This window comes from Achromobacter ruhlandii (assembly GCF_902859695.1).
Taxonomy (GTDB): Bacteria; Pseudomonadota; Gammaproteobacteria; order Burkholderiales; family Burkholderiaceae_B; genus Achromobacter; species Achromobacter ruhlandii.
Genome location: NZ_CADIJL010000002.1, coordinates 287,348 through 473,026, shown reverse-complemented (window position 1 = coordinate 473,026; position 185,679 = coordinate 287,348). Strand labels below are relative to the sequence as shown.

Sequence of the window (185,679 nt, the reverse complement as noted above, 5' to 3'; positions counted from 1 at the left end):
CGCGACGGCCACCCCGGCCCCCGCCCTCACGCGGCTGGTGGCGCTGGCCGCCACCGCGCGCGCCGCGCCCGGCAGCGACCCCGCCGCCATCCACGCCGCGCTGGCCGAACAGAAGCGCCCCGACCTGGACGACACCCTCAAGAACGCGCGCGGCTTTTCCGTGTTCAGCGCCCGCGCCGCGCACCTGGACAGCGATGCGCTGCGCGAGGCCGCCGACGACATGCCCCCGGCGGCGCGGACCGATGACTGCCTGCGCGCCACCGCCCTGCTGTGCGAGGTGATCGAGACCCTGTCGCGCGAAGCCCGCGCCCACGTGCTGGAGCGCGGCACGCCGGAACGCGACGACGACTGGCCCCAGCTGCAGGTGGAACTGCTGCTGCCGGCGCAGTGGCCCGCGGCCGCGCGCGACCATGCGCAGGCGCAGGCCCGCGCCACGGCCGCCTGGCCCGCCGCGCGGCTGGGCCTGCGGCCGCACGAGGCGCGCGACGCCCTGGCCAGCGACGGCCTGCTGCGCCAGCTGGCGCTGGAACCGGCGGCCAAGGACCGCGCGCCGCTGCGCATCGTGGCCGCGGCCGATTCCTATATCGATGCCAATGTGGTGCAGGATTGGGACGCCGACGGCACGCTGGTCAGCACCGCCACGCCGCAAGGCCGTGTGCCGGGCGAAGCCGCCGCCGGCCTGCTGCTGGATCTCGACCTGGGCGCCGCCGATGCCGCGGATGCCGTCGCGCCGGCCGGCGCCATCGCGCTGGCCCTGTCGCCCATGGCGCACCGCGCCACCGCCGCCGACGCCCGTGGCGCGGCCAGCGAACCGATGCTGGCCGAGCTGACGACACGCTTCCTGGAACAAAACGCCCGCGCCGCGCAGGATATCCGCGCCCTGGTCAGCGATGCCGACCATCGCGGCAGCCGGCCGCTGGAAGCCGCCGGGCTGGCCAGCACGCTGTTCACCACGCTCGACCCGAACCAGGATTGCCTGGCGGTCGGCGCCACCTGCGGCTATACCGGCACCGCCGCGCACCTGCTTACCCTGGCCATCGCCAGCGAAGCCTGCGCCCAGGCCGAGGCGCCGGTGCTTGCCGTCATGACCCAGGATCCCGCTTTGCGTACGCTCGCGCTGCTGTCCCCTTCCCCCTCCGCCTGACCCACAAAAAAAGCCAGAATCATGCGTAGCCCTTCAGGTTTCTTCTCCGGTATTTCCAGCGCCTTGAGCGAAGGCCGACATTGGACATCACGCGCGCTGGGCAACCCGCGCCTGTTCATGGCGATCGGCCTGATCGCCCTGGTCGTGTTCCTGTTCCTGCTCGCCGACACGGTCGAGATCGGCCTGGTCTGGGCCGGCATCGCGCTGGGCATCTTCCTGTTCCTGTGGCTGTGCGCCTACCTGTGGCGCCGGCGTCGCGCGCGGCGCGCCAACAAGAACCTGGGCGACATGCTGGAGCAGCAGGTGCAGACCGGCGCGGCCGCCGCCAATCGGGGGGACGTAGACGCGCTGCGCACCCGGCTGGTGCAGGCGGTGCGCACCATCAAGACCTCCAAGATCGGCCAGGTCTCGGGCAACGAAGCCCTGTACGAACTGCCGTGGTACATCGTGATCGGCAACCCGGCCGCGGGCAAGAGCAGCGCGGTGATCAACTCGGGCCTGCAATTCCCCTTCGCCGACAAGAACGGCGCGGCGGTGCGTGGCGTGGGCGGCACCCGCAACTGCGACTGGTTCTTCACCACCGAGGGCATCCTGCTGGACACGGCCGGCCGCTACTCGGTGCACGAGGAAGACCGCAACGAATGGATGGGCTTTCTCGACCTGCTCAAGCGCCATCGCCCCAAGGCGCCGATCAACGGCATCATCGTGGCCGCGAGCATCGACGAGCTGACCGGCGCCGGCCCCGAGTTCGCCATCAACCTGGCCAAGAACCTGCGCCAGCGCGTGCAGGAACTGACCGACCGGCTCGAAGTGTTCGCGCCGGTCTACATCATCTTCACCAAGGCCGACCTGATCTCGGGCTTTAGCGAATTCTTCTCGGACAGCGACCAGCGCGAGCGCGACCGCGTCTGGGGCGCCACCCTGCCCTACGGCGCCGAAGAGAACCGCGACGTGCTGGCCCTGTTCGACGAACGCTTCGACGAACTGTACGAAGGCCTGAAGGAAATGGGCACGGCGCAGATCTCGCTGCGCAACAACCGCGAGCTGCCGCCCGGGCTGCTGACCTTTCCGCTGGAATTCGCCGGCATCAAGCCGGCGCTGCGCACCTTCCTGTCGACGCTGTTCGAGACCAACCCGTTCCAGTACAAGCCCGTGTTCCGCGGCTTCTACTTCACCAGCGCGCTGCAGGAAGGCGTGTCGCAAAGCACCTCGACCGAACGGCTGGCCGAGCGCTTCGACCTGCGCCCGGCGGCGCGCGGCCAGGCCCGCAATGTGTCCTCGCACAACGGCTTTTTCCTGCGCGACCTGTTCTCCAGCGTGATCTTCGCCGACAAGAAACTGGTGCGCCAGCACGCCAGCCCGGCCAAGACCCGCATGCGCTACCTGACCTTCTTCGGCCTGGTGCTGGCGCTGGGCCTGGTGCTGGGCGGCTGGAGCTGGTCGTACCTGGGCAACCGCCAGCTGGCGCAGAACGTGCAGGCCGACCTGGACAAGGTGGTGCGCCTGCAAAGCGAGCGCACCGACCTGCAGAGCCGCCTGGAAGCCATGGAGATCCTGCAGGACCGCATCGAACAGCTGGACCGCTATTCGTCCAGCCGCCCGTGGTCGCTGGGCCTGGGGCTGTACCAGGGCGACGTGCTCAAGGAACGCCTGCTGGCCGAGTACTACAACGGCGCGCGCCAGTTCATGCTGATCCCGGTCAAGGCCAGCCTGGAGGACTTCCTGGCCAAAGTCGACATGTCCGGCGCCGCGGCGGCGGCCGGCGGCGCGCAGCAGCCGGCGCCGCAGGCGGTGCGCGCCGCGCACACCCAGGGCGGCGACACGCTGTTCCAGGACGCCTCGCCGACCAATGCCGACGACGCCTACAACGCGCTCAAGACGTACCTGATGATGGCCAATCGCCAGCACGTCGACCCCACCCACCTGTCCGACCAGATCACGCGCTTCTGGCGCGGCTGGCTGGAGACCAATCGCGGCGCCATGCCGCGCGACCAGCTGATCCGCAGCGCCGAGCGCCTGATCTCGTTCTACGTCAGCCGCGCCCCCGACGGCGGCTGGCCGCAGATCGACACCAACCTGGCGCTGGTGGAAAAGACCCGCGCCAGCCTGCGCGCCGTGATGCAGGGCATGCCGGCGCGCGAACGCGCCTACGCCACGCTCAAGGCGCGCGCCGCCACGCGCTTCCAGACCATGACGGTGGCGCGCATCGTCGGCGAGAACGACGCCGGCGTGGTGGCCGGCAGCTACGCCATCCCCGGCACCTTCACCCGCGAGGCCTGGGAGCAGTACATCCAGCCGGCCATCAACGAGGCCGCCAAGAAGGAAGTGCAGACCAGTGACTGGGTGCTGGGCGTGAACGCGCGCGACGACCTGACGCTGGACGGCAGCCCCGAGCAGATCCAGAAGAGCCTGGCGACGATGTACAAGACGGAGTACGCCCAGGAATGGCAGAAGTTCCTGCGCGGCGTGACCATCAAGCCGTTCACCAGCTTCGAGCAGTCGGTGGGCGCGATGAACCGCCTCGGCGATCCGCAGACCTCGCCCATCGCCAAGCTGATCAACACCGCCTATGAGCAGACCTCGTGGGACAACCCCTCGCTGGTCAACGCCGGCCTGCAGCAGGCGCAAAGCGGCGTGGTGGGCTGGTTCAAGCGCGTGATCCTGCGGCAGACGCCGCCGGCGCCCGCCGCCGCCACCGCCGCCAACGGCGAGGCCATCCCGATGGGTCCGGTGGGCCGCGAGTTCTCGGACGTGGCGCGCCTGGTGGTGACGCGCGAGAACCAGTCGCTGCTGGGTAACTACATGGGCGCGCTGTCCAAGATCCGCACGCGCTTCAACCTGCTCAACAACCAGGGCGACCCCGGCCCCGGCTCGCTGGTGCTGCTGCGCCAGACGCTGGAAGGCAAGGATTCGGAGCTGGCCGACGCGCTCAAGCTGGTCGACGAGCAGATGCTGGCCGGCCTGTCGGCGACGCAGCGCGAGACGCTGCGCCCGCTGCTGGTGCGGCCGCTGATCCAGGCCTACGCGGTGGCCATGCAGCCGGCCGAACGCGAGTTGAACAAGGTCTGGAACGCGCAGGTCTATCAGCCGTTCAACCAGACCCTGGCCGAGAAGTATCCGTTCGCCTCGCGCGCCAGCGTCGAAGCCAGCAGCGACGAAATCGGCCAGGTGTTCGGCCCGCAGGGCAGCATCGCCAAGTACGTCAACGACACCCTCGGCCCGCTGACCGTGCGCCGCGGCGACATCCTGACGGCGCGCACCTGGGGCGACATGGGCATCAGCCTGCAGCCGACGTTCACCGCCAACTTCGCGCAGTGGGTGGCGCCGCTGTCGGGCGGCGCGGCCGGCGCCGGCGCGGCCAGCCAGCCGCAGACGCTGTTCCAGATCCAACCCAAGCCGGCTCCCGGCGTGACCGAGTACACCATTGAGATCGATGGCCAGCAGCTGCGCTACCGCAACACGCCGCCGCAGTGGGTCAACTTCGTCTGGCCCAATGCACAGGGCGCGCCCGGCGCGCGCATCACCGCCACCACCTTCGACGGCAGCGTGGTCGAGATCGTCAACGAACCCGGCCGCTTCGGCCTGGAACGCCTGATCGCGACCGCCCAGCGCACCTCCAACGCCGACGGCAGCTTCAACATGAGCTGGGGCAAGTCGAACGTGACGGTGCCGGTCAAGCTGCGCATCATCAGCAACGCCCAGGCGCCCGGCGCCGGCGGCAGCGAGCCCGGCGGCAGCCAGGGCCTGCGCAACCTGCGCCTGCCCTCCTCCGTGGTGGGCGCCACTTCCGAATCCTCCTCCGCCCAGACGCGACCCGGAGCGCCGCAATGAGCAACCTGCAGTCCCCCCTGTTCCGCACGGCCTACTTTGGCAAGATCCCGGCCCGCGGCGACTTCGTCAAGAACACCTCGCATCCGCAGCTGATGAGCACGCTGGACGGCTGGGTCGCCAACACCATGGAGCTGCTGGCCCAGGACCCGCACTGGAAGACGCTGTACGACGAGGCCGAGCCGATGCCGTTCGCCATCCTCGGCTCGCGCGGCAAGCTGGCCATCGCCGGCCACCTGCAGCCCAGCCGCGACCAGTCGGGCCGGCGCTTTCCGTTCCTGTCGGCGACTTCGGTCGAAGTGCAGCGGCCCCTGGCCTTCATCGCCCGCAGCCCGATGGCCTTCAGCCGGCTGTGGAACCGCATGAGCGGCGCCGCCGCGCTGTTGATGACCGACGCCGACCCCGGCCCGGCGCTGCAGAGCCTGAACGAACTCGAAGGCGAGATCCGCACCGAGGCCGACGACGGCTTCGATGCCTTCGTCGACCTGCAGACCGTCGAGCGCCTGCAGGCCATGCTGCGCGGCAACGGCCACGCGGCCAACGTGCACGACATCGTCCTGGCGCTGGGCATCCTGCTCGAACCGGTCATGTCCAGCGGCTCGTCGCAGCTCGACCGCGGGCTGGCGCTGCCGCTGCCGGACGATCCGCTCTACATCAATCTGGTGGCCTCGTACTGGATGACGCTGATCGCGCCGTTCCTGGCGCGCGCGGACTTCGAAATCGCGGTGTTCATCGGCCGCATCGGCGGCAAGCACCGGCTGGTGGCGGGCTTTCGCGGCGCTTCGCCGCAGACGCTGGCCAGCCTGCTGTCCACGCCGCAGGCCTTCGCCGAGCAATACATCGTGCTGGAAGACGCGCCCTGGGTGCGCAACCACGTGTCGGCCAGCCACGGCCTGGCCAAGCTCTCCAGCTACCTGGACCAACCCAGGCTGTCGCTGCGCATGGCGCTCGACACCTATCTTGAAGTCTTCACCGGAGCCTGACCATGCGCGTCTCTCTCCTGATCATGGCGGCGCTGTTCTCGTGCGCCGCGGCGGCGCAGGACGCCGCCACCGTCGTCCCCGCCAACGTCATTCCGCAGCCCGGCCAGGTGGTGGCCAGCGGCGCCGTGCCCGATGAGGCCACCAAGGCCGATGTGCTGGCGCGGCTGCAACAGGTCTACGGGGTGGGCAACGTCATCGACCAGATCGAGGTCGGCGGCGTGGTGGCGCCCCCCAACTGGTCCGAGCACGTGGGCAAGCTGATCGGCCAGCCGCTCAAGCAGATCAACCGCGGCCAGCTGGAAGTGGACGGCACCCAGATCCGCCTGCTCGGCGAAGTGCAGAACGAGGCCTCGCGCCAGCAGATCGCCAGCGCCTTCGCCACCTCGCTCAACCCGACCTACAAGATCGTCAACGGCCTGCGCGTGGCCGCCGGCAAGGACGAACAGGGATTGCTGGACAAGGTGCTGACCAACCGCGTGGTGGAATTCGAGACCGGCAGCGCCACGCTGACGGCGCGCGGGCGCGAACTGCTGGACCAGGTGGCCGACGTGATCCCGAAGCTGCACAGCGACAAGGTGCAGATCATCGGCCATACCGACAGCTCCGGCAGCCGCAGCACCAACCTGGCCTTGAGCCAGGCCCGCGCCGACGCGGTCAGGGCCTATCTGGTGGACAAGGGCCTGCCGCCCGGCCGCTTCGAAACGCTGGGCGCGGGGCCGGACCAGCCGGTGGCCACCAACGCCACCGCCGAGGGCCGCGCCAAGAACCGCCGCATCGAATTCCGCGCCAGCCGCTAAGCGGCGTCCGCGCGCCGACGCCGGCGCGCGTCGCCTGGCAAGCATCGCGCCGCGCGCGGGCACGTCGCGGCGCCCTCTTTTTCACGCCGGCGCCGGCCACGCGGCCGGCGCCCCGGGTGGGTTTTCAGCCGTTGTTCTCGGGCGCCTTGGGCACGCCCAGCAGCTCTTCCAGGCCCGACAGCGCCTCGCCGTTCTTGACCACGGTGCGCAGCCACAGGTGCAGCGACATCTCGCCCCAGCTGGCCGCCTTGTCGGCCAGATAGGCCACGGGGCTGTGCGGTTCGGTGCGGCGGAAGAATTCGGCCACTTCGCGCAGTTGCGCCAGGGCCTGGTCGCGCGTTTGCAGCGGGCCGCGCGCGGCCACGGACGCCGTGGGCGGAAGGTCGGCAGCAGTCAAGGTGGGCTCCATGCGGGTGGCGGGCGCGCCGGCGGCCGGCGCGGCCGGCGTGGCCGGCGGCGCCAGGTCGGCGCGCACCAGCAGGCCGGCCTCGCGGGCAAAGCGATGCACCAGTTCGGTCACGTCCGTCAGGGCGGTGCGCAGCGGCGAGAAGGCCGGCCCGTCATCGCCCAGGCGTTCGGTCAGGGTCAGCTCCAGCACGTCGACCGCGCCGAAGCAGCTCTGCAACTGGCTTTCGAGTTCGGAGTAGAACGCCGGCGGCGTATCGCGGCGCGCGGCATCGAACTGCTCGAGGGTGACCTTGCCGCGCGACATGTCGGCGGCGTTCTGCGGCGCGCGCTTGATGGCGTTGGCCAGTTGCGAGGCGCTGTCCCACAGCACCGCGCCGAAGCGCCCGCCCTCGGATTGCGTCAATGGCAGTTCGCGCACCAGCTGCTGCGAACGCGACAGCAACCACGCCAGGTTGCCCACGCGCTGCTGCACGTCGCCCTCGTCCGGCACCGGATGCAGACCGTCCCAGTAGCGCCGGCACAAGCCGTCCACCAGCAGGAAGCCATCGCGAAGGCCGGCGAAGCCGCGCGTCTTGGCCCAGGCCTCGGCCAGCCAGGCGGCCACGCGCACGTCCTTGCTGCGCTGGGTCAGCACCTCGGTGCAGATGCGGATCACCTGCGGCCAGTCGGCCTCTTTGATATCGATGACCCAGTCGCCCTGGTCCAGGTGCGGGTCATCGTGGCGGCGGGCCTCGCGGATGGCGTCGAATTCGGCCGAAAAGACCATGTCGGCGCCACAAGGCGCCTCGCCCGGAATGGGCTGCAACAGTGCGTCGATATCGCTCATAGTGTCTTGGGTCGTTGCGGAAGGCGGGCCGCGCGCAAGCGGCGCGGGCCCGGCGGCGAAAGCAGCGATGATCCCATATCTGTAACCGCGTTACGTTGGAACATGACACGCCCTATTACAAAACGCATCAGGGACCATCGCTATCATGCAAGCTCTCCAAACAGAGGGAGTCACGATGAACAAATCATTCCACATGATGCCCGACGGCCGCTTCATCAATGGCACGCCGCGGCGCTGCCCGGATGGCACTTACGTCGGCGACGGCGGCCCCATCACCCGCGCGCCGGACGGCACCTACGTGGCCGGCACGCCGCAGCGCGCGCCCAATGGCCGCTACCTCGGCAGCGGCGGCCCGGTGCGCATGGCGCCCGACGGCACCTTCGTCGTGGGCACCCCGCGCATGGCGCCGGACGGCACCTATCTGTAAGCAGACTTAACCAGCATCTGGGAGCAACGGCCGGCCATGGCGCAGCGATCCGTAATACGCAAGGGTGACCGCACGTCGCATGGCGGCGTGGTGGTCACCGGGGATGAATCCGTGCAGATCTTCGGCCAGCCCATGGCGCGCGTCGGCGACCGCGTCACCTGCCCCAAGTGCGCGGGCCAGCACACCATCGTCGAAGGCGTGCAGAGCGTCAGTTCCGACCGCCGCACCGCGCTGGAGGGCATGAAGACGTCCTGCGGCGCCACGCTGATCGCCAGCCAGCAGTTCTACCAGCTCGAACATGGCGGCGGTGATGGCGGCGGCGCGGGCGTGAACGACGCCCCCCAGGCGCTGCAGGCCGGCGCGCCGGCGGCGCTGGCCGCGATCGAACCCATCGCGGCGCAGGACGCGCCGGTCAAATGCGCCCAGGTGCAGGACACGCTCAAGCTCACCGAAGCCATGTTCGACGCCAAGCGCGCGCCGGTGAAGCTGACCGGCCCGTCGGCCTATCAGCCGCCCGCCAACCTGGCGCGCCAGGGCGACGACAAGCTTGTCATGTACGAAGCCTGGCCGGCCGGCCAGCGCGTGCCGGTGGTGCTGGAGCCGCGCAAGCCGCTCTGGACCGGCGACCTGCTGAAAAGCACGCCGCACGAAATCACCGAGCGCCTGACCGAAGAACCGCAGCCGCAGCCCGAGCAGGTGGCCAAGAGCCTGGGCGTGGCGCCCAAGGCGCTGTTGCAGGGCCGCGACCTGCAGATCACCCTGGCCAAAGGCATGTCGTTGGAAGACAGCGTCAAGCGGCTCGATGCGCAAGTGGTCAAAGGCCCGCCGTGGGCCGATCCGACCCGAGAGGTGCACACCGTGGGCGAAACGATGTTCTCGCGCATCACGCTCTACAGCATGCCGGGCGACCAGGCCGTGATCGACCACGCCGTGCTGCATGAACTGGCGCACAGCTACGCCAACAACGCCCGCGTCGACATGAAGGCCTGGGGCGCCGCCGCCAAATCCGACGGCAATTTCCCGTCGGACTACGCCAAGGCCGGCCCGCCCGAGGATTTCGCCGAGTTCGTGGTGATGGCCGTCGCCACCCAGGGCACGCCGTGCGAGCACTACGCGCGCTCGATCTACCCGGCGCGCTACCGGCAGCTGGACGCCATGAACCTGCTGGACAAAAGTCCGGCCCCCAAATCCGCCTGACCCTGCCGCCCGCCCGGTAACCTGACTCCGCCCCCCGCCAGGGAACCTGACCCCGCCCCCCGCCAGGGAACCGGACCGCGCCGCCGTCACGGCGACGGTCTCGTCCGCGCGCGGGTGGCGGGTTGCGCCCGGCGCGCCGCCTGCGATAACATACGTTCCATATACAAACCATATATGGAACACCTACTATGGGTATCGTCAAGATTTCCGAGCAGATGCACGAGAACCTGCGCGTGGCCAGCAGCGCGCTGAGCCGTTCGATCAACTCGCAGGCCGAGCACTGGATGCGCATCGGCATGCTGTCCGAGCTCTACCCCGAACTGCGCCACGCCGACATCTGCCAGTTGCTGATCCGCATCGAGCAGGCGGAAGGCTTCAGCATCGCCGCCCTGTCCCACGGACAGGCAACCGCCGGCCAGCAGGAGGCCGCGTAAATGGCGCGCAAGGTTTCCATCAAATCCGCCGCCGACATCGCCATGGCCCGCCAGGCCGGCGCCCTGGCGGCGGAAGTGCTGCACATGATCGCCGAACACGTGCGCCCCGGCGTCACCACCGACGAACTCGACCGCATCTGCCACGACTACATCGTCAACGTGCAAAAGGCGATCCCGGCCAACGTCGGCTACCACGGCTTTCCCAAGACCATCTGCGCCTCGGCCAACCACGTGATCTGCCACGGCATCCCGTCGGCCAAGGTGCTCAAGAACGGCGACATCCTCAACATCGACGTGGCCGTCATCAAGGACGGCTGGTTTGGCGACACCAGCCGCATGTACTTCGTCGGCCAGCCCAGTCCGCTGGCGCGGCGGCTGGTCAACACCACCTACGAAGCCATGCGCGCGGGCATCATGGCGGTCAGGCCCGGCGCCACGCTGGGCGACATCGGCCACGCCATCCAGACAGTCGCGCACCGCGAGCACTTCAGCATCGTGCGCGAATACTGCGGCCACGGCATCGGCCAGATCTACCACGACGAACCGCAGGTGCTGCACTATGGCCGCCCCGGCGAAGGCCTGGTGCTGCAGCCGGGCATGATGTTCACGATCGAACCCATGATCAACGCCGGCAAGCCGCAGACCAAGCAGCTGCCCGACGGCTGGACCGTGGTCACCAAGGACCGCTCGCTGTCGGCCCAATGGGAACACATGGTGGTCGTCACCGACACCGGCTACGAGGTTCTGACCCCTTGGCCGGACGGCTTCGGCGACTACCCGCCGATTCCCTGAGGCGGCCGGCCGGCGACGGCAATTAACGGAGTGCAATGCCCGCGGGGCCCGGTCATGATCGGGCCCTCGTCGTTTCCGCGGCCGCGCCGGCCGTTGCCCCCATGACCGCCCTGCCCGCGGCGTTCCGCCGCCTGGCCGCCTCCAATCTGGCCGCCCAATGTTCCGAACAGATCGCCCTGGCGGCGGCGCCGCTGGTGGCGGTGCTGGCGCTGGGCGCCAACGCCGCCCAGACCGGCTATCTGCAGACCGCCCAGACCCTGCCCTTCCTGCTGCTGTCATTGCCCGCCGGGGTGCTGGCCGACCGGATCGCGCGCCGCACCCTGATGACCGCCGCCGAATGCGCGCGCGCCGCCAGCCTGCTGGGCCTGCTGGCGCTGCTGGCGGCGGACGGCCTGAGCCTGGCCGCGCTGGCGGTGCTGGGCTTCCTGGGCGCGGTCGGCACGGTGGCCTACAACGTCGCCGCGCCCGCGCTGGTGCCCACGCTATTACCGGCAACCCTGCTGGCGCAGGCCAACCGCTGGCTGGAACTGGCGCGCAGCGCGGCGTTCTCGGCCGGGCCGGCGCTGGGCGGCGCGCTGGTCGGCGGCCTGGGCGCCGCCGTCGCCTATGGCCTGGCCACCCTGCTGTCGCTGCTGGCGGCGGGGCTGCTGGCGGGCCTGCCTTCCGAGCCGCCGCGCGCGGCCGTGCGCCGCCACCTGTGGCGCGAACTACGCGAAGGCGCCGCCTTCGTGGCGGCGCATCCCCTGCTGCGGCCGGTGCTGGTGACGGCGGTGTGCTTCAACACCGCCTGGTTCGTGCTGCAGGCCGTCTACGTGGTCTACGCGGTGGAGCGGCTGGGCCTGACCGCCGCCGGCGTGGGCATGACGTTGGGCATCTACGGCGCCGGCATGCTGGCCGGAGCCCTGGCCGCGCCGTGGCTGGCGGCGCGCCTGCCGTTCGGCGCGCTGATCGCGGCCGGCCCCACCTGCGCGCTGGCCGCCAGCCTGATCCTGCTGTCGACGCTGGCATGGCCGGCGGGCGCCTGGGCCGGGGTCGGCCTGTTCCTGTTCGGCGCCGGACCGATCCTGTGGACCATCGCCACCACCACGCTGCGCCAGGCGGTCACGCCCAACGCGCTGCTGGGCCGCGTCTCGGCCGTGATCGTCACGGCGACGTTCGGCGCGCGGCCCGTGGGCGCCTTGATCGGCGCGACCCTGGCGGCGCGGCTGGGCATGGATGCCTGCCTGTGGTTGTCCAGCGTGGGCTTTGCCGCCCAGTTCGTGGTGCTTTTGACCTCGCCCGTGGCGCGGCTGCGCCGCCAGCCGGAAACCGTGGCGGCTTGAACCGCGCCGTGCCGCGCCGGCGGGGCCGTCTGTTGCGGTCCCGCCGGGCGGGATCTGTATCTGGCGGCGGCCAGCGGCGGCCGCTAGACTGGCCTGCCATCGAGGCCGCCGCACGCGGCGCCTCGGCCGACGCCACACCTCGCCGCGCCACCAACATGCTGAACATCCTCGGAAAAGCCTCTTCCATCAACGTCCGCAAGGTGCTCTGGACTTGCGTCGAACTGGGCCTGCCCTTCGAACGGGAGGATTGGGGTTCCGGCTTTCGCCCGACCAACGAGCCCGCGTTCCTGGCGCTCAATCCCAACGCCATGGTGCCGGTGCTGCGCGACGGCGACTTCGTGCTGTGGGAATCGAACAGCATCATCCGCTATCTCGCCAACCAGTACGGCGCCGGCCGCGAACAGCCGCTGTATCCGTCCGAACCCCGGCGCCGCGCCCGCGTCGACCAATGGATGGATTGGCAGGCGACCGACCTGAACCGCTCCTGGAGCTATGCTTTCCTGGCGTTGGCGCGGCAGTCGCCGGCGCACCGCGATGCCGCCGCCATCGAGGCATCGAGCCGCGATTGGGGGCATTTCATGGGAATCCTGGAACGGCGCCTGGGCGAGACGGGCGCCTACGTGGCCGGCGAGGCCTTCACGCTGGCCGACATCGCCGTCGGCCTGTCGGTCAACCGCTGGTTCGCCACGCCGCTGGACGACGCCCTGCGGCCCGCGCTGCCGGCGGTGGCGGCCTACTACGACCGGCTGGCCGAGCGGCCGGGCTATCGCGCCCATGGCCGCAACGGCACCGCCTAGCGGACGACCCGGCGCGTTACTTCACGACGCCGCAGATCATGCGGCCGCCGCCACCGCCCAGCGGCTTGGGCGTGTCGCTGTAGTTATCGGCGCCCACGTGGATCATCAACGCGTGCTGCTTCACGTCGGCCAGCTTCAACCGCGGCGCCACCACGGCGGTCTTGGCGCTGCCATCGGCCGCCACCGTGATGAACGGCAGGTCGCCCAGGTGGCCATCCTCGGCCAGCGGCCCCTTGTGCGCCTTGGTGTTGTGCGGATCCAGGTGACCGCCCGCGGCGCCCCCCGGCATCACCTTGCCATCTACCGTGGTGGACTCACATGAACCCTTTTCATGCACATGGAAGCCGTGCTCGCCGGGCGGCAGGCCCGCCAGCTTGGGGGTGAACTTCAGGCCGCCCTTGGTCTGTTCCAGCGTGACGGTGCCCGCGCTCTTGCCCACGGAGCCGTCGTCGTTCAGGAATGACATCGTGACGCTCTCGGCCTGGGCGACAGCCGAGCCGCCGGCCAGCGCCAGCGTTGCAACGAGAATCGAGAATTTCTTCATGGACTTGCCTCCTGGAATAATGCGCGTGATACGGCCGCCCGGTCGAGCGGCGGGCGTCCCGGAGCCCGCGGTCAGGCCCCTGGACTGCCGAAGACAATAGCACTGCGCCACGCCGCTTCGCCAGCAATCTTCATTCCTGATACATCGGATACGTCCGCAAATCGCCGATGATTGACGCACGCCGCGCTAGCCTGTCGCCAGCAGCACCGCCGCGTGCAACAGCACGCCGATCAGCCCGCCCACCAGCGTGCCATTGAAGCGGATGTATTGCAGGTCGCGCCCCACGCTCAGTTCCAGCTCTTCGACCAGATGGCGTTCGTCCCACAGCTTGACAGTGCGCGAAATATGCTCGGTGACGCCGATGCGCAACCGCCCGGTCAAGCGCCGTGCCGCGCCCAGCACATGGCCGTTGATGGCCTCGCGCAGGTCCGGGTCTTCGCCCAGCTTGCGCGCCAGCGCCAGCAGGGCGTTTTCCAGGTGCGCGGCCAGCGCGGATTGTTCATCGCTCAGGTCGCGCCGCAACGCGGCATGGATGTCGTCCCACAGGCCCTGCACATATTCCTGCACCTTGGGATGATCGATGGCGCGCTGCTTCATGGCCTCGACCTGCGCGGCCAGCGCCGGGTCGGTGCGCAGGCGCGCGATGTAGTCCAGCACCCAGGCCTCGTAGTCGCGCCGCACCGGATGATCCGGTTCGGACAGCACATCGCGCAATTCCTGCACCAGCGCGCGCGCCAGCCTGTCGGCGAGGTTGTCGGCGATGCCCTCGACCGAGGCAATCACGTCCACCGCCTTGATGATGCGCGGCCATTCCTTGCGCGCGAACTTGACCAGCAGCGCCGAAGCGCGCTCTTTGACGTCCTCGTCGCCCAGGTAGCCGCCCAGCCGCTCCATGGCCGCGTCCAGCAGCTCCTGGTGGCGGCCGTCGCGGGTCAGCAGGCCCAGCACCTCGCCGGCGGTGCCGGCCGCGTCCCAGCGCCGCAGCGTCTTCACCACGAATTCCTGGATCACGCCGCGCACCGCGCTATCGTCCAGCAGGTCCAGCGTCTGCAACGCCACCCGTCGCGCGCCGTCGCTCAGCGCATGCGCCTGTTTCGGCCGCGCCAGCCAGCGCGACAGGCGCGCGGCCGGGTCGAAGCCGCGCAGCTTTTCCATCAGCGTGTCCGGGTCGAGGAAGTGGTCGCGCACGAACACCGCCAGGTTGTCGCCGATGCGGTCCTTGTTGCTGGGGATGATGGCGGTGTGCGGAATGGGCAGTCCCATCGGCCGGCGAAACAGCGCCACCACCGCGAACCAGTCGGCCAGCGCGCCCACGGTGGCCGCTTCGCAGAAGGCCCGCACCCAGGCCCAGGCGCCCTGCCCGCCCATGACATGGCTGGTGATGAAGCCGCTGATCATGGCCACCAGCAACGCCAGCGCGGCGATCTTCATGCGCCGCAACTGCGCGCGGCGGGCCTGCGACGCCAGCGCCGAGCGCGTGATGAACGCCTTGGCGGACGGGCTGGCGGATTGCGGCGTATCGGTCATGGAGTCTCCGGCGGGAATGCCCGTCCAGCATACCAAGCCCGCCGCGGGCCGGGCTCAATCACCGGCGTCGGCCAGCGCGCCGCGCAGCCAGGCGATGAACGCGTCGGCGTGGGCGGTGCGCGCCCGCCCCGCCGCCGGCACCGCGCGCAGGCCGCCCTCGAACGGCACGAAGCCGTACGGCGCCACCAGCACGCCGTCCTGCAGCTCGCGCGCGATCAACCGCCGCTCGACCAGCGCCACGCCCAGGCCCGACAGGGCCGCCTCGATACACAGGTGGGTGTGCGGAAACGCCAGCGTGTCGCCCCGCGCCGCCGGCTGGCCGGTGATGGCCTCCCATTGGTTCCAGGCGCTGGCGGTGTATTCATGCGCAATGCGGGTGCGCGTGGCCGGCTTCCTGCGCGCATAGGCCGGCGTGCAGACCGCGCCGAAGCGCACCGGCGCCAACGCCAGCGCCCGTGCCCGGTCGGCTTCGGCATAAGCGGACAGGTCCCAGGCCAGGATCAGGTCGGCGCCCTCGTTGCGCATCTCGCGCGCGGAAGTCATCGACAGGCGGATGCGGATCTCGGGATGCTTGCGGTAGAAGACGGCCAGTTGCGGCACCAGCCAACGCATGGCGAAGGTGGCGCTGCAGGCCACATGCAGGCCCGGCGCCTGCGATTCGCGCGCCAGCCGCTCGTAGGCATGTTCCAGCTGATCGAAGGCGGCGCGCACGGAGGCATAGAAGGCCGTGCCGGCCGGCGTCAGGCGCAGACCGGTGCCGTCCTTTTCGAGCAACGCCGCGCCCGCGTGCTCCTGCAGCAGGCGCAGGTGGCGGCTGACGGCGCCGTGGCTGCGGCACAGCTCCTGGGCGGCGCGCGTGACCGAACCGCTGCGGGCAACGGCCTCGAAGGCGCGGACGGCGGACAAAGGCGGTAATTGGCGCATGAGCTTCATTCGTCAGGAAAACTGACATATCCGCAGAAAAACTGCATTGTCGGACGCTGGCCTTGTTTTTAGCATGGCGGCATTGTCATTGGGCCTGCAGCGCTCGTCATACCACCGAATCACTGCGTGGATCGGCGCGGCGGGTCAGCCCTCTGGCGCGTCCCTTGCCCTGCCCCATTGTTTGAATTACCTGACGATATTCCCGTCACTGCGGAGCCCTTCATGCACATCACCCATCTTGCCGCCCACGAAGCCCTGGACAGCCGCGGCAATCCCACCGTCGAAGTCGAGGTCCGCCTGGACGACGGCGCCCAGGGCCTGGCCCTGGTGCCGTCGGGCGCCTCGACCGGCAAGCGCGAGGCCCTGGAGCGGCGCGACGGCGACGCCGCCCGCTACCTGGGCAAGGGCGTGCTGGGCGCGGTCGGCGCGGTCAATACCGAGCTGCGCGCCGCCCTGCTGGGCCTGCCGGCCGATCAGCAGGCCCGGATCGACCAGATCATGATCGAACTGGACGGCACGCCCGACAAAAGCCGGCTGGGCGCCAACGCCCTGCTCGGCGTGTCGCTGGCGGTGGCGCACGCGGCCGCCCACAGCCAGTGGCTGCCGCTGTGGCGCCACATCGGCGGCGTGCAGGCGCAGACGCTGCCGGTGCCCATGATCAACATCATCAACGGCGGCGCGCACGCCGACAATCCGCTCGACTTCCAGGAGTTCATGATCCTGCCGGTGGGCGCGGACAGCTTCCGCGAAGCCCTGCGCATGGGCGCGGAGGTGTTCCACACCTTGCGGCTGGCGCTCAAGGCCGCCGGCCACAGCGTCAACGTGGGCGATGAAGGCGGCTTCGCGCCGATGCTGCGCAATGCCCCGCAAGCGCTGGATTTCATCATGGCCGCGATCGAGCGCGCCGGCCTGCGCCCCGGCGCCGACATCGCGCTGGCGCTGGACCCGGCCGCCAGTGAATTCCATGGCCCGGACGGCTACCGCTACCACGGCGAGAACCTGCTGCGCGACGCCGAACAGCAGGTGCGGTACCTGGCCGGGCTGGTGCGCGACTACCCCATCGTCTCGATCGAGGACGGCATGGCCGAGGACGACATCATCGGCTGGAAGACACTGGGCGCGACGCTCGGCGGCGCCTGCCAGCTGGTGGGCGATGATGTGTTCTGCACCAACCCGCGGCTGTTCCAGGCCGGCATCGACCAGGGCATCGGCAACGCCATCCTGGTCAAGATCAACCAGATCGGCACGCTCAGCGAGACCGCCCAGGTGCTGGCGCTGGCGCGCCGCGCCGGCTATGGCGTGGTGATGTCGCACCGCTCCGGCGAAACCGAGGACACCAGCATCGCCGACCTGGCGGTGGCGGCCAACTGCGGCATGATCAAGACCGGCTCGCTGTCGCGCGCAGACCGCACCGCCAAGTACAACCGCCTGCTGCGCATCGAGCGCGAACTGGGCGCGGCCGCCGTCTATGCCGGCGCCGGCGCGCTGGCGCGGCGCGGCTGACGGCCCGCGACGCGTTCACTGGCGTTCAAGACAGGGCAGACGCCAACGCCGACGATGGCGGCTTTTGCCGAGGAACCGCGCATGTCCGTCCCCACCGCCCCTGTCGTCCCGTCCGCGCCCGCCGTGCCGGAGAAAATCGTGATCGTGCTGGCGGCAACGCTCGGCGTGGGCCAGGCCGCCAACGTCTCGGCCTGCCTGGCCGCGGGCCTCGCGGCCGCCCTGCCCGGCTGGGCCGGCGCGCCGCTGCGCGACCCCGATGGCATGGCCTCGTCGGCCATCTCGCACCTGCCCATCATCGTGCTGGCGGCCGATGCGGTGCGGATGGCGCAATTGCGTCAGCGGCTGACGCAGCCGCCGCCCGAGGACGCGCGGCTGGCCGTGTTTCCGGCCTATGCCCGCGAGATCCATGAGGCTGCCCACTATTGGGCGCGGCACCGCGAGACCTCGCACCGCGACCAGCCCCTGCTCGGCGTCGGCCTGGCCGGCGCCAAGCGCTGGATCAACGCGCTGACCGGCAGCCTGCCGATGCTGCGTTGAACGCCCGCGCGCCGGCGCCACCGCTCAGGCGCGCTCGCGGTACGCGGTGGCGCACAGGATCGACAGGAACAGCAGCAGCGCCAGCGTCAGCAACAGGCCGCCCGCCGCCGTGATGATGGCGTCGGCGCGCCACAACACCAGCGTCCGGCGCAACGCGGCGCCGGTCACCTCGGTCAGGCCCGTCAGCAACAGCAGCACGGCGGCGAACGGCCAGACCGCGCCGCGCAGCGCCTGGCGCGACCGCCGCCAGCCATAGCCATCCGTCAGAGCGGCCTGCGGCAGGGCCAGGGACCAGGATCCCAGCAAGTGCGTCATGGGCAGCCACAGGATCATCAGCAACAGCAACGCGATGGCCAGGAACACCGTGCTGGGCGTGTTCGGCATCTGGAAATACAGGGAGAGCGTCAGGCTGCCGCTGATCGACTTCAGCGCGGCGACCGCAACGATCGCCGCGAACACCAGGGCCAGCACCCGCGCCTGGGCGCCATCCAGGCTGGGCGCCTGGCGCGGCACGCCCGCCAGTTGGCGCTGCCACGCCAGCGCCACGCGCGCCAGGGCCAGCAGATTGACCACCGCCGCCAGCAGGAACCAGGCTTCGCGCGGACCGCCCGCCTGGTTCAGCAGCAACGCGCCCGGCAGCGACAGCGCGAACAGCACGCAGGCCCACGGCGCGGCGGCGACCATGGCGGGCACCTGAGCGGTGAACTGGCGGGCCGTCAATGCCAGCAGGCGGCTCGCGGTGGGCGGATGTGGCAAGGGGTACCTCTCTCGGTCAGGTCCGGACCATCGGCCCAGCGGCCGATGGCGACTCCAGGCCTTATACCAGAGACGCGCGCCCGCCGGGCAGCGTTCAATCGGCCAGCAGGCCCGGCGCCACCGCCGCCAGCGTGGCGATGCGCGCGTCCATTTCCTGCGGGCGCGGATTGTCGATATTGCCGGCGCCCGCGGTGCGCAGCCGCAACGTCAGCAGCCCGCCGCCGTCGGCGCTGAACTGCAGGCCGAACACCCAGTCCACGCCTTGGGCGCGGGCGATCAGCGTCAGCCAGCCGGAGTCCGGCTCGATCAGGGTCCGGGCCCGCAACAGGCCGCGCGCCTCCAGCGCCGACGGCGCGGCGGCGGCGAACCGCTGCATGGCCGCCAGCACGGTCGGGGTCTCGGCGGAGAAAGCGATCTGCACCAGTTGCAGCGGCGGCGCCAGCAGTCGATGCGAGAACAGCCGCGGCATCGGCGTCGCGGCGGGCCCCGCGCCGGCCGTCCACGAAGCCGGCACCGTGACCGGTCCGGGATCCGCGATGCCGGCCGGCGCCGGCGCCGTGAGCCGGGCCTGTCCGGCGGTCGACGCACAGCCGCCGAACAGCACCGCGGCCAGGGCCGGCAACAACAACCGGGGCAACCAGCGCAGGAAGCCGCCGCCCTCGCCGGCGCGCGGCGCTAGGATCTGGCCGCGCATGCCTGGCCCTCTGGCGTGTCGTGATAGGTGCGGAATTCCTCCAGATCCGCCAGCGGCTTCTGCAACCGATAGCAGGCGTTCAGGCCGCGCAGCAGCAGAAAGGCTTCCTCGCTGCCGAGGGACTTGGAGAAATCATCGTCGGCCAGCTTGGTCGAAATCTCGTCCAGCGTCTTCTGGTCGCGATAGCGCGCCAGCCGCTCGCCCAGCGTGTAGGCGGTCAGCGCGGCCTGCAGCCGGCCCTGCGCGTCGCTGACCTGCTCGACCGAGGCGCTGGCGCCGACCTTGCTCAGCAGCGCCGTCAGCGCCACCGACTTTTCCAGCACCGACTTGGGCACGATGCTCTCGAAAGTGCCCACCGACACCAGCGCGGTCGGCACGTTCAGCGGCGCGGCGCCGTCCATCACCTGGTTGGTGCGGGTGTTGTAGGTGAGCGCCTTTTCCCAGAACGCGCGCGTGCCGGCCACCGGACGCCCCACCACCACATAGGTGCCCTGCTTGAGCAGGCCGAGGTTGGAGCCGGCCGACTGGCTCACCGCCGACTGCGAATACAGCTGCACGCTGTAGTCCAGCACCATGCGGTTGCGCTGGTTCGCCAGCACCAGCTCGGCGGCGGTGAAGGCCGCGCCCACCAGCGGCGAGACCAGCGGATTGTTGGCCAGGCTGGCCGCGCCGTTGGCCACGCCCTGCGCCCGTTGCAGCGCGCGCAGGGTCTCGGCGTTGCGTTCGGTGGTGACGTCCATCACGCGCAGCCGGAACGATGGCGCCACGCGCTCGTCCCAGCGCTGCACGTAATACACCAGCAGATTGGAGAAGTTCAGGGATTGATCGGGCTGCACGCCGCGCTGGTACCAGACCACGATGGACTGGTTGCTGCCGTCGTCCCTGGCGGCGATGTCGAGGATGACCGCGTAGTCCGCCGGGCCGTCGATGCCGGCGGTCTTGACGCCGGCCGCGTCCTTCAGCGCCGGGATCTCGACCGACCGCATCATGATCGAGAGCGGCGCGTTGGCGGGCACCGCCAGTTGCCGTTCCGCGTCGGAAGAGGCCGGCGCGCCGGCCTGCTCCAGCACGCGCGCGCGCTCATCGTCGCCGGGCTTGAGATAGAAGATGCGGTTGTCGGCGTAGATCGGGGTGTGCACCGTGTAGGCGTCGCCGATGCGCGGCTCGCTGCCCGCGCACCCCGCCAACATCGCCGCCAGTCCCAACATGCCCCACCGCAACGCGGCGCCGTCCGGACGCCGCAGGCCGGACCATATCCGGCGCATGAACACGAAAGCCATACTTGCTCCGCAAGAAAAGGCCCGCAATGGATCGGAACAACGCCTACGCCAGGCGCGATGGGCAAGAGGCGGTCAAGGCCGCCCTGGCCGCGGCCGGGGACTCCCGGCGCCAGCCGGCGCGGGAATGGTCGGCATTTTTATCATTATGTTTCTTTTTGTCAAACTTCCGCGCGGTTGCCCGGTCCCGTGGCGCCGGATTCGCCTTGCTGCCCGCGTTTCGCGCCGGGCGGGCGTCACCACGGTTCGAAAGCGGCCGGGATCGGCGCGTAGCCCGGGCCGAGCGCGCGCGGGATGGCGTCGGCCCGCATCATGGCCTGGAAAAAGCCCTTCAGGTCGTCCGCCACGCGCCGTATCCGCGCAGAGCGCATGCCGATCACAGGGATGGGGAACTCGCCCGACGACAGCGGCCCCGGCGGGCGCCGCCGAAAGCCGGTCCTAGGCCGCGCCCAGCAGTCCGGGCCGTCCTTCGTGCGCGGCCTGGGCGCGCTGCTGGATGAACTCGATCATCATCGCGATGGCGCGCGGGTGGTGGCGGTTGGGCATGTACAGCATGTACATCGCGCGGCCGAAGATGCTCAGCCGCCAATGCGGCAAGGCGGCGATCAAATCGCCGCGCGCGATGTCGTCGTGCACCACGTAGTCCGGCACCACGCCGATGCCCAGCCCGGCCAGCATGGCGTCGCGCAGGAAAGCGTAGTTGCGCGAGATGATGGTGGGTTCCAGCACCACGTGCTGGCGCGGCTGGCCGCCGTAATACGCCGACAGCCGCAGCGGCCGGCCGATGACGGCGGCGCTGATGACGGGCAGGCGCGCCAGGTCGGCCGGCTTGTCCGGCAGACCGCGCTCGCGCACGAAGGCGGGCGAAGCGCAGGCCACGTAGCGCACCTGGCCCAGTTCGCGCGCCACCAGATTGTGCGGCGGTTCGGACATGATGCGCACGGCGATGTCGACCTCGTCGCGCAACAGGTCGTCGACGCTGTTCTCGAACAGCACGTCCAGCACGATGTCGGGGTAGGCGCGCTTGAATTCCAGCAGCCACGGCGTCATCACGAACTGGCCGTAGCCGCTGGGCACGCTCAGCCGCACCTTGCCCTGCGGCGTCTTACCCAGGGATTCGACCGCTTCGCGCGCGGCCGCCAGTTCGTCCTGGATGCTGCGGCCGTGCTGGTACAGCTTCAGGCCGATCTCGGTGGGCTCGACGTGGCGCGTCGTGCGCCGCAGCAGCTGCATGCCGACGGCGCGTTCCAGCTGGGTCAGGTGGTAGCTGACATTGGCCCGCGTCATCTTCAGGCGGCGCGCCGCCTCGCTCAGGTTGCCCGCGTCCACGATCTCCACCAGCAGTGTCAACGCCTTCGTATCCATGTCGAATCTCCCGAGGGGCCGGCATTCCTTCATTGCAACGCGGCGCCCGCAGCCGATTGTCAATTTTTTTTATCGTCAATGTCAATTATGGATGCCATTGTCAAGACTTCTTTGCTGGGAAAGAATAGACGGATACAAGACGGGCCGTTCCTGGCCCGCCAGGCGCCGCGACTGCGCCGCGTCCGCCCCGGGCGCGCCGGCCTCGCCAGAGCCCCGCTCTGCGATGCCGCCGTGCCGGCCAGGGCCGGCGCGGGCGGTGACCCTACCGGAGACACTGTCCCATGACAGCCAGCGCACCCGCCGGCGCCGTTCACACGCGCCGCGACGGCGACGTTCTCGTCGTCACCATCGATCATCCCCCCGTCAATGCCCTGAGCGCCGAGGTGCGCGCGGGCCTGGCGCGCGCCATCGACCAGGCCGGCGGCGACCCGCAGGTGCGGGCCGTGCTGCTCACCGGCGCCGGCAACAACTTCATCGCCGGCGCCGACATCCGCGAATTCGGCAAGCCGCCGCGTCCGCCCGCCCTGCCCGACGTGTGCAACCAGATCGAGGCCTGCGCCAAGCCGGTGGTGGCCGCGCTGCACGGCGCCGCGCTGGGCGGCGGCCTGGAAGTGGCGCTGGCGGCGCATTACCGCGTGGCCTTGCCGAACGCCAAGCTGGGCCTGCCCGAAGTGACGCTGGGGCTGCTGCCCGGCGCCGGCGGCACGCAGCGCACGCCGCGCCTGATCGGCGCGGCCGCGGCCTTGGACCTGATGCTGTCGGGCAAGCCGATGACGGCGCAGGCCGCCGTCGCGGCCGGGCTGGCCGATGAACTGGCCAGCGGCGCCGACCCCCTGGCCGCCGGCCTGGACTACACCCGGCGCCTGCTGGCGCAGGGCGCCAAGCCGCGCCGCAGCCGCGACGGCCAGGCGCTGGCCGACAAGGCCGCCTCGCTGGCCGCGATCGACGCCGCCGGCCAGCGCATCGCCGCCAGCACACGCGGCCTGTTCTCGCCCGCGAAGATCCTGGACGCCGTGCGCGCCGCCGTCGAACAACCTTTCGACGAGGGCCTGCGCGCCGAGCGCGCGCTGTTCCTGCAATGCCTGGACAGCCCGCAGCGCGCCGGCCTGATCCACGCCTTTTTCGCCGAACGCGAGACCGCCAAGATCCCTGAATTGAAGCAGGCCAAGCCGCGCCGGCTCGACAGCGTCGGCGTGATCGGGGGCGGCACCATGGGCGCGGGCATCGCCGTGGCGGTGCTGGACGCCGGCCTGCCGGTGGTCATGGTGGAACAGGACGAGGCCGCGCTGGCGCGCGGCCGCCAGCGCGTCGAACACGTCTACGACCTGCTGGTCGGCAAGGGCCGCATGAGCGCCGACGAGCGCGCCGCCCGGCTGGCGCGCTTCACCGGCGCCACCGACTATGCCGCGCTGGGCGAAGCCGACCTGATCGTCGAGGCCGTGTTCGAGGACATGGATGTCAAGCGGGCCGTGTTCGCGCAGCTTGACCGCGTCGCCAAGCCGGGCGCGGTGCTGGCCACCAATACCTCTTACCTGGACGTGGACCGCATCGCCCAGGCCACGCGCGGCCCCGCCGATGTGCTGGGCCTGCACTTCTTTTCGCCCGCCAACATCATGAAGCTGCTGGAGGTGGTGGTGGGCCGCCAGACCGCCGCCGACACCGTCGCCACCGGCTTCGAGCTGGCGCGCCGCCTGCGCAAGATCCCGGTGCGCGCCGGCGTCTGCGACGGCTTCATCGGCAACCGCATCCTGGCGGTGCACCGCCAGGCGGCCGACATGATGATGGAGGACGGCGCCTCGCCCTACGAGATCGACGCGGCGGTGCGCGACTTCGGCTATCCCATGGGTCCGTACCAGATGGTGGACCTGGCCGGCGGCGACATCGGCTGGGCCACGCGCAAGCGCCGCGCCGCCACCCGCGACCCGGCGCTGCGCTACGTGCAGATCCCCGACCGCCTGTGCGAGCGCGGCTGGTTCGGACAGAAGACCGGCCGCGGCTTCTACCTGTATCCGGATGGCGCCCGCCAGGGCACTCCTGATCCGGAAGTGCTGGCGATCATCGACGCCGAGCGCCAGCGCGCGGGCGTGACGCCCCGTCCGTTCAGCGCCGAGGACATCCAGCGCCGCTACCTGGCGGCCATGATCAACGAGGCCGCCAACGTGCTGCACCAGGGCATCGCGCTGCGGCCCTCGGACATCGACGTGGTGTTCCTGTCGGGCTACGGCTTTCCGCGTTATCGCGGCGGGCCGATGCATTACGCCGACCGCGTCGGGCTGGCCAACGTGCTGGCCGACATCCGCGCCTTTGCCAAGGAAGACCCCGCGTTCTGGAAGCCGTCGCCGCTGCTGGTGGAACTGGCCGAATCCGGCCGCGATTTCGCCAGCCTGAACCAGGCCGCCTGACCCCACTCACCCAACGGAAACCGACATGCGCGAAGCCGTCATCGTCTCCACCGCCCGCACGCCCATCACCAAGGCGCAACGTGGCGAATTCAACCTGATCGCCGGGCCGACCCTGGCCGCCCACGCGGTGCGCGCCGCGGTCGAACGCAGCGGCATCGACCCCGCCCTGATCGAGGACGCCTTCATCGGCTGCGGCTACCCCGAGGGCGCCACCGGCCGCAACATCGGCCGCCAGGCGGTGATCCGCGCCGGCCTGCCGGTCAGCGTCGGCGGCGCCACCGTCAACCGCTATTGCGCCTCGGGCCTGCAGGCCATCGCCTCGGCCGCGGCGCGCATCGTCATGGACGGCGCGCCCGCCATGCTCGCCGGCGGCGTCGAGCTGGTGTCGCAGATCCGCACCCGCGACGACGGCGTCAGCGGCATGGACCCGTGGATCGTGGCCAACAAGCCCGAGCTGTACCTGCCCATGATCGAGACCGCCGACATCGTCGCCGCGCGCTACGGCATCAGCCGCGAGGCGCAGGACCGCTTCGCCGCGCAGAGCCAGGCGCGCACCGAGGCCGCCCAGGCCGCCGGCCGCTACCGCGAGGAGATCATCCCCGTCACCACCACCATGGCCGTCACCGACCGCGCCACCGGCGCCGTGTCGGAACGCGAGGTCACGGTGGACCACGACACCTGCAACCGCCCGGGCACCACCTACGAGGCGCTGGCCAAGCTGGCGCCGGTGCGCGGCCCGGACCAGTTCGTGACCGCCGGCAACGCCTCGCAGCTGTCGGACGGCGCCGCCGCCTGCGTGCTGATGGAAGCGGCCGAGGCGCAACGCGCCGGCATCCGCCCGCTGGGCGCGTTCCGCGGCCTGGCGATCGCCGGCTGCGAACCCGATGAAATGGGCATCGGCCCGGTCTACGCCGTGCCCAAGCTGCTGGCGCGCCACGGCCTGAAGGTCGACGACATCGATCTGTGGGAACTGAACGAAGCCTTCGCCTCGCAGGCGCTGTACTGCCAGGAACGCCTGGGCATCCCGATGGAGCGGCTGAACGTGAACGGCGGCTCGATCGCGCTGGGCCACCCGTTCGGCGTCACCGGCGCCCGCCTGGCCGGCCACGTGCTGCTGGAAGGCCGCCGCCGCGGCGCGCGCTACGCCGTCGTCACCATGTGCGTGGGCGGCGGCATGGGCGCGGCCGGCCTGTTCGAAATCTACTGAGGAATCGCCCGATGGATCTGGAATTCACCCCCGAAGAAAACGCCTTCCGCGACGAGGTCCGCGCCTTCCTGGCCGCCAACCTGCCGCCGCGCCTGTCGGCCAAGGTCACGCAGGGCAAGCTGCTGGCGCGCGCCGACATGGTCGAATGGCACGCCATCCTCAACCGCCAGGGCTGGCTGGCCAGCCACTGGCCGGTGGAATACGGCGGCACCGGCTGGAGCGCCACGCAGAAGTTCATCTTCGACAACGAGTGCGCGCTGGCCGGCGCGCCGCGCATCGTGCCGTTCGGCCTGAGCATGCTGGGGCCGGTGCTGATCAAGTACGGCAACGAGGCGCAGAAGCGCCACTGGCTGCCGCGCATCCTGGACGGCTCGGACTGGTGGTGCCAGGGCTACTCCGAACCCGGCGCCGGCTCGGACCTGGCCTCGGTCAAGACCACCGCCGTGCGCGACGGCGACCACTACGTCGTCAACGGCCAGAAGACCTGGACCACGCTGGGCCAGTACGCCAACATGATCTTCTGCCTGGTGCGCACCTCCAGCGAGGGCCGGCGCCAGGAAGGCATCAGCTTCCTGCTGATCGACATGGCCAGCCCGGGCGTGCAGGTGCGCCCCATCATCACGCTGGACGGCGAGCATGAAGTCAACGAGGTGTTCTTCTCGGACGTGCGGGTGCCGGTCGAGAACCTGGTGGGTGAGGAAAACCGCGGCTGGACCTGCGCCAAGTACCTGCTGACCTATGAGCGCACCAACATCGCCGGCGTCGGCCAGTCGACCGCCGCGCTGGAACGCCTGAAGGCGGTGGCCGCCAGCCAGAAGAAGAACGGCCGCCCGCTGGCCGAGGATCCCGACTTCGCCGCGCGCCTGGCGCGGGTCGAAATCGAACTGGCCAACATGCGCACCACCAACCTGCGCGTGGTGGCGGCGGTGGCCGGCGGCGGCGCGCCCGGCGCCGAAAGCTCGATGCTGAAGATCCGCGGCACCCAGATCCGCCAGGAGATCACCGCGCTGAACCGCCGCGCCATGGGGCCCTACGCCCGCCCGTTCGTGGCCGAGGCCCTGCACGACGACTACGACGCCGCGCCCATCGGCCCGGAAGGCGCCGACAGCGCCGCGGCGCAGTACTTCAACAACCGCAAGCTGTCGATCTTCGGCGGCTCCAACGAAATCCAGAAAAACATCATCTCCAAGATGATCCTGGGACTGTAAAGGCCGGCCATGAACTTTGAACACACCGAAGACCGGCGCATGCTTTCCGACATGCTGCGCCGCTTTGTCGCCGAACAATACGACTTCGCCACGCGCGAACGCCACGCAAAAATGGCGCAAGGCTACAACCCCGAATTCTGGCGCCGGTATGCCGAACTGGGCGCCATCGGCGCGCTGTTCGCCGAGGAGCACGGCGGCCTGGGCGGCGCGGGCTTCGACATCAGCGTGGTGTTCGAGGCGCTGGGCCGCGGCCTGGTGCTGGAACCCTTCCTGGATGCGTTGATGGTCGGCAGCGCCATCGCCCGCGCCGGCAGCCCGGCGCAGCGCGAGGCGCTGGACGGCCTGATCGCGGGCGGCATCACCGCCGCGCTGGCCGCGGCCGAGCCCACCTCCGGCTACGCCCTGAACGACGTGCGCACCCGCGCCGAGCTCAGCGGCGACGGCTGGGCGCTGAATGGCGCCAAGGCCGTGGTGACGGGGGGCGAGCATGCCGACCTGTTCCTGGTGTCGGCGCGCACCGGCGGCGCCGAGGACGACGAATCCGGCATCAGCCTGTTCCTGGTCAGCGCCGGCACCCCGGGCGTGACGGCGCGCGGCTACGACCTGATCGACGGCGGCCGCGCCGCGGAACTCACGTTCGAGAACGTGGCGCTGGGCGCCGACAGCCTGCTGGGCGAGGCCGGCGCCGGCCATGCGCTGCTGGAACACGCCACCGGCCGCGGCATCCTGGCGCTGTGCGCCGAGGCCGTGGGCGCGATGGACTGCGCCCGCGACGCGACCCTGGAATACCTGCGCACGCGGCGCCAGTTCGGCGTGCCGATCGGCAGCTTCCAGGCGCTGCAGCACCGCATGGCCGACGTGCTGCTGGAGATCGAGCAGGCGCGCTCGGCGGTCATCAACGCCGCCGCCGCGCTCGACCACCCCGACCGCGCCACGCGCGAACGCGCGCTGTCGGCCGCCAAGTACACCATCGGCCGCATCGGCACGCTGGTGGCCGAGGAAAGCATCCAACTGCACGGCGGCATCGGCATGACCTGGGAGCTGCCGCTGGCGCACTACGCCAAGCGGCTGGTCATGATCGACCACCAGCTGGGCGACGAGGACCATCACCTGCGGCGCTACATCGCGCTGGGGCGGGCGTAAGCGGCGAGGACGGCATCATGACGCAGGCCCCTACAGACCGACCCATCGACTCACCCATCGATGCACCCAACGCCGCGCCCCTGGGCCAGCCCTTCGCCGCGCCGTTCCCGGTACGCACCATCGACGACGTGCGCCGGCTGGCGGCGCGGCCGCTGGCCGAGACGCTGACGGTGCAAAGCACCTACGAGATCTTCCGCAACTCGGCCGCCGCCTTCGGCGATCGCCTGGCCCTGACCTTCCTGCGCAGCGCCGATCCGGACGAGCCGGCCATCAGTTGGCGCTACAACGACCTGCTGGCCGGCATCCACCAGACCGCCAACCTGCTGCACAGCCTGGGGCTGGGCCCGACGGACGCCGTCGGCGTGCTGTTGCCCGGCTGCCTCGAATACCATCTGGCGCTGTGGGGCGGCGAGGCCGCCGGCATCGTGCAACCGCTCAACCCGCTGCTGACCGACGACAAGCTGGCCTCGCTGCTGACCACCGCCGGCGCCAAGGTGCTGATCGCCTACGGCTCGGACACCGAATGCGAGTCCTGGTCCAAGGCCCTGCGCCTGCGCGAGCGGGTGCCGACGCTGCGCACGCTGCTGCGCGTCGCGCCGCACGACGAGCCGCCGTCGCAACGCCCGGCGCTGCCCGACTTCGCGCTCGACTTCAACAGCGCGCGCGCTGACCAGCCGTCGGATCGGCTGGTCAGCGGCCGCGTGATCCGCGCCGACGACGTGGCCGCCTACTTCCACACCGGCGGCACCACGGGCGCGCCCAAGCTGGCCATCCACACCCACGCCAACCAGGTCTTCACGGCCTGGGCGGCGGTGCAGTTGCAGGGCGCGGGACCCGGCGACGTGGTCATCAACGGCTATCCGCTGTTCCACGTGGCGGGCGTTTTGCCGGCCTCGCTGGCGGCGCTGTCGGCCGGCGTGCAGACCGTGATCCCGACCACGCTGCTGCTGCGCAACCGCGAGGTGCTGCGCAACTACTGGCGGCTGGTCGAGCGCCACCGCGCCACCTCGCTGCAGGGCGTGCCCACCATCCTGGCGGCGCTGGCCGAGATCCCGCTGGACGGCGCCGACATCTCGTCGCTGCGCTACTGCCGCACCGGCGCCGCGCCGTTGCCGGCGGAGCTGGCGGCGCGCTTCGAGCGCCTGTTCGGCCTGCACGTGAACGAAAGCCTCGGCATGACGGAAATGGCCGGCATCACCTCGATCACACCGCCCGGATCTCACTTTCCGGTCAACTGCGTGGGCTTTCCGCTGCCCTATGTGCAGGTGCGCGTGGTCGGCCTGGACGCGCCCGCCGGCCAGCCGGCGCGCGACCTGCCGCCCGGGCAGGCCGGCATGCTGCTGTTCAAGTCGCCCAACGTGATCCCCGGCTTTCTCGACCCCGAGGACACGGCGCGCGCCTTCACCGAGGACGGCTGGCTCATCAGCGGGGATGTCGGCTACCTGGACAGCGAGGGCCGCCTGCACCTGCAGGGCCGCGCCAAGGACCTGATCATCCGCGGCGGCCACAACATCGATCCCAAGACCATCGAGGATGCGCTGGCCTCGCACCCGGCGGTGCGTATCTGCGCCGCGGTGGGCGCGCCCGATCCGTACGCGGGCGAACTGCCGATCGCCTTCGTGACCCTGGCCGACGATGCCGAGGTCTCCGAGGCCGAGCTGGTCGCCTACGCCGCCGCCCACGTCGACGAGGCGCCGGCGCGGCCCAAGCGCGTGATCGTGCTCGAGCAGATGCCCATGACCAACGTCGGCAAGATCTACAAGCCCGACCTGCGCCGCCTGGCGACGGCGGTCTCGGCGCGCGCCGTGGTCGAGCGCGTCCTCGAACAGGCCGGCCTGCCGCCGGATAGTCCCCTCCTGCGCGTGCTGTCCGACGCGCAGCCCGACGTCGCCGTAGAAGCCGACGCCGCCACCCCCGCGCCGCTGAAGGAGCAGTTGCGCGAGGCGCTGCAACGACTGCCGGTCAAGGTCGCCCTGCGCGGCTGACCGGCGCCTCGCAACACAGCCACGACACACAAAACCATAATCACATCGGAGACAAGCCCCATGGCCCACCAACCCCTGCGCCGCGCCTGCCTCGGCGCCCTGCTGCTGGCGCTGGCCGGCGGCACGCTGGCGCCCGCGGCGTCGGCGCAAAACGCCTTTCCCACCAAGCCCATCACGCTGATCGTGCCGTTCCCGGCCGGCGGCTCCACCGACCGCCACCTGCGCATCGTGGCGCAGGACGCGTCCAAGTACCTGGGCCAGCCCGTCATCGTCGAGAACCGCCCGGGCGCGGGCGGCACGCTGGGCACCGCGACCATGTCGCGCACCGCCAAGCCCGACGGCTACACCGTCGCGCTGTACACGCTGGCCATGCTGCGCATGCCGTACATGCAGAAGACCTCGTGGGACCCGATCAACGACTTCACCTTCATCATCGGCCTGTCCGGCTACACCTTCGGCTTCACGGTGCGCGCCGACTCGCCCTACAAGACCTTCAACGAGTACATCGAGGCCGCGCGCCAGCATCCGGGCACCATCGACTACGGCTCGACCGGCGTGGGCTCGTCGCCGCACCTGCTGATCGAGGAAGTGGCCATCAACGCCAAGGTCAAGCTGAACCACGTGCCCTACAAGGGCAACGCCGACATGCAGCAGGCGCTGTTGGGCGGCCACGTGATGGCGCAAAGCGACGCCACCGGCTGGGACCAGTTCGTCGATTCGGGCAAGATGCGGCTGCTGGTGACGTTCGGCGAAAAGCGCACCACCCGCTGGCCCGACGTGCCGACCGCGCAGGAGCTGGGCTACAAGGTCGTATCGACCTCGCCCTACGGCCTGGCCGGCCCCAAGGGCATGGACCCGGCGGTGGTCAAGACGCTGCATGATGCCTTCAAGAAGGCGCTGTTCGACCCGGCCAGCATCGAGGTCATGAAGCAGCTGAACCAGGAACCCGCCTACCGCGACAGCGCCGACTACAAGGCCTGGGCCCAGGCGACCTACGTCAAGGAAAAGGGGCTGATCGAGTACCTGGGGCTGATGGCCAAGGACTGACACCGCCCCCAGGCTCCGTCCTGGACGGGCCGGTCGCCTCGCGGCGGCCGGCCCGTTTTTTCATTGGAACGCGGACTTGTAGGCGTACAGGCCGGGCGCGCCGCCGGTCATCACGAACAGCACGTCGCTGCCCGGCGCGTGGCGGCCGGCGCGCACGTCGGCCAGGAGGCCGGCGAAGGCCTTGCCGGAATACACCGGATCGAGCACCAGCCCTTCGCTTCGCGCCAGCAGGCCGACCGCCTCCAGCATGGCAGGCGTGGGCACGCCATAGGCCAGGCCGCGCTGGCTGCCATCGACCAGGATGTCGTTGGGCGCCGGCGCCGCAACGTCGTCCGCCTGGCCCTGCGCCAGCAGCGCCAGCGTGGCGGCGGTCAGGTCGACGGTCTTGGCATGCGCGACCTCCGCGTCGGCCAGCGTGGTGAAGGACTGCACGCGGCTGGCGGGCAGGCCCGCCGCGACCACCCCGGCCGCCAGGCCGGCATGGGTGCCGGCGCTGCCGTTGGCCACCACGATGCGGGCGAAATCCACGCCCAATTCACGCGACTGCGCCAGGATCTCCAACGCGCAGGCGGCGTAACCGAGCGCGCCGACGGGCGTCGACCCGCCCAGCGGCGCCAGGTAGACGCGGCGCCCGGCCAGCTCCAGCGCGCGCACCCGCTCCAGCGCCGCCGCCATGGCATCGGCGCCCACCGGCAGCGCATGCACCGTCGCCCCGAACAGGCGGTTCAGCAGCATGTTGCCGTTTTCCTCGTAATCGACGTCGTCGCGCGGCACCACCCGGCCCAGCACCAGCTCGCAGGCCATGCCCGCGCGGGCCGCGGCCGCCGCCGTCAGGCGCGCATGGTTCGATTGCAGGCCGCCGACCGTCACCACGGTATCGGCGCCCTGCGCGCGCGCCTCGCCCAGCAGGAACTCCAGCTTGCGCAGCTTGTTGCCGCCGCCGCCCAGCGACATGTGGTCGTCGCGCTTGACGTACAGGCGCACGCCGTTGCTTGCGGCCCCCAGGGCCGCCTCCAGCCCGGCCAGGCGCTGGATCGGGGTGGGGCCGTCGAGCAAGGCATGACGGGGAAAGCGCTGCAACGCGGACGAAAGGCCAGTGGGCATGGGGAATTCCAGATGAACGCGGATGATCGCCGGCCGGCGACCGCATGTGCAGGTACCGACCCTGAATCGGGATGGCAAGCAGGATACGCCAAGATCTTCGTGCGATTGATCATGCTTTTCGAGGCGATTATGCGGAATCCGGCACAAATGCCCGTGCAGGCTCAAGGGCCCGCCAACAATTTTCGTATGCAATAAATGTTGCCAGCCCGGGATTTTGATAGACTGGCTGCCCATACAGTCTTTCCGCCCCGCGCTTCATGACCCAGGAAGTTTCCGCCGATCCCAGCGCCGACGATATCGCCAAGGCCATCGCCGCCGCCATCGTGGCGCACCGGTTGCCGCCCGGCACCCGCCTGCGCGAAGAGGCGCTGGCGCGCGTCTACAAGGTCAGCCGCACCAAGATTCGCGCGGCCCTGCTGATGCTGTCCAAGGACAAGCTGATCAACATCGTGCCCGACAAGGGCGCCTTCGTCAGCAAGCCCGACGCCAACGAGGCGCGCGAGGTCTACGCGGTGCGCCGCATCCTCGAGGCCGCGCTGGCGCGCGAGTTCGTCACCCGCGCCACGGCGGCCGACTACCGCCGCATCGACGCCCACCTGGCCCAGGAGCGCGCCGCGGTCGAAAGCGGCGACGTGCAGGCCCGCAACCGCCTGCTGGGCGACTTCCACATCCTGCTGGCCGAGGCCGTCGGCAATTCGGTGCTGACCGGCATGCTGCGCGAGCTGTCGGCGCGCAGCGCCGTGATCACCGTGCTGTACCAGAGCTCGCACGACGCCAGTTGCTCATCGCGCGAGCATCACGCCTTCATCGAAGCGGCCCGCGCCGGCGACGTCGACCGCGCCTGCGCGCTGATGGACGAGCACCTGGAACACGTGCAGACGGCGCTCGATTTCAGCGAAAGCGACCGCGCGGGCGGCGACCTGGTCGCGGCGCTGTTGAGCTGACGCGGGGCCGCGCGGGGCGGTTTGACCCTGCGCAAGGTTTGATCCCGCTCAAGTCGCCGCCCTCTCCCGGCCGATACAGTGTTACGTAACCGTCGCAAGTCGCGACGGCCGCTGCACAAACACGGGAGACACCATGTACAAGCACATTCTCATTCCCACGGACGGCTCGCAATTGTCCTCGGAAGCGCTGGTCGAAAGCCTTGATCTGGCCAAGTCGCTGGGCGCCAAGGCCACCATCCTCACCGTCGAGGAACCCTTCCACGTCTTCGCCATGGGCGCGGCGCAAGTGGCCCACAGCCTGAGCGACTACCAGGACCAGATCCGCGCCCAGGCCGAACGCCTCTTGAGCGCCGCCGCCAGCCAGGCGCGCGAGGCCGGCGTGCCCTGCGAAACGCTGCGCGCCACCCACGAGGATCCCTACCAGGCCATCATCGACACCGCCCGCGAACGCCATTGCGACCTGATCGCCATGGCCTCGCACGGCCGGCGCGGCATGGCCGCCGTGGTGCTGGGCAGCCAGACGCAGAAGGTGCTGGCGCACTCCACCACGCCGGTGCTGGTGTATCGCAAGAAGGCCTGACACGTCCGGTCTCGGGCCGCCGCCGCGGTCGCCTTCCGCAGGCGGCCAGCGCCGGTCGCCCGGCCGCCCGGCCCGCTCAGGCCGCCGGATGCAGCAGTTGCTCCATGCGATCCTGGATCCAGCGCTCGGTGGCCGTCGGCGTCCGGCCCTGCAGCCAGAGCGTGCGCACCGACAACGGCGGCAGCGACAGGCCGACGCACGGCACATTGGCCAGGTCCTCGCGGTAGCCCTCGTACTCGGCGATGTTCAGCGGCAGAATGGCCCAGCCCAAGCCATCCACGGCCATGGCGGCGATGCTGTAGAAACTGTCTGAACGCCACGCCGACGGACTCATCACCACATCCTCCACCCCCTCCATCCGCATCACCAGTTGACGATGGCGCGCCAGGTCGTTGCGCGTGACTTCGGGCAACGCGGCCAGCGGATGGTCGCGCGCCACGAAGATGCCCTGGCCCACGTCGCCCAGGTAGCGATGGGCGAAGGCCGCGCCCGGATCGCCGCGATCGTAATGGAACGCCACACTGGCGCGCCCCTGCGAGACATAGTCCGCCACTTCGGTGGCCGTGCCGTTCAGCTGGGTCAGTTCCAGCGCGGGAAAGCGCGCCGAGACCTCCTTCACCAGCGCGCCCAGCACGCGATCGGGCAAGGCCTCGTCCAGCGCCAGGCTGAGGTGCGCGTCCTGCCCGGCCGCAAATGACAGCGCGCGCTGCTCCAGTCCCGCCGCCTGGCGCAACAGTTCGCGCGCCTCCTGCAACAGCACTTCACCGGCCCGGGTCAGCGTGGCATTGCGGCGCGAGCGGTCGAATAATTCCACCCCCAGGTCCGCTTCCAGCAATCCCAGCGAGGTGCTGACGGCTGATTGCGCCCGGCCCACCTGGCGCGCCGCCGCCGAAAACGAGCCGGCGTCCGCCGCCGCCACGAAGTGCCGCAGTTGTTCCAGGGTCCAGTGCATGGTTGTCTCCAGTCGTGGCCAGGCAAGCCTTCAAAACGGTTGCCGGCCGCACGGGGCGACGGAGCCGCCACCGATACATCTATTTTATAGATGGATTCCAACTTCTTATCCATGCTTCATAGATCGAAAATGTCCGGCGTTAGAGGAGTAAATGCATGACGCAGCGCAATCTTTCCCCCGCTGTCGCCGCGCCGGGCCGCTGGCTGGTGCTGGCCATCGTGTCCAGCGCCCTATTGCTGATCGTGGTCGACATGACCGTGCTGTACACCGCCCTGCCTCGGCTCACGCACGAGCTGGGCGTGACGGCCTCGTCCAAGCTCTGGATCGTCAACATCTATGCGCTGGTGGTGTCCGGCCTGCTGCTGGGCATGGGCACGCTGGGCGACCGGCTGGGCCACAAGCGCCTGTTCATGATGGGCCTGGCCGTGTTCGGCGCGGCCTCGCTGGCGGCGGCCTATTCACCCAACCCGGCGGCGCTGATCGCGGCGCGCGCGCTGCTGGCGGTGGGCGCGGCCATGATGATGCCGGCCACGCTGTCGATCCTGCGCCTGACCTTCGCCGACGAGCGCGAGCGCGCCATCGCCATCGGCGTCTGGGCCTCGGTGGCCTCGGGCGGCGCGGCGCTCGGTCCGGTCATCGGCGGCATCCTGCTGGAACATTTCTGGTGGGGCTCGGTGTTCCTGATCAACCTGCCGATCGTGCTGCTGGCGCTGCCGCTGGCGCGCCGCTACATCCCGGCCGGCCAGCCGGACCGCCAGCGCCCCTGGGACCTGGTCGGCTCGCTGCAGGTGATGGTCGGCCTGATCCTGACCGCCTATGCGCTCAAGGAGCTGGGCCGCGCCCAGCCGTCCTGGCTGGACGCCGCGCTGGCCTGCGCCGGCGGCGCCGCGATGCTGTTCATCTTCGCCCGGCGCCAGCGCGCGCGGCCCCATCCGCTGATCGACTTCGCCATCTTCCGCAACCGCAGTTTCAGTTCGGCGGTGGCCTCGGCGCTATTCGCGGCGGCGGCGCTGCTCGGCATGGAGCTGGTGTTCAGCCAGCGCCTGCAACTGGTGCTGGGCATGTCGCCGATCCAGGCCGCGCTCTACATCCTGCCGCTGCCGCTGGCCGCGTTCATCGCCGGCCCGCTGGCCGGCTGGCTGCTGCCGAAGGTGGGCAGCGCGCGCCTGCTGTTCGTCTCGCTGCTGGTGTCCGGCCTGGGCATGGGCGGCTACCTGTTCAGCTACGACGGCGCGCTGGCGGCGCAGATCGCCAGCCTGTGCGCGCTGGGCGTGGGCATCGGCGCCACCATGACGGCCGCGTCCAGCACCATCATGCAGAGCGCCACGCCCGAGCGCGCCGGCATGGCCGCGTCGATCGAGGAAGTGTCGTACGAACTGGGCGGCGCGCTGGGCGTGACGCTGATGGGCTCGATCCTGTCGGGCGTCTACGCGCACACGCTTGACGTGCCCGCCGGCCTGCCGGCAGCCGGGGCGGGTGCGGCGCGCGACAGCCTGGACGAAGCGCTGGTGGTGGCCGAGGGCCTGTCCAGCGACGCAGGCGCCGCGCTGGCGCGGCTGGCCCGCGACGCGTTCGACGCGGGCTACGCGGCGGTCATCGCCACCGCCACCGTGCTGCTGCTGGCCACCGCGTTGCTGGTGCTGGTGAACCGCTGGCGCGGCGGCGCCCGCGAGGCCGCGGCCCGTTGATCGGGCGACAGCCCCGCGGCGCTGCGAAAAACCCGATCCCTGTCGGCACAAAGGCGGCAAGCCCCGTAAACTTCCGGACATCCCATTGAGATAGATCATCGTACCCAGGGTATGGCTTCGGATAGGCTTATGCGAAATGTGAAAAACAAGTCCGCCCCCGACAAGGACAGCTATTTGTTCTCCGACCAGATTGGGCACCTGCTGCGGCGCGTGTACCAACGGCATACCGCCCTGTTCCAGCAGTACATCCCCGACTCGCAGCTGACCGCGGCGCAGTTCGTCGTGCTGTGCTCGGTGCGCGACAACCAGGGCAGTTCGCTGGCGGATATCGTCAAGGCCACGGTCATCGACCAGGCCACGGTGCGCGGCGTGGTCGACCGGCTCAAGCAGCGCGAGCTGGTGCGGGTCGACCACGACCCGCACGACCGCCGCAAGGTGGTGATCAACCTGACCCCGGTGGGCCAGGAGCTGGTGCGCAAGATGGAGCCCTTTGCCCTGCAGATCACCGAAAGCACCTACGGCACGCTCAATCCCGCCGAGCGCGTGGCGCTGGAGTTCCTGCTGCGCAAGATGATCGACGGCGACGCCGGCGAATGAGGCCTGCCGGCGGTCGGCGCATGGACGAGGGGCAAGCCGGCTTCCGGCATCCGTGCGGCCGGCATAGAGGCAACCGGTACAGATAGGGACAGCCGGCATAGGGAAAGCCGGCATAGGGAAAGTCGGCGTATGCACAACCGACATCCGGGCGGCGCGCGTCCGCCCGGATAAGCCTTGCCCTCCCCGGGTGAATCAGTCCAGCGCGCGGTTGCGCGACTCGACATCGACCGCCCGGATCGACAGGGCCGCGGCCAGCAGCATCGCCGCCAGCACCGCCAGCGCCAGCGTGAAGTGGGTGGCCATGATGGGCGCGATGATGGCCGGCGCGAACAGGCCGCCAAAGCGCGCCACCGCGCCCGCCAGGCCCATGCCGCTGGCGCGCAGGTCGGTCGGATAGACCTCGGGCGTGAAGGCGTACAGCGCGCCCCAGGTGCCCAGCAGCGCGAAGCTCATGAGCAGCGTCGAGCCGATCACCAGGAAGCTGGAGGTGCCCAGGCTGTACAACATGCAGCCCACCGCGCTCAGGATCAGGAAGCCCACCAGCGTCGGCTTGCGGCCCCAGCGTTCCACCCCATAGGCCGACAGCGCGAAGCCCGGCAACTGCACCAGCGCCAGCAGCACCAGGAATTCCTGGCCGCGCATGAAGGCGAAGCCCTGGCTGCTGAGCTTGATCGGCAGGTAGACGAACACGCCGTAGTAGGCGATGGAAATCAGCGCCCAGGCCAGGCACAGCGCGATGCTGCGGCGGCGCAGCGCGTTCGAGAACAGCGCCGACAGCGGCTTGCGCTCATGCAGTTCCGGCTTGAGCTCGGGGATGTCGGTCGGACGTCCGTTGACACGGGCCACGCGTTCGAGCACCTTGCGCGCCTGTCCCGACTTGCCGTTGCGGTTCAGGTACATCGGCGACTCGGGGATGTAGAAGCGCAGCACCACGCCGATCAACGCCGGCAGACCGGTGACGAAGAAGATCACGCGCCAGGCATCGTCGCCCCACGACAGCGCGGCCAGGGCCAGCAGCGCCAGGCAGATGGTGCCCAGGGCCCAGAACGACTCCAGCAGCACCAGCCAGCGGCCGCGGCGCTCGCTCGGCAGGAACTCGGCCATCATGGTGTAGTCCACCGGCAGCGTGCCGCCGACACCGATGCCAGTGACGAAGCGCAGCAACAGCAGCCAGGCGAAGTCCGGCGCGAAGGCCGAGGCCACGCCGGCGCAGGCGTCGATGACCACTGCCATCATCAGCACCGGGCGGCGGCCGATGCGGTCGGCCAGCCGGCCAAACGCGAAGGCGCCGATCAGCATGCCGACGAAGAACGCGGTGCCGGTCTGCAGGGCTTCGGGCACCGGGATGCCGAAGGTGCGGGCGATCGAAGGCGCGCTGAAGCCGATCGACAGCACCTGCATGGCGTCGGCCAGCCAGACCAGGCCGAAGATCATGAACAGCCGGTACTGGAACTTGCCGACGCCGGCGGTCTTGATGCCTTGTTCCACCGTGATGAATGAAGCTGACATATGCGTGATTCCCTTTGTGTGTCGCGCGCGGGGTCCGCGCCCGATACGGGCGTCGGCCCCGGTCCGGCACGTGGCCGCCCCCACGGATGCGGGATGCAGCAACGCCCCTCGGCGCCGGGCAGGCGTCGATGGAAAACCGATGCGCGCGATGTTGTGTCGCGAGGCGCGGCCGGATCCGCCATGGATCGCGAACCGCCGCCCCGTCTTCCCCTTACTGCGGCTGCGCGTGCTGGCGCAGCTTGCCTATGGTCGTCGTGTCAACTGGCCAAGCCTCTTCCTCCGGCGCGAACCGCGCGCGCAAATAGTCGATCAAATCGCCGATCTGCCTGTCGTCCAGGCTGTTGCCGAACGCCGGCATGTAGCCCAGGGCATCGTCGGCCGGGGCCTGGATGCCGTGGAGGATCACCTGGATCAGGTTGTCCGGCGATGCGGCGTGCAGATTGGTGTTCTGGCCCAGCAGGGGTTTGACCCCGAACAAGGTCGGCCCGCTGCCGGCTTCATGGCAGACGGCGCAGGCGTTCTGGTAGATGCGTTCGCCGCTGGCGCGGCGCAGCGTGATGGCCTCGCTGACGGCGGCGGGGGCGGGGACCGCGGTGATGGCGGCGGCAGTTGCGGTCGTGGCCGCCTGGGCGGCAACGACGCTGGCCGACGTGGCGGCGCTTGCCGTGGCCGTGGACATAGCCGTGGACGTAGCCGTGGTCGTGGCCGTGGCAGTAGCCGTGGCAGTAGCCGTGGCCGTCGCGCGCGCCGCCGACGACGTCCGTCCCGGCACCGCCAGCAGATAGGTGACGATGGCCTTCAGGTCGCTGGCTGGCAGTTCGGCCAGCCCATGGATCACGGGCGCCATGGGGCCCGCGGCCACGCCATGGCGCGGCGAATAGCCGGTGCGCAGGTACTGGAACAGCTCCTCGCCCGACCAGGCCCGCTGGCCCGTGGCGAGCTGGTTCAGCGCCGGCGCGTTCCAGCCCTCGGCCTGGCCGCCGGCCAGGTAGGCCAGTCCCCCCTTCTCCGCGCCCAGCGCGTTGCGCGGCGAATGGCAGGCGGCGCAATGGCCCACGCCTTCCACCAGATACGCGCCGCGATTCCATTCGGCGTCCTGCGAGGGATCCGGCGTGAATGGCTTGGGATCGTGGAACAGCAGGTTCCAGCCGGCCAGCAGCGGCCGCAGGTTGAACGGAAAGCCCAGCTCGGTGCGCGGCGGCGTCGCGGCCACAGGCGGCTGCGACATCAGGTAGCCGTACAGCGCCTGCAGGTCGGCGTCGCTGAGCTTGGCATAGGCCGTGTACGGAAACGCCGGATACAGCTGGCGGCCGTCCTGGTGGATGCCCTGGCGCATGGCGCGTTCGAAGGCCGCGTATGACCAGCGGCCGATGCCGGTCTGCGCATCCGGGGTGATATTGGTGGAATAGATGACGCCGAACGGCGTCTCCAGCGCCAGGCCGCCGGCGTTGCGCGCGCCGCCCGGCGCGGTGTGGCAGGCCACGCAGTCGCCGGCCGCCGCCACCAGCCGGCCGCGCTCGATTGCCTGCGCCGAATACAAAGAAGCGTCGGGCCCGGCCGTCAGCGGCAGCGCCGGCTTCAGCGGCCACAACGCGGTGGCCATGGCCGCCAGTCCGGCCGCGCCGGCCGCCAGCCAGCCCCAGCCCCGGCGCAATGCGCCCTTCCCGCCGGCCGCGCGCCGGTCCGCCAGCGCCAGGCGCAACTGGCCGGCGTCGAACGGCGCCTGCCGCAGGCGCACGCCGGTGGCGTCCTGGATGGCGTTGGCGATGGCGGCGGCGGCGGGCAGCGTCAGCACGCCATCCACGTCCAGACGCCCTTCACGCAACGGGCCGGGCACGTCCGGCGCCGCGATGGCGACCGCGTCCGAGCCCGCGGTCAGCGGCATCGGTTCGGCGCCGCGCCAATCGTCGAACGCCGCCGGGCCGGCAATGAGGCGGCGGGCATCGGCCAGCCGCTCGGGTTGCTGGCGCGTGATGGCCAGGCGCGTGGTCGCGCCTTGCGCCGCGCGCAGGTCCTGGCTGTCGTGGCCGGCGACGACGCGCGTCACCTCGATGCGCCCGGTGGCGGGCTGGATCGCCACGTCGGCCACCCAGGCGCTCCAGACCATTTGCGCTGAACCATCCTCGGCCTCGCAGCGGACCTGCGCCGTGGCCAGGCCGGTGCCGCGCAGCAGGCCGTCGGCGGCCGACGTAGCGTCCCGCGCCGTGGCCGCCTGCGCCTGTTCCACTACCTGGCGCGCCAGTTCGCGGCCGCGATCATCGGCCATGTGCCGCAGCCGCCAGTCCACCGGATCCTCGCCCGCCGCCAGCGCCCGCTCGTGCCACAGGCTTTCGCCGGCGAACACCTGGGCCGCGTTCAATTCATCGACACTGGCATGCGGCAGATCCCGCGATGCCGCCGGCGCCAGCACCCGGCTGTCGCCCCGCACCGTGGCCTGGCCGCAGGCCTGGGCGTGACCGGGCCGCGCCAGCAGGCGAGCCAGGCTGGGGCGCACGGCCCAGGGGTGGCGCGAACGCAGCGCCGGGCCCGCCGCCAGATCCGCTTCGCGCAACGCCAGGGTGGCCGCGGCCGCTGGCCGGCAGGCCACGCACACGGGCCGCCCCACCGCCTCGGACAGCAGCGCGGCGTCGGCGGCGGCGTCCAGCAGATCGAGCGCGTGCGGCGGCAGGCCGGCTTCGGCCGCGCCCTGCGGCCAGTCGGCCAGCCGCACCGCGTGCCCGGAACAGTCCATCAGCGCCGCCAGCTCGCGCCGCAGCCAGGCCTGCGAGGCGGCCGCCGGCGGCGGCAGCCACAGCGTCAGGCGGCCGTCCAGGCACCACGCCGCGACGCGCGCGCCGGAAGCGGTTTCAGCGGATCGCCATAGATATTCGCGATGGCCGTCCGAATTCTCTTCCAAAGGGGCGGCGGTCTCCTCGCGCGCGGGCGGACCATCGCCGCGCCACACGGGCGCCATGCAGGCCAGCGCCTGCCGCGCATGCGCCGGCGTCACCGCCACCACGCCGACAAAGTGCTCCCGCCGCACCACGGCCACCACGCCCGCCTGGGCTCGCGCTTCCCCCAGGTTCACGCTGTCGAGCGCGCTGCCGCGATAGCGCGCGCCGTCCCAGCGGGCCACGGGCGGGCGCAGGGTCAGTCCATGCAGCAGATCGGACGGCGGCGCGATGGCGCCCACCGGGCCCCCGGGCAGCAGCGCGCTCATGCGCCCGCCCCTTCGGCCCCGCGCGGCGCGGCCTCGGCCCGCAATTGCACCGCGCGCAGCGCCGCCTGCATGATCTCGACATGCGTGCCGCAGCGGCACAGGTTGTGATGCAGCTCGCTGCGCAGCGCCTGCTCGGACGGCGCCGGGTCGCGGCGCAGCAGCGCCTCGACCGTCATGATCATGCCGTTCAGGCAATAGCCGCACTGGGCCGCCTGGCATTCGATAAAGGCGCGCTGCGTCGGCCCGGGCCGCTCGCGCGTGCCCAGCCCTTCGAGCGTGGTGACCTCGCGCCCTTGCGCCGCCTTCACCGGAATCACACAGGACCGTGCCGCCACGCCGTCGATCAGCACCGTGCAGGCGCCGCACTCGCCCAGGCCGCAGCCGTACTTCGGTCCATTCAGCGCCAGATCGTTGCGCAACACCAGCAGCAGCGAGGTCGCCGGCGGCGCCGCCACGCGCACGACGCTGCCGTTGACCTTCAGGCCGATCGGTTCGGCGGCGGGCGGGGTGTTGGCGGGATGTCCCATGGTGTGCGTGGCGAAGGTCTGGTGGAGGAAGGACAGCGGGCGCGTCAGGCCGCCGCCTTGGCCTTCGGTTCGACCAGCGGCTCGCTGAACACGTCGTAGCCGAAACACCAGCTCGGGTCCTCATTGGTCCGCAGCCAGGTGTTGTCGTGCGAAATGCGCTGCACCTTGCTGGCGCGCTCGGCGCGGTTGGCTTCGTACAGCGCGAAAGCCAGTTCGTGATTATGCGCCCCGACTTCCTTGAAGCAACGCACCAGCATCGCGCCGTCCTCGATGGCCATGGCCGCGCCCTGCGCCATGTGCGGTTTCATCGGGTGGCAGGCGTCGCCCAGCAGCACCAGGCGGCCGCGGCTCCACAGCGGCAGCGGGTCGCGCTCCAGCAGCGACCACTTGGTCACCTCGACGGTGGCGTCGATCAGCGCCTGCACCGTGGGATGCCAGCCCTGGAAGGCCTCGCGCATTTCGTCCTTGCTGCTGGGCAGCCAGCGGTCGTTCAGATCCCATTGCTCGACCGGCACGCCGGTCACGTAGTAGAGCTCGTCGGCCTTGCTGGTGACGAAGTACGTCATCATGTGGCGGTCATCGGTCCACCACTTCACGCAGGCGTCGAACGGCAGCATCCCGGCCTTGACCTCGGGCGTGGGGAACACCGCGCGGTGGGCCAGGTAGCCCGCGTACTTGGGAGGCTCGGGCCCCAGCAGCGCCTCGCGGATGTGGGAATTGACGCCATCGGCGCCGATCACGATGTCGGCGTGCTCGACGCTGCCATCGGCAAAGCGCATCTCGACGTCGTTGCCGCGGTCGGTGACGCCGACCAGGTGCTTGGAATACGCCATCACGCGCTCGGGCAGCGCCTCGATCAGCAGGGCGTGGAAGTCGCCGCGATGCACCGTCAGGTACGACGCGCCGTAGGTCTTGACGGCGTAGTCGCCCAGCGGAATCCGCGCCAGCACGTCGCCGGTCAGGCCGTGGCGGCTGTACCAGTAGTCGGGGTGCGAACCCTGGGCGTTGAGCGCGTCTTCAATGCCGATGCGGCGCAGGATCTTCATGACGTTGGGGCCAACGTGGATACCGGCGCCCAGCCGCGAAAAACTCGGCGCCTGTTCGTACACGCGCACGTCGAAGCCTTCCTGCAGCAGGAGCGAGGCGGTGGCGGCGCCACCGAGGCCGGCGCCGATCACGGCGATGCGGGGGGATTTAGACAAGAGGCTCTCCTACTTTTCTATGCATACACTCTATTTTTTCCAGATGGAAAACCGCACCATCGTGGATCCGAAACTGTCCGCCTGCGTCCAAAACAGTGCATTTTTATGCACATATAGGTAAAAACCACTATGAACATCGGCTTTGCGATTCACCTCGCTGTTTGCAAGAATAGAGCGTCTACACTGTTTTTTTAATTTATCGAAAACCCTAAGATGGATCCGCGCTTCACCTCATCACGCTCGATCCGCGCCCTGCGCGGCGCAAGCGATGACCGCCGGATCCCGTCCTGGCATCGACCCACCCGGAGCACGGCATGAGCCAACCATCCAGCACTTTCCTGTACGGCGCCAACGTCCACGCCAACGGCATCCGCCAGCACTACCTGCGCTACGGCGGCGCGGACGGCGCGCGCGCCGAACGCGACGCGCTCATCCTGATCCCCGGCATCACCAGCCCGGCGGTCACCTGGGGTTTCGTGGCCGAGCGCCTGGGCCAGCGCTACGACACCTATGTGCTGGACGTGCGCGGCCGCGGCCTGTCCAGCGCCGACCCCGGCCTGGACTACAGCCTGGACGCGCAGGCCGCCGACGTGCTGGCGCTGGCGCAGGCGCTGGGCCTGCAGCGCTACGCCCTGATGGGCCATTCCATGGGCGGCCGCATCGCGGTGCGCGCGGCCCGCGGCCAGCCGGCCGGCCTGACGCGGCTGGTCATCGTCGACCCGCCCGTCTCCGGCCCTGGCCGCCGCCCCTACCCCGCCAAGCTGGCCTGGTACGTCGACTCGATCCGCCAGGCCACGCACGGCATGGACGCCGAGGCCATGCGCGCCTTCTGCCCCACCTGGACCGAGGAACAGCGGCGCCTGCGCGCGCAATGGCTGCACACCTGCCACGAGCCCGCCATCGTGCGCAGCTTCGAGGACTTCGGCCGCGACGACATCCATGCCGACCTGCCGCATGTGCGCGTGCCGCAGTTGCTGATGACCGCCGAGAACGGCGGCGTGGTCGGCGACGAGGACGTGGCCGAATGGCAGGGCCTGGCGCCCGACACCCTGCACCGGCGCGTGCCCGCCGCCGGCCACATGATCCCGTGGGACAACGAGGCCGGCTTCCACGAAGCGCTGGGCGACTTCCTCGAACCGCGCGGCTGAATCCCCTTTTCCCCCTTACCGGACAGGAGTCCGCCATGCCCGTCAGCGACATCGACCTGATCCGCGCCTGGAAACAGGTGCTCACGCTTTCCCGTCTCGAAGCCGGCCAGACCGTGACCGTGCTCACCGGCGCCGACACCCATCCGCAGACGCTGCGCTGCGCCATCGCCGCCGCCGGCGACATGGGCGCGCGCGTCAACCGCCTGGATCTGCCGCCGGTCAACGGCGAGAAATCCCTCAGCCGCGACTCGCTGGCCTACCTGGGCACCACGCCGCTGACCGGCAACCCCGCCGCCATCGCCGCGCTCAAGGCCAGCGACCTGGTGCTGGACCTGATGACGCTGCTGTTCTCGCCCGAGCAGCACGAGATCCTGCAGGGCGGCACCAAGATCCTGCTGGCGGTCGAGCCGCCCGAGATTCTCTGCCGCCTTGTGCCCACCGAGGCCGACCGCGCCCGCGTGCGCGCGGCCGCCGCGCAAATCGCCGAGGCGCGCCAGATGCGCATCACCTCCCGGGCCGGCACCGACCTGCAATGCCGCCTGGGCAGCTTCCCGGCGATTTCCGAATACGGCTTCGTCGACGAGCCAGGGCGCTGGGACCACTGGCCCAGCGGCTTCGTGCTGACCTGGCCCGACGAGGGCCACAGCAACGGCCAGGTGGTGCTGGACCGCGGCGACATCCTGCTGCCGATGAAGGACTACGTGACCGACCCGATCACGCTGACCGTCGAGCGCGGCTACGTCACCCGCATCCAGGGCGGACTGCAGGCCGAGGTGCTGCGCGACTACATGGCGTCGTATGAAGACCCGGAAGCCTACGCCGTCTCGCACATCGGCTGGGGCCTGCAGCCGCGCGCCCACTGGTCGATGCTGGGCCACTACGGCAAGGAAACCCACATCGGCATGGACGCCCGCGCCTTCGAGGGCAACTTCCTCTGGTCCATGGGGCCGAACAACGAGGCCGGCGGCCAACGCACCACCGCCTGCCATATCGACATCCCGATGCGCCATTGCACGGTGATGCTGGATGATCGCGCCGTCGTCATCGACGGCGTGGTGCAGGACGAACCCGGGCTGGCGCGCGCCGCCCGCCGCAAGGAGCTGGCATGACCACCACCGTTCCCGCCGGGGATATCTCGGCCTACGCCCGCCAGGGCTTCGGTACGCCGCTGCCGCTGAAGGCGCCGTTCGGCCTGCTGATCATCGATTTCGTCAACGGCTTCGCCGACCCCGCCGTGTTCGGTGGCGGCAACATCCCACAGGCCATCGAGCGCACCCGCGCCTTGCTGGCGCATGCGCGCGAACAGGGCTGGCCGGTGGCGCACAGCCGCATCGTGTTCTCGGACGACGACGCCGACAGCAACATCTTCTGCCTCAAGGTGCCGGGCATGCTGACCCTGAAGGAAGACAGCCACAACAGCGCCATCGTGCCGCAGCTGGCCCCCGCGCCCGGCGAATACGTGGTGCGCAAGAGCACGCCGTCGGCGTTCTACGGCACTATGCTGGCCCCGTGGCTGGCACAACGCGGCGTGCAGACGCTGGTGGTGGCCGGCTGCGTCACCAGCGGCTGCGTGCGCGCCAGCGTGGTCGACGCCATGCAGGCCGGTTTCCGGCCGCTGGTGGTGGCCGACTGCTGCGGCGACCGCGCGCTCGGGCCACACGAGGCCAACCTGTTCGACATGGCGCAGAAGTACGCCGCCGTCATGCCGCTGGAGCAGGCGCTGGCCGACATCGGCGCGCTGCCCGGCGCGGCGCGATAGCGGCATAATCAGCCAATCCGCCCGGATCGCCTTCGCCCATGAACCTGCCCCATCCCCGCGCGCTGCACGACGCGCTGCTGACCCACCCCGGCGCGCTGCTGGTCGTGCGCGCCCCGACCGCGCCGCCTCGTCCGGCGCCCGGGCAGCCGGGTGTCGTTTCGGATTACGTGCAGGACACGCCCGAAGTCTTCGTGGCGGTGCTGGCCGATGAGGCCGCGCCGGGCGGCTGGCGCGCGCTGGCCTTCAACGGTCACGTCGACCTGGGCACCGGCATCCGCACCGCGCTGGCGCAGATCGTGGCCGAGGAACTGCACGTGCCGGTGGCGCGACTGGAAATGGTGCTGGGCCACACCAACGCCACCCCCAACCAGGGGCCCACCATCGCCAGCGCCAGCATCCAGATCTCGGCCGCCCCGTTGCGCCGCGCCGCCGCCCAGGCGCGCGAGCGCCTGCTGGCGCGGGCCGCGCGGCAATGGGGCGTGGCGGCGGACACGCTGCGCCTGCGCGACGGCATCGTGCGTCCCGCCGATGCGGGCGACGCGCGCGCCCTGCACTACGGCCAACTGGTGCAGGGCCGGCACACCCGGCTGGAGCTGGCCACCGATGATGCCCAGGTGCGGCTCAAGCCGGCCCGCGACTACACCGTGGTCGGCAGCGCCGTTGCGCGCGTCGACATTCCGGCCAAGGCCACCGGCGAACTGAGCTTCGTGCACGACGTGCGCGTGCCCGGCATGCGCCATGGCCGCGTGGTGCGCCCGCCGCACCCCGGCCGCGACGCCGGCGACTTCATCGGCCGCTGCCTCATCAGCGTCGACAGCGATTCCGTCGCACACCTGCCGGGCCGCGTCCAGGTGGTGGTGCAAGGCGATTTCATCGGCGTGGTGGCCGACCGCGAGGAACAAGCCGAAGCCGCCATGCGCGCGCTCAAGGTGCGCTGGAAACCGGTGCCGCCCGCGCCCGTGCTGGACGACCTGGCCAGCGCCATCCGCGCCAACCCCGCCCGCCGCCGCCTGCTGCTGGAGGAAGGCGACGTCGAGGCCACCTGTGCCGCCCCCGTGCGCCTGCGCCGCACCTACGTCTGGCCCTACCAGATGCACGCGTCCATCGGGCCGTCCTGCGCGGTGGCCGACCATCGCGACGGCCGCCTCACGGTCTGGGCCGGCACCCAGAACCCGCACATGCTGCGCGCCGACCTGAACCGCCTGCTCAAGCTGGGCGAGGACCGCATCGAGATCATCCGCATGGAGGCCGCCGGCTGCTACGGCCGCAACTGCGCCGACGACGTCTGCGCCGACGCCGCGCTGCTGTCGGCCGCCGTCGGCGCGCCGGTGCGGGTGCAACTGATGCGCGACCAGGAACACCAGTGGGAACCCAAGGGCACGGGCCAACTCATGGACGTGGCCGCCGCGCTGGACGCCGACGGCCGGCTGCTGGCCTATGACTTCGAGGTGCGCTATCCGTCCAACGACGCGCCGCTGCTGGCGCTGCTGCTGACCGGCGCCGTGCCGGGCGAGCCGCGCGTGCTGGAAATGGGCGACCGCACCGCGGTGCCGCCCTACCGCTATGCCAGCCGGCGCATCGTCTGCCACGACACTGCGCCGCTGGTGCGCGCCTCGTGGCTGCGCGGCGTCTCGGCGCTGCCCAGCTCGTTCGCGCACGACTGCATGATCGACGAGCTGGCCGAGGCGGCCGGGGCCGACCCGGTCGCGTTCCGGCTCAGCCACCTGGACGATGCGCGCGCCATCGCGCTGCTGGAGGCGACGGCGGCGCGCGCCGGCTGGCGGGCCGGCGTCGCGGGCAGCCGTGGCCGGCCCGGCGCCGACGGCCGCCTGCATGGGCGCGGCGTGGCCTACGCGCGCTACGTGCACAGCAAGTTCCCCGGCTTCGGCGCCGCCTGGGCAGCCTGGGTCATCGACCTGAGCGTGGACCCGGCCAGCGGCCGCATCGCCATCACGCGCGTGGTGGTGGGCCAGGACACCGGCATGATCGTCAACCCCGACGGCGTGCGCCACCAGATCCACGGCAACGTCAACCAGACCCTGAGCCGCTGCCTGCTCGAACGCGTGCAGTTCGACGCGGCCGGCGTCGCCAGCCGCGAATGGGGCGGCTACCCCATCATCGGCTTCAAGGACCTGCCGCCCATCGACGTGCTGCTGATGCCGCGCCAGGACGAGGCGCCCATGGGCGCCGGCGAATCGGCCTCGATCCCCGGCCCCGCGGCCATCGCCAACGCGCTGTTCGACGCCACCGGACGACGCTTCCACCAGGCGCCCTTCACGCCCGAGGCAGTGCGCGCCGTGCTGGCCCGACCCGCCCCCGGCCAAGGCCCGCATGCTTGATATCGACACCCAGGTGCTGCAACAGGCCGCGCAATGGCAGCGCGACGGCATCCCCGCATGGCTGGTCACCGTGGCGCGCACCTGGGGCTCGTCGCCCCGGCCGCCGGGCGCGTTGATGGCCCTGAACGGCCACGGCGAAGTCGCCGGCTCCGTATCGGGCGGTTGCATCGAGGACGACCTGGTCGCACGCGCGCGGGCCGGCGTTGCCGCGACGGCGCGGCCCGAGGTATTGCGCTACGGCGTGCACGCCGACCAGGCGCGCCAGTTCGGCCTGCCCTGCGGCGGCACCCTGGAACTGGTGATGGAAACCATCGGCCCCGCCAGCCAATTGCCCGCCCTGCTGGAACACTGCCGGCGCCGCGATTGCATCGCGCGCGAGCTGGACCTGGCCAGCGGCGCCGTCAGCCTGCGCCCCGGCCCCGCCGATGGCCTGCCGCGCCTGACGGCCGACACCTTCACCTCGCACTTCGGTCCGTCAGTGCGGCTGATCGTGATCGGCGCGGGCGATACCAGCGGCTACCTTTGCCAGATCGCGCTGACGCTGGGCTTCGAGGTCATCGTCTGCGATCCGCGCGACACCCCGTCGCCGGCCTGGACGATGCCGGGCGCGGTGCGCAGCCGCGAGATGCCCGACGACCTGATCCTACGCCTGCGGCCCGACCGCCGCACCGCCATCATCGCGCTCAGCCACGATCCCAAGCTGGACGACCTGGCGCTGATCGACGCCTTGCCGTCGCAAGCGTTCTACGTGGGCGCGATCGGCTCGCGCCGCAACAGCGAAACGCGCCGGGCGCGGCTGCGCGAGCATTTCGACCTGGCGGACGCCGACCTGCGCCGGCTGCGCGGCCCCGCCGGGGTCTACATCGGCAGCAAGACGCCGGCCGAAATCGCGCTGTCGATCATGGCCGAGATCGTCGCCGCCAAGAACGGGGTGGCGCGGGACGCGCTGGAAACCGTGGCCGCCGGCAAGGCGCGCGACCCAGCCAAAGAAGATCGCGCCAGGGAAGGCCCGGCCGGGCTAGACTCGACCCTCATCGACCCGCCCCATCCGGCCCGCGCCTGCCCCGTCTGAGCCCGCCATGAACGCTCCCATCGCCGCCATCATCCTCGCCGCCGGCCAGGGCGCCCGCCTGGGCGGACGCGCGAAGTCGGCGCTATGCATCGACGGCATCAGCCTGCTGGAGCGATTGACGCAGGCCTTGCGCGACGCCGGCGTCGCGCCGGTGCGCGCCGTCATCGGCCCGTATGCGGACACCCTGGCGCCGCTGGCGCGGCGCGCGGCGATCGATACGCTGCCGCATGCGCGGCCGGACGCCACCCTCGCCGACTCGCAGCGCCTGGCGCTGCGCGAACACGCCCGTGCCCATCCCGGACACGACCTGCTGCTGGTGCTGGCCGACCTGCCCCTGCTCGACAGCGCCGCCATCGCCGGCCTGCTGGCGCAATGGCGCGCCTGCGCGCCGGGCACCGACAGCCTGCGCCCGCGCGTCGACGGCGCGCCGGGTCATCCGCTGCTGCTGTCGGCCGCCGCGGTGCGGTCGGCCAACCTGCTGCCGCCCGGCGCCGGCCTGCGCCAATGGCTGGATCCGGCGCAAGGCCGCCACGCCACCTTCGACAGCGACAACCGCGCCTACGTGACCGACCTGGACACGCCCGATGACCTGCGGGCGCTGCGCCTCGCGCTGGCGCCCGCCGCCATCGACTGGCCGCCCGCAACGGCCTGACGCCGCCCGCCCCCCGCGCCTCAGGCCACGCTGCGCATGGCCTGGTCCATATCGGCGATCAGGTCTTCTTCGTGCTCCAGGCCGATGGAAATGCGGATCAGCCCTTCGGACACGCCGGCCGCGTCACGCTCGGCCGCCGGCACGCCCGAGTGCGTGGTCGAGGCCGGATGGCACACCAGCGACTCGGTGCCGCCCAGGCTCACCGCCGACTTGAACAGGCGCAGCGCGTTGATGAAGCGGAACGCCTTGGCGCGGCCGCCGTCCAGCACGAAAGCGAAGGTCGAGCCCGGGCCGCTGCACTGGCGCTGGTAGACCGCCTGGTAGGTTTCGTCGGCGATGGTCTCGGGGTGATAGATGCGCACCTTCTCGTGCGGATTGCCGGCCAGCCACTGCGCCACGCGGGTCGCGCTGCGCGCGGCCTGCTTCATGCGCAGCACCACGGTCTCCATCGAGCGCGTGATCATCCAGCACGAATGCGGATCGAGCTGCGAGCCGAAAGCGCTGCGGATGGCCCGCACCTTCTTGATCAGGTCCTTGGTGCCAGTGACGGCGCCGGCCACCAGGTCGCTGTGGCCGCCCACGTACTTGGTCAGCGAATACACGCACAGGTCCACGCCATGCTCGGCCGGCTTCTGGAAGATCGGGCCCAGCAGCGTGTTGTCGCACACCGATATCGGGCGATAACCGTGGCGCGCGGCGAACGCGTCCAGCTCGGCCTTCATGGCCTGGAAGTCGATCAGCGCGTTGGTCGGATTGGCCGGCGTTTCCACGTAGAACAGCTTGACCGGCCCCTTGGCCGCGGCCGCTTCCAGCGCCTCGCGCATGCTCTGCGCCGACAGGCCGTCGTGGATCGGGTGCGAGCCGATGCCCCATTCCGGGAAGATCTTCGCGATCAACGTCTCGGTGCCGCCATACAGCGGCACCGACTGCACCAGCTGGTCGCCCGGGCGCAGGAACGCCAGGAACACCGCGCTGATCGCCGACATGCCGCTGGAGGTCACCGCGGCGTCTTCCGAGCCGTCCAGCAGCGACAGGCGGTCTTCGACGATTTCCAGGTTGGGATGGTTGAAGCGGCTGTACACCAGCCCGGCCGACTCGCCCTGCGGCAGCGGCTTGCGGCCCGACACCAGATCGAAGAACTCGGCGCCGTCCTCGGCCGAACGGAAGGCGAAGGTCGAGGTGAGGAACACCGGCGGCTTGACCGCGCCTTCGGACAGGAAAGGATCGAAGCCGTACGACATCATCTGCGTTTCGGCGTGCAGCGGACGGCCGGAGATGTCTTTCTTGTGATAGCTGGAATAACTCATGGCGTGCCTCTCAATGGGGGAAGTGCGGCCTACCTGACGGCGATATCACGGGTTCGGACACGATAGCGCCGCCGGCCAGGGGATGCAGGGAGTATGGGCGCGTCCGGCCACAATATTCTTTCCATTTCTGCTTCAGGAATCGGATAATGGGAAATATCGTTTCCCACAGCCATGAAACCATGAAAGAGACTGCCTTGTTACATCAACTTGACGCGATCGATTGGAAAATCATGAAAATCCTTCAAGAAGATGGCCGGCTCTCCAACGCCGAACTGGCCGAGCGCGTGTCGCTGTCGGCCTCGCCCTGCTGGAAGCGCCTCAAGCGGCTGGAAAGCTCGGGCGTCATCCGCGGTTACCAGGCCATCCTGGACCGCCGCGCGCTCGGCATGGGCGTGGTGGCGTTCGTCAGCATCTCGCTGGAAAACCACACCGAGAAAACCTGCCACGCATTCGAGGCCGCCGTGGCCGCCATGCCCGAAGTGCTGGCCTGCCACAACACCACCGGCCAGCACGACTATCTGCTGCACATCGTGGCGCGCGATTTCGACGCCTATTCCGAATTCGTGCGCAACCGGCTGCGCACGCTGCCCGGCGTGAAGGAACTGCTGAGCACGCTGTCGATGCACGAAGTGAAGTCGTCGACCAAGCTGCATCTCTGAACGCACCAGCGCCCGCCGGCGCATCCTCCGTGCCCGGGGCGGCTCCCGTCGCGCGCGGACCGCCCCCCGACGAAACCTCGAGGCGTGTCACGAAGCTGTAGCGACCCGTGCCTAGAGTGTCGATTCCGATTGAATCCCAAAGAGGACTTCCTGTTATGAAATCGACTCTCCGCATCGCGGCGGCTGGCGCCTGCCTGTCCGTCTTCAGCTTCTCCCCCGCCCTCGCGGCGACGGCCGCCTCCAGTTCGGTCCAGCTCTACGGCCTGATCGACACCGGTCTGCAATACCTCAGCAACGGCCCCAGCGGCAACAGCAAGACGGGCATGAGCACGGGCAATCTCAGCGGTTCGCGCTGGGGCCTGCGGGGCACCGAAGACCTGGGCGACGGCCTGTCGACCGTGTTCGTGCTGGAAAACGGCTTCGACTCCGACAACGGCCAGACCATGCAGGGCGGCCGCCTGTTCGGCCGCCAGGCCTATGTCGGCCTGTCGAGCAAGAGCCTGGGCCGCCTGACGCTGGGCCGCCACAACACGCTCATGATCGACTGGATGAGCAAGTACAACCCGTTCGACAACGCCAACTTCTCGATCAAACGCCCCGACGCGGCCTTCTCCGACCGCACCGACAACGCGGTGATGTACGTCGGCAAGTTCGGCCCCGTGTCCGTCGGCGGCTACTACAGCTTCGGCTGGAACAACGAGCAATCGTTCGACGACAAGACGCTGGGCCGCATGATCGGCGGCGGCGTGCGCTACCAGTCCGGCGGCCTGGACGCCGGCGTGCTGTATCACTCGAAGAACGCCGACAAGCCGGCCAAGGGCGCCAACAGCGACAACCGCGAAGACCGCATCGTCGCGGGGCTGTCGTACGACTTCGAGGGCGTCAAGGTCTATGCCGGCTACCGCTGGCTGGAACAGAAACTGACGCAGCGCAACTACAAGAACAACCTGACCTGGCTGGGCGTGACCTACCTGCCGGTGTCGAACAACCGCCTGTCGTTCGCTGTGTACCACCTGAACGACTCGGTCTGCGACGACATGAACAACGCCGTCTGCCCGGCCGCGCAGGCCGCCGGCACCGGCCAGAAGTCCACCATGTTCGTCCTGGGCAACGAATATGACCTGTCCAAGCGCACCACCGTCTATGCCGTCGCGGCCTACGCGGTGAACGACGACAAGTCGGCGCAGAGCCTGATCGGCGGCAAGTACGGCGCCAACGTCGAACCGGGCAAGAACCAGTTCGGCCTGAACCTCGGCCTGCGGCACCGGTTTTGAACGCGCCTGAACCTTCCGCGGGCGGCACGGCGATCGCCGTGCGCGGCCTGCGCCACGCCTTCAACGGCCACACCGTGCTGGACGGCGTCGACCTGGACGTGCCCGCGGGCACTGTCCTGGCGCTGCTGGGCCCGTCGGGCTGCGGCAAGAGCACCCTGCTCAAGTCGCTCGCCGGACTGCTGCGGCCGCAGGGCGGCAGCATCGCCTTCGGCGATGCCGTCGTCTGCGACGCGCAGCGCCACGAACCGCCCGAACGCCGCGGCCTCGGCATGGTGTTCCAGGACTACGCGCTGTGGCCGCACATGAGCGTGGCCGGCAACGTCGCCTTTCCGCTGGAAATGCGCGGCGTCGCCCGGCGCGAACGGCCGGCGCGGGTGCGCGAAGCCCTGGCCCTGGTCGGCCTGGGCGAGCACGCCGCGCGCCGGCCCTCGGAACTGTCGGGCGGCCAACAGCAGCGCGTCGCACTGGCCCGCGCCATCGTGGCGCGGCCGCGCGTGCTGCTGTTCGACGAACCGCTGTCCAACCTGGACCGGGCCCTGCGCGAATCGCTCTGCGTCGAGATCGGCGCCCTGCTGCGCCGGCTCGGCACCACCGCCGTCTACGTCACCCACGACCACGAGGAAGCCCATGCCCTGGCGCACACGATCGCCCGCATGGAGCACGGCCGGATCGCCGACCTCGTGATGTCCAAACCCCAGGACTCTGCCTAAAATGCCTCACGTACCGCTTTCCAAACTACTTGCCACGTTCTTTATGACGCTTTCGTTCGGATTGGCCTCGGGCCAGGCCAAGGCGCTGACCGTTTACACCGCGGGCCCCGGCGGCCTGATCAAGCAACTGGCCGCCGGCTTCCAGGAGAAGACCGGCATCAAGGTCGACGTGTTCCAGGCCACCACCGGCAAGGTCATGGCCCGGCTCGAAGCCGAGGCCGCCAACCCGCGCGCCGACGTGCTGATCTCCGCGTCCTGGGACACCGCCCAGGACCTGGACCAGCGCGGCTGGCTGCTGGCCTATGACAGCCCCAACGCGGCCCAGGTGCCGGCCCGCTTCAAGACCCCGACCTACGTGGCGCAGGGCATCTCGGCGCTGGGCATCGTCTGGAATTCGCGCAGCGGCACGCCCGAACCGCGCGACTGGTCCGATCTGACCGGCCCGCAGTTCAAGCAGAAGGTGACCACCCCCGACCCGGCCCTGTCGGGCGCCTCGCTCGACCTGCTGCTGGGCCTGCAAAGCGCCCAGGGCGAATCGGCCTGGAAGCTGTTCGAGACGCTGCGCGACAACGGCATGACCATCTCCGGCCCCAACGCCCAGGCGCTGACGCCGGTGCTGCAGGGCGCCAAGGCGGCGGTGTTCGGCGCGGTCGACTACGTGTCGTACGCCAGCGTCGAGAAAGGCGAATCGATCAAGGTGATCTTCCCGTCCAGCGGCACCGCCATCGCGCCGCGCCCGATGATGATCCTGAAGACCACCAAGGCGCCCGATCAGGCGCGCCAGTTCATCGACTACGTGCTGTCCGAGGACGGCCAGCGCGCCGTCGCCGACGCCTGGCTGATGCCGGCGCGCCAGGACGTGGCCGGCAAGCGGCCGCTGTTCAAGGACCTGGCGCTGCTGCCCGAGACCGCGCCCGGCGCCTCGCGCGCCGAGGTGCTGGCGCGTTTCGCGCGCCTGTTCGGCCAACACTGACAGGCCGGGATGCCGGCGCGTCCGGCATCCCCACCCCGACCATGAAAAGCGTCTTTCTCCTGGCGGCCATCACCGTGGCCGCCCTGGGCGTGCTCGTCGCCCTGCCGATGGCCTTCGTCGCGCTGCAGGCCGTCTTTCCCCATCTGGCCGAAGGCTCGCTGCGCAATCCCTTCGGCGCCTGGGCCGCCACCCTGGCCACGCCGGCGGCGCTGACGCTGGTGGGCGGCACGCTCAAGCTGGGCCTGGGCGTGGCCGCCGTCAGCGCCCTCATCGGCATCCCGCTGGGCGCGCTGCGCGGCCTGTTCCAGGTGCCGCTGGCGCGGCTCTGGGACCTGCTGTTCCTGGTGCCGTTCCTGCTTCCGCCCTACATCGCCGCGCTGTCGTGGACCATGGCGCTGCAGCCGCGCGGCTACCTGGAACAGCTGACGGGCTTGCATCTCGGACCGCTGCTGTTCTCGCCCGCCGGCGTGACGCTGGCGATGGGCCTGGCGATCTTTCCGGTGGTGTACTTCGCCGTCTCGCGCAGCATGGCCGCCACCGGCGCGCGGCTGGCCGAGGTGGCGCGGGTGTCTGGCGCCGGCCCGTGGCGCGCGTTCCTGCGCGTGACGCTGCCGCTGGCCTTGCCGGCCATCGGCGCCAGCCTGCTGCTGGCCTTCACCCTGGCGATCGAGGAATACGGCGTGCCGGCCGCGCTGGGCGCGCAGGCCGGCGTCGCCGTCATGACCACCGCCATCGAGCGGCGCCTGGCGGACTGGCCCATCGACCTGCCGGGCGCGGCGCTACTGTCGCTGGTGCTGGTGGCGCTGGCGCTGACGGCCTACGCGGTGCAGCGCGCGCTGGTCGCCGGACGCGGCTTCGAGACCACCACCGGCAAGCCCGCGCCGCTGGCGCGCGGCCGGCTCGGCGCCTGGCGCTGGCCGGTGCTGGGCCTGTTCGCGGCGGTCGCGCTGGTGGCGGTGGCGGCGCCGCTGGCGTCGATGCTGGCCGCGGCCCTGACGCGCCATGTCTCGGCCGGGCTGTCGCCGGACAACCTGACCCTGGCCAATTTCGCGGCCCTGTTCCAGGGCGGCGGCGAGGCCTGGCAGGCGCTCTCGACCAGCCTGCTGCTGGCCACCGGCACGGCGCTGGCGGCGGGCGCCGTGGGCCTGCTGGCGGCCTGGTGCGTGGCTGGCCGGCACGTGCCGGGCGCGGCCGTCATCGACGCGCTGGCGCTGCTGCCCGCGGCGCTGCCCGGCGTGGTGGTGGGAGTCGGCTTGATCCTGGCCTGGAACCAGCCGTTCTGGCCCGCTTCGCCGTACGGCACCTGGGGCATCCTGCTGCTGTCGTACACCTGCCTGCTGCTCCCCTACCCGGTACGCTACGTCAGCGCGGCGCTGGCACAGATCGGCCCCAATCTGGAAGCGGCGGCGCGCGTGCATGGCGCCAGCGCGGCCGCGGCCCTGCGGCGCATCGTGCTGCCGCTGGTGCTGCCGGGCTTGTCCGCCGCGATGCTGATGGTGTTCGCCGTGGCCTCGCGCGAACTGGTGACCTCGCTGCTGCTGGCGCCGGCCGGCGTGCAGACGGTATCGGTTTTTGTGTGGCGCCAGTTCGAGCAAGGATCGGTGGGCGAAGGCATGGCCATGGCGGCGGTGGCGGTCGGCGTCAGCCTGGCGCTGATGCTGGCGGCGACCTCGATCCGGCGCGGCGCGCGCGCCTGATCCATCGCGCGGGCTCGGCGGCGGAAAGCCGTCGGCCTCGCGTCAGACCGGGTCCGGCGTATCCGCGGCCGACGGCATCGGCCCCTGCACCACGCGGTTGCGGCCCTGGCGCTTGGCCTGGTAAAGGCCGCGGTCCGCGATCTGGATCAGGTCGGTGCACGGCTGGTCCGGGATCGGCACGGCGGTGGCGGTGCCGATGCTGACCGTCAGCCACGGCCCGCCGCCATTGTCCTTCTGCGGGATCTGCATGGCTTCGACCGCGCGCCGCAGTTTCTCGGCGGCCAGCCGCGCGCTGCCCGCCGGCGTGCCCGGCAGCACCAGCGCGAACTCCTCGCCGCCAAACCGCGCGGCCAGGTCGGTGGAGCGGTCGCAACTGGCGAAGATGGTGTTGGCCACGCGCTTGAGCGCCTCGTCGCCGGCGATGTGGCCGTAGGTGTCGTTGTAGGACTTGAAATGGTCCACGTCGATCATCAACATGCTGATTTCGCGGCCATCGCGGCGCGCGCGCAGCCATTCGGCGTTGAGGTATTCGTCGAAATAGCGGCGGTTGCCCAAGCCCGTCAGGCCGTCGGAATTGGTCAGGCGGCGCAGCTCCATATTGCTTTCCAGCAACTGCTGCTGGCTCTGGCGCAGCGCCTGGTAGGCCTCGTCGCGCTGCACCAGCGCCAGGTACGAGCGCGAGTGGTAGCGGATGCGCGCGACCAGTTCGATGGAGTCGGGCAGCTTCACCAGATAGTCGTTGGCGCCGGCGGCGAACGCCGCGCTCTTGATGGCCGGATCTTCCTTGGTCGACAGCACAATGATGGGAATATCGCGCGTGACCGGGTGATTGCGGTACTCCTGCACCAGGCTCAGGCCGTCCACCCCCGGCAGCACCAGGTCCTGCAGGATCACGGTGGGCCGCGTCTGCACCGCGACGGTCAGCGCCTTGTACGGATCCGAGCAATAGTGGAAGTCGATATTGCCCTCCGTGGCCAGGGCCCGGCGAATGGCCTCGCCGACCATGACCTGATCGTCGACCAGCAGCACCATGGCCGCGTGCGAGTTCAGGTCGGCCGAGGCCGGGCTGTCAATGGGAGGGTGCATAGTGGCTTTCCTTGATTTCTAGCTATGACCGCCGGCTCAGGCGAAGGCCTGCACCAGGCGGGGAGCAATCTGGTCCAACGGTCGGATTTCGACGGCGGCCTGCATCGCGGCGGCCGCCTTGGGCATGCCATAGACCGCGCTGGTGGCCTGGTCCTGGGCAATGGTCAGGCAGCCGCGATCGCGCAGCGCCTTCAGGCCGCGGGCGCCGTCCTGCCCCATGCCGGGCAGCAGCACGCCGACGGCCAGGCCGCGCCAGTGCTGCGCGACGCTATGGAAAAATACATCGATGGAGGGACGGTACAGGCTTTCCTTCGGATTCTCGGTGTAACGCAGCGTACCATCGGCCACCAGGTGCAGATGGTCGTCCGTGCCGGCCAGCAGCACCTGCCCCGGCACGGGCCGCTCGCCCTCGCGCACCAGCCGCACGGGCAATGCCACCTGATCGTTGAGCCAATCGGCCATGCCGGCGGCGAACGAAGCGTCCACATGCTGCACCAGCACAATGCCCGCGGGAAAACTGACCGGAATATCGCGTAACAACTGTGCCAGCGTGGCCGGGCCGCCGGCGGAGGCGCCGATCACCAGCAGGCCTTGCGAGGCCCCCGCCGGGGTGACGTCGCGAGCCACCGGCGTGAGGTTGGTGCGGTTGCTGCCGTAGCGGCCGATCAGCCAGCCGATATTGCGGATCTTGCGCAGCAGCGGCGCGGCGGCGCTGCGCAGGTCGGCATTGCCCACCACCGGGGTATCGGCCGCGTCCAGCGCGCCATGGCCCATGGCGTCGAACACGCGCGCGGTATGGCGCGCCACGTCCACCGTGACCACCACGATGGCGCAGGGGCTTTCGGCCATGATGCGGCGGGTGGCCTCGACGCCGTCCATGACGGGCATGATGAGGTCCATCAGCACCACGTCGGGCCGGTCCAGGGCGCATTGCTGGACGGCCTCCAGGCCGTTGGAGGCGACCCAGGCAACCTCCAGCCCGGGTTCCAGCGCGATCACGCGCCGGAGGGTTTCCACCGCCATCTGCAGATCGTTGACGATTCCGATTCTCACGTCCGCGCCTTTCCGATGAGGTCTTCCACGGCGTCCAGCAAGGCATCGTCGTGGAAGCTGCCCTTGGCCAGATAATAGTCGGCGCCGGCATCCAGCCCGCGCCGCCGATCCTCTTCACGGTCCTTGTAGGACACTACCATTACCGGCAGCGTTTGCAACTTGGGATCGGCCTTGATGCGCGACACCAGTTCGATGCCGTCCATGCGCGGCATGTCGACGTCGGTCACCACCAGGTCGAAGGCCTCGTTGCGCAGCATGTTCCAGCCGTCCATCCCGTCCACCGCCACCGCCACATCGAAACCGCGGTTCAGCAGCAGCTTGCGCTCCAGTTCGCGCACCGTCAGCGAATCATCCACCACCAGCACGCGCTTGCTGCGGCGCGCCTGCGCCACCGGACCGCCGCCATCCACCCGCGCCAGGCGGCCGCCCTCGACCAGCTTCTGCACCGACAGCAGCATGTCCTCGACGTCCAGGATCAGCAGCGGCGTGCCATCGTCCATCAGCGAGCCGGCCATCACGTCCTGCACCTTGCCCAGGCGCGGATCCAGCGGCTGCACCACCAGCGTGCGCTCGCCCACATAGCGGTCCACGGCGATGCCGTAGAGCCGGTCGTGATCGCCGACCACCACCACCGGCAGGGTCTCGGCGGCCGGCGCCGGCTCGCCCGAACGCAGGATCTGGCGCGCCGACACCAGCCCGATCTGGCGATCCATGAAGCGGAAATGCTGATGCCCTTCGAGCTGCTCGATGTCCTGCGCCCGCACCTGCAGCGCGTGGCTGACGTAGGCCAGCGGAAACGCGTAGATCTCGCCCTGCACCTCGACCAGCAGGCTGCGCACCACCGACAGCGACAGCGGCATCTCCAGCACGAAGCGCGTGCCCTGCCCGGTCTGCTGGTGGATCCGCACCGCGCCGCGCAGCTGCCGCACCATGGTCTGCACCACGTCCAGCCCGACCCCGCGGCCGGAGATCTCGGTAACCTCGCCGCGCGTGCTGAAGCCGGACAGGAACAGGAATTCCAGCAGTTCGGCCTCGCTCAGGCGGGCCGCGGTCTCGGCGTTGGTCAGCTTGCGCTGCACCACCTCGACCCGCAGGCGATCGAGCGAAATGCCGGCGCCGTCGTCGCTCAGTTCGATCAGCAGCATGCCGGCCGCGTGGCGGGCCGACAGCCGGATCAGGCCTTCGGCTGGCTTGCCGGCCTGCAGCCGGTCCATCGGCATCTCGATGCCGTGATCGACCGCATTGCGCAGCAGGTGCATCAGCGGCGCGTCCAGCTTGTCGAGGATGTCGCGGTCGACCTGGGTGGAATCGCCCTCGATCTCCAGGCGCACCTGCTTGCCGAGCGAACGGCCCAGGTCGCGCACCATGCGCGCCATGCCGCCCAGGCCGTCGCCAAAGGGCCGCATGCGGCAGGCCAGCGCGGTGTCGTACAGGCGCTGCGCCAGGTGGCCCATGCGCCAGCCGAATTCATCGACCTCGCTGGCGCGTTGCGCCAGTTCCTGCTGGCAGGCCTCGACGATGCGCTGGGCGTCGTCCAGCGCCGCCTGGCTGCGGGCATCGATATGCACGCCGGCCAGCGAGGCGCGCAGGCTGTCCAGCGCCTGGCCGGCGCCCGACTGCAGCCGCCGCAGCCGCAGCATGGAGGCGCTGAAAGGCGCGATCCAATGCGACTCCACCAGGGTTTCGCTGGACAGGCCAAGCAATTTGTTGAGCGTGTCGGCGGTGACCCGCAGCACCCGTTCGCCCTCGCCCAGCGCCTGGTCGGAGCTGCGGCGCCCGGGCGGCGGCGGCGGCGGCGGTGGATCATCGGGCTGGTGAATGGGCGGCAGGAAATCCGAGGGCTTGGGCGGCCGCTCGAGCAGCGGCGCGGCCGGCGGCGCGTTGGGCGCGTTCGACAGCCGCGTCACCAGCGTGTCGATCTCCTCGCCCAGTTCCACGCCGGGCGTGGCCACCCGCTGCAACAGGTCCGCGCCCAGCAGCAACGCGTCGATATCGGCGGCCTGCAGGCGCAGCCGCCCTTCCTGCGCCGCCACCAGGCAGTCTTCCATCGCGTGCGCGATGCGCACCGCCGGATGCAGGTCGACGATACGCGCCGCGCCCTTGAGCGAATGCGCCGCGCGCATGCAGGCTTCCAGCTGCGCGGCCGAGGTCGGGTCGTGCTCCAGGGCCAGCAGGCCATTGTTCAGCACCTGCACCTGATTGCGGGTTTCCAGCTGGAACAGTTCCAGCAGCGAGGCGTCGCGCATCTGGTCCGGGTTCACGCCAGGCTCCGTTCCAAGGCTTGCATCAACAGGGTCTCGTCCAGCACGCCGACGCTGCGCTGGCCGCAGCGCGCCACGCCGCGCGAGTACTTCAGGCTGGCGCCCTCGAGCGTGGCCGGCAAGGCTTCCAGCGCCTCCAGGTCAACGCTGTGAATGCCTTCCACCTCGTCCACCGGCAGGACCACCGCGCGCCCCGCCCCGCCGAAGATCAGCATGCGGGCCGCGGCCGGCCGTTCGCGGCCCGCGCCGGCCGCTGGCGCGTCCAGCCCCAGCAGGCGACCCAGCGACACGCAGACCGTCAGCGTGCCGCGCACATTGGTCACGCCCAGCACCGCCGGGTCGCGTCGGTGCGGCAGCGTCAGGATGGCGCGGGTGCCGGCCACCTCGTCCAGCGCCTTGGTCGGCAACCCCAGCCATTCCCCCTGCAGCCGGAACACCAGCAGCGACGACAGCCTGGCCTGCGCGGCCACGGCGCCCTCGGCGGGCTCGGCCCGCGCATCGGTCTGCGGCGGCAGGCGGTCCAGGATGCGCTTGGCCGCGCCGGCATACACCGGACAATTGCGGCAATGCACGTATTCGGGCAGGCGCGCGCAGGTCTTGTCGCCGCGGCTGCCGATGCGGTTCCAGCAATCGTCCACTTCCGACAGGCGGGCCAGGGCGTCCAGGGCATCACTCACGGCCGGCCTCCTGACGCGCGGCGCGCGCCTGCAGGCGGCGGGCGCCTTCCTGGTCGCCGTCGGCCGCGATCAGCGCGGCCAGGTGCAGCAGCGCCTCGCGGTGCGACGGATCCAGGTACAAGGCCTTGCGATAGGCGGCCTGGGCCTGGCGCGTATCGCCGTCGGCATCCTGCAGCAGACCCAGCAGGTACAGCGACTCGGCGCTGGCGCCATGCTGGCCGAGGTGGGCGCGGCAGCGCGCCATCGCGTCCCGCACCCGGCCCTGGTCCGCCAGCGCGGCGATCTCGCGCAGTTCTGCCGCGCCCGCGTTGGCGGCCTCGGCCGGCGCCGGCTTGACGGCGGCCGGCCGCGATTCCCAGGCCCGAGGCGCCGCCACGGGCGTTCGCGCCGGCGCGCCGTGCGCGGCCGGCATGCGGCCTGGCGGCAGCGTCGGCGACGCGGTCCAGGCCGGCACCGCGACCCGCTCGGCCGATGCCTTCGGTTCCGCCAGGAAGGCGAAGGCGCGCGCCAGCGGCACCGCCGGCAGGCGCCGGCCGGTCATCAGACTGGTTTCGGCCGGCCCCACGAACAACACGCCGTCGCGGCGCGCGAAGCGCCTCAGAATCGCCACCGCGCGTTCCTGCGTGGCCGCGTCGAAATAGATCAGCAGGTTGCGGCAGAACACGAAATCATAGGGCGGGACGTCCGGCAGCAACTGGGCGTCGAACAGGTTGCCGGCCAGGAAACGCACCCGCGCCTTGACCGCGTCCGCCAGTTGGTGACCGTCGGCGGTCTCGGTGAAATGGCGGTCGCGATACGACAGGCTCTCGCCCCGGAACGAATTGCGGCCATAGCACGCGCGCCGCGCGAAATCGACCATGCGTTCACTGATGTCGACCGCGTCGATCTGGAAGCGCGCGGCAGGCACGCCGGCGTCCAGCAAGGCCATGGCGATCGAATACGGCTCCTCGCCGCTCGAACAGGGCACGCTCAGCACGCGCAGCACGCGCGCCTCGGCCCCCGGCGCGAACAGGCGCTCGCGCGCCAGCGCCGCCATCGCGGCCTGCGATTCGGGATAGCGGAAGAACCAGGTCTCCGGCACGATCACCGCTTCGATCAGCTGCTGCATTTCGGCCGGCGAGGTCTGCACCCGCATCAGGTAGTCCTGCTCGTCGTCCGCCCCCACCGCCTGCATGCGGTGGCGCACCGCGCGCTCGACCGCGGCCGCGCCGATGGAACCGCTGTCCAGCCCCATCTTGCGCTTGAGCACCGCGCTGAAGTCCTCGACCAGCATCATGGCCGGACTCCTTCGGCCAGCGCCGGCTCGGAAGGAAACAGCAGCGCGCGCACCGGCTCGGGCAGCAGCTCGGCCACCTTGACCGCCTGCACCATGCCGCCCGCGTCGCTCAGCACCGGCCCCAGGTAGCGCGCCCGCGGCGTGTCCAGCCCGACCGGGCGGAACGCCGCCGGGTCATAGTGCACGGTTTCGGTGGCCTGCTCCAGCACCAGTCCCAGCAGGCGCTCCTGACTTGCGCCATCGGGCCGGTAGCGCACCAGCGCCAGCCGCGTGCTGGTCACCCGGGCCGCCGTGCCAACGCCGGCCAGCGCGCTCAGGTCGATGGCCGGCACCGCCGCCCCGCGGCACTCGAACATGCCCATCACCCATGCCGGCGTGCCGGGCACCTGCTTGAACGTGCGCATGCCCAGCACCTCGATCACATCGGCGGCGTCCAGCGCATAGCGGTCCGCGCCGATGCGAAACAGCAGGTACAGCCGGCGCCGGGCGGCGGCGCCGGACGCGGCGGACGGAAGCGGGGCAAGCTCGGCCATGGCGTATCAGACCTTGAAGCGCGACACGCCGCTGCGCAGGTCGTTGGCCACCAGCGTCAGCTCCTCGATCGCCAGGCTCGACTGGCGCAGCGATTCGACCGTCTGCTGGGCGGCGTCGCTGAGCTGCTGCAACGCCTGGTTGATCTGCTCGGCGCCGGTGGCCTGCGCCTGCATGCCTTCGTTGACCATCTGCACGCGCGGCGCCAGCGTCTGCACCTGCTGGATGATCTGCGACAGCTGGTCGCCCACCTGCTGCATGTCGGCCATGCCGCGCCGCACCTCTTCCGAGAACTTGTCCATGCCCATCACGCCGGCCGACACCGACGACTGGATCTCGCGCACCATCTGCTCGATGTCGTAGGTGGCGACGGCGGTCTGGTCGGCCAGGCGGCGGATCTCGGTCGCCACCACCACGAAGCCGCGCCCGTACTCGCCGGCCTTCTCGGCCTCGATCGCGGCGTTCAGCGACAGCAGGTTGGTCTGGTCGGCCACCTTGGTGATGGTGGTGACAACCTGCGTGATATTGCCGGCCTTCTCGTTCAGGATGGCCAGCTTGGCGTTGACCGAACCGGCCGCGCCGACCACGTTGCGCATGGTGTCCTCCATGCGCGCCAGGCCCACCTGGCCGCTGCCCGCCAACGCCGCCGTCTGTTCGGCCGCGCCCGACACTTCCGTCATGGTGCGCACCAGCTCGCGCGACGTGGCCGAAATCTCGCGCGAGGTGGCGCCGATCTCGGTGGTGGTGGCCGCCACTTCCGAAGCGGTGGCCTGCTGTTGCTTGGAGGTGGCCGCGATCTCGGTCACCGAGGTGGCCACCTGGACCGCCGAACGCTGCGTCTTGCCGACCAGGCCGGTCAGCTCGTCGACCATGCCGTTAAAGCCGCTCTCGATGGCGTTGAACTCATCCTTGCGCGCCAGCGTCAGGCGGCGCGTCAGGTCGCCGCTGCCGGTGGCCGCCAGCGTCTTGACGATGCTGTTCATGGGCGTGACGATGGCGCGCATCAGCAGCACGCCGCAGATGATCGCGGCGACGATCGCCAGCCCCAGCGACACCAGCATGCCGGCCTCGGCCTTGTCCACCGCCTTCTGGATGCTGACGGCCGATTCGTCGGCCTGTTGCTTGTTGGCCGCGACCATGGTGGCCAGCACGTCGCGGCCCGCGTAAAACGCCGGCCGCAGGTCGGATTTGATCTTGGCTTGCGCGCGCGCCGGATCCGACATCATGGCCGGATCCAGGATTTCCGCGCGGATGCGCATGTAGGCCTGCAACGCCTTTTCGAAGTCGGCGAACATGCGCTGGTCGTCGCCGCGCACCACGGTGCGGCGATACTGCTCGATATCGTCCTGCAGGTGCTGATCGTTCTTGGGCAGCGCGGCCAGGCCGGCCTGGCGCTCCTGCTCGGTATCGCTGTTGAAGGCGTCCTGCACCACCACGAAGCCGGCGAACCACGAGGCCCGGATCGAGGTGCTGTAGTAGATGCCCGGCACCGCATCGGTGTTGATCGACTCGGCCTCGGCCTCGACCTGCAGCAACCGCTGATAGTCGACCACCACCATCAGGGCCATGATGGCCAGGATGACCAGGAAGCTGGCGATGATGCGCTCGCGTAGTGTCAGATTCTTCATACCGGGACCCTTGTGCAATTTCGGCTCGCCAGCACCCACGCCAGCGCCGTCGACGTTTTTCCGGCGGCCGTCTCGACGCGCCTGTCGCCCGCGTTTGACGGGATGTGGGAATAGTCAGCAATTATTGCAAAGGCGCGGCCCGACAGCTACGGAAAAACAAGGGAAACCCCGCATTCCCGGCGGGTTCCGTCGGGAAAAAGCAAAGTCCGCTTACAAGAGGCTTGTCTTTTGCTGTGACAGGGCGTACCGAAGTCCGCAAGCTTGCGGCCATTTTTCCGCCCCGCGGCGGCGCGCCAACGCCCCCCCGCCTAGCGCCACAACCCCTGCGGCGGGCGCGATTCGACCCAATCGTGCACCTGCTCGTGGGCATGCGCCAGCCGCAGCACGGCCAGATCGCCACGCGGCGGGCCGATCAACTGCATGCCCATCGGCAGGCCGGCGTCGCCGAAGCCCACCGGCACGCTGATCACCGGGCAGCCGGCCAGGGTCCAGGGCGTGACGACTTCCATCCAGCGGTGGTAGGTGTCCATGCGCCGTCCGGCGATTTCCTTGGGCCAGTCCAGCGTGGCATCGAACGGGAACACCTGCGCCGATGGCACCGCCAGGTAATCGACCTCCTCGAACATCCGCAGCACCGTCTGGTACCAGGCGCTGCGCTCCTCGGTGGCCTGGTAGACCTGGCGCGCGGTCATGCCGTCCAGTCCCTCGACCTCCCAGATCAGCGCCGGCTTGACCAGCTTGCGGGTCTCCGGATCACGCACCAGGTCATGGTACTGGCCGCCCACCATCAGGTGCCGGTGGGCCAGCCACATGCGCCACAGCCGCTCGCCCGCGAACGGCACGCGGTAATCATCGACCTGGCAACCGGTCGCCTGCAGCCGCGCCAGCGCCTGCGCGCACAGCGCCAGGATGCCCGGCTCCATCGGCAGATAGCCGTCCCAATCGCCCAGCCAGCCGATGCGCTTGCCGCGCAGGTCGGCATCCAGCGCTTGCGCGAACACGGCCGGATCGTCGTCCAGCGACAGCGGCGCGCGCGGATCGTGCCCGGCGATGACCGACAGCATGCGCGCCACGTCGCGCGGCGAGCGGCCCATCGGGCCTTCGTATGACAGTTGCTTGAGGAACACGTCGCTGGACGGCCCGCTGGGCACCCGCCCGGCCGACGGCCGCATGCCGTAGACGTTGCAGAAGCCCGCCGGATTGCGCAGCGATCCGCCGAAGTCGCTGCCATCGGCCACCGGCAGCATGCGCGCCGCCAGCGCCGCCGCCGCGCCGCCACTACTGCCGCCGGCGCTCTTGGAGAGATCGTACGGGTTGACCGTGGTGCCGTAGACCGGGTTATAGGTGTGCGAGCCCAGGCCGAACTCGGGCACGTTGCTGCGGCCGATGAAAATCGCGCCGGACGCCCGCATGCGCTCGACCAGGATCGAATCCTGCTGGCTCACCTGGTCCTTGTACACCAGCGAACCCATCGAAGTGACCATGCCGCGCACCGAGGTCAAGTCCTTGGGCGCCTGCGGCATGCCGTGCAGCCAGCCCAGCCATTGCCCGGCCGCCAGCTGCGCGTCGCGCGCATCGGCCTCGCCCAGCAGCTCCGCCCGTTCGCGCCGCGCCACCAGCGCATTGAGCGCCGGATTGACCGCGTCGATGTGGTCCAGGTAGGCCGTCATCACCTCGCGGCAGGACACGCGGCGCTGGCGGATCGCGTCCGACAGCGCATGCGCGGGCATGGCGACGATATCGTTCAGGCGGCCGGCGGCCGCCGGCGTGGCTGCAGTCATGGTGTTGTCTCCGCTTTTTTTCTTGGCAGGCCGACGATACTACGCCAATGCCGCGCGGGCCGCGCGCCGGCGCCGCCCGGCGCGATCCGGGCGGAGGCGGCGCCACCGATCCGCCGGGCCCGCCGCGCCCTGCCCGCCGTCAAGCCGGCGGACGCGCGAACACCAGCAAGGTGGACGTGGCCGAGGCCAGCAGGCGGCCCTGGGCATCGGTCAGCTTGGCTTCGGCGTACGCCACCCGCTGGCCGAACGACAGCACCCGGCCCTCGGCCCGCAACCGGCCGCTGTGGCGCGTGATGGCCTTGTGATAGGCCACCTTCAGTTCCAGGGTGGTGTAGGCCTGCTCGGCCGATAGCCGCGAATGCACCGCGCAACCGCAGGCCGAGTCCAGCAGCGTCGCGGCATAGCCGCCATGGACCGTGCCGATGGGGTTGTAGGCGTGCGGGCCGGGCGTGCCGGCGAACACCGCCAACCCTTCCTCGGCCTCCACGAAATCGAAATCCAGCGACACCAGGATGCCCGGCTTGCGGCCCGAGGCCAGCAGCGCGCGCAATTGCGCCAGGCCATCGAGACCGGCGCCGGTCTGGTCAACCAGGCTGGGTTCGCGTTGCGGGGCGGTGGCGCCACCCGCCAGGGTCGGGTCGGAAGTCATGGGCAAGGCTCCGGCAAAGGGAAAAGGAAGGCAATCTTTTATATGATGCCCATCATATATCAAACCTTTCCCGCTCTGCCCTCGACCCCGGGGGCCATCCGTGCCGAACAGGTCGACCAGGTCGGTCAGGTCGGTCAGGTCGACGGACAGCGTGCCGCGCCCGCTCAGGCAATCATCGCCGCCCGCGCCCTCGCGGTGCGTGAGGAGGCCGCGCCTGGCTTGCGGCTCATCGCGCCGATGACGATCGGTCTCGTAGATGCCCGGCTACGCGGTGCGCCCTCTTCAATTGCCCCGCCCCAAGGCGTAAGCGCGCCGGCAGCTTGCCGCGCGGCGGCGTACTGGCGCGCCAGCCATCGGCCTTCACCGCCGGGCTGGCCCCGCCCGACCGAGCCCGACTGGCTCGGCACGCTGCCGATCCCCTGCGGATGGCGCAATGCCGCACAGGACCAAGCCAGGCCGCCCGCCGATGACCGGGCGGACGGCCGGCGCGGCAATGCCATGGCGCGCGTCCCGGACGTCACGCGAACATGTGCCGGGCCAGGTGGTCCACGAACACGCGCAGCTTGGGCGATGGGTGGCGGCTGGCCGGCCACAACGCCCACATGGTGGCGTTGCCGCGCGTGCGTTCGTCCATCACCGTCACCAGCCGGCCCGAGGCCAGTTCTTCCTTGATGGTGAAGTCCGGCAGGCAGACGATGCCCAGCCCGCCCAGCGCCAGGAAGATGCGGGTTTCGACGCTGTTGCAGATCAGCGTCAGCGGCAGTTCGGGCGCGGGCGCGCCGGCCGCCGTCTTCAAAGGCCATTGCTCCAGCTTGCCCGTACTGGGATAGCGGTAATGCAGGCAGCAATGGCGCAACAGGTCGCTGGCGCGGCGCGGCGTGCCATGCCGCGCCAGGTAGTCGGGCGAGGCCGCCAGGATGCGGCGGAACTGCCCCAGGCGGCGGCGTTTCAGGCCGGAATCCTGCATCTCGCCGGAACGCACCACCGCGTCGTATCCCTCGCCGATCACGTCGACCATCCGGTCGGTGAAATCCAGGTCCAGCCGGACTTGCGGATACTGCTTCATGAACGTGGCGATGGCCGGCTCGAACAGACGGCTGTAGCGCGGCAGGCTGACGCGCAGCCGGCCGCTGGGAGTGCCGGCGGCCTCGGACAGTTCCAGTTCGGCCGCTTCCACTTCGCACAGGATGCGCCGGCACCGCTCCAGGAACTTCTCGCCTTCCGGCGTCAAGGTGATGTGGCGCGTGCTGCGGTGGAACAGCCGCACCTTCAGGTGCGCCTCCATCCGCGCCACGCTCTTGCCGACCGCCGACGGCGACACGCCCAGCATGCGCCCCGCTTCCGCGAAGCTGCGGGTGTCCGCCACCAGCACGAAAACACCGATACCGCTGAGGCTGTCCATTCGCCTGATTCCTTCAATGCGGACTTTCATGTCCGGAATATTCGGAATCCTAGCCTATTTTTCTTTTATCGACGGCTGCCTATCCTGCCGGCATCGCGTTCCCGGACGCCGCGCTCGCCGGGCGTGGCGCCATTCCCTTGTTTTGCCGGCCTTGTTTGCCGGCCTTGTTTGCCGGCCTTGTTTTTCAGCTTTGTTTGCTGGCTTGGCTTGCTGGCTTGGCTTGCTGGCTTGGCTTGCTGGCTTGGCTTGCTGGCTTGGCTTGCTGGCTTGGTTTGCTGGCTTGGTTTGACGGCCTTGTTTGTCAGCCTCGTTGCCGACCCAGTTGGCAGGCCTTGTCCGCCGAACCGGGCCGGCCACCGCCTCGCTTTCCATTATCGACACCGTTATCGACATGACCTCATTGCCTCCTTCCCCCGCCCCCAACCGCTGGCTGCAATTGCTCGCCGCCTGCCTCACCGCCGTGCTCATTCCGCTGTGCTTCACCGGCCCCGCGGTGGTGCTGCCCTCGATCAGCCAGGCGCTCGGCGGCACGCCGGTGCAACTGAACTGGATCCTCAATGGCTACATCCTGGCCTACGGCAGCGTCATCATGGTGTCCGGCAGCCTCACCGACCTGTACGGCCCGCGCCGCGTCTGGCTGGGCGGGCTGGCCTGGTTCTGCGCCTTTACCTTTCCCATCGCCTGGGCGCCGTCGGCCGGGTGGATCGACTTCCTGCGGCTGATGCAGGGCGTGGGCGGCGCGGCGGCCTTTGCCGCGGCCATGTCATCGCTGGCGCCGCTGTTCCATGGCGCCGCCCGGGCCCGCGCCTTCAGCCTGCTGGGCACCACCTTCGGCATCGGCCTGTCGTTCGGGCCGCTGGTCTCCGGCTGGCTGGTGCAGACGGCCGGCTGGCGCTGGGTCTTCCACGGCACCGGCCTGGTGGGCCTGCTCGGCCTGGCGCTGGTGGCCGCCAGCGTCCGCGCCACGGCGGGCGCGGCCGGCGGCCGGTTCGACTGGCGCGGCGCGCTCAGCTTCACCGGCGCGCTGGGGCTGTTCACCTACGGCATGCTGCTGGCGCCCGAAAACGGCTGGCGCGACGCCGCCGTGGCCGGCTCGCTGCTGGCCTCGGCGCTGCTGGGCGTCGCCTTCATCGTCACCGAGATGCGCGCCTCGCATCCGATGCTGGACCTGTCGCTGTTCCGCAGCGCGCGCTTTGTCGGCGTGCAGGCCCTGGCGGCCTCGCCGGCGTTTCTGTTCATCGCGCTGATCGCCATCCTGCCCGGCCGCTTCATCGGCATCGACGGCCACAGCGCGTTGCGCGCCGGCCAGTTGATGATGGGCCTGGCCACGCCGCTGCTGGTGGTGCCGTTCCTGGCCGCGCTGCTGACGCGCCGCTTCAGTCCCGCCGCCCTGTCCAGCACGGGCCTGGTGCTGGCCGCCGCCGGCCTGGCCTGGCTGGCCCGCGACCTGGGCGGCGACGCCGGCCGCCTGTGGCTGCCCATGAGCCTGATCGGCATCGGCATCGGCCTGCCCTGGGGCCTGATGGACGCGATGGCGGTCAGCGTGGTGCCGCCGGAGCGCGTCGGCATGGCCACCGGCATCTTCAACACGGTGCGCGTGTCGGCGGACGGCGTCGCCATCGCGGTCATCAGCGCCCTGCTGGCCACGCTGATCCACGCCCAGGCCGCCACCGCCCTGGCGGACGCGGGCCCGCAAGCGCTGCTGCAGGCCGCCAATCGGGCGGCCCTGGGCCAGCTGGACGAGGCCGCCAGGCTGCTGCCCGGCGCCGGCGACCTGCTGCACCAGGCCTACGAGATGGCCTTCGGGCAGGTGCTGTATGCCCTGGCGGGATTCGCGCTGGCGCTGGCCGTGCTGGTCTACGCCCTGCTGGCGCGGCCGCAGGCGACGCCCATGGCGCAGGTGCGGCCGCAGGCGCATTGAACCGGGCGGCGCGGCCATTGCCGGCGCGGCCGGCTTGCGCCAGATCAACCCGCCCCCGCCCCGCCCCGCCCTACACTTCGCGCTGACTTCCCGCCGCCTGGAGACCGCCTTGTCCGAACCCGACATCTGCACCGAAGCCGAGATCCGCGACCTGGTGCATACGTTCTATGCCAAGGCGCGCGCCGACGCCGCGCTGGGCCCCGTGTTCGAAGCCCAGGTGCACGACTGGGACGAGCACCTGGCGACGCTGTCGGACTTCTGGTCGGCGGTGCTGCTGGGCACCCGCCGCTTCACCGGCATGCCCATGCCCAAGCACGTCGCGATGCCGCACCTGAGCGCCGAACTATTCGAACGCTGGCTGGCGCTATGGGGCGAGACGCGGGCGGCGCTGCCGAACCGCGCGCTGGCCGACGCGGCCGGCGAAATGGCCAGTCGCATGGCGCGCAGCCTTTGGTACGGCTACCAGCTCAGCCGCGATCCGGACAAGCCGTTGACCGAGCTGCGCTCGGCCTCGCCCGCCTAGGGCCACTCCCGGGGCGAGTTCGCGCAAAGGCGCCGGGGCGCGGCCCTAGTCCACCCGCCACCAGCTGGGCAACAGGTTGCGCACCTTGGCGCGACGATAGCGGTCGTCGATCAGATGCACCGTGCCCACGTCCTGTTCGGTGCGGATCACGCGGCCGGCGGCCTGCACCACCTTCTGCATGCCCGGGTAGAGATAGGTGTAGTCGTAGCCCTGCGCCTCGCCGTAGCGCCGCTCCATGGCGCGCTTGATGTTCTCGTTGACGGCGTTGACCTGCGGCAGTCCCAGCGTGGCGATGAAGGCGCCGATCAGGCGCTTGCCCGGCAGGTCCACGCCCTCGGAAAAGGCTCCGCCCAGCACCGCGAAGCCCACCCCCTGCCCGCTTTCGGTGAAGCGCCCCAGGAAGGCCGCCCGGCTGGCCTCATCCATGCCCGGCGTCTGCAGCCAGATCGGCACCTGCGGATGGCGCGATCGCATCAGGTCGGCCACCTGCCGCAGGTAGTCGAAGCTGCTCAGAAAGCCCAGGTAGTTGCCGGGCCGGCGGGCGTACTGCTCGGCGATCAGGTCGGCGATCGGCGCCAGCGAACGCTCCCGGTCGCGATAGCGGGTGGAGACATTGCCCACCACCTTGACCGCCAGTTGTTCGGCCTGGAACGGCGCGGCCACGTCGATCCAGGCCGCGTCCGGCGGCAGGCCCAGCGTGTCGCGGTAGAACTGCTGCGGGCTCAGCGTGCCCGAAAACATCACCGTGGCATGCGCCGCCGCGTGCCGCGCCGCCAGATACGGCGCCGGCACCACATTACGCACGCACAAGGTGGATGGCGCCGTCTTGGCGCCATGCGCGCGGGCATCGGCCCGCGTCACGTCGAACAGCGCGTGCGGGCCGAACTGCTCGGCCAGCCGCATGAAATGCAGCGCCTCGAAATAGAAGGCCAGCACCGGATCGTCCTGCGCCAGCGGCGACTCGCCCAGGTAGTCGGTGATGGCGCCCACCGCCTTCTGCAGCGCCGCCAGCACGCCGGCGGGCGCCTCGTCATAGGCCTGGTACGCCTCGGCCTGTTTCTTGTTGAACGCGGTCCAGGAACGCTGCAGTCCGTCCAGCGGTTTCTTCAGCGCCTTGGGCGCGGCCTGGCGCGCCGCCGCCAGCCCGAGCTGGTTCAGTTCGCCGGTGTACATGCGGCGGGCGCGATCGACCAGGTTGTGGGCCTCGTCCACCAGCACCGCCACCTTCCATTGGTGCGCCTGCGTCAGCGCATGCAACATGGCGGTGGCGTCGTAGTAGTAGTTGTAGTCGCCCACCACCACGTCGCTCCAGCGGATCAGTTCCTGCGACAGGTAGTACGGGCAGACCTGGTGGGCCCGGGCCACGGCGCGCACCGCCGGCGCGTCCAGCCGGCCCTGGACCAGGGCGGCCTCGCGCGCGGCCGGCAGGCGGTCGTAGAAGCCCTGCGCCAAGGGGCAGGAGTCGCCGTGGCAGGCCTTGTCCGGATGCTCGCAGGTCTTGTCGCGCGCCTGCAGGTCCAGCACCCGCAGCGCCGGTTGCGCCGGCTGGGCGTTCAGCGTGTCGAGCGCCGCCAGCGCCAACCCGCGCCCGGAGCCCTTGGCCGCCAGGAAGAAGACCTTGTCCAGCCCGCTGCCCGGCGCGGCCTTGAGCAGCGGAAACAGCGTGCCCAGCGTCTTGCCGATGCCGGTGGGCGCCTGCGCCATCAGGCAGCGGCCATCGCGCGCCGCGCGGTAAACCGACACGGCCAGTTCGCGCTGGCCGCTGCGGAATTCGCCATGCGGAAACGCCAGCCGTTGCAGCGCCGCATCGCGCGCCTGCCGGTGCGCCAGTTCGGTGCGCGACCAGGCCAGGAAGCGATCGCATTGCTCGGCGAAAAATGCCGCCAGCCAGGCCGCGTCGCGGGTCTCGGTCAGCACGGTTTCTTCTTCGGTGGCGACGTTGAAGTACACCAGCGCCACGCGGACCTGCGCCAGCCCGCGCGCCAGGCACAACAGGTGCGCATAGACCCGCGCCTGGGCCCAATGCGCGGCGCGGTGGTTGTCGCGCACGCTGTCGAGCCGGCCGCGGTAGGTCTTGATTTCTTCGAGCTGATTGGCCGCCGGGTCGTAGCCGTCGGCGCGGCCGCGCACCAGCAGGTTCTGGTACTGGCCGCTCAGCGCCACCTCGGTTTCGTAGGCGGGCCCGCGCCGGCCCGTGACCGCCGTGTGCCCCGCCATGCCTTCCAGGCCGCTGGGCGCGGGCGTGAAGCGCAGGTCAAGGTCGCCCGCGCGGGCCGTGAATTCGCACAGCGCCCGTACCGCCACCGCGTACGTCATGGCGCGGACTCCCGCCAACTGACATGGCAGACGCGCACCGGCATGCCGTGCTCGGCGCAATACGCCAGCCAGCGGATCTGGTTGTCCTGCAGCTTGTCGCCGGGGCCCTTGATTTCGATCAGCTCGTAGCCGGGCGCCACGGCCTGGAAACGGATCAGGTCGGGCAGGCCGGAGCGGTTGGCCTTGACGTCGCGCAGCAGCCGCGTGAAGAACCGCTTCAGGTGCGCCGGCGGCAGGTGTTCGAGCGCGCGTTCCAGCAAGGATTCGTCAAGCGCCCCCCAGAACACGAAGGGCGACTGCAGCCCCTGCTTGTCGACGTAGCGGCGGCGGATGGTGTCGCGATATTCGCCGGAGTCCAGTTGCGCCAGGCAGGCGGCGAACAGCGCCTCGCGCCGGGCGTGGAAATCCGGCGCGTCGAGGTCGGCCGGACCGCGCTGGAACGGATGGAAGAAGGCCCCCGGCAAGGGCGCGAACACCGCCGGCCAGCACAGCAGGCCGAACAGCGAATTGATCAGGGTGTTCTCGACGTAGTGCACCGGCGCGTCGTCGCGGTGCAGGTGGTCGCGGGCGGCGAATTCCACCGGCGTCGGCGCCGCGGGCCGTTCGAGTTCGAGATCGAAGCGGGCCACCGGCGTCGTGACGCGCCGCGCCGCTGCCTGCCCCAGCTTGCGGCGCAGGCGCGGCAGCATGCGCGCCAGGCGTTGCGTTTCTTCCTCGCTTTCGGGTGCGGCCTGGGCCCGCAGGGCCAGCGCCAGCGCCTCGTCGAAGCGCGCCATGCGCTCGAACACGCGGATGCGGCGATGACGCGCCCCTGGGTAGGCGCACAGGGCGTAGACGCGTTCGGCCGCTTGCCAGTCCTGGGTGCGTTCGCAGGCCTGTCCCAGGCGCAGCAGCACCTTGGCGCGGCGCTTTTCCAGCCAGGGGTTGTCGCTGGCGCAATCGGCCACCGCGCGCAACAGCGCATCGACGTCCAGCGGCTCTTGCAGCGCTTGCCGGCAGGCGTGCAGCATCAGATAGCGGTCGACATCCGCCCGCGCCTGGAAAGCCCGCGACGAGGGATCGAACGGCACCGCCTCGTACTGGAACACGCCCAGGTCGGCCAGCACGAACTCTGACCAGTCCTGGTGCAAATTGCCGAAGAACATGAGGCGCAGCCGCTCGCACAAGTCCGCGACCGCGACCCGCCAGGCCGGATCGGCGGAGACCGCGGGATCCGCCGTGGCCGATGAACATGGCGCCGCCGGCGGATGGCCGACTGACGCGCGCCCCGGCGTCGCAACACGGACGGCCGGGATGGCGGCGGCGCCCGGCGCCAGCGCCATCCAGGCGGCATGCGGCCGCGCGTCCGGATAGCGCGCGCGCAGCGCGGCCAGCAGGTCCGCCTTGCGCGCGGCGGCCTTGGCCGGCATGGGGGCGAACAGGCGGTCCAGCTCGGGGCGCGTATGCAGCGCGAACAGTTCGTCCAGCGTCATGGGCGTGTCGGCATCCAGCCAGCCCAGCGCCAGCAAGGGCGCGGCAGCCTCGGCCGAGTCGGGGATTTCGTCGTACGCCAGGCGGCTGGCGCGGAACCACGGCCCGCGCCGCATCAGCATGCGCACCAGCAGCGCCTGCGAGGCCTGCGGCAAGCCGGCGAAATCCGCCATGAAGCGGCGTTCGCGTTCGTCCAGCAGGTCGGCGTAGCGTTCGCCGACCCACGCCAGGGCGCGCTGGAAGTTATGCAGGTAGTAGTAGCGGTGCGGGGGCAACATCGGCCGAAACGGATAGCTGGGTATTTATCCAGTAATCATAGCAGGCCGCCCCGCCCGTGGAAGCCTCGGCAAGTACCTATCCGTGGCGCACGATCTCGAAGCCCTCATCGTCCTGCGGCGCCACGAAATACGCCGTGATGGCGTCATACTGCGCGTCGCTGGTGGTGAACGGATGGGTGCCGGATTCGTTGCGGGCGCGCAGCCGCGCCTTGCATACCGCGTCGGGCAGGTCCAGGAAATGCAGCTGGTGGCGGCAACCGGCGGCCTCGGCCACCTGGCGCAGCCAGGCGCGGCTGGCGCGGGTGTTGGCCGGAAAGTCCAGCACCACCGACAGCCCCGCCCCGACCAGCGCGGCGACGTGCGCGCCCATGGCATCGCGCAAGCGCCCGGCGCAGCGCGCGTAGTCCGCCACCTCGCGGATCTCGCCCGGATACAGCGCCGCCAGCCAGGCATCCTCGCTGATCAGCAGCGTGCCGGGTTGCGCGGCCAGCCGGGCCGCCAGGGTGGATTTGCCGGCGCCGATCTTGCCGCACAGGAAGTGCAGCAGCGGCGGGGGAAAGTGGGGTGGGTTGGACGGGTGCGATTGCATTGGACTGCCTCGGGAAAGAGCCAGCCGGCGGGCCAACAAAAAACCCGCCGGTGGCGGGTTGATGTCGCGATGATCCGACGCGCGCTAACCCACCGTGGTCCCAACGAGGGTAATAATCAGGGCGAACGAGAGTTGCGGCCGGTTCATGGCACGATGATGCTGGACGGCGCCAAACCTGTCAAACTGCGGCGAACGAATCATCGCGGCGCCGGGCCGCCTCCCACCCTGCCGCGACAAAGGAACCATGTCCCGCCCTCCCGTCACCCTGCGCCAGGCCACCGCCCGCGATGCCGACGCCATCGCCGCCATGCACGCGGCCAGTTGGGCCGTCACCTATCGCGGCCTGCTGCCCGACGGCTTTCTCGACGCCGGCCTGGCCGATGACCGCATGGTCCACTGGCAGGACCGGATGCGCGACGCCGACACCGATGCGCAGGCCGTATTCATCGCCGAGCAGGACGGCCAGCCGATCGGCTTTGTCTGTGTCAAGCAGGAACGCGACCATCCCGGCGAGGTGCTGCTGGACAACCTGCACGTGCTGCCGCCCTACCAGGGCACCGGCGCCGGCAAGCTCATGGTGGCGCGCGCTGAGGCCTGGGCCCGCGCCCGCGGCGCATCGCGGCTGTATCTGTATGCGCTGGAAGGCAACACCCGCGCCATCGACTTCTACGAGCGGCAAGGCTGGCGCAACACCGGCACCGAAAGCGACCGGATCGGCGGTATCGAGGTGCAGGCGCGCCGCTACGAGCGGCCGGTGTAACCACATGCCGCGCGGATTGCGAGTAAGGTATGCCCCAGAGGCCTTCATCGTCCGGCACGCCGGCCCGTGCCACCCGCAGGAACCCCGCATCATGACTACCCTTCGCCTGGCACTGCGCCCGATCCTGGCCGCGATCACGTGCGCGTCGCTCGCCGCCTGCGCCAACCCGCCGGCGCGCGGCACGGACCTGGACTATCGCAGCCGCCCGCCCGCGGCCACGCAGGGCACGACCAGCGCCCCGGGCCAACGCCTGAACATCCAGACCGGCGAGGGAGAACGCCTGAACCTGCCCTGGTTCATCCAGGACACGCAGAACCTGATCAATCGCCAGTGAGCCTGCGGGGCGCGTCAGCGCGCCGCGAACCAGTCGCCGGCCACGCCGCCATTGCGGCCGCAGAAAGGCGGACCCGAGCCGTCGTCGGGGGAGCCAGCAGGCGCCGTTTGGCGCGCCACCAGCACGGCGCCGCGCCGCGTCAGCGTCACGACCCAGGGCGGACCGTCCTGGTAGGTCACTTTCAGGCTGTCGCCATCGACCACCGCATTGCCGCTCAGGTCGCAGACCCAATTGCCGTAGTAAGGCATCCACGAATTGACCGCCACGGCCAGCTCGCCGTTGGTGCCCTGCGTGATCTCGATCTCGCCCTCGATGTTGCGCCACTTGCCGATGAAGCCGGCGGCCGGATGCGGATTGATGGCCTTTAACAAAGCCAGGCGCGCCCGCATGAAGGCGGCCATTTCCTTGGCGGGCGTGCTGTGCGTGAAAGGCTGCTCATAGACCCTGTCCCGCATGCCCAGGAAATAGCGTTGATCGGCGGTCAGCGACTTGGCCGCTTCGGCATCCAGCTTGTCCCGCACATCCTTGTATTGCCGCGCGATCGCCGCATCCTGGTCCGCCAGCGCCGGGTTGGCGCAAATCGCTTTCTCGACTGGCGTGGCGGCCTTGGCGCAGTTGAAGGAAGGTGCCGCCGTGGCGCTGCCGGCCACGGCCAGCGATGCCGCCAAGAGCAGAGGACGCATCATGGTGGGAAATTCTCCAGGAGGTATAAAGGTTCGCCACACCCGGCGACGTCGGACAAATTCGCGGCGCCGGCATGACCAACGACGCGGCTTGGAGTCTACGCGATAACGCCAGCGCGCGACGCGCGGGGCACGGACCGTCGCGCCCACGCGCCCGCCCTTCCCCAGGCCAAAAAAATCGCCCGCCGAAGCGGGCGAATCCCATCGGGGCGCCGCGGGCCGGCCGGCCCACGGCAGCGCGATTAGCGCGCCGGTGCCTTGGCCGCGCCCACGTCCTTGCGCACCTTGGCCACGTCCGACGCGCTCACCGCCGCGCCCTGGTTGCCCCAGCTTGAACGCACGAAGGTCACCACGTCGGCGACTTCCTTGTCGGTCAGGCGCCAGTCGAAGCCCGGCATCGCATACGCCGTCGGCGCGGCCGAGGTGCCCGGCATCTGCGCGCCCTTGAGCACGATGTGGATCAGCGACGCGGGATCGGCCGAGTTCACCGTCGAGCTCAGCGCCAGCTGCGGGAAGGTTTCCGCGTAGCCCTTGCCGGTGCTGCGGTGGCAGGCCGCGCAGTTGTTCAGGAACGTCATCGCGCCGTCGCTCGTATCCTTGCCGCTGCGCAGGGCCTGCGCCACGGTGTCGTTGTAGGCGAGCGGCTGGGTGGCGTTCTTGTTCACCGGCGGCAGGCTCTTCAGATACACCGCGATGGCGTTGACGTCGGCGTCGGTCAGGTGCTGGGTGCTGTCCTGCACCACCTGCGCCATGCCGCCGAACGCGGCCGAATGGCCGTTGCGACCGGACTTGAGGAAAGCGGCGATGTCTTCCTTGCTCCAGCTGCCCAGGCCGTCGGCCATGTCGCCGCGCAGGTTCTTCGCGAGCCAGCCTTCGACCACGCCGCCGGACAGGAAGGCCGAGCCGTCGGCGTCGGTCAGCGCCTTTTCCTGCAGCGCGAAGCCGCGCGGGGTGTGGCAGGTGCTGCAGTGGCCCAGCCCTTCGACCAGGTATTGGCCGCGCAGCAGCGCCTGCTTGTCCGCGTCGTTGGCGGGGGTGGCGGTGACCGGCGCGGTGGCCACGTCGGGCGCGAACATCCAGCGCCACACGCCCAGCGGCCAGCGCATCGACAGCGGCCAGGTGATGTCCGTGTCCTTGTTGGCCTGCTTGACCGGCTCGACGCCGTGCATGAAGTAGGCGTACAGGGCCTTGACGTCATCCGGCGTGACCTTGGCGTAGGCGGTATACGGCATGGCCGGATACAGCGAATGGCCGTCCTTGGCCACGCCATGGCGCACGGCGCGGTCGAAGTCCTCCAGCGTGTAGTTGCCGATGCCCGTGTCCTTGTCGGGCGTGATGTTGGTGGAATAGATCGTGCCCAGCGGCGACTCGATGCCCAGGCCGCCAGCGAACGGCTTGCCGTCCCTGGCGGTGTGGCAGGCGATACAGTCGCCGGCGCGCGACAGGTATTCGCCCTGCTTGATCAACTGCGCATCCGCGGTGGCGGGCGTGCCATCGGCGGCCCAGCCGGAGCCGCAAGCCAGGATCGAGAGCGCGGCAACAATGGTTTTCTTCATCATTGTCGGCTCCTTACGCCTGGACCAGCGGGCCGGGGTTCTTCAGGTACTGGTCGCGGATCGCCTGCGCGGCCCAGTACGCCAGCGCGCCCACCAGACCGGTCGGGTTGTAGCCCATGTTCTGCGGGAACACGCAGGCGCCCATCACGAACACGTTGGGCACGTCCCAGCTTTGCAGGTACTTGTTGACCACGCTTTCCTTGGGATTGGCCCCCATGATGGCGCCGCCGGTGTTGTGCGTGCTCTGGTAGACCCGGGTGTCGTAGCGCGCGCCCTTCTTGCGCACGGCGACGAAGTGCTTCTCCGGCTTCATGGCCTTGGCCACTTCCTCCATCTTGTTGCCCATGTGGCCGAGCATGTCGAATTCATTGTCGTGCCAATCGAACGTCATGCGCAGCAGGGGCTGGCCGAAGCTGTCCTTGTAGGTCGGGTCCAGCGACAGGTAGGCGTCGCGGTACGACATCACCGAGCCGGAGATGCCGATGGTCATGTAGCGCTGGTAGGCATCCTGCACGCCGGCCTTCCACGCGGTGCCCCAGGACGGCGTGCCGGGCGTGGTGGGCGTCATCTTGATGGGACGGCCGCCGTAGCGGATGTGACGGATGCTGGCGCCGCCGATGAAGCCGAGCGGGCCGTGGTCGAACTGGTCGCCGTTCAGGTCATCCATGCCGACGCCGCCGGCGCCGGTGCCGACGAACGGATTGAGCTGGGTGCCCTTGGGCAGCAGCACGTTGACCGCGCCGTTCATCTGGTAGGCGTAATTCTTGCCGACCACGCCTTCGTTGGTCTTGGGATCGTAGGGCTTGCCGATGCCCGACAGCAGCAGCAGGCGCACGTTGTGCATCTGGTAGGCCGACAGGATCACCAGGTCGGCGGGCTGCTCGATCTCGCGGCCCTGCGCGTCGATGTAGGTCACGCCGACGGCCTTCTTGCCGGTCGAATCGAGGTTGACCTTGATGACGTGCGAATGGGTGCGCAGTTCGAAGTTGGGCTTTTTCAGCAGCACCGGCAGGATGGTGGTCTGCGGCGAGGCCTTCGAATACATGTAGCAGCCGTAGTTCTCGCAGAAGCCGCAGAAATTACAGGGACCCAGGCGCACGCCGTACGGGTTGGTGTACGGGCCGGAGGCGTTGGCCGCGGGCGCCGGATACGGATGGAAGCCCACTTCGCGCGCGGCCTTGTCGAACAGCTGGGCGCCGTAGGTGGTGGCCAGCGGCGGCAGCGGGAATTCCTTGCTGCGCTTGCCTTCCAGCGGGTTGCCGCCCTCGACGATCTGGCCGTTCAGGTTGCCGGCCTTGCCCGAGGTGCCGCAGACGTACTCGAACTTGGTGAAGTACGGTTCCAGCTCGTCGTAGGTGACGCCGAAGTCCTGGATCGTCATGCCCTCGGGAATGAAGTTCTTGCCGTAGCGCGTTTCGTAGCGGGTGCGCAGTTCCAGTTCCTCGGGCAGCACGCGGTAGTGCATGCCGTTCCAGTGAAAGCCCGCGCCGCCCACGCCCGTGCCCAGCAGGAAGGAGCCATTCTGGCGATACGGCACGGCCACGTCGTCCACGCCATGCCGTATCGTCACCGTCTCCTTGGACAGGTCCTGGAACAGCTTGCCGCGCACGGAGTACGCCAGCTCGTCGAGCACCTTGGGATACTCCGCGTCCTTGGGGGTGTCCTGCATGGCGCCGCGTTCCAGCGCCAGCACGTGCAGGCCGGCTTCGGTCAGCTCCTGGCCCAGGATCGCGCCAGTCCAGCCGAAGCCCACCAGCACCGCGTCCACTTTGTCTTTCTTGATCGCCATCGCTTACCCCTTTTCCCCGGAAATCGACACGGGCCCGTAGGGATACTTGACGTTGGGCTGGTCGACCCAGTCCATGTAGTCGCCGCGCGCGCCCGGGAATCCCACCATCTTCCAGCCCACCATGTTCTTGTTGCCGCCGTACATCGGGTCGGCGAAGAAGCCTTCCTTGGTGTTGCCCAGCAGGAAGCTGAAGAAGGTCTTGGCGGGGACAGCGTCGAACTCGATCTTGCCGGCCTGCAGGTCCTTCAGGATCTGTTCCTGCAGGGGCTTATCGAGTTCGGCGAAGACCTTGCCGTGGGTCTTCTTGCACCACGCGTCACAGGCCTCGATGCCGTGGCGGTAGACCTCGCGCGGATTCTGGTTCAACTGGTAGCCGAGTTCCGGCGCCACGTCGGGATGGAACGGCCCCTGCATGTACCAGAGCTTGCCGTGGCCATACGGCGTTTCCATCTGGCGGTCGATGAACTCCGGCACGCCGGCCTCGATGGCGCCGGGGCCGTACTGGTCCGCGGGGATCAGGTGATCGACCGCGGCCACGATGAAGTTCCATTCGGGCTTGGTGAAGTAGGTGGGCTCGTAGGCCTTGGCCGAGCGGGCCGCGCCGCCGTCGGCGGCGTTGGTACAGCCCGTCGCGGCCACGCCCACCGCCAGCGTCGACGCGGGCACGATGGCCAGCGCCTGCAGAAACCGCCTGCGCGGCTTTGCATCTTGTGTCATAGACATCTCCGTGAAAATTCCAAGTCGTCCTGGCGCACAGCCGCACATGCACTCCTGGAAACACGAACTGCCGGGCCGCGCCCTGGTGACAACACGCTCTTCTTCGTTACTGAAAAGCAGACCTATCCTTGAAAAGGGACGCAAGGAAAGGTGGCCCTCATTATGCGCTTTTCAGACCAACTGATCTGCTGTTCCGACCGGATCAGATCGATTTTCTTGACTCGGGATTTACTTTTGCATTAAGGACACTGTCAGACGAATTCAGGACTGCACCACGTCCGTATAGTGCGCAGTCCGCCTGCGGCCGCCACGGAGCCGCGCCCAGCCCGATAACAAACGTTACTCACGGAAACGATTCGATGACGGAAAAAAGCAAAACCTGGCGCAGTTCGACCACCACCCGCGGTTGGTCGATGTCAGGCAACCCGCCGACCGACGCGGGTGATGCCGTGGAGGCAATGCGCCGCGCAGGCGACGGCGCGCGGATGCACGTCAGCGAACAGTGGCGCTACGCAGGCGACGACGCCGACGGCCCCTTCCAGGTCGAGATCAAGGACGGCGTGGTCACGGTGAATGGCCAGCGTTACGACAGCCTGGAGGCGGTGCCACGGGCCGACCGCGAACGCATCGAAGCGGTGCGCCATGGGCTGAACGACAGCGGCCTGTGGGACGCGCTGCGCGATGCCGGCATAGACATCGGTGGCCTGGCGGGACCGGGCGCGCCGCGCACAGCCGGCAAACCGGAATTCATCATGGAAACGGACATCCCTGATGTGCGCAGCGTGACGCCCGCTGCAACACCCACCCCGCATGCCGAGTCCGCCCCGCGCGTCACGGAAGCGCCCGCGCCCGGCGCGGTGCCGCGCGGCGCCGGCGGTCTGCGCCGCATCGTGTTGATCACCGTGGCGCTGGGACTGGCGTGGTGGATACTGCGCCTGACGGGCGCGGCCTAGCGGGCCGGGCAGATCCGTCAGACGCGTGCTGACGGCCGATGCTCGCTCCCCCGCGCTTCAATCTTCCTGCCCCGCCAGGCGATCAGCCACGCGCCCGCCCCCAGCAGCGCCGCCACGCCGAACGCCACCGCCATGCCGCGCCCCACCGCCGCCGCGGGCGCGGCCGCCAGGTCCGCCTCGCCCGCGCCCAGCGCGAACACCGCTCCCATCACCGAGGCGCCCGTCACCAACCCCAGGTTGCGCGACAGGTTCAGCATGCCCGCCACCAGGCCGCGCTGCTCCGCGCCGATGCTGGCCATGACCGCGGTGTTGTTGGCCGCCTGGAACGAGGCGTAGCCCGCCGTCAGCAGCGCGATCGGCGCGATATAGCCCGCCGCGCCGAACGCGGCGGGCGCGGCCGCCAACAAGGCCGCGCCCACGGCGACGGCCGCCAGCCCGGCACGGCTGACGCGGCCGGCGCCGAGGCGATCCACCAGCCGCCCGGCCGGCACGCCGCACAGCGCGCTGACCACCGGCCCCGCCGACATCACCAGCCCGGCCGCGGCCGCGCCCAGCCCCAGCGCCTGCGTCAGGTAGAACGGCCCCACCACCAGCGTCGCCATCATCACCGTCGACACCAGCGCGTTGGCCGCCAGCCCCGCGCGCAGGCCCGGCCGCCGCAACAGCGCCGGACGCAGCAGCGGCGCCGGCGTCCGCGCCTCGACCCACAGGAACAGCCCGCCCCCGGCCAGGGCCCCCAGCAGCAGGGCGGCGTTGAGCACGCCGAACCGGCCGCGCCCCAGCGTCATGGCCAGCGCGTACGCCGCCAGCACCGCCGCCAGCAGCAACGTGCCGCGCAGATCGAAGCGCGTCGGCGGCCCGCCGCGCGGCCGGTCGGCCGGCAGGTGACGGTAGGCCAGCCCCATCGCCGCCAGGCCCAACGGCAGGTTCACCAGGAAAATGGCGCGCCAGCCCGGGCCGGCGATCAGGGCGCCGCCCAGCGTCGGCCCCAGCGCCGTGCCCACCGCCGACATGGTGCCCAGCAGCCCCATGGCGCTGCCCGCCCTGTCCTTGGGCAGCAGGTCGCCGACAAACGCCATCGTCAGCGCCATCATCACTGCCGCCCCCATGCCTTGCGCCACGCGCGCCGCCACCAATTGCCCCAGCGTGGCGGCCAGGCCGCACGCCGCCGACGCCAGCGTGAACACCGCGATGCCGGCCAGCAGCAAGCGCCGCCGCCCCGCCATGTCGCCCAGCCGGCCCGCGCCCACCACGCACGAAGTGATCGCCAGCAGGTAGGCCAGCACCACCCATTGCACCTGCGAAAACGGCGCATCCAGCGCCCGCGCCAGCGTCGGCAGGCCGACATTGGCGCTGCTGGTGCCCAGGGAAGACAGCAGCATGGACAGCGCCAGGCCGGCCAGCCCCCAGGCGGCTCTGCGGCCGGCGCCAGCCGCCGGCAGGGATTCGGGTAAAGCGTGAGACATGGGGATCCGTCGTCAAATGCGGTCAGGGGCGGGGCGCTGGCCGAACGGCGCGCGACCCGTTGAAGCCGCCAGCGTAGGCCCGCGCCGCACATGGCGGAAGACGCAGCATTTGCACTTTATTCATGCATCCGACGCCACTCCACGGCAAGGCCGTGATATGGTCGCGCCATGTCCCGCCCCGACCTCAACCTGCTGCTCACGCTGGACGTGCTGCTTACCGAAGGCAACGTCGCCCGCGCCGCGCGCCGGCTGCACCTGAGCCCGTCGGCCATGAGCCGGGCGCTGGCGCGCCTGCGCGAAACCACCGGCGATCCGCTGCTGGTGCGGGCCGGCCGCGGCCTGGTGCCGACGCCCCGGGCGCAGGAACTGCGCGAACAGGTGAATCGGCTGGTGCAAGAGGCGCAGGGCGTGCTGCGTCCGGCCGAATTGCTGGACCTGTCGCGGCTGTCGCGCCATTTCACGCTGCGCACCAGCGATGGCTTCGTGGAGTGCTTCGGGCCGGCGCTGATCGCCCTCACCCGGCGCGAGGCGCCCGGCGTGCGGCTGCGCTTCGTGCAAAAGCCCGACAAGGACAGCGCGGCGCTGCGCGACGGCAGCGTCGACCTGGAGACCGGCGTGATCGGCGCCGCCAGCAGCCCCGAGATCCGCACCCGCGCGCTGTTTCGCGACCGCTTCATCGGCGTGGTGCGCGCGGATCATCCGCTGGCCCGGGGCAAGGTCACGGCGGCGCGCTACGCCGCCGGCCAGCATGTGCTGGTCTCACGCCGCGGACTGGACAAAGGCCCGATCGACACGGCGCTGCAGGCGCAGGGCCTGACGCGTGACATCGCCGTCATCGTCGCCGGCTTTGCCGACGCGCTGGCCCTGGCGCGCGGCTCCGACCTGATCGCCAGCGTGCCCGAGCGCCACACCGCCAACCTGCGCGCCGGCATGCACGGCTTCGCGCTGCCCGTCCAGGCGCCGGCCATCACCATCTCGATGCTGTGGCATCCGCGCATGGACGCCGATCCGGCGCATCGCTGGCTGCGCGAGTGCGTGCGCCAGGTGTGCGCGGACTGACGCCGCCCCGCCCTGGCCGCTAGACGCGCAGCGCGGCCCGTTCGGGCCAGCGCCACGACTGCTCGCGGAACGACTGCGGCGGCATGTCGTAGGCGCGCCGGAACGCCCGCGCGAAATCCGACGCGCTGCCGAATCCCAGGCCGTAGGCGATCTCCATCACCGTCAGGTGCGGATAGCGCGCCAGTTCCTCGGCCGCCAGCCGCAGGCGCGACTGGCGGATGTAGGCGCCCAGCCCGCCCTCGTGCTGGAACAGCCGGTACACCGTGGGCCGCGGCAGGCGCAGCGCCTGGATCACGGATTCCGGCGTCAGCCCGGCCTGGTGCAGATTGGCCTGGACGTGGCGCCGCACCTCGGCCACCATTGCCGCCCGCCCTGCCGCGCGGGCATTGCCGGCCAGGCGCGCGTCCTTGCCGAACGCGGCCAGCAGCAGCCGTACGCAGGCGGTGATATCGGCCTGCGCCTGGGCCGCGCCCAGCCCGCGTATCGAGCGGCCCAGCGCCGCCGCCTGGCCGACCGCCAGCCGCAACAGCGGCATGCCGTCGTGCAGCGTGCGGCCATGGATCGCCTGCGGATCGGGAAACACCTCCTGCACCAGTTCCGCCGGCACGAAAAAGGTCAGCATGCGACAGGCATGGCGCCACATCCGCACCGGCTGGCCCAGATCCACCGCCAGCACCCGCGCCGCGCCGCGCGCGTCCGGCGGCCGCGGCGCATTGCGCAGCGTCACATCGTCCACCCAGCCCTCCAGGAACACATGCAAGGCGAAGTCGCGGATGTTGTCGCGGGAAATGCGCACCAGCGAACGCTCCAGCCGCAGCGCGTCGGAACGGCAATCGGTGAACATCAGGCGGCCCACGCGGTAGCGGTCGATGGAGGCCTGGAACGGCTCGCGCAGCCCGTCGCGGTCGGGCAGCACGTCGACCACATGCCCGACGTGGTCGCGCCAGGCCAGCAGGCGGCGTTCGGGCGCCTGCGCCGCCACATCGAAATGATGGTGGGCGACGGCGGCTGGCAGGCTCGGCGGTTGGCCGGCGGAATAAGCATTGGGATTCATGCTTGCGGGTTGCCGCGAGGGTGGCGCGGACTTGGACTCGTCAAATATGACTAAAAGTAAATAACGGCCGCTTCGCCAAAAACTGAGACGCGCGGTATAGCCACGAGACTAACAGTATCTAAGCTTGGCGAGAGATTCCGCAAGACGTACGCGGACTCGGGCCGAAGTACCGCCAGCCAGCGGGGCGCCGCGCCGGGAAAACCGGCGCCACGCCGCACAGCATCTGCGCGCATTCCCCTTCCCGGGGAATGCGCTTTTTTTCCGCCTCCGGCCCCGCCCGCATGGCGCGGCGTCCGGGAATACCCGCATGGCGCGCTGGGAACCGCTACCATACGGCTTCGCTGTCATCACCCCGCTGCCGTTTCACCATGTCCGCCTTGAATTTCCGTTCTCCCACCCTCGCCGACACCGACCGCTGCTTCGAGATCGAAACCACCGCCTACGAAGGCGACGAAGCCGCCACCCGCGCCAAGATCGCCACCCGCATCGCCAACTATCCGCAAGGCTTCCTGCTGCTGGAAGAGGACGGCGCCATCGTCGGCTTCATCAACAGCGGCTGCGCCCATGAAGTGGTCATGTCGGACGAGGCCTTCAAGGAACTGGTGGGCCACGACCCGGCCGCGCCCAACGTGGTGATCATGTCGGTGGTGGTCGATCCCGCCCACCAGGGCAAGGGCCATGCGGCGCGCCTGATGCACCGCTTCATCGACGACAGCCGCCGCCAGGGCAAGCGCAGCATTCACCTGATGTGCAAGGACCGCCACGTCGAGCTGTACCGCAAGCTCGGCTACCGCTACGTGCGTCCCTCGGCGTCCGACCACGGCGGCATGGCCTGGCACGAGATGGTGCTGGATCTGTAGACAGGGACGACGCCGCGCGGCCCATCTCGATCCAGCGGACTCCGCGCGCCGGACTTCGGTCAATGCGCCGCCCCGCGCCGCCCCGGCCTGAAGCCATGGGTCCTGGCGCGCCAGGCCAGGCCCCAGGCCAGCAACAACAACGCCAGGATGGCTTGCGGCAAGGCGCCCGCTCCCGCCGTTTCCAGCAGTACGCCCCCCATCGCGCCTCCGGCCGCGAAGGCCAGGTTGAACACCGTCACCAGCATCGATTGCGCCACCTCGGCCCCATCGCCGGCCGCGTCCGCCAACGCCGTCTGCAGCAGCGTTGGCGCGCCGCCGAAACTCAGGCCCCACAACGCCAGCATCACGTAGACGCCGCCCGCCGGCAGCGCGCCCTGCCCCAAGGCCAGCGCCACCAGCGCGAACGCCGCCAGGCTGCCCAGCACCAGCCGGCGCAGGCCGCGGTCCACCAACGCGCCGGTGAAGCCGATGCCGCACAGCGACGCCACGCCGAACACCAGCAGGGCCGCATCCACCCGTTCGCCCAGTCCGAATGCCGCCAGCAACGGCGCGACGTAGGTGTACAGGGTGTAGTGCGCCAGGATCCAGGCCAGCACCACGCCCAGCACCGGCCGCACGCCGGGCGTCGTCCATACCCGGCGCATCGGCACACGCCGCGCGGCCGTCTGCCCCGGATAGTCGGGCACCGCTCGCACCACCCAAGCCACCAGCGCCAGGCTCATGCCCGCCAGGATGCCAAACACCGTGCGCCAGCCGGCCAGGCCGCCGAGCCAGGCCCCCAGCGGCACGCCCAGCGCCAGGGCCAGCGGAATGCCGACCATTGCCACCGCCATCGCGCGGCCCTGTTGCGACGGCGCCACCATGCGCCGCGCGTAGCCCGCCAACAGGCTCCAGGCCAGGCCGGTGGCGATGCCCGCCATGAAGCGCGCCGCCAACGCCAACGGAAAATGCGACGCCAAGGCGGTGATGGCATTGCAGACAAAAAAGCCCCCCACCGACAGCAACAGCACCCAGCGCCGCCGCCAGCCGCGCAGCGCGACCGTCAGCGGGATCGCCGCCAGCCCCGATCCCAGCGCGCACAACGTCACCAGCTGGCCCGCCCAGCCCTGCGATACGCCGAAGTCGCGCGCCATCCTCGGCAGCAGCCCGGCCGGGACGGCTTCGTTGGCGGTGGCGATAAAGCTGCACATGGTCAACGCCAGCAAGGCCGCCATCGGCATGGGCGTCGTGGCCGGCGCGGGGGCAGGCGTCCCCCTGGCCAGCGAACCCGTGATCTCGTTCATTGTTTGCATTCCTTCATGGGCCAGGCCCGGATTGGAGATGCGACAGTCTGGCGCTGACGATGCCGTTTGATAATTGGCCTAGAATTTGAATTATTTTCAATTTGGATTTGAAATGGCCACCGACCGACTCGGCGACATGCGCCTGTTCGTGGAAACCGCGGCCCTGGGCAGCCTGTCGGCCGCCGGACGCAAGCTCGGCCTGTCGGCCGCCGCCGCCAGCGCGCGCCTCATCAAGCTGGAAACGGCGCTGCGCACCCGGCTGTTCCATCGCAGCACGCGCCAACTGCGCCTGACCGAGGAAGGCCGGCTGTACCTGGCGCATTGCGGCATTGCGCTGCGTGCCATCGACGACGCCGAAGCGGCATTGCTGGCGGGCCAGCACGCCGTGCGCGGCAAGCTGCGGATCTCGGCCTCCGCCGACTTCGGCCGCAATCTGCTGAACCATTGGCTGGAGGAGTTCAGCGCGGCGCATCCCGAACTGAAACTGGCCTTGACGCTATCAGACTCGCTGTCGAACCTGCAGCAGGATGACGTGGACCTGGCGATCCGCTTTGGCAAGCCGCAGGACGGCACCCTGGTGGCCCGCCATCTCGCCCCCAACTGGCGGGTGCTGTGCGCATCCCCCGATTACATTGCCCGGCACGGCGAACCGCGCCATCCCGAAGACCTGGCACGCCACGACTTCATCGTCCTGGTCACCGCGGCCGGCCCGCTCAATGAATTCCATTTCTCCCGCCACGGCAAGCCGGCCTCGTTCACCGTGCCCCTGGAACGCGCCTGGGAGACGAACGATGGCGCGCTGGCGCGCCAGTGGGCGATTGCCGGCCATGGCATCGCGCGCAAGACGCTCTGGGATGCCGCCGACGACCTGCGCGCCGGCCGCCTGAAAATGCTGCTGCCCGACTACGTCGTCGCCGAAGACGGCGTGCATGCCGTGTTCCATGGCAACCGATACATGGCGCCGCGCGTGCGCCGGTTGCTGGATTTCCTGGTCGAGCGCTTCAGCCACGCCAGCGAGATCCTGCTGCGCGAGGCCGCCGCGCGGCCGGATCCGGCCACGCGCCGCAAGCGGGGCCTCGGCTAGCCCAGCCGGCCCAGCACGCGCGCCAGAACCTGCTCCGCAGCGGCAACGCAATCCAGGTCATCGGGCCGGGCCCGCACGTCCTGCATCAACGCCATCAGCTGCGTCTTGCTGTGGGCCAGACGGGTCTCCAACGCCTCGATCTCGGCCACCTTGCGTCGCAGCGCCGCCAGCAGCGCATCATGGTCCCACCGGTCTGGTCCGGAGGGCAGCAACGACCGGATTTCATCCAGGCTGAAGCCGACCTGTTGCGCCGTCGTGATCAACTCCAGCGCCATCATGGCCTCGGGCGGATAGCGGCGGTAGCCGTTGGGCTGGCGCGCCACCGTCCGCAGCAGCCCGGCGCTCTCGTAGAAGCGGATGCGCGACGCGGTCAATCCGGTGCGCCTGGCCAGTTCGCCGATATTCACATTCTTGTCCTTTCCTGCTCGCCGCCGCCCCGCCTCCGCGCCCCGCCGGCCTGCGGCGGGGCCTGCCCGGCGCGCCGCCATCCGCCACGCCCGAGACAGACGTGGCCGCCAGGCGAAGCCGGGGCGCGGGATTGCTTGTCGGTTGGCCAGGCTTACTTGGCGGCCGTCGTGCCCTGCGCCGCCGCGGCCACCGGGGCGGCCACGGGCGGCTTGTTGGGCGGCATCACCGGGCCGGCGGGCAGCGGCGCCGCACCGTCGGGCTTGACGAAGGTCAGCGTCGACACATAGCCGATACCGTCGTAATGCTCGGGACCGTTGGCGCCCGCGCGCTCGCCCGGCGTGCGGTCGATGTGCATGGCGCGCAACACGTATTGACCCTTCCAGGGCAGATCGAGATGGGCCTTGCCCTGGGCGTCCGTGTAGGCCACCTTTTCCCAGCCCGACTGCACCATGGCGACGAGCTTGGTCTTGGCCAACGGCTGGCCTTTCAGGACGATCTGAAACTCGCCCGCCTTGCCGGTGGGCACGATGTCCATGGTGAGCGAGGGCTTGGCCGCGACGCTGGCATCGGCCATGTAGCGCGCGCTCATCCAGAACCATGCATCCATGGGCTCGCCCACGCCGCCGTGCTTGAACTTGCGCAGCGGCAGCGCCGGCTCTTCGGCCACCAGGCTTTCATCGCGCACCGCCTTGGCCGACAGCGTGAAACCGTCGGCCACCTTGGCCACGGTCAGGGGCGACTCTCCCTTGGCGGAAATCAGTTTGGCCGACAGCTTGTTGAAGCCGTCGAGATAGCCCGGCGACGCCTCGCGCAGGTTCTCGGCGAACTCGCCGAACCGGATGACGGCGGACTTGCCCGCCGGTTGCTCGATCCAGACCTGGTGGGCTTGCGCGGTCGCGCTCAGGCACAAGGCCGCGATCGCGAGGGATAGGGTCTTCTTCATGGAATGCTCCAGGGATTGGAAGGTCAATGAACAGGCCCCTGCGAGGTCATGTTCCGCCCGCCGCCAGCGGCGCCGGCCGGCGGACGAATCGACGCGGCGCGTCCGGTTGGGCAAAGACGCTTGCGCGTATGCGGCCATGAATCCTGCCATTCGAAGACAACCTGCAAATAACAACGGGAATGGCCCTGGATTATGTGGATCGACCCAGCGATGTCAAGAACACCGGCAGCCGTTCGACGGGCCGCTTCCAGGCCTGCGCGACGCCATGGAATGCGCGCTTTTCACTGTGCCGGCGGCGCCATGGGCAATGCGCCGGACCGGCGCGGCATGGCCAGGAACGCGGACGCAAAATCGGACTGCGCGTCAGTGGTCCACGCCGCCACGCCGTCCGCATGCGCCATGCCTGGCGCCCTTTGCGCGACGGGCAGTTGTTCGCCGATCACAAGACGCCGCGACACGCCCAAGGCGCGCGCAGTGAAATCGCCCGCGTCATCCCGCATGGCGGCCGGATCGCGCAATCGCCGCCAGCGCGCGCATCGCCGGCGCCGGCATCCGGGCCGGGGCTACAGCGCCAGTTGATCCAGCAGGTCCTTGAAAAGATCCTGGCGCGGCATCTGCTCCAGAGGGATCCCGGCTGCCTCGAACCACGACGGCTCGGCCTCCGGATGCGGGCCGCTCAGCACCACGATGCCGTCCTCGAACGCGTAACGGGCGGCGGCCAGGTCGCCGTTTTCATAGGCCGCGATGGCGCGAAAGCCCGCCTCGTCGGATTCGGCCCGCAAATACGGACCGTCCTGGTAAAAGACGCGGTCCGCATGGCCCGCCCAGCGAACGGCGACGACAGCATCATCGATCGTCTTGACCGGGAAACCCGGGCGACCCACCTCCGAATCCAGTTCCTGGCCGACCAGCCCGAAGCCCCCGGCATCGGCCAGATACGCGCCCATGCACAGGCCGAGGTAGCGCCCGCCCCGGGCCACGAAACGCCGCACCGCGTCGACCCGCGCGTTGCCCAGGCTGTGGAACGCGGCGGGAATGTCCTGGCCGCCGCCCGGCTGCACATAAAGGTCGTAGCGGGCCAGGCTGGCCTCGGAAATGTCGATGCGCTCGCCGGGGCCGACGTAGTCAACCTGATAACGCGCGCCGGCCTCTTCGATCGCGCGCCGGGCGGCGGCCGAGCAGGCGTCGCAGGCCGCGGGGCCGCGGTAGACGGCGACGCGCACCGGCTTGCCGCCGGTCGCGCCGGCCATCGCCCCGACCAGCATCAAGGCCAGCCACAGCATACGAAGAAGCGTCATGGTCGCCTCCGGGAAAACCAAAATTGTAGGCGACCCCGCCCGGCAGCCTTCAATCCCGCCCCGTCTTGCCCGCCGCCCAATAGGCCTTGGCCAGGATGCGCGCCCCCGCGCCTGCTTCATGACCAAGCGCGTCAGGACACGGCTGACACGCCCTTGCGCGGGGCTGGTCGCGCCTTCGCGCGGCGCCGTCATCGCGTCAACACCGTGAATTCATTGCCGCGCCCCGCATTGATCGGCAGCGGTTGCGACAGGTAGCCGTTGGCCGGATCGCGCACATAGTCCAGATACGCATTGCCGTGCTCCCAGGCGTTCTCCGCAAGGATCGGCGTGCCAGATTTCAGGTGCGGCTCGAGCAATTTGAGCACGGGCAGATACAGGCTGAACGCGCCATCGAGCAGCACCAGATCGATCTCGCCATCCAGCTGCCTGAGCGTGTCGCGGGCATCGCCCACGCGGATTTCCGCAGGCAAGCTCGGCTTAGGCCGGGTGACGCGCCAGGAAGTCGCTGATGGCGTCAAGGTAGCGCTGCGGCTGCGTCTTCCAGCCTTCGACCAGGGTGGCGGCCGGCGCTAGCCGCGCCAATTCCAACGAAACGGCGCGCGGATGCAGCGGGTCGTTGCCGCCCAGGATCAGCAGGGGAATCGGGTTGCGCCGCACGAACTCGCGGCTGACGCTGAAGACAAAATCGCCGCCGAACAGATTGTGCCGCAGTCCTTCCAGCGCGCGTTCGTCAACGGCGGGATCGCGCTGGCGCACGGTATCTGCCCATTGGTCGAAAGACTCGCCGCGCTTGCCCTCTTGCCCGGCGATGCCGATGGGCTGCTGCAGGATCGCCGACACCACGCGTTCCGGCGCCAGTTCGCACAGTTTGAGCGCGAACGACGAACCGATGCATGAGCCGATCACGTGGAAACGCCGCACGCCCAGCGCGTCCAGCAGGCCCAGGTGATCCTGCGCATAGGTGGTCCAGCCGTCGCTGGCCAGCACCGGCGCGCGCGAGCGGCCGGCGTTGCGCTGGTCCGGGGCGATCACGCGGTAGCGGCTGGCGAGCGCGGCGACCGGGTCCGGATACTCGCGCGGCCGGCCGTCTCGCGTCACGCGCCAGAGTTCGCGGTGCGACAGCATGCCGCCGGGCGCCAGCGCCAGCACGGCGTCGCCCTGGCCCTGGATGTCGAAGTGAAGTTCGGCGTTGCCGATGGTCAGGAGGGGCATGGCGACCTCGTGCGCGTTATTGCAGCGCCACGCCGCTGTCACGCAGCAGCGCCGGGAATTTGAGGGCGTCGCTGACGATGCGGTCGGCGAACGCGCGCGGCTGGTCGGCGATCGGCTCGAAGCCAATGGCCAGCAGGCGCGCGTGAAAGTCCGGCTCGGTGACGGCCTGGCGCACCGCGCGCCAGACGTCGTCGACCACCTGCGGCGGGGTGCCGGCCGGCGCCAGCAGGCCGAACCAGCCGGTATCGCCATCCATCTTCAGCCCGACCTGCGCCGCCGTCGGCACCTGCGGCACGGTGTCGCTGCGGTTGTCCTGCAGCACGGCGAGCGCGCGCACCTGACCGTTGGCGATCAGGCTGGAGACGGCGGGCAGCGCCACGATGGCGGCGTCGATCTCGCCGCCCAGCAGCGCCACCACCGCCGGCCCCGCCCCCTTGTACGGCACGTGCTGCACGGTGCCCTGCAATTGCTGCTGCAGGCGGGTGAGCGCGCGGTGGTTGCTGTTGCCGTAGCCCGGGGTGCCGACGTTGAGGACGTTTCGGCTGGCCGCGTCGCGCAGGCCGGCGATATCACGGACCGGCGAATCGGCGCGCACCACAATCACCGGCGGCGTCGCCGCCACGATGCTGATGGGCGCGAAACTCTTGACCGGGTCGTAGTTGATGTTGCCCTTGAACAGGGTCTGGTTGGCCACCAGCATGTCGCCGGTCAGCAGCAGGGTGTAGCCGTCGGGCGCGGCGCGCGCCACCTGGTCCGCGGCGATGTTGCCGCCGGCGCCGGCGCGGTTCTCGACGATGACAGGCACGTTCCACAGCGCCCCGAGACGTTCGGCCAGGCCGCGCCCGAGCACGTCCATGGCGCCGCCTGGGGCCAATGGCAGCACCAGGCGCACGGGTTTATCGGGATAGCCGGCGCTGGCTGGCGCCATCGCGCCCAACAAGAACACCACCACCAGGCCTTGCGCCAGGGACCACAATCGAGAGAACTTCAAGCCACACGCTCCACAAAGACCGCGAGCGCCCGCCGCCGTCCGGCGCCGGCCTCGACCACCCCAACCGGTGTCGAACGCTCGCTGTACACAGGGAGCAGGCTAAGAGGCGCGCCGGCCGCCGCCAACGAAGGATTCCAACTATGGATATGCAAACCTTCCGGATGCTGACGGTCCGGCGCCACGGCCGATCCCCTCTCTGCGCAGCGAATTCGGGAGAAAGCCCAAAACGGCATGATCGGCGCGCCGACCAATGCAGCGCTGGCCGGAGCCCGCAAAGGGGCCGGCGAGATCCGCGCCCAGAATGAAACAGGCCGCCCGAGGGCGGCCTGTCGAATGGAAGAACCAAGCGGGAGGAAGCAATTGGGAAGAACCAAGCGGATGAATCGTCCAACTTACCGCGACTGCGCAGCACTCCCGACGCGGACCCGCGCATAGGCCATCCTGGCACCACGAGTCCAGCGCAACCGGGCTCATGCGCGCCGGGCCCGCCGATGCGCATGAGCGCCGTTCATCGCTCAAGAATCTCGAAGAAGGACTCGGCATCGCCCGCATCGCCGAGCACCGCCGCCAATTGCGCCAGCGCACGGATGCGGTGTTCGGGCCGAAGAACCCAGTCATCATCGCGCAGGTTCTCACCCGCGGTCTCGAATACGTCGGCCACGGTGCACAGCGCGGCGGTCAGCGTTTCGAGATTGGGCGCGATCTCGACGGGCTTCCAACTTCCCATGCCATGCTCGGCGAACAGGATTTTCCCGGTCTGCATGTCATAGATGAAGGGGTCGGCGGCGCGATCGGCGATCACCAGCCAGCCGGGCTGCCAATCGGGCACCTGTTCGCCCGTGACTCCGTCCCACCGATAGCCGGCCTGCAAATCCCACAACCGGTGCAGAGCGGGGAAGCTGACCTGGGTTTCCGAGAGAGTGATTCCGACCGGCCCCACGTTTTCGTAGTAGGTCTCGCCCCATGGCCCCACTTGCTCATAGAACGCGGCAAGCGCCTCGGGAAGCGGGATATCGCCCTTCCAGGCGCCAGGCGGCTGCGCGCGCAACGCGCCGAATCGCGCGAACTGCGCGCGGATGGGGGACCAGTCGATCATCATGCGATCCAACGAAAGCCGCGGCATCGCCGCACAAACGGCCGATTGTCGTGCAGACCGTGAACGCGGGCAAGTACGCGGCGCCCGCCGGATCGGGCAAAATGCCGGCTGTCGGCCCGAACGCGCGGGAGCGCCGGCCTGTCTTTCAAGCATCAGCACGGAGTCCTTCTTGAAACCGATTTTCTACCTGGCCGGCATCGTTCCCGCCGTCATCGCCATCGGCGCCCTGTCAGTGATGAACCCCGACGCGCTGACACTACCGATGTATATCGGCATTGGCGTGGGCGCCGGCGCCATAGCCGCCATCACGTCCCAGATCTTCCGCAAGAAGTAGCCAGCGCAGGGCCGGCTCCGGGGCGCGCGTCCCGTCATCGCCCCCCGAGCGCCACGGGATCGGCGCAATCCCCTTGCGGCAGGCGCGGGCCGGCAGCCAGCCCGGCCCGTTGCCCCCCTCGCTCAAGCGAAGTCCGTCGCCTCGCCCGCTTCGCGCCAGGCGTTGAAATCCCGCCGCGCCGCGTCCAGTTTGCGTGCCGCCAGCTCGTTGGCGATCTTGCCCGCGAACAGGTGCAGCGGCGGCTCGGCCAGCGCGGCGACCTGCTGGATCAGCAAGGCCAGCCTCTCGGGGTCCCCGGCCTGCTTGCCGTTCATGCCAACCCGATGCAGGTCCAGCGACGCCTGGGCGGCGGTGTAGTCGGCGATGGTGCGCTTGGCGATCACCAGGCTGCTGTCGTTCAGGAAGTCGGTGCGCACCGGCCCCGGATAGACCACCGTGGCCTTGATGCCCAGCTCCGCCCCTTCGGCGGCCAGCGTCTCGGTCAGGCCCGCCAGCGCGAACTTGGTGGCCACGTAGCTGCCCCAGCCCGCATAACCGCCGTCGAAACCGGCGATCGACGCGATGTTGAAGACATGGCCGCCGCGCTGCGCGCGCAACTGCGGCAGCGCGTGGCGCAGCACGTGCAGCGGCGCGAACACATTGACATCGAAATTGCGCCGCACCTCGCCGTCATCCAGCGCCTCGAACGTGCCCTGCTGGCCATAGCCGGCATTGTTGACCACATAGTCGATGCGGCCGAACGCCGCGATGGTCTTGCCGATCGCGGCCTGCACGCTGGCTTCGGACACCAGGTCCACTTCCAGCGCCAGCAGGCGCGGATTGTCCTGGCCCAGCGCCTGATGCAGGCTGGCCAGCGTGCGCGAGGTGGCGGCCACGTTGTCGCCGCGCGCCAGCAACTGGCGCGCCAGGGAAAGCCCGATGCCGCGCGCGGCGCCGGTGATGAACCAGGTTTGATGGGTTTGCGTGTCTTGCATTTGCTCTGCTCCAGGTGGGTGGGATGACAGGACAAATGCTAGGCGCGGGCGTCACGGCCGGATAGGCACAGCGCTATTGGATGATTGCCTATTCCTGTTTCGGCGCCACCTTCCCGCGCAGATACAGGGCAAAATGATGCCTAAGCCTATCACCACGACGAGCCCACCCATGACGACGCCGCCCTCTCCCGGCGAACAGATGACCGCCCTGCTCGACCGCCTCGCGCCGCACGAGGGCTACACCCTGTCGCGCCTGGACGGCGTGCGCTTCATGCGCGCCAACCACCCGCTCGGCCGCACGCCGGTGCTGTACGAGCCCAGCATCGTCATCGTCTGCCAGGGCAGCAAGCGCGGCTACCTGGCCGACAAGGTCTACCGCTACGACGCGCAGCACTACCTGGTGCTGTCCGTGCCGCTGCCCTTCTCGACCGAGACCGACGCCACGCCCGAAGAACCGCTGCTGGCGATCCAGCTGCGGCTCGATCCGACCACCCTGGCGGACCTGGTGCTATCGCTCGATGGACACGATGGCGCGGCCGCGCCCGCGCCGACGGGCATCACCTCCACGCCGCTCGATGCCACGCTGGCCGACGTCACCTTGCGGCTGTTGCGGGCGCTGACCACGCCGGTCGAGGCCCGCGTGCTCGGGCCGGGCATCGTGCGGGAATTGTGCTTTCGCGTGCTGGTCGGCGAGCAAGGCGGCGCGATCCGCGCCGCGCTGGCCAGCCAGGGCAACTTCGGACGCATCTCGCGCGTGCTGCGCCGCATCCACGACGACTACGCCCAACCGATGGAAGTGGCCACGCTGGCGCGCGAGGCCGGCCTGAGCGCGCCCGCCTTCCACGCGCACTTCAAGACCATCGCCGGCACCTCGCCCATCCAGTACATCAAGTCCATCCGGCTGCACCAGGCCCGCTTGATGATGATCCGCGACAACCTCACCGCCGCCGCGGCCTCGGCCCGCGTCGGCTACGAAAGCGCGTCGCAGTTCAACCGCGAATTCAAGCGCCTGTTCGGCCGCAGCCCGGGCGAGGAAGCGCGCGAAATGCGGGCGATATTCGCGCTGCTGCCCGCGGCGCAGCTGGAAGGCGTGGCGGCAACGCATTGACGGCGGCGGCTCACGGCGCGGCCGGCGCCATCGCGCCGCGGTCCGCGTCGCGCGCCTCCAGCCGCCGCAATACGTATCGCGCCGTCTCCTGGATCGTTCCGCCCGCATCCACCGCCACCCAGCGCGGCGCGGCGGGCGCCCGTGCCAATTGCCGTCGCAAGACGTCTTCATCGGCGTCGGAAGGGTCATTCACGCGGGCCTTGACGCGCGCCACCAAGGTCGCGGGCGGCGCTTGCAGCCAGAAGCCGGCAAAGGCCGCCGGCGCAGCCGCCCGGGAGATACGCTCGCGGTCGGCCGGCCGATCGAACACGGCATCGGCGATCACGCTGCATCCCGCGCTCACCAGGCCACGGGCGCGCTCGGCCTGCGTCGCATAGACCTGCTCGGACACGGCCGCGTCGTAAGCCCGCGCCGGCAACCGCGCTTGCGCGGCCACGCCGTGCAGCGCTTTGCGGATGCGATCGCTCGACAACACACGCGCTCCTGGCGGCGCCCCCACGGCCGGCGCGATCGTCGCGGCCAGCACCGATTTGCCGGAACCGCTCAGCCCACCCACCGCCACCAGCCGCGCAGCATGCGGCGCCAGACAGGCCAGGCCGGTGTCCAGATAACGCAGCGCGCGCGCCTGCAGGCGGGCGCGCTCGGCGCCCGGCGCCGCGGCCTGGGTGGCGACGACGTGGGCGCGGATCGCGGCGCGCAACGCCATGAAGGCCGGCATCAGCGGCAGGCCGTCTTCGTCGCCGCTGCGATCCAGGTAGCGGTTGAGCAACTGGTTGGCCCGCGGCGCCAGCCCCCGGCTCCACAGATCCATCAACAGAAAGGCCAGGTCGTACAGCACGTCGATGGTGGACAGCGACGCATCGAACTCCAGGCAGTCGAACAGGATCGGCTCGCCGTCGATCAGGCAGATATTGCCCAGGTGCAGGTCACCGTGGCATTGGCGCACCTTGCCGGCCCTTGCGCGTGCCCGCAGCAGCGGCGCGTGACGCGCCAGTTCGCGCCGCAACGCCGCATCCAGCGCGGCGGTCCGGTCCGCGGGCAACGACGGCAACGCGGCGAAGACCCGCGCATTGGTGTCGACCACCCGCGCCAGGCGCGCTGGCATATCCACGTCCGGCGCGACCTCCGCGCGGTCATGGAAATCGGCAATCGCGCCCGCCAGGCGATCGGCCAACGCCTCTGACAGGCCGTCGCGCGTCACCACCGTTTCCAGCAGCGCATCGTCGGCGAAGCGTCGCATGTCCACCACCGCATCGACCAGTTCGCCCGGCCCGTCGAACGCCAACCGGCCATCGTCCTGGCGAGTGATGCGGCGCACCCCCAGGTACAACCCGGGCGCGGTGCGGCGGTTCAAGGCCAGTTCACGCTCGCAGGCCCGCAGCCGCAACGCCGGACTGGACTGATCGACGTACGGCAGCCGGACCGCGCGCTTGAGCTTGCAGGCACGCTGGCCGGCAAGCACGATAGTGGACAGATGCGTGCGCACCGTGGTGATGTCGGCCGCCGGCACGCCCTGCACGCTTGGGAGGGTCAGGTACGCCAGGGTGGCGGACTGGGTGTCAACCGTCATGCGTTCCTCCGGGGTCGAGAGCGACCTTGCGGCGCCATTATCCCGTGGACGTCCGCCCGGCCGCACCTCACCGCGCGGCCGGCGCCGCGGCTGGCGGCGTACCCGCCGGGCCACGCTGCATGAGTTGGTGCCACATCATCTGCTGCATCAACGACTGCTGCATACCCATGTACTGATCCACCATGTACTGGTGGTCCTTGAGCTGGCGTTCGGTCATGCCGGAGTAAAAGCGCCGCATCTGGCCCCGGTCGGGCGGCTGCCCCTGCCGCCCGCCGCTGCCCATCATCGGGCCGCGTCCCATCATCGGACCGCCCGCCCCTGGACCACCGAGACAGCAACCCCGGCCATCCATGCCACGCATTGACTGCATCAACCCCATGGTGGCCTGCATGGTGTCCCAATGTTCCTGCAACAGGCGTTGCCGGGCCTCGGGTTCCTGCGTCTTGCGCAACGCGTCCATCTGCTCCTGCATCTTGCGCAGGTTGTCTTCGGCGGTGCTCATCTGCTTGTCGAACTCGGCAACGCTGTCCGACTTGCCCGGCGCCGCGGCGGGGGCCGTGGGCGTGGGCGTGGGCTTGGACGGTTGCGCCAGCACGGGGCCGGCGCACAGCGTGAACGCGGCAAGCGCCGCGGCGATAGCGTTTTTTCCCATGGCGGTAGCTCCGGGTAGGAAGATTGGACCAAGGCGCCCTGCCAGGCGGCGGACCAGCCCCTGGCCCGGCGGCCGTTCCCTGCGACGCAGCGACGCCTCACCCAATCTACAACCCGCGGGTCGGTCGACATTGACCAAACGCAAACTCGGGACACGACAACCCAAGGGCCCCCGGCCGTTCAATAGTCCCGGACGGCGTCGAACCAAGCCTGGGCCTGGTCTTCGGACACGCCCAGCGCCGCCAGGCGCGCGTGCTGACTGAACTGCCACACGGCCTCGCCGATGTCCTCGCGCTCGGAGGTCTCGATGCCCTTCATGCCGTTGAAATGGGCCGCGAAGGCGGCAATGGCGGCCTGCACGGCCTGCACATCGACGGCCTCGGCCAACGCCGCCAACGCCGCATCGTAGGCGGTGTTGGCCGACTTGGCCGCGCGCGCGCTCCAGCCGGCGAAGGGCCGCCCGTACTCGCTCTGCCACCATTGCGACGCGCGCAGCTTGCTGACCGAAGTGTAATCCGCCCACGGGCGCGCCTTCTCGCGCGCTTTCAATTGAGACTTCAGGCGCTTGCCGGCGGCCTCGTCGACATTGAAGGCGATGAAGCGTTGCAGCAACGGCCAGGTATCCAGCGCCGGCAGGCCCGCCAGGTCGGGCGCATAGCGGATTTCCAGGCCCTTGAGGCCGGGCAACCGGGCCAGCGCGTCCCAATCGGCAAAGGCGCCCCAAAGCGATAGATGCTCCAGCGCCGGAAAACGCTCGATCCCTTGCAGCGAGATTGCCTGCGCCAAGGGCTGGCCGTACAGCGCCAAGGTCGACACGCCCCGCAACACACCCAGGTCGGGCAGGACATAAGGCGCCTGGCCGGGCCGCCGCCCCAGCGTCGGATGCAGCGACAACAGGCCCGGCAGCGCGCCCGCCACGCCAATCCGCGTCAGATCGCCAGACAGGCCCAGGCGGGTTTCCTCGGGCAAGGTAATCTCCAGGCGCCCCGTCACCGCCTCCAGGCCGATATGCAGCGTCTGGATCTTCGCCATCCGCGCATCCAATCGTCGCGTATCGGCGAACACCGGCGCCCACGTGAACTGTTCGATGGCGCGTTGCGCCGACCAGCCCGCAAAGCCGCTGTCATTGCCGTGGTAGTCGATATGGCGCGGCCACGGCGACCCGGCCGGCGTGGCGAACGGCGCGAACGCCGGCCAATGGATGGCGTCATCGGGCGCCACGTGCAGGTCCGCCTTCCGGCCCATGCCGGCCGGTCCGATGACGAGGTTGCCGCGCCCTGGCTCCGTGACCGACACATGACTGCCCGGTCCCGTCAGGTCCAGCCGGAAACGGCCATCGCCGGTCACCGATCCCGCGGGTTGGCCGGACACATCGATCGGCTCGGACATGCCGCGCTCCTTTTCATGATCAAGATTCATTGCATTGACTGGCAAGACGCGCCGTCACAAAGTCATGGCGGGCTGGTCTTCGATACGGAAGAACAGCCCCCGCTGCCCCAGCGGGCCGGCGTCCACATACTCGAATTCGACGCGCTGCCCCGGCGTCGCGACCGGCCCGAGATGATCGATGCGATACATCACCCCACCCACCCGGTAATTGTGGGCCAGCGACACCGTCGGCGAATTCGGCATATGCAGGCGATACGTCACCACCTCCTCCACCACGCCGCGTTCAATACGTCGCGAAAGGCACTTCCACCGTCAACGCCGCGCCGCCCGCGGCCGGGCGCAGGCTATAGGTGGTCACGCCGCCATCGTCGTCGGCCAGCGAGGCGCTCTCGCGCGCCACGGTGTAGCGCTGGCCACCGATTTCCAGCGCATCCTTCGCCACCGCGCGGGCATCGCCCGGCACCAGCAAGCCACCCAGCGCGTCCGCCATCTCCCCGAATTCGTAGGCCTGCAGCGCGCCCTCGGCGCGGAGCAACTGCACGCGCGGCCGGTACGGCGCGGCGTCCAGGTTCCAGCCGTTGGTCAGGTCGGTGATCCACGGTCCGGGAATGTCGTAGGTGCCCTCCAGCTCGGCCTCGGTGACCGTTTCGCCCTGCACCACCAGGCAGCAGACCACCTTGCCGGCCTGGGCATCATAGGCAGCCCACTTGCTGGCCACCGGCGCGGCGGCAGGCAGCATGGAGAAACGGAATTGCTTGTCGAGCTGGGTGTCGGAAACCTTGCGCCAGGCGCCGATTTGCGGGGATTGGGCCTGGCAGACGGCGGTCAGCAACAGGCACGCGATGAGGACGGCGGCTCGGGAATACGAATGGGTCATCTCGAATGGCGGACAGGGGGTCAACGGGAGTCATCAGGACAGGGTTGGCGCCGACGTAGTCTAGACCAACTTTTCCCGCGATGACGCCCGTCGCGATGACACCCGCGGCGCCCGGCCCCGGGGGGGGACGGTGGCGCGACGCGAGCGTCGTCCGCCCGCCTGGGCCCCGGCGGCACGACGACCCCGCGCCGCCTATCGTGCCGCCTATCGCGCCGTCATTTGCCCGCGGCGGCCGGCGCCGGCGTGTTGAGCAGTTGCTGTTCCCACAGGTAGGCGATGCCGCTGCCCGCGGCGTGCTGCTTCAGGATCTCCGTCAGTTCCCCCGCGTGCTCGGTCCGCGCCCAATCGCGCTGCCACTCGGCGGCCACGGCCAGCCACGTCATCATGTTGGCGCCGGCGCCGATCATGCGCTGGATCGCAACCGCGTGGGCCTCGACCGAGACCCCGCCGCAGGCATCGGTCACCACCGTGACATCCCAGCCCTCGCCCAAGGCCTGGATCACCGGCATCGCCACGCAGATCTCGGTCCAGAGCCCGGCGATGATCAGCTGCTTGCGCCCCGTGGCCTTGACCGCCTCGACCACCTTGCGATCTTCCCAGGTATTGATGAAGGTCCGGTCGATCACCTGCTGGCCGGGGAACACGTCGGTGATCTGCGGAAAGATGACGCCGCCGCGATCCGCGATCACACTCGTGAGAATGGTGGGCACGCCAAAAGCCTTGGCGCTCTTGGCCAGCGCCGTGGAATTGTTGACGACCGCCTGCGGGTCGTGGCTGTTCAGGTTGGTGAGCTGGTACGGCTGATGATCGATCAGCACCAGCACGGAATCTTCGGGACGGAGAAGCGAATCAAGACCATTGCGAAAAGTCATGCAGGTTTCCTCTGTTGCCGTTGGGAACGGGATGGGTTTGCAGGGCAACCGGCGCCCGCGGCGGCGATCCCCTGGCCCTTCATTGTCTTGGCCGCCCCACCGGCGCGGTAGTGCCGTTCCACGCGAAGCTGTGTCGCGAAACCCGCAACGCCCGCGCCGGGTACCATTCCAGACTGGCCATGGCGGGTAACGAGGAACGGGCAATGGACATCCAGGATCTGCGGACTTTCGTGGAAGTGGCCGACGCGGGCGGCGTCTCGCCGGCCGCGCTGCGGCTGGGCGTGTCCAAATCGGTCGTCAGCCGCCGGCTGGCGCGGCTCGAAGCCGAACTGGGCGCGCAGCTCCTGTCGCGCACCACGCGCGGCGCCGCCCTCACCGAAGCCGGCGCCACGTTCCGCGACCACGCGGCCCGCGCCTGCGCCGAGATCGACCTGGCCCGCGAAACGCTGCTGCCCAGCGGAGAACTGTGCGGCCGCCTGCGCGTGGCCGCGCCGCTGTCGTTCGGTCCGGCCCACATCGCGCCATTGCTCGCGGAACTGGCGCGGCGTCATCCGCGACTGCAGGTCCACGCTTCCTACAGCGACCGCTTCGTCGACCTGATCGCCGAGGGCTTCGACTGCGCGATCCGGATCGGCCACCTGCAGGACTCGAACCTGATGGCCCGGCGGGTCGGTCCGCTCCTGGGCAAGTTCGTGGCCAGCCCGGACTACATCGCCGCGCACGGCGCGCCGCAGACCCCCGAAGAACTGGCCGCGCACCAGGCCGTCATGCAGGGCACCGAAGCCTGGCAGGCGCTGGATGGCGACAAGGTCATCAGCATCCGCCCGCAGGGACGCTTCAAGGCCGACAGCGGCGTGGCGCTCGCCGTCGCGGCAGCCGCCGGGCTGGGTGTCGCGGCGCTGCCCGATTACCTGGTGGATGACTATATCGCCGCCGGCTCGCTGGTGGCGGTGATGACCCGCCACCCGCCGCCGCCGGCCGGGATCTACGTCATCCGCCCGCCAGGCCAGCATCCGGCGCGCAAGATCCGGGTACTGACCGAACTGCTGATCGAATGCTTCGAGGGCAAAAAGCTGCCGGTGGATGCGCCGGCGACTTGAGCGCGGTCGGGCATTGACATATCGGGAAATACCGATATCATCACGCCATGGATCTGCTTGAAGTCTTCAAAGCCCTCTCGAACCGCACGCGCCTTGAAATCCTGAAGGGTTTGAAGGACCCCGCGAACAGCTTCCCCCCGCAGGACGAAGGGGACGTGCATACGGTCGGCGTCTGCGTCAGCAGCATCCAGGAAGGCGTCGGGCTGTCGCAGTCCACGGTGTCCGACTACCTCGCCACGCTGCAGCGTGCCGGCCTGGTCGAAGCCACGCGCATCGGTTCCTGGACGTACTACAAGCGCAACGAAGCCACCATCAGCGCCCTGGCCGAGATCATCGGGAAGGAGCTGTAGGTGTTGTGGCCCAAGGGGCTGGCGTTCCGACCCCTGCAGGGTTGCGCGAGCGGCCCTGCTGTCCGCTTTGCGCTTGTGCTTGGGCGTCCTTGGCTGCCCGCCTTGCGTCTGCATGCGGCGTCTCTTCACTGCCTTCGCTTTTTCTCGTTGCCTCGTCGTTGATCTTTTTTTGCCCTTTTATATCGGTATTTCCCGATATCCCGTTTTGTCGAAATAAGGAATTCCTCAATGAAAGCCATCGTACTCACCGCCTTCGGCGGCCCAGACTCCTTTGAACTGCGCGACGTTCCCAAGCCCGTGCCTCAAACGGGCCAGGTCCTGGTCCGAGTCCACGCCACCGCCATCAACCCGCTCGACTACCAGGTCCGCCGTGGCGACTACCCCGATCTGGTGCCCCTGCCCGCCATCACCGGCCACGACGTCTCCGGTGTGGTCGAAGCCGTCGGCCCTGGCGTGACCGCCTTCGCCCCGGGCGATGAAGTCTGGTACACGCCGCAGGTCTTCGACGGCCCCGGCAGCTACGCCGAATACCACGTGGCCGCCGCGAACATCGTCGGCAGGAAACCCGCCTCGCTGAGTCACCTGGAAGCGGCCAGCCTGACGCTGGTCGGCGGCACCGCTTGGGAAGCCCTGGTGGTGCGCGCCGGGCTGCGCGTCGGCGAAAGCATCCTGATCCACGGCGGCGCCGGCGGCGTCGGCCACGTCGCGATCCAGCTCGCGAAAGCCATCGGCGCCAGGGTCTACACAACCGTGCGCGAAGGCAATGTCGAATTCGTGCGCGGCCTGGGCGCCGACGTCGCCATCGACTACGAGAAGGAAGATTATGTGGACGCGGTCCTGCGCCAGACCGGCGGGCGCGGCGTTGACGTGGTATTCGACACCATCGGCGGCGACACCCTCTCGCGCAGCCCGGATGCGCTGGCGCAGTTGGGCCGCGTGGTATCGATTGTCGATATCGCCCAGCCGCAGAATCTGATCCAGGCGTGGGGCAAGAATGCCAGCTACCACTTCGTGTTCACGCGCCAGAATCGCGGCAAGCTGGATGAGCTGAGCGCGTTGGTGGAACGCGGGCAACTGCGCCCGCACGTGGGCGCGGTGTATTCGCTTGCCGATATTCCGGCGGCGCATGCGCGGCTGGAGAGCGCCAATAATGGGTTGCGGGGGAAGATTGCGATTGCGGTGGCGGACCGGGCGGCTGCGTAAACCGCACCAACCCGCCCCCGCGGCTGCGCTCAGGGCGCCGTGCCGATCTGCAGCAAAGTGAACTCGCGGCGCATGTACCGATTCATCACCTCGGCCAGCACCGGATTGCCGGCATCATCCGCCTTCGGCGCGGTCGCCCTCACGACCGCGGCGCACAGCTTGCCGGCCTGCACCGTCGTGCCGGCCACCTTGGCATCCTTGGCGCCAGCCATGCTCTGCTTCCAGGCGGCGCGGATCCCGTCGACGGCCTGCCTGGCCGTGGCGCAATCGGCGTAAGCCAGGGAAATCACGACCGCGGGCAGCTTATTGACCTGGGCATCGGCCAGGATCCCCGAGAAGTACGGCGGAATACCCTGGCGGTTCGCTTCGACGGCGGCCTTGAGATTCTGCTTGGCGATATCCGCATCGACACTCGTCGACAACAGCACCTTCGCGGGATCCACCGTGGCCAGGCCCATGATGGGAGAGATGACCGCGGCCTGCACGATCTGCCCCCGGTCCGCGGGCACGCCTTCCTTCAGACCGGCAAGCGAGGCGGCCACGATTTCGCTATCGGCCACCGACGGCGTGGGTTGGGCCAGTGTCTGCATCCCCTTTGCCGAAGACGCCTGGATCAGCGCCCGGTCCAACGGCAGGACAAAACTCGGCATGCCCATCATGCCGCGCCAGGGATCCTGCTGGTTGGCCTTTTGCAGATTCATCTTGCCTTCGTTGTCATTGGCGATGAGGCCCGGCGCATCGCCCTCCACCGCGGCAAAATCGATGCGCTTGAGGCTGGCGACCAGCTTCCCGACGGCCTCCTTGTTCTTCAAGCCCCAATAGCTGATGTTGGCGGGCGCGCGGCCAAAGCCGGCGAAGAAGGCCACCTCATCGAACGGCACCTTCGCGTTCTCGGACCAGGACTGCAAGCCAGACCCGATGGATTCGAGCGGCCGGATCTGTCGCGCAATGCTCAGCCGCCGCATGCCGTCCGCCGAGGGCGCAGCCGGCTCCAGGCCGCGCCAGGCCTGCACATCCAGGAAAACGATCTGCATCGCGTCGGTACTGGACAGCACCACCTGCGGCATCTGCTTCAAGGCCTGTCGCAGTGTCAGGGTGCTGTCCTGGGCAGCGGCCGTGGCGGCGAACCCTGTCATCAAACACAGTGCAAGGGCCTTCATGCGCATTCGGGTTTCTCCGTTTTCTTGATCTGCTGTGGGGACGCTGCGGGAGCGAGGATCGTACCGCAGGGATGGGCCGTTCTTACCCGCGACTCTTGCGATCTGTGCCGAGCCATTAGCCGATGTAAATGCCGCAGCGCATCCCCAATCTTGGAGATGCGCGCGTCGGCGGGTTTCGAATATTGTCCCACCCGTCCACGTTCCCCATCCCGATACCGCAAAACGCGGAGGACCGCCGCCATGAAACTTGCAAGTCGAGTCTTTGCCCTTGTCATCTGCAGCCTGGCATCTCCCTATGCCCTGGCGGCATGTGAAGCTGAACAGACTCAAATGTATGGCCCGGCCAATGCAAATCAGCTCAACGAAGATCTGCAACGGTATCAGCGGAGCTTTCAAGACAGTAAAAGCACTTCTTCGATAGACCGCGATATCGACATTACGAGGGATGAATTGGGTCGGATTCCCCCAGGCATTTATAAAACCTGGCGGACGTGCCAACTCGGCGCCCTGCAGAAAGCCAGGGATGAGATGCTGAAACAGGCGGCCGCCAGTTCGAGTCCGAATGCCAAGAAGACCGCATCGGCCGGCGCCGCCGCCAATGCCTCCGCCAAGCCCAAGCCGGCAAGCCAGACGCTGGTTTACGGCCCCAACCAGAGCGAATGTCTCAAGCAAGGGCGGACGGCCGACGGCTATATCACCTACACCAACACCTGCAAGGCATCGGTGGCTGTCGGGTACTGCAACGTATACGCCGCCAAGGGGCAGAAGGACGGCACGGTCTGCGCCTCGCACAACAGCGAGTTCTCCCGCACGAAACGGACCTACGTCACCCAGGACCTGGGGCTCGCGCCCGGCGCCACGCACCGCCTGGCCTACCGCTACGACACGCAAGCCACGTTCATCGTCGCCTGCGTCGGCGGACAGCCCCTGATCGAGTCGTTCGACACGAACCAGATCAGCGTCGGCAGCAAGGCGCGCACGGCCTGCTGGCGCTTTGCGTCCAGCAAGCAGTAGGCTGCCGCATCGACATCCGCATGTGACGCCGCGCGCCCTGACGAGGCAAACGCGAGCAATGAAAAAGGCGCCAAGGCGCCTTTTTGTCATTTGCCAGATGCTGAATACTGAGAGCCCCGGCCGGGCCGGCGGACGCGGGCCGATCTGTGATTTTTTTGCGCGAGGCATATCGTCAGGACCAAAGATCTCCCCCCATGGTGACGCTGTGGTATTTTTCGACCAATCCCACTTCGTGCGGATCAACATGGAGAAATTGAATGCGCTGTTTGTCACTGGGTTTCGGATTGCTGTTTTTTTCATGCCTTGCCCAAGCTGAAATGATAAGGAACGACGCCATTGGCAATGACCCACAAAAAGAAAAGCTCTGTGCATCCCGCGCCCAAGGCAAGACGGTGCCCTTTGAAATTGACTCGCGCTACATCAAGAGCGCGCGTTCATATAATCCAGATGCGACTTTCATCGCTATAGATGGAATCAGTCCGCAACTAGTCGAGTGCCATCTTCGTCAAGGCACCGGGAAGTACGAACCCGCCTCATTTAGTCCCGAAGGCCCCCATTGGCGTTTGCTTCGCCCGAAACAGTTCGAGCCGGGGATAGATACTGCCAAAGGCAAGGCCATGGCGGCCAAGGTTTGCGTTGATGCCGCACCCGCGAAGATCAACCGACCTAATCTCGACCATAGCGTTTACTCCAATGTCATCGAAATTGGCATCAATGGCCCTCGCTATCGTGCGGGCGCCTCAATCGCGGGAAAGAAAGCTGAACGATACGACATCGCAGTAGAGGGTACTTCTTTCTACAAGTCCGCGGGACCAGACCTTGCCGCAGTCACGTTCACTTGCTTGCTTTCCCCCACGCTGGCTATCAAGGGAATCCAATTTAAATAGCAGGACGATTCGTTGGAACGACGCCTGAGCGAACCGGAAGGGGCTAATCCCAGCCAGTCGCGTAAGCGTCGCCCGGGACAACGCTGTCTCAGTGCCGGCGCGCATACCCAGCGGCTCGGTGGCCCGCCAGATCAGATCGACACGGCTCACCGCAGCCACTCGCGTAACCAGGCCACACACGCGCCGACCTTACTCATGGGCCATCCGCAGCCGCTTGTACATGGTGTCCACCTAAAAGTGGTAGACACTATCGCGGGCAATGGCTGCGTTCAATATGGGTATGCCGGGTGCTTAGGAATAGCCGGCAGATCGACTAGCTGGGACTTTGGGTTGCGGGGCATAAATGCTCCTTGGACGCATGTTATGCCTTAAATACGAAATTACCGACGGGCGCTACACCATTGGTGCGAGCTTTCACAAAATCAATCTCTGCAACTGTGGTTACGCTGTTGTCTACTGAGATAGCGCGCCCCCCTCTGTATCGGGCAGGTCCCAATCTACCCTGCGCGCTTCGCCGGTCTGGTAGAACTGCTTCACCAGCTTCACGTAGTCCAGAAAATCCCGATTCTCCGTCGCCAACCGGTTGGCCATGTCCCAATCGATCTCGTCACGCTCGCGGGCTGGGATCAGTACTTGACTGTCCACCGGATTGTCCAAATCCAGCTTGATGAAGCCAATCCCATGGGCAGCGAACAGCAGCCGCAGCTCCTTCAGCGTGTCCTGCCCGCCAATTTCCGCCGCCACCAAGTAGCCGAAGTTGGACCATGACGAGTTCGACACCGCCTGAAAGAAGCACTCGCGCACGTTCGAACGGTTGATCAGCAGTTTGGCTTCGAACGACCACAGCTTGGTGCGCTTGTCAGAATACTGGTTGACGCAGTCGCGCACCTCCTGGTGCCAGTCCGAGCCCAAATCCTCCATGCCCACCACGTCCGGGTAAAGCCAGCGGTTGCCGTTCGGCCCACGCTTATTAGAAGACCGCTTCTCATCGATGCGCTTGGAATACAGACGGAACTCTTCCCACAGATAACGTGACAGCATCGGATACAGCGCATGTTCACCGATTTTCGGCTGGCTGGTGTCGCCCAAAGGCATGGTGACGGCGCTCTCGACCGCCGCCACCTCGGCGCTGTCCGACTTCTCCGAGTAGTAATATTTGCGCGGCCGGCCTTCGGTCGTTTTCAACTCCGGATGACGCTTCTGCAAGATGGGGCGCTGCGAGCTGATTTCGGCAACCAATTGCTGCACCAGCTCCGCGTCGTTGGTGATGAACTTGCTGTTCTCCTTTTTCGCCTGACACTCCGCGGGGAACGCTTCGAACACCCAATCGGCGATTTGCCGTGCGGTGAACTTCTCCTCAGGTCGATCCTTCAAGTAGGTGATCACAAGTTTCGCGAGATTCAGGGTCATTGCATCATTTCTCGAAGGTCGCTCACGCCGAAGCCCCTTGCGGCGGCGCGGGCGGGGTCGTGCCAGGGTGGTAAGTCGAGTCGAACACCATGTCCGCTAGCCAGCGTTTGAAGTTGGCGTTATCGCTGAACAGCTTGAACAGTTCAGTGTGGTCATCCAGCAGCTCCAGTACCACGCGATTAAGCGCCTTGTCGTGCTCAAGCCTCGCGTTCTGCTTGCCTGAGTTGGCCTGGGCATTCTGATACGCCTTGTCCCGAGCCACACGTGCAGGAATTTCTTCGATAATGACCTGCTTGATCTTGTCGGCGTCGTGCCATTCGATGTTGCCGAACAGATCATTAAACTGCTTGATAACGTTTGAGAGCTTGTCCAAGTCCGGCTCGCCACTACCGCCACCGGCGCCGAGCGGAGGTGGTTCGACGAACGCATCCGCATCATCCAGCGCCATCTTCATCGCCGCTTGCGCCTGCGCGCGGTAGCTGTCCATGTCGATGGCGTCCAGCACACCCTTGGAGAGATCTTCATCCTTCGGCGCGGGCAGCTTTGGAATCAGGAAGTTCAGGAATATCGTCAGCTTCTCCCACGCCGGATGTCCGTACGGCAGGATAGCCGAGAGGAAACCATAGCTACGCACGAACGCCTTGGCCTTGCCCTTGAACTTGACTTGCTCGTCTTCGCCAAGCTTGCTGACATATTCCGCCACGCAAACATCAAGAATAGGATCGAGCTTCTCGCGGTCAGCGCCGGATAGATACAGGGCCACCAAGTCATCCACCTGCTGGGTGCTGTAAACCTGCTGCACATCCAGTTCGGCCTTGATGTCGTGCAGCTTGTTCGGATCGGTTTCGCCTTCCTGGATCGTGGCGCGATAGTACTCCTGAAAGGCCGCTTTCACAGCTTCGGCGTTGTCCGCAAAATCCAGAACGAAGGTGTCCGCCTTTTGCGGGTGCGCTCGATTTAAGCGTGACAGCGTTTGCACTGCCAGCACACCCGCCAGCGGCTTGTCCACATACATCGTATGCAGCAACGGCTCATCGAAACCGGTGACGAACTTGTTGGCCACGATCAAGAAGCGATACGGGTCTTGCTTGAACTTGGCTGGAATATCCTTGCTTGGAAAGTCGTTGAGATCGGCCTCGGTTTTCTTCGATCCAGCGATCTCAAAGTCGCCCGAGTACGCGACTATGGCCTTGTAAGGACTTTTGATTTCAGCCAGGTAGTCCGACACCTCGCGGAAATAGTCGATGGCGCGCGCGATACCGTTGCAGACGATCATCGCCCGAGCTTTGCCACCGATCTTCTTCGCACCGATCACCTGCTCGGTGAAATGATCGACCATGATCTCGGCCTTGCGGCGAACTGCCTTGTCGTGCGACTCGACGTAGCGTCGGATTTTCTTCAGCGCCTTGCCCTTGTCCACCTGCGGGTCGTCCTCGATGGTCTTGGCGACGTGGTAGAAACTATCCACCGGTGTGTAGTTGGCGATCACGTCAAGGATGAAACCCTCTTGTATTGCCTGCTTGGTGGTGTAGGTCAGATCCTCAGGGGAGCGAAACCGCACTTTGTCCCCCACCACCACCCGCTCACCGAACAATTCCAACGTCTTGGTCTTCGGCGTAGCGGTGAAGGCGTAGTAGCTGGCGTTAGCCAGCAACTTTCGCGAGCGGATGCGATCCTCGATCAGCGTATTGATTTCGTCCTGAGCGTCGCCACCGGTTTCCTCTTCCTCCCCTCCCGCGCCGCCCAGCGCCTGGTGCATCTTGGCCGTGGTCTTACCCCCCTGGCTGGAATGCGCCTCGTCGATCAGCAGCGCGAATTTACGGTCGCCCAAGTCGCCCAGTTCGTCGAGGATGAAGGGAAACTTCTGCACTGTGGTGACGATGATCTTCTTGCCACGGCGCAGGAAGTCGCGCAGTTCCTGCGCGTTGTCCGAGTGACCGAGAATCGAAGCCACATGGTCGTAGCCTTTGATGGTCTTGTGAATCTGGGTATCCAACGCGCGTCGGTCTGTAATGACGACGACCGAGTCGAACAGGGCCTGCGTTTCATCCTCTGCCGTCTTCAACTCCACTAATTGGTGCGCCAGCCATGCAATGGTGTTGCTCTTGCCGCTGCCAGCCGAGTGTTGCACGAGATACCGTTTGCCGACGCCATCCTCACGAGAACGACGCAGCAGTGCGCGCACCGTGCGCAACTGATGGAAACGCGGGAATACCGGCTTGCGGATCTTTCTCCGCCTGCCACCGGCATCTTGCTCCTCGTCCTCCACCACCTGCGCATAGTTCTCGATGATGTTGGCCAACGACGCCTTCACCAACACCTGCTTCCACAGATAGTCGGTCTTTATTCCATTTGGGTTCGGCGGGTTGCCCGCGCCGCTGTTCCAGCCCTGGTTGAACGGCAAGAACCATGACGCCTTCCCCTTCAACTCAGTGCAAAAGCGCACCTCCGCATCGTCCACTGCCATGTGGGCGATGCAACGCCCTGACTGGAACAGCAGTTCCTTGGGGTCGCGCGTGATCTGGTATTGGACGATTGCGTCGGCTACGGTTTGCTTGGTCAGCGAATTCTTCAATTCGAAGGTCAGCACCGGCAGACCATTGATGAAGACTACCAAGTCCAGTTCATTGCCCGAGTCATTGCTGTAGCGCACCTGCCGAGTGACGCTGAAAATGTTCTTCTCGAAGGCGTCTGCTGCAGCGGTATTACCCGGCGTAGGCAGCAGCTTGTAAAGATCGACCGTTACCGGCCCATGGCTTACACCCTTGCGCAACACGTCCACTACACCGCGTTTGGCAATTTCACCCTGTAACCGATGCAGGAACTGCGTGCGCTGAATGCCCTCGGCGGCGAGGCTCAGCGTCTCCACTGCCTTGGGTTGGGTGGCGTGCAGGAATTCCAGCAGTTTGGGCACGTCCAGCGCCACGTCGCGGTTGTAGTCGCTCGCCCGGCCCAGCGCGTAACCGCCCGGCGCATACACCAGCATGGGTTCCTGGACGGTGTTCGCCAGAACAGCCGAGTGTTCGCTGATGCCCGCCAAGTGGCGCACGATCAGTCGTTCCAGTTCCTTCTCGCTAGTGTCAGTCACCATCAATCTTTCTCCCGAAGATTTCCCCTTGTCGGAGCCTGCAAAACGAAGTGCCCGGCGCGCTCACGCGCCAGCGCCACGGCGCGATGCAATTGCGCCTGCAACACTTGCACGTCCGGAATATGCGCCAGATACTCCGCTACGCGAATATTCGAAGCCCCCAGATCCAGCAACTCCACCTGTTCGGTGTCCCTGGCGGCGCACAGGATCAGACCGATGGGCGGTTCCTCGCCTGCCGCTCGGTCATGCTTGTCCAGCCAGCGCAGGTACAGCTCCATCTGCCCCTTGTGCGCGGGCTGGAACTTCTCCAGCTTCAACTCCACCGCCACCAGCCGTTTCAGATGACGGTGATAGAACAACAGATCAAGGTAGAAATCGTCCGCACCAACGCTGATACGCTTTTGCCGCGCCACGAAGGTGAAGCCTACGCCCAGTTCCAGCAGAAACCGCTCCATCTCGCGCAGGATGGCGTCTTCTAGGTCGCGCTCGCTGTAGTCGTGTGGCAAGCCCAGAAAATCCAGCATGTATGGGTCGCGGAACACCAGGTCGGGCGTCATTTGCCCGCCCGCGCGGAGGTGGCTGATTTCCGCCTGCACCACGGCTTCGGGTTGTTTGGCGATGGACGTGCGCAGATACAATTGGCTGGCGATGCGCTCGCGCAGGGTACGCACGCTCCAGCGTTCCACGCGGCACAGCTCGGCGTAATACTCGCGCTCCAGCGGCTGCTTGAGCGGCAGGATTTCGACGAAGTGGCTCCAGCTCAATTCTCGCGACAGAGTCGCGACAATGGCCTCGTCCGGAAATGCCTCGGCAAATTTGACCATGCGGGTCAGCGCCGACACATTGAAGCCTTTGCCGTAGTCTCTCGCCAATTCTTGCGACAGCGTCGCAAGAATCTCCTCGCCATAACCTGCCCGCCCGTCCTTCAGCACCTCTCCGCGAATGCGTTGGCCCACATGCCAATACAACATAGTCAACGTGGCATTGGCTGTTTGCGCAACATGCTGGCGGGCGGATTCGATCAGACCGCGCAGTTCGACCAGCAATGCGGCGGGTTCGCGCGGCGCCAGTGCGGATGTCTTGCGGGCGGTCGGTTTCTTACTCGTCGCCATCGGCGTCTTCCTCGGCAGGGTCGGCCTCATCATCGCCCAACGCCACCAGCTCGTCGTCGCCAACCACGTCGTCCGGACCGGGCTGCCAGCCGCGCAGATCCACCTGGCCGGTTACGGCATCGGCGATCAGGCGATCGCGGTACTCGCGGATAAGCTTGATCTCCTCCTCGGCGCGCTGGATGGCGTCCTCGACGGGTTTGCACTCACCGGCGATCCAACGGCAGACGGCTTGCTGCTCGTCTACAGTCGGCGGCAGCAGGATAACTGCGTTTTTCACGTCGTGCTTGCCGAGAGCGAAACGCGTAACACCGGTGGCGAGAACGTGGAACTGTTGCGCAATGCGAGCCGAACCTATGGCGCGGAACAGGAACTCGCCCAGCACGCGCCCCGGTTCCGGGCGCAGCAAACCGAGATGGTAAGCGCAGACCACGCCAGGTAGGTCTTCCGGCACCCATGCGGGCACTCCAATGTCATCGGGCGTTTCAGAATCTTTCGTGAGAATGACATCGCCCGCCTTTAGCGTGAGGCGCGCTATTTCCACCGCCGTTGCTGTGGCGCGCATCAAGTTCATATCGTCGGTGATACGGTCGTTCTTGTAAACGTCCGTGTAGTTACACAGGCGCACCGGCGTTTCGTCGTCGTGCGAATGCTTGTCCACGCCACTGAAGCGCACGTCCGCAAGGTGCTTGATGAAGGTGACATTCCAATGTTCTGGCACATCCCCCAGCCACTCGATGCCGGAAGGCTTGAGTCTCACCGAGGCATCGAGGCCACGCGTGACGGCGTGGTCGATGATGCGCACCTTCTGCTCGCTCAGCAACCCGATGAGGTCGCGTTTGGTCTTGATGAAGCGGGCGATGTGCGCATCCTGCACGCGCAGGTAGGCGACGATTTTGTCTTGCTCCTCCGGAGGCGGCAACAATGCCGAGACGTCGTAGAAGTCATCCGTATAGAGACGCCAGAAGCCTTCGACAATGCCCTTTGTTCTACGCCGGAACTCACCGACATACATCGGCGTCTTGAAAAGCGATTCGCAATACTGAACAGATGTCCCGCGTTTGGGCCGGAGAACGGTGTAGTCCGGACTAACGACGCCAGCTTGCTTGGCACGCGCAAATACTCCTAGATGCGCCTTCAAGCGATTGAGAACCAAATCGTGTTCTGCGACGAGTTTGCCGCCCGCGTAGTTCTCTGACTGAAGGCTCTTGCGACCCAAGTCCTTGCTTGGAACAAGGCCGTGAACCTGACTCATCGAGAGGTGCGTTTCTTCTCCATTTTTCGAACGGTGATCAACTTCTCGAAAAAGATAGCGGTTGCGGCGCGTCGACCAATGGGCAGGAATTTCGCCAACCCACGGCAGACCGGAATCCCGGTATTGCGTGTATCGAGGAAGCTGGTGCATCAAACCGTCCCCACGATCTTATGCAGCAAGCCTTCCATCTGCTGCTCCAACTTCAAGATGTCCGCGCGAATCTTTTCCAGCGAGCGCAACGGCGCGGGCTTGTAAAAGTAGCGGGCGAAGGAGATTTCATAGCCGATCCGGGTCTTCGAGTGGTCAATCCACGCATCCCGCGCGTGCGGCAGAACTTCTCGCTGAAAGAAGGCCTCAATGCCGCCTAGCTCTTTTAGCGGCACCTGCTCGGTATCGCGAAGGTCGCTATCCGGTTCGTACTCGACCTTGAAGCGATCATTGCCTACGGTTTGCAGGTACGTGCCATCGAAGCCTTGCTCAAAGAGTTCGTTTTTCTTGAGCTTACTGCGCTTAGCAATAACCTCCGGAGCGGTTTCGTCACGCCAGCTTACGGCCTTGAAAATGGCTTTTTTCTCCGGTGCTCCCAGCTTGAGGCTCGCGCCCTTCAGGAACTCATCGAACCGGGAACGGAACTCGTTGTGATCGTCATGCACCTCATGGCCCAACACCTGTTGGGCCTGAATCGCAGTGTCCAGCAACTTCTTGTCGCGCAGCCACGTAGCAGGGTCAAGCAGCTTCTTGCGCTTCTTGGCGGGAACTGCCTTGCGAGCAGGTGCCGACTCGCCGTCCTCAGCTTCCTCTTCGTCCTCGTCTTCATCGTCCTCTTCGCCCTTCAACCAGGCTTCGAGGTCAGCCTTGATGCCGGCGAAACCTTCGTACAAAGAGTCACCGTACTTCATCCAGATTTCCTGGCGCAGGGACTCATCGCCCGACGCGAAGCGCAGGGTTTCGATGGCGCTGGTTTTCAACTGGCTCTTGAGTCGCAGCGGGCGCTCTACGGTGATCTTCCAATAGCCGAAGTCCTGCGTGTCGAACCACTTGCTCTGCTCGGTTGCCTGCGCATCACCCAAGTAAAGGTCGAGGATGCGCTGAATGTCGGCGTCAGCCAGCTCGCAATTCTTCTTGCCAAGATTGCGGCGCAACGGCTGGGACCATTGGCTGGCGTCGATCAACTGAACCTTGCCACGGCGTGAGGCAGCCTTGCGGTTGGACAAAATCCATATGTAGGTAGCGATGCCCGTGTTGTAAAAGATGTTGAGCGGCAGCGCGATGATGGCTTCCAGCCAATCGTTTTCCAGCACCCAGCGACGAATATTGCTTTCGCCCTGGCCCGCGTCGCCGGTGAACAACGCGGAACCGTTATGAACCAGCGCGATACGGCTGCCCACGCCGTCGGCGGGCGCGTTGCGCTTCATTTTGGACAGCTTGTTCACCAGGAACATGAGCTGCCCGTCGCTGGAGCGGGTGATGAGCTTGAGTTCTGGGTTGTCGTCGTGGCTGACGATGAAGCGCGGGTCGTTGAAACCCGCCTTGCCGCCCATGCGTTCCAGATCGGTCTTCCAACTCTTGCCATACGGCGGATTGGAAATCATGAAGTCAAACTCGCGGCTGCGGAACTGGTCGGCAGACAGGGTGGACTTGTCCGCGCCGCCGACGATGTTCTCCGCCGCACCGCCTTCGCCTTTCAAGAGCAGATCGGCCTTGCAGATGGCGTAGGTTTCGGGGTTGATTTCCTGCCCAAACAGGTGGATGGAAACCTCCTTGCCGCGTTCTTCCGCCAGATCCAACAAAGTTTCCTCGGCGACGGTCAGCATGCCGCCGGTGCCGCATGCGCCGTCGTAGAGCAGATAGGTACCGGACTGGATGCGCTCGGCCACGGGCAGGAACAGCAGCTTGGCCATGAGCTTGACCACATCGCGCGGCGTGAAGTGCTCTCCCGCCTCTTCGTTGTTTTCTTCGTTGAAGCGGCGGATCAGTTCCTCGAACACGGTACCCATGCCGTGATTGTCCAGCGGCGGCAGCTTGATGCGCCCGTCTGCGTCTTTCACCGGCAGGGGTGAAAGATTGATTTCCGGGTCAAGGAAGTCCTCGATCAGGAAACCAAGAACGTGAGCATCCACCAGCGTCTGAATCTGATCGCGGAATTTGAATTTGTTGAGGATTTCCTGCACGTTTGGCGAGAAGCCATCAAGGTAGGCGATGAAGTCATCGCGCAGGCGTTGCCCAGCGGCGCTGGCCTTGAGCTTGGTCAACGTGAATTCCGAGACGTTGTAGAACGCCTGCCCCGCCGTCATGCGCAGTGCACCGTCCTGCTCGGCCACGTTATGTGTATCGAGAAATTTTTTGCGATCCAGTACGTCCTGCTTGGTCGACTCCAACACAGCGTCCAGACGACGCAATACGGTGAACGGCAGAATCACGTCGCGGTACTTGCCGCGCACATAGACATCGCGCAGACGGTCGTCGGCGATGTTCCAGATGAAATCGGCGACCCATTTGATCTGGCTTTGGTCTTGGTGTTTTGTCATGCTTTTTTCCTGGGATTGCTATCGCCTGTTGTTTGACGCGCAATCCATTGCTCCAGATCAGCCTTGCGGAACCGCCAAGTACCGCCAAGCTTGAATGCTGGAATCTTCTTGTCCGCCGCGAGCCGGTAGACCGTGCGTTTTCCTGCCTTCAAATAGGCCGCGACTTCATCCAATGTCAGGATTTCGTCTTCCGCGTCTGCCATCAATCTACCCTCGCCTTTGTTGGCTCTGAAACCTGATTGCCAAGTCTTGCCAATTTTCCCATATTTACGGGAGGCCAGCCAGATAGGAGGGGAAGAAAATGAGGGGTAATGCCCCCTCAAAACCCAGTGACATTGGAGGACTAACTCTAAAGCCACGATCTCCAGTCGTCGGCCGTTGACCCGGTAGTCGTATCGGAAGGCAATATCCCCTTTCGAACGAAACGACGGCGTACATGCCATCGCGATCGGTGACCTTGTAAGGGTCGCGCGAGGTTTCAAATTCCGCCGGGCAAGGTCTGTAAACACGGAAATAGTCTCCTGATCGAAACGGCCGATTGCCGTCACCTATCACGAGACCTGCATACCCCTGCGAACCCTTATAAATCCTGATCTCCAAGAAAAAAACTACCGCCATAGACGGTAGTTTTTATGGAGGTATGAACCAAGCCTAGCGGAAGAAATTCACACGGCCCTTCAGATCCACCGGCAGTTTCACTGCCTGAGGCACGCTTAAAGGAGGAAAGCCCGCACGCAATGCCCTTCAGAACCAACGACTTAGAAGAGTCACGCTCTCATTAACATCCACGGGCGATCTAAGACACTCTTCCAAATTGTTGATTTTTATGGAGCCCCCCCATCACTCCCACTCAATCGTCGCGGGCGGCTTGCTCGACACGTCATACACCACCCGGTTGATCCCCCGCACCTCATTAATAATCCGCGAGGAAATCCGAGCCAGCAACGGATGCGGCAACGGCGCCCAATCCGCCGTCATGAAGTCAAACGTCTGCACCGCCCGCAGCGCGACAACATACTCATACGTCCGACCATCCCCCATCACCCCCACCGACTTCACCGGCAGGAACACGGCGAACGCCTGCGAGGTCAGCTCGTACCAGGTCAGGCCGCTGGCCTCGTCCTTGGTGTTGCGCAGTTCCTCGATGAAGATCGCATCCGCGCGGCGGAGCAGCTCGGCGTATTCATGCTTGACTTCGCCCAGGATGCGCACGCCCAGGCCCGGGCCTGGGAACGGATGGCGGTAGACCATCTGCGGCGGCAGGCCCAGGGCCACGCCCAGTTCGCGGACTTCGTCCTTGAAGAGTTCGCGCAGGGGTTCCAACAGCTTCAGGTTCAGCGTGTCCGGCAGGCCGCCGACGTTGTGGTGCGACTTGATCGAGGTGGCCTTGCCGGTCTTGGCGCCGGCCGATTCGATGACGTCGGGGTAGATGGTGCCCTGGGCCAGCCACTTGGCGCTTTTCTGCTTGCCGGCTTGTTCCTGGAACACTTCCACGAATTCGCGGCCGATGATCTTGCGCTTGGCTTCGGGATCGGCCACGCCGGACAGCTTGCCCATGAACTGGGCGGTGGCGTCGACGTGGATGATCTTGACGCCCATGTTCTCGGCGAAGGTCTGCATGACCTGCTTGCCTTCGTCCAGGCGCAAGAGGCCGTGGTCGACGAAGACGCAGGTCAGCTGGTCGCCGATGGCCTTGTGGATCAGGGCCGCGGCCACCGACGAGTCGACGCCGCCGGACAGGCCGAGGATGACTTCGTCTTCGCCAACCTGCTCGCGGATGCGGGCGACGGCTTCGGCGACGTAGTCGGGCATGTTCCAGTCGCCCTGGCATTCGCAGATCTCGTTGACGAAGCGGGCCAGCATGGCCTTGCCTTGCACGGTGTGCGTGACTTCGGGGTGAAACTGCACGGCGTAGAAGCGGCGATCTTCGTCGGCCATGCCGGCGATGGGGCAGGACGGCGTGGAGGCCATCAGCTTGAAGCCCGGCGGCAGCTCGGTGACCTTGTCACCGTGGCTCATCCAGACCTTGAGCATGCCGTGGCCTTCGTCCGTGGTGAAGTCTTCCAGGCCTTCCAGCAGCTTGGTGTGGCCGTGGGCGCGGACTTCGGCGTAGCCGAATTCGCGGTGGTCGGAGAAGCTGACCACGCCGCCCAGCTGTTGCGCCATGGACTGCATGCCATAACAGATGCCCAGCACGGGCACGCCCAGCTCGAACACGGCGTGCGGCACGCGCATGGAGCCTTCTTCGTAGGCCGATGCGTGGCTGCCCGACAGGATGATGCCCTTCAGGCCCTGCGCCATCTGGTCGCGGATGAAGGCATCGTCGACGTCGCCCGGGTGCACTTCGGAGTAGACGCCGGCTTCGCGGACGCGGCGGGCGATCAGTTGGGTGACTTGCGAACCGTAGTCGAGAATGAGGATGCGCTGGTGCATGGAGACTCTACCGGTAAGGAATGAAATCGCTGTAAATAAAACCGCACCGGCAGACCCGCTGACTGATTTTGCGGTTCTGCCGGTGCGTGATGCATGACATTGTAGTTGACTGTACGGGGATCAGTCGGCGCGGTAGTTGGGCGCTTCCTTGGTGATCTGTACGTCGTGCACGTGGGATTCGCGGACACCGGCGGAGGTGATTTCCACGAATTCGGCCTTGGTGCGCATGTCGTCGATGGTGGCGGCGCCGCAGTAGCCCATGGAGGCGCGGATGCCGCCGACCAGTTGGTAGATGATGGCCAGCACGCTGCCCTTGTAGGGGACGCGGCCTTCGATGCCTTCGGGGACCAGCTTGTCGGCGTTGTTGGCCGGGTCCTGGAAATAGCGGTCGGCCGAGCCTTCCGTCATGGCGCCCAGGCTGCCCATGCCGCGGTACGACTTGTACGAACGGCCCTGGAACAGTACCACTTCGCCCGGCGCTTCTTCGGTGCCGGCGAACATGCCGCCCATCATGCAGGAGAACGCGCCGGCGGCCAGGGCCTTGGCGACGTCGCCCGAGTAGCGGATACCGCCGTCGGCGATCAGCGGCACGCCCGTGCCTTCCAGCGCCTTGGCGACTTCGGAGATCGCGTGGATCTGCGGCACGCCGACGCCGGCGACGATACGGGTGGTGCAGATCGAGCCGGGGCCGATGCCGACCTTGACGCCGTCGGCGCCATATTCCACCAGCGCGCGCGCGGCGGCGGCGGTGGCGATGTTGCCGCCGATGACTTCGACCTTGGGGTAGTTTTGCTTGACCCAGCGCACGCCTTCCAGCACGCCCTTGGAGTGGCCGTGGGCGGTGTCGACGATCAGCACGTCGACGCCGGCAGCGACCAGCTTTTCAACGCGCTCTTCGGTGTTGCCACCGACGCCGACCGCGGCGCCGACGCGCAGCTGGCCCTGGGCATCCTTGCTGGCCAGCGGGTGCTCGGTGTTCTTGACGATGTCCTTGACGGTGGCCAGGCCGCGCAGCTCGAAACCGTCGTTGACGATGAGCACGCGTTCCAGGCGATGCTTGTGCATCAGGGCCTGCGCTTCATCGAGCGTGGCGCCTTCCTTCATGGTGACCAGGCGTTCCTGCGGCGTCATGATGTTGCGCAGGGGCTGGTCCAGGTTCTCTTCGAAGCGCAGGTCGCGGTTGGTGACGATGCCGACCAGCTTGCGCCCTTCCACCACCGGCAGGCCCGAGATGCCATGCTGGCGCTGCAACGCAATGGCGTCGCGCACTTTCATCTGGGGGGTGACGGTGACCGGATCGATCACGATGCCGAATTCGTGGCGCTTGACGCGGGCGACTTCACGGGCCTGGGCGTCGGCGGACAGATTCTTGTGGATGATCCCGATGCCACCTTCCTGGGCCATGGCGATCGCCAGGCGGGATTCGGTGACCGTGTCCATGGCGGCGGACACAAGGGGGATATTCAGGGAGATGTTGCGGGTGAGGCGCGTGGCCAGGGAGGTGTCGCGCGGCAACACCTCGGAATACGCAGGCACCAACAACACATCGTCGAAGGTGAGCGCTTTTTGAACGAGACGCATGGGTAACTCCGGGCGCAAAGCAAGATTATACGCCGCTGACGTGTTTTGACTAGGTGTTGACCCTAGGTCGGCGCATGATTTTTGCGACTTTTTTCAATAGGCGTTGCGACCTTGCACTATTTTTACCCGGATCATATTGACAAGCGCTTTGGCAAGCCGCACAATGCCAGGCATTAAATTTATCCGGGTAAATAAGCCCACTATAAGCCATGACCCAACCTCTCCTTCCCCATACCGCTTTCGAAGGCCACCGCCTGCTGGCGCGTGGCGCGCTCGCCGAGGTCGCCCTGGCCGTCAAGCAGGCCCAGGACGGTCACGCCAACCGTCATGGCGACGGCGCGATCCTGGTGTTCGACGACCATACCGGCAAGCAGGTCGACCTGGACCTGCGCGGCGCTGACGCCGACATCCGCGCGCGCTATCAGGCGCCGGCCGATGCCGCCCCCGCGCCCGCCGAGGAAGCGGACGGCGCCGACGCCGCCCCGCGCGGCCGCGGCCGGCCCAAGCTGGGCGTGGTGCCGCGCGAGGTAACGCTGCTGCCGCGCCACTGGGACTGGCTGGCGGCGCAGCCGGGCGGCGCGTCGGTGGCGCTGCGCAAACTGGTGGAACAGGCGCGCCGCGACAACGAGGCGCGCGACCAGCGGCGCCAGCGGCAGGAAGCGGCGTACCACTTCATGTCGAGCATGGGCGGCAACCTGCCGGGCTTCGAGGAGGCCACGCGGGCGCTGTATGCCGATGATCGCGCGGGTTTCACGCGGCAGGTGGCCGCATGGCCGGCGGACGTGCGCGATTACGCCATGGCGCTGGCGTGGGCGGATGAGGAGGCCTGAGCGGCAGGCCGCGCATCGCGGCGCGCGATCCCAGTGGCCTGTCCCTGCGCCCTATCCCTACGCGCATGCCTGCGCCCCACACACCTCCCCACCATGACCGCGGGCCGTCACTGCGCCGCATGGCTGCGCGCGCCGCTGGCGCATGGCGGCGCGCGAGTCATGCGCCGCTTCCAATCGTGCGTCGGCGGCATCCCGGCACCCCAAGCAAGCGACGCCCGCCGCTGGTAAGCTGTACGTCATGGATACGGATACCGCGCCCCGCAACTTCCTGCTGTACGACGGCGACTGCCCGTTCTGCACCAACTACGTGCGGATGGTGCAGTTGCGCAAGGCCGTCGGCCCGGTCGAATTGCTCGACATGCGCCAGCATCCCGAACTGGTGGCGTATTTCCGCGACCGTGGCTATGACCTGAACGACGGCATGCTGCTGCGGCTGGAGGGGCACATCTACTGGGGCGCCGATTGCATCAACCGGCTGGCGCTGCTCAGTTCCGACAGCGACCTGTTCAACCAGATCAATGCGGCCATCTTCCGCCGCCCGTGCCTGTCGGCGGCGCTGTATCCCTTCATGAGCCGTGGCCGCGCGCTGACGCTGGCGCTGCTGGGCAAGAAGAAGATGCCGGCCTGACAGCGGCGGCGCGCGCTTGGTCGCGCGCCTTGCCTCGCGTTGCCTTGCCTTGCGTTGCCTCGCCTCGCGTTGCCTTGCCTCGCGTTGCCTCGCCTCGCGTTGCTTTGCCTCGCGTTGCCTTGCCTCGCGTTGCCTTGCCTCGCCGCGTCCCGCCTCACCGCGTCCCGCCTCACCGCGTCCCGCCTCACCGCGTCCCGCCTCATCGCGCCCTGCCTCATCGCGCCCTGCCTCTCCCCGCCGCGCCTCTCCCCGTCCCGCCTAGCCTAGTGCCGTCTCGGCTCGTCCCGCCCCGCCCCGCCCCGCCCCGCCCCGCCCCGCCCCGCAGCAATGCTAAATTGCGGGTCAACCCCTTACGGAGACCCCATGCCCGAGCCGAGCACCGCTGCCGACGGCACGCTGACGCCGCCCGTTGCGCCCCCGAACGACGCGCCCGGCGCGATGCCGGCCGACGGTTTCTCGCTGACCGCGCCGATCACGCTGCAGGACCGCATCGCGGCCGCGCTGTTCAGCTACGCGGACATGTTCGGGGCCGCCCGGCGGCGCGCGCTGTACCTCCTGGCGTGGGTGGTGCTGGCGCTGTTGGGGATGCTGGGATTCTCTTCCTGGCGCGATAGCGGCGAGCAGGGCTTTGGCCCGTTCCTCTCGCGCTTCTTTCACGACCTGTTCGGCCTGGACGGCGTGCCCATCCTGGTCGTGGCCATCCCGGTGCTGATCTACTACTTCCGCCATCCGGCGATCGTGCGCGGGCGCCTGGCGCGCTGGTGCCGCGACGAAGGGCTCGACCAGACCATCCACCCGCTCTATCACTTTCAGCCTGGCGGGCTTACCGTCACCCTGCCGGGACGCAAGACGGCCATGGCGTGCTCGCGCATCCAGGGGCTTGCCGAGGCGCCCGGCCACCTGTTCATCCAGTTGCGCAACATCGAGGACGTGTACGCCCTGCCGCGACAGGCGCTATCCGACGAGCAGGTGGCGCGCATCAAGGCGTGGGCCGCATCCTGCCACGCCGGCGCTCCGGACGCGACGCAGCACCCGCCGCAAGCGCGGCAGGCGCCCGAGGCCGCGCCGCCGCTGCTGACGACGCGCTTCCTGCTGAACCAGGAAGACCGGGCCGCCGCGATCTCGTGGCAGATCGAACGTCCCGGCATGCGGCGGCGCCGCCAGCGCGGTTTCCTGCTGGCCTTCGTGCTGACCGCCCTGCTGGTACCGCTGATATTCGTGCTGCTGTGGCTGCTGGATCCCGAGCGGGTGCCGCTGCGCTATGCCTGGCCGCTGTTCGGCGAGATGTTCACGGACAGTTTCTGGAAGATCACGCTGGGGTTCTGGGCCATCCTGGCCGTCATCATCCTGCTGCATCCCTGGTCCCGGCGCCGCCACGCGTACAAGCTGGCCGGGCAGATGCACCGACGCATGCCGGCCGAGGAACACGAGGCGCGGCTGTATGACGATCGGCTCGAGGTCTGGCAGGACGGTTGGGTCAACAGCTTCGCGACGGCCGGCTTCGACCGGGTCGAGCGGCAAGGCGAACACCTGATCCTGATGCGGCGGGAGGGCGAACCGCTGATCCTGCCCCGACGCGCGCTGGGCGCGGAGCAGTTGGCGCTGTTCGAACGCATTCTCACGGGCGGGGCGGGCGGTGACCATCGCCCGCGCGGGGGTACGCCATGAGCGGGCCGGCCTTGATCCGCCTGGCGGCCCTGTGCGCGGCGCTTGGCGCGCTGGCGCCGGCCGCTTCCGCCGGCACCCTCGATCTGCCGCATGGCCTGTCGGTGCAGCTGCCAGAGGGCTGGGTGGTGGACGGCTCGCCACAAGGCGAGGTCTCGCGCAGCGGCATGCGGCGCGTGCAACTGGTCTGCGAAAGCGAGGCGTGCGAACAGACGCAGGAAACCTGCACCCTGCTGATGCAAGCCAAGCCGCTCGAAGGCGACGACGATGACGCCCGCTTGCAAGCGCTTTATGCCTCGCCGCTCAAGCGCTATTTCCGGTTGCGGGCGGTGCTGCGCGCGACCAGTCCCGATGCCGATATCCGCCAGCCGCTGGAGCGGGTGCGGATCGGCGATCGGGATTGGTACCGGGTCGAGACCGATGCGCGGCACCAGTACCGGTCGGGCGTGTTCGCCGAGACGGTGGTCGACGGCCTGTACGTCGGCGCGATCTGCAAGTCGTGCGAGACCGGCGAACAGCGCCACCGGGACGGACTGCGGATCATCGAGAGCCTGAAGTGGGATGCGAACGCCGTGTCGCGTTGAACGCCGCGAACGCCATGCAATGCCCTGGCCGGTTGCGTTGAACGCCACGGGCGCCTGCGCAATGCCCTGCCCATCGCGTTGAACGGCGACGACACGCCGGGCTCGCCCCCGGCTGTCGCCCCCTTCAGGGCGCGGGGGGCAGCACCTCGGCCACCTGCCGCAGGAAGGCTTCCAGCGCCGGATTGTCGTGCTGCGCATGCCAGGCCAGGTACATATCGGCATACAGGTCGCGCTGGCCCAGCGACCGAAACTCCACCCCCTCCAGGCGCAGCTCGCGCGCCGAATCGGGCACGATGCCCACGCCCAGTCCGGCCCGCACCAGCGCCAGCAAGGTATGCGTCTGGCTGGCGCGCTGCACGTAGTCGGGCTGCACGTCGGCCAGGCCGAATGCGCCGACGATGCGGTCATAGAAGTATTTGCCTTCGCGCGGCGAATACAGCACGAAGGGCTGGCCCTGCAGCAGCCGCAGCGACACCACCTCCTGTTCGCACAGCGGTGAATCCGCCGGCAGCGCCAGCACCAGCGGCTCGCGCTCGATCAGGCGGGCCTCGATGCCGGCCTGCCGCGGCACGCTGCGCGCCAGGATCGCGTCCAGTTCCCGCGCCAGCAGCAGGCGCGACAGGTCGGTGCTGACGGTTTCGCGCAACTGGATCTCCACGCCGGGCAGCCGCTTGCGCGCCCGCATGATGAGCGATGGCATCAGGCGGTACGAGGCCACCGCCGTGAAGCCCAGCGTGATGTGGCCGGCGTCGCCGCCGGCGGTGCGGCGGGCGCTGGCGGTGGCGCGGGCCGAGTATTCCAGCAGGTGGCGCGCGTCGCGCAGGAAGCGGCGGCCAGCGGCGCTCAGTTCGACCTGGCGGCTGCTGCGCTCGAACAGCGTCACACCCAGATCCTGCTCCAGCAACTGGATCTGGCGCGACAGCGGCGGCTGCGTCATGCACAGGCGCTGGGCGGCGCGGCCGAAGTGCAGCTCCTCGGCCACGGCGATGAAGCATTCGAGCTGGCGGAATTCCATCGATTCAATCCTTGAATTGATCAATGCTATTTATAGCTCGAATAGTCATCCATCGGCCGGCGTTCCTATACTCGGCCGCAGCACCGGGGCGCGTTTTTCCGCCCCGCGAAAGGAGTGCCATCGCAGCATCGACTTTCCGCGGCCCGCGCCGCTCACTACTACAAAGAGAAGACCATGGAGACACGCAATTCCGCACGCCCGCGCCGCCGCTTCCTTGCCGCGGCCCTGGCCCTGGCCGCCTGTGGCGCCCTGCCCGCCGCGGCGCAGGCCGCGCCGTTCCCGGACCGCCCGATCAACCTGATCGTGCCGTTCTCGCCGGGCGGTGGCACCGACATTTCGGCGCGCCTGCTGGCGGCGGCGCTGGGCGACAAGCTGGCGGCCTCGGTGGTGGTGGACAACCGCCCTGGCGCCGGCGGGCAGATCGCCGCCGATCTGGTGGCGCGCGCCAACCCCGACGGCTACACGCTGCTGTTCGCCAATTCGGGCATGCTGGCGATCAATCCGTGGATCTACAAGCTGCATTCCGATCCGGCCACCGCGTTCGCGCCGGTATCGCTGTTCTCGGACCTGCCGTTCGTGCTGGTGGTGCCCACCACCCTGCCCGCCAAGAACGTGAAGGACCTGGTGACGCTGGCGCGCGCGCAACCCGGCAAGCACACCTTCGCCAGTTCCGGCACCGGCGGCGCGCCGCACCTGTCGGGCGAGATTTTCCAGCAGGCCACCGGCACCGACCTGATGCACGTGCCCTACAAGGGCGGCGGCCCGGCCATGACCGACCTGATGGCGGGCCGCGTCGACATGCTGTTCGCATCGGTGCTGGAGACCATTCCCTACGTCAACTCCGGCAAGCTGCGCGCGCTGGCGGTGACCGGCGCGACGCGTTCGCCCGCCCTGCCCGACGTGCCGACCATCGACGAGGCCGGCGTCAAGAACGCGCAGACCGGCTCTTGGACGGCGGTGCTGGCGCCGGCGGGCACGCCGCAGGCGGTGATCGACAAGCTGTCGGCCGCGATCCGCGAGGTGGCCAGCGACCCGGCGATGCAGGCCAAGCTCGAATCGCAGGGCGCGCTGGCGCACGGTTCGACGCCGCAGGAACTGCAGGCGCTGGCGGCCAGCGAACGCGCGCGCTACGGGGAGATCATCAAGAGACGGCATATCCAGACCCAATGATCGGGCGGGCGCGGCGACCGCGCACGACGCGATGACGCGCCCCGAGGGCGCTGCATTGCGCACCGCCTTTTTTTGTCCCCAGTCCGTCCCGGCGCAGACGGCTTTCCTCTTCGGTCGTCCCGCCGCCCCTTTTCTTGCGAATCCCGCGCCCGCGGGTCGCTGCAACAACCATGACACCCGACATGACCACGACTGCTTCCCAGCCCCTCGCCGACCTGCTGATGGTGGGCCCCTTGCTGCCCGAACTGACCGCCGAACTGGAGTCGCGCTACCGCGTGCACCGCTGGTGGCAAAGCCCCGACCAGGCGGCGCTGCTGCGCGACCACGGCGCGGCGATCCGCGGCATCGCCACCAGCGGCCGCTTCGGCGCATCGCGCGAGCTGATCGACGCGCTGCCGGCGCTGGAAGGCGTATTCAGTTTCGGGGTGGGCTACGACACCATCGACCTGGCGGCGGCGCAGGCGCGCGACGTGCGGGTCACCAACACGCCGGGCGTGCTCGATGCCTGCGTGGCGGACACCGCGCTGGCGCTGATGCTGGCGGCCTCGCGCCGCATCGCCGAGGCCGACCGCTTCGTGCGCGCCGGCCGCTGGCCGCAAGAAGGCTTTGGCCTGGGCACGCGCATGAGCGGCAAGCGCTGCGGCATCGTCGGGCTGGGCAATATTGGCCTGCAGATCGCGCGGCGCGCCGAAGCATTCGATATGCCCATCCTGTACACCAACCGCAAGCCGCGCGCGGACGCGCCGGCGCACTACCGTTATTGCCCGGACATCACGACGCTGGCGGCCGAGTGCGATTTCCTGGTGCTGGCAGTGCCGGGCGGCGGCGCCACGCGCCACCTGGTCAATGGCGAGGTGTTGCGGGCGCTGGGCCCGCGCGGCTGGCTGATCAACATCGCGCGCGGCACGGTGGTCGACGAAGCCGCGCTGGTCCAGGCGCTGCAAAGCGGCGCCATCGCCGGCGCGGGCCTGGACGTGTTCGAGCATGAACCGGCCACGCCGGCCGCCTTGAACGCGATGGACAACGTGGTGATGCTGCCGCACATCGCCAGCGGCACGCATGAGACCCGGCGGGCCATGGCGGACCTGATGCTGGCCAACCTGGATGGCTGGTTCCGCGAAGGCAAGACGGTGACGCAGGTGGTTTGAGACGATGGGCCGCGGCGAGCGAACGAGGTGGCGATGCCGCCCGCTCTGCGGGAACGCCCTCGAATGGGGCATTATTTGAGGAAATCGGCCATCAAGCGTCCATCTTATGGACACTACATCTTGTTATTTATCTCATACATGATAAATTTCTCACCGCACTGGCTCGTGCCGGCGAGCTGTTGTGCTTGTTGTTGTAATTTTTTCCGGCCTTCGGGCCGGATTTTTTTTCTCTGCGCGCCTGGCCAACGGGCGGCGTGCCCGCCACGGGCACCCTTGGCGCGACGGCATTTCGCTGCCATTACAGCGCCATCTTCCGCCATCGACCCGCATCCGCCGCGATTGCCCGCGTCACGCATCGATCGTGATGGATAGCCCATCGGCGCGCGCCACGATCGACCGCACCCCGATCGTCCAGCCGGCGTTGATGGCCTCTTCCTGATCCTCGAACACGCCGTATTCGGTCACCGCCACCGCGCCATGCAGGATGCGGCCGTCGGGCGCCGGCCCCCGCGCCTCGATGACCGGCACGTAGCCGTCCTGCACCTGCAACGCGCCACGCGTGATCTGAAATCCGTTCAATGTTTCTTCCATGGCCGCTCCTCTTTTTTGGGGCCGGGCCATGGTAGCCTGCCGCCAAACGATCCGGAGACATCATGGTGATCTGCAACAGAATCGAACCGTCCGCCTGGGCCCAGGCCTTTCCCCTGATCCGCCAATTGCGCACCGCCCTCGATGAAGCCGAATTCCTGCAGCGCGTGCGGCGGCAATCGCATGGCGGCTACGAACTGGTCGGCGCCTACCGCGACGGCAGGCTGATCGGCGTGATGGGCATGCGGCCCGTGCACACGCTGGCGCGCGGTCCGCATCTGCATGTGGACGATCTGGTGGTCGACGAGGCCGTGCGCGGCAGCGGCGCCGGCCGCGCGCTGATGGCCTACGCCGAGGCGGATGCCCGCGCTCGCGGCATGGGGGCGGTGTTCCTGGATGCCCGGCCCGACGCGATTTCATTCTATGAACGCGAGCAATACACGCTGCATGCGGCGCCGTCGATGAGGAAGCTCATCGGCCCGGCGTCTGCCTGAGCGCGGCACGAGCCGGGCCGCCAAGCGCGCCACCATCGAGATCCCGCCACGCCGATCATGCGATTCGACATCTACCGCCGCCTGCAACTGGACATCGAGCGCGAAGCTGGCCAATGGGCCGTGTACCAGTCCGTGGCGGGCAAGCGCGTGCGCGCTGGCGAGATCGTCATTCCGGCGGATGTCGCGGAAGACGAATTGGCGGCGTACCTGGACGACCTGTATCACGAGATGGCGCGGCCGGGCGACAGCGTGACACGGGTCGCCTGAGCGCGTGGCGCTGGTGGCCGCCAATGGCCGTTGCTGGCCGTGGGCGCGGGATGCGCGCGGGACTGGCCAGGGAACAGGCCTGTTCGGAACTGGCCGCGGCGCTGGCGCGGGAGTATCGTGAAAACCAGCCCTTCGCGCCTGGAGCCCGCCATGTCCGACGACACCCCCGCCATCGAGGCCAGCGCCTCGCAATTGGGCAACCTGACGCAGTTCCTGATCTGGGTTGCCGAGCGCCCTCGCACCTATGCCGACATCATGGAGGCGTGGCGCACCTCGTGTCCGCGCCTGTCGGCCTGGGAAGACGCCACCAGCAACGGCCTGGTGGACCTGGCGCGCCGATCTGCCGGCGACGCTGGGGCCGCCGTGGCCACGCTGACGCCCAAGGGCCGCGCCTGGCTGGCCGCGCGCCAGGCCGGCATGATCGCGACGCCGCGCCAAGGCGCTGGTGTCGCGCCGCTTTCGCACTAAATGCGCGGGCGTCGCACCGCTCTCCCAATAAAGGCGCGGGCGCCGCGCCCCGCTTCCGCTAAGGCGCGGGCGCCGCGCCGCTCTCCCGCCAACGCGCCGGCGCCGCGCCGCCGTCCGCTTGCAGTTGCGCGCGCAGGCTGGCGATGAAGGCCTTGGCCGCCTCGGGCAGCACGCGTCCGGCCAGCGTCTGCACCTCGAAGTGGCGTTCGTTCATTTCGCGGTCGCGCAGCGGCAGGGCCACCACCTGCCCGGCGCGCAGGCGATAACGGATCGCCAGTTCGCCGCAGAACGCCACGCCGCCGCCCGCCCCCGCGAACGCCACCAGCGCGTCGACGCTGCGGCTGGAGAACATCGGTTCGCATGACAACTGCTGGCGGCTGCAGCTGATGTCGATCAGTTGCCGCAGCGTCGAATCGGCATCGGGCAAGGCCAGCGGATAGGCCATCAACTGGGCCAGCGATACCTCGGACCGGCCCGCCAGCGGATGGTCGGGCGCCACCACCGCGCGCACCGGCGCCGGCATGCGCAGCTCGACCCGTACGTCATGGTGCGAGGTCAGGCTGAGCGTGACGCCGATATCGGCCGTGCCGTCCCGCACCCGGACGGGCACCTCGCGCTGCGAGCACACGTCCAGCGAAAAACGGATGCCGGCGTATTGCCGGCGGAAAACGGCGATGGCGGCCGGCAGGAAGTCATGCGCGAAGCCTTCGGTGCAGACCACCCGCACCAGCCCCTGGCGCAAGCCACGCAGGCCCATGATCTCTCCGGCAACGCGCTCCACGTCCTGGTGCGCGCGCTTGGCGTGGGCGGCCAGCAGTTCGCCGGCGGCGTTGAGCGCCATGCCGCGCGAGCGGCGCTCGAACAGCAGGGTGCCCAATTCGCGTTCGAGCCGGGCGATCTGGCGGCTGACCGCGGACGGCGCCACGTCCAGCCGCTCCGCCGCGACGCTGACGGAGCCGCAGCGCGCCACTTCCAGGAAGTAGCGCACGGCCATTTCCTGCAGGATTTGCGGGTTCATCGGGTTTGCCCTTGGTTTGCGTAAAACGCAATGAATGATTCTAGCAATTCATATTGCCGCAATACGGAGCCCCCGCCTAGGATGTGACCGTTGCATGACGCTCCCTCTATGGAACACGCAGGCATGACCCCGTCCCAGGCTTCCGTTCCCGCTTTTTCATTGCAGGCGTTGCGCGCCGCGCAACCGCTGCTGTGGACCCGCCCCGATGGCGGCGCGGCCGACACCGGCGTCCCCTTCGGCCTGGCCGACGTGCAGGCGGCCCACGACCGCTTCACGCGCTTCGCGCCGTTGCTGGCGCAGTTGTTCCCCGAACTGGAAGTCTCGGCCGGCGTGATCGAGTCGCCGCTGCGCCAGGCCGCCGCCATGCAGCAGGCGCTGGGCCTGGCGCCGGATGGCGGACGCCTGTGGATCAAGGCCGACCACGCGTTGCCGGTGGCCGGTTCGATCAAGGCGCGGGGCGGCATTCATGAGGTGCTGGAATTCGCCGAGAAGCTGGCGTGGGCGCAAGGCCTGGTCGCGCCCGGCGAGGATTACCGCAAGCTCGCCGCGCCCGCGGCCCGCGCCTGTTTCGCGCAATACCAGGTGGCCGTCGGATCGACCGGCAACCTGGGCCTGTCGATCGGCGTGATCGCTTCGGCGCTGGGTTTTCGCGCCGCCGTGCACATGTCGGCCGACGCCAAGGCATGGAAGAAGGCGCGCCTGCGCGCCCGGGGCGTCGAGGTGGTGGAACACCCCGGCGATTACGAAAAGGCCGTGGCCGCCGGCCGCCGCCAGGTCCAGGCCGACCCGCGCGGCTACTTCGTCGACGACGAGCGCTCGGCCTCGCTGTTCCTGGGCTACGCGGCGGCGGCGCTGCGGCTGCGCGACCAGATCGCGCAGGCCGGCATCGTGGTCGATGCCGAGCATCCGCTGTTCGTCTACCTGCCCTGCGGCGTGGGCGGCGCGCCGGGTGGCATCGCCTTCGGCCTGTCGCTGCTGTACGGCGCGCACGCGCATTGCTTCTTTGCCGAACCGGTGCAGTCGCCTTGCTTCTTGCTGCGCATGATGGCCGGCCATGGCCAGTTGCCCGGCGTGCCGGTGCCGCCGTCGGTCTACGACATCGGCCTGACCAACCAGACCGAGGCCGACGGCCTGGCGGTGCCGCGCGCCTCCGACCTGGCCTATGCCGCCGTCGGCCAGTCGCTGGCCGGCGTCTACACCGTCGCCGACGACACCCTGTACGGCGATCTGGCGCGGCTGCACGACAGCGAGGGCCTGCGCATCGAGCCGTCGGCGGCGGCCGGGTTTTCCGGGCCGCGCCACTTGCTGGGCAGCCCGGCCGGGCAGCAGTGGCTGCGCCAGCGCGGCCTGCTGCCGCATCTGACGCGCGCCACGCATCTGGCCTGGACCACCGGCGGGCTGTATGTGCCGGCCGAAGAGTACGACCGATTCCTGAGCCGCGGGCAACGACTCGCGGCCGCCGCCCAGGCGCCCACCGACGCGCCGTCCTTCCACCTCTCTCGTCGAGCATGACCATGAAGACTGCCTTGTTTGCCCTTGGTGTCACCCTGGCGGGCGCCCTTGCCGCCCCCGCCCCGGCCAGCGCCCAGACCGGCTATCCGACCCGCCCCATCACGCTGGTGGTGCCATTTCCGCCCGGCGGCGCGACCGACGTGCTCGGCCGCGTCATCGCGCAGAAGCTCGGCCAGGAACTGGGCCAGACGGTGGTGGTGGAGAACCGCGCGGGCGCCGGCACCGCGATCGGCGCCGGCTACGTCGCCAAGGCCGCGCCCGATGGCTACACGCTGCTGGTCAGCTCGGGCACCACCTTCACGGTCAACCCCGCGATCCAGGCCAAGCTGCCGTATGACCCGGTCAAGAGCTTCGAGCCGCTCGGCATCGTGGGCCGCACCGGGCTGGCCTTGCTGGCCAATCCGCAGGTGCCGGTCAAGGACTTGAAGGAACTGGTGGCCTACGCCAAGGCGCGCGAGAAGGAACCGCCCGCCTACGGCTCGTTCGGCGCCGGCACCACCGCGCATTTCGTCGGCGAGGCCTTCCTGGCCGCCGCCGGCATCAAGATGATCCACGTCCCCTACAAGGGCAGCGCGCCGGCCATGACCGACCTGATCGGCGGCCAGATTCCGTTCTCGGTCGACACCGTGGCGGCCGCGCTGCCGCAGAGCAAGCTGGGCAAGGTGCGCGTGCTGGCGGTGTCGGCCCCGACCCGCTCGGCCTTCCTGCCCGACGTGCCGACCTTCGCCGAACAAGGCTATCCGTCGGTGGCCATGGACACCTGGCTGATGTTCACCGCGCCGCGCGGCCTGCCAGCGGACGTCAAGGCCAAACTGGAAACCGCCCTGCGCGCCACGGTCGAATCGCCCGACGTGCGCAAGAGTCTGGAAGCCCAAGGCTTCGAGGCGGCCTTCTCCAGCGCCGCCGAGGGCGAAGCGCTGATCCAGAAGGAACTGCCGCAGATGCGCGACGTCGCGCAGCGCGCCAACATCAAGATCGATTGAAGGAAGCACTCATGACCCTGGACGATTCGCTCGTCTCGTTATCCGCGGTGGAATTGCGGCGCCTGATCGGCGCGCGCCAGCTGTCGCCGGTGGAACTGCTGGAGGCGTGCATTGCACGCATCGAGGCGGTCAACCCGTACATCAACGCCGTCACCGCCACCGCCTTCGACCGCGCCCGCGTCGAGGCGCGCGCCGCCGAACAGGCGGTGATGGCCGGCGACACGCTGGGCCTGCTGCACGGCCTGCCGCTGGGCGTGAAAGACCTGGAACCCACCGCCGGCCTGCTCACCACCTTCGGTTCGCCAATTTACCGCGACCACGTGCCCGCCGAGGACGTCACGCTGGTGGCGCGCCTGCGCCACGCCGGCGCCATCGTGGCCGCCAAGACCAACGTGCCCGAGATGGGCGCGGGCGCCAATTCGCGCAACACGGTGTGGGGCGCGACCGGCAATCCCTTCAACCCGAACCTGAACGCCGGCGGCTCCTCGGGCGGCTCGGCCGCCGCGCTGGCCAGCGACTTGTTCCCGCTGTGCACCGGGTCGGACACCGGCGGCTCGCTGCGCATCCCCGCCGCCAAGTGCGGCGTGGTCGGCTTCCGGCCGTCGCCGGGCGTGGTGCCGAGCGTGCGCAAGCCGCTGGGCTGGACGCCGATCTCGGTGGTCGGCCCGATGGGCCGCACGGTGGCCGACGCCTGCCTGCAGATGGCCGCCAGCGCCGGCCCGGACGCCGGCGACCCGCTGAGCTATCCGCTCGATCCGCTGCAGTTCCTGGCGCCAGGCAACGCCGACCTGGGCCGCCTGCGCGTGGCCTATACGGAAGACTTCGGGCTGTGCGACGTGGACGACGGCATCCGCGCCACCTTCCGCGCCAAGATCGCCGCCATGCGCCACCTGTTCGCGGCCTGCGATCCCATCGAGATCGACTTCGGCGAGGCCCACCGCTGCTTCGACGTGCTGCGCGCCGAAGCCTTCGTGGCCGGCATGCGCGAGGCCTACGAGAAAGACCCGGCCAGCCTCGGCCCCAACCCCCGCGCCAATTTTGAGATGGGCGCGGCCATGAGCCTGAAGGACTGCGCCTGGGCGCAGGCCGAGCAGACCCGCCTCATCAAGCGCTTCCAGCGCGCCTTCGACGACTACGACCTGATCCTGTCGCCCACCACGCCGGTGTCGCCGTTCCCGTGGACGCAGCTGTATGCCGAGGCCATCAACGGCAAGCGTCAGGAGAACTATTACCGCTGGCTGGCGCTGACGTATGTGATCACGCTGACCACGCATCCGGCGCTGACGCTGCCTTGCGGGCGGGATCACCAGGGGATGCCGTTCGGGTTGCAGATCGTGGGACGGTTCCGGGGCGATCGCGAGGTGCTGGCGGCGGCGCAGGGGATGGAGTCGGCGTTCGCGGGCAATGAGGAACTGCGGCGGCCGCGGCCGGACCTGGCGGGGCTGAAGGCGGCGGAGCCGGCGCTGACGTCGATCGTGACGGCGCCGCCGGGGGTGGCACGGGGACCGTCGGCGGCCGAAGTTTCGGCGGTATAGGCAAGACCGTACCCCAGCAGACGCGCATGGCACGGCGGCGGACTCGGGCATAATCCCCCCGCCCGCCGGCCTGGCCCGGCTTTGAAAAGACACCGCTCATGCGCGCTCTGCCCCACGCCCTTCTCGCCTGCGCCCTGCTGGGCGCCGCTTTCACCGCCCAGGCCGGTGATGTCGACAAAAGCAGCTGCACCTACAAAGGCATTCCGCTGCGCGGCAAGGTCAAGATCGTCAGCGCGTTTCCCGACATCCGCGTCAAGGTGGTCGACGCCTTCGCCGATATCCGGGTGAAGAAAGTCAGCGCCTTCGCCGACCGCTGCGGCGAATGGAAGATCGTCGATGCCTTCCCGGACTTCAAGATCCAGTTCGTGGACGCGTTCCCCGACGTGACGGTCAAGTGGGTGGATGCGTTTCCGGGCACCGACTGACGCAGGGCCGCCGCGTCAGCGCTGGCCGGCAGCCCGGGGCGGCGCGCAGCAATGGGCGGTGTCGATCACGCGGCCGCGGCAGGCCACCAGCAGGGGGGGATTCCTGCACAACAGCGCGCCGGCCGGCAACGTGAACTGGAAGCCCCCGTCGAGCATGCACAACTGCGCGGCGGCGATATCGTTGAGCAGCATGTCGTCGCCCGGCTCGATGACCGAGGCGTAGCCGCACGCCCGCATGGCTTGCTGCACGCGCTGGGCGTCGGCGTCCGGCCGGGTCCATTGTTCATAGGCGGGCGGACGTTGCCGTGACCCCGCCGCCGCGGCGCCGTCGGTTGCCGGACAGGCCGCCAGATGGGGATGGGTGTCGCAGTAGGTGTGGCGCTCCTGGTAGGCGAAGCCTTTGCCGAGCATGCACTGCTCACCCCGCGCATAGTCGTTGTTGGTGATGGTCGTGCCGTCGACATGGCTGGCGCTGGGAAAGCCGCAGTCGAGCAGCGCGTCACGCACGCCTTGCTGATCGACGCCAGCCTTGGCCCACAGCGCGTACAGCGGCGGCGGGGGCTGCATCGGCCGGCCATTGATGCAGGCGCCCAAGCCCAGGCAGAGCAGTACCGCCACCGGCCTATAGAGGAGGCGGAGGCGTCCATCCGTGCCGCCTTGCCGGCCCCCGGCCCCAGGCGTGGCGCGCCGCGCGTCCGATACCGGTCGTCCCCTTGCCATGCTTTCCCCATCAAAGTTGCCAGGATTGAACCGCCAGGCGAGGCGTAATGCTATTGCAATTTCCTTTCCCATGAGCAGACGGGCGTTGTGCCGGCAAACAATCCGATAATGTGTTGACTCGACCCTTGGGGCCGCCCCCAAGCTGGCTGCACCTAGTCAACACAAGGACGGTGAACCCATGAGTTCTTCCAATTCGTGGCTGAATGCTTCCGAAGCAGCCAGACGGCTTGGCGTATCGATCAAGGCCTTGCGGCTATACGAGCAGCATGGCTTGATGACCCCCGGGCGTACACCAGCGGGGTATAGAACCTATAGACCTGACGATATCGTCCGCGCGACCGAAATCGTGACGCTGCGCACGCTCGGACTCAGCTTGGCTCAAATCGCGCGCGTACTGGAGGGTGACGTCGAGAGCCTGAGCGCGGCATTGTCGACACACGAAGCGGTGCTCGGCAAAGATATCCAAGCGCTTCTTCACCAATTGGACAAGCTACGAAGCATCCAGGCAAACCTGGCTCGTGGTCGGATGCCATCGGATGGAGAATTAACCGGCTTGCTCGATCGATCGACCGAAACCCGCGCGGCGTTTGCGCTTCCCTGGCCTTGGGGAGGGGAATGGTTCGAAGTTCGGGATGTGCGTCCCCTGAATTACATCATCGGCTCGTTAGGCAGCGGAAAGACCAGGCTGGCCCTTTGTCTCGCGCAGAGCCTGCCAAATGCGGCCTTCGTTGGCCTGGATCGGCTCGACAATGGATGCGCCGCGGCGAAGGCCATGTTGGCAACGGATCCCGCTCTCGGATCGCGCATTGCCAAAGTCGTGGCGTGGCTCGTCGACGAGGGCGCAAGAGAATCCGATGCGCTGACGGCTTTACTCGTTGCATTGGAAACGGAAGGCCCCGCGGTGTTGGTGATCGACATGGTCGAACAGGGCCTGGACCAGCCATCTCAGGAAGCCTTGATGGCGCACCTTCGTCAACGCGCGAAGGCCGGAGGAAAGCCCCTCTTCCTGATGACGCGCTCGTCGGCGATCCTGGATCTTGCCGCCGTTGGACCCGACGAAGCCATTCTGCTTTGCCCGGCGAATCACAGTCCGCCAAGCCGCGTCGTGCCTTACCCCGGCGCGCCGGGCTACGAGGCCGTCGCGACGTGCCTGGCCTCGCCCGAAGTGCGCGAGCGGATATCGAGGCGCCCCCAACCGGCGTGATCGCGCGTGCGTCTCGTCGTGCTCGAAATCCCCCCAAAGTCCCCCAGCCGGAGACGGGCGGCCCTAGGGTAATCCCGTAAGTCGTTGAAATAACGCGAAGTAATGACAGGGCATAAGGAAATCCCGATTAGGGAATTTGCTTATGCCCTTTAATTATTTGCCGGGCGCATACTCGATACGCAAGAATTCGTCCTTGGCATAAAGCAAGACAGATGGAACTTCGTCAACTCGAGGCCTTCGCGGCCGTCATGTCCACGGGCAGCGTCACCGCTGCCGGGCGTCTGCTTGGCCGCTCGCAACCCGCGATCAGCCGCCTGCTGCAGGAACTGGAGGCCGAGATCGGCTATGCCCTGTTCGCCCGCAGCGGGCCGCGCGTGACGCCGACCGAGCAGGGCTTCCTGCTCTATGACGACGTGGAACGCGCCCTGTCCAGCCTGCGCCAGATCCGCGACCGGGCCGAGGAAATCGCTCGCGGCCAGGCGCAACCGCTGCTGCTGGCGGCCACTTCGGCGCTGGCCGCCGGGCTGGTGCCGGACGCGCTCAAGCGCATCGAGCCGCACGCCAACCTGGCCCCCCGCATCGAACTGCGCAGCGCCTCGCCCGAGCGCGTGGTGCACGCCGTCCTGAGCGGCGCGGCGCAACTGGGCGCGACCAGCCTGCCGCTGGAGCATCGCGGCCTGACGGTGCACTGGATCGGCCAGGCCCCCTGTGTGGTCGCGCTGCCCGAAAACGATCCCGCCGCGCGCCATGACGTGGTGCCGGTGGCCGAGCTGGCCGGGCGCCGCGTCATCACCATGGCCAATCCCTACCGCCTGCGCCGCCGGCTGGACGCGGCGCTGGGCCATGCCGCCGGCGCCATCGAAACCAATTCGTCCGTCAACGCCCTGGCCGCCGTGCGCGCGGGCCTGGGCGTGTCGGTGCTGGAACCCATTACCGCCTACGGCGCGCCGATGGCGGGCGTGGCGATCCGCCCGATCGACCTGGACATCCCCTTTTTCTTCGGGGTCATCACCTCGCAGTTGCAGCCCCTGACGCCGGCCTGCCAGGCCATGGCCGATGCGCTGGCGCAGGCCGCCGCGCAGTTGCTGCCCGGCTTCGTGCTGCACGACGCCTGCCAGCACGGCGCGCTGCTGCAGTCGATCTACGGCGATGACACCCCTCTTACGGATACCCCCGCATGAACCAACCCCTCGCTCCCACCCCGCAAGGCCTGGCCGCGCTGGAAGCGCGCCTGCGCCAGGACCTGTCCTGGCTGGAAATCCCCGCCAAGCCCTGGGTCACGCCGCGCCTGGTCGACGGCCAGCCGGTGCTGGACGTGGCCATCATCGGCGGCGGCATGGCCGGCCTGGCCGCGGCGGCCTCGCTGACGCACCTGGGCATCGTCGCGCCGATCTTCGACCAGTCGCCCGAAGGCTATGAAGGGCCGTGGGCCACCACCGCGCGCATGGAAACGCTGCGCTCGCCCAAGCAACTGACCGGCCCGGCGCTGGGCCTGCCCGCCCTGACCTTCCGCGCCTGGTTCGAGGCACAGTTCGGCGCCGAGGCCTGGGAGGCGCTGGACAAGATCCCGCGCCTGCAGTGGATGGACTACCTGCGCTGGTACCGCCGTGTGCTGGACCTGGACGTGCGCAACCAGCACCGCGTGCTGGCCGTGCTGCCGCGCGCCGACCGGCTGGTGCAACTGGACATCGAATCGCCCACTGGCCGCCAGACTGTGCTGGCGCGCCGCGTGGTGCTGGCCACCGGCCGCGACGGCCTGGGCGGCGCCTACGTGCCGGACTTCGCGCGCAAGCTGCCGCGCGACCGCTGGGCGCATTCGTCGGACGTGCTGGACTACGCCACCCTGGCCGGCAAGCGCGTCGGCGTGGTGGGCGCGGGCGCGTCGGCCATGGACAGCGCCGCCACCGCCCTGGAAGCGGGCGCGGCCAGCGTCGACCTGCTGATCCGCCGCGACGACATTCCGCGCATCAACAAGGGCAAGGGCGCCGGCAACCCCGGCCTGACCCACGGCCACCTGAACCTGCCCGATGAATGGAAGTGGAAGATCCGCCACTACATCAACGCCGCCCAGGTGCCGCCGCCGCGCGGCAGCACGCTGCGCGTGTCGCGCCACCCGAACGCCCGCTTCAACCTGGGCTGCGGCGTGCAGGACCTGGCGCTGGTCAATGACGAAATCCGCGTCACCACGCCCAAGGGCGTCTTCACGCTGGACTTCCTGGTGTTCTCCACGGGTTTTCGCATCGACTGGACCGTGCGGCCGGAATTCGCCGCGCTGGCGCCGCACGTGCGCGCCTGGGGTGACCGCTACACCCCGCCCGCCGGCGAGGAAGACCAGGAGCTGCATGACTCGCCCGACCTGGGCGCGGCCTTCGAGCTGCAGGAGAAGACCCCGGGCGCCTGTCCCGGCCTGGACCGGGTGCACTGCTTCTCGTACCCGGCCGCGCTGACGCACGGCACCGTGTCGGGCGACATCCCGGCCATCAGCGAAGGCGCCAAGCGCCTGGCGCAAGGCATCGCGGGCCTCTTCTACCGCGAGGACGTGGCCACGCACTACGCCAACATGGAAGCGTTCGCGGAACCCGAGGTGTTCGGCGACGAATGGACGCCGGCCCCGGCGCCCGGCGCGGCCCGGCAGGCGGAGACCGCGCAATGACCGCTTGGCTGCTCCGCCGCGTGGCGCAAGCCGCGGTGGTCGTGTTCCTGATGACGCTGATCGTCTTCGTCGGGCTGCACGCCATCGGCAACCCCGTCGACATCCTGATCGGCCAGGACGTCGACCAGGTCGACCGCGCCCGCATCATCGCCGAACTGGGGCTGGACAAGCCCCTGTGGCAACAGTACCTGGGCTTTCTGAACGGGGCGCTGCACGGCAACCTGGGCAACAGCTTTGTCTACAACATCCCCGCCGTGGAACTGGTGATCCAGCGCCTGCCGGCGACCCTGGAGCTGGCCATCGCCGCGCTGCTGCTGGCGGTGATCATCGGGCTGCCGCTGGGCCTGTTGGCCGGGCTGTATCCCGACAGCCGTTTCTCCAAGCTGGTGATGGCGGGCAGCATCGTCGGCTTTTCGCTGCCGACCTTCTGGGTCGCGCTGATGCTGATCATGACCTTCAGCGTGTCGCTGGGCTGGCTGCCCGCCAGCGGCCGCGGCCAGACGGTGGAATTCCTGGGCTTCCAGTGGTCGTGGCTGACGGCCGACGGCTGGCGCCACCTGATCCTGCCGGCGCTGAACCTGTCGCTGTTCAAGATCTCGCTGGTGATCCGCCTGACCCGCGCCGGCGTGCGCGACGTGATGCCGCTGGACTTCGTCAAGTTCGCCCGCGCCAAGGGCCTGTCGCCGTTCCGGGTGGTCTGTGTGCACGTGCTGCGCAACACCATGATCCCGCTGGTGACGGTGCTGGGCCTGGAGCTGGGCTCGACCATCGCCTTCGCCGTCATCACCGAAAGCATCTTCGCCTGGCCCGGCGCCGGCAAGCTGATCCTGGACAGCCTGAACGCGCTGGACCGCCCGGTGATCGTGGCCTACCTGATCGTGGTGGTGTGCCTGTTCGTGACGCTCAACCTGATCGTCGACATCCTGTACAAAGTGCTGGACCCGCGGGTGCGGCTGGAGGCCTCGGCATGAGCGCTCCGAACACTCCCCAGGCAAATGCCATGCAAACCGCCGCCCCCGCGCTGAAGCGCGAATCGCCCTGGCGCCGCAACCTGCTGGAATTCCTGTCGTCCAAGACGGCGGTGTTCGGGCTGGTGATCGCCACCCTGCTGATCCTGGCCGCCATCCTGGCGCCGTGGATCTCGCCGCAGAACCCCTACGACCTGCTGCAGATCGACGTGCTGGACGCGCGCCTGGCGCCGGGCACGATGAACGGCCTGAACACCTTCCACTATTGGCTCGGCACCGACGGCCAGGGCCGCGACTTGCTGTCGGGCATCCTGTACGGCCTGCGCATCAGTCTGATGGTGGGCGTGGGCTCGGCGCTGATCGCCGGCATCATCGGCACGCTGCTGGGTTTGCTGGCGGCCTACGCCGGCGGCAAGGTCGACGCGCTGATCATGCGGCTGGTCGACCTGATCCTGTCGTTCCCCTCGATCCTGGTGGCCATGATGATCCTGGCCTACCTGGGCAAAGGCGTGGGCAACGTGGTGCTGACGCTGGTGATCCTGGAATGGGCCTACTACGCCCGCACCGCGCGCGGCCAGGCCCTGGTCGAGCGCCGCCGCGAGTACGTCGAGGCGGCGCGCTGCCTGGACATCCCCAACTGGCGGATCATGCTCAAGCACATCCTGCCCAACTGCCTGCCGCCGCTGATCGTCATCGGCACCCTGCAGATCGCGCGCGCCATCACGCTCGAAGCCACGCTGAGCTTCCTGGGCCTGGGCGTGCCCGTGACCGAGCCGTCGCTAGGGCTGCTGATCTCCAACGGCTTCCAATACATGCTGTCCGGCGAATACTGGATCAGCTTCTACCCCGGCATCGCGCTGCTGATCACCATCGTCGCCATCAACCTGGTAGGCGACCGCCTGCGCGACGTGCTGAACCCGAGGACCCACAAATGAGCGCCGCCCGTCCCGTCGCGGCGCCGGCCGCCGCCAACGTGCCGACCCTGGAAGTGCGCAACCTGCGTACCCACTTCTTCACCCGCGCCGGCACCCTGCCCGCCGTGGACGACGTGTCGTTCACGCTGGAGCGCGGCAAGATCCTGGGCCTGGTCGGAGAATCCGGCTCGGGCAAATCCGTCACCGGCTTTTCGATCATGGGCCTGGTGGACGCCCCCGGCCGCGTGGTCGGCGGCCAGGTGCTGTTCCAGGGCCGCGACCTGACCAAGCTGGCCCCGCGCGAACTGCGCAAGCTGCAGGGCAACCGCATCGCCATGATCTTCCAGGATCCGATGATGACGTTGAACCCGGTGCTGCGGGTCGACGTGCAGATGATCGAAACGGTGCGCGCCCACAACAGCATGAGCAAGGCGCAGGCGCGCGAGCTGGCCCGCGACACGCTCGGCATGATGGGCATTCCCAGCCCGGAAGAACGGCTGCTGGCGTATCCGCACCAGTTGTCCGGCGGCATGCGCCAGCGCGTGGCGATCGCCATCTCCATGCTGCACCGGCCCGACCTCATCATCGCCGACGAGCCGACCACGGCGCTGGATGTCACCATCCAGGCACAGATCCTGTCCGAAGTGCAGAAGCTGGCGCAGCAGCACGGCACCAGCCTCATCTGGATCACCCATGACCTGTCGGTGGTGGCGGGCCTGGCCGACGACGTGGCGGTGATGTACGCCGGCCGCATCGTCGAACACGGCAAGGTCGACGACGTGCTCGACCGTCCGCAGCATCCCTACACGGTGGGCCTGATCGACAGCCTGCCCAGCAACAACCAGCGCGGCCAACGCCTGCGCCAGATTCCCGGCATGACACCCAACCTGCTCACTCTGCCCGCCGGCTGTGCCTTCGCGGCGCGCTGCGCGCGCGCCACGGCGCAATGCGGCCAGCAGCCCGCCATCACCGACGTGCTGCCCGGCCATCAGGTGCGCTGCTTTCATCCATCGCGCCAACCGGGCGAGGTGACGGCATGAGCCAGACGACGATTCCGGACACCCGCGACGGCGCCCACGCGGCGCCGCCCTCGGGCATCGCAACGGGCGACGGCGCGCACGCCGCTGCCCATCCCACACTCGGCGCCCACGCCGATGACCGCGGCAGCGCCACCCCGCTCATCGACCTGCGCCAGGTCAGCAAGCGCTTTGGCGAACGCCCCGTCGGCGCCGCCGGCCGGGCCTTGCAGCGCCTGGGCCTGTCCAAGCCGCCCGCCATCACCCGCGCCGTCGATCATGTGGACCTGCTGGTGCGCCCCGGCGAAGTGGTCGGCCTGGTCGGCGAATCCGGCTGCGGCAAGTCCACGCTGGGCCGCATCGCGGCCGGCCTGCTGACGCCGTCCGGCGGCGAGGTGCTGATCAACGGCCAGCGCCCGGCCGACATGACGCCGGCCCAGGCCCACGCCGCGCGCCTGAAGGTGCAGATGATCTTCCAGGACCCGTACGCCAGCCTGAACCCCCGCCTGCGCGTGGACGAGATCGTCGGCGAGGCCGCCCGCATCCACGGCCTGGTCGGCAACGACGACTTCGACGACTACGTCAGCGCGCAACTGCAACGCGCCGGCCTCGACCCGGCCCTGCGCCAGCGCTATCCGCACCAGTTCAGCGGCGGCCAGCGCCAGCGCATCGGCATCGCCCGCGCCCTGGCGGTGCAGCCGTCGATGCTGGTGTGCGACGAGGCCGTGGCCGCGCTGGACGTGTCGATCCAGGCGCAGATCCTGAATCTGTTCATGGACCTGCGCGAACAGCTCAACCTGACGTACCTGTTCATCAGCCATGACCTGGGCGTGGTCGAGCACCTGTCGGACCGCGTGGTCATCATGTACCTGGGCCGCGTGGTCGAGACGGCGCCGGTGGACGAAGTCTTCCGCCGCCCCAACCATCCGTACACCCAGGCGCTGCTGGCCGAGATCCCCAACCTGAAATCGCGCCACAAGACCTTCACCGCCATCAAGGGAGAGATTCCCAGCCCGCTCAATCCGCCCGGCGGCTGCCACTTCCACCCGCGCTGTCCGCATGCGATGGCGCGCTGCAAAACCGAGGTTCCCACCCTGAAGGGAATCGCCATCAACCACCTGAGCGCCTGTCACCTGAACGACATGGCCTGACGCTCGCGGGCCGCGGCGTCCACGCCGCGACCCATGGACCCTTTTACTGCTCGTTCCCCCTCACCAAGGACCCCGAACATGAAACGCCTGATTCTCTCGACCCTGACCGCCGCCATCCTGGGCGCGTCCGCCGCGGCCTCGGCCGACAACCTGTCGATCGGCTTTGCCGATCCGCTGTCCTCGCTCGACCCGCAACTGAACAACCACGCCGGCGACCGCTCGGTGGCCCTGCACTTCTGGGATCTGCTGATCGAGAACAAGTGGAACAAGCTGCAGCCCGGCCTGGCCGTGAGCTGGAAGCCGCTGGACAGCACCACCTGGGAATTCAAGCTGCGCGAAGGCGTCAAGTGGCAGGACGGCACGCCGTTCACCGCCGACGACCTGATCTACTCGTACACCCGCGCCCGCGCCGTGCCCGGCAGCGTGGCCACCTACGCCGGCTACCTGCGCACCATCGACACGATGACCGCCAAGGACCCGCTGACCCTGATCGTCAAGACCAAGGCGCCCAACCCCGACCTGCCGCTGAACCTGGCGTCGGTGCACGTGGTCAGCAAGCACGTCGGCGAGAAGTCCACCACCGAGGACTACAACTCGGGCAAGGCCATGATCGGCACCGGCCCCTACAAGTTCGTGTCCTACACCCCCGGCGACCGCGTCATCATGGAACGCAACGACGGCTACTGGGGCGAAAAGGCCACCTGGGACAAGGTCAACTACCGCTACATCAACAACGCCGCCGCCCGCACCGCCGCGCTGCTGGCCGGCGACGTCGACGTGATCGACAAGGTGTCGGTGTCCGACCTGGCCAAGCTGCAGAAGGCCGCCAACATCTCGGTCTATCCGTACGACGGCCTGCGCGTCATGATCCTGCAGCCCAGCTTCAACCCCGCGCCGAATCAGTACATCACCGACAACAACGGCAAGCCGCTGGACAAGAACCCGCTGCTGGACGTGCGCGTGCGCCAGGCGCTGAACCTGGCGATCAACCGCAAGGCCATCGCCGACCGCATCCTGCAGGGCGCCGCCACCGAAGCCAACCAGTGGATGCCCAAGGGCACCTTCGGCTACAACCCCGACGTCAAGGACATCCCCAACGACGTCGAGAAGGCCAAGAAGCTGCTGGCCGAAGCCGGTTTCCCCGACGGCTTCAAGCTGACCATGCACGTGCCCAACGACCGCTACCCGCAAGGCCCGGAAACGGCCCAGGCGGTGGCGCAGTTCTGGACCCGCATCGGCGTCAAGACGCAAGTGGAAGTGGTGCCATGGGCCGTGTACTCGGGCCGCGCCAACAAGAACGAATTCGCGGTCAGCATGCTGGCCTGGGGCAACGGCACGGGCGAAGCCAGCTACGCGCTGGTCAACATCCTGGCCACCGTCGACGCCAAGAAGGGCCTGGGCGCCTCCAACTGGGGCCACTACAGCAACCCCAAGGTCGACGCCGCGCTGGACCAGTCCACCTCGGAATTCGACGTGGCCAAGCGTGAAGCCATCCTGCGCGACTCGGTCAAGATCGTGTCCGATGACGTCGGCATCATTCCGCTGTACCACTACAAGAACATCTGGGCCGCCAAGAAGGGCCTGAAGGTCACCCCCATGACCAGCGACCGCACCGCCGCCATGATGGTCACCAAGGACTCGGCCAAGTAAGGCGCGCATCATGGTTCCTACCCTGAGCATCCAACCCGCCGACGCGCTCATCGACGTGCCCCGCCAGATCCGGGTGGAGCACGTCGCGCCCGGCCAGACGGTGGAGATCACCGCCCTCACCCGCCGCAACGGCGTGCTGTGGCAAAGCCACGCCGCCTTCGTCGCGGGCGAGGACGGCGTGGTCGACCTGACGCGCGACGCGCCCGTCTCGGGCGACTACAGCGGCCTCTCGCCCATGGGCCTGGTGTGGTCACAGTCGCCCGTGGACTCGCCCAGCCGCGAGCACTTCAACCACCCGGTCAGCGAGCCACTGGTCACCGAAGTAGTGGCGCGCGTGGCCGGCGCCCAGAGCGTGGCGCGCTTCACCCAGCGCCTGGCGGCCGACGGTGTCACCCGCCAGGACGTGCGCGAGGAAGGACTGGTCGGCACGCTCTACCTGCCGCCCGGCGCCACCCCCGGCTCGCATCCCGCCGTGCTGATCCTGAACGGCTCGGGCGGCGGCATCAACGAACCGCGCGCCGCGCTGTATGCGTCGCGCGGCTACGCCGCCTTCGCCCTGGCCTATTTCAAGGCGCCGGGCCTGTCGGACTACATCTCCAACACGCCGCTGGAGTACTTCCAGACCGGCCTGCGCTGGCTGCGCAAGAAGGTCCAGCCCAGGCACGACTTCGTCGCCATCAGCGGCCAGTCGCGCGGCGGCGAACTGGTGCTGCTGCTGGGCGCCACCTTCCCCACGGAAGTGTCGGCGGTCGTGGCCTACGTGCCGGGCGCCGTGGTCCACAGCGGCCAGAACGCCTGCGACCCCAAGATCGGCCGCGAAGGCCCGACCTGGCTGCTGGGCGGCAAGCCCCTGCCGCACGTCTGGGAAAACAACCGCACCGCCACCTGGGCGCCGTTCGACGAAGGCCCCGCGCCGCATCGCCACGAAAAGGCCATCCTCACCGCGCTGCAGGACCCCGACGCCGTGGCCCGCGCCCGCATCAGGGTCGAGGACATCCAGGGCCCGGTGATGCTGCTGTCGGCCACCGACGACGGCTCGTGGCCGTCCAGCCTGTACTCGAAGATGGTGCGCGACAAGCTGGCCGAGGTGCGGCATCCGTACCCGGTCCAATGGCTGGACTACGAGAACGGCGGCCACTCGATCCTGTTCCCCTACGTGCCCACCACGCAACTGGTCTACGCCCACCCCGTGTCCGGCAAGATCAGTACCAGCGGCGGCAACCCCAAGGACAACGCGCGCGCCGACGAGCAATCGTGGGAAGGCGTGCTGAAGTTCCTGGACGCCGCGGTCAAGGCGCGCGGCCAGGCCGCGCCGTCCGCGGATCGCGCCCAGGCCGGCCCGGCCGCCACGCCCGGCAACGCCGGCTGAACGACATCCAAGGAGACTTTCCCCATGGCACAACCACCCATCGTCTATGACACCGCCCGCGACCTGGTGGACCAGCTCGTCGGCCTGAAGGCCGACAGCGCCACCTACGCCGTGCGCCACCAGCGCGACAAGGTCGCCGCCGCCACCCAGGGCAGCTACGACGCCCTGTTCGACCCGGCCCTGCCCGGCCTGACGCTGGCCGAGCGCCTGCTGGTCGCGCTGTACGCCGCGCGCCTGACGCCGTCGCCGTCGCTGGTTGCGCACTACCGCCAGCGCCTGGTCGAGGCCGGCGCCAGCGCCGCCGACATCCAGGTGGCCGAGTCCGGCAAGCCGGCGGACGCCGCCGACCCGCGCCTGGCCGCGATCCTGGAGTTCACCCGCAAGCTGATCGAAAAGCCCGTCGAAGGCGACGAAGCCGCGCTCAAGACCCTGCCGGCCGCCGGCGTCTCCACGCCGGCTGTCGTCACGCTGTCGCAACTGGTGGCGTTCCTGTCGTATCAGGTGCGCCTGGTCGCCGGCCTGCAGGCCATGCTGGCGCTGGAAACCAAGCCGATCGCGGCCGGCACCCCGCCCGCGCCCTTCCCGGCCAACACCGCCGCCACCGAACCCGGCGACGTCATCAAGGCCCACGGCTTCACCAACGAAGTGCTGGAGTGGAAGGCGTGGCTGGACGTGGTCCAGGTCGACAGCGCCACGCCCGAGCAGATCGCGGTCCTGGAAGAAAGCCACCCCAAGGCCAAGGTCTCGGATTACTACCTGTTCCTGGTGCACCAGCCCGAGATCCTGCGCCAGCGCTCCACCGCGTTCAACGCCATCATGTACGCGCCCGGCGGCCTGTCGCGCGCCGAGCGGGAACTGGGCGCGACCGTGGTGTCGCGCGTCAACGGCTGCGTCTACTGCGCCTCGGTGCACGCGCAGCGCTTCGAGCAACTGGCCAAGCGCAATGACGTGATCGCGCAGGTGTTCGAAGACCCGGCCACCGCCGGCACCACCGCGCGCGAACTGGCGATCGGCAAGTTCTCGATCCAGATCACGGACGCGCCGGCCTCGGTGGATGCGGCCAGCATCCAGGCGTTGAAGGACGTGGGCCTGAGCGACGGCGAAGTGCTGGACCTGCTGCATTCGGACGCGATCTTCGCGTGGGCCAACCGGTTGATGTTGAACCTGGGCGAGCCGGTGGTCGTGCAGGTCTGACGGCGGCATTTTCGTTAAACTGGCGCTTTCCGCCTATTCATGCGCCCCGCCCCACGCGGGGCGCATTGCCTTACCCCCATGTCCGACAAAACCCACGACATCCGCCCCGGCCAGTCGATTGAACTGCTCAAGGCCCTGCACATCCTGACCCGCGACGGCAAGATGAACCAGGACAGCCGCCGCAAGCTCAAGCAGGTCTACCACCTGTTCCAGTTCATCGAACCGCTGCTCAAGGACGTCCAGCAACAGCGCGGCGCCGTCACCCTGGCCGACCACGGCGCGGGCAAGTCGTACCTGGGCTTCATCCTGTACGACCTGTTCTTCAAGGAACAGCCCGAGGCGCTGAAGAACGGCTCGCACATCTACGGCATCGAAACCCGCGAGGAACTGGTTAAGTCATCGGAAGAACTGGCGCAGCGCCTGGGCTTTGGCGGCATGTCGTTCCTGAACCTGTCGGTGGCCGAGTCCATCACCTCCGACAAACTGCCCGCGACCATCGACGTGGTCACGGCCCTGCACGCCTGCAACACCGCCACCGACGACGCGATCCATTTCGCGCTGGAGAAAAAGGCCAAGTACATCGTGGTCGTGCCCTGCTGCCAGGCGGAAGTGGCGTCGGTGCTACGCAAGAACAAAGCCAAGGCGCTGGCCGATCCGCTGGCGGAGATCTGGCGCCATCCGCTGCACACGCGGGAGTTCGGCAGCCAGATCACGAACGTGCTGCGGTGCTTGCAGCTCGAAGCGCATGGGTACCAGGTCAGCGTGACGGAGCTGGTGGGGTGGGAGCATTCGATGAAGAATGAGCTGATCATTGCGCAGTACAAGGATCTGCCGCGCAGGAAGCCGGCGGAACGGCTGACGGAGATGCTGGATCGGATCGGGTTGCAGGAGTTGAAAGATCGGTTTTTCCTGCCGCAAGCGGCTTGAGAATTGAAAAAGGACCTTGCGAGGTCCTTTTCTTATTGAACGCTCGTCTCGGATAGGGATGAGAATGTCACCCTTGGCATTGCTGCCTATGTGCGTCACGCCCATACTCATCTTGCGATCGCAACAACGATCGTCCGGATTGACAGCCGGAAGAGCAAGGGCGGGCAGCCGCTGCAATAGCGGCGTTTTCATGTCCGTAGGCTGACGTACGTCCCTCCATGGGCGAGCCTTGGCTGGGGCACCTTCGTGTGCGCCGGTTTCCCTTGTCACCGGTCTGTCAACCCGGCCTTGTGCTCGCCCGCCCCGACCGACAACGGGGCGCGGGCTTAATGACAGAGGCAGCCGCGATGAACGACCACTCCTACACCCTTGACCGCTGGGCCACGCCGGATGATCCGGAGAGCGTCCCTATTCGGTTTGCTGATCTTCGGAAAATAGAACGGGCTTGCCTGGGCATCTGGGCCATCGCCCGGATTGTGGGCAATAGCGCGACAGAACCCGAGAGTACCGGGGCGGCGCCACTGGAGCCTTGGGTCAGCGCCAACTTGCTGGGTGGGGTCGAGAGCCTGTGCGATCACATCATGGATCTTGTGGACACGGCGCTTGATGGGACGGGGTTGGAGCTTGGGGGCGTGGCGCCGGCGGGGTCAGTGCATTGATGGGCGTGGCGGCGGCGGGCCGGAATTATCTTGAGGCCTGCCCACCGCAATAGTGAGCAATCCCGGGGATCGGAGGTCAACCGTCGCGCCACCCGTCGCCTCAATAACGACGTCCTGAACACGACGGCCGGAAGACGCCTGGATTCAATCCCCAGAGCTTCGACGCAACCGATCCGTCGACTGCTTGTTCAGCCGCTTCGCCTCGGCTTCCGCGTAGTCTTCCTCGCCCTGTTCGTATTTCCCGTCATACATGCAGCTACTGCGAACCAAGCCGCATTCGCCGATGATTGAAGAACAGCCCGAGCTCAACGCAGCGAGAAATAGCACGATACCGTAACGGCCTAGGTTTTGAATCGACATGGAACTCCTTGGTTGTCGAAGTAGTGTACGGGATGGGGATGACCTACGAGCGCGAATCAGGGGGTTCACGGTCCACCCAGCCACGTAACTCCAGCATTCGAGCCGAATTTCTAGTACGCTCAATTTGGCATGCTTCATGCTTGAGCTGATGCTCAGGAGCTGGATACTAGTTCCACGCTCCCACAAAGAGCGCTCAGATTGACTGGTGCAAACGTCCAACGACGTAGCTGCGGCAATGGCAGCAGCCTTCACTTATCGCATCTATGCAGGGAAGTCTGGTAGACGATCATTCTTGGACCTATGAACGGCATACTGCGCCGGATGATTCGCAGTTCAGCAACTTGAGGCTTGCTAATCGTCAAAATGGAGAGGCCAAGCAGCAATATTTGAGTGATTGCTCAGGAATAATTCGAACAAGCTTGCGACCTGCGGCAACAGCAGCATGAAAATTGGACGGACTCCAGTTTTAACGGAGGAATTGAGGGCCCCTCGAACCCCATAATTAGCCTCGTCGCACCGGCTGTTGATGAGCCACACCGGCTGTGCACAGCCCTCGATATCTCTCAAGAATCACCCTCCCTTCTTGGGCTTACATTTCTTTTTGGCGATCAAAAATGGGTCCACATCAATAGTGGCTAATTGCACCTTATAGTCCAGCGCGATCAGCGTCTTGAGAGCATTTCTCAACGTGACTTTGGAAAAAAATGGAAGATCTCTTGGCAGCGTTTTTGTCGTTGCAATAGCAAATACTATATTAAAGTCATTAGCCTTTGGTTTCAATTGAGGATCCGCAAGCCTCATGCTATCGGGAAGTTTTTCATTTAATTTTTCTCTGAATTCTACGTCTCTCACAAACGCTTCCGCAGCGACAAACCCCTGGGCAAAAAGATGGCTGAGCGTACCAGAACTTCGATAGTACTTGACATGGATTAGATCAGTTCCATCTCGGATTAAGTCACAAAATTCAATTTTGTCATATCTCCCTCCTAATTTTGTATTTTTCTTATCCATTAAGGCAAAGCAGGGATCATTTCTTGCAAGCATTTCATTGTACTCATCCTCACGATCACACCCATAAACGGGAAAGCTGAATGGATATACATCGATCTTTGAAATGTAATCATCGATCAATGCAACAAAACTAGGCTCCGCCTGGAACCAAACACCATTGCGCAACATGTAGCGTTCCGCACCGAGGACCAGCTCAGCATACAAACACCGATAGGCAGACCACGAACGAGTTGACTCATAGTTGGAGTTATTTATATGAACGGTCAACCCTTTAAGCACATCTACGCTCAGAACTCGTGAGGTTCTTTGAAGGTAGTCTATTAAATCTTCCATCTTCAAAACTACGCTTCTAGGCGTATTTGCATACATATCAAACGAATAACCTATCTGATCCTCCCAATCAACCACTTCAGGCTCACCTAGCCAAAAATATGTTGAAGTCGGCGCAGCTAGTTCGTCATTTAAACATGCATCTAGGACCGATATGATTTCAGGATCCTTGACTTTTCTAATATTATCGACCCATTCAAACTCCGACGGGAGCGGTGAGTTATAACGCCTCAATGCTTCATCTAGAATAGGGGGGATTCCTCCGAGATCAGTGCTCACGGCTATCGTTAGCGCATCCCGACCCGTAACGTGAGAGCCGAACAAAGGAACTCGCGAAGCTCCAGTGATGGCATAGAGCATTTCCAATTCGGAATCCATCTGCAATTCGAATATATCAACCTCAGTAGTGCTCTGCGTGCGGGAATTCAGGGGGTTGGCATCATAACTAGCCTTATCGACACTACGTAACTTATCAGCATCTACGGAGGCGAGGGTAACGCGCAATCCAAAATCGCGCTCCACCCCGTCTAATTTCAGTAGGTGATAGCCAGACCCAAAAGACAATAAGAACAACCGCCCCATTCGTTCAAATATCGCCACCGCCCCTACGTTCCGCGTACCCCCAAAATCCTCCGGAATCATTTCTGAATTATTCGTGAAAAGCTTTGTCCAACTAGGCGGCAGTCTTTGAATATCTTTTTTGACGTATACCTCAACCGTTTCGCCAGCTACCGATAGAAGCGCAGGAGGCTGCGAATCCTCCATCTTTATGAGGTCCGCACGTGCGACCACGCGGTCTTTCGCTAAATATATTGACAGCTTTTCCTTTTTTACCTTCGCCATACTCATTCCCGCCTTTTCAGAAACGACCATTGCGACAAATAAAAACAGCAGCATCTAGACGCAAGGACAACTATTCATGTCGAACATCTTTCACCTAGCACCTCATCTCCAAACACCCTGAAACTTAGGGGAGTTCAGGCTGTCTTTTCCCACGTTCTCCGAACCAGACCAGCTAACCGTGAATAGATCTCCGTATTTGCACCGATAGCCGCCATATCTGTTGTAATCAAAAACGATTTAGGCTTTCGCGTAAAAGATATAGTGGCATCATCAAGCAATTTCTGCGCCTCATCCGCCAAATGGGGAGCAATTCTAAATCCCAGCAAAGACTTATTGCCACTCCGCTTGTGCAGCCAGAAGTAGTTATTTCTACCAACGCTAATTGACACGTAATTTTTTACGTAGCTAATCTTCGGCTCTGGTAATGCGGAGCCCACGACTTCCATCAAAAAGTCAGCCGTCTCAGCCGTCCATTTCGCCTTTTTATTCCAAAAATCGCGATTAACCTCGACTTCTTGTTCCTCCGTTCCGTCATCAACCTCTTCAAAAGTATCAAGAACCTTTGTAAAGTGAAGCGCTTTCTTTCCTCCCACATCAATGAGCGCAACTTGGATTGCTATGATCGGTATCGAATGACTTAAAATATGAACCACATTGAAAAAGCGCCTTGTAATGTTCTCAGCAACCAATACAGCATAATGCTGGCGCTGAGGCCAACGACGCTTTTCGTTATCCCAGTACTCGATGGTACGAATTATGTGAGTCTCATCTGTATCACCCAACATTACTTCGACTTCATACATCGAATCGTCCTGGGGATCCTTCAACAAGATATCCAACCTGCCGCCGGAATTCTGACGCCGTTCTTTACTCAACGCGTCTAAGTCTCCGAGGCCCAATGTTGCGGGATTGCCCCATATTTGATCCTGGAGCCAGTATTCGTCATAGCCCGCTTCACGAATCGACATCGGTTGTGCAAACGAAATATCTTCAAGCACGATCTATCTCTTAAGAAAAATTTCAACGAGAGGAGCCTCGAGGCAACGCCGCCTCACAGTTTTATAACATTTGGAAACTACAGTTGTCTTTAGTCACCCTGTTCGCTGGCCCCAGTCCGCAAGTTGAAGCATTATTCGCCACATCCCAACCCTGCCTTCTCTGGATGCCCTTTGCCTAACATCGCGTCAATCCGCCGCCAAATCCGCTCCCTAACAATGTCTCGTGCGTTCGCCGACATCGACGCTTACTACGCTGACCTGGAACAGCAAGATTGGCCCGCCACCGACACCGAGGACTCGCCCTATTCCGAAGCCGTCCTCTCCGGCACCCTCTTCGACTACAGCACCGTCCCCTACCCGCAGGCCGCTGACTTCCTCCAGGCCTGGATCGCCGCCTGCCCCGACTCCTATCACGCCCACCTGGTCCTGGGTAACTTCTGCTTCGGCCGCGCCGCGGATATCCGCGGCTTTGGCTGGGCAGACAGCGTGACGCAGGATCGCTGGATCGGCGCCGCCCTGGCCTGCGAAACCGCCGCCGCCTCGCTATTGAAAGCCATGACGCTGTCGCCGCGTCCCGTCGCGGCCTGCGTGACCATGATGCAAATGGCGGCGCATTTCAAAGAGCCGTATTGGCTGCGCCAGTTGTTCGAAGGCAATCCTCCGGAAACCATTACCCACGACGATGTCGAGGAACCCGGGCTGATGGACGCCGCGCTGGCGCATCTGGCGGAATACGGCGTGCCGCGCCTGCAACCGGATCAGGCGCCGCAGTCCCTGCCTGCATGGCTCGCGCCGCGCGCCGAGCATGAAATGGAACAGGGCAAGGATTACTGGCTGCTGCGCGCATTGGAATTGCGCCCGGGCCACCTGGAAACGCTGATCGCATATGCGCAGTATCTGCAACCGCGTTGGGGCGGCAGTTACGAGGATATCGACGGCCTGGCCAGCGGCCCGCTGTGCGAGACGCTGACGGAGCCGCAGCGCAACGCGATCCGCTGGGTCGGCCTGTGGGACGAGCTGAGCGATTTTCCGGAATCGGAAGAAACGCAGGCTGTGCAAGCCCATCGCCAGGCCTTCGAATCGTTCCTGCAACGCGATGTGCGGCCCCAGGAACGCGGCGAGGCGCTCGGTCGGTTCGCGAATTTCGTCAGTTATTCACTGGGCGACCATGCGCGTGCCCGTGCGCTGCACGCGCAGAGCGTGGCGGCATTCCCGGGGAATATGTATTTTGGCGAAGTGGACGGGCCATTCCGCAGTTTCGCGCACGTGACGCTGATTCACCACATCCCGGACGACGACGGCGCGTTCAAGCGCGTGCTGGAACGCATGAGCGGCTGGGACCAGTTGGCGACCCCGCAGGGGTTGGTGGCGGTGGCGCATCAGTTCGGGCTGTGGGGGTTTGAAAAGGATCCGGCCAAGGCGCAACAACTGCTGGATCGCGCCGCCGAACTCGGTCGCGACCAGACGGACGACAGTTTCAATGTGCTGGCGGCCGCCGCGATGCTGTGGGATGGCGGCGCGCACGAGGAAGGTTATTTCCTGACACGCCAGTTGGCGGATCGGCGTTTTCCCGACGCGGCCAGCAGCATGTACGACATTCACCGCGGCTTCCGCGACAACACGCCCGACCATTATCTGGACGAGGCGGTGCGCGACGAATGGCTGCAACGCGCGGTGGACGATGGTTCGCCGCTGGCCAAGTACAACATGGCGCATCGGCACCTGTTCGACGGCAAGATGGATTTCTCGCGCCGCGAGAATGTCGAGACGGTATTGCGGCTGCTACAGGAGTCGCGCGAGGAACCGCGCGCCGACGGTCTGGCGCGCTTGCGCATCGGGGTGCTGCTGCGCGACCACGGCACCGACGCGGAAAAACAGAGCGGCGTGCGCGAGTATCTGCGGCCGCTGGTCGACGAAGACGACGACTGGCGCGCCGCCCGCGCGAGCGCCGAAATCGGATTGGCCTATGCGCGCGGTCACGGCGCCAAGAAGAACCGCTTTGCCGCCATCGAATGGGTGGGGCACGCCAGCAAGCTACAACCGGACGACGAGGGTATCGACGAGATCCATGGCGAGGTGATGAACTCGCACAGTCTGGTCAAGACCATCGGCACGGTGTTCGGGGCGTATCTGGGACGGGGCGGCGTGACGGCGGAGGATCTGCCGCCGAAGCCGGCTGAATAAACTGTCTGGCGGCAAAACGGAAGCGCCTTTCACGGCGCCGCCAAAACAGAACGGCAATCCGGCTCGCCCGGCATTGCCGTTCTGCTTTATTGTTCTACCCTCGACCATGCCTGTCCCGCTGTCGCCAGGCTCGCGCTGCCGACAGACGTAATGACTCCGGAGCCCGTATGTCGCCAGTTTCGTTTTCAACGCCCCAACCCGGCCGCGACAAGCGATGGCTGTTGATGCACAGCCGCCAGGCCACGCAGGCGCATGGCTCGGATCAAGTGCTTTTCTACGATGCGCCGCCGGACCCGGCCACGCTGGCGACGATCGAATACGTCCATCTATGGGCGCCACCTTTGGACCCGGTGCTGGAACTGCCGGACTTAATCTCCCGACTACCCGCCCTGACGCATCTGTCCATCGGACCCGGCAATATCCAGGCCTCGGTCGTCAAGACCCTGCGCGCCGAGATGCTGCCGGCCAGCCTGCGGCATCTGTCGATTTTTGATTGCCCGGGGTCATATACCTGGTCGGCCGGGCCGATGCCGCAGTTGGAGTCGCTGGAGGTCAACGTTCCGATGCGGTTCAAGGCGGAGGATTTTCCGGCGCTGAAGTCGCTGTCGATGTTGCCGGACAAACCCGGCAAACTGCTAGATCAGGCCTTGCGGCTGCCGCTGCAGGAATTGAATCTGTTCAATGTCCCGTTCGATGAATCGCTGTTTCACCGCATCGCGGCGTTGCCCCTGTTATCGCTGGGCCTGATGGCGGGGCGCTCCTTGAAAACGCTGGCGGGAATCGAACAGCTTTCCGGACTGCGTTCATTGCGGCTCAAGAATCAAGGCCTGTTGGAAACCATTGGCCCGATTGCCGCCCTGCCGGCGCTGGAGCAACTGAATATCCAGTATTGCAAGCGGATCACCGATATCAATACCCTGGAGGCGCTACCCGCCCTGCAAGACCTGACGCTGGTGGGCTGCGGCAATATCGGCCTGGGTGAATTGGAAGCCAAGCTGCGAGCCAAACTACGGCATTCCAACATCGCGGCAACGACATAGCTGCATGAGCGCACGCCCCCAGCCCTGCGTCATGGCTTCAATAGCCGGGGATGCGGGCTGCCCACCGACGCGCCCGCCCCGCCATCAATCCGCCCGCCTCACCACTGATACCCCACCTTCAAACTGACCACCCTTCCCGCCCCCGCGAAGCAGCCGTTATCCAGGTCATAGCATCCCCCGCTATACCGCTTGTCCGTCAAGTTCGACACACTCAACTGCACCTTCGTCCCTTTCAAGCTGGGCACCTGCCGCCCCAGGTCGTAATGCAGTTGCGCATCCACCAAGGTGTATCCCGGCACGCGGAAATCCTGCAACGTCTGGTACCCGCCCCAGCTTCCCCCGTTATGCCGAACCCCCAGCGCCGCGCCCAGGCCGGAGGGCGCCTCCCACGCCAGCCAGACGCCGCCAAAGCGCGTCGGCACGCGCGACGGCGTCCTGCCCACTTCGTTGGCATTGCCTTTGGTGTATTCGACGTTCTGCCACGTATAGGCCGCGATCACGCTCCACTGCGGCGACAGCCGCGCATGCGCTTCCAGCTCCAGCCCGCGCGAGCGGACCTCGCCCGACTGCACGGATAGGCGCGGGTTGGCGGGGTCGGCGCTCAGCACGTTGGTCTGGGTCAGGTGGTAGATCGCCGCGGAGAACAGGGCGTCCCAGTTCTCCGGCTGGTACTTGAGGCCGGTCTCGAACAACTCACCCCGGGTCGGCTTGAACGGCTCGCCGCTGGCGGACAGGCTGTTCACGGGCTCGAAGGACTGCGCGTAGGTGGCATACGGCGCCAGGCCATTGCCGAAGCGATACAGCGTGCCGACGCGCACGGTGGTTGCCTGGTCCTTCTGCGTGAAGCCGCTGTGCCAGAGCCTGTCGGTGGAATCGATGGTCGACCAGTCCTGGCGCACGCCGACGGTGGTGTGCCAGTTGCCCAGCGCGACCTGGTCCTGCACGTAAAGGCCGGTCAGCGTCGAGCGCATGCCTTTGTCCATGACCGTGGGCGGGACGGGCTGCGGCGCGCCGTAGACGGGGTTGTAGAGGTCCAGCTTGGTGCCGTTGTAGGTCGTGCGGTAGTCGCCGTCGCCGCGCATCTGCTCCCACACCAGGCCGGCCAGCAGTTCGTGGCGCGCGGCGCCGGTGGCGAAGCGGCCTTTCAACTGGTTGTCCAGGGTGAAGCTGTCGTAGCGCTCGGTGGAACCGAGCACCTGGCGGTCGATGGTGCGCAGGTCCGGTTGCAAGGCGGCCAGGACCACGGCGTCATAGTCGCTGTCGACGCGGGTGTAGCGGCCGTTCAGGCTCATCGACCAGTCGCCCGCCAGCTTCTGGTCGAACTGGTAGCCCACGGCGCGGATGGTGCGCGCGAACGTGTCGTAGCCCGGCTCGCCCACGTTGAAGCGGGGCGGCAGTTGGCCATGGGGGTTGGGCAGTACGCTGCCGATGCCCGGCACCGACGAGATCATGCCCAGGCCGGGATCGTCCTGGTAGCGCGCGTACAGCGTCAAGCGGGTGGCAGCGCTGGGTTGCCAGGTCAGCGAGGGCGCGACCGCGCGGCGGCGCAGCCAGGTGCCGTCCAGTTGGCCATCGCTGTTCATGGCGGTGCCGACGACCCGGAACAGCAGCGAGCCGCGTTCGTCGGCCTTGCCGCCCAGGTCGAACGAGCCGCGACGGTAGCGGCTGGTGCCGCCCTCAAGCTCAATGAGGCGCACGGCGTCTTCGCGCGGCAACTTGCTGGTCAGCGCAATGACGCCGCCGGGCGTGGAGGTGCCGTACAGCACCGAGGCGGGACCGCGCAGCACTTCCATGCGTTCGAGCAGGAAAGGATCGACCTGCTGGCCGCCGAAGACGACGCCGCGGTTCAGGCGCATGCCGTCCAGGAAGGTGTCGACGGGCCCGTTGCCCGTGCTGAAGCCGCGGATGCTCATGTCGTCATAGGCGGTGACGGCGCCCCAGGATTCTGTGGCGACGCCGGGCGCGTAGCGGAAGGCCTCGTTGACCGAACGCACGTTGCGCGCGTCCATCTGCTCGCGGGTGACCACCGAGAGGGACTGCGGCGTCTCGATCAGGGGCGTGTCGGTGCGCGTGGCGGCACTGGAGCGACGCGGCACCACGCCGTCGTCCTGCGGGATGCCGACGACCTCGACGGACGGCAAGGTGGGCGCGTCCCCCGCCTTGGCCGCTGCGGCCGCCTGCGCCGCGCCGGGCTGGGTCCAGGCCAGCAGCAGCAAATGAAATCCGACGGTAAGAACCCGGGGCGATGCGCATCTGGCGCGGGATTGGAAGATCATGAGCGTGGTCCGTTTGTTTGATGGCATGCATCCCGAGACCCGGCGCGTGTCGCCGGGCGCGATGTATGGGCATTGCTTGGAAGCCGCTCCATTTAATATTGCGTCTCATTCCTTTAACTACCCGGATCGGGTCGTCACCCCCGAAACGGGTCCCCCGGCATCGCTTCATGAAGACCCATCCCGACGCGCCGCGCCACGGCGCCATTTCCTCCCTGCCCGATGTGCCCACGTCCTCGATGTTCGACACGGACTTCCTGGCGCACTACCTGTCAGGACAACGACATCGGTTGGTGTACGCGGAAGTGGCGGAGGGCATCGAGCTGTGCCATTGGCAAAGCGCATTCGAGCAGCCCTTCACCGTGCACACGCGTGACGACGGCGACCGCGTATTGCTGTCGTACCAATTGCGCGGCAAGACCGATTGCTGGCTGGAAGGCGGCGTCGCCGGACAGGGCGAGGCCATCAGGGAAACGTCGGGCTGCTTGTACTACACGCCAGATCGCCGTGGACACTTTGCCCAACATGGGGTATGCGAGAGCCTGACCGTTGCGCTGCGACCGGACGTGCTGCGCACGTGGATCGAGGACGAAGAGGACGCGGCGCTGCGGCGCTCACTGGACTCCGGCAGTTACTTTCGCACCGGCTACCGCGGCGAAAAGCTGCATCAAGCCGCGCTGGCCATCAGCCGCGAGTTGAAGCACCTGCGCACGCCCGCCTGCGCCCCCCCCGGCGCACGGCTGATCCGCGAAGCGCAGGCCATGATGCTCACGGGCCTGTTTCTCGAGGCCGGCCACGCGGACACTCGCCGGACCAATGCCGTCACGCCGCAACGGCAACGCCTGATGGCGGCGCGCGACTATCTGCTGGCCGACCTCGCCCACCCGCCCACGCTGGCGCAGATGGCCGCGGAGACGGGTTTGAGCGCCATGCGCATCAAGCGCGGCTTTCGCGAGTTGTTCGGGCACAGCGTCTACGGCTTGTTCCAGCAGGCGCGGATGCGCGAGGCGCAGCACCGGCTGCGGGCGGGCAAGGTGACGGTGATGGAGGTAGCGTTCGATATGGGGTATTCGAATCCCAGCCACTTCGCGGCGGCGTTCCGGAGGGAATTTGGGATGGGGCCTGGAGAATTCAAGCGCGAGGTCAACGATTCTCCCAGCCCACCCTATGCTGATTAAATTCTCTCATCATTGAAAGCTGCTGTAGACTTACGACAGATCTTGTGACGATTAGGGAGATAAAATGGCGCTTCTGAGAAGCTATGCAATTTGGAACAATAAGGGAGGAGTGGGTAAGAGCACCATTACCTTCCATCTAGCCTCACGCTATGCAGAAGAACATCCTGACGTGAATGTGCTGGTGATTGACCTATGCCCGCAATCAAATTCGAGCATGATGCTATTGGGGGGCGGAGTCCAAGGCGAGCAGAGCGTTCTTAACTTATGCATGGAGGCGACTCCCAAAACCGTAGTGGGCTACTTAAGCACAGTGATCGCGGGGGGTGCCGGCGCCCCCTTGCCCGACCCGTGGAAATTCGTCGTTGGCGCTCGAGCCTATAACGAATTTATGCCTGATAATTTGTTTCTCCTTTGTGGCGACGGCAACCTAGAGCCGATGGCGCCCGCTATTTCCGCTGCGTCTGCGGCACCAGCACTGACTCCTGCAACCCAGCCATGGAAGTGGGTTCACCAGATTTTCTGGAACTTTATTAATAATATTTCTTCTCCTGACGATGAAGAATGGATGATCTTTATCGATACAAATCCAAGCTTCTCCATCTATACGGAGCTTGCGGTATCAGCAGCACAACGGCTAATAACGCCAGTTAATGCGGACGACTCATCTCGCGTAGCAACAAATGCGATGTTCATCCTACTACATGGGCAGATTCCTCCACACCCCATTTATGGAACCTGGACCTATGCAGCGCAGGCACAAAAACATGGCCTTGCCGTACCCGAAATTCATGTCATAGTTGGCAATCGTCTAACGCAATACGATGGCGCAGCCACTGCGTTTAAGGCCCTTTCCGACGCCACAGCTGACACACTATTTGCCGCATTCAATACCCATCCGACGTATTTCACCGCGACACCTACCCCCCTTAAGTCTCTAACGGATTTTCGCGACCATTTCGCCGTTGCTTTGCGTGACTTTAATACAGCGGGCGTTGTATCTGCACATCTGGGAAGACCACTTTCAGCCATGGAGCAAGGGTACTACGAGGTTCACGGACAAAATGTCAAAGTCAATGCGGATCGAGTAAGTGAATGCATACAGGCACTCAAGGAATTAATCGAGTACATTGATTAACTCTTGCTTTCTGTAGGAAATTTTCAAATTTATCACTGCGCGGTGCGTTCCGGCATTCACTGCAGGAACGCATAACGCGGCGGAAATGGTAATCGCGCTCAAGCTCAGAAATAGCTGGGCGCGACTACCCCAGGCGCTGATCTCACCACTGACAGCCCGCCCGGCAAAGTCTGATTGTTCAAAGATTGGATCAAGATCCCTCACAATCTGGATATCTGACAGCTCGCCCGGACGAAAAGCTCATTTCACGCTCCTCAGTTCGCCCCCTGCTTGTTGGCTCAACGCCTTGGCAATCCGATGCCGCCCCACCGTCGTCTTCGGCACCTTGAACGGAAACCACGTGCGCACGTCCTCGTCCAGCCCGATCCCGTGCATGTAGTTGTAGATCGCCTTCTTCAACGCCCGTCCCAGCGCGTCGTGATCCACCCCGGTCGGGTCGTCGAAACCGATGTCGTTCTTGGCGAACGTCACGTCCGGCAGCGGCCGCAGCGTCACGCCGTATTCCTCGGGGTTCAGCCCCACCGGGGAATGCACCGTACAGGCGAAGCGGTGGAAGAACCCGCTCTGGATACAGCCGTTTTCGAACAGTTGGCGCACATATTCCAGCGCGTCGACCGTGTCCTGCACGGTCTGCGTGGGAAAGCCGTACATCAGATAGGCGTGCACCAGGACGCCGGCGTCGCTGAAGGCGCGCGTGACGCGCGCCACCTGGTCGACCGACACGCCCTTCTTCATCAGGTTCAGCAGGCGGTCCGAGGCGACTTCCAGGCCGCCCGAGACGGCGATGCAGCCGCTGTCGGCCAGCAGTTCGCACAGCTCGGGGGTGAAGGTTTTCTCGAAGCGGATGTTGCCCCACCACGAGATGCCGGCGTTGCGCGCGATCAGCTCGGTGGCCAGGGCCTTGAGGGACTTGGGCGGCGCGGCCTCGTCGACGAAGTGAAATCCCGTCTGCCCGGTTTCCTGCACGATGGCCTCGATGCGGTCGGCCAGCACCGTGGCCGAGGCGCCTTCGTAGCGGCCGATGTAATCCAGGCTGACATCACAGAAGCTGCACTTCTTCCAGTAACAGCCATGCGCCACGGTCAGCTTGTTCCAGCGACCGTCACTCCACAGGCGGTGCATGGGGTTGAGCATGTCCAGCAGCGACAGGTAGCGGTCCAGCGGCAGGCCGTCCCAGGTGGGCGTGCCGACCTCGGCGAAGGCGACGTCGGGCTCGACCAGGTTGACGTAGCGCACCGCGCCGCTGTCGGCGTCGCGCAGGAAGGTGCGCACCAGGCGCTGGCGCGAGCGCTTGCCTTGCACGTGTTCCATCAGCGCCAGCAAGGGGCGCTCGCCGGCGTCGAGGCTAACGAAGTCGAAGTAGTCGAAGACGCGCGGGTCTTTCAGTTCGCGCAGCTCGGTGTTGACGAAGCCGCCGCCCAGCACGGTGATGATCGTGGGGTCTTGCGCCTTGATCGCCTGGGCGATGCGGAAGGCGGCGTAGACGGCGCCGGGGAACGGCACCGACAGCAGCACCATGGTGGGCTGGTGGCGCGCCAGGGCTTCCAGGGTCAGGTCGCGCAGGGTGTCGTCGACCAGGTTCAGCGGCGCGGCCAGCGCTTCGGCCAACGGGTCGAAGGTCGGCTGGCTGCCGGCCAGCGATTCGGCGTAGCGCACGAATTCAAAACGCGGATCGATGGCGTCGCGCAGCACGTCGGCCAGGTCGTTCAGATACAGCGTGGCCAAGTGCTTGGCGCGGTCCTGCAGGCCCAGGGCGCCGAAGGCCCAGCCCAGCGGGTCGCCGCCCTCGTCGTCCATGTACACATCCAGCGAAGCGAAGCGCGGGCCTTCAGGCAGGAAGTTACGGCCAACGATGCGGTGGGCCAGCGTCGAGTCGCGCCCTTGCAGGAAGGCGATCACCGGGGCGATGGTGGCCAGGTAGCGCGGCTGCATGGCGACGAAGGCCTGGATCGCGGGGGTGTGCTTGTCCAGCGGCAACGCATCCACCCTGGCCGCCACGGCGCGCAGGCCGTCGGGCGACAGCAGGCGCAAGACCAGCGCCAACGCCAGGTCTTCCTGCGTGGCCGTGACGCCGCGGGAGCGCAGGAAGCCGGTCAGGTAGGCGGTGGACGGGTATGGCGTATTGAGCTGCGTCATCGGCGGGATGACGGACAGCACGCGGAGGGGCGTGGCAGACATGAGACACGGCGGGAAACGCCGTCAAAGCGGGGATCGAGGGGGGATTATAGTTATCGGCGAGTTCGGGGCGCCGTCGCACGGGAGATAGGGGTACGGCGCCCGGGCGGCGGATTTCCCTGTTTTTCCCTCAACCACGAGGAGCGTTTCGTGCTGAACCGAGAACGACACAAGGGCCGTTTGATTGATCACATCGGGTTGGTGGTGCGTGATCTGCCCGCCAGCAAGAAGTTCTATACCGCCGTGTTCGAAGCGCTACGAATTCCGATCGGCGGGTCCGATGACAGGAATTTCTGGGCGGATGAGTTGTTCATTTCCACGCCGGATAGTGATGAGGTGCAGGGGCAGCTGACCGGGCGGCTGCATCTGGCGTTCCAGGCGCGGGACCGGGACATGGTGGACGCGTTCTACCAAGCCGCGATGGCCCACGGCGGGCGCGACAATGGCGCGCCGGGGGAACGGGCGTACCACAAGGGGTATTACGCAGCGTTCGTGCTGGATCCGGATGGGAACAATATCGAGGCGGTTTGCCGGGATTCGGCGGTGCGGACGGCGGAGTCGGTGGTAATTCGGTATTGAGCGATTCGAGTTATGAATTCATGAAGGTGCCCATGGAAAATTCAGTGGAACAATACGAATCAAAGCCCGACGGCAAGAACAGGTAGGCGACCAAATGACCATTACGATGACGACTCGCTACGGTCCACTCCACATTACCGATGAGCCATTGTATTCATTCGATTCACAGGACAACCCGCATCGTTACTCGCTAGAAATATGTCTTGCGAACGGGTTGCCGAGCTCCATCCACGGCATTGATCTGAACCATCAGCGCATAATGGTCGTTGGCGCGGGTGGAGGATGCTCAACGGTCCACCAGCATTCGGCCCTGATGATTGACGACAAGCTTCATTTGGCAGTCGGTGACCATGTTGTGTGCCTGTCATTGGATCGACCACATCGATTGCTGTGGTCAGTCCGAGCCGATGCGGCGACATGCTTTGGCATCCACTGGAATAGCCACCGGTCTGCATTGATCTCTCATGGCGAGCTGGAGATTTCTCGAATTTCAACCGACGGAGATCTGATGTGGCGAGTATCTGGAGCGGACATATTTACAGGGGACTTTCGCCTGTTGCCTGACTATATCGAGGCCGTGGACTTCAATAGTTCCGCATATAGGCTTGACTATAGGACCGGAAAGACAATTTTCTAGTTGCGCACGAATTGGGCCGGGGTAGGATGCACCAGGGAGCCCGCAGGCGACCGCCGACAGAAACGCCCCCCAGACCGCCTACCCCCCTCCAAACAAATCCGCCCCCCGCACATCCGCCGGCTCCAACACATACCCAATCTCCCCCGCCACCTCGCGCAGAATCCCCTGCGCCAGGTTGAACGCGGTATTGGCCGCCGGCACGCCCGCGTAGATCGCGTTCTGCAGCAGCACTTCCTTCAGTTCATCCGGACTCAGCCGCGAGTCGTCCTTCGCCGTCAGCGCGGCCCGCACGTGCAGCTCGAATTCCTCCCAGCGGCCCAGCGACAGGGTCACCGCCAGCACCATCATGCGCCGCGCCTTGTGCGGCAGGCCCGGGCGGCTCCAGATGTCGTGCCAGGCGTAGCGGGTGATCAGGTTCTGGTAGTCGGCGGTGAAGGTGGTGGCGCGGTCCAGCGAGCGCTGCACCCATTCTTCTCCCAGCACGGCGCGGCGGTTGGCCAGGCCGCGCTCGAAATCGTCTTCCCGGCTCATTGCGGCATCTCCCCTTGGGTGCTTGCGTCGGCGGGGCGGGCAACGGCGCTGCCCGCCCCGGCCGATCAGTTCACGGTGATGTTATTGGTTTTCACGACTTCGGCCCAGCGGACCTGTTCGGCGTCGACGAACTTGGCGAAGTCCGCGGCGCTGCTGCCGACCGGGGTCAGACCGAGCTTGGCGAGCTTGTCGCGGGTTTCGGGGCGGGCCAGCGCCTTCTGCACCAGGTCCTGCAGCTTGGCGACGACCTGCGGATCGGCGCCGGCCGGCAGGAAGAAGCCATTCCATTCGACGACGTCGAAGGCATTGACGCCGCCTTCGCTGACGGTGGGCACGTTGGGCAGGTCGGGCATGCGCGCGGCCGACGAGACGGCCAGCGCCTTGAGCTTGCCGGTGCTGACGTAGTTCAGGCTGGACGCGGCGTTGGCGAAGTACACGTCGACCTGCCCGCCCATGACGTCGACGATGGCGGGCGCGCCGCCCTTGTACGGCACGTGCACGATGTCGATCTTGGCATCCTTCTTGAGCAGTTCGGCGGCCATCTGCGCCAGGCTGCCCGGACCGTACGAGGCGTAGGTGTAGCGGCCGGGGTTGGCGCGCGCGGCCTTGACGAAGTCGGGCAGGCTGTTGAAGGCCGAACCGGTGGCGGCGACCAGGATGTTGGGCACGCTGACGGCCTGCGAAACGGGAATGAAGTCCTTCTTGGCGTCGTAGGGCAGCTTGCGCAGCACGGGGTTGATGGAGAACGCGGAGGCGTCGTACAGCACGGTGTAGCCGTCCGGTTTGGCGCGGGCCACGTAGGCGGCGCCGATGGAGCCGCTGGCGCCGCCCTTGTTTTCGATGACAACGCTCTGGCCGGCGACTTCACCCATGCCCTGGGCGATGATGCGGGCGGCGTTGTCGGCGCCGCCGCCGGCCGAGTACGGCACCACCACGGTGATGGGCTGGTCGGGGTAGCCGGCGGCGTGGGCCGCGCCCAGGGTGGCGGCCAGGGCCAATGCGGCGGCCATGGGGCGCAGTGCGGCCAGGGCCGCGTGATGGGTTTTCTTCATGTGTGCTCCTCACGTCTCCCCTGCAGGGGATGTTGAATCGATCAAGGATCGTGGCGCGGTCCGTCCGAGATCAGACGGTCGCGATGGGGTTGACCGGCGCGCCCACCAGGCCGGGCACGTACATCGGTGCGGCGGTCAGGAAGAAGGCGTGGCGGTCGTGCTGGCGCAGCCAGTGCGCCAGCGGGGTCAGGTGCCAGAGTTCGCCCAGCGGCAAACCCAGCTTGAACAGGCACTGTTCGTGCAGCGGCAGGAGCGGCCCGCTGCCGCTCTCCAGGTGATGATTGCGCAATTCCACCGCGTGGTTGTCTGCGGCGATCGCGGCGATGCGGCTGTCCTTGATCCAGGCCAGCAATTGCGCGTCGGCGCCGTCCAGCACGCAGCAACTGGTCTTGAGCCGGTCCTGCTCGTCATCGCCCAGCGTGAGCGCGAGGTCGGCCAGGCCGGTATGCAGACACAGGATGTCGCCGGGGCGCACCTGCACGCCGTCGGCGTGCATCACGTCCATCAGGTCCTGGTACGAGACCTTGCGATGCGCGTCGCCGAAGCGGGCGCGCAGGTCGACCATGACGCCGCGCCCCTGGATGCCGTGCCGCGCCATGGGCGCGATGGACAGGTCCTGGGTGCCGGTGAAGCCGTCGAAGCGCGGTTCGCTGACGGTGAAGCCGTTGTAGCCGGTGGGCTGCGGCTGGCCGGTGCCATGGGCGTCGTACATCGCGCCGACGTGGCCCAGGGCGTCCCATTGGGTGGAGTACTGCGGCGACAGCGTGACGCGGTCGTCGCTGACGACGTCGGTGGCGCCCGGCACGTCGCGCGCCAGCGGATAACGGTACACCGGCACGCCGTTCTTTTCGGCGGGCTGGATCACGGGGCCCTTGCGCCGTGGGTTGAGCACAGGCGCGCGCGGCACCGTCAGCGGCAGGCTCAGGGAAAACGACAGGCCTTCGCGGATTTCCGCGACGGCGGCCAGGCGCGCCTGGCGGTCCAGGTGGTTCAGGGTGCCGAGCTGGTCGTCGTCGCCGAAGTCGCCCCAGTTGGAGCCGTCGGGACGCTGCTGGTAGCGTGGACGCATTTTTTTGTCTCCTCGTTCTGTCTCGGACGAGTCTTATGATCGTTGTGGCGGCTATTGCACCACCGAGGATTGCCGTAATTGGGCAATTTCGGACGCGGTGTATCCCAGGGTGGACAGAATTTTTTCGCTGTGTTCGCCCAGACCGGGCGCGCCGCGCCCTGCTCGGGACTCGCCGCGCCCTGCCTCGGACTCGTTGCGCGCCGCCTCGGACTCACCGCGCCCTGCTCCAGATTCGCCGCGCCCCTCCCCCGACTCATCGGCAGGCGCTGGCGCGGCGCCGCCGAAGTGGGCCCATTGCGCCAGGCCCAGGTAGTCGCCGGCCTGCGGGTTGTGGTACGGCCGCATGAGTCCCATGGCCTCGACCTGGGGATGATCGAACATGTCCTCGACCGGGCGCACTTCGGCGCAAGGCACGCTCTGCCCGAAGCGCTCGGCCCATTCGCGCGCCGAAGCGCGCGCCAGCGCCTGGCGCACCCGGGGCACCAGCACGGCGGCCTGGGCGGCGCGCTTTTTGACGGAGTCGTAGTCAGGGTGTTCGGCCAGCTCCGGCAGGTCCAGGTGGCCGCACAGCGCGCGCCAGAAGTGCGGCGTGTTGGCCGACAGGTACAGGTAGCCGTCGCGGGTGGGATGGATGCCGGTGATGCCGCCCGAGCGCATGTCGCGCTCGATGTGGCGCGGTTCGCCATCGGCCCAGACCAGGCGGGCCGACTGCATCGCCAGCGCGCTGCCCAACAGCGAGACCTCGATCGCCTGGCCCCGGCCGGTCTTCTCGCGGCGGTAGAGGGCCGCCGCCACGCTGTTGGAAATCAGCGCGGCGCCGTAGTAGTCGACCACCGAGCCGTACAGCACTTCGGGCGGACCGTCGGCCTTGGCCTGGGCGGCGCACATGCCGGTCATCGATTGCAGCACCTGGTCGTAGCCGGCGTGGCGCGCCATCGGGCCGACCGCGCCATAACCGGTCATGGCGCAATAGACCAGGCGCGGGTTGACCGCCGACAGCGTGGCGAAGTCGATACGCAGGCGCTCGGGCACGCCCGGCCGGAAGTTGTGGACCAGCACGTCGGCCTCGCGCACCAGGCGCAGCAGGATCTCGTGGCCGGCGGCTTCCTTCAGGTTCAGGCACAGGCCGCGCTTGTTGCGGTTGATGCCCAGGAAGGCGCGGCTTTCGCTGGCCAGCGTCGACGGGTACTTGCGCAGGTTGTCGCCTTCGGGCGGCTCGACCTTGATGACGTCGGCGCCCATGTCGCCCAAGAGGGCGCAGCCATAGGGGCCGGCGATGTAGGCGCTCAGGTCCAGGACCTTGATGCCGGCCAGCGGCAGGTCGGCGGGGGATGCTTGTTGCATTGCGGATTCACTCAAAATCGGTAGCGCGGCCGCGTCAGGCGGCGCGGCCGGCGGCCAGCAGCACGTCCTGGGCGCGCCGCACGAAGGGGGCGTCGATCATCTTGCCGTCGAGCACGAAGGCGCCGACGCCGTCATGCTCGCGGCTGGCGGACACGATGCGCTCGGCCTGGGCGATCTCGTCCGCGCTGAAGCCGAACACTTCGTTGGCGATGGCGATCTGGCTGGGATGCACGCAGGACTTGCCCAGGAACCCGAGCGAGCGCGCCAGTTGCGCCTCGGCCCGAAAGCCCTCGGCATCGCGCACGCGGGCGTAGGCCGCGTCCATGGCGTACTTGCCAGCGCAGCCGGCGGCCAGGCGCAGGGACAGCATCACCGCGCGCAGCGTGTCAGGTTGGTAACGCTCGATGCCGAGCGGCTCGAACAGGTCGGCCAGGCCCAGTTGCAGGCCGGCGACGCGCGGATGGGCCGCCGCCAGTTGCGCGGCGTCGGCCAGCGCGAGCGGGGTTTCGACGGTGACCAGGAATTCACCGGCGAAGCCGGCGTCCATGGCCTCGTCGATCGCGGCGCGCAGCGCGGCGGCGCTTTCGACCTTGGGCAGGTTCAGCACGTCGATGGGCAGGCCGCGCAGCGCGGCCAGGTCGGCGGCAAAGTCGGGCGTGTCGGCGGCGTTGACGCGGACGATAATTTTCTTGGGATGTTGCTTATGGACGGCGGCGAACGCGGACGCGGCCAGCCAGGCCGCCAAGGCGGCGCGGGCTTCCTGCTTGCGGGTCGGCGCGACCGCGTCCTCCAGGTCGAAGGACAGCGCGTCGGCCGCGCTGGCCAGGGCCTTGTCGAACAGTTCCGGACGCGAGGCGGGAACGAAAAGCTTGCTTCTCATTGATGTCTCCTGGCCGCATTGTGGCGCTGGAGACGCGTGATCGGGGACAGCCAAATTACGATAAGACGATAGAATATCTATCATCATGAACACCGATTTCCTGCACACGCTGGCCGCCGTGGCGCGCCATGGCTCCATGGCCGAAGCCGCCCGCCGCCTGGGGCTGACCCACGGCGCCGTGGCGCAGCAGATCCGCAAGCTGGAACAGGAGCTGGGCGTGGCGCTGGTGGCGCGCGCCGGCCGCACCGTGCACCTGACCGCAAAGGCCACCGAACTGATCGGGCCGATGCGCGAGGTGCTGGAACGGATCGAGAAGATCCGCTACCTGGCCCGTTCCGACGAGATGATGGGCGAGCTGCGGCTCGGGGCCGGCAATACGGCGCTCAATTCGATGGTGCCGGCCATCCTGGAACACCTGGTGCGGCGCCATCCGCTCATCAACGTCGAGATCCAGCCGGGCCATTCGGCGCGCTTCTACCCCGCCATCGAAAGCGGCGAACTGGACGCCGCCATCGCGCTGCAAGCGCCCTACCCGCTGTCCAAGAGCCTGGGCTGGCAGTTGCTGCGCGAAGAACCCTACGTGCTGGCGGCGGCGCCGCGCCATGCCGGTCGGCACCCGCACAGCCTGCTGACGGCCGAGCCCTTCATCCGCTATCAGCGCAGCGACTGGGGCGGCCAGCACATCGACGATTACCTGCGGCGCGTCGGCATCACGCCGCGCGAGCGCTTCGAGCTGAACGCCATCGAATCCATCGCCGTGATGGTCAGCCGCGACCTGGGGGTGGCGATCCTGCCGCGTTCCACCAACGGCGCGATCGAACGGCTAGGCCTGCTGGCCCTGCCGCTGCCCGAGACCTGCGAGCCGCGCCGCTTCGGCCTGATCTGGTCGCGCGGGTCGCCACGGCTGGCGCTGATCCGCGCCTTTCGCGACATTGCCGTTGTAGAGTATGCCAACGCGGGCGCCTGACCCGCGCTCTACAAGGGGAAAGCATGAAGAAGACCATTCTGTCGACGCTCGTCGGCTGCTCGATGTTCGCACTGCCGCTGGCCGCCAGCGCGGCCGGCCAGATCGGCTACCTGGGGCCCGCGGGTTCCTGGACGCACCAGGCCTGCCTGGATCTGTTCGGCCCCGCTGACCTGGTGCCGCTGACGCGCGACGACCTGTTCAAGGGCTACCAGTCCGGCAAGATCGAGCGCGCCTGCGTGCCCGTGACCACGTCGGTGGTGGGCGTGACGCCGTACCTGGATGCCGTGCTGGACCTGCCGGACGTGATGATCGTGGCCGAGTATCCGAAGATGCTCGGCTACAGCCTGCTGGCCAAGCCGGGCACCAAACTGGCGGACGTCACGGAGGTGCTGGCGCACCCGGTGGCGTTCGAGGAGGTCAAGCCGTGGGTCGACCGCGAGATGCCCAAGGTCAAGCGCACCGAGGCCGCCAGCGGCGGCGCCGCCGCCAAGACGGTGGCCGACAGCCCGGGCCATGACAAGGCGTCGTTCGGCCCCAAGGTGGGCGCGTCGGTCTATTCGCTGGTATCGCTGGTGGATGGCATCGAGCAAGGGCCGCACAACGTGACCCGCTGGTGGGTGCTGGGCCGCGCGATGCCGGCGCCGACCGGGCGCGACAAGACCTCGCTGCTGGTCGACACATCCGACGACAGGTTCAACGACACGTTGGCGGCGCTGGTCGATGCCAAGGTGCCGGTGCTGACGATCTACGAGCGGCCCAGCAGGAAGACGCTGGACACGCATCGCTACGTGATCGAGGTGGCCGGCCACGCCCGGCAGGAGCCGCTGGCGTCCATGCTGGCGGCCCATCCGGGGATACGGCTGCTGGGCTCTTATCCCCGCCAGTGATCCCCGCGTTCGCCGACCTGGCGAAAGATCCGGTTGCACTTTATTGGGGACATACGCAAATCCGCCCTTGATAATGCGGACCTTCCCTCGGCAGCGCGCGCGCGCAACGTTGCCGGGCAATAAGAAGCGCCGGGCCCGCGGGCCCGGCCAGCAACCCAGGATCCCATTCAATGAGCCGTATTTTTCCAGGCGACCTCTGGTCCGTGGGCGAAGCCCGCATCAACGATCTGTTGGTCGTGGTCCGTTTCCGCACCGGCCTGCCGCCGGCGCCCGCGCGCCAGGTCAACGAGAACCTGGTCATCATTTCCTGGCCGTACACGGGCATCGAAAACGGCATGCCCAATGAAGAAGACAAGCAAAGCACCAACCGCTTCGAAGAAGCCATCGAACAGGCTTTCGACGACTCCGACATCGGCGTGCAGGTGGCCTGCCTGACCGGCAATCACCAGAAGGAATGGCGTTGCTACACGCACGACGTCGAAGCGTTCCTGGATGCGTTCAATGCCTGCCTGGCAGGGCATCCGGTCTATCCCATCCGACTGGGCACGTACAAGGATCCCGATTGGAATGGCCTGGCGGGACTACAGCCGGAAGGCTCCGACCAGCTTCACTGAAAGGCCAACCGGCCGCGCCATCGATCAGGCCGGTCGCCACTTGCAGAGGACATTATTTTGAAGTTCAAAGCCGCACTCCTGATCTCCGCCATCACCGCCGTGGTTGCCGCCCCCGCGAATGCCGAGCCGCCGCGCTCGGTCGATGCCCGGAGTTTCGACATCGCCGGCGTCAAGACGGGCATGGACTACGACGAGGCGGTCGCCGCCGCGGCGAAGAATTTCGGCGTGGGCAAGCATCAGATCAAGGCGGGTTACCCGACGCTGAACCCCGTCACCAATACCAAGCAGCCGCAGAATTTCAGCTACGAAAAAGATGGCGTTCGGCTGGTGGTGCATTTCGAGCCGCGCGTGCCGGACGACAAGCAGCGGCCGCTGGCGGTGTCCCAGGTCAGCTACGAAATGCCGTGGACGCCGGCCAACAAGGACGCCATGGCGCAGGCCGTGGTGCAGAAATACGGCAAGCAGTCGAACTTTCCCAACCAGTTGAACCTGGAGTGGTGCCAGAAGCCCAGCACCAATCCCGGCATGGGTTGCTCGACCGACATGACGCAGGCGGTGCTGAAATACAGCGGCGTCAGCGTGCAGTTGTATGACCCGGCCTGGACCAACGCGCGGATCGAGTTCATCAACCAGTCGAACAGCCGCAAGCCGAGCTTCTGACGCGGGCCCGGCGCCCGCGATAGGCATGATGGGCGCCGTCTCCACGACGATGAGTCAGCCCGGCCGAACCGGCCGGGCTCGCGCTCAATACTGATACCGCATCGTCAACGTCGCGCTGCGCCCCGCCGCCCACGCGCCCTGGCTGTAGAAGCCGATCTGCGAGTAGTACTTGCGGTCCATCAGGTTGTTGACGTTCAGCTGCGCCGACAGGCTCTTGTCGAACTTGTAGCGCGCCATCAGGTTGACCAGCGCATAGCTGCCCTGCCCCACGCGCTCTTCGCCATTGGGACCGTTGGCGATCGTGTAGACGTGGCTCTGCCAGTTGACGCCGCCGCCCACCGTCAACCGGTTCCAATCGCCCGGCAACTGATAGGTCGTGAACAAGCGCACCAGGCTGCGCGGCTGGTCGGTCTGGATCGGGCTGCCCTCGCCGTCACGCGCGGTCCAGTGCGACCAACCGGCCGCCACGTTCCAGCCCGGCGAGACTTCGCCCGACAGTTCCAGGTCGAAGCCGCGGCTGCGGGTGCCCTTGGTGGCGCGGTAGGCCTGGTTGATGGTGCCGGGAATCAGATAGCCGGTGTCTTCCTGCGCGAGGTTGTCCTGGTTGACCTGGAACACGGATGCCGACGCATTCAGGCGGCCATCGAGGAACTCGCCCTTGACCCCCGCCTCGTAGGCCTTGCCTTCCAGCGGATCGAGCCAGCTGCCGTTGCGATCCTGAAAGCTCTGCGGGTTGAAGATGCCCGTGTAGCTGACATAGGCCGTGTAGTTCTCGTTGATGTCGTACAGCAGGCCCGCGTAGGGCACGAAGGCGTCCTTGTCGAACGCCTGCCGGCTGCCGCCGCCAAAACCGACCGAGTCTGTCTTCCACGTGCTGTAGCGGCCGCCGACGATCAGCTTGAGCGGATAGGCCAGGCTGAAGCGCAGCGCGCCGTACCAGCCGGCCTGCTTGGTGGTGTAGCGGCTGGCCAGGGTGGCGGTGTCGCTCCACTGCGGTTCAGGGTAGGAGCCGTCCCATTCCAGGAAGTTGCCGATCGGCGCCGGCGAGACGGCGCCGCGGTTGAAGAATTCAGCGTACTGGCGGGTGAAGCTGGCGCCGACCACCGCTTCATGCTGGCGGCCGAACAACGAGAAGGGGCCGGAGGCCTTGATATCCAGGCTGTTCTGCTTGCGGTCGCCGTAGTAGCGCTGGGCCGAGGCGCCCATGCCCAGGCCGGTGCCGCGGTCGGGCCAGCCGTACAGGTAGAGCAGCTTGCCATCCATTTCGTGCTTGGAATGCGAGACGCTGGCCTGCACGCGCCAATCGTTGTCGAAGCGGTGTTCCAGGCTGGCGAAGGCGCCTTCGGTGGTGCTGGCCCACTTGGTCCAGTCGGCGCCGGTGTTGAGCGAGCGTTTCCAGTCGGTGCGGCCGCCGTCGGCGTACCACAACGGGAAGCCGCCCCAGCTGCTGCGCCGCGGCTGGTTGTCCTGGTAGTTGAAGCCGACGCTCAACGTCGTGCGAGCGGTCAGGTCGGCGTCGACGACGCCGTAGAAGACCTTCTTGCGGTTCTGGTAGCCGTCCAGGTACGAGTGGTTGTCCTGGTAGGCCGAGACGATGCGGCCGCGCACGCTGCCGCTGGCGTTCAGCGGCGAGGACAGGTCGGCGCTGGCGCGATAGGCGTCCGAGGTGCCGGCGCTGACGCTCAGGTCAGCCTTGAATTCGCGGCTGGTGGCGTGCTTGCGGACCAGGTTGACCGAGGCGGACGGGTTGCCGGCGCCGGTCAGCAGGCCGGTGGCGCCGCGCACCACTTCGACGCGGTCATAGATGATGGAGTCCAGCGACGACTCACCGCCGGCATAGCCGATATCAAAGCTGGTGGGCACGCCGTCGTACAGGTAGTTGCTGATGGCGAAGCCGCGCGAGCTGAAGGTGTAGCGCTCGCTGTCGTAGTTCTGCACCGAGATGCCGGGGGTGTTGCCGAGGATGTCGGTGATCGAGCGCATGTCCTGGTCTTCGATGCGCTGGCGCGTGACCACGGTGACCGACTGCGGGGTTTCGCGCAGCGACAGCGGCAGGCCGGTGCTGGCGGACGTGGCGCGCGGGGTATAGGAACCGGTGCCCTCGGTGGTGGTCGGGTCGCCATCGGCCTGGACCTGCACGGCGGGCAAGGTGGCGACACCACTCTCCTGCGCCAGGACGGCGCCGCTGGCCAGCGCCATCAATACCAGGCTGGTGGTGCGCCGCAGGGTGGCGCGTGGACGACGGGAGAGGTGAAGGCCGACGGGCCGCGGGTCTTGCATGATGGCTTCCTTTCGCAGAGCGGGTGAAACAAGGCGAAAGGAAGTTTAATGCGAACTATTCTCATGTGCATTAGTGTTGCTAATAAGCATCGCATGAGTCGGAAGGCTTCCCGCAGGGTTGCGCTGAGGGAGAGCACGTGGCACGCGTGTGATTGGTGCCGGCTCCCAGATGGAAGCCCCCCCCCGCGATAAACGGGGAAATTTATTGACTTACCGATCCACCGACTTCATATCGCATTTCTTCTGCCACACATCGCAAAGCCCGCCGAACCTCGCGCGCCCGGCCAGTTGCTCGCTCCTGCGCGCTCGACGATCTCATTCCTGGGTAAACGCTTGCGATGCATGAGGCAATCGGGCAGCAACCAGGCCCGATGTTCAGCATTTATCGTGCCATCTTGGGTACGGCTACGCATTCATTAGAGACGCAAACCCAAGCATCGAATTCTCCGGATGCCTTTTTCGACCATCGCGTGCCGTCAAAAACGTAAAACCCGTTCCAGAAAAAACGCGCTGCGTTAGGGTCCTTGCCCGCGCCGGGCACAGGGTTAACGAAACTTCCAGCCAATGGTTGTGGCACACCAGTCGCCGATGGGCTGGTCAACTGAATCTGTCGAAGGCCCTCAATTAGAGTAATCGTTCCGTCAACCCATACTTTGAGGACTGCACCCGCATTGGGGTCATAAGCACTATCAACGCCAGAGTACAGGTCCTGATAACCGTCTTTGTAATGAGTGAATGTCGCAGTTCTACCACCTGGCCTTGTGCCGGTCACTCCCTTTATCACATAGGCCAGACCTTCCACATTTCCCGAAAATGACGTTCCAACAATGGTATTGCCGAAAATATCCGTATACGTCAAGCCGTTGAGCCGATCCAGCATGCCCGCTACCCAAGCAGTGAGGCTCTTTATTTTTTCCCAAAGCGCCTCAACACCTGCCCGAGGCCAGTCGATAATCATCAGCTTGTGATAGAAAGCAAACGCCATGAACGTCGCATATCCGCTCTCCTGCTCGGGAAGAGATTTGAAGTCCACCTCTCGCAATGCTTCAAGCAAGGCTCTATCTGCCTCAGCGATCAAATATGCCTCGTTGGGTTGTCCCGCTGCCTTCGCATAAGCGATGTCGTGCGCCTTGCATATTGTGTCGATAACACTCGCCTGGCCTCCCGGAAGCATCAGTACAGGACTGTCCAGCATTTGCTGGATTGTTATATTTGGATTTCTCTGCCCAGCAGACCATCCAGGACCGCACCACTCGCCGTAAACAGGCATCCAAGCTGACGCATCAAAAACAGTAAACCCATCAACACCAGTTGATTGTTGTTCTGCAGCCATTTAGCCACCTCATCGAAGTCATGAACAGAAGTGGTAGCGCATTATCAATCAACTCCAATATTGAATTGGCCGAACCGGGCAACGGAGAAGCACTTCAAAGAGAAACCACGCCGAGCTTGTATAGCTGAGCCTCGCAGTTTTAGAGATCTGCAGCAGACACTTGGATCAATGTCGCTTGCTCCACAGAGGGTACGCGCACGTTCTCCCAGGACTGGGTTTCAAGGCTGAATTTGGCAAACCCCACCCGCTTTTCACCTCGACTCATGGGAAGATCCCAGAATATTGCCGCCACAAAACGACCCGCCGGGTCCGCCGCGAGTTCTTTGGGGTAGCTGCGCGTACGTGCTCTCCAAATGGTTTGACGCTGATCGGGAGAAACACGCATCAGGCCCTGAGATGGATCTTGAATCGTGCCAGCCCACACAAAGACATTTCCCTGGTCATCAGCAGTCCTAAAACTGGCATTGATGACATTGGGATATTGAACAGGCACTGGATCTTCAAGCTGCCCCCGACTTAGCGTAAAAATTTCATTGCCATCATATTTCTTTCCATAACCCGGATTTCTTAACCGGGAGCTCGGGCCATAAGAACCAAGAAAGATTTCATTGCCATTGCGATAGAACAACTCTCTGCCACTCAGAAAATCGAACTTCTTGCCAGTAAATAATCTCTCAGACTTAGACGAAAGATCGTATTCCCAAATATTCAAATCCAATAACGAAACCCTGCCGGGAGGCAAAACTCGATCACTTCTCCAGAACGCGATTTTCCTTTCGTCCGGAGACATTCCCGGCGAAAGGTTCACGCCAGGGGAAACTGGCAAAATTCGAAGATCCGTGCCATCACTTCGCATCATCAAAATCTGAGACGCGCTCACCCCTCGTTGAGCGTCTGCGTAGGTCCTACCATAGAGACGGTTGCGACTCATCAAGATATATGTGCCGCGAGGCGAATAATGCGCGTAAGAATACGAATAACCTTCAGGCAACACAAAACGGGAGAGTATTCCCGACCCTAAGTTGTAGCGCATGACAAAACAACTATCTTCCTGATCGAGGCATTCCAAAAACAGCCAATCCTGACCGTTGGGATGCACACTTAGAGACCGCAGATCCCGGCCCCCGTTTTGCTGTTGGAAAGCGGTTTCGTACTCGGTGATAGTCTCGAACGCTCGCGCCGCGCGCATTGGTTCCACGGTTGATATACATACCGCGGCCATGACCAACGCGAGAACCTTAACCGCCATCTTCACCAACTTTCCAACAATGATCATCGTTCCCTCTTCAGGGGGGACAAGGGCCGCCAAGCGTTTATCGGCTAGGCGCATCAGCATCGCAAAGAAAATAATGAGATACGATCTCATTCAATTGGTAGTGTCAAGTAGGGAGCTGAATACTTAGGACGTACCGACAACGCCCTGAGAGCGCTATCCTGACTCGCGCTCCTGATGTCGTGAACTGCGGGTTCGGCACGACGAGCCCCGAAACGTTACCGATCCACCGACTTCATATCGCAAGCCGTCTGCTCCACATCGCCGACCCCGCCGAACCGCGCACACCCGGCGTGTTACCTGCCCTTGGCGCGTTCGACAATCGTGCAATAGCATCGCGAAGAAGTATCAGGCGACGCTAGCACCCTTCGGAACAAATAGGGCATGTGCTCCATTGGCCAGATAGGCGCCGTTCAGGCCATCAAATTTCCGTGCCGCGTCTGGCCACGCAATGAATTTCCGATCAACCCGTGTTCCGCGCTGACCCGTCGCAGCGTCAATTGACACCACCTTCTGTCCGCGCGCCCTTGCCTCATGCAGCACGATCGCCACGAATGCCTCGGTATGCTCATCACCCACGGGAATGGACGCTCGCAGCTCGCCGTTGAGCATCGAATCCGGAAGAAAGTCCGCGGTTCTTGACCTCAAAAGGCTGACCAGCCCCGATCCCACCAGCGCGTAGATCCACCCCTTTCCCGAGGGATGACGTTTCACATAGCGATTGTGAAAATCCGCTTCGGAGATGATGGATGCATCCACGATCGTCACGTGAACCCCGCCACACGCATCGATTCGATTCCGGTATCCCGGCCGCTCGACGTCCGGCTGCTCCTGCATGTCGATGAAGCGGATCGAGGGACGTGCTTTCAATAGCGCGGCAGCGAAGTCAGCCTCATCCACTGAAGTCATGAATAGGCACTGCTGAACCATCCTGGAGTCGGCCACGGGTCGCCCTATTCCGGTTCCGCAATGGGTGCCCGCGCCGGGATCACCGGCATGAAGCCTGCCATCACTGATCCACCGACTTCATGTCGCAGCTCGTCTCCTGCACGTCGCACAGCCCCCGGAACCAGGCGCGCCCGGCCAGTTGCTCGCCCTTGGGGCGTTCGACGATCTCATCCTTGGGCGAGCGCTTGCGGTCCACCAGGTAATCCAGCAGCACCCAGCTTTCATGGCAGGCGCGGATGCCCTGGATCTTGCCCATTTCGGTCAGCCAGTCGCTGCCCAGGTCCACCAGCCGCTGGCTGGCGGCGTCGGGCCTGGCATAGCCGCGCGCGGACTGGATGCCGACCCGCGCATCGTCCGCGAGGATCCAGCCTTCGCCCTTGTAGAGCTTGCGCGGCGCGCGCTCCGGATATTCATCCTCGTTGTAAGCGTCGCTGGCATTGGCGATCCTGAGCCAGCCGTCCTTCGTTTCCTTCACGTCGAAGGTGACGCTGTAGGAATACTCCGGCTCGCCGGCGGCGGGCCTGGCGGGGATCTGGCCCAGGGCCTTGGCGCTGGCGGACGGCGCGTCGCGCACGGTGATCGACGGCTTGTCGTAGTTGGCCCAGGCGCTGAAGGCGCACGCGGTCGCGCCCGCGGGGGCTTCGGCTTGGACAGGGGCGGCGATGACCGGCGGCGCGGCCAGCAGCGCCAGCGTCAGCGCGGCGATCGAAGCGGTCAGACGGGGACGAATGTGCATGAAGACTCCAAAGCGTCGACGATCCGGGCCCGGCTGGTCCCCGACATCCCGCAAGCCGGATTGCTATCCAACTGACGAGCGGCGGTCCACCGGCGGGGGGTTTCTGTTTATCGGGCAGTTCCGCGACTGTATCAAACCCGCCGCCAGCGGCCGCTTCAGCGGAACCGCAGGTGCCGGCGCTGCAGCTCCGCCACCGTCCGGCAGCCCATCAGCTTCATCGCGCGCTCGATCTCCACGCGCATCTGTTCCAGCGCCCGCTCCACGCCGGGCCGTCCGGCGGCGGCCAGCGGGAACAGGTAGTAGCGGCCCAGCCCCACGGCCTTGGCGCCCAACGCCAGCGCCTTGAGCACGTGCGTGCCACGCTGCACGCCGCCGTCCATCATCACGTCGATGCGGTCGCCCACGGCGTCGACGATCTCGGCCAACTGGTCGAAGGCGCTGCGCGAGCCGTCGAGCTGGCGGCCGCCGTGGTTGGACAGCACGATGCCGGTGCAGCCGATGTCGACGGCGCGTTGGGCGTCCTCGACCGACATGATGCCCTTCAGGCAGAACTGGCCGCCCCACTCGCGCACCATGGCGGCGACGTCGTCCCAGGTCATGGCGGGATCGAGCATCTCGGTGAAATAGCGGCTGATGGACATGGCGCCGCCGCCCATGTCGACGTGGCCGTCCAGCTGCGGCAGGCGGAAGCGCTCGTGGGTGGCGTAGTTGATGGCCCAGGCCGGCTTGATGGCGAACTGGGCGATGCCGGCCAGGTTCAGGCGGAACGGGATGGCAAAGCCGGTGCGCTTGTCGCGCTCGCGGTTGCCGCCGGTGATGCTGTCGACCGTCAGCATCATGACCTGCACGCCGGCGGCCTTGGCGCGCGCCAACATGTCGCGGTTCAGGCCGCGGTCCTTGTGGAAGTAGAACTGGTAGACCTGCGGGCCGCCGCTGATCTGGCGCGCCTCTTCCAGGCTGACGGTGCCCAGCGACGACACCCCGAACATTGTGCCGAACTTGCCGGCGGCGGCGGCCACGGCGCGTTCGCCGTCGTGGTGGAACAGGCGCTGCAGCGCGGTGGGCGAGCAATAGACCGGCATGGCCAGCTTCTGGCCCATGACGGTGACGGACATGTCCACATCCGCCACGCCGCGCAACACGTCGGGCACCAGGTCGCAGGCCTCGAAGGCCTCGGTGTTGCGGCGGTAGGTGGTCTCATCGTCGGCGGCGCCGTCGATGTAGTTGAAGATCGGGCCGGGCAGCCGCTGGCGCGCCATGCGGCGGAAGTCGTGGAAATTCTGGCACTGGTTCAGGCGCATCGGGGGACCTTTGTCTACGCTGCACGGACTACCGGAATGCCCCTTGCGACCCGGGCATGATGGGCCGAATTGTACCGGGGACGGCGTGCCATCACGCATAACAGCTTTGCCATCCGGGTGGAGCCTGCCGCGGCGCGGAAATCCTAGACTGGCCGCACTTCACAGCAGTCAAGGAGAAGGCGTTGCAGCCGCTGTTATCAAACCTGAAAGTGCTCGACCTGAGCCGCGTGCTGGCCGGCCCCTGGGCCAGCCAGATCCTGGCCGACCTGGGCGCCGATGTCATCAAGGTCGAGCGGCCCGGCCAGGGCGACGACACCCGGTCCTGGGGGCCGCCCTTCCTGAAGGACGAGCAGGGCCAGGACACGGCGGATGGCGCCTACTTCGTGGCCACCAACCGGGGCAAGCGCTCGATCACGCTGGACCTGCAGACGGCCGAGGGCCAGGCGCTGGTCAAGCAGTTGTGCCGCGACGCGGACGTGGTGCTGGAGAACTACAAGGTCGGCACGCTGGCGCGGCTGGGGCTGGACTATGCGTCGCTGTCGGCGATCAATCCGCGCCTGGTGTATTGCTCGGTGACGGGCTTCGGCCAGACCGGGCCGCGCGCGGCCGAGCCGGCCTACGACTTCCTGATCCAGGCCATGGGCGGACTGATGAGCGTGACCGGCGAGCGCGACGACCGGCCGGGCGGCGGGCCGCAGAAGGTGGGCGTGCCGATCGTCGACCTGACCACCGGCGTGTACGCGGCGCTGGGCATCGTGGCCGCCCTGCTGCGGCGCGCGCAGACCGGCCAGGGCGAGTACATCGACGTGGCCATGCTGGACGTGCAGGTGGGCCTCCTGGCCAACCAGGCCATGAACTTCCTGCTGGGCGGGCGGGTGCCGCGCCGCACCGGCACGGCGCACCCGAATATCCAGCCGCAGCGCACCTTTGCCTGCGCCGATGGCGACATCGTCATCGTGGTGGGCAACGACGCGCAGTTCGCCACCCTGTGCGAGGCGCTGGGCCAGCCCGGCCTGGCGCGCGATCCGCGCTATGTCAGCAACAGCCAGCGCGTGAAGAACCTGGACACGCTCGATCCGCTGCTGGACGCCATTTTCATCGGCGAGCCGCGCGCCCACTGGCTGGACCTGCTCAAGCGGGCCGGGGTGCCGGCCGGCTCGATCAACACGGTGCCCGAAGTGTTCGAGGACCCGCAGGTGCTGCACCGCGGCATGCTGCGGCGCCTGCCCCACCCCGCCGCCGGCGAGGTGCCGCAGGTGATGAACCCGCTGCGCTTTGGCCAATCGGCGCTGCGGGTGGACCGCGCGCCGGCGCTGCTGGGCCAGCACACCGACGAGGTGCTGGCCGAACTGGGACTGAGCGCGGCGCAGATCCAGGACTACCGCGACCGCAAGATCATCTGACCGGCCTCACCAGAACGGACCACAAGGAGACAAACCATGACCATGCCGGAAAACCTGGCCGGGCCCTACACCGCGCTGGACGTGCGCATCGACGCCGGCGTCGCCACCATCCTGCTGGCCAATCCCCCCGTCAACGCGCTCAGCACCGAGATGATGAACGAGCTGTCGTGGGTGCTGGATCGCATTTCCGAGACGCCCGAGGTGCGGGCGGTGGTGCTGTCCGGCCAGGGCAAGACCTTCTGCGCCGGCGCCGACCTGAAGAACCGCGCCGCCACCATCAAGGGACCGGGCGACCTGCCGCAGCATTCGCGCCGCACGCGCGAGTGCTTTCATGCGATCCGCGAATGCGCCAAGCCGGTGGTGGGCGCCATCAACGGCGCGGCGCTGGGCGCGGGGCTGGCGATCGTGGCCTCGTGCGACATCCTGCTGGCGGCGTCCGACGCGGTGGTGGGCCTGCCGGAGATCAACGTCGGCCTGCTGGGCGGCGGCCGCCATGGCATGCGGCTGTTCGGCCATTCGCGGCTGCGGCGCATGATGCTGACCGGGCTGCGGGTGGACGGCAACGAGCTGTACCGGCTCGGCGTGGTCGAGGAAGCGCTGCCGGCGGACGCGCTGATGCCGCGCGCGCTGGAACTGGCGCGCGAGCTGGCGTCCAAGAGCCCGCTGGCGACGATCCTGGCCAAGCAGACGCTCAACGCCATCGAGGACATGAGCCTGCGCGACGGCTACCGCTACGAGCAGGACATGACGGCCGCCATCGCCAAGACCGAGGACGCCATGGAAGCGCGCCGCGCCTTCCTGGAAAAGCGCGCGCCGGTGTTCCAGGGCCGTTAGCGGCACGGCCCCACGCATAACAGCTATTGCGGCGGCGCCGTAGGAGCAAGGCCCGGCGCTGCCTACACTTCGCAAAAATACCAAGGAGACGACATGACGAGCGCGTTGGACGGCGTGAAGGTGCTGGACCTGAGCCGGGTGTTTTCGGGACCGTGGGCGGCGCAGATGCTGGCCGACTTCGGCGCCGACGTGATCAAGGTCGAGCGCCCCGGGCGCGGCGACGACGTGCGCCACCAGGGCTATCCCCTGCCTGGACGCGACGGCGCGCCGAGCCCGCAGACCTCGTCGTTCGTGGCCATGAACCGGGGCAAGAAGTCGCTGACCATCGACATCTCCCGGCCCGAGGGCCAGGCGCTGGTGCGGCGGCTGGCGCGGCAGGCCGACATCGTCATCGAGAACTTCAAGGCCGGCGACCTGCGCCGCTACGGGCTGGACTACGCCGCGCTGGCGGCGCTCAATCCGCGCCTGGTGTATTGCTCGATCACCGGCTTTGGCCAGAGCGGGCCGTACAGCCACCTGCCCGGCTATGACCCGATCTTCCAGTCCATGAGCGGGCTGATGAGCGTGACCGGCGTGCCCGACGGCGAGCCGGGCGCGGGGCCAGTCAAGGCGGGCTACTCGGTGTCGGACCTGACAGCGGGCTTCTATGCGGTGTGCGCCATCCTGGCGGCGCTGCGGCATCGCGACCAGGTGTCGGGCGCGGGCCAGCACATCGACCTGGCGCTGCTGGACGCGCAGATCGCGGCGCTGTCGCACATCGGCATGAACTATCTGGCCAGCGGCCAGTTGCCGGCGCGCATGGGCTCGGCCTCGCAGATCACCGCGCCGTTCCGCGCCTTCGAATGCCAGGACGGCCACCTGATGGTGGCGGTAGGCAACGACTCGCAGTTCCGCGCCTTCTGCGAGGTGATCGGGCTGCCCGAGCTGGGGCGCGATGCGCGCTTCGATACCAACCCCAAGCGTGCCGCCGCGCAGCCCGAACTGTCGCGGCTGATCGAGCCGGCGCTGCGCGCCCGCGGCGTGCAGGACTGGAACCAGGCGCTGGCGGCGGCCAACGTGCCTTGCGGGCCGATCTACACCATGGACCAGGTGTTCGAGGATCCGCAGGTGCGCCACCGCGGCGTGCTGGGCAGCGTCGAGCATCCTCGATTGGGCGCCGTGCCGGTCATCCGCAACCCGATCCATTTTTCCGGCACGCCGATCACGGGCGGCCTGCCGCCGCC

At 67.6% G+C, this 185,679-nt stretch carries 164 protein-coding genes (1 of these 164 running past the window's edge); 84 read left to right on the top strand and 80 right to left on the bottom strand.

Features of this window, described 5'->3' with window-relative positions; translation table 11 throughout:
• From HV742_RS04350 to HV742_RS04335, 4 genes are all read left to right on the top strand, one after another.
• A partial coding sequence (locus HV742_RS04350; protein ID WP_175144562.1) for a hypothetical protein occupies positions 1 to 1,144 on the top strand: 1,144 nt, incomplete at its 5' end.
• A 117-nt stretch (positions 1,145 to 1,261) separates the two neighbouring features.
• The gene (gene tssM, locus HV742_RS04345; protein WP_175144579.1) at positions 1,262 to 4,975 is read left to right on the top strand and encodes a type VI secretion system membrane subunit TssM; all 3,714 of its coding nucleotides are present in this window, start codon (positions 1,262 to 1,264) and stop codon (positions 4,973 to 4,975) included.
• Positions 4,972 to 5,955 (top strand): type VI secretion system-associated protein TagF, encoded by a 984-nt coding sequence (tagF, locus tag HV742_RS04340; protein ID WP_054415506.1) that lies wholly within the window; start codon positions 4,972 to 4,974, stop codon positions 5,953 to 5,955. The genes tssM and tagF overlap by 4 nt, the downstream gene beginning before the upstream one ends.
• Before the next feature lie 2 nt (positions 5,956 to 5,957).
• Positions 5,958 to 6,752 (top strand): OmpA family protein, encoded by a 795-nt coding sequence (locus HV742_RS04335; RefSeq protein WP_054415508.1) that lies wholly within the window; start codon positions 5,958 to 5,960, stop codon positions 6,750 to 6,752.
• A gap of 124 nt (positions 6,753 to 6,876) precedes the next feature.
• Here the strand turns inward: HV742_RS04335 and tssA are convergent, their stop codons facing one another.
• On the bottom strand, positions 6,877 to 7,986 hold the full coding sequence (tssA, locus tag HV742_RS04330) for a type VI secretion system protein TssA (RefSeq protein WP_059271001.1): 1,110 nt from the start codon (positions 7,984 to 7,986) through the stop codon (positions 6,877 to 6,879).
• Between the two features lie 175 nt (positions 7,987 to 8,161).
• Here tssA and HV742_RS04325 point away from each other — a divergent pair, with 175 nt between their 5' ends.
• The 6 genes from HV742_RS04325 (at position 8,162) to HV742_RS04300 (ending at position 12,955) form a co-directional block, all read left to right on the top strand.
• The gene (locus HV742_RS04325; protein ID WP_063568508.1) at positions 8,162 to 8,413 is read left to right on the top strand and encodes a hypothetical protein; all 252 of its coding nucleotides are present in this window, start codon (positions 8,162 to 8,164) and stop codon (positions 8,411 to 8,413) included.
• Between the two features lie 36 nt (positions 8,414 to 8,449).
• A complete protein-coding gene (locus HV742_RS32200) occupies positions 8,450 to 9,610 on the top strand; it encodes a PAAR domain-containing protein (RefSeq protein ID WP_231891560.1) in 1,161 nt (386 codons plus the stop codon).
• Positions 9,611 to 9,798: 188 nt separating this feature from the next.
• Entirely contained in the window at positions 9,799 to 10,044 is a 246-nt protein-coding gene (locus tag HV742_RS04315; RefSeq protein ID WP_054415514.1) for a ParD-like family protein, read from the top strand.
• Positions 10,045 to 10,836, top strand: a complete 792-nt coding sequence (gene map / locus HV742_RS04310) for a type I methionyl aminopeptidase (protein WP_063583805.1) — start codon at positions 10,045 to 10,047, stop codon at positions 10,834 to 10,836.
• A gap of 101 nt (positions 10,837 to 10,937) precedes the next feature.
• Positions 10,938 to 12,158 (top strand): MFS transporter, encoded by a 1,221-nt coding sequence (locus HV742_RS04305; RefSeq protein ID WP_175144561.1) that lies wholly within the window; start codon positions 10,938 to 10,940, stop codon positions 12,156 to 12,158.
• Positions 12,159 to 12,313: 155 nt separating this feature from the next.
• Positions 12,314 to 12,955, top strand: a complete 642-nt coding sequence (locus HV742_RS04300) for a glutathione S-transferase family protein (RefSeq protein ID WP_175144560.1) — start codon at positions 12,314 to 12,316, stop codon at positions 12,953 to 12,955.
• Between the two features lie 16 nt (positions 12,956 to 12,971).
• Here the strand turns inward: HV742_RS04300 and sodC are convergent, their stop codons facing one another.
• From sodC to HV742_RS04285, 3 genes are all read right to left on the bottom strand, one after another.
• Positions 12,972 to 13,499 (bottom strand): superoxide dismutase family protein, encoded by a 528-nt coding sequence (gene sodC, locus HV742_RS04295; protein WP_059271010.1) that lies wholly within the window; start codon positions 13,497 to 13,499, stop codon positions 12,972 to 12,974.
• 186 nt (positions 13,500 to 13,685) lie between these two features.
• Positions 13,686 to 14,930: a DUF445 domain-containing protein gene (locus HV742_RS04290; RefSeq protein ID WP_100507887.1), complete on the bottom strand. Its 1,245-nt coding sequence runs from the start codon at positions 14,928 to 14,930 to the stop codon at positions 13,686 to 13,688.
• A 150-nt stretch (positions 14,931 to 15,080) separates the two neighbouring features.
• On the bottom strand, positions 15,081 to 15,950 hold the full coding sequence (locus HV742_RS04285; RefSeq protein WP_068950978.1) for a LysR substrate-binding domain-containing protein: 870 nt from the start codon (positions 15,948 to 15,950) through the stop codon (positions 15,081 to 15,083).
• A gap of 222 nt (positions 15,951 to 16,172) precedes the next feature.
• Between HV742_RS04285 and eno the strand changes: the two genes are divergently transcribed.
• On the top strand, positions 16,173 to 17,453 hold the full coding sequence (gene eno / locus HV742_RS04280) for a phosphopyruvate hydratase (RefSeq protein ID WP_175144559.1): 1,281 nt from the start codon (positions 16,173 to 16,175) through the stop codon (positions 17,451 to 17,453).
• An 81-nt stretch (positions 17,454 to 17,534) separates the two neighbouring features.
• The gene (locus HV742_RS04275; RefSeq protein WP_253184340.1) at positions 17,535 to 17,990 is read left to right on the top strand and encodes a DUF2000 domain-containing protein; all 456 of its coding nucleotides are present in this window, start codon (positions 17,535 to 17,537) and stop codon (positions 17,988 to 17,990) included.
• Between the two features lie 24 nt (positions 17,991 to 18,014).
• On the opposite strand, the gene HV742_RS04270 is transcribed toward HV742_RS04275, so the two are convergent.
• From HV742_RS04270 to HV742_RS04255, 4 genes are all read right to left on the bottom strand, one after another.
• Positions 18,015 to 18,746: a hypothetical protein gene (locus tag HV742_RS04270; protein ID WP_059271019.1), complete on the bottom strand. Its 732-nt coding sequence runs from the start codon at positions 18,744 to 18,746 to the stop codon at positions 18,015 to 18,017.
• Between the two features lie 94 nt (positions 18,747 to 18,840).
• On the bottom strand, positions 18,841 to 19,440 hold the full coding sequence (locus HV742_RS04265) for a hypothetical protein (RefSeq protein ID WP_175144558.1): 600 nt from the start codon (positions 19,438 to 19,440) through the stop codon (positions 18,841 to 18,843).
• Positions 19,422 to 20,720, bottom strand: coding sequence for a hypothetical protein (locus HV742_RS04260; RefSeq protein WP_175144557.1), 1,299 nt, complete (start codon positions 20,718 to 20,720; stop codon positions 19,422 to 19,424). The genes HV742_RS04265 and HV742_RS04260 overlap by 19 nt, the downstream gene beginning before the upstream one ends.
• A gap of 435 nt (positions 20,721 to 21,155) precedes the next feature.
• Positions 21,156 to 22,082, bottom strand: coding sequence for a LysR family transcriptional regulator (locus HV742_RS04255; protein ID WP_100505295.1), 927 nt, complete (start codon positions 22,080 to 22,082; stop codon positions 21,156 to 21,158).
• Positions 22,083 to 22,363: 281 nt separating this feature from the next.
• Here HV742_RS04255 and HV742_RS04250 point away from each other — a divergent pair, with 281 nt between their 5' ends.
• From HV742_RS04250 to HV742_RS04225, 6 genes are read left to right on the top strand one after another with little or no spacing between them, the layout of a single operon-like run.
• Positions 22,364 to 24,484, top strand: a complete 2,121-nt coding sequence (locus HV742_RS04250; protein WP_175144556.1) for a 3-hydroxyacyl-CoA dehydrogenase NAD-binding domain-containing protein — start codon at positions 22,364 to 22,366, stop codon at positions 24,482 to 24,484.
• A 25-nt stretch (positions 24,485 to 24,509) separates the two neighbouring features.
• Entirely contained in the window at positions 24,510 to 25,691 is a 1,182-nt protein-coding gene (locus HV742_RS04245) for an acetyl-CoA C-acyltransferase (RefSeq protein WP_054415540.1), read from the top strand.
• An 11-nt stretch (positions 25,692 to 25,702) separates the two neighbouring features.
• The gene (locus HV742_RS04240; RefSeq protein ID WP_175144555.1) at positions 25,703 to 26,899 is read left to right on the top strand and encodes an acyl-CoA dehydrogenase family protein; all 1,197 of its coding nucleotides are present in this window, start codon (positions 25,703 to 25,705) and stop codon (positions 26,897 to 26,899) included.
• 9 nt (positions 26,900 to 26,908) lie between these two features.
• On the top strand, positions 26,909 to 28,042 hold the full coding sequence (locus HV742_RS04235; protein ID WP_175144554.1) for an acyl-CoA dehydrogenase family protein: 1,134 nt from the start codon (positions 26,909 to 26,911) through the stop codon (positions 28,040 to 28,042).
• A 17-nt stretch (positions 28,043 to 28,059) separates the two neighbouring features.
• Positions 28,060 to 30,027 (top strand): acyl-CoA synthetase, encoded by a 1,968-nt coding sequence (locus HV742_RS04230; RefSeq protein ID WP_254600950.1) that lies wholly within the window; start codon positions 28,060 to 28,062, stop codon positions 30,025 to 30,027.
• A gap of 60 nt (positions 30,028 to 30,087) precedes the next feature.
• The gene (locus HV742_RS04225) at positions 30,088 to 31,074 is read left to right on the top strand and encodes a tripartite tricarboxylate transporter substrate binding protein (protein WP_175144553.1); all 987 of its coding nucleotides are present in this window, start codon (positions 30,088 to 30,090) and stop codon (positions 31,072 to 31,074) included.
• A 60-nt stretch (positions 31,075 to 31,134) separates the two neighbouring features.
• Here HV742_RS04225 and HV742_RS04220 read toward each other — a convergent pair whose 3' ends face one another.
• A complete protein-coding gene (locus HV742_RS04220; protein WP_175144552.1) occupies positions 31,135 to 32,178 on the bottom strand; it encodes a D-cysteine desulfhydrase family protein in 1,044 nt (347 codons plus the stop codon).
• Positions 32,179 to 32,435: 257 nt separating this feature from the next.
• On the opposite strand from HV742_RS04220, the gene HV742_RS04215 reads away from it, so the two are divergent.
• Together HV742_RS04215 and HV742_RS04210 are read left to right on the top strand one after the other, a co-directional pair.
• Complete coding sequence (locus HV742_RS04215; protein ID WP_054415549.1) at positions 32,436 to 33,122, top strand: GntR family transcriptional regulator; 687 nt, start codon at positions 32,436 to 32,438, stop codon at positions 33,120 to 33,122.
• Between the two features lie 133 nt (positions 33,123 to 33,255).
• Positions 33,256 to 33,702, top strand: coding sequence for a universal stress protein (locus HV742_RS04210; RefSeq protein ID WP_054415551.1), 447 nt, complete (start codon positions 33,256 to 33,258; stop codon positions 33,700 to 33,702).
• A gap of 76 nt (positions 33,703 to 33,778) precedes the next feature.
• Here HV742_RS04210 and HV742_RS04205 read toward each other — a convergent pair whose 3' ends face one another.
• The gene (locus HV742_RS04205) at positions 33,779 to 34,654 is read right to left on the bottom strand and encodes a LysR family transcriptional regulator (RefSeq protein WP_006385087.1); all 876 of its coding nucleotides are present in this window, start codon (positions 34,652 to 34,654) and stop codon (positions 33,779 to 33,781) included.
• 155 nt (positions 34,655 to 34,809) lie between these two features.
• On the opposite strand from HV742_RS04205, the gene HV742_RS04200 reads away from it, so the two are divergent.
• Together HV742_RS04200 and HV742_RS04195 are read left to right on the top strand one after the other, a co-directional pair.
• Positions 34,810 to 36,342 carry an MFS transporter gene (locus HV742_RS04200; RefSeq protein ID WP_175144551.1) on the top strand — a complete coding sequence of 511 codons (1,533 nt, stop codon included), beginning with the start codon at positions 34,810 to 34,812 and terminating at the stop codon, positions 36,340 to 36,342.
• Between the two features lie 129 nt (positions 36,343 to 36,471).
• Positions 36,472 to 36,939, top strand: coding sequence for a MarR family winged helix-turn-helix transcriptional regulator (locus tag HV742_RS04195; RefSeq protein ID WP_054415559.1), 468 nt, complete (start codon positions 36,472 to 36,474; stop codon positions 36,937 to 36,939).
• A 192-nt stretch (positions 36,940 to 37,131) separates the two neighbouring features.
• On the opposite strand, the gene HV742_RS04190 is transcribed toward HV742_RS04195, so the two are convergent.
• The 4 genes from HV742_RS04190 to HV742_RS04175 form a co-directional block, all read right to left on the bottom strand.
• On the bottom strand, positions 37,132 to 38,448 hold the full coding sequence (locus HV742_RS04190; protein WP_054415561.1) for an MFS transporter: 1,317 nt from the start codon (positions 38,446 to 38,448) through the stop codon (positions 37,132 to 37,134).
• A 211-nt stretch (positions 38,449 to 38,659) separates the two neighbouring features.
• A complete protein-coding gene (locus HV742_RS04185) occupies positions 38,660 to 41,647 on the bottom strand; it encodes a c-type cytochrome (RefSeq protein ID WP_175144550.1) in 2,988 nt (995 codons plus the stop codon).
• Positions 41,644 to 42,174 (bottom strand): (2Fe-2S)-binding protein, encoded by a 531-nt coding sequence (locus HV742_RS04180; RefSeq protein WP_175144549.1) that lies wholly within the window; start codon positions 42,172 to 42,174, stop codon positions 41,644 to 41,646. The genes HV742_RS04185 and HV742_RS04180 overlap by 4 nt, the downstream gene beginning before the upstream one ends.
• Positions 42,175 to 42,218: 44 nt before the next feature.
• A complete protein-coding gene (locus tag HV742_RS04175) occupies positions 42,219 to 43,376 on the bottom strand; it encodes an FAD-dependent monooxygenase (protein WP_054415567.1) in 1,158 nt (385 codons plus the stop codon).
• A gap of 314 nt (positions 43,377 to 43,690) precedes the next feature.
• Here HV742_RS04175 and HV742_RS04170 point away from each other — a divergent pair, with 314 nt between their 5' ends.
• From HV742_RS04170 to HV742_RS04145, 6 genes are read left to right on the top strand one after another with little or no spacing between them, the layout of a single operon-like run.
• Entirely contained in the window at positions 43,691 to 44,524 is an 834-nt protein-coding gene (locus HV742_RS04170) for an alpha/beta fold hydrolase (RefSeq protein WP_024069145.1), read from the top strand.
• Positions 44,525 to 44,559: 35 nt separating this feature from the next.
• Positions 44,560 to 45,633, top strand: a complete 1,074-nt coding sequence (locus HV742_RS04165; protein WP_059271050.1) for a 2,5-dihydroxypyridine 5,6-dioxygenase NicX family protein — start codon at positions 44,560 to 44,562, stop codon at positions 45,631 to 45,633.
• Positions 45,630 to 46,283, top strand: coding sequence for an isochorismatase family protein (locus HV742_RS04160; protein ID WP_068980283.1), 654 nt, complete (start codon positions 45,630 to 45,632; stop codon positions 46,281 to 46,283). Before HV742_RS04165 ends, HV742_RS04160 begins: the two co-directional genes overlap by 4 nt.
• 38 nt (positions 46,284 to 46,321) lie before the next feature.
• Positions 46,322 to 48,622: a xanthine dehydrogenase family protein molybdopterin-binding subunit gene (locus tag HV742_RS04155; RefSeq protein ID WP_175144548.1), complete on the top strand. Its 2,301-nt coding sequence runs from the start codon at positions 46,322 to 46,324 to the stop codon at positions 48,620 to 48,622.
• The gene (locus tag HV742_RS04150) at positions 48,615 to 49,694 is read left to right on the top strand and encodes an XdhC family protein (protein ID WP_254600948.1); all 1,080 of its coding nucleotides are present in this window, start codon (positions 48,615 to 48,617) and stop codon (positions 49,692 to 49,694) included. Before HV742_RS04155 ends, HV742_RS04150 begins: the two co-directional genes overlap by 8 nt.
• Positions 49,695 to 49,701: 7 nt before the next feature.
• The gene (locus HV742_RS04145; protein ID WP_059271058.1) at positions 49,702 to 50,346 is read left to right on the top strand and encodes an NTP transferase domain-containing protein; all 645 of its coding nucleotides are present in this window, start codon (positions 49,702 to 49,704) and stop codon (positions 50,344 to 50,346) included.
• Between the two features lie 20 nt (positions 50,347 to 50,366).
• On the opposite strand, the gene HV742_RS04140 is transcribed toward HV742_RS04145, so the two are convergent.
• A complete protein-coding gene (locus tag HV742_RS04140) occupies positions 50,367 to 51,653 on the bottom strand; it encodes a cystathionine gamma-synthase family protein (RefSeq protein WP_063570123.1) in 1,287 nt (428 codons plus the stop codon).
• A 179-nt stretch (positions 51,654 to 51,832) separates the two neighbouring features.
• On the opposite strand from HV742_RS04140, the gene HV742_RS04135 reads away from it, so the two are divergent.
• The 5 genes from HV742_RS04135 to HV742_RS04115 all read left to right on the top strand — a co-directional run bounded on the left by HV742_RS04135 (position 51,833) and on the right by HV742_RS04115 (position 56,966).
• Positions 51,833 to 52,312, top strand: a complete 480-nt coding sequence (locus tag HV742_RS04135; protein ID WP_082380495.1) for an Lrp/AsnC family transcriptional regulator — start codon at positions 51,833 to 51,835, stop codon at positions 52,310 to 52,312.
• Positions 52,313 to 52,467: 155 nt separating this feature from the next.
• Positions 52,468 to 53,586 (top strand): porin, encoded by a 1,119-nt coding sequence (locus HV742_RS04130; RefSeq protein WP_175144547.1) that lies wholly within the window; start codon positions 52,468 to 52,470, stop codon positions 53,584 to 53,586.
• Positions 53,583 to 54,296: an ABC transporter ATP-binding protein gene (locus tag HV742_RS04125; RefSeq protein ID WP_054415586.1), complete on the top strand. Its 714-nt coding sequence runs from the start codon at positions 53,583 to 53,585 to the stop codon at positions 54,294 to 54,296. The genes HV742_RS04130 and HV742_RS04125 overlap by 4 nt, the downstream gene beginning before the upstream one ends.
• Positions 54,297 to 54,339: 43 nt before the next feature.
• Entirely contained in the window at positions 54,340 to 55,269 is a 930-nt protein-coding gene (locus HV742_RS04120) for an ABC transporter substrate-binding protein (RefSeq protein WP_197286744.1), read from the top strand.
• A 41-nt stretch (positions 55,270 to 55,310) separates the two neighbouring features.
• Positions 55,311 to 56,966 carry an ABC transporter permease gene (locus HV742_RS04115; protein ID WP_068980288.1) on the top strand — a complete coding sequence of 552 codons (1,656 nt, stop codon included), beginning with the start codon at positions 55,311 to 55,313 and terminating at the stop codon, positions 56,964 to 56,966.
• 42 nt (positions 56,967 to 57,008) lie between these two features.
• Here HV742_RS04115 and HV742_RS04110 read toward each other — a convergent pair whose 3' ends face one another.
• From HV742_RS04110 to HV742_RS04065, 10 genes are all read right to left on the bottom strand, one after another.
• The gene (locus HV742_RS04110) at positions 57,009 to 58,052 is read right to left on the bottom strand and encodes a response regulator (protein ID WP_054415589.1); all 1,044 of its coding nucleotides are present in this window, start codon (positions 58,050 to 58,052) and stop codon (positions 57,009 to 57,011) included.
• Positions 58,053 to 58,088: 36 nt separating this feature from the next.
• Positions 58,089 to 59,105, bottom strand: a complete 1,017-nt coding sequence (locus HV742_RS04105) for a chemotaxis response regulator protein-glutamate methylesterase (RefSeq protein WP_175144546.1) — start codon at positions 59,103 to 59,105, stop codon at positions 58,089 to 58,091.
• Entirely contained in the window at positions 59,102 to 61,366 is a 2,265-nt protein-coding gene (locus HV742_RS04100) for a hybrid sensor histidine kinase/response regulator (protein WP_175144545.1), read from the bottom strand. Before HV742_RS04100 ends, HV742_RS04105 begins: the two co-directional genes overlap by 4 nt.
• Positions 61,363 to 62,043, bottom strand: coding sequence for a chemotaxis protein CheW (locus HV742_RS04095; RefSeq protein WP_238909958.1), 681 nt, complete (start codon positions 62,041 to 62,043; stop codon positions 61,363 to 61,365). The genes HV742_RS04100 and HV742_RS04095 overlap by 4 nt, the downstream gene beginning before the upstream one ends.
• Complete coding sequence (locus tag HV742_RS04090; RefSeq protein ID WP_175144544.1) at positions 62,036 to 63,319, bottom strand: CheR family methyltransferase; 1,284 nt, start codon at positions 63,317 to 63,319, stop codon at positions 62,036 to 62,038. Before HV742_RS04090 ends, HV742_RS04095 begins: the two co-directional genes overlap by 8 nt.
• A complete protein-coding gene (locus HV742_RS04085; RefSeq protein ID WP_169537701.1) occupies positions 63,316 to 63,852 on the bottom strand; it encodes a chemotaxis protein CheW in 537 nt (178 codons plus the stop codon). Before HV742_RS04085 ends, HV742_RS04090 begins: the two co-directional genes overlap by 4 nt.
• 6 nt (positions 63,853 to 63,858) lie before the next feature.
• Positions 63,859 to 65,478: a methyl-accepting chemotaxis protein gene (locus HV742_RS04080; protein ID WP_100505255.1), complete on the bottom strand. Its 1,620-nt coding sequence runs from the start codon at positions 65,476 to 65,478 to the stop codon at positions 63,859 to 63,861.
• Between the two features lie 308 nt (positions 65,479 to 65,786).
• Positions 65,787 to 67,259, bottom strand: coding sequence for an amidase (locus HV742_RS04075; protein ID WP_175144543.1), 1,473 nt, complete (start codon positions 67,257 to 67,259; stop codon positions 65,787 to 65,789).
• 139 nt (positions 67,260 to 67,398) lie between these two features.
• The gene (locus HV742_RS04070) at positions 67,399 to 67,908 is read right to left on the bottom strand and encodes a PaaI family thioesterase (protein ID WP_175144542.1); all 510 of its coding nucleotides are present in this window, start codon (positions 67,906 to 67,908) and stop codon (positions 67,399 to 67,401) included.
• A gap of 517 nt (positions 67,909 to 68,425) precedes the next feature.
• Positions 68,426 to 69,310, bottom strand: a complete 885-nt coding sequence (locus tag HV742_RS04065; RefSeq protein ID WP_054415605.1) for a LysR family transcriptional regulator — start codon at positions 69,308 to 69,310, stop codon at positions 68,426 to 68,428.
• 391 nt (positions 69,311 to 69,701) lie between these two features.
• Between HV742_RS04065 and HV742_RS04060 the strand changes: the two genes are divergently transcribed.
• Together HV742_RS04060 and HV742_RS04055 are read left to right on the top strand one after the other, a co-directional pair.
• Positions 69,702 to 71,231: an MFS transporter gene (locus HV742_RS04060; protein WP_068980291.1), complete on the top strand. Its 1,530-nt coding sequence runs from the start codon at positions 69,702 to 69,704 to the stop codon at positions 71,229 to 71,231.
• 109 nt (positions 71,232 to 71,340) lie between these two features.
• Positions 71,341 to 71,754 carry a group III truncated hemoglobin gene (locus HV742_RS04055; protein WP_049077738.1) on the top strand — a complete coding sequence of 138 codons (414 nt, stop codon included), beginning with the start codon at positions 71,341 to 71,343 and terminating at the stop codon, positions 71,752 to 71,754.
• A gap of 45 nt (positions 71,755 to 71,799) precedes the next feature.
• On the opposite strand, the gene HV742_RS04050 is transcribed toward HV742_RS04055, so the two are convergent.
• From HV742_RS04050 to HV742_RS04040, 3 genes are all read right to left on the bottom strand, one after another.
• Positions 71,800 to 74,070, bottom strand: a complete 2,271-nt coding sequence (locus tag HV742_RS04050) for an ATP-dependent DNA helicase (RefSeq protein ID WP_054415609.1) — start codon at positions 74,068 to 74,070, stop codon at positions 71,800 to 71,802.
• Positions 74,067 to 75,818 carry a VRR-NUC domain-containing protein gene (locus tag HV742_RS04045; RefSeq protein WP_175144541.1) on the bottom strand — a complete coding sequence of 584 codons (1,752 nt, stop codon included), beginning with the start codon at positions 75,816 to 75,818 and terminating at the stop codon, positions 74,067 to 74,069. The genes HV742_RS04050 and HV742_RS04045 overlap by 4 nt, the downstream gene beginning before the upstream one ends.
• 76 nt (positions 75,819 to 75,894) lie before the next feature.
• A complete protein-coding gene (locus HV742_RS04040; protein WP_054415614.1) occupies positions 75,895 to 76,407 on the bottom strand; it encodes a P-loop nucleotide/nucleoside kinase family protein in 513 nt (170 codons plus the stop codon).
• Between the two features lie 244 nt (positions 76,408 to 76,651).
• On the opposite strand from HV742_RS04040, the gene HV742_RS04035 reads away from it, so the two are divergent.
• Both HV742_RS04035 and HV742_RS04030 read left to right on the top strand, forming a co-directional pair.
• Positions 76,652 to 77,167 carry a GNAT family N-acetyltransferase gene (locus HV742_RS04035; RefSeq protein WP_049073374.1) on the top strand — a complete coding sequence of 172 codons (516 nt, stop codon included), beginning with the start codon at positions 76,652 to 76,654 and terminating at the stop codon, positions 77,165 to 77,167.
• 91 nt (positions 77,168 to 77,258) lie between these two features.
• On the top strand, positions 77,259 to 77,501 hold the full coding sequence (locus HV742_RS04030; RefSeq protein ID WP_175144540.1) for a hypothetical protein: 243 nt from the start codon (positions 77,259 to 77,261) through the stop codon (positions 77,499 to 77,501).
• Between the two features lie 14 nt (positions 77,502 to 77,515).
• Here HV742_RS04030 and HV742_RS04025 read toward each other — a convergent pair whose 3' ends face one another.
• The 4 genes from HV742_RS04025 to HV742_RS04010 all read right to left on the bottom strand — a co-directional run bounded on the left by HV742_RS04025 (position 77,516) and on the right by HV742_RS04010 (position 82,246).
• Positions 77,516 to 78,187, bottom strand: a complete 672-nt coding sequence (locus HV742_RS04025; protein WP_175144539.1) for a lysozyme inhibitor LprI family protein — start codon at positions 78,185 to 78,187, stop codon at positions 77,516 to 77,518.
• A gap of 239 nt (positions 78,188 to 78,426) precedes the next feature.
• On the bottom strand, positions 78,427 to 79,743 hold the full coding sequence (locus tag HV742_RS04020; RefSeq protein ID WP_175144538.1) for a c-type cytochrome: 1,317 nt from the start codon (positions 79,741 to 79,743) through the stop codon (positions 78,427 to 78,429).
• A 10-nt stretch (positions 79,744 to 79,753) separates the two neighbouring features.
• On the bottom strand, positions 79,754 to 81,529 hold the full coding sequence (locus HV742_RS04015) for a GMC family oxidoreductase (RefSeq protein ID WP_175144537.1): 1,776 nt from the start codon (positions 81,527 to 81,529) through the stop codon (positions 79,754 to 79,756).
• A 3-nt stretch (positions 81,530 to 81,532) separates the two neighbouring features.
• Positions 81,533 to 82,246, bottom strand: coding sequence for a gluconate 2-dehydrogenase subunit 3 family protein (locus HV742_RS04010; protein ID WP_049073369.1), 714 nt, complete (start codon positions 82,244 to 82,246; stop codon positions 81,533 to 81,535).
• Positions 82,247 to 82,605: 359 nt separating this feature from the next.
• Between HV742_RS04010 and HV742_RS04005 the strand changes: the two genes are divergently transcribed.
• Entirely contained in the window at positions 82,606 to 83,199 is a 594-nt protein-coding gene (locus tag HV742_RS04005; protein ID WP_175144536.1) for a hypothetical protein, read from the top strand.
• A 17-nt stretch (positions 83,200 to 83,216) separates the two neighbouring features.
• Here the strand turns inward: HV742_RS04005 and HV742_RS04000 are convergent, their stop codons facing one another.
• Positions 83,217 to 84,665, bottom strand: coding sequence for an MFS transporter (locus tag HV742_RS04000; RefSeq protein ID WP_068981197.1), 1,449 nt, complete (start codon positions 84,663 to 84,665; stop codon positions 83,217 to 83,219).
• Between the two features lie 168 nt (positions 84,666 to 84,833).
• On the opposite strand from HV742_RS04000, the gene HV742_RS03995 reads away from it, so the two are divergent.
• Positions 84,834 to 85,724: a LysR family transcriptional regulator gene (locus HV742_RS03995; RefSeq protein ID WP_049073366.1), complete on the top strand. Its 891-nt coding sequence runs from the start codon at positions 84,834 to 84,836 to the stop codon at positions 85,722 to 85,724.
• Positions 85,725 to 85,743: 19 nt separating this feature from the next.
• Here the strand turns inward: HV742_RS03995 and HV742_RS03990 are convergent, their stop codons facing one another.
• Positions 85,744 to 86,778 (bottom strand): helix-turn-helix transcriptional regulator, encoded by a 1,035-nt coding sequence (locus HV742_RS03990; protein WP_175144535.1) that lies wholly within the window; start codon positions 86,776 to 86,778, stop codon positions 85,744 to 85,746.
• A gap of 368 nt (positions 86,779 to 87,146) precedes the next feature.
• On the opposite strand from HV742_RS03990, the gene HV742_RS03985 reads away from it, so the two are divergent.
• The gene (locus HV742_RS03985) at positions 87,147 to 87,638 is read left to right on the top strand and encodes a GNAT family N-acetyltransferase (protein ID WP_049073364.1); all 492 of its coding nucleotides are present in this window, start codon (positions 87,147 to 87,149) and stop codon (positions 87,636 to 87,638) included.
• 59 nt (positions 87,639 to 87,697) lie between these two features.
• Here HV742_RS03985 and HV742_RS03980 read toward each other — a convergent pair whose 3' ends face one another.
• Entirely contained in the window at positions 87,698 to 88,921 is a 1,224-nt protein-coding gene (locus HV742_RS03980) for an MFS transporter (protein WP_068950768.1), read from the bottom strand.
• Positions 88,922 to 89,033: 112 nt separating this feature from the next.
• On the opposite strand from HV742_RS03980, the gene HV742_RS03975 reads away from it, so the two are divergent.
• Positions 89,034 to 90,005 (top strand): LysR family transcriptional regulator, encoded by a 972-nt coding sequence (locus tag HV742_RS03975; RefSeq protein WP_175144534.1) that lies wholly within the window; start codon positions 89,034 to 89,036, stop codon positions 90,003 to 90,005.
• On the opposite strand, the gene HV742_RS03970 is transcribed toward HV742_RS03975, so the two are convergent.
• The 8 genes from HV742_RS03970 to HV742_RS03935 all read right to left on the bottom strand — a co-directional run bounded on the left by HV742_RS03970 (position 90,002) and on the right by HV742_RS03935 (position 95,956).
• Positions 90,002 to 90,412 (bottom strand): MerR family transcriptional regulator, encoded by a 411-nt coding sequence (locus HV742_RS03970; protein WP_175144533.1) that lies wholly within the window; start codon positions 90,410 to 90,412, stop codon positions 90,002 to 90,004. The two genes, HV742_RS03975 and HV742_RS03970, sit on opposite strands and share 4 nt — an antisense overlap.
• Before the next feature lie 152 nt (positions 90,413 to 90,564).
• On the bottom strand, positions 90,565 to 91,356 hold the full coding sequence (locus HV742_RS03965) for a cobalt ABC transporter substrate-binding protein (protein WP_049073360.1): 792 nt from the start codon (positions 91,354 to 91,356) through the stop codon (positions 90,565 to 90,567).
• A gap of 281 nt (positions 91,357 to 91,637) precedes the next feature.
• Positions 91,638 to 91,874, bottom strand: coding sequence for a hypothetical protein (locus tag HV742_RS03960; RefSeq protein ID WP_068950772.1), 237 nt, complete (start codon positions 91,872 to 91,874; stop codon positions 91,638 to 91,640).
• A gap of 45 nt (positions 91,875 to 91,919) precedes the next feature.
• Positions 91,920 to 92,654: a BPL-N domain-containing protein gene (locus tag HV742_RS03955; RefSeq protein ID WP_175144532.1), complete on the bottom strand. Its 735-nt coding sequence runs from the start codon at positions 92,652 to 92,654 to the stop codon at positions 91,920 to 91,922.
• Positions 92,655 to 92,842: 188 nt separating this feature from the next.
• On the bottom strand, positions 92,843 to 93,106 hold the full coding sequence (locus tag HV742_RS03950) for an O-methyltransferase (RefSeq protein WP_217482366.1): 264 nt from the start codon (positions 93,104 to 93,106) through the stop codon (positions 92,843 to 92,845).
• A gap of 25 nt (positions 93,107 to 93,131) precedes the next feature.
• Positions 93,132 to 93,866: an alpha/beta fold hydrolase gene (locus tag HV742_RS03945; RefSeq protein WP_049073358.1), complete on the bottom strand. Its 735-nt coding sequence runs from the start codon at positions 93,864 to 93,866 to the stop codon at positions 93,132 to 93,134.
• A 16-nt stretch (positions 93,867 to 93,882) separates the two neighbouring features.
• Positions 93,883 to 94,857: a Bug family tripartite tricarboxylate transporter substrate binding protein gene (locus HV742_RS03940; protein WP_063583259.1), complete on the bottom strand. Its 975-nt coding sequence runs from the start codon at positions 94,855 to 94,857 to the stop codon at positions 93,883 to 93,885.
• Between the two features lie 508 nt (positions 94,858 to 95,365).
• The gene (locus HV742_RS03935; RefSeq protein WP_253184333.1) at positions 95,366 to 95,956 is read right to left on the bottom strand and encodes an SMI1/KNR4 family protein; all 591 of its coding nucleotides are present in this window, start codon (positions 95,954 to 95,956) and stop codon (positions 95,366 to 95,368) included.
• Positions 95,957 to 96,122: 166 nt separating this feature from the next.
• Here HV742_RS03935 and HV742_RS03930 point away from each other — a divergent pair, with 166 nt between their 5' ends.
• Complete coding sequence (locus HV742_RS03930) at positions 96,123 to 96,287, top strand: hypothetical protein (protein ID WP_156430329.1); 165 nt, start codon at positions 96,123 to 96,125, stop codon at positions 96,285 to 96,287.
• Positions 96,288 to 96,409: 122 nt separating this feature from the next.
• Here the strand turns inward: HV742_RS03930 and HV742_RS03925 are convergent, their stop codons facing one another.
• Positions 96,410 to 97,261: an SDR family oxidoreductase gene (locus tag HV742_RS03925; RefSeq protein WP_100507776.1), complete on the bottom strand. Its 852-nt coding sequence runs from the start codon at positions 97,259 to 97,261 to the stop codon at positions 96,410 to 96,412.
• Between the two features lie 169 nt (positions 97,262 to 97,430).
• On the opposite strand from HV742_RS03925, the gene HV742_RS03920 reads away from it, so the two are divergent.
• Positions 97,431 to 98,369, top strand: a complete 939-nt coding sequence (locus HV742_RS03920; RefSeq protein WP_175144531.1) for an AraC family transcriptional regulator — start codon at positions 97,431 to 97,433, stop codon at positions 98,367 to 98,369.
• Positions 98,370 to 98,379: 10 nt separating this feature from the next.
• Here HV742_RS03920 and HV742_RS03915 read toward each other — a convergent pair whose 3' ends face one another.
• The 6 genes from HV742_RS03915 to HV742_RS03890 form a co-directional block, all read right to left on the bottom strand.
• Positions 98,380 to 99,939: a bifunctional aminoglycoside phosphotransferase/ATP-binding protein gene (locus tag HV742_RS03915; RefSeq protein WP_175144530.1), complete on the bottom strand. Its 1,560-nt coding sequence runs from the start codon at positions 99,937 to 99,939 to the stop codon at positions 98,380 to 98,382.
• 67 nt (positions 99,940 to 100,006) lie between these two features.
• Positions 100,007 to 100,591, bottom strand: coding sequence for a hypothetical protein (locus tag HV742_RS03910; RefSeq protein ID WP_175144529.1), 585 nt, complete (start codon positions 100,589 to 100,591; stop codon positions 100,007 to 100,009).
• A 179-nt stretch (positions 100,592 to 100,770) separates the two neighbouring features.
• Positions 100,771 to 101,979 carry a hypothetical protein gene (locus HV742_RS03905; protein WP_175144528.1) on the bottom strand — a complete coding sequence of 403 codons (1,209 nt, stop codon included), beginning with the start codon at positions 101,977 to 101,979 and terminating at the stop codon, positions 100,771 to 100,773.
• 54 nt (positions 101,980 to 102,033) lie between these two features.
• A complete protein-coding gene (locus HV742_RS03900; RefSeq protein WP_254600946.1) occupies positions 102,034 to 102,240 on the bottom strand; it encodes a hypothetical protein in 207 nt (68 codons plus the stop codon).
• A 22-nt stretch (positions 102,241 to 102,262) separates the two neighbouring features.
• On the bottom strand, positions 102,263 to 102,856 hold the full coding sequence (locus tag HV742_RS03895; protein ID WP_175144527.1) for a hypothetical protein: 594 nt from the start codon (positions 102,854 to 102,856) through the stop codon (positions 102,263 to 102,265).
• Between the two features lie 215 nt (positions 102,857 to 103,071).
• Complete coding sequence (locus HV742_RS03890; protein WP_175144526.1) at positions 103,072 to 103,728, bottom strand: hydrolase; 657 nt, start codon at positions 103,726 to 103,728, stop codon at positions 103,072 to 103,074.
• Between the two features lie 203 nt (positions 103,729 to 103,931).
• Here HV742_RS03890 and HV742_RS03885 point away from each other — a divergent pair, with 203 nt between their 5' ends.
• The 3 genes from HV742_RS03885 to HV742_RS03875 all read left to right on the top strand — a co-directional run bounded on the left by HV742_RS03885 (position 103,932) and on the right by HV742_RS03875 (position 106,381).
• Positions 103,932 to 104,828, top strand: coding sequence for a LysR family transcriptional regulator (locus HV742_RS03885; protein ID WP_063587908.1), 897 nt, complete (start codon positions 103,932 to 103,934; stop codon positions 104,826 to 104,828).
• Positions 104,829 to 104,875: 47 nt separating this feature from the next.
• Positions 104,876 to 105,178 (top strand): ArsR/SmtB family transcription factor, encoded by a 303-nt coding sequence (locus HV742_RS03880; protein ID WP_049073349.1) that lies wholly within the window; start codon positions 104,876 to 104,878, stop codon positions 105,176 to 105,178.
• Between the two features lie 228 nt (positions 105,179 to 105,406).
• Entirely contained in the window at positions 105,407 to 106,381 is a 975-nt protein-coding gene (locus HV742_RS03875) for a zinc-dependent alcohol dehydrogenase family protein (RefSeq protein ID WP_175144525.1), read from the top strand.
• Between the two features lie 29 nt (positions 106,382 to 106,410).
• Here HV742_RS03875 and HV742_RS03870 read toward each other — a convergent pair whose 3' ends face one another.
• Positions 106,411 to 107,547, bottom strand: a complete 1,137-nt coding sequence (locus HV742_RS03870; protein WP_254600945.1) for a hypothetical protein — start codon at positions 107,545 to 107,547, stop codon at positions 106,411 to 106,413.
• 234 nt (positions 107,548 to 107,781) lie between these two features.
• On the opposite strand from HV742_RS03870, the gene HV742_RS03865 reads away from it, so the two are divergent.
• Positions 107,782 to 108,555 (top strand): hypothetical protein, encoded by a 774-nt coding sequence (locus HV742_RS03865; protein WP_175144524.1) that lies wholly within the window; start codon positions 107,782 to 107,784, stop codon positions 108,553 to 108,555.
• Positions 108,556 to 108,812: 257 nt separating this feature from the next.
• A complete protein-coding gene (locus HV742_RS03860) occupies positions 108,813 to 109,442 on the top strand; it encodes a hypothetical protein (protein ID WP_175144523.1) in 630 nt (209 codons plus the stop codon).
• A 453-nt stretch (positions 109,443 to 109,895) separates the two neighbouring features.
• Here HV742_RS03860 and HV742_RS03855 read toward each other — a convergent pair whose 3' ends face one another.
• The 8 genes from HV742_RS03855 to guaB form a co-directional block, all read right to left on the bottom strand.
• A complete protein-coding gene (locus tag HV742_RS03855) occupies positions 109,896 to 110,852 on the bottom strand; it encodes a COG2958 family protein (protein WP_175144522.1) in 957 nt (318 codons plus the stop codon).
• Between the two features lie 22 nt (positions 110,853 to 110,874).
• Positions 110,875 to 113,943: a type I restriction endonuclease subunit R gene (locus tag HV742_RS03850; RefSeq protein WP_254600944.1), complete on the bottom strand. Its 3,069-nt coding sequence runs from the start codon at positions 113,941 to 113,943 to the stop codon at positions 110,875 to 110,877.
• On the bottom strand, positions 113,943 to 115,052 hold the full coding sequence (locus tag HV742_RS03845; protein ID WP_175144520.1) for a PDDEXK nuclease domain-containing protein: 1,110 nt from the start codon (positions 115,050 to 115,052) through the stop codon (positions 113,943 to 113,945). Before HV742_RS03845 ends, HV742_RS03850 begins: the two co-directional genes overlap by 1 nt.
• The gene (locus HV742_RS03840) at positions 115,039 to 116,454 is read right to left on the bottom strand and encodes a restriction endonuclease subunit S domain-containing protein (protein WP_175144519.1); all 1,416 of its coding nucleotides are present in this window, start codon (positions 116,452 to 116,454) and stop codon (positions 115,039 to 115,041) included. Before HV742_RS03840 ends, HV742_RS03845 begins: the two co-directional genes overlap by 14 nt.
• Positions 116,454 to 118,832, bottom strand: coding sequence for a type I restriction-modification system subunit M (locus tag HV742_RS03835; protein ID WP_175144518.1), 2,379 nt, complete (start codon positions 118,830 to 118,832; stop codon positions 116,454 to 116,456). Before HV742_RS03835 ends, HV742_RS03840 begins: the two co-directional genes overlap by 1 nt.
• Positions 118,829 to 119,341: a helix-turn-helix domain-containing protein gene (locus HV742_RS32575; RefSeq protein WP_437340580.1), complete on the bottom strand. Its 513-nt coding sequence runs from the start codon at positions 119,339 to 119,341 to the stop codon at positions 118,829 to 118,831. The genes HV742_RS03835 and HV742_RS32575 overlap by 4 nt, the downstream gene beginning before the upstream one ends.
• 331 nt (positions 119,342 to 119,672) lie before the next feature.
• The gene (guaA, locus tag HV742_RS03825; RefSeq protein ID WP_049073346.1) at positions 119,673 to 121,265 is read right to left on the bottom strand and encodes a glutamine-hydrolyzing GMP synthase; all 1,593 of its coding nucleotides are present in this window, start codon (positions 121,263 to 121,265) and stop codon (positions 119,673 to 119,675) included.
• A 120-nt stretch (positions 121,266 to 121,385) separates the two neighbouring features.
• Entirely contained in the window at positions 121,386 to 122,846 is a 1,461-nt protein-coding gene (gene guaB, locus HV742_RS03820) for an IMP dehydrogenase (RefSeq protein WP_049073345.1), read from the bottom strand.
• 209 nt (positions 122,847 to 123,055) lie between these two features.
• Between guaB and HV742_RS03815 the strand changes: the two genes are divergently transcribed.
• The 4 genes from HV742_RS03815 to HV742_RS03800 all read left to right on the top strand — a co-directional run bounded on the left by HV742_RS03815 (position 123,056) and on the right by HV742_RS03800 (position 126,553).
• The gene (locus HV742_RS03815; protein WP_175144517.1) at positions 123,056 to 123,676 is read left to right on the top strand and encodes a DUF2239 family protein; all 621 of its coding nucleotides are present in this window, start codon (positions 123,056 to 123,058) and stop codon (positions 123,674 to 123,676) included.
• Positions 123,677 to 123,914: 238 nt separating this feature from the next.
• The gene (locus HV742_RS03810; RefSeq protein ID WP_006387081.1) at positions 123,915 to 124,304 is read left to right on the top strand and encodes a DCC1-like thiol-disulfide oxidoreductase family protein; all 390 of its coding nucleotides are present in this window, start codon (positions 123,915 to 123,917) and stop codon (positions 124,302 to 124,304) included.
• Between the two features lie 363 nt (positions 124,305 to 124,667).
• A complete protein-coding gene (locus HV742_RS03805) occupies positions 124,668 to 125,972 on the top strand; it encodes a YcxB family protein (protein WP_175144516.1) in 1,305 nt (434 codons plus the stop codon).
• A complete protein-coding gene (locus HV742_RS03800; protein WP_175144515.1) occupies positions 125,969 to 126,553 on the top strand; it encodes a hypothetical protein in 585 nt (194 codons plus the stop codon). The genes HV742_RS03805 and HV742_RS03800 overlap by 4 nt, the downstream gene beginning before the upstream one ends.
• A 124-nt stretch (positions 126,554 to 126,677) precedes the next feature.
• On the opposite strand, the gene HV742_RS03795 is transcribed toward HV742_RS03800, so the two are convergent.
• Positions 126,678 to 127,568 (bottom strand): LysR family transcriptional regulator, encoded by an 891-nt coding sequence (locus tag HV742_RS03795; RefSeq protein WP_175144514.1) that lies wholly within the window; start codon positions 127,566 to 127,568, stop codon positions 126,678 to 126,680.
• 174 nt (positions 127,569 to 127,742) lie between these two features.
• Between HV742_RS03795 and HV742_RS03790 the strand changes: the two genes are divergently transcribed.
• Together HV742_RS03790 and HV742_RS03785 are read left to right on the top strand one after the other, a co-directional pair.
• On the top strand, positions 127,743 to 128,738 hold the full coding sequence (locus HV742_RS03790; protein ID WP_175144513.1) for a Bug family tripartite tricarboxylate transporter substrate binding protein: 996 nt from the start codon (positions 127,743 to 127,745) through the stop codon (positions 128,736 to 128,738).
• A 182-nt stretch (positions 128,739 to 128,920) separates the two neighbouring features.
• The gene (locus HV742_RS03785) at positions 128,921 to 129,886 is read left to right on the top strand and encodes a 2-hydroxyacid dehydrogenase (protein ID WP_175144512.1); all 966 of its coding nucleotides are present in this window, start codon (positions 128,921 to 128,923) and stop codon (positions 129,884 to 129,886) included.
• Positions 129,887 to 129,999: 113 nt separating this feature from the next.
• Here HV742_RS03785 and HV742_RS03780 read toward each other — a convergent pair whose 3' ends face one another.
• Both HV742_RS03780 and HV742_RS03775 read right to left on the bottom strand, forming a co-directional pair.
• Positions 130,000 to 130,206: a hypothetical protein gene (locus HV742_RS03780; RefSeq protein WP_175144511.1), complete on the bottom strand. Its 207-nt coding sequence runs from the start codon at positions 130,204 to 130,206 to the stop codon at positions 130,000 to 130,002.
• Between the two features lie 28 nt (positions 130,207 to 130,234).
• Positions 130,235 to 130,477 (bottom strand): hypothetical protein, encoded by a 243-nt coding sequence (locus HV742_RS03775; protein WP_175144510.1) that lies wholly within the window; start codon positions 130,475 to 130,477, stop codon positions 130,235 to 130,237.
• 62 nt (positions 130,478 to 130,539) lie between these two features.
• Between HV742_RS03775 and HV742_RS03770 the strand changes: the two genes are divergently transcribed.
• From HV742_RS03770 to HV742_RS03760, 3 genes are all read left to right on the top strand, one after another.
• A complete protein-coding gene (locus tag HV742_RS03770; protein WP_175144509.1) occupies positions 130,540 to 130,968 on the top strand; it encodes a GNAT family N-acetyltransferase in 429 nt (142 codons plus the stop codon).
• A 57-nt stretch (positions 130,969 to 131,025) separates the two neighbouring features.
• Complete coding sequence (locus HV742_RS03765) at positions 131,026 to 131,235, top strand: DUF7661 family protein (RefSeq protein ID WP_006387073.1); 210 nt, start codon at positions 131,026 to 131,028, stop codon at positions 131,233 to 131,235.
• A 150-nt stretch (positions 131,236 to 131,385) separates the two neighbouring features.
• The gene (locus HV742_RS03760; protein WP_254600942.1) at positions 131,386 to 131,703 is read left to right on the top strand and encodes a hypothetical protein; all 318 of its coding nucleotides are present in this window, start codon (positions 131,386 to 131,388) and stop codon (positions 131,701 to 131,703) included.
• Between the two features lie 58 nt (positions 131,704 to 131,761).
• On the opposite strand, the gene HV742_RS03755 is transcribed toward HV742_RS03760, so the two are convergent.
• Complete coding sequence (locus HV742_RS03755) at positions 131,762 to 132,721, bottom strand: LysR family transcriptional regulator (protein WP_175144508.1); 960 nt, start codon at positions 132,719 to 132,721, stop codon at positions 131,762 to 131,764.
• A 123-nt stretch (positions 132,722 to 132,844) separates the two neighbouring features.
• Here HV742_RS03755 and dsdA point away from each other — a divergent pair, with 123 nt between their 5' ends.
• The 4 genes from dsdA (at position 132,845) to HV742_RS03735 (ending at position 137,176) form a co-directional block, all read left to right on the top strand.
• The gene (gene dsdA, locus HV742_RS03750; protein WP_175144507.1) at positions 132,845 to 134,233 is read left to right on the top strand and encodes a D-serine ammonia-lyase; all 1,389 of its coding nucleotides are present in this window, start codon (positions 132,845 to 132,847) and stop codon (positions 134,231 to 134,233) included.
• Positions 134,230 to 135,216, top strand: a complete 987-nt coding sequence (locus tag HV742_RS03745) for a Bug family tripartite tricarboxylate transporter substrate binding protein (protein ID WP_063570083.1) — start codon at positions 134,230 to 134,232, stop codon at positions 135,214 to 135,216. Before dsdA ends, HV742_RS03745 begins: the two co-directional genes overlap by 4 nt.
• A gap of 11 nt (positions 135,217 to 135,227) precedes the next feature.
• Complete coding sequence (locus HV742_RS03740) at positions 135,228 to 136,751, top strand: amidase (protein WP_175144506.1); 1,524 nt, start codon at positions 135,228 to 135,230, stop codon at positions 136,749 to 136,751.
• A 98-nt stretch (positions 136,752 to 136,849) separates the two neighbouring features.
• On the top strand, positions 136,850 to 137,176 hold the full coding sequence (locus HV742_RS03735) for a 7(1) septoil knot domain-containing protein (protein WP_049073331.1): 327 nt from the start codon (positions 136,850 to 136,852) through the stop codon (positions 137,174 to 137,176).
• A 15-nt stretch (positions 137,177 to 137,191) separates the two neighbouring features.
• Here the strand turns inward: HV742_RS03735 and HV742_RS03730 are convergent, their stop codons facing one another.
• A complete protein-coding gene (locus tag HV742_RS03730; RefSeq protein ID WP_254600940.1) occupies positions 137,192 to 137,794 on the bottom strand; it encodes a hypothetical protein in 603 nt (200 codons plus the stop codon).
• A 280-nt stretch (positions 137,795 to 138,074) separates the two neighbouring features.
• Here HV742_RS03730 and HV742_RS03725 point away from each other — a divergent pair, with 280 nt between their 5' ends.
• From HV742_RS03725 to HV742_RS03675, 11 genes are all read left to right on the top strand, one after another.
• Positions 138,075 to 139,100 (top strand): MerR family transcriptional regulator, encoded by a 1,026-nt coding sequence (locus HV742_RS03725; RefSeq protein ID WP_175144504.1) that lies wholly within the window; start codon positions 138,075 to 138,077, stop codon positions 139,098 to 139,100.
• Between the two features lie 212 nt (positions 139,101 to 139,312).
• Entirely contained in the window at positions 139,313 to 140,281 is a 969-nt protein-coding gene (locus tag HV742_RS03720; protein WP_175144503.1) for a LysR family transcriptional regulator, read from the top strand.
• Entirely contained in the window at positions 140,278 to 141,753 is a 1,476-nt protein-coding gene (locus HV742_RS03715) for a flavin-containing monooxygenase (protein WP_175144502.1), read from the top strand. The genes HV742_RS03720 and HV742_RS03715 overlap by 4 nt, the downstream gene beginning before the upstream one ends.
• Positions 141,750 to 142,724, top strand: coding sequence for an ABC transporter permease (locus tag HV742_RS03710; RefSeq protein WP_006387061.1), 975 nt, complete (start codon positions 141,750 to 141,752; stop codon positions 142,722 to 142,724). The genes HV742_RS03715 and HV742_RS03710 overlap by 4 nt, the downstream gene beginning before the upstream one ends.
• A gap of 29 nt (positions 142,725 to 142,753) precedes the next feature.
• Entirely contained in the window at positions 142,754 to 143,656 is a 903-nt protein-coding gene (locus HV742_RS03705) for an ABC transporter permease (RefSeq protein WP_024069310.1), read from the top strand.
• Positions 143,653 to 144,675: an ABC transporter ATP-binding protein gene (locus tag HV742_RS03700; RefSeq protein ID WP_175144501.1), complete on the top strand. Its 1,023-nt coding sequence runs from the start codon at positions 143,653 to 143,655 to the stop codon at positions 144,673 to 144,675. The genes HV742_RS03705 and HV742_RS03700 overlap by 4 nt, the downstream gene beginning before the upstream one ends.
• Entirely contained in the window at positions 144,672 to 145,802 is a 1,131-nt protein-coding gene (locus tag HV742_RS03695) for an ABC transporter ATP-binding protein (RefSeq protein WP_254600938.1), read from the top strand. Before HV742_RS03700 ends, HV742_RS03695 begins: the two co-directional genes overlap by 4 nt.
• Positions 145,803 to 145,880: 78 nt before the next feature.
• Positions 145,881 to 147,452: an ABC transporter substrate-binding protein gene (locus tag HV742_RS03690; RefSeq protein ID WP_100503488.1), complete on the top strand. Its 1,572-nt coding sequence runs from the start codon at positions 145,881 to 145,883 to the stop codon at positions 147,450 to 147,452.
• 10 nt (positions 147,453 to 147,462) lie between these two features.
• Positions 147,463 to 148,821, top strand: coding sequence for an acyl-CoA thioester hydrolase/BAAT C-terminal domain-containing protein (locus HV742_RS03685; protein ID WP_175144500.1), 1,359 nt, complete (start codon positions 147,463 to 147,465; stop codon positions 148,819 to 148,821).
• Positions 148,822 to 148,845: 24 nt separating this feature from the next.
• A complete protein-coding gene (locus tag HV742_RS03680; protein ID WP_175144499.1) occupies positions 148,846 to 150,015 on the top strand; it encodes a CMD domain protein in 1,170 nt (389 codons plus the stop codon).
• Between the two features lie 78 nt (positions 150,016 to 150,093).
• On the top strand, positions 150,094 to 150,942 hold the full coding sequence (locus HV742_RS03675; RefSeq protein WP_049073320.1) for a class I SAM-dependent methyltransferase: 849 nt from the start codon (positions 150,094 to 150,096) through the stop codon (positions 150,940 to 150,942).
• Positions 150,943 to 151,745: 803 nt separating this feature from the next.
• Here the strand turns inward: HV742_RS03675 and HV742_RS03670 are convergent.
• From HV742_RS03670 to HV742_RS03660, 3 genes are all read right to left on the bottom strand, one after another.
• On the bottom strand, positions 151,746 to 151,961 hold the full coding sequence (locus HV742_RS03670; RefSeq protein WP_006395668.1) for a hypothetical protein: 216 nt from the start codon (positions 151,959 to 151,961) through the stop codon (positions 151,746 to 151,748).
• A 570-nt stretch (positions 151,962 to 152,531) separates the two neighbouring features.
• Entirely contained in the window at positions 152,532 to 154,199 is a 1,668-nt protein-coding gene (locus tag HV742_RS03665) for a TIGR04141 family sporadically distributed protein (protein ID WP_254600936.1), read from the bottom strand.
• Positions 154,200 to 154,279: 80 nt separating this feature from the next.
• Positions 154,280 to 155,143, bottom strand: coding sequence for a hypothetical protein (locus HV742_RS03660; protein WP_175144498.1), 864 nt, complete (start codon positions 155,141 to 155,143; stop codon positions 154,280 to 154,282).
• Between the two features lie 171 nt (positions 155,144 to 155,314).
• On the opposite strand from HV742_RS03660, the gene HV742_RS03655 reads away from it, so the two are divergent.
• Together HV742_RS03655 and HV742_RS03650 are read left to right on the top strand one after the other, a co-directional pair.
• Entirely contained in the window at positions 155,315 to 157,327 is a 2,013-nt protein-coding gene (locus HV742_RS03655) for a DUF4034 domain-containing protein (protein ID WP_175144497.1), read from the top strand.
• A 167-nt stretch (positions 157,328 to 157,494) separates the two neighbouring features.
• Entirely contained in the window at positions 157,495 to 158,367 is an 873-nt protein-coding gene (locus HV742_RS03650; RefSeq protein ID WP_175144496.1) for a leucine-rich repeat domain-containing protein, read from the top strand.
• A 98-nt stretch (positions 158,368 to 158,465) separates the two neighbouring features.
• On the opposite strand, the gene HV742_RS03645 is transcribed toward HV742_RS03650, so the two are convergent.
• Positions 158,466 to 160,583: a TonB-dependent siderophore receptor gene (locus HV742_RS03645; RefSeq protein ID WP_175144495.1), complete on the bottom strand. Its 2,118-nt coding sequence runs from the start codon at positions 160,581 to 160,583 to the stop codon at positions 158,466 to 158,468.
• 227 nt (positions 160,584 to 160,810) lie between these two features.
• Here HV742_RS03645 and HV742_RS03640 point away from each other — a divergent pair, with 227 nt between their 5' ends.
• Both HV742_RS03640 and HV742_RS03635 read left to right on the top strand, forming a co-directional pair.
• A complete protein-coding gene (locus tag HV742_RS03640) occupies positions 160,811 to 161,818 on the top strand; it encodes a helix-turn-helix transcriptional regulator (protein WP_175144494.1) in 1,008 nt (335 codons plus the stop codon).
• Positions 161,819 to 161,882: 64 nt separating this feature from the next.
• Complete coding sequence (locus tag HV742_RS03635; RefSeq protein ID WP_175144493.1) at positions 161,883 to 162,953, top strand: ParA family protein; 1,071 nt, start codon at positions 161,883 to 161,885, stop codon at positions 162,951 to 162,953.
• 240 nt (positions 162,954 to 163,193) lie between these two features.
• Here the strand turns inward: HV742_RS03635 and HV742_RS03630 are convergent, their stop codons facing one another.
• A complete protein-coding gene (locus HV742_RS03630) occupies positions 163,194 to 165,131 on the bottom strand; it encodes a B12-binding domain-containing radical SAM protein (protein ID WP_175144492.1) in 1,938 nt (645 codons plus the stop codon).
• 147 nt (positions 165,132 to 165,278) lie between these two features.
• Between HV742_RS03630 and HV742_RS03625 the strand changes: the two genes are divergently transcribed.
• Positions 165,279 to 165,707, top strand: coding sequence for a VOC family protein (locus tag HV742_RS03625; RefSeq protein WP_054445084.1), 429 nt, complete (start codon positions 165,279 to 165,281; stop codon positions 165,705 to 165,707).
• A 715-nt stretch (positions 165,708 to 166,422) separates the two neighbouring features.
• Here the strand turns inward: HV742_RS03625 and HV742_RS03620 are convergent.
• From HV742_RS03620 to HV742_RS03600, 5 genes are all read right to left on the bottom strand, one after another.
• The gene (locus tag HV742_RS03620; protein WP_175144491.1) at positions 166,423 to 166,875 is read right to left on the bottom strand and encodes a carboxymuconolactone decarboxylase family protein; all 453 of its coding nucleotides are present in this window, start codon (positions 166,873 to 166,875) and stop codon (positions 166,423 to 166,425) included.
• Positions 166,876 to 166,940: 65 nt separating this feature from the next.
• Complete coding sequence (locus HV742_RS03615; RefSeq protein ID WP_175144490.1) at positions 166,941 to 167,927, bottom strand: tripartite tricarboxylate transporter substrate binding protein; 987 nt, start codon at positions 167,925 to 167,927, stop codon at positions 166,941 to 166,943.
• A gap of 70 nt (positions 167,928 to 167,997) precedes the next feature.
• Positions 167,998 to 168,996: a cyclase family protein gene (locus HV742_RS03610; RefSeq protein ID WP_175144489.1), complete on the bottom strand. Its 999-nt coding sequence runs from the start codon at positions 168,994 to 168,996 to the stop codon at positions 167,998 to 168,000.
• Between the two features lie 51 nt (positions 168,997 to 169,047).
• Positions 169,048 to 170,340: a CaiB/BaiF CoA transferase family protein gene (locus HV742_RS03605; protein WP_175144488.1), complete on the bottom strand. Its 1,293-nt coding sequence runs from the start codon at positions 170,338 to 170,340 to the stop codon at positions 169,048 to 169,050.
• Positions 170,341 to 170,374: 34 nt separating this feature from the next.
• Complete coding sequence (locus tag HV742_RS03600; protein WP_175144487.1) at positions 170,375 to 171,220, bottom strand: HpcH/HpaI aldolase/citrate lyase family protein; 846 nt, start codon at positions 171,218 to 171,220, stop codon at positions 170,375 to 170,377.
• Positions 171,221 to 171,305: 85 nt separating this feature from the next.
• On the opposite strand from HV742_RS03600, the gene HV742_RS03595 reads away from it, so the two are divergent.
• The 4 genes from HV742_RS03595 to HV742_RS03580 all read left to right on the top strand — a co-directional run bounded on the left by HV742_RS03595 (position 171,306) and on the right by HV742_RS03580 (position 174,348).
• Entirely contained in the window at positions 171,306 to 172,187 is an 882-nt protein-coding gene (locus HV742_RS03595; RefSeq protein WP_144657871.1) for a LysR family transcriptional regulator, read from the top strand.
• A 23-nt stretch (positions 172,188 to 172,210) separates the two neighbouring features.
• Positions 172,211 to 173,074, top strand: coding sequence for a prephenate dehydratase (locus tag HV742_RS03590; protein WP_175144486.1), 864 nt, complete (start codon positions 172,211 to 172,213; stop codon positions 173,072 to 173,074).
• Positions 173,075 to 173,244: 170 nt separating this feature from the next.
• Positions 173,245 to 173,688: a DUF695 domain-containing protein gene (locus HV742_RS03585; protein WP_175144485.1), complete on the top strand. Its 444-nt coding sequence runs from the start codon at positions 173,245 to 173,247 to the stop codon at positions 173,686 to 173,688.
• A 57-nt stretch (positions 173,689 to 173,745) separates the two neighbouring features.
• A complete protein-coding gene (locus tag HV742_RS03580) occupies positions 173,746 to 174,348 on the top strand; it encodes a hypothetical protein (RefSeq protein ID WP_175144484.1) in 603 nt (200 codons plus the stop codon).
• Positions 174,349 to 174,432: 84 nt separating this feature from the next.
• Here the strand turns inward: HV742_RS03580 and fhuE are convergent, their stop codons facing one another.
• From fhuE to HV742_RS03550, 6 genes are all read right to left on the bottom strand, one after another.
• Entirely contained in the window at positions 174,433 to 176,628 is a 2,196-nt protein-coding gene (gene fhuE / locus HV742_RS03575; RefSeq protein WP_175144483.1) for a ferric-rhodotorulic acid/ferric-coprogen receptor FhuE, read from the bottom strand.
• Between the two features lie 382 nt (positions 176,629 to 177,010).
• A complete protein-coding gene (locus tag HV742_RS03570) occupies positions 177,011 to 177,961 on the bottom strand; it encodes a hypothetical protein (protein WP_127481475.1) in 951 nt (316 codons plus the stop codon).
• A gap of 139 nt (positions 177,962 to 178,100) precedes the next feature.
• Complete coding sequence (locus HV742_RS03565; protein WP_175144482.1) at positions 178,101 to 179,327, bottom strand: TolB family protein; 1,227 nt, start codon at positions 179,325 to 179,327, stop codon at positions 178,101 to 178,103.
• Between the two features lie 255 nt (positions 179,328 to 179,582).
• Positions 179,583 to 180,164, bottom strand: coding sequence for a DUF8467 domain-containing protein (locus HV742_RS03560; protein WP_496350037.1), 582 nt, complete (start codon positions 180,162 to 180,164; stop codon positions 179,583 to 179,585).
• A 79-nt stretch (positions 180,165 to 180,243) separates the two neighbouring features.
• Entirely contained in the window at positions 180,244 to 180,918 is a 675-nt protein-coding gene (locus tag HV742_RS03555; RefSeq protein WP_175144480.1) for a hypothetical protein, read from the bottom strand.
• A gap of 155 nt (positions 180,919 to 181,073) precedes the next feature.
• A complete protein-coding gene (locus tag HV742_RS03550; protein WP_175144479.1) occupies positions 181,074 to 182,219 on the bottom strand; it encodes an alpha-hydroxy acid oxidase in 1,146 nt (381 codons plus the stop codon).
• A gap of 182 nt (positions 182,220 to 182,401) precedes the next feature.
• Between HV742_RS03550 and HV742_RS03545 the strand changes: the two genes are divergently transcribed.
• The 3 genes from HV742_RS03545 to HV742_RS03535 all read left to right on the top strand — a co-directional run.
• Entirely contained in the window at positions 182,402 to 183,622 is a 1,221-nt protein-coding gene (locus HV742_RS03545; RefSeq protein ID WP_049073302.1) for a CaiB/BaiF CoA transferase family protein, read from the top strand.
• 36 nt (positions 183,623 to 183,658) lie between these two features.
• Entirely contained in the window at positions 183,659 to 184,456 is a 798-nt protein-coding gene (locus HV742_RS03540) for an enoyl-CoA hydratase/isomerase family protein (protein ID WP_437340579.1), read from the top strand.
• Positions 184,457 to 184,549: 93 nt separating this feature from the next.
• Positions 184,550 to 185,679, top strand: partial view of a CaiB/BaiF CoA transferase family protein gene (locus tag HV742_RS03535; protein ID WP_175144478.1) — the 5' portion only. 94 nt of this gene lie beyond the right edge of the window; the window shows 1,130 of its 1,224 coding nt (coding positions 1-1,130); the start codon lies at positions 184,550 to 184,552; its stop codon lies off the right edge, out of view.

Bases quoted from the DNA above. Each gene is read 5' to 3' on its own strand.
- HV742_RS03635 (WP_175144493.1), top strand. From the start codon at position 161,883: ATGGCGCTTCTGAGAAGCTATGCAATTTGGAACAATAAGGGAGGAGTG.
- HV742_RS04300 (WP_175144560.1), top strand. From the start codon at position 12,314: ATGCTGAACATCCTCGGAAAAGCCTCTTCCATCAACGTCCGCAAGGTG.
- HV742_RS03915 (WP_175144530.1), bottom strand. From the start codon at position 99,939: ATGACGGTTGACACCCAGTCCGCCACCCTGGCGTACCTGACCCTCCCA.
- HV742_RS03605 (WP_175144488.1), bottom strand. From the start codon at position 170,340: ATGCAACAAGCATCCCCCGCCGACCTGCCGCTGGCCGGCATCAAGGTC.
- fhuE (WP_175144483.1), bottom strand. From the start codon at position 176,628: ATGCAAGACCCGCGGCCCGTCGGCCTTCACCTCTCCCGTCGTCCACGC.
- HV742_RS04040 (WP_054415614.1), bottom strand. From the start codon at position 76,407: ATGCAATCGCACCCGTCCAACCCACCCCACTTTCCCCCGCCGCTGCTG.
- HV742_RS03990 (WP_175144535.1), bottom strand. From the start codon at position 86,778: ATGAATCCCAATGCTTATTCCGCCGGCCAACCGCCGAGCCTGCCAGCC.
- HV742_RS04075 (WP_175144543.1), bottom strand. From the start codon at position 67,259: ATGACTGCAGCCACGCCGGCGGCCGCCGGCCGCCTGAACGATATCGTC.
- HV742_RS03630 (WP_175144492.1), bottom strand. From the start codon at position 165,131: ATGTCTGCCACGCCCCTCCGCGTGCTGTCCGTCATCCCGCCGATGACG.
- HV742_RS03610 (WP_175144489.1), bottom strand. From the start codon at position 168,996: ATGCGTCCACGCTACCAGCAGCGTCCCGACGGCTCCAACTGGGGCGAC.
- HV742_RS04315 (WP_054415514.1), top strand. From the start codon at position 9,799: ATGGGTATCGTCAAGATTTCCGAGCAGATGCACGAGAACCTGCGCGTG.
- HV742_RS04090 (WP_175144544.1), bottom strand. From the start codon at position 63,319: ATGATGCTGGTCGAGGACTTCAGCGCGGTGCTCAAGCGCAAGATGGGG.
- HV742_RS03720 (WP_175144503.1), top strand. From the start codon at position 139,313: ATGGAACTTCGTCAACTCGAGGCCTTCGCGGCCGTCATGTCCACGGGC.
- HV742_RS04030 (WP_175144540.1), top strand. From the start codon at position 77,259: ATGACTACCCTTCGCCTGGCACTGCGCCCGATCCTGGCCGCGATCACG.
- HV742_RS03685 (WP_175144500.1), top strand. From the start codon at position 147,463: ATGGTTCCTACCCTGAGCATCCAACCCGCCGACGCGCTCATCGACGTG.
- HV742_RS03780 (WP_175144511.1), bottom strand. From the start codon at position 130,206: ATGGCGGAAGATGGCGCTGTAATGGCAGCGAAATGCCGTCGCGCCAAG.
- HV742_RS03890 (WP_175144526.1), bottom strand. From the start codon at position 103,728: ATGACTTTTCGCAATGGTCTTGATTCGCTTCTCCGTCCCGAAGATTCC.
- HV742_RS03565 (WP_175144482.1), bottom strand. From the start codon at position 179,327: ATGAGATCGTATCTCATTATTTTCTTTGCGATGCTGATGCGCCTAGCC.
- HV742_RS03855 (WP_175144522.1), bottom strand. From the start codon at position 110,852: ATGACCCTGAATCTCGCGAAACTTGTGATCACCTACTTGAAGGATCGA.
- HV742_RS03935 (WP_253184333.1), bottom strand. From the start codon at position 95,956: ATGATGATCGACTGGTCCCCCATCCGCGCGCAGTTCGCGCGATTCGGC.
- HV742_RS04215 (WP_054415549.1), top strand. From the start codon at position 32,436: ATGACCCAGGAAGTTTCCGCCGATCCCAGCGCCGACGATATCGCCAAG.
- HV742_RS03650 (WP_175144496.1), top strand. From the start codon at position 157,495: ATGTCGCCAGTTTCGTTTTCAACGCCCCAACCCGGCCGCGACAAGCGA.
- HV742_RS04275 (WP_253184340.1), top strand. From the start codon at position 17,535: ATGTCCGTCCCCACCGCCCCTGTCGTCCCGTCCGCGCCCGCCGTGCCG.
- HV742_RS04115 (WP_068980288.1), top strand. From the start codon at position 55,311: ATGAAAAGCGTCTTTCTCCTGGCGGCCATCACCGTGGCCGCCCTGGGC.
- HV742_RS04240 (WP_175144555.1), top strand. From the start codon at position 25,703: ATGGATCTGGAATTCACCCCCGAAGAAAACGCCTTCCGCGACGAGGTC.
- HV742_RS03765 (WP_006387073.1), top strand. From the start codon at position 131,026: ATGCGATTCGACATCTACCGCCGCCTGCAACTGGACATCGAGCGCGAA.
- HV742_RS03875 (WP_175144525.1), top strand. From the start codon at position 105,407: ATGAAAGCCATCGTACTCACCGCCTTCGGCGGCCCAGACTCCTTTGAA.
- HV742_RS03690 (WP_100503488.1), top strand. From the start codon at position 145,881: ATGAAACGCCTGATTCTCTCGACCCTGACCGCCGCCATCCTGGGCGCG.
- HV742_RS03595 (WP_144657871.1), top strand. From the start codon at position 171,306: ATGAACACCGATTTCCTGCACACGCTGGCCGCCGTGGCGCGCCATGGC.
- HV742_RS04195 (WP_054415559.1), top strand. From the start codon at position 36,472: ATGCGAAATGTGAAAAACAAGTCCGCCCCCGACAAGGACAGCTATTTG.
- guaB (WP_049073345.1), bottom strand. From the start codon at position 122,846: ATGCGTCTCGTTCAAAAAGCGCTCACCTTCGACGATGTGTTGTTGGTG.
- HV742_RS04065 (WP_054415605.1), bottom strand. From the start codon at position 69,310: ATGGACAGCCTCAGCGGTATCGGTGTTTTCGTGCTGGTGGCGGACACC.
- HV742_RS03835 (WP_175144518.1), bottom strand. From the start codon at position 118,832: ATGACAAAACACCAAGACCAAAGCCAGATCAAATGGGTCGCCGATTTC.
- HV742_RS04000 (WP_068981197.1), bottom strand. From the start codon at position 84,665: ATGTCTCACGCTTTACCCGAATCCCTGCCGGCGGCTGGCGCCGGCCGC.
- HV742_RS04285 (WP_068950978.1), bottom strand. From the start codon at position 15,950: ATGCGCCAATTACCGCCTTTGTCCGCCGTCCGCGCCTTCGAGGCCGTT.
- HV742_RS04035 (WP_049073374.1), top strand. From the start codon at position 76,652: ATGTCCCGCCCTCCCGTCACCCTGCGCCAGGCCACCGCCCGCGATGCC.
- HV742_RS03905 (WP_175144528.1), bottom strand. From the start codon at position 101,979: ATGTCCGAGCCGATCGATGTGTCCGGCCAACCCGCGGGATCGGTGACC.
- HV742_RS03640 (WP_175144494.1), top strand. From the start codon at position 160,811: ATGAAGACCCATCCCGACGCGCCGCGCCACGGCGCCATTTCCTCCCTG.
- HV742_RS03555 (WP_175144480.1), bottom strand. From the start codon at position 180,918: ATGCACATTCGTCCCCGTCTGACCGCTTCGATCGCCGCGCTGACGCTG.
- HV742_RS04190 (WP_054415561.1), bottom strand. From the start codon at position 38,448: ATGTCAGCTTCATTCATCACGGTGGAACAAGGCATCAAGACCGCCGGC.
- HV742_RS04205 (WP_006385087.1), bottom strand. From the start codon at position 34,654: ATGCACTGGACCCTGGAACAACTGCGGCACTTCGTGGCGGCGGCGGAC.
- HV742_RS04245 (WP_054415540.1), top strand. From the start codon at position 24,510: ATGCGCGAAGCCGTCATCGTCTCCACCGCCCGCACGCCCATCACCAAG.
- HV742_RS03670 (WP_006395668.1), bottom strand. From the start codon at position 151,961: ATGTCGATTCAAAACCTAGGCCGTTACGGTATCGTGCTATTTCTCGCT.
- HV742_RS04110 (WP_054415589.1), bottom strand. From the start codon at position 58,052: ATGCACCCTCCCATTGACAGCCCGGCCTCGGCCGACCTGAACTCGCAC.
- tagF (WP_054415506.1), top strand. From the start codon at position 4,972: ATGAGCAACCTGCAGTCCCCCCTGTTCCGCACGGCCTACTTTGGCAAG.
- HV742_RS03795 (WP_175144514.1), bottom strand. From the start codon at position 127,568: ATGGAATTCCGCCAGCTCGAATGCTTCATCGCCGTGGCCGAGGAGCTG.
- HV742_RS03860 (WP_175144523.1), top strand. From the start codon at position 108,813: ATGCGCTGTTTGTCACTGGGTTTCGGATTGCTGTTTTTTTCATGCCTT.
- eno (WP_175144559.1), top strand. From the start codon at position 16,173: ATGCACATCACCCATCTTGCCGCCCACGAAGCCCTGGACAGCCGCGGC.
- HV742_RS03705 (WP_024069310.1), top strand. From the start codon at position 142,754: ATGCAAACCGCCGCCCCCGCGCTGAAGCGCGAATCGCCCTGGCGCCGC.
- HV742_RS04200 (WP_175144551.1), top strand. From the start codon at position 34,810: ATGACGCAGCGCAATCTTTCCCCCGCTGTCGCCGCGCCGGGCCGCTGG.
- tssA (WP_059271001.1), bottom strand. From the start codon at position 7,986: ATGAGCGATATCGACGCACTGTTGCAGCCCATTCCGGGCGAGGCGCCT.
- HV742_RS03945 (WP_049073358.1), bottom strand. From the start codon at position 93,866: ATGCCCCTCCTGACCATCGGCAACGCCGAACTTCACTTCGACATCCAG.
- HV742_RS04260 (WP_175144557.1), bottom strand. From the start codon at position 20,720: ATGGCTTTCGTGTTCATGCGCCGGATATGGTCCGGCCTGCGGCGTCCG.
- HV742_RS04025 (WP_175144539.1), bottom strand. From the start codon at position 78,187: ATGATGCGTCCTCTGCTCTTGGCGGCATCGCTGGCCGTGGCCGGCAGC.
- HV742_RS04020 (WP_175144538.1), bottom strand. From the start codon at position 79,743: ATGATGAAGAAAACCATTGTTGCCGCGCTCTCGATCCTGGCTTGCGGC.
- HV742_RS03880 (WP_049073349.1), top strand. From the start codon at position 104,876: ATGGATCTGCTTGAAGTCTTCAAAGCCCTCTCGAACCGCACGCGCCTT.
- HV742_RS03840 (WP_175144519.1), bottom strand. From the start codon at position 116,454: ATGCACCAGCTTCCTCGATACACGCAATACCGGGATTCCGGTCTGCCG.
- HV742_RS03785 (WP_175144512.1), top strand. From the start codon at position 128,921: ATGACCACGACTGCTTCCCAGCCCCTCGCCGACCTGCTGATGGTGGGC.
- HV742_RS03550 (WP_175144479.1), bottom strand. From the start codon at position 182,219: ATGCGCCTGAACCAGTGCCAGAATTTCCACGACTTCCGCCGCATGGCG.
- HV742_RS03910 (WP_175144529.1), bottom strand. From the start codon at position 100,591: ATGGGAAAAAACGCTATCGCCGCGGCGCTTGCCGCGTTCACGCTGTGC.
- HV742_RS03770 (WP_175144509.1), top strand. From the start codon at position 130,540: ATGGTGATCTGCAACAGAATCGAACCGTCCGCCTGGGCCCAGGCCTTT.
- HV742_RS03725 (WP_175144504.1), top strand. From the start codon at position 138,075: ATGAGTTCTTCCAATTCGTGGCTGAATGCTTCCGAAGCAGCCAGACGG.
- HV742_RS04140 (WP_063570123.1), bottom strand. From the start codon at position 51,653: ATGAGTTATTCCAGCTATCACAAGAAAGACATCTCCGGCCGTCCGCTG.
- HV742_RS04220 (WP_175144552.1), bottom strand. From the start codon at position 32,178: ATGCCCACTGGCCTTTCGTCCGCGTTGCAGCGCTTTCCCCGTCATGCC.
- HV742_RS03675 (WP_049073320.1), top strand. From the start codon at position 150,094: ATGTCCGACAAAACCCACGACATCCGCCCCGGCCAGTCGATTGAACTG.
- HV742_RS03975 (WP_175144534.1), top strand. From the start codon at position 89,034: ATGGCCACCGACCGACTCGGCGACATGCGCCTGTTCGTGGAAACCGCG.
- HV742_RS04050 (WP_054415609.1), bottom strand. From the start codon at position 74,070: ATGACGTACGCGGTGGCGGTACGGGCGCTGTGCGAATTCACGGCCCGC.
- HV742_RS04120 (WP_197286744.1), top strand. From the start codon at position 54,340: ATGACGCTTTCGTTCGGATTGGCCTCGGGCCAGGCCAAGGCGCTGACC.
- HV742_RS03800 (WP_175144515.1), top strand. From the start codon at position 125,969: ATGAGCGGGCCGGCCTTGATCCGCCTGGCGGCCCTGTGCGCGGCGCTT.
- HV742_RS04010 (WP_049073369.1), bottom strand. From the start codon at position 82,246: ATGACACAAGATGCAAAGCCGCGCAGGCGGTTTCTGCAGGCGCTGGCC.
- HV742_RS04250 (WP_175144556.1), top strand. From the start codon at position 22,364: ATGACAGCCAGCGCACCCGCCGGCGCCGTTCACACGCGCCGCGACGGC.
- HV742_RS03695 (WP_254600938.1), top strand. From the start codon at position 144,672: ATGAGCCAGACGACGATTCCGGACACCCGCGACGGCGCCCACGCGGCG.
- HV742_RS04150 (WP_254600948.1), top strand. From the start codon at position 48,615: ATGCTTGATATCGACACCCAGGTGCTGCAACAGGCCGCGCAATGGCAG.
- HV742_RS04015 (WP_175144537.1), bottom strand. From the start codon at position 81,529: ATGGCGATCAAGAAAGACAAAGTGGACGCGGTGCTGGTGGGCTTCGGC.
- HV742_RS03620 (WP_175144491.1), bottom strand. From the start codon at position 166,875: ATGAGCCGGGAAGACGATTTCGAGCGCGGCCTGGCCAACCGCCGCGCC.
- HV742_RS03745 (WP_063570083.1), top strand. From the start codon at position 134,230: ATGACCATGAAGACTGCCTTGTTTGCCCTTGGTGTCACCCTGGCGGGC.
- HV742_RS03760 (WP_254600942.1), top strand. From the start codon at position 131,386: ATGTCCGACGACACCCCCGCCATCGAGGCCAGCGCCTCGCAATTGGGC.
- HV742_RS03740 (WP_175144506.1), top strand. From the start codon at position 135,228: ATGACCCTGGACGATTCGCTCGTCTCGTTATCCGCGGTGGAATTGCGG.
- HV742_RS03680 (WP_175144499.1), top strand. From the start codon at position 148,846: ATGGCACAACCACCCATCGTCTATGACACCGCCCGCGACCTGGTGGAC.
- HV742_RS03845 (WP_175144520.1), bottom strand. From the start codon at position 115,052: ATGGCGACGAGTAAGAAACCGACCGCCCGCAAGACATCCGCACTGGCG.
- guaA (WP_049073346.1), bottom strand. From the start codon at position 121,265: ATGCACCAGCGCATCCTCATTCTCGACTACGGTTCGCAAGTCACCCAA.
- HV742_RS04135 (WP_082380495.1), top strand. From the start codon at position 51,833: ATGAAAGAGACTGCCTTGTTACATCAACTTGACGCGATCGATTGGAAA.
- HV742_RS03735 (WP_049073331.1), top strand. From the start codon at position 136,850: ATGCGCGCTCTGCCCCACGCCCTTCTCGCCTGCGCCCTGCTGGGCGCC.
- HV742_RS03865 (WP_175144524.1), top strand. From the start codon at position 107,782: ATGAAACTTGCAAGTCGAGTCTTTGCCCTTGTCATCTGCAGCCTGGCA.
- sodC (WP_059271010.1), bottom strand. From the start codon at position 13,499: ATGAAGAAATTCTCGATTCTCGTTGCAACGCTGGCGCTGGCCGGCGGC.
- HV742_RS03850 (WP_254600944.1), bottom strand. From the start codon at position 113,943: ATGGTGACTGACACTAGCGAGAAGGAACTGGAACGACTGATCGTGCGC.
- dsdA (WP_175144507.1), top strand. From the start codon at position 132,845: ATGACCCCGTCCCAGGCTTCCGTTCCCGCTTTTTCATTGCAGGCGTTG.
- HV742_RS04005 (WP_175144536.1), top strand. From the start codon at position 82,606: ATGACGGAAAAAAGCAAAACCTGGCGCAGTTCGACCACCACCCGCGGT.
- HV742_RS04060 (WP_068980291.1), top strand. From the start codon at position 69,702: ATGACCTCATTGCCTCCTTCCCCCGCCCCCAACCGCTGGCTGCAATTG.
- HV742_RS03985 (WP_049073364.1), top strand. From the start codon at position 87,147: ATGTCCGCCTTGAATTTCCGTTCTCCCACCCTCGCCGACACCGACCGC.
- HV742_RS04130 (WP_175144547.1), top strand. From the start codon at position 52,468: ATGAAATCGACTCTCCGCATCGCGGCGGCTGGCGCCTGCCTGTCCGTC.
- HV742_RS03590 (WP_175144486.1), top strand. From the start codon at position 172,211: ATGAAGAAGACCATTCTGTCGACGCTCGTCGGCTGCTCGATGTTCGCA.
- HV742_RS03965 (WP_049073360.1), bottom strand. From the start codon at position 91,356: ATGAAGAAGACCCTATCCCTCGCGATCGCGGCCTTGTGCCTGAGCGCG.
- HV742_RS03925 (WP_100507776.1), bottom strand. From the start codon at position 97,261: ATGCAAGACACGCAAACCCATCAAACCTGGTTCATCACCGGCGCCGCG.
- HV742_RS03805 (WP_175144516.1), top strand. From the start codon at position 124,668: ATGCCCGAGCCGAGCACCGCTGCCGACGGCACGCTGACGCCGCCCGTT.
- HV742_RS03810 (WP_006387081.1), top strand. From the start codon at position 123,915: ATGGATACGGATACCGCGCCCCGCAACTTCCTGCTGTACGACGGCGAC.
- HV742_RS03570 (WP_127481475.1), bottom strand. From the start codon at position 177,961: ATGGCTGCAGAACAACAATCAACTGGTGTTGATGGGTTTACTGTTTTT.
- HV742_RS03895 (WP_175144527.1), bottom strand. From the start codon at position 102,856: ATGACCCATTCGTATTCCCGAGCCGCCGTCCTCATCGCGTGCCTGTTG.
- HV742_RS03775 (WP_175144510.1), bottom strand. From the start codon at position 130,477: ATGGAAGAAACATTGAACGGATTTCAGATCACGCGTGGCGCGTTGCAG.
- HV742_RS04305 (WP_175144561.1), top strand. From the start codon at position 10,938: ATGACCGCCCTGCCCGCGGCGTTCCGCCGCCTGGCCGCCTCCAATCTG.
- HV742_RS03955 (WP_175144532.1), bottom strand. From the start codon at position 92,654: ATGACGCTTCTTCGTATGCTGTGGCTGGCCTTGATGCTGGTCGGGGCG.
- HV742_RS03790 (WP_175144513.1), top strand. From the start codon at position 127,743: ATGGAGACACGCAATTCCGCACGCCCGCGCCGCCGCTTCCTTGCCGCG.
- HV742_RS04225 (WP_175144553.1), top strand. From the start codon at position 30,088: ATGGCCCACCAACCCCTGCGCCGCGCCTGCCTCGGCGCCCTGCTGCTG.
- HV742_RS04145 (WP_059271058.1), top strand. From the start codon at position 49,702: ATGAACGCTCCCATCGCCGCCATCATCCTCGCCGCCGGCCAGGGCGCC.
- HV742_RS04335 (WP_054415508.1), top strand. From the start codon at position 5,958: ATGCGCGTCTCTCTCCTGATCATGGCGGCGCTGTTCTCGTGCGCCGCG.
- HV742_RS04290 (WP_100507887.1), bottom strand. From the start codon at position 14,930: ATGAAGATCGCCGCGCTGGCGTTGCTGGTGGCCATGATCAGCGGCTTC.
- HV742_RS04160 (WP_068980283.1), top strand. From the start codon at position 45,630: ATGACCACCACCGTTCCCGCCGGGGATATCTCGGCCTACGCCCGCCAG.
- HV742_RS04180 (WP_175144549.1), bottom strand. From the start codon at position 42,174: ATGGGACATCCCGCCAACACCCCGCCCGCCGCCGAACCGATCGGCCTG.
- HV742_RS03715 (WP_175144502.1), top strand. From the start codon at position 140,278: ATGAACCAACCCCTCGCTCCCACCCCGCAAGGCCTGGCCGCGCTGGAA.
- HV742_RS03995 (WP_049073366.1), top strand. From the start codon at position 84,834: ATGTCCCGCCCCGACCTCAACCTGCTGCTCACGCTGGACGTGCTGCTT.
- HV742_RS04085 (WP_169537701.1), bottom strand. From the start codon at position 63,852: ATGGCCGAGCTTGCCCCGCTTCCGTCCGCCGCGTCCGGCGCCGCCGCC.
- HV742_RS03665 (WP_254600936.1), bottom strand. From the start codon at position 154,199: ATGCTGCTGTTTTTATTTGTCGCAATGGTCGTTTCTGAAAAGGCGGGA.
- HV742_RS03600 (WP_175144487.1), bottom strand. From the start codon at position 171,220: ATGAGAAGCAAGCTTTTCGTTCCCGCCTCGCGTCCGGAACTGTTCGAC.
- HV742_RS04210 (WP_054415551.1), top strand. From the start codon at position 33,256: ATGTACAAGCACATTCTCATTCCCACGGACGGCTCGCAATTGTCCTCG.
- HV742_RS04080 (WP_100505255.1), bottom strand. From the start codon at position 65,478: ATGAAGAATCTGACACTACGCGAGCGCATCATCGCCAGCTTCCTGGTC.
- HV742_RS03700 (WP_175144501.1), top strand. From the start codon at position 143,653: ATGAGCGCCGCCCGTCCCGTCGCGGCGCCGGCCGCCGCCAACGTGCCG.
- HV742_RS03755 (WP_175144508.1), bottom strand. From the start codon at position 132,721: ATGAACCCGCAAATCCTGCAGGAAATGGCCGTGCGCTACTTCCTGGAA.
- HV742_RS04070 (WP_175144542.1), bottom strand. From the start codon at position 67,908: ATGACTTCCGACCCGACCCTGGCGGGTGGCGCCACCGCCCCGCAACGC.
- HV742_RS03585 (WP_175144485.1), top strand. From the start codon at position 173,245: ATGAGCCGTATTTTTCCAGGCGACCTCTGGTCCGTGGGCGAAGCCCGC.
- HV742_RS04185 (WP_175144550.1), bottom strand. From the start codon at position 41,647: ATGAGCGCGCTGCTGCCCGGGGGCCCGGTGGGCGCCATCGCGCCGCCG.
- HV742_RS04155 (WP_175144548.1), top strand. From the start codon at position 46,322: ATGAACCTGCCCCATCCCCGCGCGCTGCACGACGCGCTGCTGACCCAC.
- HV742_RS04255 (WP_100505295.1), bottom strand. From the start codon at position 22,082: ATGGATACGAAGGCGTTGACACTGCTGGTGGAGATCGTGGACGCGGGC.
- HV742_RS03615 (WP_175144490.1), bottom strand. From the start codon at position 167,927: ATGAAGAAAACCCATCACGCGGCCCTGGCCGCACTGCGCCCCATGGCC.
- tssM (WP_175144579.1), top strand. From the start codon at position 1,262: ATGGCGATCGGCCTGATCGCCCTGGTCGTGTTCCTGTTCCTGCTCGCC.
- HV742_RS03980 (WP_068950768.1), bottom strand. From the start codon at position 88,921: ATGAACGAGATCACGGGTTCGCTGGCCAGGGGGACGCCTGCCCCCGCG.
- HV742_RS32200 (WP_231891560.1), top strand. From the start codon at position 8,450: ATGGCGCAGCGATCCGTAATACGCAAGGGTGACCGCACGTCGCATGGC.
- HV742_RS03920 (WP_175144531.1), top strand. From the start codon at position 97,431: ATGACGACGCCGCCCTCTCCCGGCGAACAGATGACCGCCCTGCTCGAC.
- HV742_RS03710 (WP_006387061.1), top strand. From the start codon at position 141,750: ATGACCGCTTGGCTGCTCCGCCGCGTGGCGCAAGCCGCGGTGGTCGTG.
- HV742_RS04230 (WP_254600950.1), top strand. From the start codon at position 28,060: ATGACGCAGGCCCCTACAGACCGACCCATCGACTCACCCATCGATGCA.
- HV742_RS03870 (WP_254600945.1), bottom strand. From the start codon at position 107,547: ATGCGCATGAAGGCCCTTGCACTGTGTTTGATGACAGGGTTCGCCGCC.
- HV742_RS04170 (WP_024069145.1), top strand. From the start codon at position 43,691: ATGAGCCAACCATCCAGCACTTTCCTGTACGGCGCCAACGTCCACGCC.
- HV742_RS04325 (WP_063568508.1), top strand. From the start codon at position 8,162: ATGAACAAATCATTCCACATGATGCCCGACGGCCGCTTCATCAATGGC.
- map (WP_063583805.1), top strand. From the start codon at position 10,045: ATGGCGCGCAAGGTTTCCATCAAATCCGCCGCCGACATCGCCATGGCC.
- HV742_RS04165 (WP_059271050.1), top strand. From the start codon at position 44,560: ATGCCCGTCAGCGACATCGACCTGATCCGCGCCTGGAAACAGGTGCTC.
- HV742_RS03885 (WP_063587908.1), top strand. From the start codon at position 103,932: ATGGACATCCAGGATCTGCGGACTTTCGTGGAAGTGGCCGACGCGGGC.
- HV742_RS04265 (WP_175144558.1), bottom strand. From the start codon at position 19,440: ATGCGCGGCCAGATCCTAGCGCCGCGCGCCGGCGAGGGCGGCGGCTTC.
- HV742_RS04045 (WP_175144541.1), bottom strand. From the start codon at position 75,818: ATGTTGCCCCCGCACCGCTACTACTACCTGCATAACTTCCAGCGCGCC.
- HV742_RS03540 (WP_437340579.1), top strand. From the start codon at position 183,659: ATGACCATGCCGGAAAACCTGGCCGGGCCCTACACCGCGCTGGACGTG.
- HV742_RS03815 (WP_175144517.1), top strand. From the start codon at position 123,056: ATGACCCAACCTCTCCTTCCCCATACCGCTTTCGAAGGCCACCGCCTG.
- HV742_RS03560 (WP_496350037.1), bottom strand. From the start codon at position 180,164: ATGGTTCAGCAGTGCCTATTCATGACTTCAGTGGATGAGGCTGACTTC.
- HV742_RS04235 (WP_175144554.1), top strand. From the start codon at position 26,909: ATGAACTTTGAACACACCGAAGACCGGCGCATGCTTTCCGACATGCTG.